The 206,426-nt window shown below is 52.2% G+C and carries 168 protein-coding genes (1 of these 168 running past the window's edge); 22 read left to right on the forward strand and 146 right to left on the reverse strand.

Annotation, left to right across the window (positions count from 1 at the left end):
* The 13 genes from infB to BR86_RS0101110 form a co-directional block, all read right to left on the reverse strand.
* Positions 1-1,463: the beginning of a translation initiation factor IF-2 gene (gene infB, locus BR86_RS0101045; protein WP_051684493.1), read on the reverse strand. 1,570 nt of this gene lie to the left of the window's left edge; only the first 1,463 of its 3,033 coding nucleotides appear in the window; it begins with the start codon at positions 1,461-1,463; its stop codon lies beyond the left edge, outside the window.
* Positions 1,450-1,785, reverse strand: coding sequence for a L7Ae/L30e/S12e/Gadd45 family ribosomal protein (locus BR86_RS0101050; protein WP_031471164.1), 336 nt, complete (start codon positions 1,783-1,785; stop codon positions 1,450-1,452). The genes infB and BR86_RS0101050 overlap by 14 nt, the downstream gene beginning before the upstream one ends.
* Entirely contained in the window at positions 1,769-2,047 is a 279-nt protein-coding gene (gene rnpM / locus BR86_RS0101055) for an RNase P modulator RnpM (protein ID WP_031471165.1), read from the reverse strand. Before rnpM ends, BR86_RS0101050 begins: the two co-directional genes overlap by 17 nt.
* Before the next feature lie 84 nt (positions 2,048-2,131).
* A complete protein-coding gene (nusA, locus tag BR86_RS0101060) occupies positions 2,132-3,343 on the reverse strand; it encodes a transcription termination factor NusA (protein ID WP_031471166.1) in 1,212 nt (403 codons plus the stop codon).
* Positions 3,344-3,367: 24 nt separating this feature from the next.
* Positions 3,368-3,832: a ribosome maturation factor RimP gene (locus tag BR86_RS0101065; RefSeq protein ID WP_031471167.1), complete on the reverse strand. Its 465-nt coding sequence runs from the start codon at positions 3,830-3,832 to the stop codon at positions 3,368-3,370.
* A 312-nt stretch (positions 3,833-4,144) separates the two neighbouring features.
* The gene (locus BR86_RS0101070; RefSeq protein WP_031471168.1) at positions 4,145-6,955 is read right to left on the reverse strand and encodes a translation factor GTPase family protein; all 2,811 of its coding nucleotides are present in this window, start codon (positions 6,953-6,955) and stop codon (positions 4,145-4,147) included.
* Entirely contained in the window at positions 6,952-7,590 is a 639-nt protein-coding gene (locus BR86_RS0101075; RefSeq protein WP_031471169.1) for a cytidylate kinase-like family protein, read from the reverse strand. Before BR86_RS0101075 ends, BR86_RS0101070 begins: the two co-directional genes overlap by 4 nt.
* Positions 7,591-7,733: 143 nt before the next feature.
* A complete protein-coding gene (locus BR86_RS0101080; protein ID WP_075034386.1) occupies positions 7,734-9,029 on the reverse strand; it encodes a CapA family protein in 1,296 nt (431 codons plus the stop codon).
* A gap of 91 nt (positions 9,030-9,120) precedes the next feature.
* Positions 9,121-9,543 (reverse strand): hypothetical protein, encoded by a 423-nt coding sequence (locus BR86_RS0101085; protein ID WP_031471171.1) that lies wholly within the window; start codon positions 9,541-9,543, stop codon positions 9,121-9,123.
* 28 nt (positions 9,544-9,571) lie between these two features.
* Positions 9,572-9,988: an ATP-binding protein gene (locus BR86_RS0101090; protein WP_242841540.1), complete on the reverse strand. Its 417-nt coding sequence runs from the start codon at positions 9,986-9,988 to the stop codon at positions 9,572-9,574.
* A gap of 109 nt (positions 9,989-10,097) precedes the next feature.
* Positions 10,098-10,397, reverse strand: coding sequence for an STAS domain-containing protein (locus BR86_RS0101095; protein WP_038287395.1), 300 nt, complete (start codon positions 10,395-10,397; stop codon positions 10,098-10,100).
* A gap of 500 nt (positions 10,398-10,897) precedes the next feature.
* On the reverse strand, positions 10,898-11,737 hold the full coding sequence (locus tag BR86_RS0101105) for a DegV family protein (protein ID WP_031471174.1): 840 nt from the start codon (positions 11,735-11,737) through the stop codon (positions 10,898-10,900).
* Between the two features lie 102 nt (positions 11,738-11,839).
* Entirely contained in the window at positions 11,840-12,571 is a 732-nt protein-coding gene (locus tag BR86_RS0101110) for a helix-turn-helix domain-containing protein (protein ID WP_031471175.1), read from the reverse strand.
* 249 nt (positions 12,572-12,820) lie between these two features.
* On the opposite strand from BR86_RS0101110, the gene brnQ reads away from it, so the two are divergent.
* Positions 12,821-14,224 carry a branched-chain amino acid transport system II carrier protein gene (brnQ, locus tag BR86_RS0101115; RefSeq protein WP_051684494.1) on the forward strand — a complete coding sequence of 468 codons (1,404 nt, stop codon included), beginning with the start codon at positions 12,821-12,823 and terminating at the stop codon, positions 14,222-14,224.
* A gap of 82 nt (positions 14,225-14,306) precedes the next feature.
* On the opposite strand, the gene BR86_RS0101120 is transcribed toward brnQ, so the two are convergent.
* From BR86_RS0101120 to aroB, 4 genes are all read right to left on the reverse strand, one after another.
* Entirely contained in the window at positions 14,307-15,074 is a 768-nt protein-coding gene (locus tag BR86_RS0101120; RefSeq protein WP_031471177.1) for an alpha/beta hydrolase family protein, read from the reverse strand.
* A 163-nt stretch (positions 15,075-15,237) separates the two neighbouring features.
* Positions 15,238-17,358 carry a glutamine synthetase III family protein gene (locus BR86_RS0101125; protein ID WP_031471178.1) on the reverse strand — a complete coding sequence of 707 codons (2,121 nt, stop codon included), beginning with the start codon at positions 17,356-17,358 and terminating at the stop codon, positions 15,238-15,240.
* Between the two features lie 201 nt (positions 17,359-17,559).
* Positions 17,560-18,420: a class II fructose-1,6-bisphosphate aldolase gene (gene fba / locus BR86_RS0101130; RefSeq protein WP_031471179.1), complete on the reverse strand. Its 861-nt coding sequence runs from the start codon at positions 18,418-18,420 to the stop codon at positions 17,560-17,562.
* A gap of 187 nt (positions 18,421-18,607) precedes the next feature.
* The gene (gene aroB / locus BR86_RS0101135; RefSeq protein WP_031471180.1) at positions 18,608-19,693 is read right to left on the reverse strand and encodes a 3-dehydroquinate synthase; all 1,086 of its coding nucleotides are present in this window, start codon (positions 19,691-19,693) and stop codon (positions 18,608-18,610) included.
* A 392-nt stretch (positions 19,694-20,085) separates the two neighbouring features.
* Here aroB and htpG point away from each other — a divergent pair, with 392 nt between their 5' ends.
* A complete protein-coding gene (gene htpG / locus BR86_RS0101140) occupies positions 20,086-22,092 on the forward strand; it encodes a molecular chaperone HtpG (protein ID WP_031471181.1) in 2,007 nt (668 codons plus the stop codon).
* 270 nt (positions 22,093-22,362) lie between these two features.
* On the opposite strand, the gene BR86_RS0101145 is transcribed toward htpG, so the two are convergent.
* From BR86_RS0101145 to BR86_RS0101215, 14 genes are all read right to left on the reverse strand, one after another.
* On the reverse strand, positions 22,363-24,495 hold the full coding sequence (locus BR86_RS0101145; RefSeq protein ID WP_031471182.1) for a GGDEF domain-containing protein: 2,133 nt from the start codon (positions 24,493-24,495) through the stop codon (positions 22,363-22,365).
* 288 nt (positions 24,496-24,783) lie between these two features.
* The gene (locus tag BR86_RS0101150; RefSeq protein ID WP_038287397.1) at positions 24,784-25,938 is read right to left on the reverse strand and encodes a hypothetical protein; all 1,155 of its coding nucleotides are present in this window, start codon (positions 25,936-25,938) and stop codon (positions 24,784-24,786) included.
* A 355-nt stretch (positions 25,939-26,293) separates the two neighbouring features.
* On the reverse strand, positions 26,294-27,784 hold the full coding sequence (gene thrC / locus BR86_RS0101155) for a threonine synthase (protein ID WP_031471184.1): 1,491 nt from the start codon (positions 27,782-27,784) through the stop codon (positions 26,294-26,296).
* Between the two features lie 206 nt (positions 27,785-27,990).
* The gene (locus BR86_RS0101160) at positions 27,991-29,835 is read right to left on the reverse strand and encodes a tetratricopeptide repeat protein (protein ID WP_031471185.1); all 1,845 of its coding nucleotides are present in this window, start codon (positions 29,833-29,835) and stop codon (positions 27,991-27,993) included.
* Between the two features lie 149 nt (positions 29,836-29,984).
* On the reverse strand, positions 29,985-30,863 hold the full coding sequence (locus tag BR86_RS0101165; protein WP_075034387.1) for an ABC transporter permease: 879 nt from the start codon (positions 30,861-30,863) through the stop codon (positions 29,985-29,987).
* On the reverse strand, positions 30,823-31,824 hold the full coding sequence (locus BR86_RS0101170) for an ABC transporter ATP-binding protein (protein WP_031471187.1): 1,002 nt from the start codon (positions 31,822-31,824) through the stop codon (positions 30,823-30,825). Before BR86_RS0101170 ends, BR86_RS0101165 begins: the two co-directional genes overlap by 41 nt.
* Before the next feature lie 21 nt (positions 31,825-31,845).
* The gene (locus tag BR86_RS0101175) at positions 31,846-34,635 is read right to left on the reverse strand and encodes a hypothetical protein (protein ID WP_031471188.1); all 2,790 of its coding nucleotides are present in this window, start codon (positions 34,633-34,635) and stop codon (positions 31,846-31,848) included.
* A gap of 91 nt (positions 34,636-34,726) precedes the next feature.
* Positions 34,727-35,896: a sensor histidine kinase gene (locus BR86_RS0101180; protein WP_051684496.1), complete on the reverse strand. Its 1,170-nt coding sequence runs from the start codon at positions 35,894-35,896 to the stop codon at positions 34,727-34,729.
* 16 nt (positions 35,897-35,912) lie between these two features.
* Positions 35,913-36,614 (reverse strand): response regulator transcription factor, encoded by a 702-nt coding sequence (locus BR86_RS0101185; RefSeq protein ID WP_031471190.1) that lies wholly within the window; start codon positions 36,612-36,614, stop codon positions 35,913-35,915.
* A 229-nt stretch (positions 36,615-36,843) separates the two neighbouring features.
* Entirely contained in the window at positions 36,844-38,994 is a 2,151-nt protein-coding gene (ppk1, locus tag BR86_RS0101195; protein WP_031471191.1) for a polyphosphate kinase 1, read from the reverse strand.
* Positions 38,995-38,999: 5 nt separating this feature from the next.
* Positions 39,000-40,556 carry a Ppx/GppA phosphatase family protein gene (locus BR86_RS0101200; protein ID WP_031471192.1) on the reverse strand — a complete coding sequence of 519 codons (1,557 nt, stop codon included), beginning with the start codon at positions 40,554-40,556 and terminating at the stop codon, positions 39,000-39,002.
* Between the two features lie 54 nt (positions 40,557-40,610).
* Positions 40,611-41,762, reverse strand: a complete 1,152-nt coding sequence (locus BR86_RS0101205) for a bifunctional chorismate mutase/prephenate dehydratase (protein WP_031471193.1) — start codon at positions 41,760-41,762, stop codon at positions 40,611-40,613.
* A gap of 215 nt (positions 41,763-41,977) precedes the next feature.
* Complete coding sequence (locus BR86_RS0101210) at positions 41,978-42,757, reverse strand: lysophospholipid acyltransferase family protein (protein ID WP_051684497.1); 780 nt, start codon at positions 42,755-42,757, stop codon at positions 41,978-41,980.
* An 81-nt stretch (positions 42,758-42,838) separates the two neighbouring features.
* Positions 42,839-43,072 carry a hypothetical protein gene (locus BR86_RS0101215; protein ID WP_031471195.1) on the reverse strand — a complete coding sequence of 78 codons (234 nt, stop codon included), beginning with the start codon at positions 43,070-43,072 and terminating at the stop codon, positions 42,839-42,841.
* A gap of 410 nt (positions 43,073-43,482) precedes the next feature.
* On the opposite strand from BR86_RS0101215, the gene BR86_RS0101220 reads away from it, so the two are divergent.
* Positions 43,483-44,424, forward strand: a complete 942-nt coding sequence (locus BR86_RS0101220) for a D-2-hydroxyacid dehydrogenase (RefSeq protein WP_031471196.1) — start codon at positions 43,483-43,485, stop codon at positions 44,422-44,424.
* Between the two features lie 401 nt (positions 44,425-44,825).
* Here BR86_RS0101220 and BR86_RS0101225 read toward each other — a convergent pair whose 3' ends face one another.
* From BR86_RS0101225 to BR86_RS14935, 14 genes are all read right to left on the reverse strand, one after another.
* Positions 44,826-45,461: an orotate phosphoribosyltransferase gene (locus BR86_RS0101225; RefSeq protein ID WP_031471197.1), complete on the reverse strand. Its 636-nt coding sequence runs from the start codon at positions 45,459-45,461 to the stop codon at positions 44,826-44,828.
* A 67-nt stretch (positions 45,462-45,528) separates the two neighbouring features.
* Complete coding sequence (gene tig, locus BR86_RS14430) at positions 45,529-46,734, reverse strand: trigger factor (RefSeq protein ID WP_051684498.1); 1,206 nt, start codon at positions 46,732-46,734, stop codon at positions 45,529-45,531.
* Positions 46,735-46,799: 65 nt separating this feature from the next.
* Positions 46,800-48,191, reverse strand: coding sequence for an aminopeptidase (locus tag BR86_RS0101235; RefSeq protein ID WP_031471199.1), 1,392 nt, complete (start codon positions 48,189-48,191; stop codon positions 46,800-46,802).
* A 50-nt stretch (positions 48,192-48,241) separates the two neighbouring features.
* Positions 48,242-48,694 carry a D-aminoacyl-tRNA deacylase gene (dtd, locus tag BR86_RS0101240; protein ID WP_031471200.1) on the reverse strand — a complete coding sequence of 151 codons (453 nt, stop codon included), beginning with the start codon at positions 48,692-48,694 and terminating at the stop codon, positions 48,242-48,244.
* Positions 48,691-49,623, reverse strand: a complete 933-nt coding sequence (locus BR86_RS0101245) for a S1 RNA-binding domain-containing protein (protein ID WP_031471201.1) — start codon at positions 49,621-49,623, stop codon at positions 48,691-48,693. Before BR86_RS0101245 ends, dtd begins: the two co-directional genes overlap by 4 nt.
* A 630-nt stretch (positions 49,624-50,253) precedes the next feature.
* On the reverse strand, positions 50,254-50,772 hold the full coding sequence (locus BR86_RS0101250; protein ID WP_031471202.1) for an S-ribosylhomocysteine lyase: 519 nt from the start codon (positions 50,770-50,772) through the stop codon (positions 50,254-50,256).
* Positions 50,773-51,076: 304 nt separating this feature from the next.
* Entirely contained in the window at positions 51,077-52,432 is a 1,356-nt protein-coding gene (gene gdhA, locus BR86_RS0101255) for an NADP-specific glutamate dehydrogenase (RefSeq protein WP_031471203.1), read from the reverse strand.
* A gap of 562 nt (positions 52,433-52,994) precedes the next feature.
* Positions 52,995-54,170 (reverse strand): sodium/glutamate symporter, encoded by a 1,176-nt coding sequence (gene gltS / locus BR86_RS0101260; protein WP_031471204.1) that lies wholly within the window; start codon positions 54,168-54,170, stop codon positions 52,995-52,997.
* Between the two features lie 379 nt (positions 54,171-54,549).
* Positions 54,550-55,416, reverse strand: a complete 867-nt coding sequence (locus BR86_RS0101265) for a DNA-binding domain-containing protein (RefSeq protein ID WP_330372067.1) — start codon at positions 55,414-55,416, stop codon at positions 54,550-54,552.
* Between the two features lie 26 nt (positions 55,417-55,442).
* Positions 55,443-56,810, reverse strand: a complete 1,368-nt coding sequence (locus BR86_RS0101270; RefSeq protein WP_051684499.1) for a sensor histidine kinase — start codon at positions 56,808-56,810, stop codon at positions 55,443-55,445.
* A gap of 287 nt (positions 56,811-57,097) precedes the next feature.
* A complete protein-coding gene (carB, locus tag BR86_RS0101275; RefSeq protein ID WP_038287403.1) occupies positions 57,098-60,382 on the reverse strand; it encodes a carbamoyl-phosphate synthase large subunit in 3,285 nt (1,094 codons plus the stop codon).
* A gap of 12 nt (positions 60,383-60,394) precedes the next feature.
* Complete coding sequence (locus tag BR86_RS0101280; RefSeq protein WP_031471208.1) at positions 60,395-61,483, reverse strand: carbamoyl phosphate synthase small subunit; 1,089 nt, start codon at positions 61,481-61,483, stop codon at positions 60,395-60,397.
* A 474-nt stretch (positions 61,484-61,957) separates the two neighbouring features.
* On the reverse strand, positions 61,958-62,128 hold the full coding sequence (locus BR86_RS14435; RefSeq protein WP_075034397.1) for a FeoB-associated Cys-rich membrane protein: 171 nt from the start codon (positions 62,126-62,128) through the stop codon (positions 61,958-61,960).
* Between the two features lie 142 nt (positions 62,129-62,270).
* On the reverse strand, positions 62,271-62,702 hold the full coding sequence (locus BR86_RS14935; RefSeq protein ID WP_143099284.1) for a heavy-metal-associated domain-containing protein: 432 nt from the start codon (positions 62,700-62,702) through the stop codon (positions 62,271-62,273).
* A 406-nt stretch (positions 62,703-63,108) separates the two neighbouring features.
* On the opposite strand from BR86_RS14935, the gene BR86_RS0101300 reads away from it, so the two are divergent.
* Positions 63,109-63,885 carry a TraX family protein gene (locus BR86_RS0101300; protein WP_031471210.1) on the forward strand — a complete coding sequence of 259 codons (777 nt, stop codon included), beginning with the start codon at positions 63,109-63,111 and terminating at the stop codon, positions 63,883-63,885.
* A 305-nt stretch (positions 63,886-64,190) separates the two neighbouring features.
* Here BR86_RS0101300 and BR86_RS0101305 read toward each other — a convergent pair whose 3' ends face one another.
* From BR86_RS0101305 to BR86_RS0101365, 12 genes are all read right to left on the reverse strand, one after another.
* Positions 64,191-64,661: a threonine/serine exporter family protein gene (locus tag BR86_RS0101305; RefSeq protein WP_051684501.1), complete on the reverse strand. Its 471-nt coding sequence runs from the start codon at positions 64,659-64,661 to the stop codon at positions 64,191-64,193.
* Positions 64,661-65,464 carry a threonine/serine exporter family protein gene (locus BR86_RS0101310; protein ID WP_083425998.1) on the reverse strand — a complete coding sequence of 268 codons (804 nt, stop codon included), beginning with the start codon at positions 65,462-65,464 and terminating at the stop codon, positions 64,661-64,663. The genes BR86_RS0101305 and BR86_RS0101310 overlap by 1 nt, the downstream gene beginning before the upstream one ends.
* Before the next feature lie 76 nt (positions 65,465-65,540).
* Complete coding sequence (locus BR86_RS0101315; RefSeq protein WP_031471213.1) at positions 65,541-66,605, reverse strand: tartrate dehydrogenase; 1,065 nt, start codon at positions 66,603-66,605, stop codon at positions 65,541-65,543.
* Between the two features lie 127 nt (positions 66,606-66,732).
* Entirely contained in the window at positions 66,733-67,650 is a 918-nt protein-coding gene (locus BR86_RS0101320) for a hypothetical protein (RefSeq protein WP_031471214.1), read from the reverse strand.
* Between the two features lie 240 nt (positions 67,651-67,890).
* Complete coding sequence (locus BR86_RS0101330) at positions 67,891-68,622, reverse strand: ComF family protein (protein WP_031471215.1); 732 nt, start codon at positions 68,620-68,622, stop codon at positions 67,891-67,893.
* A 190-nt stretch (positions 68,623-68,812) separates the two neighbouring features.
* The gene (gene recD2 / locus BR86_RS0101335) at positions 68,813-71,065 is read right to left on the reverse strand and encodes an SF1B family DNA helicase RecD2 (RefSeq protein ID WP_031471216.1); all 2,253 of its coding nucleotides are present in this window, start codon (positions 71,063-71,065) and stop codon (positions 68,813-68,815) included.
* 138 nt (positions 71,066-71,203) lie between these two features.
* Positions 71,204-72,217, reverse strand: a complete 1,014-nt coding sequence (gene mreB, locus BR86_RS0101340; RefSeq protein ID WP_031471217.1) for a rod shape-determining protein — start codon at positions 72,215-72,217, stop codon at positions 71,204-71,206.
* A gap of 383 nt (positions 72,218-72,600) precedes the next feature.
* Positions 72,601-73,173, reverse strand: coding sequence for a folate family ECF transporter S component (locus BR86_RS0101345; protein WP_038287418.1), 573 nt, complete (start codon positions 73,171-73,173; stop codon positions 72,601-72,603).
* A 161-nt stretch (positions 73,174-73,334) separates the two neighbouring features.
* On the reverse strand, positions 73,335-75,011 hold the full coding sequence (locus BR86_RS0101350) for a formate--tetrahydrofolate ligase (protein ID WP_031471219.1): 1,677 nt from the start codon (positions 75,009-75,011) through the stop codon (positions 73,335-73,337).
* A gap of 183 nt (positions 75,012-75,194) precedes the next feature.
* Positions 75,195-75,836, reverse strand: coding sequence for a cyclodeaminase/cyclohydrolase family protein (locus BR86_RS0101355; RefSeq protein ID WP_031471220.1), 642 nt, complete (start codon positions 75,834-75,836; stop codon positions 75,195-75,197).
* Positions 75,837-75,838: 2 nt separating this feature from the next.
* Positions 75,839-76,789: a glutamate formimidoyltransferase gene (ftcD, locus tag BR86_RS0101360; protein WP_031471221.1), complete on the reverse strand. Its 951-nt coding sequence runs from the start codon at positions 76,787-76,789 to the stop codon at positions 75,839-75,841.
* 39 nt (positions 76,790-76,828) lie between these two features.
* Positions 76,829-77,518, reverse strand: coding sequence for a HutD family protein (locus BR86_RS0101365; RefSeq protein ID WP_081843956.1), 690 nt, complete (start codon positions 77,516-77,518; stop codon positions 76,829-76,831).
* Positions 77,519-77,778: 260 nt separating this feature from the next.
* Here BR86_RS0101365 and BR86_RS0101370 point away from each other — a divergent pair, with 260 nt between their 5' ends.
* Together BR86_RS0101370 and BR86_RS0101375 are read left to right on the forward strand one after the other, a co-directional pair.
* Entirely contained in the window at positions 77,779-78,222 is a 444-nt protein-coding gene (locus BR86_RS0101370; protein WP_031471223.1) for an Lrp/AsnC family transcriptional regulator, read from the forward strand.
* A gap of 266 nt (positions 78,223-78,488) precedes the next feature.
* A complete protein-coding gene (locus tag BR86_RS0101375; protein ID WP_031471224.1) occupies positions 78,489-79,331 on the forward strand; it encodes a histidine racemase CntK family protein in 843 nt (280 codons plus the stop codon).
* Between the two features lie 6 nt (positions 79,332-79,337).
* On the opposite strand, the gene BR86_RS14940 is transcribed toward BR86_RS0101375, so the two are convergent.
* From BR86_RS14940 to BR86_RS14945, 4 genes are all read right to left on the reverse strand, one after another.
* Entirely contained in the window at positions 79,338-79,964 is a 627-nt protein-coding gene (locus tag BR86_RS14940) for a hypothetical protein (RefSeq protein ID WP_031471225.1), read from the reverse strand.
* 36 nt (positions 79,965-80,000) lie between these two features.
* Positions 80,001-80,822, reverse strand: a complete 822-nt coding sequence (locus tag BR86_RS0101385; protein WP_031471226.1) for a sugar phosphate isomerase/epimerase family protein — start codon at positions 80,820-80,822, stop codon at positions 80,001-80,003.
* Positions 80,819-82,006, reverse strand: a complete 1,188-nt coding sequence (locus BR86_RS0101390) for a Gfo/Idh/MocA family protein (RefSeq protein WP_031471227.1) — start codon at positions 82,004-82,006, stop codon at positions 80,819-80,821. The genes BR86_RS0101385 and BR86_RS0101390 overlap by 4 nt, the downstream gene beginning before the upstream one ends.
* Positions 82,007-82,270: 264 nt before the next feature.
* The gene (locus BR86_RS14945) at positions 82,271-82,924 is read right to left on the reverse strand and encodes a hypothetical protein (protein ID WP_031471228.1); all 654 of its coding nucleotides are present in this window, start codon (positions 82,922-82,924) and stop codon (positions 82,271-82,273) included.
* 465 nt (positions 82,925-83,389) lie between these two features.
* On the opposite strand from BR86_RS14945, the gene BR86_RS0101400 reads away from it, so the two are divergent.
* On the forward strand, positions 83,390-84,283 hold the full coding sequence (locus BR86_RS0101400) for a LysR family transcriptional regulator (protein ID WP_038287423.1): 894 nt from the start codon (positions 83,390-83,392) through the stop codon (positions 84,281-84,283).
* On the opposite strand, the gene BR86_RS0101405 is transcribed toward BR86_RS0101400, so the two are convergent.
* The 6 genes from BR86_RS0101405 to BR86_RS0101430 all read right to left on the reverse strand — a co-directional run bounded on the left by BR86_RS0101405 (position 84,249) and on the right by BR86_RS0101430 (position 94,805).
* A complete protein-coding gene (locus BR86_RS0101405) occupies positions 84,249-84,917 on the reverse strand; it encodes a zinc ribbon domain-containing protein (protein ID WP_031471230.1) in 669 nt (222 codons plus the stop codon). The two genes, BR86_RS0101400 and BR86_RS0101405, sit on opposite strands and share 35 nt — an antisense overlap.
* A gap of 121 nt (positions 84,918-85,038) precedes the next feature.
* Positions 85,039-86,832 carry an MATE family efflux transporter gene (locus BR86_RS0101410; protein WP_031471231.1) on the reverse strand — a complete coding sequence of 598 codons (1,794 nt, stop codon included), beginning with the start codon at positions 86,830-86,832 and terminating at the stop codon, positions 85,039-85,041.
* 343 nt (positions 86,833-87,175) lie between these two features.
* Complete coding sequence (locus BR86_RS0101415; protein WP_031471232.1) at positions 87,176-87,724, reverse strand: hypothetical protein; 549 nt, start codon at positions 87,722-87,724, stop codon at positions 87,176-87,178.
* Positions 87,725-87,917: 193 nt separating this feature from the next.
* Positions 87,918-89,477 (reverse strand): Na+/H+ antiporter NhaC, encoded by a 1,560-nt coding sequence (nhaC, locus tag BR86_RS0101420; protein WP_031471233.1) that lies wholly within the window; start codon positions 89,475-89,477, stop codon positions 87,918-87,920.
* 297 nt (positions 89,478-89,774) lie between these two features.
* Positions 89,775-91,307 carry a histidine ammonia-lyase gene (gene hutH, locus BR86_RS0101425; protein ID WP_031471234.1) on the reverse strand — a complete coding sequence of 511 codons (1,533 nt, stop codon included), beginning with the start codon at positions 91,305-91,307 and terminating at the stop codon, positions 89,775-89,777.
* Positions 91,308-91,964: 657 nt separating this feature from the next.
* Positions 91,965-94,805, reverse strand: coding sequence for an ATP-binding protein (locus BR86_RS0101430; RefSeq protein WP_031471235.1), 2,841 nt, complete (start codon positions 94,803-94,805; stop codon positions 91,965-91,967).
* Between the two features lie 650 nt (positions 94,806-95,455).
* On the opposite strand from BR86_RS0101430, the gene BR86_RS0101435 reads away from it, so the two are divergent.
* A complete protein-coding gene (locus tag BR86_RS0101435; RefSeq protein ID WP_031471236.1) occupies positions 95,456-97,486 on the forward strand; it encodes a urocanate hydratase in 2,031 nt (676 codons plus the stop codon).
* Positions 97,487-97,573: 87 nt separating this feature from the next.
* Positions 97,574-98,833 carry an imidazolonepropionase gene (gene hutI, locus BR86_RS0101440; RefSeq protein ID WP_031471237.1) on the forward strand — a complete coding sequence of 420 codons (1,260 nt, stop codon included), beginning with the start codon at positions 97,574-97,576 and terminating at the stop codon, positions 98,831-98,833.
* 656 nt (positions 98,834-99,489) lie between these two features.
* Here the strand turns inward: hutI and BR86_RS15485 are convergent.
* The 3 genes from BR86_RS15485 to BR86_RS0101460 form a co-directional block, all read right to left on the reverse strand.
* Positions 99,490-101,910, reverse strand: a complete 2,421-nt coding sequence (locus BR86_RS15485) for a TRAP transporter large permease subunit (RefSeq protein WP_031471238.1) — start codon at positions 101,908-101,910, stop codon at positions 99,490-99,492.
* Positions 101,907-102,506 carry a TRAP transporter small permease gene (locus BR86_RS0101455; RefSeq protein ID WP_051684503.1) on the reverse strand — a complete coding sequence of 200 codons (600 nt, stop codon included), beginning with the start codon at positions 102,504-102,506 and terminating at the stop codon, positions 101,907-101,909. Before BR86_RS0101455 ends, BR86_RS15485 begins: the two co-directional genes overlap by 4 nt.
* Before the next feature lie 146 nt (positions 102,507-102,652).
* Positions 102,653-103,162 (reverse strand): helix-turn-helix domain-containing protein, encoded by a 510-nt coding sequence (locus BR86_RS0101460; protein ID WP_031471240.1) that lies wholly within the window; start codon positions 103,160-103,162, stop codon positions 102,653-102,655.
* 265 nt (positions 103,163-103,427) lie between these two features.
* Between BR86_RS0101460 and fucO the strand changes: the two genes are divergently transcribed.
* A complete protein-coding gene (gene fucO / locus BR86_RS0101465; RefSeq protein ID WP_031471241.1) occupies positions 103,428-104,579 on the forward strand; it encodes a lactaldehyde reductase in 1,152 nt (383 codons plus the stop codon).
* A gap of 122 nt (positions 104,580-104,701) precedes the next feature.
* On the opposite strand, the gene BR86_RS0101470 is transcribed toward fucO, so the two are convergent.
* The 7 genes from BR86_RS0101470 to BR86_RS0101505 form a co-directional block, all read right to left on the reverse strand.
* On the reverse strand, positions 104,702-105,136 hold the full coding sequence (locus BR86_RS0101470) for a PPC domain-containing DNA-binding protein (protein ID WP_031471242.1): 435 nt from the start codon (positions 105,134-105,136) through the stop codon (positions 104,702-104,704).
* Positions 105,137-105,548: 412 nt separating this feature from the next.
* Entirely contained in the window at positions 105,549-105,767 is a 219-nt protein-coding gene (locus tag BR86_RS0101475; protein WP_031471243.1) for a hypothetical protein, read from the reverse strand.
* A 106-nt stretch (positions 105,768-105,873) separates the two neighbouring features.
* Positions 105,874-106,980 (reverse strand): YARHG domain-containing protein, encoded by a 1,107-nt coding sequence (locus BR86_RS0101480; protein WP_031471244.1) that lies wholly within the window; start codon positions 106,978-106,980, stop codon positions 105,874-105,876.
* A 464-nt stretch (positions 106,981-107,444) separates the two neighbouring features.
* Entirely contained in the window at positions 107,445-107,873 is a 429-nt protein-coding gene (locus BR86_RS0101490) for a TM2 domain-containing protein (protein WP_031471245.1), read from the reverse strand.
* A 23-nt stretch (positions 107,874-107,896) separates the two neighbouring features.
* Positions 107,897-108,271 carry a hypothetical protein gene (locus BR86_RS0101495; RefSeq protein ID WP_031471246.1) on the reverse strand — a complete coding sequence of 125 codons (375 nt, stop codon included), beginning with the start codon at positions 108,269-108,271 and terminating at the stop codon, positions 107,897-107,899.
* A complete protein-coding gene (locus BR86_RS0101500; RefSeq protein WP_031471247.1) occupies positions 108,272-109,318 on the reverse strand; it encodes an SPFH domain-containing protein in 1,047 nt (348 codons plus the stop codon).
* A 218-nt stretch (positions 109,319-109,536) separates the two neighbouring features.
* A complete protein-coding gene (locus tag BR86_RS0101505; protein ID WP_031471248.1) occupies positions 109,537-110,136 on the reverse strand; it encodes a recombinase family protein in 600 nt (199 codons plus the stop codon).
* A 192-nt stretch (positions 110,137-110,328) separates the two neighbouring features.
* Here BR86_RS0101505 and BR86_RS0101510 point away from each other — a divergent pair, with 192 nt between their 5' ends.
* A complete protein-coding gene (locus BR86_RS0101510) occupies positions 110,329-111,753 on the forward strand; it encodes an ATP-binding protein (RefSeq protein WP_031471249.1) in 1,425 nt (474 codons plus the stop codon).
* Positions 111,754-111,932: 179 nt separating this feature from the next.
* On the opposite strand, the gene BR86_RS0101515 is transcribed toward BR86_RS0101510, so the two are convergent.
* The 9 genes from BR86_RS0101515 to BR86_RS0101560 form a co-directional block, all read right to left on the reverse strand.
* Positions 111,933-112,688, reverse strand: coding sequence for a tRNA threonylcarbamoyladenosine dehydratase (locus BR86_RS0101515; RefSeq protein ID WP_031471250.1), 756 nt, complete (start codon positions 112,686-112,688; stop codon positions 111,933-111,935).
* A 122-nt stretch (positions 112,689-112,810) separates the two neighbouring features.
* Positions 112,811-113,338, reverse strand: a complete 528-nt coding sequence (locus BR86_RS14955; protein WP_051684504.1) for a Fe-S-containing protein — start codon at positions 113,336-113,338, stop codon at positions 112,811-112,813.
* A gap of 105 nt (positions 113,339-113,443) precedes the next feature.
* Positions 113,444-114,790, reverse strand: a complete 1,347-nt coding sequence (locus BR86_RS0101525) for an urease accessory protein UreH domain-containing protein (protein ID WP_031471252.1) — start codon at positions 114,788-114,790, stop codon at positions 113,444-113,446.
* 255 nt (positions 114,791-115,045) lie between these two features.
* Complete coding sequence (locus BR86_RS0101530) at positions 115,046-116,782, reverse strand: phospho-sugar mutase (RefSeq protein ID WP_031471253.1); 1,737 nt, start codon at positions 116,780-116,782, stop codon at positions 115,046-115,048.
* A gap of 288 nt (positions 116,783-117,070) precedes the next feature.
* A complete protein-coding gene (locus BR86_RS0101535; protein WP_031471254.1) occupies positions 117,071-118,405 on the reverse strand; it encodes a CCA tRNA nucleotidyltransferase in 1,335 nt (444 codons plus the stop codon).
* A 179-nt stretch (positions 118,406-118,584) separates the two neighbouring features.
* Positions 118,585-119,253, reverse strand: a complete 669-nt coding sequence (locus BR86_RS0101540) for a phosphoribosylanthranilate isomerase (RefSeq protein WP_031471255.1) — start codon at positions 119,251-119,253, stop codon at positions 118,585-118,587.
* 165 nt (positions 119,254-119,418) lie between these two features.
* Positions 119,419-120,852, reverse strand: coding sequence for a proline--tRNA ligase (gene proS, locus BR86_RS0101545; protein WP_031471256.1), 1,434 nt, complete (start codon positions 120,850-120,852; stop codon positions 119,419-119,421).
* Positions 120,853-121,164: 312 nt separating this feature from the next.
* A complete protein-coding gene (locus BR86_RS0101555; RefSeq protein ID WP_038287430.1) occupies positions 121,165-121,818 on the reverse strand; it encodes an NUDIX hydrolase in 654 nt (217 codons plus the stop codon).
* A 127-nt stretch (positions 121,819-121,945) separates the two neighbouring features.
* Entirely contained in the window at positions 121,946-122,665 is a 720-nt protein-coding gene (locus tag BR86_RS0101560) for an RluA family pseudouridine synthase (protein ID WP_031471258.1), read from the reverse strand.
* Between the two features lie 274 nt (positions 122,666-122,939).
* Here BR86_RS0101560 and trhA point away from each other — a divergent pair, with 274 nt between their 5' ends.
* Positions 122,940-123,602: a PAQR family membrane homeostasis protein TrhA gene (gene trhA / locus BR86_RS0101565; RefSeq protein ID WP_031471259.1), complete on the forward strand. Its 663-nt coding sequence runs from the start codon at positions 122,940-122,942 to the stop codon at positions 123,600-123,602.
* Here trhA and BR86_RS0101570 read toward each other — a convergent pair.
* The 4 genes from BR86_RS0101570 to BR86_RS0101590 form a co-directional block, all read right to left on the reverse strand.
* On the reverse strand, positions 123,590-124,000 hold the full coding sequence (locus tag BR86_RS0101570) for a BRO-N domain-containing protein (protein ID WP_330372071.1): 411 nt from the start codon (positions 123,998-124,000) through the stop codon (positions 123,590-123,592). The two genes, trhA and BR86_RS0101570, sit on opposite strands and share 13 nt — an antisense overlap.
* Positions 123,984-124,214: a helix-turn-helix domain-containing protein gene (locus tag BR86_RS0101575; protein WP_038287432.1), complete on the reverse strand. Its 231-nt coding sequence runs from the start codon at positions 124,212-124,214 to the stop codon at positions 123,984-123,986. Before BR86_RS0101575 ends, BR86_RS0101570 begins: the two co-directional genes overlap by 17 nt.
* A 279-nt stretch (positions 124,215-124,493) precedes the next feature.
* A complete protein-coding gene (locus BR86_RS0101580; protein WP_075034389.1) occupies positions 124,494-125,582 on the reverse strand; it encodes a 3'-5' exoribonuclease YhaM family protein in 1,089 nt (362 codons plus the stop codon).
* A 225-nt stretch (positions 125,583-125,807) separates the two neighbouring features.
* The gene (locus BR86_RS0101590; RefSeq protein WP_031471263.1) at positions 125,808-127,184 is read right to left on the reverse strand and encodes a S1C family serine protease; all 1,377 of its coding nucleotides are present in this window, start codon (positions 127,182-127,184) and stop codon (positions 125,808-125,810) included.
* 221 nt (positions 127,185-127,405) lie between these two features.
* Between BR86_RS0101590 and BR86_RS0101595 the strand changes: the two genes are divergently transcribed.
* From BR86_RS0101595 to BR86_RS0101605, 3 genes are read left to right on the forward strand one after another with little or no spacing between them, the layout of a single operon-like run.
* Entirely contained in the window at positions 127,406-129,832 is a 2,427-nt protein-coding gene (locus BR86_RS0101595) for an endonuclease MutS2 (protein ID WP_031471264.1), read from the forward strand.
* 22 nt (positions 129,833-129,854) lie between these two features.
* On the forward strand, positions 129,855-130,568 hold the full coding sequence (locus BR86_RS0101600; protein ID WP_031471265.1) for a response regulator transcription factor: 714 nt from the start codon (positions 129,855-129,857) through the stop codon (positions 130,566-130,568).
* A gap of 50 nt (positions 130,569-130,618) precedes the next feature.
* On the forward strand, positions 130,619-132,034 hold the full coding sequence (locus tag BR86_RS0101605) for a sensor histidine kinase (protein WP_031471266.1): 1,416 nt from the start codon (positions 130,619-130,621) through the stop codon (positions 132,032-132,034).
* A gap of 232 nt (positions 132,035-132,266) precedes the next feature.
* Here BR86_RS0101605 and rpiB read toward each other — a convergent pair whose 3' ends face one another.
* The 20 genes from rpiB to BR86_RS0101720 all read right to left on the reverse strand — a co-directional run bounded on the left by rpiB (position 132,267) and on the right by BR86_RS0101720 (position 159,541).
* Complete coding sequence (rpiB, locus tag BR86_RS0101610) at positions 132,267-132,710, reverse strand: ribose 5-phosphate isomerase B (RefSeq protein ID WP_031471267.1); 444 nt, start codon at positions 132,708-132,710, stop codon at positions 132,267-132,269.
* Positions 132,711-132,997: 287 nt separating this feature from the next.
* Positions 132,998-134,674: a formate--tetrahydrofolate ligase gene (locus BR86_RS0101615; protein ID WP_031471268.1), complete on the reverse strand. Its 1,677-nt coding sequence runs from the start codon at positions 134,672-134,674 to the stop codon at positions 132,998-133,000.
* Between the two features lie 286 nt (positions 134,675-134,960).
* A complete protein-coding gene (clpB, locus tag BR86_RS0101620) occupies positions 134,961-137,546 on the reverse strand; it encodes an ATP-dependent chaperone ClpB (protein ID WP_031471269.1) in 2,586 nt (861 codons plus the stop codon).
* A 357-nt stretch (positions 137,547-137,903) separates the two neighbouring features.
* Entirely contained in the window at positions 137,904-142,238 is a 4,335-nt protein-coding gene (locus BR86_RS0101630; RefSeq protein ID WP_143099286.1) for a type II secretion system protein, read from the reverse strand.
* A gap of 94 nt (positions 142,239-142,332) precedes the next feature.
* Positions 142,333-142,908 carry a prepilin-type N-terminal cleavage/methylation domain-containing protein gene (locus BR86_RS0101635; RefSeq protein WP_143099287.1) on the reverse strand — a complete coding sequence of 192 codons (576 nt, stop codon included), beginning with the start codon at positions 142,906-142,908 and terminating at the stop codon, positions 142,333-142,335.
* Between the two features lie 157 nt (positions 142,909-143,065).
* The gene (locus tag BR86_RS0101645) at positions 143,066-143,479 is read right to left on the reverse strand and encodes a type IV pilus modification PilV family protein (protein WP_031471272.1); all 414 of its coding nucleotides are present in this window, start codon (positions 143,477-143,479) and stop codon (positions 143,066-143,068) included.
* Between the two features lie 18 nt (positions 143,480-143,497).
* Positions 143,498-144,448: a hypothetical protein gene (locus BR86_RS0101650; protein ID WP_031471273.1), complete on the reverse strand. Its 951-nt coding sequence runs from the start codon at positions 144,446-144,448 to the stop codon at positions 143,498-143,500.
* Between the two features lie 108 nt (positions 144,449-144,556).
* Entirely contained in the window at positions 144,557-144,835 is a 279-nt protein-coding gene (locus BR86_RS0101655; protein ID WP_031471274.1) for a hypothetical protein, read from the reverse strand.
* 487 nt (positions 144,836-145,322) lie between these two features.
* On the reverse strand, positions 145,323-145,754 hold the full coding sequence (locus BR86_RS16425) for a type II secretion system protein (protein ID WP_051684505.1): 432 nt from the start codon (positions 145,752-145,754) through the stop codon (positions 145,323-145,325).
* Positions 145,755-146,076: 322 nt separating this feature from the next.
* On the reverse strand, positions 146,077-147,288 hold the full coding sequence (locus tag BR86_RS0101665) for a type II secretion system F family protein (protein ID WP_031471276.1): 1,212 nt from the start codon (positions 147,286-147,288) through the stop codon (positions 146,077-146,079).
* Between the two features lie 21 nt (positions 147,289-147,309).
* Positions 147,310-148,368: a type IV pilus twitching motility protein PilT gene (locus BR86_RS0101670; RefSeq protein ID WP_242841541.1), complete on the reverse strand. Its 1,059-nt coding sequence runs from the start codon at positions 148,366-148,368 to the stop codon at positions 147,310-147,312.
* 178 nt (positions 148,369-148,546) lie between these two features.
* Positions 148,547-150,235, reverse strand: a complete 1,689-nt coding sequence (locus BR86_RS0101675; protein ID WP_031471278.1) for a GspE/PulE family protein — start codon at positions 150,233-150,235, stop codon at positions 148,547-148,549.
* Positions 150,236-150,262: 27 nt separating this feature from the next.
* Positions 150,263-150,919, reverse strand: coding sequence for a hypothetical protein (locus BR86_RS0101680; RefSeq protein ID WP_031471279.1), 657 nt, complete (start codon positions 150,917-150,919; stop codon positions 150,263-150,265).
* On the reverse strand, positions 150,916-151,803 hold the full coding sequence (locus tag BR86_RS0101685; protein WP_031471280.1) for a hypothetical protein: 888 nt from the start codon (positions 151,801-151,803) through the stop codon (positions 150,916-150,918). The genes BR86_RS0101680 and BR86_RS0101685 overlap by 4 nt, the downstream gene beginning before the upstream one ends.
* 13 nt (positions 151,804-151,816) lie before the next feature.
* Complete coding sequence (gene pilM, locus BR86_RS0101690) at positions 151,817-153,115, reverse strand: pilus assembly protein PilM (RefSeq protein WP_031471281.1); 1,299 nt, start codon at positions 153,113-153,115, stop codon at positions 151,817-151,819.
* A gap of 77 nt (positions 153,116-153,192) precedes the next feature.
* Positions 153,193-154,044 carry a prepilin peptidase gene (locus BR86_RS0101695; protein ID WP_051684506.1) on the reverse strand — a complete coding sequence of 284 codons (852 nt, stop codon included), beginning with the start codon at positions 154,042-154,044 and terminating at the stop codon, positions 153,193-153,195.
* 382 nt (positions 154,045-154,426) lie between these two features.
* On the reverse strand, positions 154,427-156,031 hold the full coding sequence (locus BR86_RS0101700) for a CTP synthase (protein ID WP_031471283.1): 1,605 nt from the start codon (positions 156,029-156,031) through the stop codon (positions 154,427-154,429).
* A gap of 280 nt (positions 156,032-156,311) precedes the next feature.
* Positions 156,312-157,505: an LL-diaminopimelate aminotransferase gene (locus BR86_RS0101710; protein ID WP_031471284.1), complete on the reverse strand. Its 1,194-nt coding sequence runs from the start codon at positions 157,503-157,505 to the stop codon at positions 156,312-156,314.
* Positions 157,506-157,605: 100 nt separating this feature from the next.
* Entirely contained in the window at positions 157,606-158,193 is a 588-nt protein-coding gene (locus BR86_RS0101715; RefSeq protein WP_161767255.1) for an ANTAR domain-containing response regulator, read from the reverse strand.
* 106 nt (positions 158,194-158,299) lie between these two features.
* Positions 158,300-159,541, reverse strand: a complete 1,242-nt coding sequence (locus BR86_RS0101720; protein WP_031471286.1) for a glutamine synthetase family protein — start codon at positions 159,539-159,541, stop codon at positions 158,300-158,302.
* A 792-nt stretch (positions 159,542-160,333) separates the two neighbouring features.
* Between BR86_RS0101720 and asnB the strand changes: the two genes are divergently transcribed.
* Both asnB and BR86_RS0101730 read left to right on the forward strand, forming a co-directional pair.
* Entirely contained in the window at positions 160,334-161,920 is a 1,587-nt protein-coding gene (gene asnB / locus BR86_RS0101725; RefSeq protein ID WP_031471287.1) for an asparagine synthase B, read from the forward strand.
* A gap of 45 nt (positions 161,921-161,965) precedes the next feature.
* Positions 161,966-164,086 carry a glutamine synthetase III family protein gene (locus tag BR86_RS0101730; RefSeq protein WP_330372072.1) on the forward strand — a complete coding sequence of 707 codons (2,121 nt, stop codon included), beginning with the start codon at positions 161,966-161,968 and terminating at the stop codon, positions 164,084-164,086.
* A gap of 646 nt (positions 164,087-164,732) precedes the next feature.
* Here BR86_RS0101730 and BR86_RS0101735 read toward each other — a convergent pair.
* The 3 genes from BR86_RS0101735 to BR86_RS0101745 form a co-directional block, all read right to left on the reverse strand.
* Positions 164,733-165,734: an isocitrate/isopropylmalate dehydrogenase family protein gene (locus BR86_RS0101735; protein WP_031471289.1), complete on the reverse strand. Its 1,002-nt coding sequence runs from the start codon at positions 165,732-165,734 to the stop codon at positions 164,733-164,735.
* A gap of 233 nt (positions 165,735-165,967) precedes the next feature.
* Positions 165,968-167,278: an SLC13 family permease gene (locus tag BR86_RS0101740; RefSeq protein ID WP_031471290.1), complete on the reverse strand. Its 1,311-nt coding sequence runs from the start codon at positions 167,276-167,278 to the stop codon at positions 165,968-165,970.
* Between the two features lie 52 nt (positions 167,279-167,330).
* A complete protein-coding gene (locus tag BR86_RS0101745; protein ID WP_031471291.1) occupies positions 167,331-168,194 on the reverse strand; it encodes a DUF6282 family protein in 864 nt (287 codons plus the stop codon).
* A 106-nt stretch (positions 168,195-168,300) separates the two neighbouring features.
* Between BR86_RS0101745 and BR86_RS0101750 the strand changes: the two genes are divergently transcribed.
* Positions 168,301-169,323 (forward strand): LysR family transcriptional regulator, encoded by a 1,023-nt coding sequence (locus BR86_RS0101750; RefSeq protein ID WP_207641158.1) that lies wholly within the window; start codon positions 168,301-168,303, stop codon positions 169,321-169,323.
* Between the two features lie 137 nt (positions 169,324-169,460).
* On the forward strand, positions 169,461-170,075 hold the full coding sequence (locus tag BR86_RS15890) for a hypothetical protein (protein ID WP_143099288.1): 615 nt from the start codon (positions 169,461-169,463) through the stop codon (positions 170,073-170,075).
* 168 nt (positions 170,076-170,243) lie between these two features.
* Here the strand turns inward: BR86_RS15890 and BR86_RS0101760 are convergent, their stop codons facing one another.
* The 20 genes from BR86_RS0101760 to BR86_RS0101865 form a co-directional block, all read right to left on the reverse strand.
* Positions 170,244-171,407, reverse strand: coding sequence for an ABC transporter ATP-binding protein (locus BR86_RS0101760; RefSeq protein ID WP_051684508.1), 1,164 nt, complete (start codon positions 171,405-171,407; stop codon positions 170,244-170,246).
* A gap of 67 nt (positions 171,408-171,474) precedes the next feature.
* Positions 171,475-172,176, reverse strand: a complete 702-nt coding sequence (locus BR86_RS14960; RefSeq protein WP_051684509.1) for a hypothetical protein — start codon at positions 172,174-172,176, stop codon at positions 171,475-171,477.
* 25 nt (positions 172,177-172,201) lie between these two features.
* A complete protein-coding gene (locus BR86_RS0101775) occupies positions 172,202-173,080 on the reverse strand; it encodes a serine acetyltransferase domain-containing protein (RefSeq protein ID WP_031471296.1) in 879 nt (292 codons plus the stop codon).
* A gap of 41 nt (positions 173,081-173,121) precedes the next feature.
* On the reverse strand, positions 173,122-173,595 hold the full coding sequence (locus BR86_RS0101780; protein WP_031471297.1) for a MarR family winged helix-turn-helix transcriptional regulator: 474 nt from the start codon (positions 173,593-173,595) through the stop codon (positions 173,122-173,124).
* A gap of 299 nt (positions 173,596-173,894) precedes the next feature.
* Positions 173,895-174,350, reverse strand: coding sequence for a 3-hydroxyacyl-ACP dehydratase FabZ (gene fabZ, locus BR86_RS0101785; RefSeq protein ID WP_031471298.1), 456 nt, complete (start codon positions 174,348-174,350; stop codon positions 173,895-173,897).
* Between the two features lie 89 nt (positions 174,351-174,439).
* Positions 174,440-175,693, reverse strand: a complete 1,254-nt coding sequence (fabF, locus tag BR86_RS0101790; RefSeq protein WP_031471299.1) for a beta-ketoacyl-ACP synthase II — start codon at positions 175,691-175,693, stop codon at positions 174,440-174,442.
* Between the two features lie 12 nt (positions 175,694-175,705).
* Entirely contained in the window at positions 175,706-176,458 is a 753-nt protein-coding gene (gene fabG, locus BR86_RS0101795; protein WP_031471300.1) for a 3-oxoacyl-[acyl-carrier-protein] reductase, read from the reverse strand.
* A gap of 171 nt (positions 176,459-176,629) precedes the next feature.
* Positions 176,630-177,601 (reverse strand): ACP S-malonyltransferase, encoded by a 972-nt coding sequence (gene fabD / locus BR86_RS0101800; RefSeq protein ID WP_031471301.1) that lies wholly within the window; start codon positions 177,599-177,601, stop codon positions 176,630-176,632.
* Positions 177,602-177,752: 151 nt separating this feature from the next.
* The gene (locus BR86_RS0101805) at positions 177,753-178,667 is read right to left on the reverse strand and encodes a nitronate monooxygenase (protein WP_031471302.1); all 915 of its coding nucleotides are present in this window, start codon (positions 178,665-178,667) and stop codon (positions 177,753-177,755) included.
* Positions 178,668-178,700: 33 nt separating this feature from the next.
* Positions 178,701-179,663: a beta-ketoacyl-ACP synthase III gene (locus tag BR86_RS0101810; protein ID WP_031471303.1), complete on the reverse strand. Its 963-nt coding sequence runs from the start codon at positions 179,661-179,663 to the stop codon at positions 178,701-178,703.
* Between the two features lie 36 nt (positions 179,664-179,699).
* The gene (locus tag BR86_RS0101815) at positions 179,700-180,632 is read right to left on the reverse strand and encodes an acetyl-CoA carboxylase carboxyltransferase subunit alpha (RefSeq protein WP_031471304.1); all 933 of its coding nucleotides are present in this window, start codon (positions 180,630-180,632) and stop codon (positions 179,700-179,702) included.
* Complete coding sequence (accD, locus tag BR86_RS0101820) at positions 180,629-181,534, reverse strand: acetyl-CoA carboxylase, carboxyltransferase subunit beta (protein WP_051684510.1); 906 nt, start codon at positions 181,532-181,534, stop codon at positions 180,629-180,631. Before accD ends, BR86_RS0101815 begins: the two co-directional genes overlap by 4 nt.
* A 14-nt stretch (positions 181,535-181,548) precedes the next feature.
* Positions 181,549-181,773, reverse strand: coding sequence for an acyl carrier protein (locus tag BR86_RS0101825; protein WP_031471306.1), 225 nt, complete (start codon positions 181,771-181,773; stop codon positions 181,549-181,551).
* A 544-nt stretch (positions 181,774-182,317) separates the two neighbouring features.
* Complete coding sequence (locus tag BR86_RS0101830; protein WP_143099289.1) at positions 182,318-183,088, reverse strand: transglutaminase-like domain-containing protein; 771 nt, start codon at positions 183,086-183,088, stop codon at positions 182,318-182,320.
* Positions 183,089-183,628: 540 nt separating this feature from the next.
* Entirely contained in the window at positions 183,629-184,357 is a 729-nt protein-coding gene (locus BR86_RS0101835) for a glycerophosphodiester phosphodiesterase (RefSeq protein WP_031471308.1), read from the reverse strand.
* 146 nt (positions 184,358-184,503) lie between these two features.
* Positions 184,504-185,145 carry a CPBP family intramembrane glutamic endopeptidase gene (locus BR86_RS14965; RefSeq protein WP_031471309.1) on the reverse strand — a complete coding sequence of 214 codons (642 nt, stop codon included), beginning with the start codon at positions 185,143-185,145 and terminating at the stop codon, positions 184,504-184,506.
* Positions 185,142-185,867 carry an endonuclease III domain-containing protein gene (locus BR86_RS0101845; RefSeq protein WP_242841542.1) on the reverse strand — a complete coding sequence of 242 codons (726 nt, stop codon included), beginning with the start codon at positions 185,865-185,867 and terminating at the stop codon, positions 185,142-185,144. The genes BR86_RS14965 and BR86_RS0101845 overlap by 4 nt, the downstream gene beginning before the upstream one ends.
* 49 nt (positions 185,868-185,916) lie before the next feature.
* The gene (locus tag BR86_RS0101850; protein ID WP_075034391.1) at positions 185,917-187,236 is read right to left on the reverse strand and encodes an NYN domain-containing protein; all 1,320 of its coding nucleotides are present in this window, start codon (positions 187,234-187,236) and stop codon (positions 185,917-185,919) included.
* A gap of 310 nt (positions 187,237-187,546) precedes the next feature.
* Entirely contained in the window at positions 187,547-188,725 is a 1,179-nt protein-coding gene (locus BR86_RS0101860; protein ID WP_031471312.1) for an N-acetylmuramoyl-L-alanine amidase family protein, read from the reverse strand.
* 174 nt (positions 188,726-188,899) lie between these two features.
* Complete coding sequence (locus BR86_RS0101865) at positions 188,900-189,718, reverse strand: tRNA threonylcarbamoyladenosine dehydratase (protein ID WP_031471313.1); 819 nt, start codon at positions 189,716-189,718, stop codon at positions 188,900-188,902.
* Positions 189,719-189,975: 257 nt separating this feature from the next.
* On the opposite strand from BR86_RS0101865, the gene BR86_RS0101870 reads away from it, so the two are divergent.
* Entirely contained in the window at positions 189,976-190,638 is a 663-nt protein-coding gene (locus tag BR86_RS0101870; protein ID WP_330372074.1) for an aquaporin, read from the forward strand.
* 242 nt (positions 190,639-190,880) lie between these two features.
* Here BR86_RS0101870 and BR86_RS15490 read toward each other — a convergent pair whose 3' ends face one another.
* The 9 genes from BR86_RS15490 to ilvB (BR86_RS0101915) all read right to left on the reverse strand — a co-directional run bounded on the left by BR86_RS15490 (position 190,881) and on the right by ilvB (BR86_RS0101915) (position 199,366).
* Entirely contained in the window at positions 190,881-191,057 is a 177-nt protein-coding gene (locus BR86_RS15490; RefSeq protein WP_075034392.1) for a DUF4250 domain-containing protein, read from the reverse strand.
* Positions 191,054-191,395 (reverse strand): hypothetical protein, encoded by a 342-nt coding sequence (locus BR86_RS0101880; RefSeq protein WP_143099290.1) that lies wholly within the window; start codon positions 191,393-191,395, stop codon positions 191,054-191,056. Before BR86_RS0101880 ends, BR86_RS15490 begins: the two co-directional genes overlap by 4 nt.
* 577 nt (positions 191,396-191,972) lie before the next feature.
* Positions 191,973-192,356, reverse strand: coding sequence for a RidA family protein (locus tag BR86_RS0101885; RefSeq protein WP_031471316.1), 384 nt, complete (start codon positions 192,354-192,356; stop codon positions 191,973-191,975).
* Positions 192,357-192,479: 123 nt separating this feature from the next.
* Positions 192,480-192,965: an acetolactate synthase small subunit gene (ilvN, locus tag BR86_RS0101890; RefSeq protein WP_031471317.1), complete on the reverse strand. Its 486-nt coding sequence runs from the start codon at positions 192,963-192,965 to the stop codon at positions 192,480-192,482.
* Complete coding sequence (gene ilvB, locus BR86_RS0101895; RefSeq protein WP_031471318.1) at positions 192,965-194,605, reverse strand: biosynthetic-type acetolactate synthase large subunit; 1,641 nt, start codon at positions 194,603-194,605, stop codon at positions 192,965-192,967. Before ilvB (BR86_RS0101895) ends, ilvN (BR86_RS0101890) begins: the two co-directional genes overlap by 1 nt.
* Positions 194,606-194,607: 2 nt before the next feature.
* The gene (gene ilvA / locus BR86_RS0101900; protein ID WP_031471319.1) at positions 194,608-195,813 is read right to left on the reverse strand and encodes a threonine ammonia-lyase; all 1,206 of its coding nucleotides are present in this window, start codon (positions 195,811-195,813) and stop codon (positions 194,608-194,610) included.
* A 394-nt stretch (positions 195,814-196,207) separates the two neighbouring features.
* Entirely contained in the window at positions 196,208-197,227 is a 1,020-nt protein-coding gene (gene ilvC, locus BR86_RS0101905) for a ketol-acid reductoisomerase (protein ID WP_031471320.1), read from the reverse strand.
* Positions 197,228-197,389: 162 nt separating this feature from the next.
* Positions 197,390-197,644, reverse strand: a complete 255-nt coding sequence (gene ilvN, locus BR86_RS0101910) for an acetolactate synthase small subunit (protein ID WP_031471321.1) — start codon at positions 197,642-197,644, stop codon at positions 197,390-197,392.
* Between the two features lie 57 nt (positions 197,645-197,701).
* Positions 197,702-199,366: a biosynthetic-type acetolactate synthase large subunit gene (gene ilvB, locus BR86_RS0101915; protein ID WP_031471322.1), complete on the reverse strand. Its 1,665-nt coding sequence runs from the start codon at positions 199,364-199,366 to the stop codon at positions 197,702-197,704.
* A gap of 358 nt (positions 199,367-199,724) precedes the next feature.
* Between ilvB (BR86_RS0101915) and BR86_RS0101920 the strand changes: the two genes are divergently transcribed.
* A complete protein-coding gene (locus tag BR86_RS0101920; RefSeq protein WP_031471323.1) occupies positions 199,725-201,050 on the forward strand; it encodes an ATP-binding protein in 1,326 nt (441 codons plus the stop codon).
* Between the two features lie 75 nt (positions 201,051-201,125).
* On the opposite strand, the gene BR86_RS0101925 is transcribed toward BR86_RS0101920, so the two are convergent.
* Positions 201,126-201,899 (reverse strand): DeoR/GlpR family DNA-binding transcription regulator, encoded by a 774-nt coding sequence (locus tag BR86_RS0101925; RefSeq protein ID WP_031471324.1) that lies wholly within the window; start codon positions 201,897-201,899, stop codon positions 201,126-201,128.
* Positions 201,900-202,413: 514 nt separating this feature from the next.
* On the opposite strand from BR86_RS0101925, the gene BR86_RS0101930 reads away from it, so the two are divergent.
* Positions 202,414-203,733: a glycosyltransferase family 2 protein gene (locus BR86_RS0101930; RefSeq protein ID WP_242841543.1), complete on the forward strand. Its 1,320-nt coding sequence runs from the start codon at positions 202,414-202,416 to the stop codon at positions 203,731-203,733.
* Positions 203,734-203,828: 95 nt separating this feature from the next.
* On the opposite strand, the gene yfbR is transcribed toward BR86_RS0101930, so the two are convergent.
* The 3 genes from yfbR to BR86_RS15495 all read right to left on the reverse strand — a co-directional run.
* Positions 203,829-204,464: a 5'-deoxynucleotidase gene (yfbR, locus tag BR86_RS0101935; RefSeq protein WP_031471326.1), complete on the reverse strand. Its 636-nt coding sequence runs from the start codon at positions 204,462-204,464 to the stop codon at positions 203,829-203,831.
* Between the two features lie 79 nt (positions 204,465-204,543).
* Positions 204,544-205,704 carry a cation diffusion facilitator family transporter gene (locus tag BR86_RS0101940; protein WP_031471327.1) on the reverse strand — a complete coding sequence of 387 codons (1,161 nt, stop codon included), beginning with the start codon at positions 205,702-205,704 and terminating at the stop codon, positions 204,544-204,546.
* 191 nt (positions 205,705-205,895) lie between these two features.
* Positions 205,896-206,426 (reverse strand): RNA-guided endonuclease TnpB family protein (locus BR86_RS15495; protein WP_031471330.1); only part of this gene is annotated, 531 nt, incomplete at its 5' end.

Raw genomic sequence — 206,426 nt, forward strand, 5'->3', positions numbered from 1 at the left:
CTCTCAACCATATCGGCCTCATCCTCTTCATCCTCTTTCAGGAGTTCGGCGATCACATCGACAACCTTCTCCTTCTCACAGAGAATATCATAGGCCATGGCAATCTCTTCCGCCTGCTCATAGGTGACACCGGTGTTGATGGTAACAACCTTGCCCTGCTTGAAGAGATCCATGATCAGGGTAGCCGGCTTCATCTTCATATGCTCCGCGAGCTCACGAACGGTCAGCTGCTCCGGAATGGTGATCACTTTGATCTTCTCTTCCTTCGGCTCCGGCTTACGCTGCGGCTTTACCGGGCCTCTCTGATCCTGTCCGTTTCTTCCCTTTGCGAACTTCTCTTCCTCGCGGTCGAAACGGCTGCCCTTCTCGCCCTTATAGTTGTTGCGGTTCTGCTTGGAATTCTGCTGTTTCTGCAGCGGCTTCTCCTCGAATCCTCCGCGGGAAGCGCCCTGTGCAGCGGCACCTCTTCCCTGGAAACCGCCGGAGCGTGCGCCGTCATTTCTGCCGCCCTGATAGCCGCCGGAACGCGCGCCGTCATTTCTGCCCTGATAACCGCCGGAACGTGCGCCGTCATTTCTGCCGCCCTGATAACCGCCGGAACGTGCACCGTCATTTCTGCCCTGATAGCCGCCGGAACGTGCGCCGTCATTTCTGCCCTGATAGCCGCCGGAGCGTGCGCCGCCGTCTCTGCCCTGATAGCCGCCGGAGCGTGTGCCGTCATTTCTGCCGCCCTGATAGCCGCCGGAGCGTGCGCCGTCATTTCTGCCCTGATAGCCGCCGGAACGTGCGCCGTCTCTTGTGCCGCGCGCTCTTGCGTCGCTGTTTGCACCGCCTGTGATATTTCCGCGGTTCAGCTCGGTTCTTCTCGCCTCACTGTTGAAATCGCGGCCGATGGAGATCGGGCCGGTGAAGACTCTCGGCTGATGTCCTTCCTTCTTCGGCGCCTGTGCCGGTGCCGTTGTTTCCGGTGCAGCCTGCGGTGCTGCTGCCTGCGGAGCTGCTGCCGGAGTCTCTGCCTTCGCTGCCGGCTTTGCCGCCTCTGAGGACTGTACGGAAACCTTGACTCCCTGTACCGCGGACTGTGCTGCCGGTGCGCCGGTGTGCTGCGGTCTTGCCGGACGCTTCGCGCCGTTACCCTGATGCACGCCCTTCTGTACGCTGTTCTGCGGACGGAATACCGTCGCAAATCTCTTCTTCGGCTTTACTGTCTCTTTATTTTCTTCCGATGCAGCCGGTTTTGCCGCTTCCGCCTGCGGAGCCTTTGCCTCGCTCTTCTGGCCGGCGACTGCCTCTTTTGCTGCCGGCGCGGCCGGTGCTGCATTAAATTCTTTTTTTACCACTGCTGCCTGTTCCTCCGTAATATTAGAGGCGTGACTCTTGACATCGAAATTGTGCTTCTGCAATACCTCAAGCACTTCCTTGTTTGTCTTTCCGAGTTCTTTCGATAACTCATTTACCCTCATACTCACTACCTCCGTTCTCAATAAGTAACTTTTCGATCTGTCTGGAAAAACCCGGATCTGTCACGGCCAGCGTGGTGCACATTTCTTTTCCGATCGCACCGCCGAGCTCTTCCTTTCCTGCAAATAAATATATGGGAACTTTATAATGAGTACACATATTCAGGAAGGACTTCTTCGTATTATCGGAAGCTTCCTCGGACACAAGCACCAGGCAGGCTCTGTTCCCCTTAACGGTTTTCTCCGTCATGAACCCGCCGGGCGAAAGCTTTCCTGCCTTGCGCGCAAGTCCCAAAAAGTTCAGAATCTTACTCTTCGCTTCCAAGTGAATTCAACTCCTTTTCCAGTGCTTCATAGACTTCCTTCGGAATTGCCATCTTCAGCGAATGTTCCAGTCCTTTGTTCTTCTCCGCCTTTAAAAGGCACGCAGTATTCCTGCAGAGATAGGCGCCCCGTCCGTTTTTGCGGCCCGTGCCGTCCAGCTCCACATTTCCCTCTGCGTTTCGTATTACACGGATCAGTTCCGTCTTCGGCTTCATCTCATTGCAGCCGATACATTTTCTGAGCGGTATTCTTCTGGTACTCAATTTTTCACTTCCCGTTCGATGCAGATTCCCTTCGGAGCTTTCCGCCGGCCTTCGGCGGAAATGTCTCCTTCAGAATCTTTTCTGTCAGTTCTCGTCAGCCGGAATTTCCTCTTCCGCCTGTCCGTCCATCTCGCTTTCTTCCACAGCCTCACCGATAATCTCATCATCGGTATAGCCCTCGAAGCCTTCCTCGTAGCCCTGCTCGAGTTCATCGAGAAGTCCGGATTCTCTTGCCTGTGTCTCACTCTTGATGTCAATGCGGTAACCGGTCAGCTTGGCTGCCAGTCTCGCGTTCTGACCCTCTTTGCCGATTGCAAGGGAAAGCTGGTAATCCGGAACGATAACCTGTGCTTCCTTCGCCTCCTCATCGGCTGCAACGAGGATAACCTTTGCCGGGCTGAGTGCGTTCTCGATCAGCAGCGCGATGTTCTCATCCCAGTTGATGATATCGATCTTCTCGCCGCAGAGCTCGTCAACAACCGCGTTGACACGGGAACCGTTCGGTCCGACGCATGCGCCCACCGGATCGACGTTCTCATCGCAGGAGCTGACTGCAATCTTTGTTCTGGATCCCGCCTCACGCGCGATCGCACGGATCTCGACAATACCGTCATGCACTTCCGGAGACTCTTTCTCGAACAGTCTCTTGACCAGTTCCGGATGGGATCTGGAAACGGTGATGCGCGGTCCGCGGTTGGTATCCTTTACCTCAAGAACATAGAGGGTAATGGTATCGTACGGCTGGAACTCTTCGCCCGGAACCTGCTCGTTCTCTTTCAGAACCGCATCCATGTGTCCGAGATCCACATAGTAATCGCCTCTTACCTGTCTCTGAACGGTGCCCTTTACGATATCCTTCTCCAGCTGATACCACTTTGCGTACTGAGATCTTCTCTCCGCCTCGCGGATGTTCTGCAGCATTTTGCTCTTTGCGTTCTGAGTCGCGATTCTTCCGAAGCCCTTGGTATCGATCGGAATGTGAACATGATCGCCGATTCTTACCGTCGGATCCTTCATCTTTGCTTCCGCAAGGCTGATCTGACCGGTCGGATCTTCCGGATCCACCTGATCGACAACAACCTTATCATAGTAAACACTCAGCTTTGACATGCCCGGTGCGAGATCGATCTTGACATGCTCGATGCTTCCGTAGTTCTTCTGGATCGCATTGAGAATGGAGTCCTTGATCGCATTGATCAGCGTCTCGGTGTCAATATTGTGTTCGCTAACGACTGCCTTGAATGCGGACTCTCTCTCCTGTGTCTCATCGACAGCGCTGTTCGCTTTCTTCTTCATTTTCCATTGTCCTCCTGCCGCGGCTTAAAAATCAATCGACTGACGGATCAGTGCAATGTCCGTGCGGTCAAATGTAAGTTTCTCATCGTTGATGGTTATTGTAACGGTATCCTGATCCCATGCGGTGAGCACACCCTCATACTCTTTGCTTCCGTCCACCGCCTTGTAGAGGTGAATCTCCACCGGAGAGCCTTCATTGCGCACAAAATCTTTTTCTTTCTTCAGCGGTCTTCCGAGTCCCGGGGAACTCACTTCAAAAATGTAGCTGTCCGAGATGAAATCTTCCCGGTCAAGCCATTCATTCATAATCCGGCTGACATTCTCGCAGTCATCCACGCTGATTCCGCCTTCTTTGTCGACAAATACGCGAAGATACCAGGTTCCGCCTTCTTTGACGTATTCCACGTCGACCAGCTCATATCCCATCGGGCCGAGCTGCGGCTCAAGCCATTGCTCAACTTTTGTTATGTAGCTTTCTGCTTTTGTCACAAATTCACCATCCTTTGCCCGCTCTCCGGGCTTTTGCAAGATCAAAATCCGCAAGCGGACTTCGTCTCCCCATCCCCTCATTCCTGAGAAGAGCTCGCAGACTTTGCGCGCCTCCGCCGGTCACCGCAGGGTGACTTTTACCACTCATCGGCGTGCGCATCCACGCGGAGCATTTCCTGTGTGACAGGATGTGCGCAGCACTTTCCTATTACACAAGAAAGAGTGGACCGCTCGGCCCACTCTTCCAATAAGTTACAATATATCTTGACAAAGTATAACATAGTGTTTACCGGGATGCAAGCCCCTTTTCTCTTACTTTCCCGTATTTTCACCGTTTTCGTACAGTTTTGCCTTCACCTCATCCGGCACATGATCCATCAGATAGGTCCTGGTTCCCTGCTGCATCAGTTTTCTCTCCGCGTGTTCCGTGCGGATCAGATTCTCCACGCGGTTCACCTCTGCCTCAAACTCCCGGGAGGAGATCAGAGCCGCGCCCTGTCCGCGGATAATGGTCTGTTCAAGGCCATCCGATGTCGCCACCGTAATCTGGTACTGCTTCGCGTTTTCATGTGTGAATTTCTCGATGTACCGGTCCGCGGTCTCCGCTTCCTTCGTAAAGACGACATGGATGTTTCGGTCGTCAAACCACTCCGTCCGGTGCCCCTGCACACGGTAGGCATCAAATACGACGATCAGGTAGTAATTGGTGTATCCCTGATAGTTGCACATGATATCCAGCAGAGCGCTTCGGGCGCTGTCGATGTTTTCTTCCGCGAGCGCCGCCAGCTTCGGCCATGCGAAAATCACATTGTAGCCGTCCACCAGAAGATATTTCCGCCCGGAAACCTTCGGTTTTCCGGCTTTTTGACGGGATTCCGATCTGTTTTTCGGATCCGCCCCGCCCTGGCCTGCGTTCTCACGGCCGGCCGCGTCATATCCCGGCCCGCGGACGCCGGCCGCAGAGATCACCGTCTCACCGGCTGCAACCTTCTTTCGCCTTGCTCCCCACCGGTTTCTGCCCGGATCATCGCTCTTTTTCCGGTTTGCATGATAGGTGCGGTTGATGATCTCATCAATCTCATCCGTGCCGAGGAAGATTTCTTCCGAACCGCTTCCGTCCGCCTGCCGGCCGCTCCGCTCTCCCATGCCGCTTCCCGCGGCTGTCTCGATCTCGGAATCGCTCCGCAGCCGTCCCGAATTCTCAGAAAAACAGCTTTCCAGATGCATATAATCCTTCACTTCATCCCACGGGACGTAGAAACCCGCCCCGTGCGTGCAGAATACCGATCCGGTCGGATTCCGCAGATCCGCCTCCGGATCGTAATTTCTATCCTGCACCACGTCCTCGGTGTTGTGACACTCTCCGTATCCTGCCGGGGTGCAGACAATTCTTCCCTTTCCGCCGGTCGATGCGGCCACCTCCGCCGGATAGCTGTCGATCTCCGAAGCCGGCGCGGTTCCTTCGATCACGGCGGTTCCGTTTTCCATCACCGGCATGTCGAACTTTGCGCTCATCCGGCCGAGATCGGTCATCGCCTTCCCGACATAGCTGTCCGGAATCTCCAGGCGGAAATGATAGTACGGTTCCAGAAGCACCGTCTCCGCTTCCATGAGTCCCTGGCGCACCGCGCGGTACGTTGCCTGTCGAAAATCGCCGCCCATCGTGTGCTTCAGATGGGCCCGTCCGCTCATCAGCGTGATGCGGATATCAGTCACGGGGCTTCCGGTCAGAACACCCCGGTGTTCTTTCTCCGCAATATGTGTCAGAATCAGGCGATGCCAGTTTCCGGCAAGACTGTCAAGATCTGCCTCATCCTCGATCGTCACGCCGCTTCCTCGCTCTCCCGGTTCCAGTTTCAGATGAACTTCCGCGTAATGGCGGAGCGGTTCGAAATGTCCCACGCCCTCGACAACCGATGCGATCGTCTCACGGTAAACCACACTCCGGCCGCCGAATTCCACGGTATAACCGGTTCGCTCCCGGATGATATTCTGAAGAATCTCCATCTGAACCGAGCCCATGATCTGCGTATGGATCTCCTTTTTTTCCTCATCCCAGACCATATGCATCTCCGGAATCTCTTCCTCGATCTCACGGAGTTTCGGGAGAATCTTCATGGCATCCGCGTCATCCGGCAGAATCACCCGGTAGGTCATGATCGGCTCAAGAACCGGAAGTTCCGAATCCTCTTCACTTCCGAGCCCCATGCCTGCCCTCGTTGATTGGATTCCGACGACCGCGGCAATCTGACCGGCACACGCCGTTGTGACCGACTCAAACTTTCCGCCGGAATAGATCCGGATTCCGCTGACTTTCTCTTCTCCGATCTCATCGCGCACCGACAGACTCCCGGCTGTAATCTTCATAAAACTCAGCCGTTTTCCGTCGCTGTCACGCTCGATCTTGTATACCTTTGCGCCGAAGGCTGCCGTGCTGTCATACTCCGGTGCCGGCGCATACCGCTCCAGCAGGGATAAGAATTCTTTTACGCCGTCATTTTTCAGCGCCGCCCCGAACATGCACGGAAGGATCTCCCCCGACCGGATTCCGGCCCGGATATGTTCTTCCGACACTCGCCCGGTCTCAAAGAATTCCTCCATCTCCTCCTCGCCGATGGTTGCGGCATTCTCATAGAATGCACTGCTCCCCTCATCCGAAAAGTCCATGAAATTCCCGCCCAGTTTCGCCTTCAGCTCTTCCAGAATCTCTTCTCCGGAGTGCCTTGCAAGATCCATCTTGTTGACAAAAAGAAACACCGGAATCCCGTATCTTCTCAGGAGCCTCCAAAGCGTTTCCGTATGCGCCTGCACGCCTTCCGATCCGCTGATAACAAGGATCGCGCAGTCCAGAACCTGCAGTGTGCGCTCCATCTCGGCTGAGAAATCCACGTGTCCCGGTGTGTCTAACAGTGTGATCTCCATGTTCTTCCCATGAATGACCGCCTGTTTGGAAAAAATCGTGATGCCTCTGGCCCTCTCCAGGCTGTAATGATCGAGGAACGCATCGCCGTCGTCGACGCGTCCCATCTTCCGGATCGAGCCGGATTCATACAGCATAGCCTCGGAGAGAGTTGTCTTTCCGGCATCTACGTGGGCAAGAATGCCCACTGCCGAATATCTCATTCGATGTACCCTTTCAGTCTGATATAATTCTTGATCAGTTCTACCGTCTGATCCAGATCAAAACGGGTCGTGTTGACCGTCAGATCATAGTTTTTCATGTCATACCAGTCGCTGTCCGTGAAGTAACGGTAATACTCTTTCCGCTCACGGCTGATCTGGCGAATGCGCTTCTTGGCGCGCTCCTCGTCGACCATATCGACTTCCACCACTCGCTGCACGCTGGTCACGATATCCGACAGAACAAAGACGCGGACCAGATGCTCGATCTCCTCAAACTGATCGAGAATAAATCCCGATGCACGGCCGACAAACACGCACGGTCCCTGCTCGGCGAGTTCGCGCATCACCTGTGCCTGGAAACGGAACAGATTCTCCGGGCTGGTCAGATTGCTGTCCGGAGACGGCTCTGTGAGGTCAATCCGATGACCGCTGAAACGGGAGAAAATGTTCTTTCCGGCCTTTTCATCCGCCATTCGGAAATACTGTTCGCCGACGGCGCTCTTCTCCGAAGCAATCCGGATCAGATCATCGTCATAAAATCCGGCACCAAGCTGCTCTGCAAGCTTTTTCCCGACGATGCGGCCGCCGCTTCCGTATTCCCGCTCGATTGTGATAATCAGATTGCTGTTTGCCATAGTCGATCCCTCCTGAACCTGATTCAAAACTCCGTATTCCGCCGCTCATGCCGCTGTTCATTGCGATGGTATGTCCCGGTCATCACCGCTTATGCCTCCGTCACTTCGACACAACATTCCGGTCATCCCCGTCACGCCGCCGTTCACTGCGGGGATACACTCCCGTCATCGCCGATCATAACGCCCGGCGACAGTGCCCGCAGCGATTCATAAAAGTCCGCGGCATTCTCTTTCTTTTGGGTAAATCCGTGCGAAGATGACGCCGGGATAACGCGGTATGAAACCGTACCGTCCGGCGAAAAAATTACCTGTCCGAGCATCGTGGCCGGAATGGAGCTTCCGAAGATGAAATTCCCCATGCTGTAGAAAATCGGTTTTCCCTGATAGAATTCGATTCCCTGCAGAACATGCGGATGACTTCCGATTACGAGATCCGCGCCGGCGTCAATATACGCGTGCCCGTTATCCCGCTGGTATTTCTCCGGTTCCGTATGCCTCTCCAGCCCCCAATGGACACTGACGATCAGAAAATCGCACCGGCTCCTGGCCTCCCGGATCGCCTCCGCGACCGGTGCCGGATCATAGGCGGAAAATACGCCCGGATGCGATGCTCCGGCGGCCCATCCGCCTTCCGGGAAAACCCGGGATGCGGCAATCACGCCGATTTTCTTTTCTCCGGCGTCCAGAATCAGAAGATTTTTCGCCTCTTTCAGATTCGCTCCCGCTCCGGTAAACGGAATTCCCGCTTCCCGCAGTGTCTTCAGCGTATCCAAAAGCCCCGCTTCTCCATAATCGAGAACATGGTTGTTGGCCAGTGTCACCGCCGACAGACCGATCTCTTTCATGATATGGACGTCTCCCGTCGGAAGCCGAAACGTAAACTGCTTGTCCTGCGCCTGTGTCCCGCCGTCGCTGAACGGAAATTCCTCATTGGCAAGAAACAGATCAGAGGCTGCGATCGCATTGCGCAGCCCTTCATCCAGAATTCCTCCGATGCCGCCCGCATTGCGGTATGCGTTCAGAACATGATCCGAGAGATAAATATCGCCGGCAAAACTGAGAAGCCGTTCCGTGTCGCCGTCACTGCCGTCATTCTGTGCTTCCCGGTCCGAACCGGGCTCGCTGTTGATCACGATAGCGTTCTTCTCTGCACCGTCCTCCGGTCCGGAGTTTTCCTCTCCCGCACTTCCGGTCGGCACGTCAACCTCACTGGCCGGTCCGGTCTCGCCTCCGGGGCCGGTTCTCGCACTCCGGGCAACTTCGCGCTGAAGATCCGCCACACGGGCAGCCGCCTCCCGGTCCTCTCTGACCTGTCGATGGAGCCATCCCGCAGTCCCTGCCGCAAGAAGGATCACCACACCCACAGCCAGAATCCCGAAAACCATGCGCCGGCTTTTCTGCTTCTCCTGTTTCCTGCTCTTTCCTCTGTTCTCTTCCATTCGTCCTGATGATGCTTCGTTTTCTTATTCTCTATTCTGTGCTGTGAGCGGCCATGATCTTCCCCTCCGCCGGCAGAATACGGAGTCCTCGTCACTCTTCCGGTGACCAGGACTCCTGCAGTTTGTCAATTTGTAAAATCCCGTCGGTTCTGGCTGCCACCTGATACTGATCCTCATAGACGATCTCGCCCGGATAATTCGTGTAGACGAGATAATACGGCTGAGAATACCGGTCAAGCAGCCACAGTGCCGGCCGGATCATTTTCATCATTTCTTCGGAATTCTCCGTCTTGAACCAGCAGATAACCGCCTCCTGCTTTTTGCACTGCGGCGGAAAAGGAAGGTGCTCAGCGAACCAGCTGTCGATCTCCAGAAAGAGATCCGCGTCCTCGCCGTCCATCACCTGATCCCGTATCATCTGCCAGCACATACTGAATACGCCCTTGGCAAACATTGTATTTTCCGCGAGGGCTTTTCCCTGTATTCTCACATATTTGTAATGATTTTTGCTCATGCCGTCCCGTCTTTCCGCAATATCGGACTCAGCAATGCTTTATCAGCGTCAGCACATTCCAGCCGTCCTTAAACTCATAGAGCACATCATCCATGCTCTTTTTTACCATATAAACTCCGAGACCGCCGATCTCCCTGTCCTCTGCTGCCAGAGTGACATCCGGATCCCCTTTCTCCAGCGGATTATACGGGATCCCGCAGTCTGCAAGGGCAATCCGGACCATTCCGCTTTCTTCGTCCGATTCCACTTTCAGAATTGCCTTTCCGGTTTCCGGCGAATATGCATAACTTGCTATGTTTACAAAAATTTCTTCCACAGCGATATCAATCTGCATACGGGCTTTTGCGGAACAATTCAATCTGTCCAGATGTTCGTCCACAAAATCCAACACTGTCTGCAGATTCTCCGTCGTCGCATCAATCTGCAGTTCATGTTTCTCTATCACCGTGATCGCCTCCTTCCTCACGTCGGAGCCGTCTGAAAGCACTCCTTTTCGGAACGTCCTACCGAATCGCTGCTGCGCGATCCGGTCATCAGGATCGTCTGTCCGGTTATCACTCGATAGTCAGAATATCCGAGAATCCGGTTACATCAAAAATCTCCCTGATTTCTTCCGAAATATTGCGCACAACCATGCTTCCCTGCTTGTTCATGATCTTCTGGGATGCCAGCAGCACACGAAGACCTGCGGATGAAATGTACTCCAGCTTCGAGCAGTCAAATTCCAGTTTTTCCACTCCGGCGGTATTCTCCTTAACGACCGATTCCAGTTCCGGAGCCGTTGTCGTATCCAGTCTTCCCGTCAGTACCAGTGTCAGTGCCTTTTCTTCCGCATGCTTATCGATCTGAAGCATAATGTTCTCCTTTCATACAAGTCCCCCTTTGAGAGGACTTCTCCATGAATTTATTTTGGATGTTATCCTATTAAAAGATTACCACATTGTTCGTCAATTCGAAAGACAGATATGATTTTTTCAGGACTTTTTCACACAGATACCCCTGTCTGCCGGTTTTCAGCGGCCATTTCCTGTAAGAAAAATTCCGCCGGCGCACTTCAACTCCCCCTTCCTCACTCCTGTGGGGGGCCTGTGAACTTTTCGCGCCGCCGCCGGTCACCGAAAGGTGACCTCTTCTCCTTAGCGGCGCGCATCCTCGCGCAGCGTTTTTCGTGCCACCGGAAGTACAAAGCTCTTTTCCATAACACAAAAAAACTGCATCCCCACCCGGAATTCCGGACAAGGACGCAGCTTTTACGCCGGAATGTTTTTCTCACATTCCGTTTCATTATTCTCACCGTCTCCGGATATGCTCGCAGCGCTCCCCGCGCCGGAACATCCCGGTCTTTTCCGCAGAATCAGAACGTTACGATAATTCCGCCGTCGCTGGCGTATACCGTCGATACACCGGCGGCATCCACGATCACCGCATCGCGGAATTTTACCTGGAATGTCAGCATATCCCGCACTTTTTCCGCGCGCTCCCGGCAGTTCACATTCGTGATGCAGAGGCGCTTCTTCTCAAAGTCCGTCCCCTCGTTCACCGCGATCGATACCATTTTTTTCAGAGCGCGGTCGATTCCTCTCTCCTGTCCGAGCTTATGAATCACTCCGCCGATTCCGGCCATGACAAGTTTGATATTGAGAACCGTGACAATCACAGACGCAAGTCCGGTCAGACGTCCGTTCTTCTTGAGTGCATCGAGGCTTTCCAGAACAAACAGTGTCTTCATCCCGTCGCGGTATTCGGTGATCGTCTCCACGATCTCCTCAAATGATTTTCCCTCCTCGCAGAGTTCCTGCAGGCGAAGGCAGATATTGGTCTGTCCGCAGCCGGCCGACAGCGCATCCACGATAAAGATCTTCTTATCCTCTCCGTGGTGCTCCTCATACATCTGTTTCGCGATAACCGCGGACTGATAAGAGCCGCTGAGTTTGCTGGACAGGGTAACCGCAAAAACCATATCCGCATCACACTCGAATTCTCTCAGATACTGCTCCGGTGACGGGCACGCGGTCTTCGGTCCTTCCGGGCTCTCGGCGACCAGTTTTAAAAATGCCTTTTGGTCGAAAGTCTCGTCATCTGTGACATGGGTGTCTCCGACGATCAGTGTCAGCGGGACAAAGCGGAAATGCGGGTCCTGTTTCATTGCTTCTGTCGGATCGGAACAGCTGTCACCAACAATTCTGTAGCTCATTACGGCCTCCTGGTAAAATTACGCAACCGCGTAACATAGTTTTCGATACGATTTATTATAGTAAGACCCCGTGTTGCTGTCAAGAATTGCCGTTTGTTGCCATCACACATTCGTCACGAGGAGACGGTTCAGTTTCTTCATCCGCTTCAGCTCCGCATCGGTAAAGAGAAGCTTGCTCCGGAAATCCTCCGTCGGCTCCTTCGGCGTGAGCGTCAAAAGACATTTGAACGAGCACGGAACCAGATCTGCCGTGGAAATACTGCACAGAAGTCCTACCGTCTCATCGCGGAGCTCCAGCGGATTAAAAATATACAGTAGCGCTTCCTCCAGCGTGTTGCACGAATTGATGAAGGAGAACCGGATCAGCATCTCACCGTAGATCACTCTTCCGGTGTAGAACAGTTCGCTGGTACGTCCGCTGGGTGACACAATGCAGATCGACAGCGTGCAGCTGTAATCTCCCGTTTTCGGATCGCGCTCACCGATATTGATGATTCCGTCCTTCAGATGATTATACCGGCCGTCATAAAAATAAAAATACATCCTTTTGGATTTAAAGAACGGGCTTTCGTCCGTATGCCCCGGAAGAATATCCCCCGGATCCTCCTTTTCCGGAAGCGGCATATCGATCAGTTCGTTCATCGGCACATTCAGCGCACAGCAGATGTCATAGAGCGAATTCACATCGATGGAAATGTCTCCGTTCTCGTATTTGCACATCGTCGCCCGGCTCTTGTGAATCCGGTCCGCCAGCTGCTGAAGCGTGATATGTTTTGATTTCCGGAAAAACCGGATTCTGCTGCCGATCCGGCTTCCCGCATCCTGTTCTGTCATCGTGGTTCCTCCTGTCCTGCCTCTTCCCGTCTCCAAATGCCCTTCCTCCAAAAAGTTTCTTATAAATATCCATTTCGCCCGGAAACCGTATTTTTTTCTTCTGTTGCCCGGATTATAACGCAAAATTTCATTTCAGGAAACAAAAATATTTTTTCTGTTTCTCGAAACGAAACTTGATTGTGCTTTTCTATTTTTCATTCCTCTGATACACTGTTACCATTCGATTACATCATATCAGGAGGCTTTATTATGAAACAAAACCTGACGTTCGGAGAAACCCTCTCCCTGACCAGTATGCTGTTCGGCCTGTTCTTCGGTGCCGGCAACCTGATCTTCCCGGTCTACATGGGACAGATGGCGGGATCCGCCGTCCTTCCGGCCCTTGCGGGCTTTCTCGTCACGGGCGTCGGTATGCCTCTTCTTGGTGTCGTCGCCATTGGCATCACCGGCTCCGAAGGTCTTCGTGACCTGTGCCGGAAGCGGATCGGCGACCGCTTTGCGTACGCATTTACCTGTGCGCTCTATCTCGCCATCGGACCGTTCTTTGCCTGCCCGCGATGCGTGACGGTTCCGTATGAAGTCGGCATCCGTCAGATTCTTCCGGCCGGAATCAGCAGTCAGACAGGACTGTTTCTGTTCTCTCTCCTGTTCTACATTCTGACCCTCGCGATCTCCCTGAAGCCGGGCAACATCCTGACCTGGATCGGCCGCATCCTGAACCCGATCTTTTTCGTGGTTCTCGGCATCCTTCTCATCACCGCACTGACTCATCCGACCGGAAATATCGCTTCCTTCGACGCTGTCGGCGCATACGGCACGAACGCGGTCGCGCAGGGAATCCTTGACGGATACAACACCATGGATGCACTGGCAGGTCTCGCGTTCGGCATCGTTGTCATCAACGTTGTCCGCAGCCGCGGCGTAACCGAACCGTCTGCCGTTGCCAGAAACACGGTTCGGGCCGGAATCCTGAGCTGTGTACTCATGGCGTTCATCTATGTCCTTGTCGCTCTCGCCGGGGCCGGAAGCCGTGGCTTCGCTGCTCTTTCCGATAACGGCGGCGCGGTTCTCTCCGACATTGCATCCTACTATTTCCACGGATACGGCGCGCTTCTTCTGGCCGGCATCGTCTTCTTCGCCTGCCTGAAGACCGTCATCGGACTGGTTACCAGCTGCTCATCCTGCTTCGTGGAAATGTTCCCGGGCGTGCTCTCCTACAAAAAATGGGCAATCCTCTTCTCCACGATTACCTTTGTCATCGCGAACGCCGGACTGTCCTCCATCATCAAGATCTCTCTTCCGGTTCTGATGATGCTCTATCCGATCGCCATCACGCTGATCGTTCTTGCCGTGGCAGGACACATCGTTCCTCTCCCGGTTGAGATCCGTCTCGGCATGATGACGGCAGCCGTGATCAGTTCCGTCTTTGACTTCGTCCGCGCGCTTCCGGCCGACTGGATCGCGGCGGCAAACCTCGGCGGTGCGCTGTCTTTCCTTGAGGCAAAACTTCCGTTCTTTGCGGACGGTTTCGGATGGCTCCTTCCGACCATTGCCGGCTTTTTCATCGGCTGGATCTGCTTCCGGCTCCGCACCGGCCGTTCCGTGCCGGACAAGGCTCAGACAGACGATAAAATCCGCGCCGATCAGGCGTAACGGACCGGCATCTGCGCCTGTCAGGCATAACGGACCGAAATCCGCGCCGACCAGGCATGGCGGGCGAAATCCGCAGAATATGTCATTTTGACTCCGGTGCGAAGAATTCAATGATCTTTCCGATCGCAAAATCCATATAATCCGGATTCGAAAACGGATGATCCGCATTTTCCACCGGAATCAGTTCCACCACATTGTTTTCGCAGAATTCCTCCGTAACGGAGATCGGCGCCATCTCATCCTTGGTTCCATGAATCATCAGGATCTGATCCGCATAATCCAGATAATCCTTCTGCATCACATCATTTTCTTTTAAACTGTCCAGAAAATCCTGCGTGATTTTGATCTTACGGTCATAACCCCGCAGGATTTCTTTTCCCTTCCGAAGCTTATCCCAATCATCCTCCGTAATCCCGGCCGCAAAAGAATCGTACATCCGCAGTGCCGGACACCGGAACGCCATGCGTTCATACTCACTTGTCCCGTCCGCCGCAAGAAGAAGGAGCGTGAGATAGGCTCCGAGCGAAGAAGAATAATTGTAAAGATGCTCCGCGCCGAGCTCTTCCCTCGCATAACGGCCGACCAGCCGGAGGTAAGTCAGGCACTCGTCCAGAATGAGCTTATTGCGGGCGTCTTTTCCGTGGCACGGCCAGTCGAAACAGATCACCGCATAATTCTTGTACTTGCCGATAATCCGGTCCGCAAACTTTTCGGATGCCTTGTTGTCTTTATTTCCGCCGAAGCCGTAAGTCGCAATGACGATATTCTTTACCGCCCGGATGTCTTTCTGAAAATAGATCTTACAGCGGATGCTGAATCCGCCTTCGTTGATATCAAAATATTTCTGCATGATATTCTCTTTTCTGTAAAAATCAGGCCGGGAAGTGCCCGAAAGCACTCCGCCGGCCTGATTCTGTTTCGTTGACACGAAGCGAGCTTCGCTCCGCTCTTTTTCACACCGGATTGCTCCGGATCTTTTACAGGGCTTTGCCGTGGATTGTATCCCGGCCGTTTTAAACCTCGAACAGCATATCGCCGTAGCTCGGGAACGGCCAAAGGTCTTTGTCGCACATCATTTCCAGCGTGTCCGCCGGAGTGCGGAGTGCCTGCATCGCAGGAACAACCTTTCGCAGGTAGGCAAATGCTCTCTCCTTCGCATCCGCAATCCCGCTTGCCTCGGCCGTCTCATCGCGGAGTACATGGAGTGCCTTCCGCATCTCGCTGAGGTGGCCGGACGTCTCCTTCAGAAGTTCAAGCTGTGCGCTGATATCCGCTTCCGGGCATGCCATGCGGACGCTGTTGATGGAATCCGCAAGTCGGGTAGTGTATTTCACAACCGCCGGAATGATCTCCTTGCCGGCGATGTTCAGCATCGCTCTCGCCTCGATATTCACGGTCTTCGCGTAGATCTCATACTCGATCTCCGCGCGGGAGGCCAGCTCAACCTTCGAATATACGCCGAACGACTCAAACAGTTTGACCGCCTTGTCGGTGGTCAGCGCCTGAACGGACTCAATGCCGGCCTTATAGTTCGGAAGTCCTCTTCTCTCCGCCTCTTTCAGCCACTCTTCCGAATAACCGTTGCCGTTGAATATAATGCGGCGGTGATCGAGGAAGAGTTTCTTGATCATATCGTGAAGTGCCAGCTGGAAGTCATCTGCCTTTTCCAGCACATCCGCCGCCTCACGGAACGCCTCCGCGACGATGGTGTTCAGCACAACATTCGGCCCCGAGATCGACGCCGAAGAGCCGACCATACGGAACTCAAACTTGTTTCCGGTAAATGCGAACGGCGACGTACGGTTGCGGTCTGTCGCATCGGTTGTGAAGTCCGCAAGCGTGTTGACACCGGTCTTCATGATTCTTCCCTGCTTGGAACCGGTCGCCTCACCGGTGCTGCAGAGCTGGTCAATGACATCCTCGAGCTGCTCGCCCAGGAACACGGAGATTATCGCCGGCGGAGCCTCCGCGGCACCCAGTCTCCAGTCGTTGCCCGGAACAGCGGCGGACTGACGGAGAAGATCGGCATGGCGGTCGACCGCTTTCAGGATACAGCCCAGAACCAGAAGGAACTGCATGTTTTCATGCGGAGTCTTTCCCGGATCAATGAGATTGATTCCGTCATCGGAGCAAAGAGACCAGTTGTTGTGCTTACCGGAACCGTTGATGCCGGCAAAAGGCTTCTCCGCCAGAAGGCACATCAGTCCCTGATCCTCGGCAACACGCTTCATTGTCTCCATTACCAGCTGGTTGTGATCCTGCGCGAGGTTCGCCTCCTCGTAGATCTGAGCCAGCTCATGCTGGGACGGCGCAACCTCATTATGCTGCGTCTTTGCCGGAACGCCGAGCTTCCAGAGACGCTCATTTACCTCTTTCATGAACGCGCCGACTCTCGGGCGGATCGCGCCGAAATAGTGGTCGTCCATCTCCTGACCCTTGGCCGGATTTGCGCCGAACAGCGTTCTTCCGGTGTAGATCAGGTCTTTTCTCTTCAGATACTGCTTCTTATCGATCAGGAAATACTCCTGCTCCGGTCCGACCGAAACATACACACGATGGGACGTGGTATTGCCGAACAGACGAAGGATACGAAGTGCCTGCGTATTGATCGCCTGCAGAGACCGCAGAAGCGGCGTCTTCTTATCCAGAGCTTCACCGGTATACGAGCAGAATGCGGTCGGAATGTAGAGAGTCGGCCCCTGCGCATCATAGCGAAGGAAAGCCGGGGACGTGCAATCCCAGGTCGTATATCCTCTCGCCTCGAAGGTGGAACGAAGTCCGCCGGACGGGAAGGAGGATGCATCCGGTTCACCGCGAATCAGCTCTTTTCCGGAAAACTCCATAATGACATGGCGTTTTTCATCCGGTACGGAGATGAAAGAATCATGTTTTTCCGCTGTGACATCGGTCAGCGGCTGAAACCAGTGAGAATAGTGGGTTGCCCCGTGAGAGATTGCCCAGTTCTTCATGGCCTCCGCAACGATATCAGCGATGGTCGGGTCCAGATCGGTGCCCTCATCGATGGTGCGGCGGAGTTTCCTGTATACAGCCTTCGGCAGGCTCTCTTTCATGACATCGTCGTTGAATACATTCTCTCCGAATAATGCAGGAACATTGATGTTGTTTTCTTTCATTTGACAGCTTCCTGACTGCCGGGATTGTTGCTCCGGCGGGGCGCGGTGATCGAGTTACTCAAAAAGTCTGACATATATATACCAAAAATCTCAAAAAAATTCAATTTGATGTTTCGTTTCCTTCATCCGTGAAAACGAAGGGCATGGAAAAGGCATGCGGCGAAGCCGATGCTCCGCTGCATGCCGATTATCACTGTCCTGTTATTCCGCTTTTCCGGAAATACCGAACATATCCATCTTGATTCCAACGATCTCCTTGATCGCCTCTGCGCCCGGCAGAAGGAGTTTTCTCGGATCGTAGCCCTTGCCCTCGAGGTCTTTTCCTGCCTCGATGTACTTGCGGGTTGCCTCCTGGAAATACAGCTGACACTCCGTGTTGACATTGATCTTTGCAACACCGAGGCTGATTGCCTTCTGAATCTGGTCATCCGGGATTCCGGTACCGCCGTGAAGAACCAGCGGAAGTCCGTTTACTGCCTTCTTAACGGCATCCAGTGTCTCAAAGCTGAGGCCTGCCCAGTCTGCCGGATACTTGCCGTGGATGTTGCCGATACCTGCTGCCAGGAAGTCTACGCCGAGTTCTGCGATCTTTGCGCACTCTTCCGGATCCGCAAACTCGCCCTTGTTGGAAACACCGTTCTCGCCGATTGCGCCAACCTCTGCCTCGATGGACAGTCCGAGATGGTGTGCCACATTGACAAGCTCTCTTGTCTTCTCAAGATTCTCTTCGAAGGAATACTTGGAGCCATCAAACATGATGGATGTAAATCCTGCCTCGATACACTTGTAGCAGCCCTCATATGTTCCGTGATCCAGGTGAAGTGCTACCGGAACCGTGATTCCGAGCTCATCCACCATAGCATGTACCATCGCGGAAACGGTCTTAAAACCACCCATGTACTTTCCTGCACCCTCGGATACACCAAGGATGATCGGAGCCTTCTTTGCTTCTGCCTCCAGAAGAGAGGACTTTGTCCACTCCAGGTTGTTGATGTTGAAATGACCTACTGCGTAATGGCCTTCATTTGCCGCATTGACCATCTCTGCTGCATTAACGAGCATGAATATTTCCTCCTTATGTTTGGAAGTGCAGTCCGTCGTGCGCGACTGCAAAACACTGAGATATCCCAATTATATTACGATTTCATGCAAAATGCAAAAAATGTCTGTCAACGAGTCGAAATACGCTTCGCGGGTTTTGAGCGTTTCGCGGCAGTCGCCGAAGCCTCACCGGGGCGTGGGCTTTGGCTCATTCCCCGTGTAAATGAAATGCGGTATTTATCAGTTCCTCCATCAGCATAAACCGGTCTTCTCCGTCGCCGAGTTCCTTCAGATAAATGAAGTGAATCTTTGCGCCGCGGTTCTTTTTATCCTTGCCAATGGTATGCCGCACTTCTTCCTCGGTCACGCGAATCTCACACGGAAGATCGTATTTTTTAAGCACCGCGCAGATCCGGTCCGCTGTCCCCGCAGGGGTAATGCCCATCTCCTCGCCGATCCGTGCCGCCGTCACCATACCGGCCGCCACGCCCTCTCCGTGAGTGTAGGTCTCAAAACCGTAGGTCTGCTCATAGACATGACCGAAGGTATGTCCGTAATTCAGGACGAGACGGCCGCCGTGCGCGCCGCCGTTATCCAGTTCGTCCTCGACCACCGTCGCCCGTTTGATATCACAGCAACGGAGAATGACGTCACCGATATGGCTCATCACCCCCGCCCGGCCGCCGTCGCGGTCCAGCTGCGCAAACAGTTCCGCATCCCGGATCGCGCCGTATTTGATCACCTCACCCATTCCGTCGTTGAAGACGCGGTCACTCAGCGTGTCCAGACAGCCCGGATCAATCAGGACAGCCGCCGGCTGCCAGAAAGCCCCGGCAAGATTCTTGCCGGACGGAAGATCGATGGCGACCTTTCCGCCCACAGAGGAATCGACCTGAGCGAGAAGCGAGGTGGGAATCTGAACAAATCGGACCCCGCGCAGGATGGAGGCCGCCGCAAAACCGGCCAGATCACCGACCACACCGCCGCCGAGCGCAATGACCGTATCCGATCGCGTAATTCCCATTTCGATCAGCTCATTCCAGAGATTCAGGAGCATCTCCGGATTTTTGCTCTTTTCCCCCGCCGGAATGGTGATCAATCCGGTGCGGAATCCGGCGCTCTCCAGGCTTTTCACGACGCGGTCCGCGTAGAGCGGACCGACATTGGAATCGGTGACGACCGCGCAGAGCTGTCCGGAGAGAAGTCCCTTCAAATGTTCTCCCGCCCGGTCCAGAAGGCCGCGTTCACAGAGGATTTCATATTCTTTTCCGGGTACATTGACCTGAAGCTTCATATCGGATTTCCTTTCCAAATTGTTTTGAGCTTAAATTGTTTTCAGCTTTGACTGCTTTCAGCTTTGATTGCTTTCAGCTTCGGTTGCTTTCAGCCTTGATTGCCCTCAGCTTCGATTGCTCTCAGCTTCGATTGCTTTCATTTGAAATCGTCACAGCCAAAACGTTTTAACGCTTTTAAATGTTAAAGTATGTATGTTGAATATGATAGCACAGTTTTCCTGAAAAACAAGAGACAATCTGCCCGCATCGATTCCGTCAGTGGAACTATTAGCACTCACTTTGATTGAGTGCTATTGACTTTCCGTTTTCCTCGTACTAAAATATGTGGTGTTGTATAAACAGGAACCGGGATTTCTCCCGGAAAAGCATAGAGAAAGAAGGATGTAAGAACATGGCAGAAAGATCTGGAAGCTTATCGATCAACAGCGAAAACATTTTTCCGATTATCAAGAAGTGGCTTTACTCCGACCACGACATTTTCTATCGCGAGCTCGTATCCAACGGCTGTGATGCGATCACCAAACTGAAAAAACTGGCTCTGATGGGCGAATACACCGAGCCGGCGGATCCGGATTACAAAGTCACGGTATCAGTCAGCCAGAAGAACAAAACCATCACCATCGAGGATAACGGTCTCGGAATGACCATGGACGAGGTGGAGCAGTACATCAATCAGATCGCTTTTTCCGGCGCAAAGGATTTCCTGGAGAAATACAAGGACAAGGCCAATGAAGACCAGATCATCGGTCACTTCGGTCTCGGCTTCTACTCTGCTTTCATGGTTGCGGATACCGTTTCCATCGATACTCTCTCCTACCGCGACGGCGCGACGGCAGTTCACTGGGAGTCCGACGGCGGCACGGAATATCATATGGCAGACGGTGACAAAGAGACCGTCGGCACAAAGATCGTTCTCCACATGAACGAGGACAGCGTGGAATTCTGCAATGAATACCGCGCAAAGGAAGTTCTGGACAAATACTGCAGCTTCATGCCGATCCGCGTGTTCCTGATCAATGAAGACGCCGAGCCGCAGTACGAGGAGATCGAGAAGGACGAACTCACCGATAAGGACACAGTGATCGAGACGGTCATTGAAGAGGCAAAGACCGAGGAGAAAGAGAAGGAAGACGGCACAAAAGAGACCGTGGAAGTTTCTCCGAAGAAAGAAAAATACAAGATCCTGAAGAGACCGGTTCCGGTAAACGATACCGATCCGCTGTGGAACAAAACCCCGAGCCAGTGCACCGACGAGGAGTACAGGGAATTCTACCGCAAGACGTTCCGTGACTACCGTGAGCCGCTGTTCTGGATCCACCTGAACATGGATTATCCGTTCAACCTGAAGGGTATTCTCTACTTCCCGAAGGTTAATCTCGAGTACGAGAGAGCGGAGGGAACCATTAAGCTCTACAACAATCAGGTATTTATCGCCGACAACATTAAGGAAGTCATCCCGGAGTTCCTGCTTCTTCTGAAGGGCTGCATCGACTGCCCGGATCTGCCGCTGAATGTATCCAGAAGCGCACTGCAGAATGACGGCTTTGTCAAGAAGATCTCCGACTACATCACCAAGAAGGTCGCTGACAAGCTCTCCGGCATGTGCAAGACAGACCGTGAGTCCTACGAGAAATACTGGGACGACATCGCTCCGTTCATCAAGTACGGCTGCCTGCGCGATGAGAAGTTCGCCGAGAAGATGAATGACTACATCATTTTCAAGAATCTCGACAACAAATACCTGACTCTGAAGGATCTGATGGAAGAGGCAAAGAAGGAGAACCACGAAAACAAGATCTTCTACGCCACCGACGTGAAGGAACAGAGCCAGTACATCAATATGTTCCGTGAGGCGAAGCAGGATGCGGTCATCCTGCCGACTGCGATCGACAGCCCGTTCATCTCCAACCTGGAGCAGAAGAGCGAGAACCTGAAGTTCATCCGTGTCGACGCCGACCTGAATGACACCATGAAGGGTGAAGTTTCCGAGGATGACAAGAAGGTCCTGGAGGAGAACGAGAAGACTCTGACCGATGTCTTCCGCAAGGCACTCTCCAACGACCGTCTGAAAGTGAAAGTCGAGAAGCTGAAGGACGAATCCCTTTCTTCCATGATCACGGTGGATGAGGAATCCAGACGTATGGACGACATGATGAAGATGTACAGCGCAAACGGCGGCATGGATACCTCTATGTTCGCCCAGCAGGCGGAAACCCTCATTCTGAACAGCGAAAACAAACTGGTAAAATATGTCCTGGAAAACAAGGACAGTGAAAATGTAAATCTCTTCTGCGAGCAGCTCTATGATCTGGCCGAGCTCAGTCACGGAACCCTGACTCCGGAGAGAATGACCAGCTTCATCAAGAGAAGTAACGAGATCCTCGGAAAGATGATGTAATCATCCCTTTCCCGTCCCCGGAAAACTCCGGACGGCGGGATCCGCCGATCCCGGTTGAAAACAACGTTCAAAGTCTGCAATGTTTTTTTGTATGGTATAGGAATTCCATAAAAAACTCCTATAGAGCAAAGTCCGCGGGTAGCGTTTTTGTTTCATAGGGAATTTCGGAGAAATTTCCTATGAAATAAAAAGAAATCCCCTGCGGGACCGATACCGGCTCATCCGTCATCGGTCCCGCAGGGGATTTTTCGTTTTCATCTTATGAACATCTTATTGTTCTTCGGTTTTCTTTGACTCATTTTCGCCGTTTTCCCTCGGTTCCTCACTCCCGGCTTCCCTGTTTTCACCGGAGGGCATCTGCATACCGGACTGCTGCTCTTTCAGAATCCGCTTATTCTCATACATGAGCTGATCCGCGCGCCCGTTGACCGCCGCCACACTGCTGTCATGATCAAACCGGGACATACCGCATGCAATCACAATTCCGCCGTTTTTCACCGCCTCTGCATTATGCACATTCATCACTTCCATCAGTGCATCGATGTTTTGGTAATCATCGTTCTGGGCAATCACGGCAAATTCGTCACCGCCGATGCGGTATACCGGACTTTTCTTGAAAACATTACAGATAATCCGGCACGCATCTCTGAGATACTGATCGCCTGCCTGATGTCCCTGCTCATCATTCACTTTCTTCAGATCATTGAGATCCAGAATCACCACGGCAAATGCCGGGCTGGAACCGTCGTCGATCCGGTGATTCAGATTCTTCTCCGCTTCCAGATAGGCATGCTTATTCTTCACGCCGGTGAGGGCATCCTGCATCGCCTCACTCTTCGCCTGCGCGAGATGTTCCGCGTACTGTGCCTCACGCCTTACCTGGGCATCGACATCGCCGATACCGACAATCAGCCGTTTTCCTTCCGGCTCATCCACCATTGCCGCCTTTGTCTGAACATATACGATACGGTCTTCAATCAGCATCCGATAGCTCAGAGTAAACATTCCATCCTTCTCGATCTCTGCCAGAATGTGTTCTTTGCTGAAAAGCGCCAGAAACCGGTTAAGATCTTCCGGATGAACAAACGAATATGCAAGATCATGCGTCGTGTCGAAGAAATTCATCCCGTATTTGGAGAGTTTCAGCGATTGAAAAGCTTCTGTCGTGCTGTATTCCCGGTAATAGCCATGCACCGGATCCACAATATAAATACAGAGATATCCTCCCATCAGCACCTTGAGCCGCGCATACGCCGTCTGCTCTTCTTTAATCCGTTCAATCACTCTCCTCTGCTGCATCTGTTCGTCGATATCCGTCACGCCGATGACGATTACATTATCCTGATCTTCCATGTGAGTCACTCTCACATCGACATACTGCGGTCCGACATTGTCCACCAACCGGCAGGTATGTGCCATGGTGCCGTTCCGTCCCATGCGCTCAATCAGACGCTGCGGTTCCATAATTCTGAGAAATTCGGCGCGGTCTTCCGGATATACGAACTTATTGACTTTCTCCCGGAATTCCTCATAAAAATTATGACCACGGTGGACTTCCATCATCCCGTTCCGTTTTTGCCCCTGACGATACTCCGTGTACTCTTCGGTATCCAGATTCACGTATACCAGGTCCATATATCCGTGGGCAAGCGCCTGCGAAATTCTGGAATAAACCGCATTGGAGCCTTTCACCGCCTCATATGCATTTTCCAGCCTGATTCGGAACTCCTCCTTCTCATCCGAGATAATGATGGCTCTCAGAAGACAGGTCCCAAGCATATATCCGACGGCGTAGAAGGGAAGATACGGAAAAAACAGCTGGCCAAGCAGGCATCCTGCCATAATCATCCCAAACAGCCCCAGCGTCCGGTACCGTTTTCCTTTTCTGAAATTCATATCCGGACCGCGGCGAAGAATGGTGGAAAATGCGTATACGGAAAGTGTAACCACCAGCCCGATCTGCAGAAATAAAAGCACATGCCGGAATGAAAGCGGATAATATACACCGTTCTCATCCACCCGGAAGAGTATGGGTTGGAACAGATTGACCAGGGTTATTACCGTGACCAGAACGGCAATCATTCTTCCCGCCTGAACAAAAAAGCCGACCAGCTTCGTCTTTTCATCCAGATATGCCACAATATACTGTGTCCACAGCAGCACTCCCGCCGCCATGGCAATGAAATATACGGAGGTGTCCGCGAACAAAAGGGGCGGAATCTTCCGTTCTTCGATAACCCCCCAGAAAACATCCGTGAGATAATACAGAAAAACCGCAATCAGAAAGCGCCGGTATATGTTCCATGGCCGCTTGGTATAGGCCTGACCGCGGCCAAACAGAATATCCTGATTTTCAATCAAGAGAATAATCGATGCTAAAACTCCGATAATCGAATAATACATTAATTACCCCCCCCGAAAAAATCCGTCTTAAGTTTTTTCGGGCAAGTACACCCATTAGTGATAAAATCATTTTTATTATTATATCATCGTTTATTAACATTTATTCAACGTTTTTATGAAACATTCACTCTTTCCGGCGCGTCTGCCGCATCCGGATCCCAACAGAAGACAGCAAACAGCAGGCAGCAAATGGCAGACGACAAACAGCAGACGGCAGACTTGGCGAAAACCGCCATGCCTGCCGTCTGTTCTGATTGTATTTCGAATGATCGGAATCCGGTCTTATCCTTAATTCCAGTGCTGTACGCTGCCTGGAGCGCTCTGCGTCGTTCCGGAAGAGGAAGACGAGGAGGATGAAGATCCACCCGGGGCGCTCTCGGAAGATGAAGAGGTCGATCCCGGAGCATTCTGTGACACACTGGAAGAACTTCCGCCCGGACTGCTCTGAGAGGATGTCGTTCCCGCCGGTCCGCCGGAAGAAGAATCCGAGGAACTTCCGCCCGGTGCTGTCTGGGAAGCCGAGGAGGACGCGGTACCGCCGCCAGGTGTCGTCTGACTGCTCTGTCCGCTTCCCTTGCTCTGAGAGGTGTATTCACCGGATGCATTGAAGTTATAGGTCACATTGTCGATCGTGACGCTGGTATTGGCATACATCTTTCCGTTGTTGGTGTCCAGATAGTAGTACTTGTCCTCGATCTTGATCCATCCGGTCATCATATGGCCGTTGGTGTCAAAGTAATACCAGGAATTATCGATCTGGCGCCAGCCGGTGGCCATTCCGCCGGAAGCTTTCATGTAATAATACTTTCCGTTGGAATCCTGAAGCCAGCCGGTCAGCATAACACCCTTGGAATCATCCAGATAGTAGTAGACGCCGTCGATCTTCTGCCAGCCGGTCTGCATCAGTCCGAGGGAATTCTCCTCTTTGCTGAAGTAATACCACTTGTCATCCATCTTGGTCCAGCCGGTCTTCATCTTACCGTCGTCGCCAAGGTTATACCATTTCTTCTCTCCCTGCTGTTTCCAGCCGGTCTGCATATTGCCCGCCGAGTGGAAATAGTACCAGGACTTGTCGATCTCGGTCCAGCCCGTCTGCATCTTGCCGTCGTCCGCAAGATGATACCAGGCATCGTTCAGGTGAAGCCAGCCGGTCCGCATGGTTCCGTCGGTATTCAGATAGTACCAGTTGTTATTGTAGCGAAGCCAGCCGGTCTGCATCGCACCGTCCTGATTCATGTAATAGTACTTCTTGCCAACCTGGATCCAGCCCTTATAGTAAAAACCGTCGGATTTACGGTAATACCAGTTTCCGTTCTCTTTTACCCAGCCTTCCTGCAATGTGGTGGGTGCCGCAATGCTGTGCATTGCCGGCCCTGCCGCAAAAACGCCGAAGCCGATTGCTGCGGCTGTACTCAGAACCACCAGTTGTTTCGGATAGCGCATATTACCCCTTCTTTCTCCCCCCGGAACCGTAACAGTCCCCTTGTTATAAACGAAGCGGTTCACTGATTCCCGCCTGATCTGCAAGCGAACATTCCGCACGGCAGCCGCTCGCCGGTCTTTTGCTCGAGTGCGGTGATTTCATCACCTTACTCGTCTTCGCAAGCGAACATTCCGCACGCTGCGCTCCATGTTCTTGCGACCGGCCAATGTCTGCTCGTGCAAGCACGGCAGCCGCTCGCCGGTCTTTTGCTACAAAAAGCGGGGATACACGTCCCGCGTATATCTCCGCTTTTATTATATCATATTATTTCTGACGATATACTTACGCTTTCCCTACAGTATGACGAAGAAACCCTCACATACCAAGGATCTCCGCAACCGTCTCTTCCATGTTCTGCGGAGTGCACTTTCTGTTGTGGCGAATCTCCGCATGACGGATCTCCGCGATCGCCTGCGGTTCTTCCACTTTGCTGAAGCTGCGCAGGTCATCGATCAGTTCAAAGTCATCCTTATCTTTTTCTCCGTCGCCGAGAATCGCGCACATCACGGCTCTCGCGAACTTATACGGACTTGCGGTGGACGCGATCACGGTCTTGGTGCGGTCGCCGGTTCTCTTGCGATACTGCTGATATACGCAGGACGCAACACCGGTATGGGTATCGATCACATATCCGGTCTCGGCTACGCGATGGATCTCTGCGGCATTTTCCTCCTGGGATGCATATCCGCCGATGAAATCCGACATCTTCTCGCGCATGCTGTCCGTAACGGTATACTTTCCGGTTTCCGCGAGTTCCTTCATGAGCTCTGCGGTCTTTGCGCAGTCACAGTCGCAGGACAGATAGATAAGACGCTCCAGATTGCTCGAGATCAGGATGTCCATCGACGGAGAGCTGGTCAGAATGAAATCACGGTTGCGGTCATAGGTGCCGGTGGTGAAGAAATCATAAAGAACCTTGTTGTCATTGGACGCACAGATCAGTTTTCCAACCGGAAGACCGATCCTCTTTGCGATATAGGCAGCAAGGATATTGCCGAAATTGCCCGTCGGAACACAGATATTGATCTTCTCACCGCTCTTGATTCCCTCATCCGCAAGCATTTTCGCGTACGCGTAGACATAGTAGACAACCTGCGGGATCAGTCGGCCGATGTTGATGGAGTTTGCAGAGCTGAGCTGGAATCCCGCTGCCGCAAGTTTCTCGCCGAATGCGCGGTCGCTGAAGATATTCTTCACGCCGCTCTGGGCATCGTCAAAATTGCCGTCAATGCCGACAACCGCGGTATTGTCTCCCTTCTGTGTGAGCATCTGAAGCTCCTGCACGCGGCTGACACCGCCGTTCGGGTAAAATACAATAATGCGGGTTCCCGGAACGTCGGCAAAACCTGCCATCGCCGCTTTTCCGGTGTCGCCGCTGGTCGCGGTCAGAATCACGATCTCCTTGTCCGCATGATTTTTCTTCGCGGCGGTCGTCATCAGATACGGAAGAATCGAGAGCGCCATGTCCTTGAACGCGATGGTCTTGCCGTGATACAGCTCCAGATAATACGCCTCGTCCACCAGATACGTCAGCTTCGCGATGTCCTCGATGTCGAACTTGGAATCATAGGCACCGTTAATGCAGTGCTTCAGTTCCTCTTCGGTGAAATCGGTGAGAAAAAGCTTCATGACCTCATAAGCGGTCTCCTGATAGGTCATTTTGGAGAGTTCCTCCGGTGTCTTATCCAGTGTCGGAAATGAATCCGGCATGAAGAGTCCTCCGTCATCCGCAAGTCCCTTCAGAATAGCCTGGGATGCCGTAACACCTTTTTCTCCGCCTCTTGTACTGTTATACAGAATTCCCATGTGAGTTCCTCCATAAACCTTCACTCATCAACCATCCGGAACGAATGGCCGGGCACCACCTTTTTGCAATACCATGTATTATAGCGTATTGAACCGCAACTTTCCACTGAAGAGGCATAACTCTTTTTGCTTGCTCCGATAACCGGAAGTTCTCCGTCTGGAAAGTGTGCTGCCGAACTGCCGGGCGAAACCGAATCCCCGGATTCTCACCGGGTCACTTTCCAGTGTCCGAAGATCGTTTTGCGGAAATGTGACAGCCGTTTAGTCGCTTCCGAATAACCCATGTCAATCGCGGTGTCATACATCCGCACCGCATATTCCAGATCGTCGGGCGTACCGTTTTGCTCCGCGATTTTCCCAAGCATATAAAAGGCATAGCCGTCATATTCGGTTCGGGACGCTTTCTCAAACAGTTCTCTTGCCCGCTCTTCATCCGCCTCGCAGCCCCAGCCTTCCAGGTAGAGTGTCGCGAGTTTGGAACAGGACTGGAGTGTTCCGTTCTGTTCGCAGAGGTTCAGCCAGTAGAAGGCCTTATCGTAATCCGGCTCGAGGCCGTCCTCGCCCTGATAGTACATCATTGCGGCCAGCTCCATGCATTCCGGATTTCCGGTTCTGGCGCCGGTCTCGTAGAAATAGACCGCCCGGACCGGATCCTGAATTCCGATGAGGCCGTCGCGGAAAATATTGCCCAGCATCAGATTGGCCTCCCCGGAAACCGCCGGATCGACCGCCGCGCCTGCCTCTTCCAGAAGCCGGACGGCTTTCTCATTGTCCTGATACTCGGTATCCCGAAGATAGAGATGCGCGAGTGCGAGTGCCGCCTCACCGTATCCGTCGCCATACGCCTTGCTGTACCAGTAGAAGGCTTTTCCGTCATCGCGTTCCACCAGAATATCCTGATAGAACAGATTGCCGAGCGCCATGAAACTCCGGTTATCGTTCATCTTTCCGGCTTTTTCCAGACAGGAAACCGCCTTATCGAGATCCCGCTCCGTCACCTTTCCTTCCAGATAGTACATGCCGAGCGGATAAAATGCCCGCGGATCTCCCTGAATCTCAGCCGCCTCCAGATAGCGGAAGGCAGCCTCATCGTCTCCCTTTTCGAGGCTGTACAGTCCCATCTCACAGAGACCCCATGCATTTCCGAGAGACGCGCATTTTCTGGCCCACAGAAGAAAACCTTCGATATCGACCGGAATGAGTCGTCCCTCCCGGCAGTGCTTTCCGATCTTCTCCATTGCGGAGACAATCCCCGCTTCGGCCGCCTTGCTGTAATAAACCATGCTGATTCTCGGCTCCGGGATCATAAATCTCGGGAACGGCTTCGTGATCACCCGGCGAATGCGAAGGCGGGTATCCTTTTCCGCACCAGTTCCTTCGCCTGCCCGATCCGCCGCGCTGTCCACATCCATCCTCTCAGCTACACGATCGGCTGCACTGTCCCTGGAAGTCCCCGCGGCTGCACGAGCCGCCGTGGCTTCCGCGGTCTCTTCCTCTCCGATGACGGCAGGATCCGAAGTCGCCTGTTCTCCGGCGGATGCGGAATGTTCTTCCACCTCCCCGTCTCCCACGGTTCCGGCCGCTCCGCCATCCTCCGTATCCTCTTCTCTCGGGAGAAGAACATTCAGTTCTTCCTCGGTCAGCCTGGACAGATCCCCCCACTCGAGAGTCTCTGCCACCTGCCAGGCCGCATATTCGTCTCCCATATCCGCTTCGGAACGGACACGGTTCCAGCACTCCCGGACTGTGTAGAGAGCCTCCCGCCGCATCGTGTCATCAAAAAGTCCTGCCCGGAGTGCTCCCAGAACCGCAAGCGAACTTCCTCCGCGGGCTCCGCGCAGGAAACAGTCATATGCTTTTTCTTTGTTGAAACCGACGCCGCCGTCGCCCCAGCTGAAGCAATGCCCCAGCACATACCATGCATCCGCATCGCCTGCCCGGGCCGCCTCATCGATCCAGCCGATCGCCTCCTCATAGTGGGAAGAATCGCACTGTTTATAAAGAGAATCCATTCCTTTTTTCCGAAGTTCTGCCGTATTCTCAGATGACATCTCTTTTCACTCCTCGTACTATATCTTTTCTGCACGGCTTTTATTTTCATAATCCGGATTGCTGAATATGTATGCCATGCGCAATGATTTTCCGCGTTTGAACCGGGTCCGCCGCAGGTTTTACGCGCCGCTGACATATTCATGTATCCTTAATCCCTGCCGGTAAAATATCCCCGTCCCGGCGCGATCAGCCGCACCGCTGCCGCAATAAAGCAGGCCGCCGCCATCAGCTGCAGAAAAAGGCTTACCGGAATCCAGTGCTCCGTTATCAGGTTCTTCGGAACATAACCAATCAGGCCGGTGAGTCCGGCTGTCATGTCCCCCGCCTGTCTGTCAATCACACACATGTACGTCACCGCCGGATTGAGAAGCAGTCCGTAAAGCCAGCCACCGGCTGTTCCGACTGTCTCCCCGTCCGCGGCTCTTGCCGATACCCATTGCGCGAAATACGCGATCAGCCACGTGCCGCCGGTCATAAACACCGTCAGGATATATGATACCACATTTGCCGCCACGGTTCTTCTGCAAATTGCGGAGGAAAAGATCCCCATTCCGCCGATAAACAGGATTGCCACAAAAAAGGCAATCAGCGGAAGAAGCACATCCAGAGCCGTCGCACCGCCAAAGATAAAAACCAGTGACTGCACCGGAAGCGCGGAGATCAGAAGTGCCATCATCTCAATGACGGCACTCTCCAGTTTTCCCGCGACGATCCGGCCGCTCCCGATGGAGGTGGTCTGAAGAAGGTCCATCATCTGTCCCTCCCTCTCGCTGCAGATCGCCGGCGCGGTAAGTGCCGGCGTGATGACCAGCAGCATCATGAACTCCATCGTGGAAATCAGAGTGTACAGCTGAATGATCGCTTCATACTGAATCGTGGCCGTCTCCCGGGCATCCATCGTCAGATGTGCCAGGTTGAAGATCCCCGCCGCCGACAGGATCAGATTAAAAAAGAAAATGATGACCGGAAGCCTCGAACTTCGGCTGTCAATGATAATTCCCTTCCGCAATATCGGATTCCATCTCATAATCGATCAATACCTTTCCGTCTGCTTTTTTGCCCGCCAGCTGCAGAAATGCGGTCTCAAGATCTCCCTGCTGTCTCATAAAACCGGTCACGTGCACGCCGCTATTCACCAGCATGCGCAGGAGCATTTCCTCATCCGCTCTCGTGCCGATGTACTCGATCTTCATCATCTCCCCGTCCACCATGACGGATTCCACGTTCGGATCCTCGCGAAGGACGGCAAGCGCCCCCGTCGGATCTCCGATCACCTGAATCAGAATCGGCCGTGAAATGTCGACGCTCTCAAAGATTTCCTCCATCGTTCCGCTGACAATCATCGTTCCGTTGTCGATCATGCCGGCCGAGGAACAGATTCCCGACAGTTCCGAGAGAATGTGACTGCTGATCAGAAGCGCCTTTCCCTGATTTTTCAGTTCCTTCAAAATCTCAAAATACTGGCTTCTCGTCAGCGGATCGAGTCCCGACGCCGGCTCATCCAGAATCAGGAGATCCGGATCGTGGATGAGCGCGCGGGCAAGACACAGTCTCTGCTTCATTCCCCGGGAGAGACTGCTCGCGTAATACTCCGCCTTGTCATAGAGTCCCGTCTGATCCAGAAGCATTTCACACCGTCTTCTGGCCCGAAGTCCCGAGAGGCCATAGCAGGACGCGAAAAATTCCATGTATTCGCTGACACGGAAATTCTCATACACACCGAAAAAATCCGGAACATAGCCGATCTTCTTCATGATGGCTGCCGACGTCTTCGACCTCGACCGCGCTTTCCAGAGATCTTCCCCTTCAATCAGGACTTCCCCCTCATCCGGTGCGAGAAGTCCGGCCGCAATGCGGATTGTGGTCGTCTTGCCGGCGCCGTTCGCTCCCACAAATCCGTAGAGTTCTCCCTCCCGGATTGTGAGAGAAAGACCGTTCAGCACCATTTCCGTCCCGTACGACTTTTTCAGATTTTTCAATTCCAGAATCGTCTTTGCCATGAATCGGCCTCACTCCTGTTTCTCGGCCCGTTTTCCGACCGCACACGGAACCGGAAGATACTGCAGGCCTTCATTTCCGCCGGAATAGCGGATCATCAGCGTATTCGCCGGAGACAGATACGGGGCAAGTTCCTCCGCCGTGTAGCTGTCCTTCGTCTCCATCAGGTCATTCTTTCCGGTATCGTAATTGTAAAAATAAATATTCCCGTTAAACATCGGAACCTTTGAGAAATCCGGACTCTTTCCGCTCTGCTCGGTGTATACCGGCGACAGCTTCTCAAAATCAATCTTCTCAATGACCAGTCTGCTGTCAAACGCATACTCGAGAGTCAGCGGTCCGTTCTCCGTTCCGTTCATCTGATTGTAGTCCGCATAGTATTCTCCGCTGATCACTCTCGGAAGCCGGCGGAGTGCCGGACTGTAGATCCGGCCGTCCGGCCCATCTGCGCGATCCGGCTCATCCAGCTCACAGGTCACAATCGTCTGTCCGGAAACGGTAATCCGCTGCCCGTCCGGGTCCTTGTCCGTAAGGGATTCGCGGAGGAATTCCGGCGTGCTGTTCTGCGGAAATCCGATAAAACGGCCCCTGCCGGCGTATTCCATCGTGTCACGCCGCATATAGAACAGCAGAAGCCGCGCCTTCTCGAGTCTCCGGATCCTGTCGGTCTGCGGATCGAGACTGCTCCGCAGCGAGGCAATGATGCCGTCCGCCGCCAGCGCACTGTCGCCCACCGGAATGTTCAGCACCGAACATTTCGATAAGTCCACCGTTTCTCCCGGTTCCATATCGCCGATCAGAACCGCTTTTCCCCCAAAGAGCACTGCCGCGTCCCGAATCGCCTCCGTGCTGCGGTTTGTCACGGTTCCGGATGCTTTCATCTCCATGATGGAAGCCTGTCCGCCGATGCGGTATTTCATCGGCGTCTGTTCCGAAGCAGTGTGTTCTCCACTCTCCGGAACCGCTTCCGCCGCGTCGTTTCCTGTATTTCCGTCCGGAAGACTGTTCTCATTTCTGGTCAGACAAAACATGGACGATGCAAATGACTCCCGTCCGCGGATCCGGATCTGGGTTCCGTCTTCATCCGATGAAACCCCGATATGATAGCTGTTCGGATCCGGTGAGAGCACTCCCTTGCCCATATCATAGGGATACGAGACAGGAATTACACGGTATCCTTCGGAGAGAACCGTCCGGAAACTCCTGCCGTTCGGACTTCGCAGATTCAGACAGGTATTCTCCTGCTGTCCGCCTCCCGTCACATCCAGAATCGTCGCGTAGGTATAAAACGGTCCGGAAAAACGGGTCCGCACGCCGGCCACATACACCGCGCATGTAAAAAGTGCGCTGCACGCTGCGACTGCCGCCAGATAATACCGCTGACGGCGATGCGCGCGAAGGATCAGGTACACGCCCGGTCCGACCGCAATCAGGTAGAGAATCAGAATCAGCGCATATACGGTCGCGTTCGGAAGATTATCCATATCGCCTGTGCCGGTCAGATCCAGAATGTCAAAATAGGTGTCCTCCGCAATATGATCGGCCTGAACAATATTTTTCATCGTTCCGCCGTAAGCTTCCTCAAAGAAATTCTGGGTATAAGCCGGGTTTTCCGCCGCAAACCCGCTGATATCCGAAAGGGAATACGCCGCCGCCTCAACAAAACCTTTCTGGCAGGCCGCCATGCTGAGAAGCGGGAATCTCTCCCCGGAGATCAGCGTGTTCCCGCCAACGAGCGTCACATCCGCGCAGGAAAGTTCCACGAGGGAGTCGTCCGGGCTTTTCCGCGCATACTGCGGCCCCATATTCACCATGCGTTTCTCGGCTTCTTTTAACGGTGTCTTCGTCAGAAAGCGCTCCGCAAACGGGCCGAAACCCGACCGGTACGCTTCCCCGCCTCCGAACAGAAGAATGCCTCCGTTTGCGGCAAAGCTGTAAATGCTGTCGACCTGTTCCGGATTCAGAAGAGACGTGTCGTAATCGGAGATCACGATCATATCCAGTTCATCGTATTCCAGCGGATCTTCCGGCGCCGTATTCTTGTCCAGAAGAATGGTTCTCGTGGAAAATGCGCCGTCGTCCACTTCCACGCCGTTCATCCAGTCCAGCTGATCCGATCGGTCGGAAAATACTCCGATATAGCTCTGCGGATCGGATTTTGTCTTCGGCAGATCAGACTGCGTCTCCGCGAGAATCCGGCCGGAAGCGTCTTTCAGAATGATCTGCATGGACTTCATGCGGCTCCCGAACGGAACACAGTAGGTGTAGGTCTCCGAATCGTCCTGTTCCTCCGCGCCCGGTCCGGTCAGTGCCTGCGCAGACATTCCGGAGGAATTCATACCGGCGGCTTTGCCGTTTCCCTTTGCGGAAACGATTGGCTCTGCCGGCTCTTCCCCGTTTTCCTCTGCGGAAACAGTCGGATCAGCCGATTCTTCCCCGTTTCCCTCTGCGGAAACAGTCGGATCAGCCGACTCTTCCCCGTTTTTTTCTTCGCGAAGATTGTATTCATAGAGAATGGTCACGCCGCTCGGATCCGCCGTGCGGATCGACAGGGATTCCGCCTGCCGGTTCAGCTCCGGGCTGATCCGGACATGAACTGCCGTAAACCGGCCGGTCTGTACCGTGTTCTCAAAACCGAAACTGACTGCAATCTCCTCTTTTCCGACGGCCGGTGCATCCGCAGCCGGAGAATCCGTCTGTGTCTGGGCTGCGAGCGCACACATCGGCGCAGTGCCCGGCACGGCTGCCAGCGCCGCCACAGCCGCAAGGATGATCCGGCCCTTCTTCCTCTCACTCATCATTTTCCCTGTTCTCCAGACTCCGCCAGACAATCTATCCTGTCTGTTTGAGCCGCCAACCAATGTTTGAATATTTTCTGTCCGGACATTTCCCTCAGTTCCGGTTCATCCGCGCGGTCCTTGTCCGACCGTTCCGCTTCTCCCCCGGAAGGCTGAAGTTTTCCCGGTCCGCGCTGAGTTTTGTGTGCAGCCGCACCGTAAATACCGTACCGTTCATATCACTCGTCACCCCGATGGTTCCGCCGTGCATATCGACAATATTTTTCGCAATCGCAAGTCCGAGGCCGGTTCCGCCCGTACTGCTCGTCCGCGCGTGTTCCACGCGGTAAAACCGCTGGAAGATCTGCGGAAGCTCATCCGGCGGAATCACATATCCATAGTTCTTTACCGTGACTGAGACCACATCCTCTTCCGCATGAATACCGATGATGACCTTTTTCCCGTCGGCGCCATACTTGATGGCATTGTTGATCAGATTGTCAAACAGTCTTGCGAGAAGATTTCCGTCCGCGGAAATGACTTTCGCCGGAACATTGCTCTCTAACTCATAGGAGAGATTTCTGGCATGAAAGCTCGGATAGAATTCTTCCAGAAGCTGGCTTAAAAGCCGCACGATATCGACATTGCCGATCTTCATCGCTATCTTTCCGCCGCCAAGCTTCGTGAATCCGAACAGGTCCTCGATCAGCTGCTGCAGGCGTTTGGATTTTGCAAACGCAATGTCGGTATACCGTTTTCTTGTCTCTTCCGGAAGCTGCGTGTTGACGGAGAGAAGTTCGAGATAGCCGATGATGGACGTCAGCGGTGTTCGCAGATCGTGAGCGACATTGGTGATCAGCTCGTTTTTCGTCCGCTCCGCTTCTCGCTCTCGATCCATCAGCATGCGGAGTTCTTCCACCATCTTGTTCAGATTGTCCGCCATCGCCGTGATCTCATCATCGCCCTTTACATCGACGGTCGTATTCAGATCCCCTTCGGAAATGTTCTGCATCGCCGCGGAGATCCGACCCAGATAGCGGATCGAGCCGCCGATCCGCTTGAAAAAGATAAAAGAGAAAATGCCAACAGCGCTGATGACGTACAGAAGCATCATCAGCGTGTCCATCTCCAAAAGTCTTAAGACAACATTTTCCCTTCCCCGCGTACTCTGCAGGTAATCCCGGAGAGTGGCCGCCAGAAATACGATGATCAGCTCAATCGCACAGGCAACCACCGCGGATAAAACCATACTCTCGACCAGTCGTGAATGAAACTGGCCGCTCATATCCCGGTTCTTTCTGTTACTTTTCAATCTTGTATCCCACTCCCCAGACGGTCGTGATGATCTTGTTCTGTCTGGAGTCCTCCTTCATCTTTCCGCGAAGTCTTCGAATGTGAACCATGACTGTGTTGTTGGCTTCATAAACTTTCTCATGCCATACCTGCTCGAAGATCTCATCTGTGCTGAACACTTTGCCCGGGTTCGATGCCAGAAGATACAGAATATCAAACTCGATCGGCGTCAGCTTGACGTCCTCCCCGTACACGGTGACGCGGTGATTCTCCCGGCTGATGGTCAGACCGTGAATGGAGATTTCACCGGAAGATGCATCCGATGAACTCTGCGGATTCAGCTGCGTGTACCGGCGGAGCTGCGATTTGACTCTCGCCGTGAGTTCCAGCGGATTAAACGGCTTTGTGACGTAATCGTCCGCGCCGGTTCCGAGTCCCCGGATCTTGTCCAGATCCGTCGATTTCGCGCTGAGCATGATGATCGGAATATTATTGTTTTCCCGGATCTTTCGGCACATCGTCAGTCCATCCATGCCCGGAAGCATAATATCGAGAAGGACCAGATGAACCTTTTCTCTCGCAAGGACGTCGAATCCCTCCTGCGCGGTGTTCGCCTTGTAGACCTTGTATCCGTCGCTGACCAGATAAATCTCTACCAGGTTGGCGATCTCCGGCTCATCGTCCACTACTAAAATTCCGATGTCTGACATATTATCCTCCTAAATACTGTATCTCAATTTCTCATTTATAATTATTAACGTTTTCTTTCCGGTTGCAGCTTCTCCGGACGGATGCCCATTCCTGCCGCAGTCTCTCCGGCTGATATCTTTTCCGGCCGTTCTTTCCCGCTGCAGCTTCTCCGGACGGATGCCCATTCCTGCCGCAGTCTCTCCGGCTGATATCTTTTCCGGCCGTTCTTTCCCACTGCAGCTTCTCCGGCTACGGCTTTTTCCTGTCCCGGTTTTCCTGCAATGCCTGGCGCGGCACAAATGTCCTCGTCTTGACCGGATCATCCAGATCCCGCACCGCTTTCGCGTTCCGCACGGCCTCTTTCCGGAAGACTTCCTGCGCCACAATCCGTTTGCCGACGCGCTTCCTTTTCTCATAAGAACCGTCCGGCCGCATCTCGTAGAGCTTTGTGTTGTCGCTCAGCTGCACTTCCAGCACATGCTGAACACGCGCCTTCAACTCCGGAGACCGGATCGGAAACATGATCTCCACACGCCGGTCAAGATTTCGCGGCATCCAGTCGCTGCTCGCCATGTAGTACTGCGGATCGCCGGCATTCTCAAACCGGAATACGCGGGCATGTTCGAGATAATCCCCGACAATCGAGATGACCTTGATGTTCTCGGAAAGTCCCGGAACGCCAGCCCGAAGGGAACAGATTCCGCGGACAATCATGGTGATGGGCACCCCTGCTGCCCCCGCCGCATAGAGATGTTCAATGATCTCGCGGTCACAAAGGGAATTCACCTTGGCAATGATGCCGCTCGTTCTTCCGCCGGCCGCATTTTTCGCCTCCCGGTCAATCAGGAAAAGGAAACGTTTCCGCAGCCATAGCGGTGCCAGCGAAAGGCAGTTCCAGAACAGCGGTTCCGAATAGCCCGAGAGCATATTGAAAACCGCCGACGCATCCTCTCCGATCTCCGGATCACAGGTCAAAAGTCCGAAGTCGGTATAGAGTTTTGCCGTGGAATCATTATAATTTCCGGTCCCAAGATGGACATACCGCCGGATTCCGTCCGCATCCCGGCGCACCACCAGAGTGATCTTGCCGTGCGTTTTCAGGCCGACCAGACCATAGATCACATGGCATCCGGCTTTCTCCAGCATTTTCGCCCAGGTGATGTTATTCTCCTCGTCAAATCTCGCCTTCAGTTCCAGAAGAACAGAGACCTGTTTTCCATTGTCCGCCGCTTCCGCCAGCGCCGCAATGATCGGTGACCTGCCGCTGACGCGGTAGAGCGTCTGCTTGATGGCGAGAACATCCGGATCTTTTGCCGCCCGTCGGATGAAACGGATCACCGGATCAAACGATTCGTACGGATGCGACAGGAGAATGTCCCCTTTCCGGATATTGGCAAAAATGTCCTCGTCGTTCATCAGTTCCGGCACCGGCTGCGGTGTAAACGGATCCAGAACCAGCTCCGGCCTTCCGTAACGGCCGTACAGTTCCTCCAGAACCGTCAGATCCAGCGGCCCGGGAATCCGGTAGATCTCGTCATCGCCGACCGCAAGCTTTACGCGGAGCACTTCCAGAAGCCGGTAATCCATGTGATCGTCAATGTCCAGACGGATCACATCGCCCCACTGGCGCTCCCGGAGCTTTTGTTCGATCTCATGAAGGAGATCTTCCGTGTCGTCCTCGTCAATACTCATATCCGCGCTCCGCATGATGCGAAACGGGCTGCAGGCGATGATATCGTAATTCAGAAACAGTTTCCCGATATTCCGCTCAATGATTTCTTCAAGATAGATCACGCGCCCGCCCGGAAGTTCCACCGCCCGGCTCAGCACATCGGGAACCCGTACCATCGCAAATACCGTCGGTTCCTGTATCTCACCTTTTTTCCGCATCAGGATTGCCAGATTCAGCGACCGGTTCCGGATGAGAGGAAACGGTCTTCCGGAGTCCACCGCCATGGGTGTGAGAACCGGATAGACCTCTCTTGAAAAGAAACGGTCCGCATATTCGCATTCTTCTTCCGTCATCCTCTCATGTCCGCCGACAACCGGCACACCGGCCTCCTCGAGGATCGGCCGGATCTCCTCATTGTACAGGCGATACTGCTCTTCCACGATCTCATGGGTTTTCGCGCTGATTGCGGACAGCTGTTCGTTCGGTGTCATGCCGGCCGCATCCCGCGTCGCATCGCCGACATGATCCAGCGCCTTCAGCGACGCGACGCGGACCATAAAGAATTCATCCAGATTCGAGGCCGTGATCGACAGAAACTTCATTCTCTCAAACGGCCGGTTGGTCACATCCTCCGCCTCACCCAGAATCCGGCGGTCAAACAAAAGCCAGCTGAGTTCACGGTTATAGTAGTTTTCCGGATCTCTGTACCTGGATCTGATCTTTCCCATACCCCTTATCTTCTCTTTCTCTGCAGAACAGGCTGAATGCCGTAGATCTCCTCAAAGAATTCCGCTTTCTGTTCCATAGAAAACTGTTCCAGCGTGAGATTTTCCTCACATGATGTCTCCATCACAAGCGTTCCGTCTTCCAACCGGACCTCCAGATCCTTCAGCTTCTGACGGTGACTCCGGTCAACGGCATTGGCGAGACGCAGGATCGCCGCAAGCTTTGCGATCTCAAGCACAATCTCCGACTTTCCCTTGGCCAGTCCGTCATACTGCGACAGATCCGATTCCAGATGGATCTCGTCATAGACAAAATCTCTCGTGTTGTAGCGGACCACATTGGCGACGATCTCCCGCTCCAGATGAGAGATTCCGATCAGTTCCGTCGACATGATAATCTGATACGAACTGAGGGTCTCACGGGTAATGGAAACATACTTTCCGCAGTCGTGCAGAATGGCGGCAAGCCTGAGCAGAAGTCTGCTCCGGCTGTTCAGACCATATTTTTCCTGCAGGATGTCAAAAACCGCCATCGCCGCCTTCTCCACCGCCGCAATGTGTTTCCGGTCTCCTTTGTAGCGGACCGACATATTTCCTGCGGCCGACAGCGCGTCGTCCGCAAAATCATGCCGGAACCGGACGAGTTTCTGCTCTTCCGCATAGTCCGCCGCGATTCCGTCGCAGAGTGTCACGCCTCCGACCCACACTTCCCCGGCTCCAGTCAGTTCCAACACCTTTTCGTACAGGACCGCGCTGGGGATCATGACCCGGGCGTACGCGCCCGAAATGTCGCAGAACTCCGCGATTTCTTCTTCCGTCATATGGCTGATCCGCCGGCAGAATTCACCGAACTCCGCCGCCGTATACATTTTCCCCGGCTTCTCCTTCATTCCGCGAAGTACCATATTGTTGATGCTCTCGCCGGTGGCAATCAGCGTCTCGACCCGCATACCGCCCAGATAAATATCCCGGTATGTGGCGAGTTCCTTGTCCATCAGCTCACCTTCAATGTCCGGAATCAGCCGGCTCTCGGTCTTCCAGTGAGAAGACATCTCGGCAATGCGGAGAACCCCGAGGGAGAGATTCTGCGTCGACACCAGAACCCCGTCCTCAAACAGGGACAGCTGGGAACTTCCGAATCCCACGTCCATGACGGCCATCCGGCCGCCCGTCCCACGGTCAAACCGGCTGCTGCGGAGGGCCAGCGCCTTATGTGTCATAAACCGCAGTTCCGAGTTGTTGATCGTGTGCACCTGCAGTCCCGTGGCATTTCGGATCTGGTCGAGAATAATCCGGCTGTTTGTGGCCTCACGAAGCGCACTGGCCGCGTACGCCCGGTAATCTTCGACATGATAGCCGTCCATCCGCTCTCGGAACTGTTCCAGAACCCGGATCAGCTCACGCATGACCGGGAGACTGATCTTTCCGTCATTGTAAGTATCCCGTCCGATGGTCAGCTGACGCCGCACATGATCAATCTTCCGGATCCCGTGTTCTTCCGAGATCTCATAGATCGCGATCTCCGTATCAAATGATCCAACATCGATTGCCGCAAACATTTTCATAACACTGTCTTCCCCCGGCGATCTGCTTACTTACCTGCCTGTTTGACGCTGCGCTTAATAGTTTCCCAAAATCCGGACGTTCTGTGCCTCGCGGAATATCGCCGTCAGCGCACTTCGAACGGCGGAGCTGGATAAATTGCCCTCGATATCGACAAAGAAACGATATTCCCAGCTCATATCCGGAATCGGACGCGACTGGATCATTGTCATATTGACATTGTTGTAAATGAAATTGCCAAGGATGCTGTACAGAGAACCGCTCCGGTGCGGCACCTCGAAACAGAGACTGATCTTCTCCGCACCGAGAAGATAGACCGGCCGGTTCGCGATGATCAGAAAGCGGGTGGTGTTATCTCTGCGGTCATTGATACTCCGCTTCAGAACATTCAGCCCGTAGATTCTTCCGGCAATCTCACTTGCGACAGCCGCGCACGATGGATCCCCGTCTTCCAGAACTTTTTTCGCAGCGACGGCATTGTTCTCCATCGGGTGCTGTTCCCATCCCGCGTGCTCCAGAAATCCGGCGCACTGCATCAGCGACTGCGGATGCGAATAAACCTTGCGGATATCGGAGAGTTTTGCCCCCGGCACCGTGAGAAGACAGTGATTCACGGGAACAAACGTTTCGGCTACGATGTAATTGTCATACGCCTGCAAAAGCTCGTAATTGCCGGACACGACGCCTGCCGTGGAATTCTCGATCGGCATCACGGCAAAATCCGCATCGCCGAACTGAAGCTCCCGCATCAGGTCCTCAAATTTTTTCACATGGTGAATGTCGGCATCTTCCCCGAAGAAGCGCTCCGCCGCGATCTGTCCGTATGCCCCCGGAAGCCCCTGATAGGCAATCTTGCTGTTTTCGTAGTCCAGCTCCGAAATGCGCTCAAAGCCGAAGGTGTCGGCATTCTCGTCTCCGACTCCGCCGACCTGTTTGATTGTCTGGTACTGGTAGCGGCGGCCGAGTGTCATGACGTGCATAAACAGTTCACGGACCGCGTTGCGATTGAACTCGTCCTCCAGGTCACCGGAAATCGCCTGAAGCTTCCGGTTCTCTCTGGCGGGATCGTATACTTCCCGGCCATCCCGAAGTTTTGCTTCCCCGAGACGCCGGTTCAGTTCCATACGCCGGAGAAACAGTTCCTTCAGCTGAGGATCCAGTTCGTCCAGTTCTTTCCGGACATCCGCAACCGTCTCACCTGCTGCCATTTCCGCATCTGCCCCGTGCTTTGCAGAATCCTCTTCCGGGTGATTGCTGTTCGCCATGATACTCCTTTCCTTTCGCAGCGCCGTTTGGACGGCGGCTGCATTTTCATCATGTTCCCTTTAATGGGTCCCTCTTCCACTGTTCCGCTTTTCTGCCGCAGCCGCGGCTGCCATCGATCCTCTCCTTCGGCCCCGCTGCAGCAGCGGCTTCCCTCAGATCAGGATTCTTTCCCGTTCTCCCCGATCCCGGCCGCCGGCTGATACGGAAGCCCAAGATCCTCGCAGATCATCTCCCGGATCCGGTTCTGTACATAAGCTGCGCTGGCCTTTCGACAGTCGTCCGGAAGATCCGCGATATAGAACGGTTCTCCGAAATGAAGTGTGATCTCTCCGGCGGTAATACGCGGGAAATGCTGCTCAAACACTTCTGCGGTTCCGGTAAATGCGACCGGTACCACCGGGCATTTTGTCTTCTCCGCGATCTTCATACTGCCTTCGCGGAAGGGCAGCATATCGAGTTCACTTCCGGTACTTCTGGTTCCTTCCGGAAAAATCCACATGCTGGTTCCGTTCTTGACATTGCCGATGGCTTCCAGAATCGCCTTGAGACCCTCCCGCGGATTGCTGCGGTTCAGAAATACGCAGTGGAGCAGCTTCATCCATTCGGCAAGAACCGGTACTTTCCGAATCTCTTCCTTGGCGACAAAACCGAGTCTTCCCGGCGCATAGGCATATCCCGAAATGACGTCAAAATAACTGCGGTGATTTCCGACATAGAGCACTGCCGTATCCTTCGGTATATTCTCCAGTCCGGTGACATGAACCTGAACGCCGGCGGCCTTCAGGATTCCGGTCATAACCTGTTTCACAAAGATCTGGCTTTCCTCTTCCGCCTTCCTCGGATCCGTCTCCGCCGTCTTCATCAGCGTTTTCAGTTTTCCAAGTTTCAGCAAAAGATACCCCACCACATAGACACCTACGTGAATCAGTCGAAACATTCCTGCACCTCTTTCCCTGCCCTGATCTCTCATAATTATCTGAATTCAGTGCATATTTAGATTATTATATTAAAAGACGAATTACTCGTCAAATGTGACCGTAATGTAGTATCCCCGGTCATTCTGTTCGATCTTCTTTACCGTTCCGTGATCACTTTTCAGACGGTCATTCAGCCGGAACAGTCCCGACATCGCCACCGCCGGCTCAACGATATAATTCACATTATACGGTGTGACCGATTCCGTCACCTCCACGACCTGTCCCTCTTTCACGAGACCCGGCCGTTCCATCTTAAATACAACGTCTCTTTCCATGATTTCCGCTGATACCTCCTGCCACTCTTCATTCTATCACGTTCCATACTTTTTCGCATGATAAAGTCAGTCTCCGCATGAAGCGTTCTCCTTCCTTCCGCCGGAGTGTATCATCACGGAAATTTAAAATCCTCCGGTGTCAAAAAGGGAAATTTCAGGTCCTGATTATAAACATCCGGTTATAAAATTCCGATCCTGTGCCTCCCGAATCCCCGCCGCCACCATTTCCGACAGAAAACTACAGTTTTCATCGTCATTGTGCACGAAACATAGCGCAAATTTATATCCCGTATTATTAAAAAGCAATAGGATAACGGGCTTTTTCCGGCCTGCTCTTCCTTGACTGCCTATATGGGATGGTTTATACTTTAAAAAGTATGGTACAACATTTACTCATGGAGGGTATAACTATGAAATGTCTGATTATTGACCGCGTACACGCTCTTATCGGAGAAGAACTCAGCAAGTACATGCAGGTGGACACAAAGATCCTTCCGACACAGGAAGAACTCGCAGCAATCATCCCGGACTATGATGTCCTGATCATGCGTGTTGACCCGAAGATCGATAAAACAATCCTTGACGCAGCAAAGAACCTGAAGGTTATCGGTGTTTGCTCCGTTGGTCTGAACCATATCGATATGGATGCCGCAAAGGCAAACAACATCACTGTTTACAACGCACCGGGAATGAATGCAAACGCAGTTGCAGAGCTTACCATTTCCAAGCTCCTCGACATCTCCCGTCACGTTGTTGCCGCTCACATCGACGTTACCAAGAACCACGAGTGGGATAAGTACAAGTTCGTTGGCTGCGAGCTGAGAGGAAAGACCCTTGGAATCATGGGCTTTGGCCGTATCGGACGCCGCGTTGGCGAGCTTGCAAGAGCATTCAAGATGGATGTTGTCGCTTACGATCCGTTCCTTAAGCCGGAAGACTTCGAGAAGGAGCACGCAAAGGGCGTTACCGTTGAGGAGATGCTCAAGGTTGCTGATTATGTAACCATCCACGTTCCGCTGACAAAGGAGACCAAGGACCTCTTCAACAAGGATTCCATCGCAAAGATGAAAGACGGCGCAGTTGTTCTGAACATGAGCCGCGGCGGCATCTGCAACGAGGCTGATATGTATGAGGCTCTGAAGTCCGGCAAGCTCGGCGGTTACGGCGCTGACGTTATGGAAAATGAGCTTGCAGGCGGCGGTCTGACAGGAAACGATACTTTCGTATCCCCGCTGTTTGACTGTGACAACTTCCTCGTAACTCCGCATCTGGGCGCTCAGTCCGTAGACGCTTCCTACGACATCGGCGTAATGATCACCGGAAAGATCAAGGAGTTCTTAAACCTGAAGTAATTCCGCCATTTGGGCAAAACCAAATACCTAATCTATCCGAGAAGGAGCCGCGCGCTCCTTCTCTTTTTTTATGCGTTCAACAGGGCAACGGGCCGAAACACGTTTCGCGGGTTCCGCTCGTTATCGTGACAGTCGTCACGGCCTCACGCAAGCGTGGGTTTTGCGCGCCGCCACAGCTCACCGCAAGGTGACAGTTTCCGCTCAGCGGCGTGTGCATCCTCGCGGAGCGTTCTTATGGTATAGGGATTTCGGAAAAGTTTCCCATACCGCAAAAAGGACCTGCCATTCGGCAGGTCCCTCATCATTCATATTCTGATTTCCTATCTCTCATCCGGTTTCCCGAAGGTGATTCCCTGCATTCGCAGGATACTCTTACTCCATGAAACCGTCAGTGCCCGTCATCAGATCATGGACAGTCCGTATGCATTGACCAGACCTTCGATCTTCTGTCCCTCTTTGCACATCGGGCAGTCATGATAATCATAATACGCATAATCCGGAATATCTTTCTTTCCGAATACGCTGGTGATCCGCACGCCGTTGAGCTCATCGATCGCGCTGAAGATCGCGGATATACCGGAAATCTTTCCGCCATAATAATTGATCGACTCCATCGCCCGGTTCAGCGAGCGGCCGGTTACAACCGATGCCATGAGAATCATCACATTCTTTCCCGCGATCATCGGCTTCAGGTTATCACGGAAGATGATCTGGCTGTTGCTGTTGAACTCCGGACGCACAATGTAAATTGTCTTGTGCGCGTTCGTGTTCAAAAATCCGCTCCTGGTCAGTTCCTCGGAGAGGAACGCGCCCATCGCCGAAGTACCTTCCATACAAACGATGGTGTCAACAACCGTGGCAAACAGATAGTTGTTGACCAGCGCCTTCGCAAGTCCCTGCGCCTCGCTCGCGCGGCTCTTTGCGGTTGCCAGGTCAATGTGATAATTGACGTGTGCGTGATTTGTGGCAAAATGACCCTTTCGTACCTTTAACGCTACATTTGTTCCGGCAGTCTGAATCTTCGTGTACTCACTCATAAACAATCCTCCCTTCAGCCAAATGGCAATGTCAGCGTCCGGCGAAACCGTTTAAAGACAAGAATCCTTACTGTGCTGCAGTTGTCTCCTCAGCGCTCTCACCATCGGCCGTGCTCTCGTCAGCAGCAGAAGTCTCCTCCGCTGCCGCCTGTGTCGGTTCCACTTCAGTTACGTCTGCATTCTTCTCCAGGAAAGTCATCACCTTCATGTAGAGTGCATCTTTATCGATATCCTCGTCAGAAGCATCGGTGTAACTCTCCTTCAGAGCATCGATATTATCAAAGCCATACATGGATGCGATCGCCTGGCGGTCGGAGTCCTCTGCCTTCAGATTCTCCTTCGCCGCAACTTCGCCGAGTACCAGACGGCTCTTGACAGTATTTTCAGCCTGGGCGCGCAGCATCTTTCTGAGTCCGTCCGCATTGGTTCCCATATAGGATGCGTAGGTATCGAAGTCAATTCCATACTGCTGTGCCTGCTGTGTGGTGCGGATCAGAAGAGAATTAAACTCCTTCTCCACATCCTCTTTTCCGAGAACAATGGTTGAGCTGTCCACGAGTTTCTGAAGGATCTGCTGATCCATCTCACTCTTTTTAGACTGAGCCGCCTGATCTTCCAGACTCTTGCGGATCTGTGCCTTATAGCCATCCACCGTCTTCGCATCCGGAGCAACCTTCTGAACAAACTCGTCGTTCAGTTCCGCTTCCTTCTTTTCCGTTACCTTCTGCAGAGTAACGTTAAATACAACGTCCTTGCCGGCAAGATCCTTGTTGCCGTATCCGTCCGGGAATTTCAGGTTCAGATCTTTGTTCTCCCCGACCTTCATGCCGGCAACGCCATCCTCAAAACCATCGATGAAGGTATGGCTTCCGAGCACAAGGATATATCCCTCTGCGCTTCCGCCGCTGAATTCTTCACCATTAACCGTTCCCTTGTAATCGATCGTTACGGTATCTCCGTCCTGTGCTTCACGATCAACTTCCACATAATTTGGATTTGCAGCCAGCACCTGATTGATCTGAGCCTCAACGTCTGAGTCCGTCACATCTCTCTTGGTAACCTCTACAGGAATCTTCTTGTACTCGCCAAGTGTGATGGAACTTTCGTCCGCATAACTCTCCGTCTGTACATCTGCCGCCGCATCTGCTGCGGATTCTGCCGTCGTCTCCGCCGCTGTCGTCTGATTTGCGTTGGACGAAAACTTCGAACAACCGGACGCAACAACCATTGCTACCGCAGCACAAAGTATGCTTGCTTTGATCATCTTCTTCATGTTGATTTAAAACCTCTCAAATTTCTTTTATTTTTTATGGCAAATATTCCCTGCGAGAATATGTGTCAATCATAGAATGCCTTGTAGGCAAGATATGCGCTGTACACATCCATTTTGCTGGTCAGCTCGAACGGGGAGTGCATGCACAGCACCGGAACACCCAGATCCACGACGTTGATGTCCTTGCCGGCCACATATTTTGCAACCGTGCCGCCGCCGCCTTCATCCACCTTTCCGAGTTCACCGGCCTGCCACATGACATTGTGGTCATCCAGAATATTCATAATCTGATTCATCAGCTCTGCCGATGCGTCATTGCTTCCGGATTTTCCGCGGGAACCGGTGTACTTGATCAGGGAAACGCCCTTTCCGAGAAATGCGGAATTGTTCTTCTCAAATACCTGCGGGAACGTCGGGTCAAATGCTGCACCGACATCCGAAGACAGGCAAATGGATTTGCGGAGAACCTCACGCACATCCGCATGGTATGCAGCTGCCAGATCTTCAATATAATGCAGCATGTAGTCCGAATTCAGTCCCGTATTGCCGTCGGAACCGATCTCTTCCTTATCCGTGAGAACCGTCACCGTGGTATACTCCGGATCTTTCGCCTCAATCTCCGCGATCAGTGCCGGATATGCGCAGACCTTGTCATCCTGTCCGTAACCGCCGATCATGCTTCGATCGAAGCCGATGTCCACCGGTTTTGCCGCCGGCACGAACTCAATCTCCGCGCGAAGAAAATCTCTCTCCGTCACGCCGTATTTCTCATGGAGAAGTTCCAGTGCCTTTAACTTCACCGGTTCCTTGATCTTGTCATCGGAATCATCCACAAACGGAAGAGATCCGACCACAATGTTCAGATCCTCTCCGGTGATCGCCTCCGACAGTTTCTTTCCATTCTGCTTCGCACCGAGATGCGGAAGAAGATCGGTGATCAGGAACATCGGATCGCCCGGCTCCTCGCCCACGTTCAGTTTGATCACACTGCCGTCTTTCTTTACAAAAACGCCGTGCATCGCCAGCGGAACAGTCACCCACTGATATTTGCGGATGCCGCCGTAATAATGCGGTTTAAAATACGCAATTCCGTCTTTCTCAAAAAGCGGCTGGGCCTTTAAATCCAGTCTCGGGGAATCAATGTGTGCCGCGTTTAACCGGAGCCCCTCTTCCATCGGCTTCCTGCCGAAAGTGGTCATGATCAGGGATTTTCCGCGGTTTACATAATAAACCTTGTCACCCGGCTGATAGGTCTTTCCCTTTTCGATCGGGCGATATCCCGCTTCATCCAGAAGCTTCACGGATTCTTCGGTAAACTCCCTCTCTGTTTTTGCTTTGCCAAGAAAATCCTTATATCCCTCCGCAAAATCATAAGCTGCCTTCACCTGATCCGGTGCCGCTTTTGCTACATCCGGAAATTCCCAGGTGAGTTCTTTCTGAAGTTCCTTTGCTGTCATTTTCTGTTCTTGTCCTTCCTGTCCGGCGTTCTTCTGCCGGATTCTAAGTTTTATTTCAGAAGTGTATCGGAGTCGAGCATCAGAGTAAACGGTCCGTCATTCAGAAGAGATACTTCCATGTGCTCGCCGAATTTTCCGTGCGCAACTTTGTCCGAATACATCCTGCATCGCTCAATGGCGTGCTCATAGAGCCGCTCAGCCAGATCCGGCTTCCCCGCGTGGGTGAATCCCGGCCGGTGTCCCTTCCGGCAGTCCGCGTAGAGCGTAAACTGGCTGACGACGAGAATTTCTCCTCCGACATCCGCCAGTGAGAGATTCGTCTTGTCATTTTCATCCGAGAGGATTCGGAGTTTGCAAACCTTGTCGATCATGCGGTCAGTCAATTCCTCGGTATCCGTGTCCTCCACGCCGAGAAGAATCAGAAATCCTCTTCCGATGGATCCGATCTCTTCACCGTCCACTTTCACATCCGCATGTTTTACCACCTGAAGAACGATCCTCATAAGTTCAGTCCCTTGAAGAGATCGCCCAGCGTCGTGGTCAGTTCTTCGCTGTTTTTGTACTCCGGAACCTCATCGTCCGGTGCCTCTTCCGTCTCAACTTCCTTCATACTGAGGCTGATCTTGCCGTCTTTGAGCGCGATGATCTTAACCGTCACTTTCTGTCCTTCCTGAAGCACGGACGCCGGATTCGCCACTCTCTTTTTACTGATCTGTGACACATGAACCAGTCCTGTCAGTCCGTTGCTCAGTGCGACGAACGCGCCATACGGCATAATGCTCTCGACCGTACCTTCCATCACGGTGCCAACCTTGCATTTTGAGATCTTCGCCTTCTTCGACTCTGCCGCTTTCGCTCTGGCCGCTTCTCTTCCGGAGAGAACCAGACTCTTTTTCTCCTCGTTGACGTCGATCACCGTGACATCCACGGTCTTTCCAACCCACTCATCCAGATTTTCAACGAATGAATCCGTCAGACGGCTTGCCGGGATAAATGCGCGGAATCCGTCTACTTTTGTCAGAACACCGCTCTTAACCGCTTCGGTGATTGTCACCGGAAAGACCGTGCGGTCTTCCTTCATCGCGTTGAATTTCTCCCATGCCAGGGTATTGTTCGCTTCCTTTCTGGATAATACCAACTGGCCGTTTCGCTTATCGGTGCGGATCACGGTAGCGGTAATCTCATCACCGTTGTGAACCTCCGTCAGAAGATTGAATGCCGGATCATTGCTCAGATCCTGCTTGCTGATTCTTCCCTCAGTATAGGTGCCGAGGTCAAGCAGCACTTCCGTCTCACTCACACCGACCACCGTTCCCGTGACGATGTCCCCGGTATGAATCTTCTTGAACGATGCGTCCAGTTCATCGGCAAAATCTGCCATAGTCTTCTCTGCGCCTTCCTGCACGGAGTTCTTAGCGATTTCATCTGACATTTCAGAATACCTCCCCTATTCAATCTACGTTCTCCGCTGTCCGATAATTACAGCTATTCTATCTATATTTAACCACAGATTACCATCGACTACAAGTTTTTTCCCCTGACCTCAGAACCGCGTTATTCCGCACCAGACCGCCATTTTCACCGCTTTTCGTCCGCTCATTTTTCACAGAATATTCACAAAATGTTCCCGAACGAGGAGAAGTACGTTTCGAGAATTCCGGACGTGTTGCGGCAGTCGTCATGTCCGCGAACTGTAATAGGGATGGCAGTTTTGCTGCGGAGCAACGTTCGCGAGCAGCCTTTGTTCCCCCTCAGAATTGACAGGAACTTGCCAGCTTTCACCCCGCTGATCACGGCAGATTAACAGGAGCTTGCCAGCTTTCACCCCGCCGATCACGGCAAAGTGACAGATGCGTTGGCAAAGCACTTTCTACGAAACAGGAAGACCCCGCAGACCAGACTTCCGTTCCGGCCTCCGGGGCATTCCTGTAATATAACGTTATCTTGTTATATTGCTGTATTATTATTTGTCTTATCTTATTATGCTATTTTGTCGTTCTATTCTTCTGATTGCTTTCCCTCAGGAAGAAAGGATGCCTCACGGCTCCGGTTCCTGCGTCTTTTATGAATCAAAGAAGTGCTTTCCGTCATCGGTAACCAGTCGCTCGGTCATCGGATATTCGAAGATCTCTTTCTTATCCGCGTTCGCCTTCAGATATTCCGCAAATTCCCTTGCGTACCATTTTGCCATTCCAAGATTGTGCATCAGCGCAGTGCCACAGTTTTTCGGAGTAGCGCCCGGAACTTCATCTGTCGTCAGAACATCCTCAAACGCTCTCAGAATCAGATCATAGATTTCTCTGGAAGGACGGTCTCCTTTCAGAATCAGATAGAATCCGGTAAGACATCCCATCGGTCCCCAATAGATGATCTCATTCTTCCATTCCGGATCGTTGCGGAGGAACGTTGCGATAATGTGTTCCAGAGAATGCATCGCCGCCACATCAATCACCGGCTCCACATTCGGTTTTTTTACGCGAATATCGTATGTAGTTACCTTTTCTTTGCCCAGCTCGTCTTCACGGCTCACAAAGATTCCCGGAACAATATATCGATGGTCTACAGAAAAACTCGGTATCATATCATTGTCTCCTTTCAGCCTATCCCTACCGGTCTGCTCATCTGCCGAAGCATCCGTCAGACCGTCTATTGTATGTATAACCGTAATTTGTACTGATATTATATGGAAAGATCTTTTCAGTGTCAACGAACGATCATCGTGTCAACGTCCGCATATGGGCTTCCGCTCCCCATCCTTTCATTGTGAATGGAATTAATAAGGGATTTTCCCTGAAACTTCTCATTATAAAAAAGAAAGCCCTGAGGGCACGAGGCCCTCAAGGCTTTCGGAACTTTCAGTTCGTTGTATGAAAGTCGATTTTAAATTAGTATGCACGACCCTGCTTGATCATAGCATCAGCAACCTTCTCGAAGCCGACGATGTTAGCGCCTGCAACCAGGTTGTAGCCAAGGCCATATCTCTCAGCAGCTGCTGCGGAGTTGTCGTGAACACCCTTCATGATCTTGTGGAGCCACTTATCAACTTCCTCACCATCCCAGAACAGTCTCTCGGAGTTCTGGCTCATCTCGAGTGCGGATACGGATACACCACCACAGTTAACAGCCTTAGACGGAGCAACGATCATGTTCTTCTGCTCCATAAGGAACTTCAGAGCCTCGTTGGTTGTCGGCATGTTAGCTACCTCGATGTAGTACTTAACGCCGTTAGCAACGATCTTCTTAGCCTCGTCCATGTCTACATCGTTCTGAGTAGCGCACGGCATTACGATATCAACATCCTTCTGTCCCCACGGCTTCTGGCCTGCGAAGAACTGGCAGCCGAACTTATCAGCGTAATCCTGAACCTTGTTACGGCCGGATGCTCTCATCTCAAGCATGTAGTTGATCTTCTCTTCTGTAGCAATGCCTTCCGGATCGTAGATGTAACCATCCGGGCCAGACAGTGTAACAGCCTTAGCGCCGAGCTCTGCAAGCTTCTTGCAAACGCCCCATGCTACGTTACCGAATCCAGCAACTGCAACTCTCTTGCCCTTGATGTCATCGTTCTCGTGGCCAAGAACAGCCTCAAGGTAGTAAACAGCACCGTAACCAGTTGCTTCCGGACGGAATGCAGAACCACCGAACAGCGGATCCTTACCGGACAGAGCGCCGTTAGCGTAAGAACCAGTCAGTCTTCTCCAAGCGCCGAACATGTAACCGATCTCACGGCCGCCTACACCAAGGTCACCAGCCGGGCAGTCAACATCCGGTCCGATGAATCTGAACATACCTTCCATGAAGGACTGGCAGAATCTCTGGATTTCCTTGTCGCTCTTGCCGTTCGGATCGAAGTCAGCACCACCCTTAGCGCCGCCGATCGGAAGAGTTGTAAGAGCATCTTTGAATACCTGCTCGAAACCAAGGAACTTGATTACAGAAGTGTTTACGTTCGGAGCGAAACGAAGGCCGCCCTTGTACGGTCCGATTGCGGAGTTGAACTGGATTCTGTAACCACGGTTTACGTGAAGAACGCCGTTGTCATCCTCCCACGGAACACGGAAGCAGAAAGCTCTCTCCGGCTCAACCATTCTCTCGAGAATAGCATTCTCTTCGTACTCCGGGTGTGCATCGATCAGCGGGGAAAGGGAGCCAAGAACCTCTTCTACGGTCTGGCAGAACTCCGGCTGAGATGCGTTTTTCTTCTTTACATCGTCGATAACTCTCTGAATGTAAGCGTTCATTGTAATACCTCCTGCGTATTAAATGTTGATCAATGAATTCTATAGTTTAACATTCACATTTTCCGATGTTTTACCGGAATGATTTTGTGAACATTTCCTATCTACGTCGTCATTATATCGCTGTGTTATGTGCGAATCAAATACATATCATGTGATACGGGTTATTTACGTTTGTTTATATTCTACAACTTCCTACACAATGCGACGATATAATGCAAATTTGCCGATTTAAAGTGTTTTAGCGGTTTTTCGTATGTTCCGTCTGCATCTTGTGCCGATTCAGGATATAAGCTACAGAATATACCATATTTTGTTTTGACTGGTCTGACTGCGAACCATTCTCTGCTCAAAGCCACAGGCCGGAACATGCTTCGCAGCTCTCCGTCTTCCGCGATCAGACAGGCTTGTCAACCGCAGGGCAAAGTCTGTAAACGCGGTTTTTGTTTCATAGGGAATTTCGGAGAAATTTCCTATGAAACAAGAAATGCGGCCGGCCCCAGAGGGACCGGCCGCAAGAATCACTGACTTATCCCAAAATTTTTGAAATATCGGTTTTCAAGAATTACAGGAAGTTTGCAAATGCTGTGATGATTGCTGCGTTGAAGAAGTCGATGAACAGAGAACCTACCAGCGGTACTACCATGAATGCTACCGGAGCCGGTCCGTGCTGTTTTACAACTGCAGACATGTTTGCCATCGCGTTCGGTGTAGCGCCCATTCCGAATCCGCAGAAGCCGGATGCCATGGTTGCCGCATCGTAATCTCTTCCCATTACCGGGAATACGACGTAAGAAGCATATGCCCACATGATCACGGTCTGGATCAGAAGGAGTACGATCATCGGAAGAGCCAGGTCAACAAGCTGCCACAGCTTCAGGTTGCACATTGCAAGTCCGAGGAATACAGACAGGCAAACATTGCCGAGTGCATTGATCTCTGTTGTCGGTGTGGAATCGCCCCTTACGTTACGGATGATTGCTGCGCAGATCATCGCACCGATGTAAGCCGGCATTGTAAGAACCATACCGATCAGCTTGGAAACGATGGTTCCGAGACCGATTGCGATAATAATGTAAGCAGCAGCCGGAAGAAGGTTGTCGCCCTTGATATCGCCATCGCCAAGATCCGGAGCATCAGTGGATGTGCCGGTTGCACTTGTCTTCGGCTTAAGGCCGTACTTCTTGATCTTTGCAGATGCGATCGGTCCACCGATCAGGCATCCTGCGATCAGTCCGTATGTTGCGGACGCTACTGCTACTACAGTTGCATTTGCGACACCGAGATCCTCAAGGAACGGTCCGAAGGAACCAGCTGTTCCGTGTCCGCCTACCAGCGGGATGGAACCCATTGCAAGTCCAAGTCTTCCGTCAAGTCCGAATGCCTTTGCGCCGAATCCGCCGACAGCATCCTGTACGCAGCACATCAGAACTGCAAGGATCAGGAAACGGATAACGTCGATTCCGCCCTTCTTCAGCATTCCGAAAGCAGCCATATAACCTACGGAACAGAAGAAACCGGTCATGAATACGGACTGGAGTGTCGTATCCATATCGAACTCAACGACGCCTGCTGCTCTGAGAGCTGCATGTGCGATCGCGAAGATAAAGCCGCCGACAACCGGTGCCGGGATGCAGTATCTTCTGAGGAACTCAATGCGGTCTACCAGGAGCTGGCCGATAACCAGCATGAAAGTAGCAACCGCAGCCGCCTGATACATGTCAAGCTTAACTACCATAATGTTACCCCCCATATGAAATTATGTAACTTTTGTAACTGACCATATCCTAAACATTCATCATCAAAAAACTACAGGATACATCACAATGTTATGGCAAAAATAATTATTTCGCATGGTTATTTTGGATAATCATACTATGTATATTTTCATTTCATAGTGCGATATGCACATACTTTGTTTTTTCTTTATCCAATCCGCACTTTTCTGTAGTCATTTTTCACATCTCATTTTTAGCCAAAAAAATCGGGATCTCCGGAAAACCGGAAATCCCGACAGATCTATTTTTCAGTCGTCCTGTTATGTTGCGGACACATCGTTCCAATATGTTTATTTTCGATGTATATTTTCGATGTTTGTTATCGATGTTTGTTACCGATGTTTATTTGCGGTCCGCTTCCAGCATCAGCGCGTCAATAAATTTCTTGATGCTGACCTTTCCACCGTATCTGCTCTTTCCGCGGATATGATCCATTTCGCTTCGGATCTCCTCGAAGGGGAAGAGGGAATTGGAATACTCGGTAAATGTTTCATTCATGAAGTCCTCTACTCCGAGGTGAGCAAGATTGGACATTCCGACCGAAATCGCACGGCGGATTCTCTGCTCCATATTTTTCGGCGCATCCGAGATAATCTCGCACAGTCTGCCGATGCTGACCGTAGCGATCGGCTGACCGCTGCTCTTCAGATACTCGCAGATCTTTACGATATCCTCCGCACCCTTTTCTCCGGACATGCCGATCCGGTTCAGAATATAGCGGACTTTCTTCTCGTAATCCACATTGGTAACCTCTTTCGAGCGATCGGAGTTGCCGGACATATCAGAGATTTCATTCATGAACATCGTGCGGAGATTGGCGATGGTCTTCTCATTCTTCAGCTGGCTCTCCACATTCTGGATCACACTTTTGACCTCGATCAGATTGATCGGCTTGCTGATGAAGAAGTCAACGCCGGCATCATAGGCTTTTCCGACCATGTCCTTGCTGGACACCTGGGAAATCATGACAAACTTTGCCCGGCAGCCCTTCTCTTTCAGTTCCCGTACAACCTGCATGCCGTCCTTTCCCGGCATCAGGTAATCAATCAGGATCACATCCGGCTTCCGGATCAGGATCTCGTCGATATCCGCGCCGTTTTCTCCGCTGGATCCGCTGACGCTTCCGAGATCATTGTCTTCTATAATATCCTCCAGAATACTGATAACTGAGAGATCATCCTCTACAATGTAGATTTCCATCTTATCCATAATACTTTCCTGCCCTTACTTTCTTCTTATTCTTCTTTCACATCGCCGGTACTGTTTCTGTTTTCCGCGGACGCATAATTCCTCGGTTCGGCCAGAACCGCCTCGGTCATACGATGACCGCCTTTTTCCAGATTATCCTTCGGGATCATGACCGTAAATTCCGTTCCTTCTCCCACCGTGGACACGACAGTGATTACACCGCCGAACTGGTCCTCCACAATGTTCTGCACACCGTTCAGCCCGACACCGCGAAAAATGCTGCCGGTCTTTTCATCGAATTTTGTCGAATACCCCATCCGGAAAATGTTCTGCAGATGACGTTCCGAGATGCCCGGACCGTTATCCCGGACCCGAATCACAATATCTTTCCCGATTTCTTTCTCGTTGATCCAGATCGTTCCCTTTTTCTTGTCGCCCTCAATTGCCTCAATCGCATTGTTGACCAGATTATTCAGAATGGACATCATGGAATAATGTTCCGTCAGACGGAACGGATACGAAATGTTCGTGATAATCTGAATATCAACATTTTTCTTGAGGATGGCATTGTGCATCGTATCTTCCAGAATGGCGATCAGATCCATAAAGCTCATATCCGGACTGGCCGGATCGATCGAGATCTCCTTCTCCAGTCCGGTTATGATGCGAAGATAATCTTTCTTCACTTCATGCACTTCCCGGGCGATCTCCAGTCCCATCCTCTGCATATCGTCGGGAAGCCCTCTTTTCTGAAGCTCCTCATACAGGCGATAGGCGTTGCCCATGACCCGCTCGATCTGTTCGCTGTTGCGGCGCATCAGATACACTTCGCTCTTCAGACCGGTGCTCAGCATAAACAGCCTGCGGTAGCGCCGTTCATGTTCCTCCGTTTTCAAAAGCGCCGAATACCAGCGCGCGCAGACCATCCCGAGGAACACAAGCAGCGAACTGAACAATGCCACGATCGCAAGTCTTGTGAACACGTTAAAGTCTGAATACGCATTGCCCTGCGTCGCCTCTCGCAGCATCACTTCCGTGAAGTTGGAGAGCAGATCGGCGGCAAATGCCACCCATGCAATATTCGCCGGTGAAGCCCCATACCGGTCCTGAACCAGTGCGCGGAATACGAAGCCGTAACATACATAGAAGCATGCCGCCGGGATGTTCATTTCCCAGAGAGATGCTCCGTTCGTTCCCGTAACCGCCAGAATCAGGGTCCGGAAAATATAGATGCACAGCGAGGTGCTCAATGCAACCGGCATAACTCTCAGCTGTTTTCCGATTGTCATCAGGAGAATCGGAAAGAGAATGACTGCCGGAGATATGCGGAAGGAGTTGACAAAAACATTAAAATACAGCTCCGACGACAGCGCTATCACCCCTGCAATCGCCAAAGCCCGCTTCACATTTGTCATAGTCTAACCGGCAGTTTCACTGCCGCTCCTGTTTATTTCATTCATTTCATGTATCGCTGACTGCTGTGTAGTAACTTAGTATACTTCCTTTTTCGGCACCTGTAAAGATTATTGTGAGTTTTGCTGTATTATCATGTTATTTTGTAAAATATTTACGCACATCAAGCAGGCGGAGCCCCGGCTGTTCCTGCCGTTGCTCCGCCTGCTCTCTGTTTTCGGGATTTTTCGCTGATCCCGCTGTTATGGATGTTCATTTCTGATTCCGTGCTTTTTGGCAGCGGTTATGATCAGTCGTTTTCCTGAAGAACATATCCCGGAATTACGATATCCGGCTCTTCCATGCGCTTCATTTCCTCGCTGTTTGCATGACCGTGGTCAATGTGCGCGATATCGACGAGTTCAGTGTTGTCCTCGTCATACTTTCCTTCCAGCGCAAGGGCGAGAACCGATGCGGTATCCAGTGCGGTAAGGCACGGAATTCCGAGTTCGACAGCCTTTCTTCTCATCTTTACGGAATCCAGCTGCGGAAGTCTTCCCTTCGCGGAGATGGAGATCACGTAGCTGACTTTTCCGGACTCCATCAGGGAAATGGTATCCGGCTCGCCTTCTTTCGCCTCGCTGATCTTTGCGATGACGCTGGAAGAGATACCTACGCTGTTCAGATACTTGGAAGTGCCCGATGTCGCGTAGATCGTGAATCCCATGGTGACAAACGCCTTGATCAGATTCTTCAGATCCTTCTTTTCCTCATCGCGAACGCTGACCAGAATACCGCCGGAGTGTTTCATCTTAAAGCCCGCTGCCAGCATTCCCTTAAAGAGCGCCTCCTCAAGGGACTTGGAGATTCCCAGAACCTCACCGGTCGACTTCATTTCCGGGCCGAGCTGTGTGTCTACGTCCGGAAGTTTCGCGAAGGAGAATACCGGAACCTTGACCGCATAGTACTTGGAGCACGGATAGAGTCCTGTCTCGTATCCCATATCCTCGAGCTTTTCGCCCATCATGACGCGGGTTGCAAGATCTACCATCGGAACGCCGGTTACCTTGCTGATGTACGGAACGGTTCTGGACGATCTCGGATTTACCTCAATGATGTAAATGGTGTCTTCGTGCAGAACATACTGGATGTTGATCAGTCCCTTGGTATCCATTGCGTGAGCAAGACGGATTGTGTAATCCACCAGACGGTCAATCTGGCTCTGTGTCAGCAAAAAGCTCGGATATACCGCGATCGAGTCGCCGGAGTGAACGCCCGCGCGCTCGACATGTTCCATGATACCCGGAATCAGAACGGTGTCGCCGTCACAGATGGCGTCAACTTCCAGCTCTTTTCCCATCAGGTATTTATCGATCAGGATCGCATTCTCAATCTTGTGGGAGAGAATGATCTTCATGTATTCTTTGATGTCCGCGTCGCTGTAGGCGATGATCATGTTCTGACCGCCGAGAACGTAGGACGGACGCATCAGTACCGGGTATCCGATCCGGTTTGCCGCCTCAAGCGCCTCTTCCTCGGTAAATACCGTTGTGCCCGGAGCCTGCTTCATGTTCAGTTTCTTCAGAAGATTTGCAAATCTACCTCTGTCCTCCGCGAGGTCGATGGAGTCCGCATTGGTTCCGAGAACCGGGATGTTGTTCTCCACCAGCGTCTTGGTCAGGTTGATAGCGGTTCCGCCGCCGAAGGCAACCACACAGCCGATCGGCTTCTCCACACGGATGATGTCCATGACGTCTTCCGGTGTCAGCGGCTCAAAGTAAAGTCTGTCCGCAACGTTGAAGTCGGTGGAAACCGTCTCCGGGTTGTTGTTGACGATGACAACCTCATAACCGGCTTTCTTCAGAGACCATACGCAGTGAACGGAAGCGAAGTCGAACTCGATACCCTGACCGATCCGGATCGGGCCGGAACCGAATACCATGACAACCTTTTTCCCGGAAGCATGCTCTTTAATGAAGTTTTCCGCTTCATCCGCCTCGCCGTAGGTGCTGTAGAAATACGGGGTGCTCGCCGCAAACTCCGCCGCGCAGGTATCAACCATGCGGTAGCTGAACGGCTTGTGCGGAAGATCCTCTTTTCCGGTCAGCTGACGGATCACGCTGTCCGGGAATCCGTAGATCTTTGCCTCATCGTATACTTCATCGGAGTATCCGCCGCACAGATCCTTTTCAATGCGAATGATGTGCTGCAGTTTTTCCAGGAACCACTCGTCCACCATCGTCATGCGGTGGAGTTCGTCGACGGTCACGCCGCGCTTCAGCGCCTCGTAAATCGCGAAGATTCTCTCGTCATCCTGCGCAAGGATCTTTTCCTTGAGTTCCTCATCGGACAGAGCGATGATGGTCTTCATGTTCAGATCATTCTGGGAAATGGCGCAGCCGCGGATTGCCTTGAGGAGTGCCTGCTCAAAGTTTCTTCCGATTGCCATAACCTCACCGGTTGCCTTCATCTGGGTTCCGAGACGTCTCTGACCGTACACAAACTTATCAAACGGCCACTTCGGGAACTTGACAACCACATAGTCCAGCGCCGGCTCGAAGCAGGCCATGGTCTTTCCGGTTACCTCATTCGGAATCTCATCGAGGGTATAGCCGATCGCGATCTTGGAAGCGACGCGGGCAATCGGATAACCGGTCGCCTTGGATGCCAGCGCGGAAGATCTGGATACTCGCGGGTTAACCTCGATTACCGCATATTCTTTACTCTCCGGATTCAGTGCGAACTGACAGTTGCAGCCACCCTCGATTCCCATGGACTGAATGATGTTCAGGGATGCGCTTCGAAGCATCTGGTACTCTTTATCCGCCAGCGTCACCGCCGGAGCGATAACGATGGAGTCACCGGTGTGAATGCCGACCGGATCGAAGTTCTCCATGGAGCAGACGGTGATGACGTTGCCGTTGCTGTCGCGGATACACTCGAACTCGATCTCCTTCCATCCGGAGATACATTTCTCGACCAGAATCTGTGTGATCGGGGAAAGACGAAGTCCCTCCTCCGCGATCACGCGGAGTTCTTTTTCATTATTTACAATACCGCCGCCGGTTCCGCCGAGGGTAAATGCCGGACGGATAATGACCGGATATCCGATCTCCTCCGCCACACGGACGGAATCCTCGATCGTGGTGGTCACTTCCGACGGGATACACGGCTCGCCGATCGCTTCCATGGTATCCTTGAAGCACTGGCGGTCCTCCGCCTTGTCGATGGTCTCCGGATTTGCGCCCAGAAGCTTCACACCGTGTTCCTCAAGGAAGCCGCATTTTGCCAGCTCCATGGACAGGGTCAGACCGGTCTGTCCGCCCAGAGTCGACAGGATACTGTCCGGCTTCTCCTTCAGGATGATTCTCTTGACGGTCTCCAGTGTCAGCGGCTCAATGTATACCTGATCCGCGATCGCCTTATCGGTCATGATCGTCGCCGGGTTGGAGTTGACCAGAACAACATCCAGTCCCTCCTCCTTCAGGGCACGGCATGCCTGTGTTCCCGCATAGTCAAACTCTGCGGCCTGGCCGATGACGATCGGACCGGAACCGATTACCATTACTTTTTTCAGATTCTTATTTAACGGCATTGTGCTTCCTCCTTATTTTGCGGCTTTCATGTTCTCAATAAAACGATCAAACAGGAATCTCGTATCCAGCGGTCCGCTGCAGGCTTCCGGATGGAACTGTACGGTAAATGCCGGGCGGTCTGTGTAATCGATTCCCTCACAGGTGCCATCGTTTACATTGATAAATGACAGCTTCGCGTTGGCCGGAAGGCTGTCTGCCTTTACTTCATATCCGTGGTTCTGGCTGCTGATGTATATGCGGTTGGTTTCAAGGAATTTAACCGGCTGATTTGCGCCGCGATGGCCGAACTTCATTTTTCCGGTTTCCGCGCCCATCGCCAGTGCCATCAGCTGATGGCCGAGACATATGCCGAACATCGGAATCTTTTTGTCTGCCGCCTTGCGGATCTCTGCGATGACGCCGACATTTTCGCTCGGGTCGCCCGGGCCGTTGGTCAGCATGATGCCGTCCGGTTCATATTTCATAAGTTCTTCTGCCGTGGTGGATGCCGGAAGATCGATCACCTCACAGCCGCGCTTCTGCAGTTCGCGGCGAATATTGTCCTTCGCGCCGAAATCCCAGAGGGCAACGCGGAATTTCTTCTCTCCCTCTGCCGGGAAAATCTCGGTCTTTTCCGGAGTGACGGTCTCGACCGCACGGGTTACGCTGAAAGAGCGGATCTCTTCCAAAAGTGCATCCGAATACGGCGGCTCTTTGGCGGTGATCATGCCGTTCATCGCTCCGACCTCGCGGATGATTCTCGTCACGGCTCTGGTGTCGATGCCGCTGATTGCCGGAATGCCCTGATCCTTCAGGAAGGTATCCAGATCTCCTTCGCAGCGGTAGTTTGACGGAGTTGTACACTCTTCTTTTACGATATATCCCGACAGCCAGATCTTTTTGCTCTCAAAATCCTCCGGGATCACACCGTAATTGCCTACCAGCGGAAATGTCTGAATGACGATCTGTCCGTTGTAACTCGGATCTGTCAGTGTCTCAAGATATCCTACCATACCGGTCGTAAAAACGACCTCTCCCGTCACATCATGAACCGGAGCGCCGAAATTCGTTCCTTCAAAGTATCTTCCATCTGCAAGCAGAAGATATACCTTCTGAGCCATCCGTCAACCATCCTTTCTGTCCTTGAAAACCCTTTATTTTGCCAACGGGAAAAAGCACGTTTCGCAGGTTCTGAGAGTTTCATTGCAGCTGCCGGTGTCGCGCAGGCACGGAATCCGGCTTGTCACTCGCGTGAAAAAAAACGCCCATGAAATCGAATTTCATGAACGCTCCTTTCTCATGTTCCACAACATGCTACTCTCTCATACGGTCCCACAAACTGTGTTTCCTCTTTTCCGTTATGCATCATTATTCAAAAAAATGAAAAATTATGCATAAGCGACGCACTATTATTCATAGCGCTTCGCCATATCGCGGTGATTATAACATACCAATTTTAGCGGGTCAAGCCATTTTGTATGGTTTATGTTATGGAAAAATATTAAATTTTTGTTCTGATTCTGAATTTTCTGACATTTATATTATAAACAGATGAAACCGTCTAAAATGGTTCGTGCATAATGGTGCATGATAAATCATTTCTTCAGTCGGAATCGTTCCGGTGCTTTCTCTGTGCTGCATCCGTGGGAACAGGACTCGCAGCCTTGTCCGCACGAACAGATTCCTTTCTTCTTATCAGAAAACACCTTATATACCGCGGCTCCGATCAACAGGATCAGAATTGCCGCCACAATAACATCTGCCATAAATACTCCTTTCCAGAAGGTTGACGCCCCGTCGCCGTTTGCCGCTTCGTTCGTCGTTCCCCTGCATGCGCCGATATTCATCTTTTATGAATCATCCGATTTGCATTTTTTCTTCTTCACGATATTCTCTTATGATACTCTCTTATGATATTTTCTTCCGTTCCATCTCCAGTATCCGGTAGCCCAATGGATCAATTTCATGATGGAGTTTTGTTGAGATCTCGCAGATCACTTCCGGATCGCGGAGAATAAATGAAACCTCTCCCTTCATATGAGAAGCCTCCACTCCGCTCGCTCCCGGTATCGCTTTCCGGACCGCATCTTTCATATGAAGTTCGCACATCCCGCACTGCATACCGTCAATTGAGAGAACAATCCTTCCGTCGACCGGTTCCTTCGAACGGTCATCGAGGATCTCCGTCCCGTTTCGTACCTTCTCGTCCGCCAATTGTCTCTTTTTCGCCGGATCCCGGAAAAAGCCGACCAGCGCGCGAACGCCAAGAAGGAACATTCCGCCGAGCACCGTAAGCACTACGGCATCTGTTTGATTTATCGGTATATTTAAGTTTACCATAACTATCTCCGTTCTGATTCCTGTTTTTCTCTCATGCTGGTTTCCGGTTTCTCACCTGCAGGTCTACGGTTACCGGTTATCTATCATACCGTTTTTCCGTCGCTGCAGCCTTTTGCCTCTGCAAATTAGAGTATTCTAACCGTTTTATCTGCATTCCCCGGCGGCAATTAGTCTATTTTAACTATTTTTTATATCCTTTTTATCCTCAAAAATCGCAATTTTAGTCTGCACTAATTTAGCATTTTCTAATTCTGATTAGTTAAATCTATTTTGTGTTATTGTATTCTATCTTCCTGTTTCAATTCTGTCAACCCTTCCTGCTTTCCGCTGTTCTGTGATATAGTATTTCGGAGGCTTTGCCCTCGTTCGTTATTAGACACAGATTCTTTTCCGGAAAGGTCCTGATATGAATTCTTCCAATGAAAAGGACGGCATTCTCAGCCGTCTGCCCGATGCCTCGCTCTCCGGAGCACAGATCAAAACAATCGCGATGATAAGCATGACGGTCGATCACATCGCCGCCATCATTTTGTCAAAGCTCACGCCGGAAATGACCGGATTCCTGTATCCGGCCATCCCCTGGATCATTTTCTTCCTGCGTGCCGTCGGGCGAATCGCTATGCCGCTGTACTGCTTTCTTCTCGTGGAGGGTTTTGCGCACACCCGGCACCTCCGGCGCTATATCGCCTCCGTCGCCGTGTTTGCCGTCCTCTCGGAGATCCCGTTTAATCTGGCTTCCACCGGCGAGCTGTTTTTTCTCTATAAAAACAACACGCTTTTTACGCTGCTGATCGGCCTCATCTTCATGTCCCTCGATCAGCGGATTCTGGCGAACGCCGAATCCCCCCATCAGGTATACATTCTCCGGATGGCCGTTTTTACCGCCGCCTGTCTTCTCGCACAGTTCACGTTCTGTGACTACGGAGCCGTCGGTATCCTTCTGATCGGCGCTTTTTATATTCCGTACACCGCTCCGGCGTCCCGCAACCAGCTGGCCGGCGTTGTCATGGCCATCGAATCCGTGCAGTTTCTCTGCTCCGCGGCGCTCGCCCTCATTCCGATCTCACGGTACGACGGAACACGGGGCAATATCCGTCACCCATACTTCTTCTATTGTTTTTATCCGGCGCACCTGCTCGCGCTGACGATGATTGCACGGGCGCTTTTTCCGCTCTCCGTATAAATGCCCAACTTGAATATCCAACTATAATGTCAGGCTTTAATATCAAGCTTTAATATAAAGTTAGATATTAAAGTCAGGTTTTAATATCAGATTGAAATATCAGACTGAAATGTCAGACTGAAATGTCAAACTGAAATGTCAAACTATAATGTCAGGCAAAAAAACTGCGGAGAAACGGTTCCGCCCCGGTCTCTTCCGACGCGGCACCGCCTCAGCGCAGTTTTTTTGTTTCTTCATTTATTCCTTCCGTTATTCTTTTAAATATCCCGTCAAATATTCTATCAAAGCCAAAACACATCCCGGTATCAATACCGTCCGCTGAAAACTTCATGGTTTTTCCAGCGAACGACGTTGCGGTGGAATTCCATCGCCGACCAGATGAGCGCAAGTCCGGCGGCAATCGCCAGAGAGCACTGAAGCGTCCTGTTGGCATAATCCGCCGCGGCCGCGGTATCACCGACCACTACGGCTTCCATCGCGTGATACAGGCTTCCGCCCGGAACCAGCGGGATCATTCCCGGAATATAGATGATCGTCGCCGGAGTGTGAAGACGTCTCGCCGCGATCTCCGAATACAGTTCCGTCGCCGCCGACGCGGCAAGACTCGCAAAAAAGAGATCCCACCCGAGATGAACTCCGAAAAGATACGTCGCCCAGTCGATCAGGCCGCCGACTGCCGCCGCAAGGAGAAGACCTTTTCTCAGGCGATACAGCATCGCAAATCCAAGAGAAGCAAGGAATGCCGTAAACAACTGTGTCACTTCAAAACACTCCATCACATTCCTCCTGTCAAAACCATCGCAAACATAAATCCGCATGCCAGAGATCCCGCAATCAGAAGGCACTCGATAATCCGCAGTACGCCGGCGAGTGTATCTCCCACCAGAATATCGCGCACGGCATTCGTAATCGCCATTCCCGGGATCAGCAGCATGATCGCGCCGATCGTGATCATATCCACATGAAACCGTGCCGCTTTTCCGAACAGGCTGATCAGGAAGCCGCTCACCAGCGAGGCGATCAGGTGGAACGCCATGCTGTTCGGAAACAGCGATGTCAGTTTCCGCTGCATCCACGCAATCAACAGACCGGCAACGGCTGTCGCGCCCGCATCATTCAGGTCACCGCCGAAAAACAGGGCAAATGCCGCCGCTCCCAGAACACTTCCGGCATAAAAACCGGCCGCCGGTGCCTTTTCCTCACGGATCTTCGCCACTTCCCGGTGAAGCACGGCCGCCGGAATCGGATTGCGGCAACATATCCGGCTCAGTTCATTCAGTTCTTCCAGCTTGGTAAAATCCGTCGAGCAGCCGGTCAGAATCCGCCGGGTTCTCGTCACCTCAAGATTTCCCGGATACTGCAGTGTCACCGTAATATTCGAAGAGATCGCAAAAATATTGGTTCGGAGCGCGCCGTACGCCTGTCCGAGGCGCATGATGGTATCTTCCACCCGGCTGATCTCTGCTCCGCAAAGGAGCAGTGTCTCTCCGAAATCCATAAAACAGTGAACGAGGGCGATCAGATCATCCGCCGTCTCCGGGATAATCCTTCCGTCATCGATCATTTCAACTCTTTCCACCTTGTTCCTCCTGTCACTCCGGTTCGTCTTTCCGGAGTCCAGTGTCTCTGTTGCTCTTTTGCCCCGATTCCCGTTTTCACGCGAGCATCAGAGCCTCGATCGCTTTTCCGCACTCGGATGTGGAAGCGGAACCGCCCATATCCGGTGTCAGATCCCGGTGCTCGCGGAGAAGCGTCGCGATTGCCCCAAGAGCCCGGTCGGCCTGATCTTTATGTCCCAGAAATTCCAGAAGCTGCGCCGCCGACCATACCGAGGCGAGCGGGTTTGCAATGCCCTGTCCCGCAATATCCGGCGCAGAGCCGTGAATCGGCTCAAACATCGACGGGAAAGTGCGGTCCGGGTTGAGGTTTGCTCCGGCGGCAAGTCCCATTCCGCCGGAGATCGCCGCGCCGAGATCCGTCAGGATATCGCCGAACAGATTCGACGTGACCACGATGCCGAAGCGCTTCGGGTCCTTCACCATAAACATCGAAGCGGCATCCACCAGAAGATGCCTCTTCTCGACGTCCGGATAGTCCTTCCCGACTTCCTCGAAGATCTGATCCCAGAAGACCATAGAATAGTTCAGCGCATTGCCCTTGCTGATACTGGTCAGAGATTTCTTCTCTTTTCTCGCGAGATCGAACGCATACCGGATCACTCTCTCGCAGCCCTTTCTGGAAAAGACACTGTCCTGAATGACCACTTCCTGCGGCGTATCCTTGTACAGCCAGGAACCGGTTCCGTAATACTCCCCTTCGCTGTTCTCGCGGATAAAGATCATATCGATGTCTTCCGGCTTTACCCCCGCCAGCGGGCAGGGAGCCCCCGGGAGGAGTTTCACCGGACGGACATTGATGTACTCGTCAAATCCATGGCGTATCTTCAGAAGAAGATCCCGGAGTGAAATGTGATCCGGCACGCCCGGAAATCCGACTGCACCGAGAAGAATGGCATCATATGCTTTCAGCGTATCAAGAGCATCCGCCGGCATCATTTCCCCATTCTTCAGATAATACTCACATCCCCACGGGAAGGTGTCAAAGTGAAATGAAAAGGTTCCGTCTTTTTTTGCTGCGGCGTTCAGAGTCCGTACCGCTTCATCCATAACTTCCGGACCGATTCCGTCTCCCGGGATCACTGCGATTCGATATTCTTTCATACTTCCATTCGTCCTTTCTTCCTGTCTTCCCGTGTATATTTCCCGTGAATATCGAGGTTTGTCTCTTTCGGAATTATTCTTTTCGTTTTTCCGGTTTTATCGCCTCTTTTTTCGCGGTCTTTCTCACTTAATCCGCATTGGATCCCGATACTTTTTGTGTGGATTCCGCATCATCTTCCGGTTTATTTTCTTTTTCGGACACTTCATCCGCAGTTTCTTCCGCACTGTCTGTACATTCTTCCGCCGTATCAGCATCCGAATCGGTGTCCATGTCCGCGTCCGCAGCAACCATGTGCGCGATCTTTCCGAGCGTTCCCATGTTCGAGGTGTCCACCCGATGGATGTCTTCTTCCGCAACGCTGCGGTCGCCGTCATCTGCAGCCGGGTTTGCCGCTATGGCTGCGGCATTTTCCTCGCGCTCCGCCTTCTTCGTCTCTTCTTCCTCGATCTCTTCCGCAGTCGGTTCCGGTACATACTCTTCCGGATGTTCCTTCGCTTCAGCAATTCTCTCCTCGATAAACCGGATAAACTCCGCCTCTTCTTCCTGACTTTTGAAAGCGCTGCGGGCCACGAACTGAATCTGCTTCGGCTGCTTGATCAGAATCAGCCGGTCGATCATCTCGACTCCGCTGAGCTGAGAGTAGCTGATCACCTGATGCGTCGCATCCTGATTGATCGCCTGCTGCGCTTCGGTGGTGATGGAGATTCTCTTCTCATCCGCGACAAAATGCACACGCGGAAATGCATTGAAATTCTTCATTCTCTGCAGTCCGCTCCGCTTCCAGAGCGCTCTCTCAACCGCCCGATCCGATGAAGTGTATCCCATCACAAATACCACACCGATGGCCAGAAGAATCGTCGGCAGAAGCTTCTGAAAATTCAGTCCGGCAGACATATATCCCTGAATCAGCAGGATTACCGCCACACCGGCGCTGAGCACATATCCGACGTATTTTCTGGTCTTGCTGGTATTGTGAACCACATTCCAGTGAAACCAGTTCCGAAAATCCTCTTCCTGCAGCACGTAATTCAATTCCTTAACCATGTTTCCTCTCCTCTTCCTGTCTCTTCTGTAAGCGTTCGGAACGCAGGCAGATACGCCTCCTCATACCGGTCATACCGGTCCTATTGGTCCTATCGGTCCCATTTTCTACCTGCAGATGTACCTGCAGATGATGCGACTTGCCGGTTCGTTCTCCCCGGTGCTCTCTGTCATCATCTGTTGCCATGCATTCAGCGCCGTTCCGCGCATCCCGTGATCCCGCGGATCACGCTAATAATTCTATCACGTTCCATGTCCGATTCCTATCGTAAAGAACCATGCTTTTTCAAATCCCGCATGATGCAGAACCCGGCAGCACGCCTCCACCGTCGCGCCGGTCGTATAGATGTCATCCACGATCAGAATTCGCTGCACACCGTGGCGCTGCATGGCCTTCGCGAGCACCGGATCAGCGGAAAATGCCGCCGTCAGGTTTTTCAGCCGCTCACTCGGCGTAAGATTCTTATTCGGAACCGTCTTCCGGCTTCGCCGAAGAAGCTCCGTTTCCACCGGAATCCCCAGCCGCTTTCCCAGCCGGTCCGCCAGTAGTTCCGCCTGATTGAACCCCCGCTTCCGGAGTCTCGCCGGATGGACCGGGACCGGAATCAGCACATCCGGCCGGATCTCCCGGATTCGTCTTCCGCACCGCCTTGCCGCCTCATCCGCATAATAATCCAGATACTCCCGCTTGTTGTGATATTTGATCCGCGCGATGGAATCGGCCGCCGGCCCCTCATAATTCAGCAGAGAAATCCCCGCCTCAAAGGACCTGGTGCGCCGCAGGCAGTCCCCGCAGTACTCCCGGTCCGGGTCTTCCAGTGTCTTGCCGCATTTCTTGCAGCATGGCTCATGGACAAACGAGATCACCGACCGGCATTCGGGGCATATGAGTTCGCCCCTCGGACGCACAATGTCATCACAGATCGGACATCGCCGCGGAAATACCAGACCTGTCAGTTCTTCCCTCCAGTTCATGCCGCTCCTTTCCGCGGCGTTCTCTCCCGCCGCATTCCCGGCTTATCCGGTTCACTCTTTGCCCGGTTCGCGTTTCACCCTGCGCGCCATCTTCCCCGTGACGTCCTGCCGTGTTCACGGATGTCCTGTTCTCGCGCTGCCCGGTTCACGCATTATCTTTTCCCGTTTTACCCCGTTTCGCCTTCCGCCCTCACAGGCAGATCTCCATGATCCGGTCTTTCAGGCCGGAATACCGCTTCTGCTCCATCGCATTCTCCGCCATGGAGGCAAATGCATCCGGAAGTCCGACGATGCAAACGCAGGATTTCGCTCTTGTCACTGCCGTGTATATCAGATTCCTCGTCATCAGAACGCGCGGTCCCGACAGCACCGGAACGACCACCGCCGGGTACTCGCTTCCCTGTGACTTGTGGATCGTGATCGCATAGGCATGCTCCAGCTGGTCCAGATCACCGAAGGCATATTCCACCAGATGTCCTTCATCGAATTCCACCGTGATCAGTTCCGCCGGCAGATTAATCTCCCGGACAATCCCCATATCGCCGTTGAAAATTCCGGTTCCCTCTTCGAGAATCACGCCGCCCCGGCCGCGCCGTTTCCACTCGATCTGGTAATTGTTCTTGATCTGCATGACCTTGTCGCCCTCGCGGTAAAGCACATCCCCCATCTCTTTTTCCCTTTTGTCCGGCGATGCCGGATTCAGGTACTGCTGGAAAATGCGGTTCAACCGCTCCACGCCGAGCGCCCCTTTCCGCATCGGCGTCATAATCTGGACATCATAGACGCCGCTTTTGACGTAACCTGGGAGTTTATCCCTCACAAGAGTGATCATGCAGTTGATGATCGCATTGGCGTCCGTCCGCTTCAGGAAGAGGAAGTCCTCACTCCGCTTTCCGAGATCCACCGGCTGCCCCTCATTGATCTTGTGGGCATTCACGATGATATCGCTTTTGGCCGCCTGGCGGAAAATGTGCGTCAGCCGCACAACCGGCACGCAGGCGGAGCCAATGATATCGCGCAGGACATTGCCCGGTCCGACACTCGGCAGCTGGTCGACATCGCCCACCAGAATCAGTCTCGTGCCGACGCTGACCGCCTTCAGCAGGGAATGCATGAGCGCGACGTCCACCATCGACATCTCATCGATGATAACAGCATCGGCCTCGAGAGGGTTGTCCTCATCCTTTTCAAAATGCATGGTACTCCGGCCTTCCAGCGCCTGATTGGTCCGGTCTTCCTCGTCCGGAATGCCGCTGATCTCTAAAAGGCGGTGAATGGTCTTCGCCTCCCGTCCGGTTGCCTCCGTCATCCGCTTTGCCGCGCGTCCCGTCGGCGCCGCCAGGAGAATCTTCATGTCCCCCTGTTCAAAATAACTGATGATCGCATTGATGGTTGTCGTCTTACCGGTTCCCGGTCCGCCCGTGATCACGAGAAGGCCCCTGTTTACCGCCTGAACCACCGCCTGAATCTGAAGTTCATCCAGCGTGATTCCGTCCCGTTCCTGAATGATCGCCAGATTCTTCCGGATCTCCTCCTCCGGTTCGTTTCCGGATATATTCAGATCGTGGAGCATCCCCGCGATGCCGTTTTCCATGTAATAGAACCGTGATGCATAGACCATGCGCTCCCCGTCCGGGCGGAGTTTGACCACAATCCGCTTGTCGATCTGCATATCCATCAGATGTTTGTCGATCAGGTCCACGTCAACGCCGAGAATCTCAGCCGCCTGCGCGCGCAGTTCCGACTCCGGCAGACACGTATTTCCGTTCACCGAAGCCTGCACCAGCGTGTACAGAATGCCGCTGCAGATCCGGAAATCAGAATCCACGGCGATGCCGGCCTTCGCCGCGATCTCATCCGCCATGCGGAACCCCACACCGCTGATATCATCGGCGAGCTTATACGGATTCTTCTGCAGAACCGTGTAAACCATCGGGCCGTATTCTTTATAGATCTTCACCGCGAGATTCATGGAAATGCCGTATCCCTGCAGGAACATCATGGCCTGCCGCATTTCCTTTTTCTCCTCGACCTGATCGGAGATCTCCATCGCCATCCGCTCGCTGATGCCTTTGATCTCCGCGAGACGCTCCGGCTCTTCCTCCATGATCCGGAACGTATCCTGCCTGAATTTTTTAACGATACGCTTGGCAAGCGCCGCTCCGATCCCCTTGATCGCGCCGGACGCCAGATACTTTTCCATCGAGACCGTATCTTCCGGCGCCAGGATCTCGTAGTGTTCCACCTGAAGCTGTTCGCCGTATACCGGATGCACGGTCATCGAACCGGAAGCGTCGATCATCTCGCCTTCCGACAGATAGGAAAATGTCCCCACAAGAATATATTCTTCCCCGTCATCCGCTCCGGATACGCTCATGACCGTATATCCGTTCTCTTCATTCCGGAACTTAATCTTTTCGATGTAACCCTTCACCTGCGCCATGTCTTCTCCCATCTTTCCCGGGACTGCCTCCCAAAAGACAAACGAAGGGAAAATGTCTCCGTCTACGCCAGACCTCTTGTAAAAGGTCCGGCAAAGGGGACATTTTCCCTGAAAATTACAATTTATCAGATGTTACGATCAAAACTCTCTCTTGGAGTGCGGATCGCCGTGGAGGAACTCGATATACTTTCCGGTTCCGATCGCAACCGCTGTCAGCGGATCGTCGGCGATCATCGTATTGATGCCCGTCTTCTCAAAGATCAGCTGATCCAGACCGTTCAGGAGAGATCCGCCGCCCGTCATCACAATGCCTCGTTCAAAGATATCAGCCGCAAGCTCCGGCGGAGTTCTCTCAAGGACATTGTGTACCGCATCGACAATCTGCATTGCCGGCTCACTCAGCGCCTCCAGCGTCTCGTCGGAGGTAACCATGATCGTCTTCGGAAGACCGGTGACAAGGTTTCTTCCGCGAACCTCCATCGTGATCACTTCCGGTCTGCGGAATGCCGCACCGATATTAATCTTGATCTCCTCCGCGGTTCTCTCACCGATCAGAAGGTTGTGTTTCTTTCTCATATAGCGCACAAGCGCCTCGTCGAAATCGTCTCCGGCCACTTTGATGGAAGTGCTGACTACCGTGCCGCCGAGGGAGATGACCGCGATATCGCTGGTACCGCCTCCGATGTCGACGATCATGTTTCCGCATGCCTTCGCGATGTCGATTCCGGCACCGATCGCAGCGGCAACCGGCTCCTCGATGATCGATACGTCACGCGCACCTGCCTGATAGGTCGCATCCTCAACAGCCTTTCTCTCGACCTCGGTCGCATTGCTCGGAATGCAGACACAGATTCTCGGCTTGCGGAGCGTTCTCTTTCCGACCGACTTGGTGATGAAATACTTCATCATCTTCTCGGTTACCGTGTAATCCGAAATAACGCCCTTCCGCAGCGGACGAACCGCTACGATATTGCCCGGTGTTCTTCCGATCATCAGGCGGGCCTCTTCACCGATCGCCATGATCTTGTTGGTCTCGCGATCGATCGCCACAACGGACGGCTCTTTCAGTACAACGCCCTTACCCTTAATATATACAAGAATGCTGGCGGTGCCCAGGTCAATTCCGATATCATTGGACATCATCTTTCTCATCCTCCTAAACGAAAACAAATATACATGAACGCTGTTTTTCCGCGTTTACTATAATATTTCACAGACTAAACCGAATATATTATAAACTCTTGCCATCGCTTTTTAAAGAAGAAATTTCACCGAAAGCCCCGTAAATGCTTAAAAATTCATTACAATACGGCCCTCAGGCGGCCTTCCGCCTCCCGCTCCACTCCCAGGCAGTGAACCTGACACCATCAGCTCGCCGACACCGGTCACCGCAAGCCGTCTGTATCGTCCGGCGTCATTTTTACGGCAGTAACACGCGAGCGGGGGACCGGACGAACCGGTCCCCCGCAATGCAGGAAATATTAGAATTCTTTCTTATCTCTCCGGCGGCTGTCCCCCGACGGAGTTTCACAGAGTTACGCCTTGTCTCCGTTCCCCCAGCCGTTCTGGGCAAGCATCCGTCTTGTCGCGGTCAGAACCGTGAAGATCAGGATGGTGTGCACCGGAAGCTGGACCAGATTCGAGATGATTCTGGACGGAAGAAGGGCAATGATGGCTTTGTTATAGAGCATATTCAGCCAGATGCTGTTCAGTCCCACATTGACAAAGATCTTGACAATCAGGTTGGCGATCAGAACTCTCGGAATCGTGATCTTGTGCTTATAGAACGCGTATCCGTAGATCAGGCCGCCCATCGCTGCGCTGACGGTAAATCCCGGAAAGAACGGTCCGTCCGGATTCACCATCCATTTCAACACATCGACAACAGCGCCAAAGATTGCTCCTACTGCCGGTCCGAACATCATATCAATCACACGGTTCGGGACGCCGGAGATTCCAACCTTGATGTACGGGCCGATGTGGATTGTCGCCACGCTTCCAAGAACAATCGCCAGAGCGATCATCAGGCCGCAGATGACTACATTTCTCACCTGTCTCAGCTCACGGATCGAGCGAATCCATGTGAGGCTCACACTTTGTGTTCCCATCTTGGTTCCTCCTAAATCATAAACAGATCAAAGTCCGCAGCGGAACTTTGGTCCCCTCTTCTCTCAATTCGAGGGACAAACTATGTTTCCGTCCGGCAATGGTCCGCCGGACGGGATCGCGCGATAAACGCGATAACTCAGATAACTTACTTCGTATGAGATCAGAACAGTCCGGTAATCTTACCCTCGTCGTCTACATCGATATTCTCTGCAGCCGGTACCTTCGGCAGACCCGGCATGGTCATGATGTCGCCGGTCTTTGCTACCAGGAAGCCTGCACCTGCGGAAACCTTTACCTCGCGGATGGTGATCTTGAAGTCTCTCGGAGCGCCGGTCAGGTTCTTGTTGTCGGAGAAGCTGAACTGTGTCTTAGCCATGCAGATCGGCATCTTGTCAAAGCCAAGTTCGGTCAGTCTCTGGATCTGCTTCTTTGCCTCAGCGGTAAAGGTTACGCCGGCTCCTCTGTAGATCTTTGTAACGATATCCTTAACCTTGTCCTCAATGCTCTCGTCCAGATCATATGCGAACTGGAAGTGGTTGTTTGCGGTATCCTCGCAGAGTCTTACAACCTCTTTTGCAAGTTCCACGCCGCCGTCGCCGCCTTTGCCCCATACTTCGGACAGGCAAACATTTACGCCGAGTTCCTTGCACTTATCCTCGATCAGCTTGAGCTCTTCCTCGGAATCGAACGGGAAACGGTTGATGGCAACCACTGCCGGAAGACCGAATACCTTTGTCACGTTCTCCACGTGCTGCAGAAGGTTCGGAAGTCCCTTCTCCAGAGCTTCGAGGTTCGGAGTGTTGAGATCTGCCTTTGCAACGCCTCCGTGATGCTTCAGAGCGCGAACGGTTGCAACGATAACAACCGCATCCGGCTTAAGTCCTGTCATTCTGCACTTGATGTCGCAGAACTTCTCTGCGCCGAGGTCTGCACCGAATCCTGCCTCGGTAACCGCGTAATCATTGAGCTTTAATGCCAGCTTGGTTGCCAGAACGGAGTTGCAGCCGTGGGCAATATTTGCGAACGGGCCGCCGTGAATGAAGGCCGGTGTGTGCTCCAGTGTCTGAACCAGGTTCGGCTTCAGAGCATCCTTCAGAAGAGCTGCCATAGCGCCCTGTGCGTGAAGATCGCCTGCGGTAACCGGCTCGTTGTCTACGTTGTAGCCGATGATCATCTTGGAGAGTCTTTCCTTCAGATCGTGAATGTCGGTTGCAAGGCAGAAGATCGCCATGATCTCACTTGCAACAGTGATGTCGAATCCATCCTCGCGCACACGTCCGTCGGTTCTCTTGCCGAGACCGTTGATGACGTTGCGGAGCTGACGGTCATTCATATCGACAACTCTCTTCCATGTGATGCGCTTCGGATCGATGCGGAGAGCATTGCCCTGGAAAATGTGGTTGTCGATCATTGCAGCCAAAAGGTTGTTTGCTGCGCCGATTGCGTGGAAATCGCCGGTGAAATGAAGGTTGATCTCCTCCATCGGAACGACCTGTGCATAACCGCCGCCTGCTGCGCCGCCTTTTACGCCGAATACCGGTCCAAGGCTCGGCTCACGGAGAGCAGCCGCTACCGTCTTGCCGATCTTGTGAAGGCCGTCTGCCAGACCAACGGATGTGGTGGTCTTTCCCTCGCCGGCCGGCGTCGGAGTGATGGCGGTAACCAGAACCAGCTTGCCATCCGGCTTATCCTTCAGATCCTTCAGAAGATTGTAGCTGATCTTTGCCTTGTCGGTGCCGTACTGCTCGATATACTTGTCATCGATTCCTTCGTTGTGCGCGATCTCGGTGATGTTTAACGGTGTCGCTTCCTGTGCGATTTCGATATCTGTCTTCATATACGTTTCCCCTCTTCTTTGCTTTCTTCCAATGTTGTCTATTTTAACGTCCGTCCTTCCTCCCCGGAATCCGCCGCGCCCCCACACAGCGATGAATTTATCTCCGGAGGCGGAGCGGAACCCGTTTCTTCCTCGCATTCCGCCCGTCTTCCGGAATGTCCGTCCGGACCGTCATGTACTGTCTTAATAGAGTTTGTCAGAAAGATCGCTCATTCCGAGGATCTTCTTCTCCTCTTCAATGGCTGTCTTCTCTAACTTCTCAATCTTTGCGGTGTACTCTGCGACAAATGCCTCATCCTTGATGGAACCGAGGTTGATCTTGACATTCAGCAGCGCGCCGATGACTGCGGTTCTCGCCATCATCGCGGATACCAGGCCGTCGGTTACCGCATTGGTGTTGCCCTTTGCGACAACTGCCTCAGAGATCTCGAAGATCTTTGCAGCGGTCTCTGCGCATTCCATCGGAACCTTTGCAGCGGCCTTCAGACCTTCCTGCATCTTTGCCTTTCTGGCCTCTTTCTGCTCCTCGGTGTCCTTCGGCATACCGATGGCTTCCATGTAAATGTTGAAGGAAGAGCTGTCCTTGTCGATGTCCTCAATGAGCTCTTTGCGAAGGGCATCTGCCTTCTGCGCAAGAACCTTCATTTCTTCCTCAACTGCCTCATATTTCTTCTTGCCGACAGTCAGATTGGCAACCATTCCTGCCAGAGCTGCCGCCAGAGCGCCCGCATTGGCGGAAACGCTGCCGCCGCCCGGTGCCGGTGCATCGGAAGCGGTCAGATCCGCAAATCCCTCTACTGTCATATCCTTTAAAAGTTCAGCCATGATTAGTTCTCCTCTTCCTCGTCCTCAAGCAGCCAGTTCTCCATGATCTGCTTCTGCGGATCGAACTTCATCGGTCCGAAGCAGCAAGCCTGCAGATAATATGCAGCGCAGTCGATCAGGCACTCCATCGGAACTACGCCGACGATCTCACTCTCGATGACATTTACGCCATAACGTCTTGCTTCCATCTTGACTGCCTCGAATGCGCGATAAACGGCAGTCTTCTGATAGTTTACTAAATTCATGGATACCTGCGCAACCGTCGGTCTGCCGGTATAGTGATCGTTCAGTTCTACGCCGATTGCCTTGATGAAATGATATCCGCCGCGGATGTTCTTCACTGCGTTGGCGATCGCATTTGCAATCTCCATGTTGTCGGTGTCAAGGTTGATGTTAAATGCGATCAGCGGCATTCTTGCGCCGATGGCAACAACACCTGCGGTCGGATGGATGTGATCCGGTCCGAAATCCGGTGTCCACAGTTCCTTATCCTGCATCTTCTCAGCCATGCCCTCGAACTGGCCCTTACGGATCTTTGCAAGGTTCTGACGGTGCGGAGCGCTTGCGGAATCCTCATACAGGAATACCGGAACGCCGTACTTCTCGCCGACTTCTTTTCCGAGCTCTTTTGCGATGGCATCTGCCTCTTCTACGGTAGTATTGCGGCACGGGATAAACGGTACAACATCGACAGCGCCCATTCTCGGATGCTGACCCTCATGATGAGTCAGATCGATCTCTGCTACAGCAACGCCGAAGGAATCGAGAACCGCGTTCTTCAGAGCTTCCGGCTCGCCGACAGCGGTGATAACGCAGCGGTTATGGTTTGCGTCTGTCTGGCAGTCCAGAAGTCTTACGCCCTTTCTGTTCTTGAAGCAGGCAGCAATCTTTGCAACCTTCTCCATGTCGCGGCCTTCACTGTAATTCGGTACTGTCTCAAGTAACTTCTTCATGATCTCCTCCTAAAACTTTCTTATATGTAATAAAAATATTTATTGCTCCATTTTCTTTTTCAGAGCTTCCATATCTTTTTTGACCTGCGCCTCTGCTTCCTCTTCGCTCCGCGGAATGTAGTGAACCGCTGCGGCAACCGCCAGCGTGCTCTCCGCGGCACTGGCCTGCCAGCTTGTCTCACGGAAGTTTCCGGAAAGCCGTAAGGTGTCGCCGCACTCAATCCTGTGCTCTTTGTCGTCTTCATCCTTCACAGTCAGTTTTCCGCGATAGCAGTAAACCATCACCTCATCCGGCGCCGGAACATCCTGCACCAGCATGCTGAACAGATCGACGGACTCACCGGGCTGCATGCGCAGCGGAACGACCGTTCCCTCACAGACGCCCTTTCGGAGCATCAGGTTAAAGTCGGTTACCTTTCCGATGCTTACCGTCTTATCCCCGCCGTCAAACCGGTGCGGCGTAAACTCCGGAAGATCGATCATCCGCTCCCCGTTATGAGAGAGACTGATGTCGCCGCTCAGCGTCATAATGATCCGATTGTAATCCGGAAGACTGGTGAACTCGCTTTCCTCGACATCCACCGTAGCAGAACTGAGTCTCCAGAGAAAATCCCGGTCCGCATATTCGCTTCCCTTCGGCGCAATGCCGATCTCTGTCGTTTTTCCTCCGCTCCAGTCTGTTGTCTTGTAATCGTCTCGGTGGACAACCTGTGAAATGTAGAATGCCATCGATTCTTTCCCTCCCTCAGCCGGCTTTTCCGTCCGGCCGTTCTTTATGGTGCTATTATATTCTTTCGAATTGTCAGAATACATGGTTTTCGTTTTGCAAACTACACCGATCGCTGAACAAATGAAAGCAGAAAGTTCCGTTGTCTTTACAAATTTTATTTACCTTTTTGACGAATATGAGTTAAAATAGAGAAGTATATTTCACCGTGCCGGCAAATACCGCGCCGCGGTGATCGCACGGAAAGGCAGTTCAAATCATCATGGATAAGACCGACATCAAAATCATCAATATTCTTCAGCATGACTGCAAAACCCCGACCCGCGAAATCGGACGTCTCGTCGGTCTGACCGCTCCGGCGGTTTCCGAGCGGATCAGCAGACTCCGCGATACCGGCGTCATCGAGGGATTTCACGCCCAGATCGATGACTCCAAACTCGGAACCGGCATCAATGCCTTTATTCAGGTCAATGTCGCGCCGCGCGAGTATGACAATTTCTGTCTCTTCTGCGAACAGGAACCGTCGATCATCGAACATCATCACATCGTCGGCCTGAATAACGCTCTTCTGCGCATCCGTGTGCGCAACTCCAATATGCTGGACCAGCTACTCGAAAAGATCCGACATTACGGTCTTTCCAATACAGCGATCGAGCTTTCCACATACTTTAGCCGGAAAGATTTTTCGGTTGACGAGACCGAGTGATCCTGTAATACATTCCGATTCAAAGACCGCGGATTTTCCGCGGTTTTTTCATTTGCACGGCTAACTCACCAAAGCCAACTCTTGTATGAGGTTCTGGCGACTGCCGTGAAACCTTCGAAACCCGCGAAGTGTGTTTCGGCTCGTCGGGAAAGCGCTTCGCGGAATGCATATATTTTTATTTCAATCTGTAACACCATTTCCATATTCACGAATTGTATTGCCGAAAATGTATCTGTAAACAATCATCCGAAAGGAAGGTGTCCACAATGGAATTCCAGCTTCACGTCACCATGGCCGACCCGGCCGGAAACCGCACCGCGATCGTAACCGATCCGGTCTCCCCAAAGTACTATGCTCCCATCGGCGCTGCGCTGTTAAAGCTCCCGGAACTGAAGGCTGAGCAGGCGGGTTTTCAGACAAAACCGTCCCACGGCGGCGAAGTCCGGCTGGAGATGAGCGGCGGTGAATTCTGCGGAAATGCGACGCGAAGCATCGGATATTTCTATGCAATAAAAAACGGCCGGAAACCAGGCGATATGGTTTCGGCCGAGGTTTCCGGCAGTACAGATCTGCTGAATGTGCGGATTGACAAAGACGGCGCATGGTGCGCCATGCCCCTTCCGCTCCGGATCGCCCGTCTGGCAGTCCGGAATCCCGATTATAATCCGGGCGACCCGAGAAGCAAAAACATCCTGAATCTACCCTTTGTTGTGCTAGACGGCATCAGCCACGCAATCCTCTACAAGCGCCAGTGCACCCCGCAGCTCGCGGACGCGGTCATCGACACGATCCGTGACCGGACCAATGCCGCTGCAGGGGGCGCCATTTTTCTGGATGATGTCCAGCACTCCATGACGCCTTATGTCTGGGTCCGCTCCACCGGTACCCGCGTATGGGAGAGCAGCTGCGGCAGCGGAACACTCGCGTCCGTCATCTGGCTGGCCCGCAATCTGAAAAGCGGTCTCTACCGGCTGGAGCTCCGCCAGCCGGGCGGAAGTCTCCTCGCGGAAGTGGAAAAAGAGTACGGTCATGTCTGCGCCGGCCGGATCGGCGGGCCGATCACACTCGAAGAGGAAAAAGTCTATACGGTGACGACCGCGGACGACTGACCGCGGTTACCGCACCTCGATCACAAGAAACACAGACCGTGTAATGCTGCGATACCGGTGCCACGGATAAGTCCCGTTCTTATCCCACATGGTGTCATGGACACCCCCGCTGATCATCGGAAGGGTTGCGTACACCGTTTCCGGATCATTCTCACGGAGCAGATCCATCGCCCCGGCGCCGGCAATCTGCACATGCAGTTCTCTCAGCGGCACTTCATGTTCCCGGTGAATTCCGGATGAAAATCCCGGTTCCGCCACCAGCACAAAATTGGCGCGCACATTGTCCATGACCGCCTTCGGGGATTTATAGAACGGTACGCCCCGCTGTTTCTCGTCATGCGTCAGTTCCCAGTTGGACTTCCATATGCTCCGGATGCTGTCCAGTGTTTTCAGATCATCCGGATCTATTGTATCAGCTCCCAGAATCAGGATGGCATTTCCCGGCACGGATATGCACGCATCCCTCACTTTCAGCGCGCGGAAAGGAGCAATGGAATATTCTCCTTCCACGCAGACCGGCTGATTTTCGCTCACATTTACCAGAATCCCGGTTCCGTTCACCCGGAATTCCTCTTCCTTCCAGATATGATGAACCTCAAAAAACGGTTCTCCAAATGACATTTTTTCTATCATAACCTGCTTTTCTCCGTTTCCTGCACCGGAATGCTTTTACCGGAATACCTTTCTCAAATACGCAATACCCTCTCTGGAACACTGAAAGCTGGTGGGACAGGGTCTTGCCTCGATGCTGACCCATTTGTCATATCCCGCATCTTTCAGCGTCTTTGCCGCTTCATGGAAATCGAAGTGCCGGTCATCCGGCAGTCTTCTCTCGATGTCCGAAACATGAAACAGCACCAGTTTGCTCAATGATCGCCGGATCGCGGCCGGAACATCCGGGTCCTCCAGAATCATATGGTAGGTATCCCCGTTATACAGAAGCCAGTCGGAATGAAACTTTTCCAGAAAAGTCATCGTCCTTTCCGTACTGCAGAACACGTCCCCGTCGTTCCGGTTAATCTGTTCCATGACCATGGGCGCCTGAATGTTCTCCGCATATTCCAGAACGCGGGACACACTGTCGGTCAAAATGTCCTCGTATTCCTCATCGCTCTGTCCTTCCGCTTTTCTTCCGCGGAGATATCCGATCAGAATCTGGGAATCCAGTTCTTTTGCCAGATCCAGCTGCCGCCACAGCCGTTCCACGGTGGCCTGCCGTATTTTTTTATCCGGATGTACCATGCTCATGCCTTCGTAGAGATATGCAAGACCGGTGGTCACAGCGGAGCAGTGAATCCCGTGATCATCCAGTGTCTTTCGAAGCTCCTTCGCCTGGTAGAAAGATGGATCCTGAATCTGCAGTTCAATGCCGTCAAATCCAAGCTGTTCCGCTACAATGGCACATTCCTCATAGCTGTTGCCGCGAAGCGGAAATGGTGTCTGCACGGGAAGCGGGCGGTCCACCGCGCAGACGCTGAATTTCATACTCATTTCATTTCCTCCAGTTCGATTCTTCTTCCCTCTTCGGAAGAGCGGAATGCGGCATAGATGACGCGGATGATGTCATAAGCCAGTTCAAACGAAGTTTCCGTATCCTTTCCATACACGATGCTTTCGAGGAACGACTTCATTTCCCCGGTATATCCGCGGATGACTTCATCGCTGACAAATACGTTGTTCCATCCGGTCTTCGGCGGGGTAAGCTCTCCCCAGTAGACGTGATCCAGACCCTTGTCATCGCTGCAGTAGGTTTTCAGGAGATCGTTCTGGGTCAGATTCATCTCGAATTTCAGATCATTGCAGGAGATGGTCACCTGGTTTGCCGATCCTCCGATTACGGCATCCGTGCCGATGACATTGCACATGGAGCCGTCGGAAAATGTCAGGATCACGTTTGCGCAGTCTTCCACGTCGTTGGGATGTGCCTGAGCATACTGCTTTTCCCCTTCTTTTAACGGAACCTTACTGATCTGTCCCATTTCCGCCATCACACTCTTGACGCGGATCTTTTCTCCCCGGGCCTTCGCCTCCACCTGCTTTAAATACAGCATCGTCGAAAGGATGTGGATTCCGTTTCTCATCATGGTACCGCCGCCGAAGTTCTTCCACTCCCCGGCAGCTGCGCTGGTGGATCCGATGATGGATTCAATTCCGTTCATGAACATGATCTTGCTGTTCTTCGCCCGCAAGATCTCCGCAGCTTTCTGAACCGGAGTCGCATATACAAAATCTTCCGCGTAGAAGAATTTCGCGTCGCTCTCGTCGATCGCCTTTTTCAGCTCGCCCAGCTGGCCGTCCATTTCCTCCCACATTTCTTTTTTGGAAATGGTTCTTCCGATGTTATCGCTTCCATCCCCGAAGAAACCGGTGACCGGCTTCTCCACAATGATGTTCTTTCCCGCTTTTAAAGCCCGGATCGCGAAAGGAATGTGAAGACGGGGCGGCACCGCCAGATCGATCAGATCGATCTCCGGATCCGCAATCACATCCGCATAATCACTGCAGATCCGCTCATAACCGTACTCTTTCCGGAATTCCTCTGCCGCTGCCGGATCGACACCACAGACCGTTTTCAGGCGAATGGGAATTCCTCCGGCATTCTTATATCCATTGGCATGTAAAAATGCTCCGTATCCGTATCCGATTGTTGCAATGGTAACCGGTTTCTGACTCATAATTCTCTCCTTTGCTGATTCTTCTCTGATGTTTTCTTTATTGCTTTTTCTTTACTGCTTTATCTTTGCTTCTTACCTGAAACTTCTTCCTTTGCAGCTTTTCTTTTACTGCTTTATCTTTTGCTGCTTTATCTTTTGCTGCTTTTTCTTTTGCTGCTTTTTTCTTTTGCTGCTTTTTCTTTATGATTCTTTGTTGTTTCTTCGTTCGCTGCTTTTGATCTGCTTTCTTCTCAGCTGTGTTTTCCTGTGCTCCGCGTTCGCGTTCTATTTGCGATCCAGTTCGATCGGACAGTAGATTCCCGGGGTTACGCTCATATACTCATGCCAGGGATATTTTCCTTTTTTGTCGTACATCCTGTCATGGACGATCCCCGCCGTCATCGGCAGTTCCTGATGCACATGTTCCCGGTCATCGTAATCATAAATACGCATCATTCCGGTCCCAAGAATCTGGGCATGTACTTCATCAAAGTCTCTGTCATGATCCCTGTGCGGTCCGGATGGAACGCCACCTTTACTGACATAGCAGAAGTTGATCTCGATATGATCCCGTCCCTCTCCCGTACAGAATTTCGGTGATTTGTAATAGGGCAGACCTTTGTGCCGTTCAATCCCGGACATTTCATACAATGTCTTCCACTGCTTTTTGATGGCCTCTACGGTTTCTGCGGATGTGAGATCGCAGTGTTCAAAATCCCGAACCACCAGTGCCTTATGCAAATTGGTGATCTCCACGTCCTGCAGTATCGCCGCCTTCAGTGGGACAATCTTTCTTCCTCCCGGCAGAAGAATGTTGTTTTTTTCTCTCTCTGCCAGATTGATCACCATACTTTTCTGGTCGATCCGGCAATGGGACTCATTCTCCAGATACTCCACATGAAAGAACGGTTCCGCAAAATCCAACTGTACGATTGACATATGCTTGTCCTCCTTGATCCCAAAATACCACAGTCTCTTATGAAAGTAATTCGCAACGTTCTTATATTGACGTTAAGTATTGCTTAACATAGTGACGTCCGCAAGAGGACTTCGGCCCTCCATCCCATCCCCGCCTTCCCGAGTGTGCGCTCGCAAACCATGCTCGACGCCGGGCACCGTGAGGCGACATTTTCCGGTCAACGGCATGCGCGCTCAGCGGCCTGTGCGGTCAACGGCATGCGCGCTCAGCGGCCTGTGCGGTCAACGGCATGCGCGCTCAGCGGCCTGTGCGGTCAGCGGCATGTGCGCTCAGCGGCCTGCACACCTGCGGAGTGATATTTTGCGCCATAGGAAGTGCAAAGCGCTCTCCTATGGTATAAAATAACGGGTGAACCCCGCCTCGCGAGATTCACCCGTTATCACGGCATTCGCCGTTCCATTTGTTGTTATAAAAAGGAGAGTTCGATGGATACAGCCCGATACAAAGCCTTTCTTGCAGCCGCAAAAACCGGCAGCTTTTCCGGTGCCGCGCTGGAAATGGATTATACAACCTCTGCCGTCAGTCAGCTGATCGCCGCGCTGGAAGAAGAACTTCAGGTGCCCCTCTTCCATCGCAGCCGCACCGGCGTACGTCTGACCACCAACGGGGAACGTCTCTATCTTCCCATCCTCGGTCTGGTCCGGCAGGAAGAACGGATTTACGAGATCAGTGCAGAGATCAGCGGCCTTTTAACCGGCGAAATCCTGATCTCCGCATACCCCAGCATCTGCGCCACCTGGCTCCCTTCTCTGATCGGTGAGTTCCGCAAACGCTATCCTTCCATTCATATCCGGATTGATGACAGTATCCGTCAGCATGTGGTAGACGCTCTGAAGGAAGAAAAGGCAGACATCGGATTTTTAAGCAATCAGCACGACTTCTCCGGGGAATTCTTTCTGTTAGACCAGAATCCGATTGTCGCAGTGGTCAGCAAAAACAGCCCCTACAATTCGTTGGGATATTTTCCCCTGAAAGAGTGTGAAGTGGCACCGCTGATCCAGTCCTCCTACGGAAAAGACAAGGATCTGGACGGCATTTATTCAAAGTATCATCTTCACCCCAACATCACATTCGAAACGAGAAACTCCTACACCGCCGCGGCCATGGTCGCCAACGACATGGGTGTCTTGCTGGTAAATGAATTAAGCACACATGTATGGGATATGGACGTCAATGTGCTCCCGCTGGATCCCCCTCAGTCAATTTCTCTGGGGATGGTGATTTCGCCGACCGCAGTTTCCTCGCCCGCCGTAAAGGCCTTTGCATCCTTCGTAAAAGAAAACTTTAAGCGAGCAGAATCCCGATATTCAGAATGCTGAGAATCACTGCGCCGGCAAACAGCGCCGCCGGTATCCATTTCTTCCGGATCCGGCCCGCGTCCTCATGCAAAAGCACAGCAGCAACCTGCAGAATTATCTGAACAATGGAAAGATACAGCGCCAGCTGCTTGTGAAGCACAAGCGCGGCCAGACTGATCAGAACCGTGATTCCCATTCCGAGAAGGCTGACCTGCAAGGCCAGACTGATGGGATTGTCATCGTTTTCGGAAGAAGTATCCTTCGAGCTCTTTTCATATTTTGCAGGTTGAATTCCGGCCCGTTCCCAGTCAAACTGTTCACTGACCTCACAGACCTTTAAAAACCGTGCAAGACGGTTCATGTTTTCGTGGCTCTCTTCCTCCCGATGATACTCGAACTGTATTCCTTCTCCGGCTTTCCTGCCGGCGCCGTCACCGATCCCGTTACCGGAGAACCGGTTTCGGTCATCGAACGGCAGCCCTGCTTCGATCTTCACCGGGATTTTTTCACCGCAGACAGAACAAAACTTTTCGCCGTCGGCGATCCCCGCCCCGCATTTCGGGCAGCACCGCTCCGGGGACGCCGCCTTTGCGCCGCATTCCTGGCAATACAATGCGCCTTCCTTCAATACTGTTCCGCATTCTTTACACTTCATTTCCCGCCTGTACTTTCTGCTGTACTTTCTTCTTCCCGCTCTGCTGAGGAGCCGCTTTTTTTATTTGCAGTTCCGGCAATCAAGGCTGTCTTTCAGCTTTATGCCATCCCATTACATCGCATCAGTTCAGAACAATTGACACGATATTCATTTTGTAAACATACGTATAGGTGACTTTCTCCGCAATTTTCTGGATCATCCGGACACCGATCTTACTTTCCGGATTACTGGCAGCATCATAATCCAGCGGATCATAGGGATCGCCCAGACTCCGGATCAGAATTTCGATACTGCCCTCGTCGCTGAACACACGGATGTCAAAAAGATTTCCATCCTCATCTGCTTTTTCTTTCTTATCCTCATTCCTCTGATGCGCAATCATATCCACCGAAAGCTCTTCGGAGCTGAGTGCCGCAAGGTAAGCCATTCTCCGGCTGTGTCCATTCTTCTCGAGGTACTCCTGAATCCGACCCGAAATACCCACCGCGTTTTCATCCGTTCCACGGATCTCAAATTCAAAATGGGAGGATCGATTGAGAATATGCGGTTTCAGTCGCAGGATCCGGTCCGCTGCGGTGGGATTTTTCCAGCTTAACAACATCATTACCGGAATCATAATCACCTGTCCCACAAAAGGATTGCTGCCGAACGCCAGCCATAATCCCGGTTTTCCGAGAGCCGGGATCAGTGCCATTAGCATCAGCGGATAGATGAGGGAATCCGGAATGGACGCCATCATCAAAGAGGATCCGAACCGCTCCGTCGACTCATAAAAATTCGTCAGCACAAACTGCACCAGATACCCCACCTGGAACAGGCACACAAACATCGCACCCATCTGTATATCAGGGGTCATTTCCATGCCGAACATCCGGGATAAAGCCGGCGTTGCGGCAAAACATGCCGCACACACGATCACGGCGACGATCATTCCCATTTTCAGAGATTCCGCAACGGTTTTCCGGAGCGCGTAGGCATCACGCTGCGCATAGAAAACGCCAAACAACGGACTGGCATCATACCCCACACCGATCAGCGGCAGACGAACAATCTTTTTTATGTTGTTGACAACGGCAACAACGGAAAGAATCAGCGGTTCTCCCGGAATCAGCGTCAGAATGATGTTGTTGACCGCCGCCAGTGCGATACAGTCGATAATATTGTCGAGCGACGCCGGCAATCCGCTCTTTAAGGTATCCAGGATTTCAGACGGACGAAGCAGCAGCATTTTCAGCCTCGCATCGATATTGCGGTATTTCAGAACCGCCAATCCTCCGGCGAATTCAAGAAGTGCCGCCGTACTGCTGCCGATCCCGAGTCCTGCCATTTTCCACTCCGTCGGAAGAAGAAGGACGCTGATTACCGAAACGATGACATTGCAGATGATATTGAACAATCCAAGAAACGCCCGCTCCGTCTGATATCCCAGAACGCCGATCGTTTCACGCACGCAGCCGGAAATGGATGAAAGGAAAACCATGGGCGCGCAGAAACGCAGGTACAGAAGACTGTATCGGCAGACTGCTTCGGTTGATTTCGCTCCTCCGAAACTAAGCGTCAGTTTTTCAGAGAAAAACAGAATGACGCCGGAGAAAAACAGGCCGGAGATCGCAGCAAGAGTCAGGCCTCCCGCGAAAGCGCGCTGAAACTCCCCCTGATTGGCGCGGCCTTTTGCCCAGGTAATCCGCAGACAGGTTCCATGAACAATCGCATTCATCAATGCCAGAAACATGCCGTAGGAAGGCAGCGCAATTGCCACCGCCGCAATCGCCTCCGGCCCCATGACATTTCCCGCGATGATATTGTCCACCATATACATAAAGCCTAACATCGTCGCATAAATCAGGGTTCCCGGATACATGCGCAAGAGAGTCTTCCGGATAATCTGACTGTTGTTGGTTCTTGCCGCATCCATAGCATCCTCCTCATTCGGTTGATCAATAATTGCTAAAGTTTTTTCAAAAGCTTGAAATTTGCAAAAATTTCACTGAATATTGACCGTATTACACTTAAACTCAATGCTATACTATTATTATTTTATCATATCAGCTGTTATTTTGTTGTCTTTTTCAACCGTTCTTTTGTTATATTCTGTCGATAATCACGTACTGTTCTTCCCCTCTGCGGCATACGCATCCCACAATGCGTTTTGAATGACATCGGAAGTACGGAGCGCTTTCCCTGACATTCGATACAACAAGAGAGCCTGCTTCCGCAGGCTCTCTTGCAACATCGCCGGATCGCAAACCACTCCGCGATCACAGCTTCATATTCTTTTTTCCGGCACGGACACCGGTCTTGTAATAATCTTTTGATGCGGACTTATGTCCGGACTTTTTGTCCGCTTCGCAGACCTCAATGTGATCCGGCTGAAGCTTTGCCATCCGCATAATGCTCTGCGCATCCTCTCTCGTAAAGAAGAGGCGCTTCACACGGTCATCATTTCCTCTTTCCCGGAAATACAGAGCCACAAGCTTCGGATCATCGCGGTCTTCCCGGACCACCATATCGATGTCTTTCCACTCCAGTTTTTCATACCATGTCGTGATCCGCATCTGATAGAACGTCTCCACACCGCGCTCCGTCACAACCATATCCTTCTTCATCAGAAGAACCAGCATATACAGAAGCGCGAACAGGATGATCAGTCTGTACGGAGTCATCAGGCCGCCGACAACGAGAAAGCCGCACATCAGCCAACAGAGCGTTTTTGTCGATTCCTTTCTCGGCTTGATCTCCTGCGCGTGATATACCGGGCCGGTGGTCCCCGCCCACGGAAGTTCTTTCTTTACTCCTGGCAATGTCATAGCGTCCATAATGTTCCTTTCCACTGATCTGAAGATATTCTTACTGAAAAAGGACAGCCGGGCTTTTCAGTCCGGCTGTCCGGATATCTCACGATCAATTATACCATTTTCCGCAGATCTTTCACGGAAATTTTCAGCTGAAATGAAGTATCGCAGCGGTCTTCATGATCTTTTCCGGGATATTATCCCTGTTTTATGCAGCCGTGCCGCTCTTTGCGCCTACCGGAACCGGAGCCTTTCCTTCTGCTCTCAGTGCCTCAAGGTTCTTGATGGCAAGCTGACGAGCCTCCTCCGGGCATGCGCACGGAGTCTTCATGGTTGTCTTGCCGAGAACATTGGTGTAAGAACCATCTGCCCAGAAGATGTTTCTGCCGAGGTATGCTGTGATGGCAGCATAGATCGGGTTCAGAAGGTTAACAAATGCGAACGGGAAGTATACGAACGGATGAATTCCGAGTACACCCATCTGGTAAGCGCCGCAGCCGGTCCACGGGAACATTACTGCCCACAGAGTACCGCAGTCTTCCAGAGTTCTGGAAAGCATGTTTCTTGCAAGGCCGAGCTCATCGTACTTGTCAACGTAGAGCGGAGCCGGAACGCCGATTCCGAGGAACTGGTCGCACATGGTTGCATCACAGAACAGGGAAGTAACCATGGTTGCAAGTACAACGGAACCAACGCTGTGGAGTTTGTGCTTCAGACCGCCGAACAGTGTGTTGACGCAGCCGCATCTCTCAAGTGCGCCGCCGTAAGCAACTGCGAGGAGAACCAGGTTGATGGTCCACATCTGGTGATCCATACCGCCTCTGGAAAGAAGCTTGTCTGCAAGCTCGTTTCCTGTCTCAAAAGTTACACCATAGTGAAGAGCATCAAAGATATCTGCGATTCCGGTCTTGCCCTGGAATACTGCTGCGAAGATAACGCCGCATACTACAGAGAGTGCAATGCCGACAAGGCCCGGCATCTTCAGAACGCAGGCAGCAATGATGACGATGATCGGGATCAGAACTGCCGGATTGATGTTGAAGGACTCCGCGATTGCAGCCTGAAGACCCTTTGCGATGGTCGGATCATATCCGGAAGCATCGATGTTAAGGCCAAGGAACGCATATGCGATCAGGGCAATGATGAAAGTCGGCAGTGTGGTGGAAACCATCGCTGTTACGTGATCGAACAGGCCGGTCTCGGAAACTGCTGCTGCAAGGTTTGTCGTATCAGAAAGCAGTGAGAACTTATCGCCGACATACGCGCCGGAGATGATCATTCCTGCAGTCAGAGCCGGGTTGATTCCAAGTCCTGCTCCGATTCCGAGGAATGCGATACCCATGGTTGCGGTACATGTCCAGGAAGATCCGCATGCAAGACCTACGATTGCGCAGAGAATGCAGCCAATCGGCAGGAAGAGCTGCGGTGTCAGAAGATCCAGTCCATAGTAGATCAGGGCCGGAATAGTACCGGACATGATAAAGGATGCTACCAGGATACCTACCGTGCAGAGGATCAGAATTGCTTCCATAGAAGCGTTCAGACGATCCAGCATACCGGCAAGCATGTCTGAGAAGGAATGTCCGCAGATGCAGCCGATGATGCAGGCTACACAGATGGACACGATCAGCGGCATGTGAGCATCAGAATATCCGCTCTGTGCTACAAAGCCGTAGATCATCAGCGCCATCATGACAACGATCGGAATCAGCGATTCGATGAAATTAGGCTGCCGAACTTTTTTTTCGGTGTTTCCAGTAGAACTCATAGTAAATCCCCCTTTAATATTATTGTGCGGTTTTGTCCGCATAATAGCAGAAAGAGATTCCTGCGCCCTCTCCTCCTTCTCACCATCGGAAGAAAAGACGTTTTCCTGCTACTAAGCTCCTTGTAAAATATTTCCCTTTTTCAACGTACATCAGTCAGTTTCCGCCGGCGTCTCCCGGCGGAAACTGCATTTTTCAAAATGAACTGTTCATATCTCATGTTTTGCCGGAGTCCTGACCGCTGCCGCGGAATGCCTGGAACCCGTAAAACATTTTCGATCGATTCCCTCTTTACAGAATTACAGCTCCAGCTCGCCGCCGATTGCCTTCTCTACTGCTGCGATGAGTTCGCCGTTCTCGATGATCTTCTCGCAGTAGTTGATGTCCTCGTAAAGCGGTCTGTCCTCGTCCAGAGTCGGAACGCATTTTCTTACCAGATCGTAAGCAGCCTGTGTTCCCTTACCAAGTCCTTTGTTTCCTCTGAGGTCGATACCCTGGCATGCAACCATGAGCTCCATTGCCAGAACTCTTCTTACGTTGCGTCCGATCTCGCCAGCCTGTCTTGCTGCGATGGTACCCATGGATACGTGATCCTCCTGGCCTGCGGAAGACGGGATGGAGTCAACGGATGCCGGATGAGCAAGAACCTTGTTCTCGGATACCAGTGCTGCTGCGGAGTACTGAACGATCATGAAACCGGAGCATACACCGCCGTGGTTTGTAAGGAATGCCGGAAGACCGGAGTATGCCGGGTTTACAAGACGCTCGATACGGCGCTCGGAAACATTTGCCAGCTCAGCCTGAGCGATCTTCAGGAAATCGAACGGAAGAGCCATCGGCTGACCGTGGAAGTTACCGCCGGAGATTCCTGCTCTGTCTTCCTGGAAGATGATCGGGTTATCGGTGACGGAGTTGATCTCGATATCAACATGCTCTTTTACATATTCAACGGCATCCTTGGAAGCGCCGTGGATCTGCGGGCTGCAGCGGAGAGAGTAAGCATCCTGAACGCGGATCTCGCCCTGTCTTGTGGTGTTCTTACTTCCCTCAAGCAGTCTTCTGAGGTTCTTTGCGGTTACTCTCTGGCCGTGATGCGGGCGAACTGCATGGCATCTGTCCTCCAGAGCATCCATAACACCGTTCTGTGCCTCGAAGCAGAGAGAATCTGCGATATCGGCAACCTTCAGGAGCTGCATAGCATCGTAAAGAGCAAGAGATCCGGCGGATGTCATTGCCTGTGTACCATTGTTCAGCGCAAGACCTTCCTTCGCGGAAAGCTCAACCGGTGTGATTCCGGCTTTCTTCATTGCCTCACCGCCGTCCATAAGCTCGCCGTTGTAGTAAGCTTTGCCGAGGCCGATCATTACCAGTACCATATGGGAAAGCGGCGCAAGGTCACCGGAAGCTCCGAGGGAACCCTTCTCCGGGATGAACGGTGTAACGCCTTTATTCAACATGTCGATCATGGTCTGCAGGGTCTCCAGACGGATTCCGGAGAAGCCCTTGGACAGGTTGTTGATACGAAGGAGCATGATTCCTCTTGCGATGTCCTCTGCAAACGGATCACCTGCGCCAACCGCGTGAGTGATGATCAGGTTCTTCTGCAGCTGCTTGCACTCATCGGTGCTGATAACAACATCCGAGAACTTTCCGAATCCGGTTGTGATTCCGTATACAACCGCCTTCTCATCGACAAGATCATCCACGATCTTTCTGGAAGCGAGAACTGCTTTTGTGCTTTCCTCGGAAAGAACAACCTCTGCATGATTGCGGCAAACATCTACGATCTGATCAACAGTCAGGTCCTGACCTGTGATAACTACTTTAGACATGATATTTTCTCCTTTAATATTCTTACAGGTTTTCAAACCGCATTCCGTAACTTCGACCGCCGCCCCCTTTGCAGGCTCAAACTGATGATCTCCGGACGTTTGTCTGCATCGGCAGTCAAATTTCTTTCGGTCTGTGGTTTCTTTGTGATTCCAACTGTAGTCATTATACCTTATTTTCGTCAAAAAAACGTCCAAGAAGTACATCTGCGTCTGATAATTTTGTTTTATTTTTATTATTTTCAATTCAGTTTCGCACTGCATTATCACGTTGTCATGTTAAAGTGTTAAACATGGATATTTTAGCATGTTATCACGTTAATGTACACAACAAAAACAACGTGCAAAACTAACATAGCTTAGACTTATTGTCTCTATAATCAAGTGTCAAATCCACCGCCAAATGCCCTTCGAACGCACCGTAGCTCCCATTTTCCCAGCGAGTCGAAACACGCTTCGCGAATTTCGATCGTTTCACGGCAGTTATCAGGGTCTCACCGGGGGCGTGGGCTTTGGCAGGTTAGCCGCTCAAAAAAAACGAGGACAGGGTACCGTTTCCGACGCCCTGTCCTCTATGATCCGTCTGACGTTTCTTGCGCAGACCGGATCATGTATTGTGTTTCTGATTCTGTATGATATCCGGTCTTGCCGTCCCGGCCGTTATCCGGCCGCATTCAGATGTTTCTCGACTTCCGCGAGGATCTCCGCCGTCAGCGGATTCCGGATCTTTGCCGCGATCTGACGGCCCTTCTCATAATGAATTCTCGCTTCATCCGTTTTTCCGAGCCGGATGCACGTCATTGCAAGATAGGCTTCGGTCCGTTCCAGTCCCCAGCGGTATCCGTTGTGCTCCAGGTCTTCTCTTGCACGGTCCAGATAAATGTATCCCTCCGTGTATTTTCCCTGATCGTACTTCACCTGACCGATACCGGAATAAACCTGCGCCAGACCATTGGTCTTGACCGGTCCCTGTCCCATCTGAACCGCTTCATTATAATAGCGGAGCGCGTCATAGTAGTTTCCCTGCTCCCGGCAGATCTCGCCGAGATAGTTGTAGCAGGCCGCAATGCTCGCGCTGTAACGTCCGCGGTTCTTCGGCTCCTGCCGGCTCTCCAGCGTCTTAAAGATATTCAGGGACTTTGTGAGCACCTCCGACGCAACGGAATAGTCCTGCTTCATCAGTCTCGTCCAGCCCTGAAGCCGCAGAAACGTCGCATATTCGTCCGTTTCTTCTTGTCCGATCATTGACAGGCCCTTCGCCACAAACTGTTCCGCCTTGTCAATGTCGCCGATCTGGATCCCATGGAAGATCTGCTGCTTGTGGCACGCCAGAACCATGCCGCGGTCTCCGATCCGGTTTGCAAGCATGGTGCACGCCTCGATGTTCGCGATTCCGGAATCATATTCGCCCAGCGCAATATCATGTCTTCCCAGAATATAATTCATCTTCATCCGGATCCGGTTTACCTCCGGCGTATCCAGTGGGAGCCGGATGACATTTTCCGCCAGTTTCAGCATTTTCTCCGCTTCCGCCATGCTTCCGATGGTGTCGCCCATCTCCGACGCCTCGTTCTGGACAATCGGGAAATTCTCGTTTACCACCGTATAGAATTCCTGGAGATACCGGATCTGATACTCGTAAGCCTTGACCTCATCATGACACATCCGGTAGTGGTACGCGATGATCGGCATCATTGCAAAGCTTTCTCCCCGCTGTTTCACATAGTATCCGGCGAGAATCCGGTGATAGGCCTGTGTCTTACCCGCACTCTGATGTTCATAAATGTAGTCTTTGATGATCCGGTGCACAAATTTATAGTAGACGTTCCAGCCGACCAGCATCTCGGAAATCAGATGTTCTCGCTGCAGGTGGTCCAGAATCCGGATAATGCTGAGACGGTCCCGTCCGGCCAGCAAAAGCTCGAGCTCGTCGATCCGGATCTTTTCCGGGAAGACGGACATGCAGCCCAAAACTTCCCTCTCGTCCTCCGTAATGCTCGAGAGACGCGATTTGATAACGACATTGATCTTCGGCGTCTTTTCCAGCGTGAAGCCTTTCCGGCTGATGATATCAATCATCTCCGTCAGGAAAAATGCGTTTCCCTCCGTCAGCTTCCAGATCTCCTGCCGTTTTTCCGGCTCATCTGCCAGCGACGGCAGTGCATTCCGGATGATCCGTTCCGTCTCCGCCTCCGTGAAACGTTCCAGTGTCATGAAGCGGACGCGGTCCTGCCGGACGAGTTCCTCCAGCTGCTGCATGACCTCCGATTCGTAGTTTCCGTCGTACGTGCAGATCACCTTCAGACGGTCCGGACTGACTGCGCAGACCAGCCGGACAAGAAGCCGATAGCTCGCCTCATCCATCCACTGGATCTCATCGAATGTCAGGAAAATCTGCTGATCCTCCGAGATCTTCCGGAACAGTTCCAGCACTTTCTTTTCCGCGACCGCATACTGGAGTTTTCCGCTGCTCTCCCCGTTCAGCTCCATTTCCCGGAGAATATCATATTTTTCGCCGTCTCCCCGGTCCGTCTTATCCATCTGCTGGCTGATCTCCTGCATGATGTCGTTCCACGGACTGAGGAAGAAGTCCGCTCCCTGCCGGTAGCAGAGCGCCGACAGCGGCAGCATCCGCTTTCCTTCCGCCATCTTCCGGCAGTACTCCAGAAATGTCGATTTTCCGACGCCTTCCTCGCCTTCGATGACCGCGACGTTCATCCGGTTCCCGTCATCCGAGTCCATCATGCCGCTGATCTCAAAGAGTTCCCGCTCTCTTCCGAAAAACTCCGCCGTCACACGGCCGGTCCCGCTTGCGACGTGTTCTTTCATATTAAATATGCGATGAAAGAGATCCTGTGTTTTCTGGGACGGTTCCGCCTCCATGTCCTTTTTCAGCATCCTGACAAGGTCATAGTAAATGCGGATGGCCATATTGTAGCTTCCGTTGGCCGCATAGATGTTCATGAGTTCATAGTACAGATTCTCATCATACGGATCATTCTTGATCAGAATGTCGCTGTATTTCTGCATCTTTGCCGTATCATGCTCCGCTGCCGCATCTTTCAGCCCTTTCCGCGCGCTGTCGGAAACCTTCGACGAAAGCGTCTCCCGCATCGAATCCACCCAGGACTCAAACTCATAACAGTTTTTAATAAAGAAATGATTCAAAAACAGATCTTCGCCTTTTCCCCGTGAATCCGAATCCAGATCCGTCCGGATCGTAAATTCCGGGTTCAGCGAAATGCCGGTATGTCCGGCCGTGATCAGAATCTCCGGATCGATCGCCCGTTTTACCTGATAAACCGCATCGCGAAGCTTCTTTTTTCCGTTTGTCTCATCCTCATCCCCCCAGAGAAGGCTGATTACTTCCTCCCTTGTCACGGATTTCCGGACGCAGAGATAGTAAAAGAAGCCTTCCGCCTTCCGGTAGGGAAATGTCACCTGCTTCCCGTCGCAGACGATTTCCGGATTACCGCATAATCTTACAGAGATTTCTTTCAATGTTCCGTATTTCCTTCCTGAATATGGGGTTCCCCATATTTGTCCGGGCTGCGTCTTTGACGTTTTTCAGGTTCCTCATTCGAGTCATCCGACGTTTTTGACGTTTTACCCTTGTTTTCTATTCCTCAATCATCCTATTTGACGATTTTTGCGATCATACTCCGGTACCCCCATACCGTCCTATGACCGCAAGTGTATTATGCCCGCAAAACCGCCAATATCAGCTTTTTTCTTGGATATAATGCACAATTCCCATTATAGTTTGCCACACCTTCCCTGTCAAATTATTCGGGGACAGTTTAGGAATTGTTTATCTTCTATCCACTATTTCGATATTCTCATCATTATTTTCAGTCTTTTTGATAGTCTTATGTTTATTTTTCGTTTTGCTACAGAATAGACGTTTTTTGGACGGGTCATTTTTATAATTGTCTTCAGAAAGTGAGATGCAGAGAGATCTCCGGTCTGCATCCGAGCATTTACCACTTCTTTCCGGATAACGGGAACCGCCCGGACGGCGAAGCTTCTCCGGTCCGAAAGAACCTTCGGCAAATGCTCCGACATTCGCCCATTTACCCTAATAGACGAATGAACCCCACAGAGAACATTATGAATCCGTAAGGATAAAGAAAGGACAGTATATCGCTATGATGACGAACAAGGAAATCAATGAATGCATGACGATCAAACTGGATCCGGTTCTTCCGGAGTATCCGAAGTTTGATCCGTCTCTCCGCCGTGCTCCGATGAGAGATCTGGAGCTCACCGATCACGAAATGAAGCTGGCTCTGAAGAACGCACTCCGCTACGTTCCGGAAGAACTTCACGAGCAGCTCGCTCCGGAGTTCATGGAAGAGCTTCTCACCAGAGGTCGTATCTACGGATACCGTTTCATGCCGAAGGAGAAGTTATACGGAAAGCCGATCGATGAGTACAAAGGCAACTGCATTCAGGGTAAAGCATTCCAGGTTATGATCGAGAACAACCTGAATCCGGATGTCGCTCTTTATCCGTACGAGCTCGTTACTTACGGCGAGACCGGTGCTGTATGCCAGAACTGGATGCAGTATCAGCTGATCAAGAAATATCTGGAAGTTCTGACCGATGAGCAGACACTCGTTGTTATGTCCGGTCATCCGCTCGGACTCTTCCATTCCCATAAGCAGGCTCCGCGTGTTATCATTACCAACGGCCTTCTCGTCGGTGAGGCAGACAACCTTCGCGACTGGACAAAGTTCACCGCAATGGGCTGCTCTTCCTACGGACAGATGACTGCAGGCGGCTGGATGTACATCGGACCGCAGGGTATCGTTCACGGTACCTTCAACACCATCCTGAACGCAGGACGTAAGTACCTCGGTGTTCCGGAGGACGGCGACCTTGCAGGCCACCTCTTCGTAACATCCGGTCTGGGCGGCATGTCCGGTGCACAGCCGAAGGCAATCGAGATCGCCCGCGGTGTCGGCATCGTTGCCGAGGTTGACTACTCCCGTATCGAGACAAGATACACACAGGGATGGGTTTCCAAGATCGCAGAGACTCCGAAGGAGGCATTCGAGATCGCTCACGAGTACATGGAGAAGAAAGAGCCGATGTCCATCGCATTCCACGGCAACATCGTTGATCTCCTTCAGTACGCTGTAGATAACAACGAGAAGATCGAGCTTCTCTCCGACCAGACTTCCTGCCACGTTCCGTACGACGGCGGTTACTGCCCGGCCGGCATCACCTTCGAAGAGAGAACCGAGCTGCTCGGCAACAACAGAGAGAAGTTCATCGAGCTGGTCAATGAGACACTGACCAAGCACTTCCACCTCATCCAGGAGCTGGTTAAGCGCGGCGCTTACTTCTTCGATTACGGCAACTCCTTCATGAAGGCAATCTATGATGCCGGAAACAAGGAGATCGCAAAGAACGGCCACGACACAACCGAAGGCTTCATCTTCCCGTCCTACGTTGAGGATATCATGGGACCGATGCTCTTCGACTACGGCTACGGCCCGTTCCGCTGGTGTTGCCTGTCCGGCAAGCATGAGGATCTTCTTGCTACCGACCACGCTGCAATGGAAATCATCGACCCGAACCGCAGATTCCAGGATCGCGACAACTGGGTATGGATCCGCGACGCTGACAAGAACAAGCTCGTTGTCGGAACACAGTGCCGTATCCTCTATCAGGATGCGCTCGGCAGACGCGATATCGCTCTGAAGTTCAATGAGATGGTACGTGAAGGAAAGATCGGACCTGTTATGCTTGGCCGTGACCACCACGATACAGGCGGTACCGATTCTCCGTACAGAGAGACATCCAACATCTACGATGGTTCTCAGTTCACCGCAGATATGGCAACACAGTGCTTCGCAGGAAACTGCGCAAGAGGCATGAGCCTTGTCGCTCTCCACAACGGCGGCGGCGTAGGTATCGGCAAATCCATCAACGGCGGCTTCGGCCTTGTCCTTGACGGAAGCGAACTCACAGACCAGATCATCCGGGAGTCCGTTCCGTGGGATACCATGGTTGGTGTTTCCAGAAGAAACTGGGCGAGAAACGAGCATGCGGTTGAGACCGTTGCTTCCTACAACAAACAGTTCAAGGACAGCGATCACATCACCGTACCGTTCATCGCCGATGACGATCTTGTTGAGAAGACATTTGCGGCAGCAAAGGCAAAGCACAAATAACCTTCTTACATCATAGCTGATAAGGATGCAGACGAGCTGCCCGGCAGAACGTCTGCATCCTTTGAATCATAATAGAAAGGATTACCCATGAGCAAACGCTATATCCGCCACGCAGCGGAACTGGTCACCTGCAAGGGCCGTACCGCAAAACGCGGCAAAGAAATGTCCGATATCGGCCTGATTCATGACGGAGCGGTCATCATCGAAGATGATAAGATCACCGCAGTCGGCACAACCGAAGAGCTGGACCGCATCGTCAAGGATTCTCCGGAATACGAAGTAATCGACGCAACCGGAAAGGCTGTCATGCCGGGTTTTGTCGATTCTCACACTCATTTTCTCTTCGGCGGCTACCGCGCCGATGAATTCGGCTGGCGTCTCAAGGGCGACAGCTATATGTCCATCATGGAACGCGGCGGCGGCATCAATGCCACCGTTGTGCCGACACGCAATGCTTCCGTCGATGATTTCGTTGCCCTCGGTCTGGAACGCATGAACCGCATGCTCGAGTTCGGCGTAACCACCGTTGAGGGAAAGAGCGGCTACGGCATGGATCACGACACCGAGATCCGCATGCTCGAAGCCTATAAGAAACTGAATGATTCCCACCCGGTTGATGTCGTTTCCACCTTCCTCGGCCCGCACAGCGTGCTCCCGGAGTGGAAAGGCAAAGAGCGTGAATTCCTCGACTATATGCTGACGGAAGTCATGCCGGAAGTGAAAGAAAAAGGTCTTGCCGAATTCGCCGACATTTTCACCGAAAAAGGCGTTTTCGACGTTCCGGATTCCGAGTACTATCTCACGAAGGCCGCGGAAATGGGCTTCAAGCTGAAAGTTCACGCCGACGAGATCACGCCGGGCTTCGGCGCATCCGAGATGGCAGCCAGAGTCGGCGCCTTCTCCGCAGACCATCTTCTGAAGGCATCCGATGAGGGTATTCGCATGATGGCGGAGGGAAGAACCATCTCCACCGTTCTCCCGCTCACCGCATTCTGCCTCCGTGAGCCGTACGCTCCGGCAAGAAAAATGATCGATTCCGGCTGCGCGGTTGCCATGGCATCCGACCTCAACCCGGGAAGCTGCTTCAGCAACAGCATTCCGCTGATGATCGCCACCGGATGTATCTACATGAATATGTCCATCGAGGAAGTAATTACCGCGATGACCATCAATGGCGCAGCTGCCGTTGACCGCGCGGACCGGATCGGAAGCATCGAGGAAGGAAAACAGGCTGATATTATCTTCCTGAAGTTCCCATCCATCCAGTATCTTCCGTACCACACCGGCGTAAACCTTGTGGAAACCGTTATCAAGAGCGGTAAAACCGTTTATCACAAAGAGTGGTAAACTTCATTGTCCAGTGAGTATTCCATACACCCCATTATGATCAGGCTCTTCCGGATTTTTCCGGAAGAGCTTTTTCGATTCTGTTCTTTATTTTGGTTCTTTTCTTTATTTCGATTCTGTTCCTCCATTCTGTTCTCCATTTCGAATCTGTTCTTCGATTCTTATACTTCTTTTTCTGTTCTTCATTCTTACACTTCTTTTTCTGTTCTTCCCGATTCGTTTTGATTTCCTTTCGAAATGAAATTATTAATTTAGATTTTTTATTCTTTTTTTAGAGATTCCACATACTCCTGTCACATCTCTCCTTTATACTTTAGATAGTTGTTCGAGAGGACAGCGACCAAATAAAAACTTTTTCATACTCATGCCGGGCAGTGAAAACTGCCCGGTCCCCCCAAAAATTAAATTGCTTACAAGTTAAAGGAACTACTCCTTTTTTACCTACCATTCCCCTAAAAAACAAGAAGCTCCCGGCGAAAGCCGGGGGCTTCTTGTTTTTCATTTTTTATGTTTCACATTTCTGACCACGGTAGCATCCTCGCCGGTGAGACATGACTGCCTCAAAACAATTATGCCGACATGCGCCGCTGGTCCCCGTAAGGTGACATCTTTCGCTTCAGCGGCTATGCATCCCCGCGAAGCTCTTCATTTTCCCATTATTTCTTCAGAAATGCTTCCACAAATTCTTTTGCATCCGCACTGCTCATGCCCTTCTGGGAAACCAGACGGTCCTCATACCAGGTATACGCCGGTTCCGATGCCTTCCGGAAGGAATCACTGTCCATCTCCTCGTGGCGGGTGATCTCCATCGCACCGGTCGTCTCCCATTTGTCCACAAGTTCCTCGATCTGAAGGCGGTTGATCTCCTTCTGATACTCTACCGCTTTCCTCGCATTCTCGTCGATGACCTTCTTCTGTTCATCCGTGAACTGATCATACGCCTTTTGGTTGATGCAGAGGAAAATGCAGTCGTAATACGCATTCCAACAGGACATATACTTCTGCACATCCTGTACCGACGCGGAATCAATGGACGGCTCCGGATTCTCCTGTCCGTCGATGGTTCCCTGCTGTAGCGCCGTGTAGGTCTCCGCCCAGTTCATTGCGGACGCGTCGCAGCCCCACAGGCTGTAGACGTGAGAGCACAGATCATTGGAGCAGATGCGGAGCTTGATGTCTTCCAGATCCGCAACCGACCGGATCGGATGCTTGGAGTTCGTGATCTGGCGGAAACCGTTGTCTCCGATTCCTTCGCAGACCAGACCGTACTCGGCGAGAACATTTTTCAGCTCTTCCCCGCCCTTTCCGGCAAATGTCCGGTCAATATCGCTGTAATCGTCGAAGATATACGGAAGCGACACCACATTAAATCTCGGATCAAAGTTTGCATAGATCAGGTTGGAATGGAAGGATACCTGAATCGTGTCGCCGTCCATAAGCGCCTGAATTCCGGCAACCTGATCGCCGTTGGTGAGCTGCTCGCCCGGATAGACATCCACTTTCACCATGCCGCCGGTGGATTTCTGCATGAGCGCGTTGAAATAGTAGCCCGCCTGTGCCCAGGTGCAGGCTTCGCCCGGAGAACAGTCAAAGTTCCAGGTCACATCCGGCCACGGGTCCGATCCCGTGTAGACGGCGGCATTTTCCTCCGCACTGTGATGCTCGGAATCCCGCCAGTCGTGAAGCGATCCGTCCAACGACGTCGCCTTGCTCTTCGGCGCGCTCTTTCCGGCCGCTTCTGCCACAAGAACCGTGCTCACCTGAGGAATATAAGTCACAACTGCCAGTACGCAGAGCGTCGCCGCGATCATCGGCGCAACCGCTCTTGAGATCATCGGAAGAGTCACACGGACAAGTTCTTTCGCCTCGCCCTTCAGTTTCTCTGCCGCATCCTCGATGCGAACGCCCATGGCCACGAAGAGATTGACGCCGACCGGCGGGGTAACCTGTCCGATCGCGAGGTTTACCGTCGCCACAACGCCGAACGCGATCAGGCTGTAATTCAGATTCTCTGCCACCGGTGCCATGATCGGAATGAAGATGTACATGGCGGAGTTGGCATCGATGAAGCATCCGGCGATCAGGAAGAGAATGTTGACAATGATCAGGAATACCACCTGATTCTCACCGATTCCGGCAAGAAGCATCTGCGCGCCGCGGGAGATACCAAACAGCGTGCAGCAATAGGAGAACAGGGACGCCGACGCGACAACCAGCATGATGTTTCCGGTGGTCTTACAGGACTCCACAAGAATCTCCCACATATCCTTCAGTGTCACATCACGGTAGACAAACACTGCGACAAACGCGCCGTAGACAACCGATACCGCCGCGGCCTCCGTCGGAGTAAAGACGGATCCGTAAATGCCGCCGAGAATGATCACCGGCATCAGAAGTCCCCAGAACGCATCCTTGAAACTCGTCCAGCGCTCTTTCGCCGAGCGCTTCGGATGAACCGGCTGAATATTTCTCTTTCGCGCCTCCAGCACGACAACCATGCACAGCGCGGCACCCATCATGATTCCCGGGATAATGCCGGCCATGAACATATCGCCGACGCTGACACCGACGATGGACGCGTACACCACGAACGCGATAGACGGCGGAATGACAATCGCAATAGCGCTGGCCGCCGCCATGAGCGCTTCGGAAAATGCCGGTGTAAAGCCGGAGGCGATCATCGCAGGGATCAGAACCGATCCGAGCGCCGCAACCGTCGCCGGGCCGGAACCGGAGATCGCGCCGAAAAAGCAGGCAACGATGACGCAGACGATCGCCATGCCGCCTCTCGTATGGCCGACGAGATCATCGATAAATCGGACCAGTCTCGTGGAAATTCCGGCCTTCGCCATGATATTTCCCGACAGGATAAAAAACGGAATCGCCAGAAGAAGGAACTTCGCGGTTCCCGTGTAGGTATTGGTCGCAATCATGCTGAGCGTCAGCGTGGAGAACTGCGGCACGAAATTCGACGCGTAAAAAATCGCCAGCGCGCTGCTCGCGCCGAGGCAGATCGCGATCGGAAGTCCAAGGATCAGAAATACAAAAAAGGAAAGGAACAATACTGCTGTGATCATGACTTGTCCTCCTTTTCTGCTGTGAATTCTTTCTCAGATTTCTCCGCTGTTTTTTTCATCGAATCCTGCGGCACGGTTTCCGCAGGATTCATCGGTTCGCTGCCCGGACAGGGATTTGTTCCCGCTTCCGGCTGCGCCTGAAAATCAATGCAGTTTTCAATAAAGTGAAGCATCAGGGAAATGCCGCCGATCGCAATAAATCCCCAGAAAACCGACTTCGCGATATGAAGAATCGGCGTATAGGTCGAATCCGCCGCCATTCGGCCGAAACCTTCCACGGTCAGAAGCGCGGAATAAGCGACACAGCACGCCGTGCGGATCAGGTTCAGGACTTTCTTCCCATGCCGGTCCAGCGCATCCGGAAGAATGGTGAGCGACACCAGTTCCCCCGATCTCGCCGCGACACCGGCCGCAAGCATGGAGATCAGAACAAAGACCGCGACGGTCAGTTCTTCCGTAAATCCCAACGAGTGCTGGAAGACTTTACGCATAATGACATTGCCGAAGGTCAGGACAAGCACCAGCAGAAGACTGACTGCCAGCACAAAATGTTCTACGGCCGTTACGGCGTTCATGATTTTTTTGTACGTTCTCATTTTGTCCCCCTGTTATGTATTTTTTTCGCCGATTCTTTCCCATCCCTCCTGAGAAGGAGCCAGCGTCATATGCAATTTAGTTTAACAGGAAGATGAGTCACTTTCAATATTGTGCAGGTGAAATAATGTCATCAGAAGAAATTTCCCTAATCTCTGTTCCGAGTGACCGCAGCACCAACAATCGCTGCGATAAAGGCCAAAGGCGCTATCCTGACAAATAAGAATTCAAATGCATGCATTGCAACACCAACAACAGCCGTTTCCGGATCACTGTAATCCCAATTCAAATATGGACTTCCTGCCACACAAATCATCACGAATATCAAGACGATTAAAACCCCTATCATAATAAACATCCAATGTAAAATTATTCGTCTTGTTCTCTTCTGATTTGCAAGCTGTAAATTAATGACTTCGAGTTTTTCTGCGATTGACTTTAAGTCATTCGATTCGCTGTTTTCTACTGTATCCCCCAGCAAAACACTGACAGGTGTTTCCAGAACCTCCGATACAGAAATCAGCATTTCTGAGTCCGGGACGGATAGTCCGCGTTCCCATTTGGAAACCGTCTGTCGTACTACGTTCAGTTTGACTGCAAGTTCTTCTTGTGACAACCCCTTTGATTTTCTGATTCTTTTGAGATTTTCGTTAAGCATAATCACTGCCTCCTTCTTGCTGTCCAATTCTATATTCAAAAGAGCGGTTACCGCAAGCAACGCAAATTAACATCCGCTTATTTGCGGGCTATATTCAGAGAAATCCGGAAAATTATCCTTCCGCTCTTTACGCCACGGACATTATATCCGTCAATCGGCGGACAGACAAACAGACATTTGATATCCATGTGTGTTATCATGAAGAAGGAACTGAAATACTTTTGTAGTTGGAGGTTTTAATCGTGTAAGAGGAGGTATTAACAGCATGGCAAACAGAATATCGTTGAACGGAACTTCTTATCATGGCGCCGGAGCGATTGCGGAGATCGTAAATGAAATCCGGAGTAACGGCTTCAAAAAAGCCTTTGTGGCGTCGGATCCGGATCTTGTGAAATTCGGGGTTACCGGTAAAGTAACCGCTCTCCTGGATGAAGCAAAGATTCCCTATGAGATCTACTCTGACATTAAGCCGAACCCGACCATCGAAAATGTAACAAACGGAGTCGCTGCATTTAAAGCCTCCGGAGCGGATTGCATTGTTGCGATCGGCGGCGGTTCTTCCATGGATACGTCCAAAGCGATCGGTATTATCATCACCAATCCGGAATTCGAAGATGTCCGTTCTCTGGAAGGCGTTGCACCGACGAAGAATCCGTGCATTCCGATTATCGCCGTTCCGACAACAGCCGGTACCGCAGCAGAGGTTACCATCAACTATGTCATCACCGATGTTGAAAAGGAAAGAAAGTTTGTCTGTGTTGATCCCCATGACATGCCGATTGTCGCTGTCGTCGATCCGGAAATGATGGCTTCCATGCCGAAAGGCCTTACCGCCGCAACCGGTATGGATGCCTTAACCCATGCCATCGAAGGATATACGACAAGAGCCGCCTGGGAAATGACCGATATGTTCCATCTGGAAGCAATCCGGCTGATTTCCAGAAATCTGCGCGGAGCGGTGGAAAACACGAAGGAAGGCCGCGAGGGAATGGCTCTGGGACAGTATATTGCCGGAATGGGCTTCTCCAATGTAGGTCTCGGCATCGATCATGCCATGGCTCATACCTTATCCGCACATTATGATACTCCTCATGGTGTTGCCTGCGCCATGTTCCTTCCGATTTCCATGGAATTCAACCGTGAGTATACCGGTGAAAGGCTGAAAGAAGTGGCTCGCGCAATGGGCGTCGAAGGCGTGGACAATATGACGCAGGACGAATACCGCGATGCTGCCATCGCAGCGGTGAAAAAGCTGTCCGCTGACGTTGGCATTCCGACAACCCTGGACAAGATCAAAGAAGAAGATCTGGATACGCTTGCAACGGATGCCTTGAATGACGCCTGCTATCCGGGCAATCCCCGTGAAGCAACCAAAGAGCAGGTCATTGAGATGTTCCGCATGATCATGGCAAAATAACAGAAATTTGAAAGAAGGAGAGCCTCGATTTCGAGACTCTCCCCCCTTTTTGAGAATGTCCTGTTTCTTCCGGAGATCGAGATTATGCTTATCCGGAAGGAAGGCGCGTAATCGTCAGGACCTTAAAAATCCCAGAATCCGGTTCCCGTTTCCGGATCCGATTTTCGTCCGATGCTCCCACCCACCACCGGCCTAAGCTCGATTTCTGCCGTATAGAGAACCTCCACCGACTTTATATGTCCTGCATCCATATGATGTTCACCGTTTTCTTTATATGCAAATGCCGCATGGGTATGATGATGCAGTATTCCACTCTCATCCGATACAACATTGCCGATCAGTGAGACAAGTTCCAGCATTCCTTTCAGATTTCGCACTTCAAACTGCCCTGATTCAGGGATAAACGTCTGTATCTCCGCGGAGCTGCATCCGCCGATTCCCGAAAAGGTTGCAGACTTTATCTTCTCTTTTTCGCAGACATCCAGCAGTGATCCAATGATCTCATCTCCACGATCAAGTCTTACATAATATGTCTCTCCAAATTTTCTGTAATCCATATCCGTCTCCCTATCAAGCAAGATTATGCGTTTTCCATGCCCTTACATACTTCAGGTATAACGCAAATCTTCATGCGAGTAAAATATAAAACATAAAACGGTCCAGAACATCTAAATCGATTTTTTTAAGTATGCTTCCCTTTATTGAAAAAGAGCAGCTATCCCGCGTGAGATACCTGCACTGAAAAATCATTATTCAATAAAAAGAAATCGTCCTTATAACGTTACACGGATTTCCCGCCACTATCAAATGCCTCGGTAAAGAATCTTGAGAAGTTCCTAAATAAAGAGATTGTTTGGTATTCTGTTGCATTGAACATCACAATATCTACCTATTATGTGTAAGGTGCTGTCACATATCAAGATTCGACCAATAATGCTAACAGCACCTTCTCAGCTCTGAAAGAATAATCTATTTTGCCAAAACAACCATTGCCCCAATCATTCCTATAATTCCAGGAATAATTGTTTTAACTGCCAGTTTTAAATAGTTGCCCGCCACACCTCCTGCAGATAGTTTCTGTTCTTTAAACCCCACATGTAAATACTTAAACCATCCGGCCCAAACTGCTATTAGTTCCGCAATACTGTAAACAAGAATTATGCACCATATAATTTTCACAATCATCATCGTTTTTCCTATTCTAATCTGCAATATTCTTTTCAACGAAAATAGCAATTGCGCTTACAAGACGCAAACGCAAAATATTTATAGTTTTTTTCTCCTTGCAATTTCATTATTGTGGTTTGTACTGTAATCCATATTTCTCTTGAAAGTTTTTTATGAAAAGAACATTGTCTTTTTCAACGCCATATAACGTTCCATCAAAGCTTGGATTTGGAATATACCAAGTTTGGCTATTAAAATACTTATTTAGTTCTCTTGATTTAAACAAATATCCATGACGTGCATAGATTTCATTTCTTGCATATGTAAGCTCCTGTGCTGAAAAATCCGCAAGATCCGTATCAGACAAAATGGTATCACTGCTATATGGTATCAGGTATCCCGAATTAGTATTATTCTCTTCAGTTTTTTTATACAACTCTCCTGCTTCTTCCAATTTTTTAACATTTTCCGCCGAATACGTTTCTTCACTTTCTCCTGATGCCTCTTGGGTTATCCCCCCATCTTCTACGCAGATTCCGCCAACATAATTTATGGACAGGATAGCATGATCCCACTTAGCATAGGTAACTGATATCATCGAATTATCAGATGAAACCCTATACACATCACACTTAGCGTTTTGTGCTCCCATACCACTTTCTTGTGTATCAACATATTCGTATTGAGCGAGTTTATCTTGAACATCTTCTAAAACATCCCCTATTTTCAATCCAAACAAAGAGCATTTATCATAATTTTTATTTGAACTTTTATTAAGCAATATTGTAGCTACTTTACCGTCATCAAAATAGACTATCATATCATCCATCGTCGGATAGAATCCAGCATCATTTCTACTTAATCCTGTATCTTTTAAAAACGATTCTTCCGATTCTCCGATAAAACGAGATAATTCTCCTGTAATTTTGCTATCCTCAGATATTTTTTTCCATTGATTACTCGCCCATCCAATAATAAGTGACGCAATCGTAAGTATCGTCACAACCACCAAGTACACTTTATAATCAAAAATCAGGGTGATCAAACTCCTTCTTTCCCTACTATGATTAAAAGCTTTTTCTTGGTTTTCATAATTGTGATGCAACCCATCTTGTAAACTATTGTTTAGAATTTTCGAACCATCATTGAGCTCGTTGTCTCTGATTTTGGTTCCACAAAACTGACAAAAGGTATCATTGTCACTTATCTCCTTACCACACTTGCTACAAATCATCTTATACCAGCCGCCTCCCCAAAAAACTTAATATCCAAGATGGTAACAATTAACTAATAGAGGCATATTAAAAGAGCGCTTCGATCATTTCCCATTTTGGTCAACTTTGAATAACCGATGTAACAATAATCAATCTGTGATTCGCGCTTTCAGCCAGCTGACTCACGATAAACCTTTACCCATCGATCACCAATTCATAAAATGAATCTCTAACGATCTCTTTCCATATGCCTCTATAAATACTACATATAATTCATTTTGATTTCGCGATAATATCTTTCCCCATTGATTATGTCAATTGTTCAATCAAAAGGCACATACATATGCAAATAAACATATGGTCACTTTATTTATCCAAAGTAAAATGACTCCATTCATTAACCTTTTTTTCTCTCCAAATCAACAAAAGAAACATAACAGACATCATTATCCAATATATAAATTTTATCGCTTTCTTCATGGCATCAACCAATTCTCACGTGGTTTTTCAGCTGGAAGTTCTCATCATTTGAGCAAAGGTACAGAATACCTTCAATAAAACCTACTACAGCTGGAACTCCGGTCCAACAGAACAGCAGATACAGTATTCCCATTCCTGTTTTTCCAAGATAAAACTTGTGTACTCCAATACCGCCCAAGAATATTGCTAACAGTCCTGCAGCAACTTTGCTCTTGATCGGCCATGTCGGACTAATCCCTGATACATAAATCTGCTGCGGAGCTGCCTGCTGAATTACAACCTGTGTCTGAGGCTGTGTTTGAACCGGCTGAGCCTGCTGTACTTGCTGTACTTGCTGAACCTGCTGACCTGCTAATTTTTCTCCGCAAAACTTGCATTCAGTTGCTCCCGGGTCAATCGGTGCCCCACACTGCGGACATTTGTTTTCTGCCATTTTATTTTCCTCCTAAGCCACTTTTATCTTTTTCCCAAGATGTACATGGGGATAGATACAATACAATACACTAACAGAACTACAAAATGGATCAGCACAAACATTACATTCGATATTTTCGCAACAAATGCAATATTGATGGTATCCAACAAAATGGTATATATAACCGTTACCATAAGAAGTGGAACAAAATATCCCGTCTTAATTCTATTTGAACCAATATTCCCCAAAATAAAATATGCTAACAGAGCGAATCCGACTATTTCAAAACCGATTGCTGTCTCAAAATTTTCCATGTTTTGAATGCGAAGTACCATCATGAAAACATACATAATTATTACGATGTATAAACAAGTCGCAAACATCGCAAGACCGGCAGTCAATCTCTTCTTCGACATTTATTCCACCTTCTTTCCGCATTCTGGGCAGAACTTTGTACCTGAAGCTAATATCTTTCCACATTCGCACTTAATATCGCTATTATTAAATCCGCATTGCGGGCAAAACTTTGCTTCAATTGGAATCTGTGCACCGCATGAAACGCATTCTTTTGTTTCTCCCCGTTGAAGCGGATTTCCTATAGTCTGGCTCATTGATGTGCTCATGTTGATTGCAGCACCAAGTCCGATTCCTCCTGCGGCAACAGCTCCCGCAACGCCGTTTTGGTTGTTTGCTGCACCTTCATAAACATCGAAAGACCTTTTTGTCGCATATCTTCCATCGCCCATAATTTCAAAAGCGGCCTTATCTTCAAGAATTTTATTAATCTTTTCAAAATCTTCATCCGGAAAGTTTATTGACTGTATAAAGAAATTAAGCACAGTAAATCCATATCGTTCAAACTCAGATGCCACTTCCGCTTTGACCTTTTCAGAAAGTGATTCCAGTTTAGTAGAGATTTCCAAAGCTGAAATGCCGTCCGTAATAATTGCTTGCGCGATAGCTGATTTTGCCTTTATTACCAGTATTCCTCTGTAGTATTCCTTGACTCTATCAAACTTTACAATATCCGCCTGTTGCATACCTCCAATCAGCTCTTTAAATAAAGTTGAAGGATCAATAATTTTTAAACCCATCTGTCCAAATGCTCGAATTCTGAGTTTTACATAATACTTTGGATCAATAAGCTGAATTGGATCAATGGTTCCCCAGTTAATGTCTAATCGAACCGTAGTATTAACAAAATACACTTCAGCACTGAACGGAGTTTTTCCTCCAAACGGCAGATTGACAAGGCTTTTTAGTATTGGGAGATTTTCCGTGGTTAAGGTATAAGTTCCAGGAAAAAAAACATCCGCAATCATTCCACCTTTGACAAAAAGAGCGACTTGTCCTGTTTGAACAATCAACTGAGTTCCCAAAGACAACTCTTCCGAAGGATATTTATATATCAACCATTCACGGCTTCGTAATCCATCAAATCGAACAACATCTATCACAGCCATCGACATCATCTCCTTTTTAACTGCATATGCTTAACCGTTCATCAATCTGTACTTTATCGAATTGGTTTAATTGCATATATTCTTTTCCTATCGAATCAATTTAAATCACACTTTTCCTTGATACCAATCGCATTATCTGATAAAATTGTGGTAGATTTTATTACGAAATTATAATTCGTTCATAAAATCACGATTTCCCGAATATTATTTCCCTATTTTTAGTCTTCCCTATATGCTCTCGCTTTTTCAAAAAACGTTGTTCTTGCCATTCCACACCGTTTTGCTGCTTCAGAAACCGATATCTTCTTCATTTTCCAGAGTTTCCACACCTCATAAAAGTTTTCTGGAAGGGGATCAGGACGTCTGCCGAAATGAACGCCTCTCGCCTTTGCCGCCGCTATACCTTCCGCCTGACGCTGGCGAATAAGATTTCTCTCGTTTTCGGCGACGTAAGAAAGAAGCGCCAATACCAGATCACTGATAAACGTTCCAAGCAGATTCTTTTCTCTTCGCGTATCAAGAATCGGCATATCCAAAACATACAGAGATACCTTCTTCTCTTTCGTAATCATTTTCCACTGATCCAGTATCTCCGAATAATTTCTCCCCAAACGATCGATGCTCTTGATATAAATCAAGTCGTCTTCCTTCACACGCCGCAGCAGTTTCTTATATTGCGGCCGTTCAAAATCCTTCCCCGACTGTTTATCCACGAAAATATGGTCTTCCGGCACGTTCATCTCCCTCATAGAAATCAATTGCCGGTCTTCGTTCTGATTTTTCGTGCTGACCCTGACATAACCGTATACATTTCCCATGCTGTTCTCTCCTGTACTTTCTTTTTTAAGCTTCATCTTCACTGTCCTTCCGTCCGCAAACCCACGCCGGTTTTACCACCTCAATCCATTTGCATTTCTCAAAAGCATGTGCTACATTTTATTCAAATAGATTTTATTAAAATCAATTTGAATAAAAATAATTTGAATAAAAAGGCAAGGAGGTGCCGGCATATGTTTATCGGCAGAGAACGCGAATTAAACGCTTTGGAAAAAGTCTATTCCAAAGACTCCTTCGGGATGACCATCATCTATGGCAGACGCCGAATCGGAAAGTCTTTTTTGATCACCGAATTCCTCAAAGGTAAAAAGGCCATCTTCTATACTGCAACCAAGGTCGGCGCCGGACGCAACCTGGAATTGTTCGCCCGGCAGGTATTGGAAGTGCTGGACCCGGATTATCTGGATGCAACATTTTCCTCTGTGGAAGCAGTTCTGGATCTCATTACAAGAAAGGTTTCGGAAAGCGCCGAGAGACTCGTTCTGGTTATCGACGAGCTGCCCTATTGGGCCGAAAAAGACGAAGCGCTGTTATCGATCCTGCAGAAATACATCGATACGCAGTGGCTGGATAAAAACCTGATGGTCATTTTATGCGGATCTTCTCTGAGTTTTATGGAAAAGAAAGTCCTCAGTGAAAAGAGTCCAGTGTTTGGCCGGAAGGATTCACAGATCCGTCTGGAACCGTTCAATTACCGTGATTCCGCCTTGTTTGTTCCGAACTATTCCGCGGAAGAAAAAGCGATCTGCTATGGCGTTACCGGCGGAGTCGCAAAATATCTGTCCCTGTTTGATCCGAACAAAAGTCTGGATGAGAATATAAAAACCCAGTTTTTCCATACGGATGGCTATCTTTATGACGAGACCCGAAATCTTCTGACACAAGAGTTTTCTGATGTCACTCTGGCCAACAACATCATCGAACAGGTTGCAGCCGGTGAAAACGCATTGAATGTTATTGCATTAAAGATTGGTGAGAAAGAATCCACCGTATTGTATTCTCTGGAAAAGCTGATGGATGTCGACTTGATTGAGAAGAAAAAATGCATCACCGAGGAAAAAAATAAGAAGAAGACGCAGTATGTCCTGAAAGATCACATGTTTAAGTTCTGGTACCAGTTCATTCCAAAGGCTGTCAGCGTCATCGAAATGGGTCAGGGTGACCTGTATTACGATAAGATTGTAAAACCTCAGCTCCATTTCTTTATGGGAAGTGTTTTTGAAGAAATGTGCCGGTACTACACACTGGAGCAGGGAATTCTCGGCTCATACGGTTCCTTTATGACCGAAGTCGGAACCTGGTGGGGCGTAGAACGTCTTAAGGATGAGGATGGAAAATGGTATCAGCAGGCAACGGATATAGATGTTGTCGGAATCTCAACAATAGATAAGACAGCCGTGATCGGCGAATGCAAATTCAAGAAGGAGAAGATCGATAAAGGAATCTATGAGACGCTTCTTGGAAGAGCAAGACTGATCAACGGCAAATATGCCGTCACCCGTTTCCTTCTGTTTTCCCTGAGCGGTTTTACGGATTGGTTTAAAGAAACAAAGCCCGCAAATACGGTGCTGATTTCGGTTGAAGATATGTACCGATAAAAAAGAAAGGCAGGAGCCTGTCAGTGAGACAAGTTCCTGCATTCCTTTCAGATTTCGCACTTTAAACTGCCCTGATTCAGGGATAAACGTCTGTATCTCAGCGGAGCTACATCCACCGATTCCCGAAAATGTCGCGGACTTTGAAAAGTTCGCCGTAACCTTCAGAACTCTTCCTTTGTTTATTGTCTGCTCAGCTCTTTGACAATTTCACCTGCGATAAGCAGACCTGCCACAGCCGGAACAAACGCGGTACTTCCCGGAATATCCCGGCGCTCCGTACATTTATGCTGTGCTCCCGGAGGACAGATGCAATGACTTCTACAGCTTATTGACATATCCTCCGATGGTTTAATGGGCTGTTCATCCGAATAGACGACTTTCAGTTTTTTTACATTTCTTTTCTTTAATTCTCTGCGCATCACTCTGGCCAGCGGACAGACTCTTGTATCATAAATATCTGCCACCTTGAGTCTTCCTGCATCAAGCTTCTTTCCCGCTCCCATTGCACTGATGATCGGGACATTTTCTTTCTGTGCTCTAAGAATTAGTTCAATCCTTGCCGTCACGGTATCAACTGCATCTACAATATAGTCATACTCACGAAATGGAAATTCATCTGCATTTTCCGGCAGAAAAAAGCATTTGTGGATTTCAATATCGGCATCCGGATTGATCTCCTGCATGCGTTCTCTCATCACTTCTGCCTTATACTTTCCAACCGTTTTTCTGGTGGCAATGATCTGCCGGTTTAGATTCGTCAGACAAACCTTGTCATCATCAATCAGATCAAATGAACCGATCCCACTGCGGGCAAGGGCCTCACAGACATATCCGCCCACGCCTCCAATACCAAAGACAGCCACTTTTTTGTTATGCAATGAGTCCATTCCATCCTTCCCCAGAAGCAACTGTGTCCTTGAAAACTGATTAAGCATCCCGATTACCCTTTCGAAAAATCTATTGTTTGGTCGCAGAGACAGTATAATACCCTCAATCGCATACTATTTCAATAGGTTTTGATTTAAAAAAATTTATGCTTTCCGATACGTTTTTCCTTTTATTCCGTAGGCCCTTTCCAAGAAAGAAATTTTTCCGCATACCTGTTCAGATCCGTCTTTTTAACAGCAAGATGATCTCCCGTGGTTTCATACGCAATATTCATAGGGTTGCATCCCCCGGATAGACTCCCGACGCTATCCATCGTAAAGGTATTTCCGCAATTCTGACATACCAGTCTTCCATTTTTCTCTTTAAAGTATGCCCTTGGGGAAGGATTGCAGGATTGACAGGTATTCAGTGATAATCGATAGGAATCGTCTGATGCTTTTACTGCAATCATCTGAACGGTAGTTCCGCCAGCATCATAGTTCACGTATTTTGGATGCGCTGTTAGTATCGAAGTATCAACCAATACCGTTCCATCATCTGACAGATCCGGGGTAATAAACTCCGGGATACTGTTCTGTTCCGCCTGAAGATCCCCCGTTTTGATCGCCGCGCTGTTCGTGCTCACCGCTCCGCAACCAGTTGCTGCAATGCCGGCAGTTACCAGCATAAGCGCCGTAAATATTTTTCCTTTTTTCATAATTTTGTCCTCCAGGCTCAAGCAGACAAGCTTGCTTGTCTATTTGAGCCGTCAATCAAAGTTTGAAAGTTTACTTTCAAACTTATTCACCTCTTTATCAAATCTTTATTCTTTAATTACATTTATTTGCCCATTAATCATTCCCATCCAGCAGGTATATGGAATGGTTCCGGGATTCAATGGCATAAACTCGATGATATTTTCTCCGGGAGTAAAATCATGAGAAATACCGTATTCGCTCAGAATCATTCTGTAATTGCAACCATTGATTACCTCTTCGGAAACAGAGATCACCCACTTTACCGGGATGCCGCTATATACGGTTATTTCAGGATATCCCCCAAAATCGAGATCACTGTAAACGATCTGCTCATCTCCTTTTTCGGAAATAACAGCTACGTTTTTTATATTTCCGGACGTTTCCGCAAATGATCCTACAATGATGGAATTGATCCCAGCAAGACTTCCTCCCTGTGTAAACATCGCCAGTCCCAGGACCACAACCAACACGGCGCCGGTGTTCATCACGATCTTTGAATGTCGTTTGCCGATAGTTGATATAAATGATCCTAATCCAAGCATTAAGGGAACGGTCCCAAGGCTAAACATCAGCATGGACATTGCCCCCGCCACCGGATTTCCGGTTCCAAGCGCAACTATCTGCATCGACTGCATAGGTCCACATGGCATAAATCCGTTTAAGAGTCCTATAAAAAAGGACCCGTTGGCCTTTTGCCTGATCCGGCCGATCCTTAATCCCGCCGTGACAGGAAGACGGATCTGAAATCTTCGAAATCCGGGAATAACATCAAGCATACGGATTCCCATCACAGCCATGAAAGCTCCGGCAATCAGTTTCAGGATTCCCTGCAACAGAACCGGTATTCCCGTACCCGTTCCGCCCGTTGCGAGCATTCCGACGAACCCTAAAACACCCCCGATCGCAGTGTACGATGTTATGCGGCCTGCATTGTACAATAACGATCCCAAGATCATTTTGGAGGAGTCCGTGTTCCGTATGCTTTGCGCCAGATTTATTCCTCCACACATCGCAACACAATGAATCGAAGTCAGCATACCCACTACAAAGAGCATCCCGTACCCCATCTCCGAATCTGCCAGCCTTGAAGGCACAAACATATTAAGCATTCCGGATTGCTGAAGCAAAACATATAGTATTCCAATGGTTGCCAGTATTCCGGCATTCCGCAGAATAACTGTTTTTTTCTCTTTCTTATGATGTATTACGCTGTAACCAAGTTCTTCGATAATTCTTTCTATTTTGCTTAAGTTTATTATCTGAGGCCGGTAACATATTTCCGCTTCACCATGCCGGAATGAGACATGAGCTTCCATGATTCCATCCGTCTTAATTAGCGTTTGCTCAATTCGTTTTTGACAATTGGTGCAGGTCATCCCATCAATGGTCAAAACCTTTCGTCGATTGGTCATTTTTGATTCCTAATTATTTTTGCAATTCCACTTCTTCGTTCTAAATACCCCGTAGGGGTATTTTATTTCAATCACTATATACCCTATCGGGGTATATGTCAATTGGATTTTACAAATTTCTATTTTGCATGGTTAAACATAACCAAAATAAGACTCAAACCTCCAATACAGGAAGTTTGAGTCTTTTCTCATCATTTATTCATTTTTCAGGCATTCCATCTTTATGCCGGCATTTTTGTCTCAATCCATCCCGGATCAGTCGATGGCTTTCACGATCTTCTCGCAGGCTGCGCCGAGACTCTTTGACTTCTCTGCCGCATCTTCGAGAGATGCTCCCTTTACGCCGTAATAGAACTTGATCTTCGGCTCGGTTCCGGACGGTCTGACGCAAACCCATGCGTTATTCTCCAGATCGTAATAGAGAACGTTGGACTTCGGAAGGCCGGTGGGCTTGACTTCTCCGGTCGCGGTGTCGCGAATCGTGTCGAGCTGATAGTCTCTTGCGGAGAGGACCTTAAAGCCGTCAAACTCTGCCGGAGCAGCGCCGCGGAGCGTATCCATGATGCGCTTCATCTTAGCCTGTCCTTCAATTCCCTCAAACTCCAGCGATACGACCGCATCGGTGTAATAACCGTACTTCTCATACATATCCAGCATCGCATCCCACAGCGTCTTGCCCTGCTTCTTATAATATGCCGCTGCCTCACAGAGAGCCGCTACTGCGGATACCGCATCCTTATCGCGGGCATACGGTCCGATCAGGCAGCCGTAACTCTCTTCCATGCCGAACATATAGTGGCCGTCTCCGGTTGTCTCCTCCTTCAGGATCTGCTTTCCGATCCACTTAAAACCGGTCAGGCACTCGATCAGACGGCAGCCGTAATTCTTTGCAACCGCATCGACCAGATTCGTGGTAACGATGGATTTCACCACCTCACCGTCTGCCGGAATGAGTCCCTTCTCCTTCTTCTGGCTCAGCACATACTCACAGATGAGGGAGCCGGACATGTTGCCGGTCAAAGCGTGATACTCGCCGGTCTTCGCGTCTTTTACGTAAACACCGAGACGGTCCGCATCCGGATCGGTTGCCAGAACCAGATCCGCATTTTTCTCTTCCGCCAGTTTCAGTGCCAGTGTAAACGCCTCTCTGCTCTCCGGGTTCGGATACGGAGTGGTCGGGAAATCGCCGTCCGGATTCTCCTGCTCCGGTACAACGTAGAGATTCTTAAATCCAAGTTCTGTGATCACACGGCGAACCGGAATGTTGCCGGTTCCGTTGAACGGTGTGTACACAATGCTGATCTGATCCGCCATCTCGCGGATGACATCCATGTTGGCAACCTGGTCTTCCACACAGGCAATGTACTTGTCGTCCATCTCTTTGCCGAGGATGATGTAAAGGCCTTTTGCCTTCGCCTCGTCCGCGCTCATGGTCTTGACGGAAGAGAGATCTTCGATTCCAAGAACTTCTTTCGTCACACCCTCGTCGTGCGGCGGTGTGAACTGCGCGCCGTCTTCCCAGTAAACCTTATATCCGTTGTATTTTCCCGGATTGTGGCTGGCGGTAATGTTGATGCCGGCAATGCAGCCCAGCTCGCGGACCGCAAAGGAAAGCTCCGGTGTCGGGCGAAGGGATTCAAAGCGGTACGCCTTGATGCCGTTCGCCGCCAGCGTTCTGGCGCACTCATCCGAAAATTCCGGGGACATATGGCGGGAATCATATGCGATTGCAACGCCCTTATCCTGTCCGCCCTGGGAAATGATGTAATTCGCCAGTCCCTGTGTCGCTCTGCGGACGGTATATACATTCATGCGGTTGATGCCCGCGCCGAGGATTCCGCGAAGTCCGGCGGTGCCGAATTCCAGGTCTTTATAGAATCTCTCCTCGATCTCCTTCGGATCATCAGCAATGGCCTTCAGCTCTTCCTTGGTTTTCTCATCAAAATAAGGGTTGTCCAGCCACTCCTGATAGATCTTCATGTAATCTTTCATAATTCCTGCTGTCCTCCTACAATATTGTCTTTCACTTACCGGTTTCGCGGCTTCACTAATCTGCCAAAGCCTGCGGAAACCCCTCAAATCGTATGACTATATTATATTTATTTTGTGAGTTTTATTCAATACTTGACACGTGTGCGGAATTTCGGACAGTCCCCTTGAATAAAGTCCGCGGAGCTCCGTAAGGTGACATCTCCCTTTCAACGGCATGCGCATCCTCGCGGAGCGCTTCTGCGTCATAGAAAAAATCGGGGAACATTCCTACTGACACAAAAACAGCCGTCACTCTGCCGTTTCATCATCCAGCATTCTCAGAAGCTTCTCTTTTTCATTCTCCGCCGGATCCCGCAGAACTTTCTCAAACATTTCCGCCAGAATCCGGCCCAGCTCCGGCCCCGGCTTTACACCCTTTTGGATCAGGTCCTGACCGGTCACAGCCATCGTCTTTAAGGAGACGCAGTCCCCTCTCTTCCGGATCTTATCCACAAGAGCCGCCGCGTCATCCACCATTTTCCCCCGATCCGGGTCCAGCGTGTGGATAAGAAGAAACAGACGGTCGAGAAGCTCCGGCGAAATCTCACTCATGAACTTCCGTGCAAGGTACTCTTTCTCCTTCGATTCCGCCATATTCTTATGTTCCGCCTGACTCACGAAATCGGTGTCCCAGTCAAAACGGTCAGTGAAATGTCCCACCAGTGTCTTTACACTGCGGATGGTGTCATTGTCCAGCTTCATCTCACGGAGAATCTGAACCGCGGTTTTGTCCTCCAGTTCTGCAAGAAGAGCCGCCCAGCGCACCGCTTTTTCCTGCGGGAGCGCGGCTGCCCGCTCAAGACGTGCGTAAAGAGATCGAACCATGCTTTTTCCGGAAACTGCGGTATTTCCGCCATGTCCCGTGCCCGTGAAATTGCTTTCCTCTTCAAAAATACGGCCAAACGTCTTTGAAATGAATGGCGTCATTCCCGTCTTCTCCACCAGCATCACCCGTTCCGGATGCGCGGAGAGAAGTGTTTTCGTCAATTCCACCTGAATCCGCTCCGCGCTGACATTTTTCAGATTCGGCGCAATCACCGAGAGCGCGTTCCACGTCTCTTCCTCAATCTCAAATCCGAGCTGTGCGGAGAAACGCACGGCACGGAGAATGCGGAGAGCGTCCTCCGTAAACCGCTCCATCGCATTGCCCACGCATCGGATCACATGGTTCTTTAGATCGTCCATTCCGCCGAACTCGTCGACGATTCCGGTCTCCTCGCTGTAGGCCATCGCGTTGATGGTGAAATCGCGGCGGCGAAGATCCTCCTTCAAATCGGACGTAAACTCCACGCTGTCCGGATGTCTTCCGTCCGCATAGGTTCCGTCGATCCGGTAGGTCGTGATCTCGTAACCGACATGATTTTTCATCACGGTCACGGTTCCGTGCTGGAGCCCGGTGTCAATGGTCTTCGGGAAGATTCTCTTCGTTTCCTCCGGTTTGGCGCTTGTTGTGATGTCCCAGTCGTTCGGCTCTTTTCCGAGAAGCGCGTCCCGGACGCAGCCGCCCACCGCGTAGGCCTCAAAGCCGGCCGACCGCATTTTTCCAAGAATCCATGCGACATCCGCCGGTATCTGTATCTTAATCATCTGTGATGTGTTTCTCCTGTTTCTTCTAAAATCTAAGACTCATAAAACCGTGACGTATCCTTTACGAACCAACGATTTGAAATATGCTCCGCGATACTGAAAAGTCTTCTATGATTCAGTTTATCATAGAAGGTCTTATCACGTCACTCGCACGTCAGGCAACCGTCATGGATTTCTTAAGTTCTCCTATAATCCATCTCTGCTCGTTTTGCATTGGTGATAAAGCCATATACTTTATCCCAATTCTTATTTCCGTCTGTTTCCACGCCGGAGTTTACGTCAACCGCATAAGGTCTCACCTTCATAACCGCGTCATAAACATTCTGATCCGTAAGACCGCCGGCTAGCATAACCGGGATATTCATTTCATCCACAATTTCCCTGCTGATATTCCAATCGTGAACCTTGCCGGTTCCGCCCAGTCTCTCCGCCGTCCTTGAGTCAAGCAAAAGGGCATCTGCCACCTTTTCAAAAGAATGTGCCATCGCTATGGTTCCGGTTCTATCCCCGTCGATAACGTGAACCGCCTTGATCATCTTAACCGTAGGCAGTTCTTTTTTGCAGACCGCTACCTCTTCCGGGCTGATATAATCATGAATCTGGAGTGTTGTCACCCCGAGGAATCTGCACAGATCGATAATCTTTTTCACGTCCTGAAGATGGGTAACCGCCACGGTTGAAACAAAAGGCGGTATTTTATCGATGATTCTTTTCGCATCCTCCACCTCGATTTTGTCCTCGGCAAGATGCGTTATTCCAACCAGAAATCCCAATGCATCCGCGCCGCAGTCAAGTGCAATTTTCGCATTATCCCAGGTATTTATTCCGCAAATCTTTGCTCTCATTGTGATTCCTCCCGCTTACCGGACAAACTGAAAAAACAATGTATATTATACAAATATAGCACAAAAATCGGCATAGCCGGATACTTCCAGCTATGCCGATTCTGTTCCGTACAAATATTCCTGTCAGAGAAATGCTAATAGAATCGCAGTTATCGTAATCTATTATTAGTACGCCTTGCCCCAGTAAACCATCTTCACTGCCGGCTTACCGCAGACAACGCAGGTATCCGCGATCTTCTCCTGCGCGAACGGCATACAGCGGCTGGTTACGCCCGGCTCTTCCTTCAGCTTGTCCTCGCACTCGCGGCATCCGCACCACATCGCACGGATGAAGCCCGGCTTGTTGTCGGCGATTTCCTTCATTTCCTCGAAGCTGTGCGCGTCGTAGGTCATTTCCCTCTGACGCTCCAGCGCTCTGTTGAAGAGATCCTTCTGGATGGTTTCCAGCATCTCGGCAACCTTTGCCTCCAGCTCGTCCATGGAAACGGTGATCTTCTCGTGAGTGTCACGGCGAACCAGAACTGCCTGACCGTTCTCGCAGTCTCTCGGTCCGATCTCGACTCTCAGCGGAATTCCGCGCATCTCACAGTCTGCGAACTTGTAGCCCGGGCTGCGGTCGGAATCATCCACTTTCACGCGGAAATTGGAAAGAACTTCCTCGATCTTCTTCATGCCTTCCTGAACTTCCGGATTGGTCTGGCGGATCGGAACCACCATAACCTGAATCGGAGCTACCTTCGGCGGAAGGATCAGTCCGTCGTTGTCGCCGTGAACCATGATGATCGCGCCGATCAGACGGGTGGTCATGCCCCAGGAAGTCTGGTGAACATATTTCAGCTTGTTGTCCTTATCCAGATACTGGATGCCGAATGCCTTCGCAAAGCCATCGCCGAAGTTATGGGATGTTCCGCACTGAAGCGCTTTACCGTCGTGCATCAGCGCCTCAATGGTGTAGGTCGCCTCTGCGCCGGCAAATTTCTCCTTCTCGGTCTTCTGACCGCGGACAACCGGGATCGCAAGGTAATCCTCTGCGAAATCCGCATACAGATTCAGCATCTGCTCGGTTCTCTCCTCTGCCTGCTCTGCGGTTGCGTGAGCGGTGTGGCCCTCCTGCCATAAGAACTCTCTGGTTCTCAGGAACGGTCTTGTGGTCTTCTCCCAGCGGACTACGGAGCACCACTGATTGTATACTTTCGGAAGATCACGGTAAGACTGAACATCCTTCTTGTAGAAATCACAGAACAGTGTCTCCGAAGTCGGTCTTACACACATTCTCTCCTCGAGACGGTCAAGTCCGCCGTGTGTAACCCATGCAACCTCCGGTGCAAATCCCTCAACGTGGTCCTTCTCTTTCTGAAGAAGGCTCTCCGGGATCATGCACGGCATGTACACGTTCTGAACTCCGGTCTTCTTAAATCTGCGATCCAGCTCTCCCTGAATGCTCTCCCAGATCGCATAGCCGTACGGCTTGATTGCCATGAATCCCTTAACGCTGGTGTACTCGGTCAGCTCCGCCTTGCGGACAACGTCGGTATACCACTGCGCAAAGTCAACATCCATGGATGTTACTGCTTCTACAAGTTTCTTGTCGTTAGCCATGATAATTTTCCTTCCTGTGAAAACCGCCCGGTGCACCATGCACTGTGCGTTTTTATCATATGTATTTCTGCTGCCGCCAATGCCGCATACCGCGGACAGACAGCATTTTGAGTTTACGCCGCAAGGCCCGTTTTGTCAATGATTATGCGGGTTTTCGCTTTTTTTCTTCCGTCATCCGGCGCCGGTTCTGACATCGTTTGCCAGTTTCTTTTTCTGCCGGCCAGCGCCGGTTCTGACGCCGATTACGGTTCCTCTTCCGCCAGTCCCTCGCCGGTTTCATTGATCAAAAAAACAGCAGGGAGAATCCGGAGGTCATTGATTCGCCCCCGGGATCTCCGAATGACATCTCTTTAAAAATGCCCGCAGCATATGCGCGGTGAACCCCCAGATATCGTAAATCCTTCCATCCTTCTCCCAACGGTAGAACCAGATTGTCCGGCGGCTCGAACGCCACGGATAATTCCTTCCGCCCGGGATGCGGTCATACGGAAAACCTTCTGACGGAATCGTTGTCTGCTCCACATCCGCGCCGAGGGGCTCCTGCGCCAGAAGCCAGGACAGCGGCACGCGGAACACCTCTCCGACTTCATCTCCGGAAAATGTCCCCTCATAGTCATCGATCACCGCAAGGAAGGAGAAAATGTCGTCCCCCGAGATGGTCACCATCTCATTCAGCGGTGCGATCACCCGGATCTGTTCGCGGCGCACGAGAAGTTCTTCCATCGTCTCCCGGACCGCGGCCTCCTCCGGAGTCTCTCCCGGCTCCATCGCACCGCCCGGAAAGCAGATCTCACCCGGCTGGCGGTCCAGATCCTCCGCCCTTTTTTCAAACAGCACGTCGTAATCTTCTCCGTTCTTTACCAGCGCAATCATGACCGCCGCATTGTGAATGCCGCCCCGGCCGAGCAGAACCGGTTCTTTTCCTGCCCAGGCCGACCGCATATGTTCAGTGATATCGTTTGTCATTTTCATCCTCCTGTAAGACACGAAACCGTCTTCCCCTTACCAACTGGCGTTTTTTCTGTCTGTTTCCTCTTTTTCTCCAGTATTTCCTGAAAAGGATCCGGAAGACCTGCCCGCTTATTATCTAAAATCAGTCTTTCTCCCGAAACAGCCGGAACACCTCTGCCTCCGGCTTCATGGAAAATGTCATCTGCTCTCCGGTCACCGGGTGCCGGAAGGACAGCTGCACGGAACAGAGTGCGGGATTCACGCCGCGTTTGTCCTGAAATGCGGGATTGTATTTCACATCTCCCCAGAGCGGCAGATTCCGGGATGCACACTGCACCCGGATCTGATGGTGCCGGCCGGTCAAAAGCTCGATCTCAAGAAGCGTAAGTTCCCGTCCGGATTCTTCCACTGCTGAACCCAGTACCTTATAATTCAGCACCGCTTTTTTCGCTTCTTCCACAGACTTATCCACAACGGATGTGGTATTGTTTTTTCCGTTTTTCAACAGATAATCCACCCACTGCCCATGATTATCCACAGGTTTTCCACACACCACCGCATGATAGATCTTGCGAACCTCCCCCTTCTGAACCGCAGCACTCAAAACCGCTGCAGCCTTCTTCGTCTTTGCGTACACCATCACGCCGCTGACCTGCCGGTCCAGACGGTGGATAACTCCCACATAGGGCGGTGTCCGGCGTGTGGACGGAGTGGTTGATAATTGTGTGGATAACATCCGGTGATTTCGGATCAGGCTGACCATATCCTGTGCAAAACCTCTGGCCTCCTGTGATTCCACGCCGGCCGGCTTTTGAACCACAATGATATCCTCATCCTCATAAAAAATTTTAAGTTTTATCATCAAATCTCCTTGTATTCCTGTTTCGAATGAGATATAGTGTTCATACAAGTAGTTTTAATAACTACATGGTATTGTTATCAAGTCCATATTTTTGTATGTGGACTGACGGCAGATCCAACCGCACGTTTATCTGTCCTCTTAATTATAAACACAACATCCAATGCATTTCCGATGAAGCCATATACACCGATGATCCTGACGGCTATGGAACAACATCCGGCATGTTCGAAATGCATGGTTTTATTCACGCACATTGCGCGGAAAGGAGTCCTCCATGCTGACTGATCTTCTGAAAAAAGTCAAAAATCCCGGCAGTGCCGCTACACACGGCATTGCCATGATCGGTTCCGCGATCGCTGCAGTTCCGCTGCTCACAAAAGCGGCGCGGGATCCCGGTTCCGTCCGGATGCCGGCGCTCGCGGTCTTCATCATCAGTATGATCCTTCTGTACGCTGCCAGCACCATTTATCACACCTTTGATATCTCTCCGAAGGTAAACCGGATGCTGAGGCGTCTCGATCACACCATGATTTATGTTCTGATCGCCGGAAGCTACACACCGGTCTGCATGGTTGTTCTGGGTGACGCATCGGGCATCCGTCTGCTGGAACTCGTATGGGGAATCGCCGCGGCCGGCATCCTCGTGAGCATCCTCTGGATCAACTGCCCGAAATGGTTTTCGTCCATCATTTATATCGCCATGGGCTGGGTATGCATTACCGCCTTCCATGAGATCGTGACGGCGCTTCAGCCGGCCGCCTTCGGCTGGCTCTTAGCCGGCGGCCTGATCTACACCATCGGCGGTGTCATCTACGCCCTGAAACTTCCGATCTTTGACGCAAAGCACAAAAACTTCGGTCTGCACGAGATCTTCCATCTGTTTGTGATGGGCGGAAGCGCCTGCCACTTCATCATGATGTATCTCTATGTGGCGTAGGTTTCAAGCGCACGTTCTATCGTTAGTTCTGGATCTATAACCTCTTCCATCCTCTCTCGTCCGACCTGCGCCAGCCATAGTTTAAATGGTTCTGCTTTTTTGGATGGAATTGACTGAATGATACGGAGTAGTTGCTCTGTATCAGCAACATCTGTATTGTATCTTTTTCCATCTTTAGGTGACTTCATTTTCAGTTGGTGACAATTTGTCACCAACTGACTCCCTTCTTCTTTTAATCGTTGTTTAAGCTTGTTCCAATACTTTCTTCCGTCAGCACTCTCCGTAAGAATCTGAACCACATCCACAATTGAAAAATACCACTCTTCTTCATCTTCAACCCACGCTGTTCTGATTGGCTGGTCTTCAAATAATTGAACTTTATCATTTATTGTCTGCACATGTCTTCCCCCCTGTCATTTTCTCCTCATTATCCCTTTTTTCCTCGAGCAGCATAATGTACGCCATCATTCTGATCAAATACTCCGGCGGTGAGCTGATTCCCTGTTCCCACTGCTGAAGAGTTCTTACAGGGATCCCAAATTTAGCGGAGAATTTGCTTTGTGATAATCCTGTTTTCTTGCGTAATTCTTTTATCTTGTCAGAAATATTCATAGTTACATCTCCCATCGGGCTATACCTTACCAAAGTATAATGTTCTGTTATATACGTTGTCAACGTATGTTTTTCATAGATCTTCGATTCATCGGCGTGCGCATCCTCGCGGAGCATTTTTGTGTCCTAGGAAAAGTCGAAGGACTTTCCTAGGACACAAAAAATTGCAGATAACCCAACGGATTATCTGCAATATATTCTCACACTTTGCACTTTACGAACGGGACATCACGAATGTATCATTCCCGCTCTATCGCTCAATTCAACTCCATTTCTCGCTCAGTTCTCAAACTTGAATCCGCTCAGATCCAGCGTATTGGAAAAATGTTCCCTTCCGCCGTTTCCTCTCTCCTGGCTGCGGCCGATATGCGCCCCGAAATCATCTTTCGATGCGGCCGCCTGCGCCGGTCCCTCGTTGCCGGTTGTCCGGCGGATGTTGCTGTCCAGGAAGCGGTTGAATCCGAGCCATCCGTCCTTGTTCATACCGGTTCCGCCGTTGTTCAGCGCCTCCGTCATGGTCTCCATCTTTGCGTCGGTGTTGTCCGCAAGGTTCAGCGCCAGTGCCTCCAGAAGCGCCGGCTTCTTCGGAGATCCGTATTCCAGTTCACCATGATGCGCCAGAATGCAGTGTTCCAGCTCCGTCGCGAGTTTCTTCGGGAATCCCTCAATCTCGCGGATCCGGTCGCGGATCATCATCGTGCCGATGACGATGTGTCCAAGAAGCTGTCCGTCATCCGTGTAATCATTCTCCGGGAAATCCGAGAGCTCATTCACTTTGCCGATATCGTGGAAAAGCGCCGCCGTAATCAGAAGATCGCGGTTGATCAGCGGATATGCCTTAGCGTAAAACTCGCAGAGTTTCATCACACCGAGAGTGTGCTCCATCAGACCGCCGACAAAGCCGTGGTGAACGCTCTTTGCCGCTGAGTGATAACAGAACTTCTTCAGAAATACCTTGTCGTCCACATAATAGCTCGTGCAGAGTTTTTTGAGATACGGATCGCTGATGGAAAGCACCATCGCCTTGATCTCCTGATACATGGCCTTCAGGTCCTTGGTGGATACCGGAAGATAATCTCCCTGCTCGTATTCATTGCTCTCCGCCCGGCGGATCCGTCGGATGTTCAGCTGATTGTTTCCCTGGAATACGGTGACATCACCTTCCACATAGACATAATCCAGATTGTCAAAATCGGTCACGCCCGGGGATGCCAGATCCCAGATCTTCGCGTCGATGGTACCGCTCTTATCCTGCAGAACGACGGTTGCATACTCTTTTCCGTTTTTTGATACCGCGATCGTTCTGCGCTTGCACAGGTACACGTCCGCTACTCTGCATCCCTCGGTAAACTGTCCGATATACTTCATGTTCTTAATTCCTTCCCTATGACGGCACCGCTTTCCCCGCGTGCCGCAAATCTTCCACAACGGACGCCGCAGTCCGTTCCGTGTTCATCCTGATCTTTCAGAATGTATTTTCCCCGCCGTTCCCTCCGAACCGGCAGAATTTCCATGTATCTTTTCCCGCAGGCAGAATCCGCAGACAGGCGTCATTCTCCGCCATCAGTCCATTCCCGGCAGTATTTTTCCGGTTCAGCGCTCGCCGATCGTTACTTTGAAGCTGAGTTTTGAATATCCCTCTCTGCCCGGCCGCATTGCCGTGATCGTCATTTCCGATCCGGGTTCGGTCCGGGACAAAGTGTCCTGCAGGTCTGTCCGACGGGCAATAATCTTTTTCCCTGCGCCGACGATGACATCTCCGCTCTGGATTCCCGCCGCGTAGGCCGGACTTCCGTTGACAACTTCCGTGATGTAGACACCTTCCGGCGCTCCGTTATCCTGCATCATTTCCGTCACGTTCTGATAATACGCGCCAAACCACGGAACACGGCTTCCGTTCGACATCCTTTCGAGAGTCTGCTTGTACTCGGAGATTCCGCAGAAGACACTTCCGTTTTCTCCGTCCCTCGGTCCCTGAAGCGGACTGCTGAAGCCGATCAGTTTTCCTTCACGGTTGATCAGAAAAGTTCCCTTATCGTAATTGCAGCTGCAGGAGGAGTGCATTGCCCGGATCGTTCCGTCCGGAATGATCACACTGTCCTCCGTCAGCGCCACCGAACCATAGTCCACCGCATGAACCCGGCCGATCGGTGCGCCTGCCGCAACGACCATATCGCCTTTCTGCACGGCATACGAATTCCCCGGTTCCAGCACCTTCAGTGTGCCGACAGTCTGTGACCGGAGGGCGGACGGATCAATCGAGATGACCGCCATCTCCAGCAGCGCGTCCTTCCCTTTCAGCGTGGCCTGCGCACTGTCACCGGTACCAAATGTTACCGTGACGGATGACGTATTTTTCACGGCGTCCAGATCCGTCAGGATCAGAATCTCCCGGTCGGTCTTTGCAATGATCGCGCCCGCATAGGCTTTTTCAATCGAAACCGGATTGCCAAAGATATCATTTGTCGCGTCAACCGGGCTGACCGTAACGATTCCCGCATCCGCATCGCGCGCTGCAGTCCGCATCACTTCCTCGACCGCGAGGGCATAATCGCTCGAACTGCGGTATTTCTCCACCGCCTTCGCTGCCGCCTCATCAATCTTCTCCTGCTGTGCCTGTTCCGCCGATTCCTGCGCGGCCTGCGCCGCAGCATCCGATTCAGACGGGTTCTCCTCTCCGGAGATGCTTTCTCCTGATATATTCCCTTCACCCGGATGATCTTCCGAAAACGCAATCGGCGTCTTTTTCTCATGACTGCCGAGCTTTGACTCCACAACCGGTTTGACGGCACACAGAGCAATCGCAGCGGACACGCCGAACAGAACGCCGAATCCCGCATCGATCAGACAACGCTTTGCCACCTGACGTTTGGTCAGAGGCGGCCTGACGATCTTTTCTCTGATAAAATCCGTGTCTTCTCTGCTGTCGAAACCTTCGTTGTCGCTTCCCGTGGAATGTAAATCTGCCATAGATTGTTCTCCTTCTGCCGGTGAGCATACATAGTGATATTATACGGTCTCATGTAAAAATTTACAATATGCCCCACAGGTCTGCCCCGTAGGTTGGCCCGTAGGGACGGAGTCATCGGTACCCTTGAATATCCCCCGTCTCTCGCTTATAATTATTCTGATATTTTATGCTCTCATGAAAACAAAGTCTTATTTCATTGATTCACAAAGGATTACCATATATGAATGCTAAAGTACTGAGAACCCTTGAATTTCTCAAAATCCGTGACCGTCTGACCGGCTTTGCCACCTGCGACCTCGGCCGGAGTCTGTGCCGGAATCTCGTGCCGTCCATCGACCCGGACACCATCCGCGCCGATCAGACCCATACCTCCGACGCCGTCGACCGCATCCGCATGAAGGGCGGCCTGAATTTCTCCGGAACCCGCGATCTCCGCGGTTCCATGAAGCGTCTGGACATCGGCGGCGCCCTCGGCATCCCGGAGATTCTTGCGGTCGGTTCCGTCCTGAACGTCGCCAAAAGAGCCATCGCCTACGGTTATCACGAGCCGAGCGAAGAGATTCCGGACGACTCGCTGGACGATCTGTTCCGCCGGCTTGATCCCTGCACTTCTCTTGCCGCCGAGATCAGCCGTTGCATCCTCTCCGAAGACGAAGTGGCCGATGACGCGAGCCCGGGCCTTGCCAAAGTCCGCAGGGAAATGCGGCAGATCGAGGGAAAAGTCCACTCGCAGTTAAACCAGATCCTGAACGCAAGCCGCGCCTATCTTCAGGACGGCATCATCACCACCCGTGACGGACGTTACTGTCTTCCGGTCCGCGCCGAGTACAAGGCGCAGGTGCCGGGCATGGTGCATGACCAGTCCTCCACCGGTTCCACCCTCTTCATCGAGCCGATGGCGGTGATCAAGCTGAACAACGAGCTTCGCGAGCTGGAAGGACAGGAAAAACGGGAGATCGAGTTTGTTCTCGCCGCGATTTCCGGCGATATCGTCCCGTACTCCGACACCATTCTGGAGGACCAGAACATCCTGGCGGAACTGGATTTCATTTTCGCCAAAGCAGAGCTTTCCCGCTCCTACAAGGGAACCGAGCCCAAGTTCAACACCGAGCACTACATCTCGATCAAGGACGGCCGCCATCCCCTTCTGGATCCGGAAAAAGTTGTCCCGACGACCATCTGGCTGGGAAAAGACTTCAACCTTCTGATCGTCACCGGCCCGAACACCGGCGGTAAGACCGTATCGCTCAAAACCGTCGGCCTCTTCACGCTGATGGGGCAGGCCGGCCTCCACATTCCGGCGTTCGAGGGTTCGGAGCTCAGCGTATTTACCGAAGTCTTCGCGGACATCGGCGATGAGCAGTCCATCGAGCAGAACCTGAGTACCTTCTCGTCGCACATGAAGACCATCGTTGAGATCCTTGCGAAAGCGGATTCCAATTCCCTCTGTCTCTTCGATGAGCTGGGAGCCGGAACCGATCCGACCGAAGGCGCCGCTCTCGCCATGTCCATCCTGAACTTCCTGCATAATATGCAATGCCGGACAATGGCGACCACCCATTACAGCGAACTCAAAGTCTACGCTCTTCAGACTGAAGGAGTGGAAAATGCGTCCTGCGAGTTCAACGTCGAAACCCTTCAGCCGACCTACCGCCTGCTGATCGGAATTCCGGGAAAATCGAACGCATTTGCCATCTCGCAGAAGCTCGGTCTTCCGGATTACATCATCGATGACGCGAAAAAACGGATCCGCGAAGAGGACGAATCCTTCGAAGATGTCATCGCCCAGCTCGAACATAACCGCATCATCATCGAGAACGAAAAAGCGGAGATTCAGAGCTACAAGGCACAGATCGAAGCCATGAAACAGGAGCTTGAGAGCCGCCGTCAGAAGTTCGACGAGCAGCGTGAAAAGATCCTTTCACGGGCCGAAAATGAAGCACAGCGCATCCTTCAGGATGCCAAGGATACCGCCGATTCTTCCATCCGCAGCATCAACCGGCTGGCAAAGGAATCCGGTGTGAACAAACAGCTTGAGGCCGAACGCGCCAAACTCCGCGGAAAGCTCGACGACGTCGGCAAAAAGATAGAGAAAAAGAAAAAGTCCATTCCGCACAAGACCGTGGAAGCGCAGTCCCTGCGCCTTGGCGACACCGTAAAGGTTGTCTCCATGAATCTGACCGGAACCGTCGACACGCTTCCGGACGCGAAGGGCAACCTCTTCGTGCAGATGGGAATTCTCCGCTCCTCGGTCAACATCCGCGATCTCGAGCCGGTTTCCTCCGGATCGGGCATCTCGGCGCCGGGATACATTCCGTCAAATCTCTCGCGCAAACAGCAGAAGCGCCAGGGCATCGGAACCGGCGGAAAGGGCAGCATCGGCATGTCGAAGTCACTCTCCGTCTCATCGGAGGTAAAACTCATCGGCATGACCACCGATGAAGCCGTTCCGGCGATGGAAAAATACCTCGACGACGCCTACATTGCCCACCTGAAGACAGTCCGCGTCATTCACGGCCGCGGAACAGGTGCGCTCCGTCAGGCGATCCACGCAAGACTCCGCCGGATCAGCTACGTCAAGGAATTCCGTGACGGAAACTATAACGAGGGCGGAAACGGGGCAACCATCGTCACATTCAAAGATTAAAGGGAATGAAGGGGAGAATGTTATGGAAAAGCAACGAATTCTGATCGTTGATGATGACAACAACATCGCGGAACTGATCTCTCTGTATCTCATGAAGGAACAGTACGAGACCAAAATCGTCAATGACGGCGAGGCCGCGCTCCGGGAATACCCGGAATTCGATCCGGCCCTGATCGTTCTGGATCTCATGCTTCCGGGAATCGACGGATATCAGGTGTGCCGCGCCATTCAGGCGCAGTCTCCGCGGATTCCGATCATCATCCTCTCGGCCAAAGGCGAGGTGTTCGACAAAGTCCTCGCCCTTGAGCTCGGTGCCGACGACTACATGGTGAAGCCCTTTGAGACCAAGGAACTGGTGGCCCGCATCAAGGCGATCCTCCGCCGGGCCCGCATCAGCAGTGAGCCGGCCGCCGCACCGGAACCGGTAAAGAACGGAAAATACGTGGAGTATCCCAATCTCGAAGTCAATCTGACCAACTACTCCGTCGTCTGCGACGGAGCGTCGGTGGATATGCCGCCGAAAGAACTGGAGCTTCTGTATTTCCTGTGTTCTTCCCCGAACCAGGTGTTTACCCGCGAGCAGCTTCTCGACCATATCTGGGGATACGGATATGCGGGAGACACCCGCACCGTGGACGTTCATATCAAACGCCTGCGGGAAAAGATCAAGGATCACCGGGAATGGGCCATCGTCACCGTATGGGGTGTCGGATATAAATTCGAGACACGCGTATAAGAGCATGCGTCGGATGACCGTGCCTTCGCGAAACACAAGAGGAACCTGCGATGTTTCACTCACTCTACAGCAAATTATTCTGGGGCTATCTCATCTTCGCCGTGATGGGTTTTCTCACGATTGCGACTTTCTCGGCGGGGATCACGCACCGGTACATGGTCAAAAGCTCCGCCGACAGCATTTACCGCGAGGCGACCATGATCGCGGACAACCTCAGCAACACCTACCGCGGAAAAGTTCTCAATCCGGCGGACACATATCCGCGGCTTGAGGCGTCCGCAGCGCTTCACCAGTCCGAAGTCTGGATCATCGACCGGAATGGAAGGATCACCGCCGACAGCGGAAGAAAACGCGAAGGAACGACGATTTCTGCCTTTGATCCGACCACCAAAGGCAGCAACATCTACAGCGTCGGGGATTTCTACGGCACCTTTCCCTATGAGGTTCTCTCCGTCGCGGCCCCGATCACCGGCAATATGCAGACCTTCGGCTACGTCGTCATCCATGTGCCGATGAACGACATCCTCTACCGGGAAAACCAGTACATGGCCATCGTCTACATCACCGGCGTTGTACTCTTTCTTCTGTCCTTCGTCCTGCTGTTCATCGTCTCGCGCTACGTTGTCCGTCCGCTCCATCAGATCACGGATGCGGCAAAGCAATACGCGGCCGGTGATCTCCGGGTCAATATTCCGGTCAAGAGCCGGGACGAGGTCGGCTATCTTGCCGATACGCTGAATATGATGTCGGATCAGATTGCGGATGTGGAGGATTATCAGAAGAAATTCATCGCCAACGTCTCTCACGATTTCCGTTCGCCGCTCACGTCGATCAAGGGATATCTGGAAGCAATCCTCGACGGCACGATCCCGCCGGAACTCCATGAAAAATATCTGACGCTGATCATCAATGAGACCAAGCGTCTGACCAAGCTGACGGAAGGTATGCTGACGCTGAACTCGCTGGACAGCAAGAACTGCCTCAACCGGTCGAATTTTGACATCAACCGGACGATCAAGGACACGGCGGCCTCTTTTGAGGGAACCTGCCGCGGCAAGGGAATCACCTTTGATCTCACCTTTGGCACCGAGCTTGAGATGGTCAATGCGGACCTCGGCAAGATCCAGCAGGTTCTCTACAATCTCATCGACAACGCCATCAAGTTCAGTCACGACAATTCCGTGATCGAGATCGCCGTCGCCGAGCGAAATGAAAAATACTTCATCTCCGTCAAAGACAGCGGCATCGGCATCCCGAAAAAGAGTCTTTCCCGGATCTGGGAGCGGTTTTATAAATCCGATCTCTCCCGCGGCAAGGACAAAAAAGGAACCGGCCTCGGTCTCTCCATCGTCAAAGAGATCATCCAGTCCCACGGGGAAAATATCGACGTCGTCAGCACCGAGGGCGTCGGAACGGAGTTTACCTTCAGCCTTCCGAAAGCAAAGATGCCGGGGAAGAATGCGTGAGATGAGCGCATCCCCGCTCTTCGTGACGGATAATCTATAAAACGTGACGAATATTCTATAAATTGAAACAACGAATAAAGGGGAGAAAACCGCTTTCACTGCGGATTTCCTCCCCTTTTCTTGTTTCATATTTACACAGGCAACGGGCGTTCCCATTACCATGCTTGTATTTTTTTAGTTATTGTAATTATTTCGATCTTTTTATCTATCGCAATAATTGAGTCTTTTGCTATCAGCCTCTCTTCTCGATATCCATGATCAGGTCAACTCGTCTCTGATGACGGCCGCCCTCGAACTCACTGTTCAGGAAGCTGTCCACGATCATCTTCGCGAGATCCAGACCTACCACACGCGCACCGAAGCAGAGCACGTTGCAGTTGTTGTGACGGCGGGACATCTGAGCGGTGTACGGCTCGCTGCATACGCAGGCACGGATTCCCTTAACCTTATTGCAGGCAAGAGAGATGCCGAGTCCCGTACCGCAGATCGCGATACCGAAATCCGCCTCACCGTTTACAACGGCGCGGGCTACTTTCTCACCGTAGATCGGATAGTCGATGCTCTCTGTCGTATCTGTTCCGACATTGAGAACCTCATATCCCTTCTCCTTCAGATAATCCGAAATCTGGTTCTTCAGTTCCACTGCTGCGTGATCGTTTCCGATTACAATCTTCATTCTGATCTCCTCTTGCCATTCGGCGGCGTTTCGATTCCTGTTTTCTCCGGCACCATTTGAACAGCATCCTGCAATCTGTTTTTTCATAAAAAGCCGGCGGACCCTCCAAAAAAGCAGTCCACCGACTATTATAACGGTTTTTCGGAATTAGGAAACCCCCGGATTTAAGGGAACCGCTGATTCATGTGTTTGCCGGCCGGATTTTCGCTGCGAAGCAGCAATTTTCTTTGAAAAACTGTGCCATCTGCCGGAGGCTCCCGGAAAATACCGGTATACTCAGTGTTTCCTTAGAAAAGGCCGGTGATCACGCCGTCCGCGTCGACGTCGATCTTCTCTGCCGCCGGCACTTTCGGAAGTCCCGGCATCGTCATGATATCACCGGTCAGCGCAACCAGGAAACCGGCGCCGGCGGATACTTTGACATTGCGGATCGTCACACGGAAGCCCTTCGGCGCGCCGAGAAGATTCTGATTGTCCGAGAAGCTGTACTGTGTCTTTGCCATACAGATCGGCATCTTGTCAAAGCCCAGCTCCGTCAGTATCCTGATCTGCTTCTTCGCCTCGGCGGTAAAATCCGCCCCGTCCGCATGATAGATCCGGGTGCAGATGGCATTGATCTTCTTCTCGATGGAGTCGTTCACATCGTAAGCAAAGGTAAAATGATGATTCTCCGGTTCCTCGCAGAGACGGATCACCTCTTTTGCCAGATCCTTACCGCCTTCGCCGCCTTTCGCCCACACATCGGAGAGAACAACATTGACGTCCAGCTCTCTGCACTTGTCCTCCACCAGGCGGATCTCCGCCTCCGTATCCGTCGGGAACCGGTTGATGGCAACCACACACGGAAGTCCGTAAACATCGCGCATATTGCCCACATGCTGCAGAAGATTCGGAAGACCGGCTTCCAGCGCCTGAAGGTTCTCATTTCCAAGCTCTGCCTTTGCAACGCCGCCGTGATGCTTCAGCGCGCGAACAGTTGCGACAACCACAACCGCGTCCGGTACAAGACCGGTCATGCGGCATTTGATATCCAGAAATTTCTCCGCGCCGAGATCCGCGCCGAAGCCTGCCTCGGTCACCACATAATCGTTCAGATGAAGCGCCATCTTCGTCGCAAGAACGGAGTTGCATCCGTGAGCAATATTCGCAAACGGGCCGCCGTGGATAAATGCCGGCGTATGCTCCAGAGTCTGTACCAGATTCGGCTTGAGCGCATCCTTTAAGAGTGCTGCCATCGCGCCCGCCGCCTTCAGATCGCCGGCGGTCACCGGCTGATTGTCATAATTGTAGCCCACAATGATCCGGGACAGTCTCTCCTTCAGATCCGTGAGGTCGGTTGCCAGACAGAATACCGCCATGATCTCGCTGGCTACGGTGATATCGAAGCCGTCCTGGCGGGTCACGCCGTCTACGCGGCGGCCCATGCCGTCGACTACATTTCTCAGCTGACGGTCATTCATATCCACGCAGCGTCTCCATGTAATCCGCTTTGGATCGATGTTCAGGGCATTTCCCTGATATATATGGTTGTCCAGCATGGCAGCGAGAAGATTGTTTGCCGCGCCGATGGCATGAAAGTCACCGGTAAAGTGAAGGTTGATGTCCTCCATCGGAATAACCTGCGCGTAACCGCCGCCGGCCGCTCCCCCCTTCACGCCGAAGACCGGGCCAAGGCTCGGCTCGCGGAGCGCCGCGGCAGCTCTCTTGCCAAGCTTATGAAGTCCGTCCGCGAGTCCCACCGATGTGGTGGTCTTTCCCTCGCCGGCCGGAGTCGGGTTGATCGCAGTAACCAGGATGAGCTTCCCGTTTTTGCGGTCCGGATCCTCTTTCAGAAGATTGTAGCTGATCTTCGCCTTGTCGTTTCCGTACTGCTCGATGTATTTCGGGTCAATGTTCTCCGCCTTTGCAATCTCTAAAATATTCAGCGGCTGTGCTTCCTGTGCAATCTGGATATCTGTTTTCATGGTTTCCAATCCTTCCTGTATACTGCGTTTTTCTGTTGCATGGTGTGGCCGGGCTGATGGTCCGCAGCCTGCCGCTCACTATTGTAATGAATGCGGAGCGGGAAGGATTTGATTGTAATCAAAAACACAAAATCCCCCACAACACCAAAAGGCCTGCCTCCGAAGAGACAGGCCTTCCAGTATGAACGAAAAAGGAAAAGGGGAAATGTTGTAATTCCTTGATATTAGTATCGTCGCCTTTTCGTACTTAATAACGTTTTTTATGTAAACTACAAATTAATACAGATTAATTTTTTGCCTCCGCCGTGAGCGCACCGTCAGAAACATCAAGCCGGATCGTTCCGCCCTCTCGGACTTTATCCTCCAGAATCAGCTTCGCCGCCAGCGTCTCCACATTCTTCTGCAGGAACCGCTTCAGCGGTCTTGCACCGTAGACCGGATCATAGCCGTTCTCCACCACATACGCCTTCGCCGCATCGGTGAGTTCGATCCGAACCTGCTTATCCTCCAGACGGCGGTTCGTAGACTTGAGCTGCAGATCCACGATGTGCGTGATATTGTCCTTCGTCAGCGGCTTGAAGAGAATGATCTCGTCCAGTCGGTTCAGGAACTCCGGACGGAAGCTTCCGCGCAGCTCCTGCATCACGCTCTCTCTGGCATCCGGAGCAATGTTTCCGGCCGCGTCGATGCCGTCCAGCAGCTCCTGGGATCCCAGATTCGACGTCATGATCAGAATCGTGTTCTTGAAGTCCACGGTCTTACCCATGGAATCCGTGATCCGTCCGTCATCCAGCACCTGCAGAAGGATGTTGAAGACATCCGGGTGCGCCTTCTCGATCTCATCGAAGAGAACAACCGCATACGGCTTTCTGCGGACCGCCTCGGTCAGCTGACCGCCCTCATCGTAACCCACATAGCCCGGAGGCGCTCCGATGAGACGGGACACGGAAAATTTCTCCATGTACTCACTCATATCGATGCGCACCATGGCATTTTCGTCGTCAAAGAGCGCTGCCGCCAGTGACTTCGCCAGCTCCGTCTTGCCGACGCCGGTGGGGCCAAGGAACAGAAACGAACCGATGGGCTTCGTCGGATCCTTGATTCCCGCCTTGGAGCGGATGATCGCCTCCGTCACCTTCTCCACTGCCTCATCCTGTCCGATCACTCTCTTGTGGAGCGTTTCATCCAGATGGAGCGTCTTCGACCGCTCCGATTCATTCAGCTTCGTCACCGGAATTCCGGTCCACTTTGATACCACCCGGGCGATCTCTTCCTCCGTCACACTCTCGTGCACAAAGCTCAGATCCTCATCTTTGATTCTCTCTTCCTCTTCCGCCAGCTTCTTCTGCAGTTCCGGCAGCTTTCCGTACTGGAGCTCCGCCGCCCTGTTCAGGTCATAATTCTGCTGCGCGGTCTGGATCTCTCCGTTTACTCGGTCGATCTCCTCACGGATCTTCGAGAGATTCTCCACGCTGTCCTTCTCATTCTGCCACTGCGCCTTGTCCGAATTGAACTTCTCATTCATCTCGGCCAGTTCCTTCCGGAGATTCTCCAGACGTTCTCTGCTCAGGTTATCATTTTCCTTCTCCAGCGACTTCTCCTCGATCTGCATCTGCAGGATCCGACGGCGCTGCTCATCCAGCTCGGCCGGCATGGAATCCAGATCCGTCTTGATCATGGCGCAGGCCTCATCCACCAGGTCGATGGCCTTATCCGGCAGGAACCGGTCGGAAATATACCGGTTAGACAAGGTCGCTGCGCTGACGAGGGCAGAGTCCGTAATCTTGACTCCGTGGAAGACCTCATACCGCTCTTTCAGTCCGCGGAGAATGGAAATGGTGTCTTCCACATTCGGCTCGTCCACCATCACCGGCTGGAACCGGCGCTCCAGCGCCGCATCTTTCTCAATGTATTTGCGGTACTCGTCCAGCGTCGTCGCGCCGATGCAGTGAAGTTCGCCTCTTGCCAGAAGAGGCTTCAACATATTGCCGGCGTCCATGGAACCCTCGGTCTTGCCCGCGCCGACGATGGTATGAAGCTCATCGATGAAGAGAATGATTCTTCCCTCACTCTTTGTCACCTCGTCGAGAACCGCCTTCAGTCTCTCCTCAAACTCGCCGCGGTATTTCGCCCCCGCCATGAGCGCGCCCATGTCCAGCGCAAAAAGTTTCTTATCCTTGAGTCCCGTCGGCACATCGCCGCTGACGATCCGCTGCGCTAAGCCCTCGACCACCGCCGTCTTGCCGACGCCCGGCTGTCCGATCAGCACCGGATTATTCTTGGTCTTTCTCGAAAGAATCATGATCACATTCCGGATCTCCATATCACGGCCGATGACCGGATCGAGCTTATGCTCTCTGGCCCGCTCCACCATATCGTATCCGTATTTGTTCAGGGCATCATACGTGTCCTCCGGGTTATCCGTCGTCACCCGTTGATTGCCCCGGACTTCCGACAGAACCTTCAGGAACTTGTCCCGGGTGATGCCGTAGGTGCGGAACAGCTCCTTCAGACATTTATTCGGGTATTTCAGCATGGTCAGGAAAATATGCTCCACCGAGACATACGAATCTCCCATCCGCTTTGCCTCGTCCTCCGCCATGGTCAGAATCTTGTTCAGATCCTGGGATACATAGGGCTGACCGCCCTGAACCTTCGGAAGCCGTCCGATGGCGCGCTCCACCTCGTCGGCGAACTGCTCCGCCGAAATTCCCATCTTTTTGATCAGTTTCAGGATCAGACTGTCATCCAACTGAAGAAGCGCCAGAAGAAGATGTTCCGGCTGATACTCCTGATTGCCGTGCTCCACGGCGATCTTCTCCGTATTCTGCATCGCTTCCATGGATTTCTGCGTGAATTTCTGAATGTTCATTTCCAAGCCTCCCTTCCGCTCAGACTGTCTATCATTTTGTTGTTTTTCGTGTACTGTGTTCTTGTCATCTCTTGGTGTCTGCCATTGTGATGTTTTGCCATCTCATGGATCCTTCCACTTCAATGACTGTCATTCTATGCAGCTCTGCCGTGTTGTCTTTCTTTCACGTTTCATCGCCTCTTTTGTGTTCTATCTATTATAGAACAGTCCCTTGTTGTCTTCAGAATATCACCGTTTGTTAGCACTGTCAATACATGAGTGCTAATATTTTTAAGACAGAATAAACGGAGGCAGGATTTCCTGCCTCCGCAAAATCAAATACAACTGATTTTCATCTCCCACAAGAAAACTGCATCCTTATGGGTTCTCTATCATCTGTCCCAAATTTGTCTCGTACAGCCCGTGCTGAAACGTCGTGTCGGTAAACTGATAGTCCGAAACAATTCCTCCGTAATTGATCGTCTTTACCAGATAATCCAGCGTCGAGTTCGCGATCCGGATGACCGTCAGCACACCCGGATTACTCTGAATCAGCTGTGCGAGCGTTGAACCGGTGATATGAACATCCCGAACCGTGCCCTGACTGGTACCGACCAGATTGCTGATGTTCGAATTCGAGATATGAAGCCCGTCAATTGCGCCGCCGTAATAAATCGTATTCACCAGATAAGAACCGGTGGAATTTGCGATGTGCAGATCTTCAATCCGTCCCTGCATCGACGTGGAAAGAATCGACGTGAAGGACGAGTCCGTAATATGAACACCGCGGATAACTCCGGTTTCATACATTACCTCTGCCAGATAAGGGAACGTTGCATTCGTAATATGCAAATTCTGAATGGTTCCCTGAACCGCGCCTGCAAAAAGCGGCTTGCTCAGATGATCCAGCGTATAGTACTTGTTGTCCGGTCCCTTGTCTGCCTCGAACACCGCTCCGTTTGCAATGGAAAGGAACGATCGGTTCTCGTAAGAGCCGTCACCGTTCTTCGGCATTGCGATGCTCTCGTCTGCCGGCACCGTAGTTCCGCCGCTTCCGCACATCGTAAAGCTGACTTTTGCCGGATCGAACGTAATATCCAGATCCTGCTTTACCGTAGTGTGTCCGCCGCCGGTGATTGTCAGATATGAACCGCTGATCTTCACGCCGTCCAACTGAGCAAGCATATTCAGCTGATGTGCGCTCCGGATCCGGTGATAATAGGTTCCGTCCCCGTTCGGAGTACCGGCCTTTTCCATATAAATTCCCGTTTCATCCGGCCCCTTGACCTCGCCGGCAAAGAACGGAAGAAATTCAAATACTGCAAACGGATGGCTGGGATCATTTCCGAACTCCATCACCGTTCCGTCCTGTCCGGCCTGATAGGTGTAATTCGGTGTGTAACGATACGCATACACCTTATATCCGCTCAGTGAAAGCAGAGACTCCATCTCCGTGTACTCAACAAATGCATCCGTCAGCAGATGTCTTTCCTGCATCCAGTAACCGTTCGTCGCACCGTTGTTGAACTCATTTCGGCCGGCATATCCAACCACCAGGCTTGCCAGATTCAGATCTGTGAGATCATTCTTCTCAACCAGAAGATATCCATCCTGCTTGATATATTTCCCGTGTTCCGTCACGAAAACACTGCCCCTCAGCGACTCATCGTTTCCGGCCGAGGATACATAGTGATAAACCATATTGCCGAGTGTGTATCCGGCCGTTGGATCTTTCCGCTCACAGGTGTAACCTTCAAAATAGATATTCGGATCACCCTCAATCCACTCGTAATAGATCAGACCGAAGTCCCCCGTGATTTCGCTCGGTGTAACGCTTATCGGCTCCGGCACCGTCCAGTCGCCGGTGTGATACTTCACCTCATTCCGGGTGTCACCGCCGTCCAGCTGATCCACCGTCTTGTACGGGAAGAGCGCGTTTCCGCCCGCGTCTTTCAGCGTCGCGTCATAGGGTTTATCTTTCCACTTCACATTCGCTCTTTCCGTTGCAAAGAGTGCGCTGCCGTCGCCGGTGGTTGCCTTCGTCACGCCGGAGATAGCTCCTGCGCCGGCCCCTTCCAGTGTCTGGTTATAATTCACGCCCTGCAGGAAGAAATCTCCGGTAAATGTTCCCGTTCCCGGCTGTGCGCCGGCAAATCCGCCCACCGCATTGAGTCCGTCCGACGTGTATACCAGTCCTGTACTGTAGCAGTTCTCGATGGCAAATGCGCCCGAGCCGTCCGCGATCATTCCGACAAGTCCGCCCGAGCCGTTCTCCGTCACATTCTTTTCGCGGTAAACCGATCCGGTCGAGTACGAGTGACGGATCTCCGCCGGTCCTTTCAGATAACCGATAAGACCGCCAGCCGCCAGCGTCTTCACATTCGGATGAACAGAGGACGTCTTTGCACAGATATTCCAGCGTCCCTGCACATAATCGGCCGCGCTCCCGGCGGTATACGGTGCATTCGTCCGGAACGCGCCGTCAGCCGTTCTTCCGCCGTAATAACATTTGTCAATCAGAGATCCCGCCGAAACCTTCATGGAACCGACCAGACCGCCAGCCGCCTGTTCAAAGGATGCCGCCGGCGCGCTGCTCAGCAGCGTTCCTCCGGACTTCACATAGCAGCTCGCAAAGGATTCCGTCATCATTAGCTTCGGCGCGGTTCCGCTCTCGGTCGAGCAGTCGCCGATGAGACCGCCAGCCGCCTTTGCTCCGTTTATCATATCCGGATACGTCGCGTCCGCACTGCAGCCCTCTTCTGTTCTTGCAAGGAAGGAGCTGCTCTCCACGGTCACGTCCTTTGCCCGGATCCGTCCGGCAAGGCCGCCTGCCGACTCCACGGTCGATACGATCGAAAATCCTTCGGTCGCATTCGCCTCAACGGATTTCAGAGAGAGAGATTCTCCCCATCCGTCGCCGATCACGCCACCTGCAAAACTGTCGCGGCCTTTCGCATTGATCTCCATCTGACGGACTAAAATCCGGACATTCTCCAGCGACGTCGCCTCCGCATGCGGAGCGATCATGCCGACGATGCCGCCCGCCGAACCGGCTTCCGTCCGGATCCGGATCGGTGCCGCCGGCGTCGCCGTCGCCGGGTCCTCGCTGGCCGAAAGCGTGCAGTCCTTCATCGAGAGCGACGCATGCTCCGACACATAACCGACAAATCCGCCGATGTTCTCTACATTCGTGGCTGCCGGGAAATTGACCGTATCAATCTTACAATCCTGCAGCGATACCTGACCGTTCACCGGCACACGGCCAACGAGAACACCGATGTCGGAAGAACTTCCCGGGGTATCGATGGTCACGTGATCCAGTGTCAGCCGGAGAATCTCCATGGGCGCGGGGTTTCCCAGCCCGTCCGTCAGTACCGGCGGTTCGGCGAACATGCCGACTTTCCCGGCCGCATCCGACGCGATCTCCAGATTCTTTATCGTGTAGAAGTTTCCGTCAAATAATTTCAGATCATCATTTTCGATGCTTCGCAGCGCCGGCGCATGACCGCTCTCATTCCAGTTGAAGCTGTCCTGAAGCGACGCCTCCGTAATCAGGATCTGATCCCTCGAGGCGCTGTTCACGCCGGAAAATGCCACACTCAGGTTCTGCAGATGCCGCGCCGTCCGGATGTAGGCAATTTTTGCCGGGCTCGACGCATCCCCGGCGTCGTCAACGGACGCGAACAGACTGTTCGTCTCCACCGTCGCCGACTCTTCTTTTCCGGTTGAATCCGTCACGGTAACGGTAATGATAAGATTCTCTCCCGGAATCATTCCCGGGAAGAGATCCGCAAAATGTTTCTCCGTTGGCCGGTCCGGATCCGCCGAAATAATAAGATTATCGAGCGTCACTCTCGCCAGATTCCCCGCATCGAAATCCGAACTTTGGATCGTGCGGCTGACTTCATTGCCGCTCGTCTCTCCACGGATGGTCATCTTCGTCTCAGACCGGTTCGGATTCACGATATTTACGACGAGGTCGTCTTCATTGTCCACTGTGACCGCAAGCGTCTTCAGAATCTCCACGGTTCCCTCGCTGGACTCAGCCGCCGCTCCACCATAGTATCCGAGAAGAGCGCCGCCCGCCTCTTTCTCATACTGATAGCGCTTGTCTCGGTTCTCATCCTTTCGGGATTCATTCAATCCCGGATAGGCCGCGGACGACGGATCCTCAATGTCGGAAAACTTCTTCCAGTGCTTCCGGTCCGGCATCATGACATCCGTATACCACACGCCGTAGACAACCGCCGTCTCCTCGTCATACTCGATGACGAAACTGTTTCCGCGAATGGTCGAGTCCACCGCAAAAGCCGGAAGAATCGCATTCGTATAATCCCGGGCCACCGTGCTGCCACGGTAACTCAGATCGTCGCTCGTCAGATACCGGAACGAATCGTCATTCCATGTGATGTCGTCCGGAAAATCCGCCGGTTCCGCCATCGCCCGGGACAAACGGTCGTCTCCGAGTGCCTGATCGCGGGCGACGAGCTGCTTCCATTTGCCGCTGGCTTTCGCCACCGCCAGATGATTCTGTGCGGCAAGAAAGATCTCTTTCGCGGAATTATTCAGTCCGAAAAGCCGCACCTTCCGCTGATGCTGTACAAAGGCAAAACCGCCTGCCCCCGCGAGCATGATCAGGATCGCGACAACGATCAGCACCTCTGCAAGGGAATATCCCATCTTCCATCTGTTTCGATTTTTTGTCTTCTGCATATGCATATGCTCTCCGGCTTTCCTGTATCTTTATTATTTATTATTTATTCTTTATCCGAACCCTTTCCGGGGCCGTCAGATGCTCATTTTTCCATCACTCAAACGCCGTCTGCGTCACCATCGACTGCACGACTACAGACTGACTGGCAAGCTGCGAATCTGCCGGTGCGCCGATCGCGCGGACCGTAACAGTAAAAAGAAACTGCCCGTTCTCGCATTCATCCCAGGTCACTTCATTGTAGAGGCCGTCCGTCTTCGTCCTCGCAGAGACCAGCGGAAATTCCGCCACCGGATCGTCCAGGCCTCTCTCATCCGCCGTCACAGTATCTGCCGTGACCTGAATTCCATTGACCGGATCATTGGAAAATGTCAGATACATCTTCTGATCCTCACAGTAAATCTCCATCGTCTGGGCTCCGCCCTCTCCCGACAGATTATTCTTCGACGAAGTCCTCAGTTCGGAGGTGAGCACCGTGATCGTCGTTCCAAGAAGCGTCTCCGCATCCGCCTTTAACGTCATCTGCCGGTAGACACGAATTGCCGTCGTCAAGCCTGCTGCCGCGCCGGCCATGACCAGACTCATGATCAGGATGGCGGTCAGCAGTTCCGTCAGAGAGACACCCGACGAAGACTGCCATATTCTGTTTTTAAAGAATTCTCTCATCCTCATTCGATCCCTGCCTCTCTATGCTCCTGCCTGCGATGATTCTGTCTGACGATTTTCCCGACTGCCAATATTCCTGACGGCGATGTTCCTGACGGCCGATACGGTCCTTCGGCATCTCAGAACATTTCCATTTCCCTGCGCCGCACTTTCTCCATTTTGTTTACCGCGCCGTGTAGAAATAGTACGGATACCTTCTTGCTCCGTCCGTGTCTGCTCCGCCGGACAGATTTCGCGGCGTGTATCTGTAAAATGAGATATTCTCCGCCGCGCCGAGCGTTCCGTTGATCATGGAGTGAGCCAGATTGCTGTCCACGCTGCGGATATTGATTTTCTGCACCGTATTATCCTTCGTCAGATTCGGATCGCTGTCCGGATCATCCCCGCCGATTCTCATTTCCATCGTGTTGTGCGCCCGCATAAACTTCTGATAGTTGGTCTCGGCGCCGCTGATCACCTTTTTCGAAATCATCACCAGCGAGGCAAATATCACGGATCCGAACGTAACGAATAAGAGCGCAACCAATGTTTCCGGGATCGTCTCTCCCCGTTTTGATCTCAATTTTCGAATTCTCATCGTCCTCACTCCCTGTCTTTAATCTCCATCCTCCGCGTCCTTCGGATCGATCACCGTGATGACGGCATCCTTCCAGCCAATCTCGCTGAGTCCGACCTTCCGGGTCACACGAACCGAATACAGCTCCGGCTCATCCTCTTCTTCCTCATCTTCCTCTTCTTCGTCTTCCTCCGGCTCCACCTTCTCGATCTTTACGATCTGCTCATATTTCACATTGATGTTTTTCGCCGGAATACGGACGATGAGGTACAGCGGTGACTTCCGGTAGGCCTCTTCCTCTTTTGCAAGATTGTTCCGTTCTGTCTCATTTGCTCCCTCTACCGTATAGAGATATGCCGTGATCTGCAGATTCCCGTCCATCTCAATCCGGGCATAGACATTCTCAAAATCATCCGTCGAAGAAGAACCGTTCTTCTTCGGCGTTATGCAGATGACCTGATACTTCACCGGCTCCGTTCCGGTGTCTCCTTTATCCCAGGACCGGTTCGCCGGCGTCACGGAAGCGGCCAGCGTGTCCTCCCAGCCCTGAAAGAGCTGGCCGTCACCATTGCCCCACTGCCCGTCGACGATTTCACGCGCCATATTATCCGCAAGGTCCGCGAGATTCTCCGTCATCGCCGTCCCGGAAATATGCAGGGGATCGCCCGCGCGCTCCGGATACGGCTCGGCGCCACCGGTAAAATCTTCATTCTGCGGATCTTCGGTCTCATCGACCACATATGTTTTGCTGATTGTCCTCGCCGTGCGAAATGTTCTCGCGCCCATCTTCTCTGCCATGAGATTGGCCGCGGATACCAGCTGATAGCGCTCCTCCGCGCCGGTATCGACCTGCGAAATCCGGCCCGCCGCCGTTCCGGCGACTGCCAGCAGAACCGTACCGATAATCGTGCAGAATGCGAAATACAGCAGGGCCGCAACCAGCGATACGCCGCTGTTATCCTTTATCTTTCTGTAGATCCTGTTCTTCACGATACCTGCCTTCCCGTCCCTCCGATCTTCAACCTGTCCAACGTTCCAACTGCACTTTTCTGTCTCTGTGAACCGCTGACTCCGTCCCCTGGTTCCACAAGCACAGTTTTACATTCCGAAGGTCTTCAGAACCACACCGATTGCCGCCAGCACCGCGAACGTCATGCAGGTTCCGGCAAGGCTGAACTTGCTGTTTGGCGTGTGGCAGTACGGGCACTCAAACCCGTACGTCATGCTCAGCGCCTTCCATCCGGTCAGCTTCTTCACGCTCACCTCCCGGCCGCACCTGTGGCAGATGCATTTGGTGACAAAAGTGGCCTTCTCCAGCTCCGTCGGCTGATTGGCTTCGTTCTTCGTGCGGATCAGATTCTTATTCTTGGAACTCATTGTTTTCTCCTGTATCCCCGGATCTCATCCTATATGGAAGATCCGGGCTGTTTTGCTCATGAAAGATTTTCTCATTAAAATGTATGATTTCTTAATTCTATTATAATTCGGTATGAATCCCTATTCAAGAAAACGCTGCAAATGTTGTCGAAAACTCCGTATCTTCTGACTCCTTATCAATGTCCCCCATAAGGTGTATCCGCAACCGAAACATGAAATGTGCGTAAAAGTCCAAAATTGGCTCATGAAATGTGAGCGTAAGCCCAGAATTGGCTCATGAAATGTGAGCAAACACCCAGAATTGGCTCATGAAATGTGAGCAAACACCCAGAATTGGCTCATAAAATGTGATTAACCTCTCGGAATTCATTCATAAAAAGCGATCAGAGCCATTAATTTCAAAAACTATATCAAAAAGCTCCCCCGCCTTGAATTCTCAAAACGGGGGAGCCTTTTATTATGTCATATCGCGATATTGATCAAATAATTATTCTGCAACCGTTGCAGTGCATGTATTATCTGTATTACTCCATGAGAAAGTGATGGCTACTTTTCCGCTGGATGCCTTATCAAGTTTCTTTGCATCAGCATCTGCAATTGTGAACGGAAGGTCTATACTCTTGCTAGTACCATAAAACGCTCCGTTATCCGACTCACCTTTCACAACAACATCCGAAACGGTTACTGTCTTTTCGGTCTCATTATAATCTGCTTTTCCGTTATCTTCCTCTGTCAGTTTTGCCACACATGCCTCAGCATAAGCTGCTCTCGCATTGGATGCCGTTACCGCATCTCTGGATTTCTCAAGCTGTGCGGTAAAGATCGGGATTGCGATCGCTACCAGTACACCGATGATTGCAACTACAATCAGCAGCTCGGCAAGTGTGAAGCCCTTGCGTTCTCTCATTTTCTTTAACATAATCATTTCCTCCTCTTCTCCTACCGGAGCACTTTGCTCCGATTAATAATGAACTCTTTCGTAACCTGCTGCGGTTATCTCAGAAAGACTCCGGGTTCCGTCGGATTGTGTTGGCAATCATTTTTATCATAAAATTCTCCATCTTTCAACTTTTATGATGTATGTTTGGCTACGGAAAACCATTGTCTATGTTCTTTGATATTTATATCGGCGCAATCATAATTCTTATTATTGTTTTCAGAAAAAGATTTTTGATTTTTTCGTCTTTTCTCTGATCTTCCTGCTCACATCTGACATCTTATATCTTACTTATTGTGTTCACTTACATCATATCATACATTGTAAACATTGGCATATAAATTGCGATGACAATAAATCCGGCAAATATCGAGAGGAACACCAGAATCGCCGGTTCCAGCCTTGCAAGGGCCTTCTTGGTCGCGGTATCGGCCTCGTTCGCATAGAACTCGCCGATGACTTCCAGCGTTCCCTCCAGCTCACCGGTCTCCTCGCCGATCGCGCACATTTCCACGAGTGTCGGCGGAAGATTCTCGACCTGACGAAGACACTCTCCGAGCGGCCGTCCCTCCTCAATCCGGCCGACCACCCTTCCGATCTCTTCCTGATAGAGATAGTTGGTCATCGTCTTCGCCGTGATTGCCAGAGAGCGGTTCACGGTCAATCCGGATTTTAAGAGCATCGACATCGTATTCGCAAATTCCGCTGCGCCGCTCATCTGTGAGATCTTGCCGATCACCGGCATTTTCAGCTGAACCTTTCCGCGGATCATGCGGCCGCGAAGACTCTTCGTGGTATACACTCTCCATCCGATCACGAACGCCAGAATCGTGCTCAGGATCAGAATCCAGAACCGGTTGCAGAATTCCGATGCACTCATCAGGATCTGTGTGATCAGCGGAAGCTCTCCGCCGAGCTCATGGAAGGTTGCGGTGAGAACCGGAATGACAAATGCCATGATGATGGTGACAACGACGATCGCGATGATCAGGACAAATGTCGGGTAGGCAAGCGCGGATTTGATCTTCGCCACCGTCTTGTAGGCTTTCTCATAATACGCTGCCATCTGCCCGAAGGTCTGGTCGACGTTTCCGGATTCCTCTCCGGCGCGGATCGTCTCGATCAATGTCGGCGGAAGTCCCGGACCGTGCCGCTCCAGACTGTTGGCGAGCGTCGCGCCGCTGGAGACATCCTCCGCGGACTTTGTGAGAATCCGCCGGATCTTTTTGTCCGTCGTCTGCTTTCCGATCATCTCAAGACACATGGCCAGCGGCATACCGGACTTCAGTGTGATGGCGATCTGCTGACACGCCACCGACAGATTCTTCAGATTGACCTTGTCGCCGCCGAGATCCATGGTCAGGATATTTCCCGTCTCCCGTACGGCCTTGATCTCCAGGAGAACCGGGCAGGTCTTTTTGATCTTATATGCGGCATCGTATTCATCGATTGCTTCGACAACACCGGATGCCTGTAACCCGTCCGGTGTCAATGCTTTATATCGGTATTGTTTCATCCCTGTCTCCCTATCCAAACCTTACGCAATCAATCCGAGTTTCCGCATCACATATTCCTTATCATTGCAGGCATTCACCGCCGTCTGCGGTTCGATCTTTCCGGAAACCACGAGATTGATCAGGCTGTTGTCCATTGTAATGCTTCCGACATTTGCGGAGGAAAGCATACTCGAGTACATCTGCGGCGTCTTCCCCTCGCGGATCAGATTCCGGATTGCATTCGTCGCAACCATACACTCGCAGGCGAGAACCCTGCCTTTTCCGCCCTTCCGCACGAGAAGCTGCTGAGAGATGATCGACTGGATCGTCATGGAGAGATCCATGCGGATCTGCGGCTGTTTTTCTGCCGTGAACACGCCGATGATACGGTCGATGGATTCCGGTGCGGAATTTGTATGAAGCGTTGCGAGTACGAGATGTCCGGTCTGCGCCGCCGTGAGTGCGGTCTCGATGGTCTCGGCGTCGCGCATCTCACCGATCAGGATGACATCCGGATCCTCGCGGAGGATCGCGCGAAGCCCGTTCGAATAGGATTCGGTGTCATTGCCGATCTCCCGCTGATTGATCACGCATTGATCCGGCTGGTAAATGTACTCGATCGGATCTTCGAGCGTGATGATGTGATCCTGTCTCGTGTGATTGATCCGGTCCAGAATCGCCGCCATCGTGGTGGACTTACCGGAACCGGTCTCCCCGGTCACTAGGATGATGCCCTTCTGAATGGTCGGGAAGGTATTCACCACCGGAGGGAGTCCAAGGATTCCGAGTTCCGGGATTTTATTCGCCAGAATTCGGAGTGCGGCGGAGACATGACCCTGCTGCCGGAATAGATTGATGCGGACTCGCTCGCCCGCAAGGTGCAGCGCGAAGTCCTGTTCTCCCCGCACCGCCATCTTCTGATATTCCGGTCCCGCCAGTTTCGCAGCGATCGCCTCACAGTCATTGTCTGTCAGCGCTTCCGGAATAATATCCACTAATTTTCCATCCAAACGCCCCTTTGGCGGAATACCATACACCAGATGAATGTCCGACATTCCGGCCTGTGCGGCAGTCTGAACCAGTTTCTCGACATCAATCATACCATTATGTCCTCATTTTCTTTCGCAAAGAGACGATATGCTGTCTATATCATTGGAATACTGTCCTGTCGTGGTTTGTCCGTTTCCAACGCTTTTCCGTCCTGTTTTTCCATCCGATCATCGCCGGACAGATGGATCCGGGTGCATTTTCAGCAGGATGAAACTCCGGTCTGAAAAATCAGTCCTGAATCATGATGACCCTGCATACTTCCTCAACGGTGGTAATGCCTTCCGCGACGAGCTGGTCGGCATTCTCCAGCATCGGAACGTATCCGCTGGTCCGCTGCGCAATCTCGCGGAAGGTCTGCTTGTCGTCGCCTCTGGTGATGCAGCGGCGGAGCTCGTCGTTCATGAGGAGAATCTCGAAAGCTCCAATTCTTCCCTTATATCCGGTGTGGAAGCATTTATCACAGCCGCGGCCGTGATAGTAGATCCTTGCCGGGTCTTCCTCCAGTCCCGCCATCCGGACATCCTTCGGCTCCGGATGATACTGTTCCCGGCAGTCCGGACAGACACGGCTGAGAAGTCTCTGGGAGATGATACCGCGAAGTCCGGCGCTGATCAGGTACGGCTCCACGCCCATATCCTTTAATCGGTCGATGGCGCTGACCGCATCCTCGGTATGAATGGTCGTGATAACCAGATGTCCCGTGATGGCCGCACGCATCGCGATCTGTGCGGTCTCACCGTCACGGATCTCACCGACACAGATAATGTCCGGATCCTGTCGGAGGATCGCGCGGAGTCCGCTGGCAAAGGTAAGGCCGACCTTCTCATTGATCTGAACCTGCGTTGCCCCCGGAATGTTGTACTCCACCGGGTCCTCCAGTGTGACGAGGTTGGTGTTCTCATTCAAAAGCTCTTTGATCAGGGTGAACATGGTGGAGGTCTTTCCGGAACCGGTGGGTCCCACCATCATGATAACGCCGCTGGTGTGCGCGATCAGACGGTCCACCTTCTCATTGTCCCTCTCGCGGATCATACCGATTCCGCTTCGGGTCAGCATCCGGTCATCCTTGCCCAGAATTCGGATAACGATCTTTTCTCCGTAGATCGTCGGCAGCGTGTTCACACGCATGTCGATGTCTTTTCCGCCGATCTTCATCTGAATACGGCCGTCCTGCGGGATCCTTCGCTCGACGATATCCATCTTTGCCATAACCTTCAGTCGGGATACGACCGAATCTTTCAGGTCCGACGGAATGCTCAGAATTTTGTGGAGTCTTCCGTCGATACGCATTCGGATGATCATATCGCTTCGGGTCGGCTCGATATGGATATCGGAGCAGTTTTCCACGATGGCACGCTCCATGATGGAGTTTACCAGACGGATGGTCGGGCCTTCCTGCTCGATCGGTGTGCTGTCTTCCGCGGCGGACACTTCGTCGCCGGTGAATCCGGCCTCCGCGCGCATCGCCGCCATCGCCTCGGCGGCATTGACATTTTCATACAGAACGTTGATCGCGTGAATAACCGCCTGACGGTTCGCGATCATCGGAACGATGTTCTTTCTGGAAGTATCTTTCGCCTGCTCGACCGCCATGAAGTTCAGCGGGTCAGACATGGCCAGAAACAGTGTGTCCTTGACAATACGGACCGGTACGATCTCCGCCGCCTTCGCCAATGCCTTCGGAATGTACTGGGACATTCCCGGATCGATCTCGGTCTTGGTCAGGTCGATGAAGTCGATACCGAGCTGCTGTTTGAGGGCGTCGATCAGCTGATATTCGGTGATGAATCCCTCTTTGATCAGTACGGTTCCGAGTCGTTCCCGATCTCTCTTCTGGATCTGCAGTGCCTGCGTGAGCTGCGCTTCGGTCAGCACGCCGGCAGTGATCAGCATATCTCCCAATCGAATAATCTTCATAGATCCCCTCTGTCCTTTACGATGCCTTTAATTCAGCTGCATATTCTCGACTTCCTCGCGGCGCGTTACCAGCTCGTTGACGATATTTTCCGTCTTGGTTCCGGCACTGCCCTTCTCCTGCGCCAGTCCGTCGGTTGTCCACGCATTGTACATGGTCTCGTAGAAGGTCACGGTGAAAGTGCACTTTACCGCGCCGGCCGCCAGATCCTGCTCCTTTTCGCCGTCGATCGCGATATCCCGGATGAGACACCGGTATTTGCAGTGATAGAGCCGTTCCAGCATTCTTCTGGCATCCGCGTAGCTGTTTGCGTTAAAGGATGCCGTAACCGTCCGGCGGACCGCGTCGTCCACCGCCGTCGCCTGTTCAAAGCTGAAGTTGAAGTAAGATGCTTCGGCAAAAATGTCATTCAGCTCGACGATCTCATTTTTAAGGTTGTTATAGCTCTCTACGGTACTTTCGCTTTCTTCCCGGCCCTTCCGGATCGCCTCGTTCATCTTCTTTATCTGCGTACTCTTCATGAGATACAGCTGATACTCATCCTGAAGATTCTCCAGATTATAGGATGTCCGCGCATTGTCGAGCGCACGGTACACCGTCTCATAGTAGAGAAGCCCGGCCAGAATGATGGCAAGAAGAAAGAGGAGTGCTTTTTCTTTTCGGGTAAATGCTCTGTTCAGAATCATCCTGCCGCCCCCTCTCCTTCTGCGGCGCTCTGCGCCTGTTCCGGTACTGCCGGTGCATCCGGTGCTGCCGCATTCTCCGGTACGGCTCCCTCGCCGTTCTCACCGGCCGGTGCCGTATCGGTGCCGGCTGCTATCGCCGCGCCGTCTCCTGTCACAGCGGAAGGTGCTGCATCTGTCTCCGTCTCCTCACCTTCCGGGTTGAGACGGATCCCACGTTCCGCCGCTTCCTGTTCTCTTGCGGCCAGAAGATCCTCCACCGCCTGCGGCGTGCGGAAATGGATGGTCATCTCCGTGGTGACGTCACCGGAACCGACCTGTGCCGTATCCTGTTTTTTCTCGAGCGTTGCGGCGTTGGATACCGTCACATACTCAACAATATCCTGATGCTCCAGGTTCTGGACCACCTCGGATACATTGGCCAGCTTCAGGGTGTTAATTGTGAGAACCGCATCGTTCCCGGAAATCTTGATTGCGATCAGCGCCTCCTTCGGGCGAAGTTCGTTCTCGATCACGTCGAGGACGGCCATGCGGTCCTGTTCGGCCTTCTCCTCATCGTTCAGATATCCGTTGCCGTAGCGGCTGTACTCCGCGCGGATGCGCTCATAATCGGTCGTCTCCGCGCGCATGCGGCTGATCTCGCTGAGCCGCTGGTTATAAGCGGTCTCCAGCCGGTTGATCTCGTTGATATCCTCATAAATGACGAATTTCGTGAACAGTGCAACCGCTGTCATAAATGCGGCAAAGCACAGAATCGCGATCACGTTCTTGCGCTTCCTGTTCTCGATAATAAAGAGGTTGATCGATGTTTTTTCCGGATATCGTCCGCCCTTTCCAAACTCACGTAAGGGCTTTCGCAGCTTCGTATTCTCTTTTTTCTTTGCCACGTCTCTCACTCCCTTACTCGATGACTGCACCGTATGCCTGCGGGCCCATGATCAGTTCCGGAATCGCCTCGGAACCGTCGATCATCTCAGTAATCGGCCGGACCGGAAGTCCGGTCATCTCGTGGATCCGTTCGTAGAGGTCGTCCATGTTCAGGCCTTTCCCGAAATAGTGCAGGCACTCGATGGTGTTGTTCGGATTGTTGTAGTTATAGAAGTTGATGGTACGCATGACTTCCGTCGCGACAGCATCCAGACGGTCCTGCACGGATTTTGTCTGCATGATGCCGTCCTGATTCTGTTCGAGAATCAGCCGCGCGATGTGCGGATCCAGTCCCTGCTCCGACACGATCATATCCAGCAGGTCCTTCGCGCCGCCGACCAGTGTTCGGGTGATCTCGTAGGAGCCGCCCGAGTAAAAATGGATTCTCGTGCCGCCGTGTCCAAGGTCCAGAACGGCAAAGTCCTTCGGCGCATCCTTCTTCTCCGGTAGCGGTTCGGCAGCCAACTCCGGCTTATCCTCCTCCGGCTCAGAACCGGTGCCGGTCATGACACCTTTCTCAGCGTCTGTCCCGTCCGGACTCAGCGCCGATATCGTCTTCTCCGCCGCGGCGGGATCCGTGTAATACGTGAATGGATTAAATCCCTGATATTCACGGGTTTCCGTGCTTCCGTCCGCAGTCCCGGATGCCGCCGCGGCCACCGGACCTGCGAAGACGGACGAATCGATGCCCCGTCCGAAATCCGACTTTTCTTTTTCCGCAGTCTGTACCGGTTCCGCCGGCGCGTCGTCCAAAACCCGGATCGGAAGCGGTTTCTGATTCAGCACGCTCTGCACTGCCAGAACATCCGGCACAAGTTTTACCAGTTTCAGGCCTGCCCGGTGCATCATGTCACGGTACTGCGCAATCTTCTGTTTGGAGATGGCACAGATGGTCAGTTCCATCGTCCGCTCGCCCATGGCGCGGACTGCATAGTCGTAGACGTATTCCGACGCTTCTCCGGTGACATAGTCATGAAACTCATACGGAAGATTCACCATGAGCTGGGAAACGGTCATCTTCGGAAGCCGCACTCTCCGGATATAATAACTTTTCTCCGGAAGCGCCACTGCGCACTTTCTGCAGCGAATACCGTTTTCCCGCATCGCCTCACGGATAAAGTCGCCGGCCGCCGTGAACGCGCGGATCTGACTGTTGACCACCATGTTATCCGGAACCGGCACGCTGATGCATCGTTCGATCGCAGTGCCGTTCACGACAACAATCTTCATGTTGTAATTACCGATGTCAAAACCCAGCATCTTCTTTGCCATACGCAACCCCTTTTATCTTACAATTCCGCCGCCGGCTTCCGCTCCCGGCGTGTTCGGTACGCTGAACCTGCCGCAGTCTATACCCCGAGAAGGCTCAGATACCACCGGATCACCGGATCACCGAAGAGGAATGTGATCATAAATGCCGCCGAGATCGACGGCCCGAACGGGATCCTCTCCTGCCGCATTCCCCACGCGAAGATCAGTCCGATGAAACAGGACACCATCACACACAGGAGTCCGCCTGTCGCACCGAGGTACAATCCCGCAGCAAAAAACAGTTTGATGTCTCCGCCGCCGAGACTCTCTTTCCCGGTCACCCGGTCAAAGATCAGCGAAATGATCAGGATCGCTCCGCCGACCGCAATTCCCGAAACCGTCCCGAGAAGATATCCTTTTCCGATCAGTGCGCCGAAATTCTCCGACACGTTCTCCATGCCACTCAGGGCCGCCGTCGCCTGCTCCCGGAGAATCAGCGGAAGCGTAACCGCCCAGAGCGCGATAATCGCCAGAATAAACCGGTCCGGAATCAGAAAGGACTCCAGATCAACCAGTGACAGCACAAAGAGAAAACAGAAGAGAAGCACGGCCCGCGCCGTCTCCATCGTCAGTCCGAACCGCAGCACACAGAGGACGAATCCCGCACCGCTCAGAATCTCCGCGATCACATACCGCGGGGAGATCTTCCCGTTGCAATACCGGCATTTTCCATGGAGGAGAAACCAGCTGAACACCGGGATGAGGTCCAGGACACCCAGCGGATGTCCGCACGCGGGACAATGGCTCCGGCCGTGAAGAATACTCTCATGGTGAACGATCCGCCACGCCCAGCAGTTGAAAAAGCTCCCGAAGGCGCTCCCGGCGAAAAAAGCCACGATCAGAATATAAGCCGCCAGAAACGGCATACCCGCAATCTCCTGGAAACTCAATTTTCCCCTTCTTTCCTTGCTGAACCGGTCTTTTCAAAACAGCGTTTTTGTGTCATAGGGAAATCCGGAGAAATCCCTTATGATGCAAGATAGACAGCCCCACAGGAATTGTCCTATTTGTCAGCTGTCTATCCTTAATTTCTTATATTAAATTATATCATCTTCATGTTGTACTTACAACATTTCCATCAATCCGGAATTTATTTTCATCTTTGCGGAATCGGCTTCTTTTCGGGCTTTTTTTGCAAATAATGTTTTTTATTATTTGAACTCTCTGCCCTGCCGCGAATCCGATTTCATTTAGCCGGAAGATTATGGATTCCGACGGCTGTATGCTCACAGGCTGATACTGCCGTAAAGCAGAATTCATCCGACCGGAAGATTATTTCTCGTGGTAGGCAACCGCTGCCTTTACGAGACCGCGGAATAACGGGTGCGCCTTGTTCGGTCTGGATTTCAGTTCCGGATGCGCCTGTGTTCCGATAAAGAACGGGTGATCCGGGATCTCCACCATCTCGACGATGCGGTTGTCCGGGGAAAGACCGGACAGGCGCATTCCGCCTTTGCGGAGCGGCTCGCGGTAATCGTTGTTGAACTCATAGCGGTGTCTGTGTCTCTCGGAGATCTCTCTTGTTCCGTAGAGTTCTTCCGCCAGAGATCCCTCTTCCAGAACACACGGATACGCGCCGAGACGAAGGGTTCCGCCGATATTTTCCACATCCTTCTGCTCCGGCAGAAGATCGATCACCGGATGCATGGTCTCCGGCGCAAGCTCGGAGGAGTTCGCATCGTCATAGCCGAGCACGTGTCTTGAGAACTCGATGACCGCCATCTGCATGCCGAGGCAGATGCCGAGATACGGGATGCGGTTCTCTCTGGCGTATTTTACGCAGGCGATCATGCCTTCGGTACCACGGTTTCCGAAGCCTCCCGGAACGAGAATACCGTCGACGCCCTCCAGCAGTTTATCCGTTCCTTCCCGCTCCACAACCTCGGTGTCAATCCAGCGGATCTTTACGTCGGCGCGGTTTGCAAAGCCGCCGTGCTTCAGGGCCTCAACCACACTGAGGTAGGCGTCGTGAAGCTCGGTATATTTTCCGCAGATCGCGATCTCCGCGCTGTGCTCCGGATGATTGAGGGCATCCACCATCGCCTTCCAGTCACACAGATCCGGCTTCGGGCAGTCGAGTTTCAGGCTCTCACAGACCACATCCGCCAGATGTTCGTCTTCCATCATCAGCGGCACTTCATAGAGGGATCCGCAGTCCAGATTCTCGATTACATGGCTGACCGGAACGTTGCAGAAGAGCGCGATCTTGTCCTTGATGTGCTGTCCCAGCGGATAATCGGTACGGCATACCAGAATGTCCGGACGGATTCCCATGCGCATCAGCTCCCGGACGCTCATCTGCGTCGGCTTGGTCTTGAGTTCCTGAGACGCTTTCAGATACGGCACAAGGGTAACGTGGATCATGATGGCGTTCTCGTGGCCGACATCGAACTGGAACTGGCGGATCGCCTCAAAGAACGGGGTGGACTCGATATCGCCGGCGGTTCCGCCGATCTCAATGATGGCGATGCGGTCCTCATCCGGATTCTCCGGACGGTAGAAACGGGATTTGATCTCATTGGTGATATGCGGGATGACCTGAACGGTGCCGCCGCCGTAATCTCCGTGGCGCTCCTTGTTCAGAACGGACCAGTAGATCTTACCGCTGGTCACGTTGGAATTGCGGTTCAGGCTCTCATCGATAAAACGCTCATAGTGGCCGAGGTCCAGATCCGTCTCGGTTCCGTCATCGGTGACAAAGACCTCGCCGTGCTGTGTCGGGTTCATGGTTCCCGGATCCACATTGATATACGGATCAAACTTCTGCATGGTCACTTTATAGCCGCGCGCTTTCAGCAGTCTTCCGAGAGACGCCGCGGTGATTCCTTTTCCGAGTCCCGATACGACACCGCCCGATACAAATACATACTTTACCATTTTTCTTTTCCTCTCTTTCTGTTCCCTTTCTTCCCTTTCTTCCTTATGTTACATTCCCTTACGGCAGATCCTTCTGCCGGATCCCGCGCCCGGGGCCGCCGTCCGCCGTTTTCCGACATTCCCGCGGCCCCACCGGTCTTTCATCACGCACATCGAAGCGGCATCCGCTCACCGTTTTCCGGCATTCCCGCGAACCCGCCGCCTGCGCAAAAGCACAGCGCCGGAACCGCTTTGGCTCCGACGCGTGAAACTCATAATGTATTACGGATGAACTTCGGAATCATTTGAAATACTCGTAGAACTTCTTCATAGCTTCCTCGGTTGCCTCTCTTGTGGAAAATGCCGTCAGACGGAAGAAATTTTTTCCGGCCGGACCGAAGCCCGCGCCCGGCGTTCCGACGATACCGAGCTCATTTAACAATACGCGGAAGAACTCCCAGGATTCCATGCCGTTCGGGCACTTGAACCATACATACGGCGAGTTCTTTCCGCCGGTGTAGAAGATCCCGAGTCTGTCCATCGTGTCGGTCATGATCTTCGCGTTCTCGCGGTAGTAGTCGATATTCTCCTTTACTTCCTTCTCACCTTCCGGAGTAAATACCGCAGCCGCGCCGCGCTGAACGATGTATGCGGTTCCGTTGAATTTGGTGCACTGGCGGCGGAGCCACATCTTGTTGAGGCTTCTTCCGTCGCGGATAAGATCCAGCGGAACAACGGTGTATCCACAGCGGGTTCCGGTGAAGCCGGCCGTCTTCGAGAAGGAGCAGATCTCGATCGCACAGGTCTTCGCGCCCTCGATCTCGAAAATGCTGTGCGGCATATCGCCGGTCACGAAGCACTCATACGCCGCATCAAACAGGATCACGCTTCCATGCGCATTTGCATAATCCACCCAGACCTTCAGCTGCTCGTGATTGTAAACCGCGCCGGTCGGATTGTTCGGGGAGCACAGGTAAATGATGTCCGGAACCTCGTCCGTCTTCCGGTCTTCCGGCATCGGAAGGAAACCGTTTGCCTCATTTGCCTCCGCAAAGATCACGCGGCGGCCGTCCATCGTGTTGGTGTCCACATACACTGGATAAACCGGGTCCGGGACAAGCACGAGGTTATCCTCCGCAAAGATGTTCAGGATATTGCCGCAGTCGCTCTTGGCGCCGTCCGAGATGAAGATCTCATCCGGATCGAGGGAAACGCCGTAATCCGCATAGTACTTCCGGACAGAATCCTTGAGGAAGTCATATCCCTGCTCCGGACCGTATCCGTGAAATGTCTCCGTTTTTCCCTGCTCTTCTGCCGCATCCTGCATCGCTTTCACCACGGTTTTCGCGAGCGGTCTCGTCACATCGCCGATGCCCATGCGGATGACCTTGCGGTCCGGGTTCGCTTTCTGGAAATCCGCGACCAGACGCGCCACCTCCGCAAACAGATAACTCTCGCTGACATTTCCAAAATTGCTGTTGATCTTTGCTGCCATGATATCTGACCTTTCTGTAAACGGTTTACCTTGTTTCCTTTTTCTGTTTCTTTTTCTGTTTCCTTTTCTGTTGTCTTTTCCGGATTCCGCTTCCGATCGTTTACGGGAAATGATCCAGTCTGCGGATCAGATCCTGCGCCGCCTCGCGCTTGGTGATGCACGAATCCATCGCCAGTTTTTCGATGTACCGGTGCGCCTCTTCTTCCGTCATATGCTTTTTCTCGACGAGAACGCATTTCGCGCGGCTGACAATCCGGAGATCATCGAGTTTCCGGCGCAGGAGCGCGTTTTCATTTTCCAGTTTCCGCACTTTCTGCTGGGAGGAGAGAAGAACGCCGATCGTCTGAGCGATGGCCTGCCGCGTCGTCGGGCGGGCCAGAACGAAAATGCCGGCGGAAGCGGCACGGTACTGTACCTGATCATAGACATCCGCCTTCACCAGAAGGAGAATGCCGATGTTCCGCGACTGCGCAAGCTCGATCGCCTCCCGGATACCGGGGGAATCGGTGAGCGGCGAGTAGATCATCAGCAGATCCACCGGCTCACGCTGTATTTTCTGCAGCGCCAGCGTCATGGATGTCACGGTATACACATGGCCGATCTCTGCCGGCAATGCGGACCGCATCGTCGTCTGAATCGCCGGCGTGGGTGCCGCGATCAGGACCGTTCCCTGGCCCTTCCCTGCCATGTGTACCTCCCTTCCGACCGTCATTGGTCTGGTTGTTTCCTTTCTTCGCCTTACGGGCTCATTTCCGCGCCCGCCGGTGCTTTACGGCCGTATTGCCTCTGCCGTATCACCGGCTTCTTTCGCAGTAGAGCCGCAGAATATTCTCCGGAAGAACATTCTTTACAAATATACTGTCTGCCGCGTAGCGGATCGCCTCTTCGAGCTTGCTCGGAAGCTTTTTCATCGTCTCCGTCAGCCGCGGATCCGCCGTGTAAAGGTTCTGATCCACCGGATCCGGCGGCGTCAGATGACGCTTTACGCCGTCGATGCCGGCATAGATCAGCATCGCGTACGCCAGATACGGATTGGCGGTCGGGTCCGGTGAGCGGAGCTCGAACCGTCTTCCTTCCGTTCCCTTCACCGCCGGAATGCGGATCAGCTGCGAGCGGTTCTGCTCAGACCAGCTCACAAAGCCCGGCGCTTTCATATTGCCGAGTCTCCGGTAGGATGCCGGTGTTGGATTCAGGAACAGGGTGATCTCACGGATATGCTCCATGATGCCCGCCATGAATTCCATATTCAGCTTCCGCACTTCCTCGTCGTCCGGCTCGGACTCATCGTCCTTCATCACGGAAATATTCAGATGCATGCCGTTTCCCGGCGCATCGTCGATCGGCTTCGGCGAAAAGTCCGCCCACATGCCGTTGGCCTCCGCGATGCTCTTGACCACCCATTTGAACGTCAGGTTGTTGTCGGCCGCGGTCAGCGCATCGCTGTAGCGGAAGTCGATCTCGTTCTGACCCGGTCCCTGTTCGTGATGGGAAGCCTCCGGCCGGATCCCCATATCGATCAGGGAGAAGCAGATGTCCCGGCGGATGTTCGCGCCGCGGTCCAGAGGCTCGCTGTCCATGTAGGACGCGTGATCCTGCGGAATTCTGGTCGGCTCACCGTTCTCGTCGAGACGGAAGAGATAGAATTCCACCTCCGCGCCGAAATAGACCCGGATACCGGCCTGATGCGCCGCGACGATGGCCTGCTTCAGGATCTGTCTGGTGTCTTCGCCGTAGATCTTGCCGCTCGGATACCGGACATCGCAGAACATTCTCGCGACCTTTCCCTCGATCGGCCGCCACGGAACGATGGTCAGCGTGTCCGGATCCGGATCCAGGAACAGATCGCTGCGGACTCCGTCATCAAAGCCCGCGATCGCCGAAGCGTCGAAGGATATGCCGCCGCGGAACGCCCGCTCCAGTTCATCCGGCATGATCGCGATATTTTTCTGTACGCCGAACGCATCGATGTACATCAGTTTGATGAACTGGATGTTCTCTTCTTCAATGAAATTCTTTACATCCTGCGTCGATTTCATGTGATCTCCTTTCGTCGAAGGATTTATATATCAAAGTCTGCCTGCGGACTTTGCGCGCCGCCGGTCACCGCAAGGTGACATTTTCCTTTCCGCGGCGTGCGCTTTATTGCGAAGCTCATTTTTGTGTCACATGGAATTCGGCAGAATTCCTGTGACACAAAAATGAGGCGTCCACTCCCACACCCGGAAGAAGCTCCCGGGCGCGAAGTGAACGCCTTTGCTCAACTGCTGTATTCAATTCGAATCTGTAATTTCAAGTGCCTTCGAAACAACATAATTTTTTTCATGTACCATTTATAGCAAGTCTGATTTCGCAAGTCAACATTTTTCAGAGAATTCCCTGTCGGAAAATCCGCCTGTAAAAACAGGCATTATTTATGCACATTTTCCAACTTCTGAGCCAAACTCCCCGTAAACACATAAATACGGAAGGTTTGTCGCCGCATAATGCTTTCCCCGAAAGATTATTTTCAAAATTCTCTTGACATCACAAAAAGATGTGACTACAATGTGCAACATAAAATTTCATCCGCGAAACGATGGGACTTGCGAGGAGGCTTTTCCCATCCGGATATCATACGACTCAAAGCACAGAGGGCAATGGCGCCGATCAGAACTGATCGTGTCACTGCCCTCTTTTTTTGGTGGCGCACTTAGCGACGCATATTTCACTTGGCAGCTATGCTGCTTAGTGAAATAGCGTGCTGAGGCTGGTGTTTTCGAGCTTAGTGGCTTTGCTTTCCGTTTGAATATCCGTCTTCGCGAACACGCAACCAATAAGGAGGAAATCATATGTGTTCAATCATGGGTTACTGCGATAAACGCGCTTCCTATGAAGTCATGAAGAAGGCGCTTGCAAAAACGAAATCCCGCGGTCCGGACGATACCCGGATCGCGCAGACCGGCAATGGCTGGATCGGCTTCAACCGCCTGGCGATCATGGATCTGTCCGACGCCGGCATGCAGCCGTTTGAGCGTAATGGGAGCTTTGCCGTCTGCAACGGTGAAATCTATGATTTCCGTCCATTGAAAAAAGATCTGGAACGTGACGGCTACACGTTCACCAGCGGAAGCGACTGTGAGATTCTTCTTCCGATGTGGGAGAAATACGGCACCGAAATGTTCCGCAAACTGGATGCCGAATACGCAATGCTGCTCTACGATGCCAAAACCGGCGGCTGGATTGCCGCCAGAGACCCGATCGGCATCCGCCCGCTCTACTACGGATACGATCAGGATGATGTCATTCTCTTCGCTTCCGAGCCGAAGAACCTCATCGGAATCTGCAGCCGGATCTTCCCGTTCCCGCCGGGACACTACTATAAAGACGGAAAGTTCATCTGTTACCGGGATCTGTGTGAAGAGTCTTCCGATCACCCGTCCGATGTCGAGGAAGTGTGTGAACAGATCCACGATCTTCTGATCTCCGGTGTCCGGAAACGTCTCGACGCCGACGCACCGCTCGGTTTCCTTCTGAGCGGCGGTCTGGATTCCTCTCTGGTATGCGGAATCTCCGCAAAACTCATGCCGGGCAAAAAGCTCCGCACCTGGTCCATCGGCATGGACAAGGACGCCATTGACCTGAAATACGCCCGTGAAGTTGCCGACTATATCCAGTCCGAGCACCACGAAGTCATCATCAGCAAAGACGACGTCATCCAGGCGCTGGAGCCGGTCATCGCGGCGCTCGGCACCTACGACATCACCACAATCCGCGCTTCCATCGGTATGTATCTGGTATGCAAAGCGATCCATGAGGACAGCGATGTCCGCGTTCTTCTGACCGGTGAGATCTCCGACGAGCTCTTCGGCTACAAGTACACCGACTTTGCGCCGGATCCGGAAAGTTTCCAGCAGGAGGCCCAGAAGCGCATCCGCGAGATTCATCAGTACGATGTTCTCCGCGCGGACCGCTGCATCGCGGTCAACAGCATTGAAGCCCGCGTGCCGTTCGGCGATCTCGATTTCGTGGACTACGTCATGAAGATCGATCCGGCCAGAAAGATGAACACCTACGGCATCGGCAAATACCTTCTGCGCCACGCATTTGAGAAGGACGAGCTGATCCCCCACGACATTCTGATGAGAGAAAAGGCAGCATTTTCCGACGCCGTCGGTCACTCGCTCCGCGATGATCTGATGGAGTATGCGGAGTCCTTCTACACCGACGAGGAGTTCCGGGCGCGCTGCGAAAAATATGAGTTTGCGACGCCATTTACCAAAGAGTCCCTGTTATACCGGGAGATCTTCGAGAAATACTATCCCGGTCAGGCAATGCTCGTAAAGGATTTCTGGATGCCGAACCGCAGCTGGAAGGGCTGTGATGTCACAGACCCGTCCGCACGAGTTCTCTCCAACTACGGCAAGTCCGGCGAATAAGCCGTTCCTGTATAAAGCGATCAAGTTCAAGAAAGGAGTTCCATTATGGAAATGTCAAAAGAGGTCAAATTCTCCGTGCCGGAGATCTACGGTAGTCTGGTATTCGGCGACCGCGTCATGAAAGAACGCCTCCCGAAAGAAACCTACAAGGCGCTTCATCAGGCCATCGAGGAAGGTCGAAGCCTTGATCTGAATGTTGCGAATACCGTCGCGGCAATCATGAAGAACTGGGCGATCGAGCACGGTGCAACACATTTCACACACTGGTTCCAGCCGATGACCGGCTTCACGGCAGAAAAGCATGACAGCTTTATCAGCCCGATGCCGAACGGTACAGCACTGATGGAATTCTCCGGAAAAGAACTTGTAAAGGGTGAGCCGGACGCATCCAGCTTCCCGAGCGGCGGCATCCGCGCCACCTTCGAGGCAAGAGGTTATACCGCATGGGATCCGAGTTCCCCGGCCTTCGTCAAGGACGGCACTCTCTACATTCCGACCGCATTCTGCGCTTACGGCGGCCAGGCACTCGACAAGAAGACCCCGCTTCTCAAGTCCATGGAAGAGCTGAACCGGGAAGCCGTTCGCATGCTTCATCTTCTCGGCATGCCGGAGGTAAAACGCGTTGACGTCTCCCTCGGCTCCGAACAGGAGTATTTCCTGGTAGACAAGGCGCTCTACAAGCAGAGAAAGGATCTCCTCTTCACCGGAAGAACCCTCCTCGGTGCAGCCGCTCCGAAGGGTCAGGAGATGGAGGATCACTATTTCGGCGTTCTGAAGCCGAGAATCGCGGCATTTATGCATGATCTCGACACCGAGCTCTGGAAGCTGGGCGTTCCGGCCAAGACCAAACACAACGAGGTTGCGCCGGCTCAGTACGAGCTTGCGCCGATCTTCGAGAACATCAACATTGCCGTCGATCACAACCAGCTCGTCATGGAAATCATGAAGAAGGTTGCCGACCGCCACGATTTTGCCTGCCTGCTTCACGAGAAGCCGTTCGAGCGCATCAACGGTTCCGGCAAGCACAACAACTGGTCCATGTGCACCGATACCGGCATCAATCTTCTCGACCCGGGCGATACCCCGATGGAGAACCTTGCATTCCTTGTATTCCTGACCGCGACCATTGCGGCGGTTGACAAGTACGCGGACGCTCTCCGCTGTGCGGTTGCCACTGCCGGAAATGATCACCGCCTGGGCGCAAATGAAGCGCCGCCGGCTGTCATTTCCATCTTCGTCGGCACCGAGCTTGAGCATGTTCTGACCTCGCTGATCAACGGCACGCCGCTTGAGTGCGCAGAGGATTCCGTCATGAAGTTCGGAGCGCACGTTCTGCCGGCATTCCACAAGGACAACACCGACCGCAACCGTACATCCCCGTTTGCCTTCACCGGCAACAAGTTTGAATTCCGTATGCCGGGCAGCGCGCTGTCCTGTGCGGATCCCAACATTGTCCTGAACACCGCGGTAGCCGAGATGCTCTCCGAGATGAATGCGAAGCTCATGGACGTGGAACCGGAATCCATCGAAAATACGGTTCGGGCACTCTTAAAGAGTATGCTCATGGAGCATCAGCGCATCATTTTCAACGGAAACGGCTACACCGATGAGTGGCTTGCGGAAGCGGCAAAGCGCGGCCTTCCGAACCTTCCTTCCGTACCGGACGCAATGCCGTCCCTGATCTCCGAAAAGAACCTTGATCTCTTCACAAAGCACGGAATCTTTACCGCAGAAGAGCTGAACGCCCGCTATGCGATCCGTCTGGAGAACTATTCCAAGACCATCCATATCGAGGCACTGACACTGCAGGATATGGTCCGCAAAGACTTTACCCCGGCCCTCTTCCGCTATATGTGTACTCTGGAGACCGAAATTCTCCAGAAACGCGCGGTACTGCCGGATCTTCCGTCCACACTGGAAGAGCACATTCTCCAGCATATGTCTTCCGTTGCGGAGGCCATCGGCATCCGGATCGAAAAGATGGAGGACGATCTGCGCAAGGCGGAAGCCATCGAGGACGCACTCTCCTGCGCACGCTTCTACCACGACGTTGTCCTCGCGGATATGGATGCGCTCCGTGAGGAAGTCGACATCGCCGAGGCAGATATCCCGGATTCCGAGCTTCCGTATCCGACATACTCAAAACTGCTGTCGTCCGCGATCTGATCGGATTGCGGTTCCTGTCCCCGACTGCAGTCCGCGGTTAAACCGCACGTTGCAGCCGGCCTGAATGAACATTCGCTTTTTACTTTACTTTATCAGGCCAGCCGGCATGCTCATGTTGAGCCTGCCGGCCAACGGAAAAGCCGGTTCGGAATCCCTCTTCAAATTCCCATAACCGGTAATCGTCGGCCTGACAGCACCCCGTCAGGCCGATTTTTGCTATGCGTGATCGGTCCACCGGTCCCCGTGTTCGCATGGGCCCCGGCGGCTGTCGCGATATCGGGTGAATGCTGCAGAAAAGTTTCACCCGAAAACCATGAGTGAACACTGAAAAACGTTTCGCTCAACTACCATACTGGTATACCGCCGCCTCCTCGGCTGGTGTACCGATCGTTCTCGTACCCCCATATGAGAACCAACAAAGTCCGCAGGCGGTCTTCAGCTCCCACTCTCTTCATTCCCGAAGAGAGCCGCGCGGACTTTGCGCGCCGCCGCTGGTCTCCGTAAGGTGACATCTTCGTTTCAGCGACGTGCGCATCCTCGCGGAGCGTTCTTTGTGTTATGGGAATTTCGGAGAAATTTATATAACACAAAGAAAAGACCGATGTGTATCGCTCCCTCCTTTGCGCTGCACACCGGTCTTTTTTTGTTACTTCAGTGCGGCAATCACCGCCTCAATATATTCATCCGTCGATGCTGTTCCGTGAAGATCACCGGTCAGATGTTTTCCTTCTGCGAGAACATCATCCACCGCCCTGCGAATCTTCGCGGCACATTCCTTTTCACCGAGATACTCCAGCATCAGGCAGGCCGACCAGAGAAATGCCGTCGGATTGGCAAGATGCTTTCCCGCGATATCCGGCGCGCTGCCGTGTACCGCCTCAAACATAGCGTAATCATCGCCGATATTGCTGGACGGAACAAGTCCCAGGCCGCCGATCAGTCCGCTGCAGAGGTCAGAGAGAATATCGCCGAACAGATTCTCCATGACCATGACATCGAACTTTGTCGGATCGATCACCAGCTGCATGCAGGTCGCATCGACGATCCTGTCATCCGCTTCAATCTGCGGATACTCTTTTGCAATCTCACGGAACTCGGAAAGAATCATTCCCTCCGTCATCTTCAGAATGTTTGCCTTATGAACGCATGTTACTTTCCTGCGGTTGTTCTTCACTGCATAATCAAAAGCCGCACGGATGATTCTTCGCGTCGCTTTTCTGGTAGTCAGACGGATCGCTTCCGCGGTATCCTCATCCACCATATTTTCCTTTCCGATGTACATTCCCTCTGTATTTTCACGGAAAATAACCACGTCGACATTTTCAAAACGGGTCTTTACCGCGCTGTTGGAGCGAACCGGACGGATATTCGCGTAAAGGTCATACTTCGTTCGCAGAGTTACGTTCAGGGAGCGAAAACCGAAGCCGACCGGCGTGGTGATCGGAGCTTTGAGAAGCACTCTGTTTTTTTCAAACGAAGCATACGCTTCATCCGGAATCAGTTTGCCGTTCGTCTCCCACTCTTTCTGTCCGACATTGAACATCTCGTACTCCAGCGGTGCTCCCGCTGCTTCCAGAACCTTCAGAACGCTGTCGGTGATCTCCGGGCCGATGCCGTCCCCCCGAAATACGGTAATTGTCTTTTTCATCTCTGATCTCTCCTTTTCTGATATCTCTCTTTCTGATATCTCCTGTGCCGCCGCGGGATTCGCCATTGCGCCGGCCTGAATTTTCATGCAACCTTCACGGAGCTTTCAATAGTAACATTCGGGGGACAGAATCAACTCCCGTCCCCGTATGTGTTTCGTATGTGTTTTCGTTATTCTGCTGTTTTTGATCCCGCATTGTCCTCGGATTGCGGACAGTTGACGTTTGTCTTCTTTTACAGCATCATCGCAACGACAAAGTTATATGCCGCGCAGACGAGCACGCTGACCGGAACGCCGACCAGAAGCAGACGGCTGAACAGGGTATTTCTCTCTTCTTCATTGCCAAGCGATCCGAGAATCAGAGAACCGCCGGAAGAGAACGGGCTGATCGCACTGGACTGGGCACCCAGAACGGTGCAGGCAAACAGCACCGCGCCGCTGAGGCCGGTTGCCGCAGACAGTCCCGGAATCAGCGGGAACAGCGCCGGTGCAACAACACCCGTAGTGGAACTGAAGAAACTCATAAATGCGCCGACAAAACTGAATGCGATCGGGATAAACGGCTTCGGAACGTTGGAGCCGATCCATGCGGACAGCAGTTCAATGGTACCCGCTTTTACCGCAACGGCAATCAGCATTCCCGCTCCCGCAATCATGATGATGGTGTTCCACGGAATCTTTGCAATCGCTTCTTTCTGCGGCGCAAGCTTCATGAGAAGTGCAATCACCGCAAAGATAATCGCAACCAGACCGACATCCACCTTGCCGCTGATGTATTTGATGGAGGCATTGGCCGGCATCAGAATCTGCAGAAGCGGGAAGATCAGAACGATGGCCATCATGCTGAGCATGAGAGTCAATGTGGTCTTCTGTACGGCATTGAACGGCTCCGGTTTCTTAAAGGTCACGCCTTTTCCGATGTTCCGGTTCGCTTTCACAAAGAAACGGTAGCCGGAGATCAGAATCAGGGAAAATACAACCGCAAACAGGAAAATCTGCATTTCCATTCCAAAGGTATCGATTACCGCGCCGCTCTCCTTCTCGTACGCAGTCTCCGCAAGGCCGCGGAATACAACACCGAGGTTGGATGTCGGGAAGTTTCCTCCGGCAAGCGCACCGCAGTTGATCGCAGCCGCACCGGTCAGCTTGTCCATTCTGGACTCCTCACAGATCATCATGGTGATCGGTGCAAGAAAGGCGAGAACCGTAAAGTAAGTCGCACCCATGATGGACAGGATTACCGCAACGGCAAACAGTGCATACGGAAGAAGTCCCGGAAACCGCCGACATGAATACAAAAGGGACGAGGACATTTTTTCAAGTGTTCCGTTGATCGCTGCAAAGTTGTAGAACAGCGAAACCGATAAAATAACAAACATGGTGTTGGTCGGCCAGAAGGCAATGACCTCCTTCGGCTTGAGGCCGAGAACAAAACATCCGATGATATAGGCAAATACCATGCAGAAAAGACCTGTGTTGATACCGGTCTTATACCCGAGAATGATCGCGACTGCGATCGCCAGAATAATAATTGCGCTTAGCATAAATCCCCCATTTATCTATAATCGCGTTATCGTTGTCACATAAATGAATCCATCACTCTTCTATCCCCAGAAGACGATACGGAATGGTTTTTGTCATGTAGTATACCTGCTCTTCCGGAATTCCGTGATCCACCAGATACTGCATATACTCAGCCAGCGCCAGCTCCCAGTGCGGGTTCTCCGTCTGACCGCCGTCCGTATCAACCATGACATTCTTATATCCGACCTCCTTGATGATCTCAAGGTTGTCCGCCAGATTGCTCTTGTACTTTCCACCGCCCATATTCTGCGCGTAGCACCGCTCCAGGATGACATCGTAATCCTTTACCAGTCTTACCTGATCCTCGATGCTCATGTTCACAACCCACCATTCCGGATGAGTGATGACAATCTTCTTTACGCCGGCATCTCTGGCTGCCTCGGTGATCACGATCGCTTCCTCCGGAGAGACATGAGCCGTTCCGAGAACCGCATCGTAATCACGGATCAGATGGAAAATGTCCTTCAGCTCCGGTACCGCTTTTCCGTCGCGAACCAGCTCAATCCCCTGCGCCGGATCCTGCCCCATCGCCTTCATGTGCTGCTTTGCGGACTGTGTCGGAAGCCAGATCTCCTTCGCGCCGAGCTTCAGCCCTTTCTCTACCGCTTCTGCATTCAGGCCGCCGATCACTTTGTTCATAACGACGCCGCCGTACATGGTGAAGCCGGTATGTTCGCCGTACCTGCTCTTCACGTACTCATTCGTGAGATAGGCCCGGTTAACCGTAAAACCGAGATGAGACTTAATGATGATCGCGCGGGCGCCTACGCGGACTGCGGCATCCGCCAGTTCAAAATCCGTATATGCCCGGATTCTTAGATCGGGATTTGTGTGGACGTGCATGTCACACACGCCCTTCAGTGAGATTTCTCCCATACAGTACTCCTTTTTTTGATCCTGTTGTCACGTTATATCTCGATTATATTCATCCGAAGCTATCGGAGAATCCTAAAATATGCTATATTATGTATCGGAAAAACCGATGGCTATGAAATCGGTATTTACCGCTTTCCACAGCCGGAACGTCACGCGGGCGTCGGCAGCATTCGCTCACGATCGGCTCCGTCCCCTGAAACGAAAGGATCCCATGGAATTAAAAGACATGAACTATCTTCTGGCCATCGCCGAAGAGCAAAGCATCTCCAAGGCCGCAGCACGGCTTTATATGGCCCAGTCCAGTCTGAGCCAGTTTCTCACAACCTGCGAAAATGAGATCGGCTTCCGTCTGTTTGTCCGGACCGCCAATGGCGTCCGGCCCACCGCACAGGGGCAGCTGATGATCGATTATGCCAGAAAGACCCTCTCCGAATACCACCTGCTCCGCGATGAAATGCAGGATATAGCCGATCTGAAGCGCGGCAGCGTCATCATGGGCATCTCCTCTTTCCGCGGATCCTATCTGGTCCCCCCGGTCCTGAACGCGTTTCATCTGGAATATCCCGATATTCACGTTAAAATCGTGGAGGAAAATTCCATCGTTCTGGAGCAGCTTCTTCTGAAGGGTGAGATCGATCTGGCGATGATCGTTCTGCCGGCGGAAAATCCGCGGATTCAGGCCGAATTTCTGATCAAGGACGAAATCTGTCTGATCACGTCCTCAACGCACCCGGTCATGGAATTTGCTCATCCCACAAGCAAACCGGACCGGACCGAGATTCCGAAGACAATACGGATTGAGGATACCGCCCCCTTCGAGTTTGCCCTGAACAGTTACGATACCATTCTCGGCCGGGAATCCAGCAAACTGTTCAACCGGCACGGCATCGTCCCAAACGCGTACAACGACTCGCTCTCTGCCCTTTTTTCCGCCTCGATCGGCGCATCGGGAAGATCTCTGGCTTTCACGTATTACACCTCACGGCATTATTTTCACAGCGCAGAGTTTCTGGCGATTGACGATGAGTTTCTTTCCATCGATCTCGGAATCGCCCTGCCCCCCGGGCGTTACCACTCAAAAGCGGCACTGGCACTCCGCGATGTCTTTTTCCGGATTCTGCAGAATTAGTTTTCGGCTTCGGTGCTTCGTTTCGGCCCCGGTTCTTCATTTCGGCTCCGGCGCTTTCCCGATGTTTCTTTACATTTCGGTATCTTACGCTATGATATGAATATAGCCTTAAGTTTGAACACCCAAAGGAGATAATGATGAAAAAAAGAGTATTCACGATTGCCGCAGCGCTCGTAATGACGTTCGGAACCGCGGTCACATCGTTTGCCGGCTCCTGGCAGGAAAACGGATACGGCCGCTGGTATCAGAACGAAGACGGCTCCTATCCGGCCGGTCAGTGGAAAGAAATCAACCGGCAGTGGTACTACTTTGATACCAACGGCTATATGGTTCACGATCGCTGGATCGGAAACTACTATCTCGGTTTTGACGGCGCCATGCTCACCGACGCCACCACGCCGGACGGTTACCGTGTCGGAGCCGACGGAGCGTGGATTCCGGATTCCGTCCGGCCGGCAGACCCCAATGACAGAAAATATTCTGCCTATGTCTATGCAAAGGAAATGTTTTCTCAGGAGTCCAGCTGGATCACCCCGCGGGCCCTGAGGAACTCGCTTACCTATCAGGGATTTTCCTCTGAAGAAACGGATTACGCAATGGATGCGAGCAGCATAGACTGGACCTTACAGTGCGTAAAGCGTATCCAGGCCTATCGTGAGACTTCATGGACGGATGAAGTGATGAAACCGTATCTGAAAGAAGATGGTTTCACCGACGCACAGATTGATGCCGCTTTCGCGGAGCTTGGCTGACGTAACGAGGCGAAACACGCTTCATGAGTTTCGCCCGTTATCGCGGTATTTGTCAGGTTCTCATGCAAGCACAGGCTTTGGCTCATTGCTCACGTAAATAAACCCGCCGGGAAGCGCATTCGCGCTGCCCGGCGGGTTTTCTGTCTTTTTTTGGTCCTTTGCAACGATTCAGCGCTCCGGAAGTGTTCCCGGAATCGGGGATGGAATTGGACTCTCCGCAAAATACTTTTCCGCCGGCTCCGCCAGCTCCAGAAGCCGCCGTATCTTCTCGTTCACCGGCCCGACTTCCGTCCCGGCATCAATGACCCGCTGGCACTTCGACGCCATGATCAGTGCCTTCTCCACCGTCTCATCCGTGAGCGGCGAAAACACCTTCTCCGTGATCACTTCCGCTGCCAGGTGTTTTGCCACCGGATAATCCATGTCATTCGTCGCGAGGATCCCCGCAGCAAACGGAATCCCGTCCTTCTGAAGCTTCCGGTAGACCGGAATGCCCCTCCCGCCGTTGGAGATCACAAACACCCGCGGCTCACCGCCCGGTTTTTCCATTTCCACGCTTCCGTATATGGGATCGAAATGTCCCTGTTCTACATGGAAGAGTTCCCGGATCGTCTCCTCCCGGAAGATCTCCTCCGGCGCGCCGTAGGCGGTTTCATGGTTTGCATCAATGCACAGGATGTGATCCGCCGTCTTCTCCGCAAGATCAATCTCATGAAGGGACATGATCACAGTGATTTTTCGTTCTCTGGAGAGCTTCCGAAGAATTCCGAGAAGATGCAGTTTATAGCGGATATCCAGAAAAGATGTGGGTTCATCCAGAACAATGATTTCCGGTTCCTGACATAAGGCTCTCGCGAGCAGAATCCGCTGACGCTGTCCGTCACTCACCTTCGCGAAAGGCCGGTCCTGAATGTCTTCCGCCTCCACAAGACGGAGCGCTTCATCCACTTTTCTCTCATCCTCTGCCGAGAGGATCCCGAGACGTCCGGTATACGGATACCGCCCCGCCGACGCCACATCACGGCAGGTCATGGACTCCGCCTGTATGCGGTCGGTCAGGACCACCGCCATCTTCTTTGCCAGTTCAGCGGATGAGATCTGGGAAATGTCCTCTCCATCCAGAAGGATCCGACCGGAAACAGCCGGAAGCTGTCGAATCACAGTCTTCAGGATCGTGGACTTTCCGGCGCCGTTCGGGCCGATCAGCGCCACGATCTCACCGGCGCGGATATTCAGGCTGACATCTTTTACAAGAGGCTTTCCGTCATATCCTGCTGAAAGCGCTTCCAGTCGGATCTTGCATCCGTCCGTATTGTTAGACGCATTTTTCATTTTTTCCTCCAGGCTCAGGCAGACAAACCTGCTTGTCTATTTGAGCCGCCGGTTATAGGCTGAACGTTCACCCCTTCTTCTTATTCATGTATTTCTGGAAAAGCAGCATAAATACCACAATTCCCGCTCCGAAGAGATATGGCCCGAAGCTTGCCAGTTTATCCTCTTTCTCCACCTTCTGCGCGGTATCCGTGTGGAAATTCAGCGTGTACTCGATCTCATGCGGCTTGTCCATGGCGGTGGTATCCGCGATCACCGGGAACGGCTCGTCAAACGCCAGAATCGGGATATTGAAGATGGAATCTCCCTCGTCATTCAGCTTTTTGTACTGCTTTCCCGCAACGATCATGTAATCATAATTCGGGCTGCTGAACTGCACTGCCGCGATGGCGGTTCCGTCCTTTACGCGGATGCCGGTGGGAGAGGTGACGGATGCTCTTCCGCTTCCTCCCTCCAGCGTCACTTCCACCATATAGTCGCCGTCTTTCAGTTCGGTCTTTGCTGCCGGTGCCTCAACTTCGGCCGCCCGGGTTCCCGCAGCCGCGGTTTCTTCCTCAGCCCCTGTGCTTCCGAGTTCCGCTCCGGCACTCTTCTCCGCAGAAACACTGCTTTCCGCCGCTCCGCTCTCAGCGGAAGCCGCACTCTCCTCAGCCAAAACCGTGTTCTCCGCCGCTGCCTTCGTCTCCGCAGCCAGCGCTCCGGCCGGTGCAGCCGTACTGACAGCCGCCGCGAGAAGAACCGCCCGAATCATCATTCCATGCTTTTTCATTGTCATTTATCCCCTACGTCTGTTGTTATCCTTTGAAGCTTACTCTTGCGCCCGGTTCCACCGACTCGGTGATAAAGGAGCTTCCGCCGATCACCGCTCCCTTGCCGATGACGGTCTCGCCGCCGAGAATGGAGGCATTGGAGTATACGGTCACATTATCTTCCAGCGTCGGATGGCGCTTGGTTCCGTGAAGCTTATGTCCGAGTTTTGTGGACAGCGCACCGATCGTCACACCCTGATAGAGTTTCACATGAGCGCCGATCACCGATGTCGAACCGATGACGATACCGGTTCCGTGGTCGATACAGAAGAACTTGCCGATCGTCGCTCCCGGATGAATGTCGATTCCGGTCTCGGAATGGGCATACTCCGTCATCATGCGCGGAATCAGCGGCACTTTCAGAAGCCACAGTTCATGGGCAATGCGGTTGATGGTGATGGCATGAAGGCCCGGGTAGGAAAGAACGATATCGTCCTTGCTGTCTGCCGCCGGATCTCCGTCAAAAGTCGCCTGAAGGTCGGTGTTCACATACTCGCGGATCTTCGGAAGTTTCCCGAGGAATGCGATGACAATCTCCTGCGCCTCGTCATTGACAACCTGCTCGTCCGCATCCTGATACTTCGGATCATACCGGAGCGCGACCGCAACCTGCTTGCTCAGATTATAAGAGACATCCTCGATAACGACCGTAAGCTGTCTCTCCAGATGGATGCTTCTCCAGGAATGCTCACGGTAGTATCCCGGATAAACCAGTCGAAGGAGCTTGTTGAGAATATCCACCACCATCACTTTATCCGGAATGCTGAAGATATCCATATTGTCGACATCACGTTTTTTCGAGTAATCTTCCAGCAAAAGCTCCACAATATCATCAATCTTGTTACCGATTCTATCTACAATCATACTCTGCCTTTCTCCTTCCTGTTCCGGCATTTCCTCACGGTTCAGGCTTTCTCTTCATTCTTGTGTGTCTTGAATCTGCTGAGGTCCAGTTCCGGCATCAGCTCGTCGCTGATGATCTTCATCATACTTTCAAGCTTCTCGAGATCTTCTTTGGAAAACCGCTCTCGACATCGCTCTTCCAGCTTTCTGCCGTAAATCAGCCCGATATTATAGTAATCCATAAACTTGCGCGTCGGTCTGAGAAAAAATTCCCTGCGGTCGTCCTTCGACTGCACTTTTTCGATATACCCTTTCTGAATCAGGCTGTTCACCTTATAGGCGGCATTCGGTGCCGAAATGCCCATCATCGCGGCAAATTCCGCCACGGTAGGCTCTCCGAGCGCATGAATACATTCCATACTGAATGACTCCACGGTTGTCAGCGTCGCTTCTCTGTTCTCAAATCTCGAAAAGATCTTCATCAGAAAATAGATTCTGCACTTGTCATAGATTTCTACGATAATGTCAGCCAGCATTCTGCCCCTCCCAATTGACCGGATAGAAATCCCATCTTCCGGTTTACTCACGTCATTATATCAGTTTCATTCGTGTTGCGAAAGAGAAAGTGAGCACATCCCCCGCAAAACCAGCGTTCCGGAATGTGCCCACCTGTCCCGATTGATCCATTCGTCTCCGAATCTTTCAAAAAATATTTGTAACTTAAACTTCCTGCCCCATAGTGTTCGTGAAGTCCGTAAAGAAAGCGATGAAGTGCAGTGAAGTAATTGATGAAGTACGATGAAGTCGCCTTTTGACGCCCGTTTTTTCCGTGCGATCACTCCGAAATCGCAAAGACAATCTCCGCCTTGCATACGGTTTTTCCGTCAACCTTCGCCTCACCGGCACCGATTCCGACCGGTCCGTGGCGCTTGATCAGCTCACAGCGGATCTCCAGAACATCCCCCGGAACGACCTGCTTTTTGAAGCGGCATTTGTTGACGCCGCCAAAGAGCGCGATCTTTCCCTTATCTTCCGGAGTTCCGAGGGCCGCTACCGCTCCGGTCTGTGCCATTGCCTCCAGAATGAGAACCCCCGGCATCACCGGATGGCCCGGAAAATGTCCCTGGAAGAACGGCTCGTCCATCGTCACGCATTTGCGGCTGATTGCCCATTTGCCCGGTTCATAGTCCAGTACCCGGTCGATCAGAAGAAACGGCGCCCGGTGCGGCAGAATATTCATGATCTCGGTTGTGTCGAGAGCATTCGCATTTTCCCTCGGCGCTTTCGGCATCGTCTCTTCGACTGCCGTCTCATTGACAACTGATGCATTTTCCTGCATATATTTTCCTCTTTTCCCCTCAGCCAGCATGATGTGCCGGCTCATACTCTGCGGAAGATCACAGCCGCATTGTGTCCGCCAAAGCCAAGGTTATCACTCAGAACCGCGCTGACGTCCGCATTTCTTCCCTCATTCGGAATATAATCCAGATCACAGACCGGATCCGGTGTCTTGTATCCGATGGTCGCCGGAAGGAACTGATCCTCGATGGCCTTTACGCTGAAGACCGCCTCCACGCCTCCGGCTGCACCGAGAAGGTGGCCGGTCATGGACTTGGTGCTGGAAACCTGAAGCTTTGCGGCATAATCGCCAAACACTTCATGGATCGCCTTTGTCTCACCGGCGTCGTTCAGCTTGGTGGATGTTCCGTGGGCATTGATGTAGGTGATCTCCTCCGGTTTCATGCATGCGTCTTCCAGCGCCAGACGCATGCAGTCTGCCGCGCCCGATCCGTCCGGAAGCGGTGCGGTGATATCATACGCATCGCAGTTTGCGCCGTATCCGACGATCTCCGCGAGAATCTTTGCGCCGCGCGCCTTTGCGTGCTCCATCTCCTCCAGAACGAGGATGCCCGCACCTTCGCCCATGACGAAGCCGGCCCGGTCCGCATCAAACGGGATGGATGCTCTCGCCGGGTCATCCAGTGTGCAGAGCGCCTTCATGGATGTAAATCCGCCGATCGCGAGCGGAGTGATGCAGCTCTCCGCGCCGCCGCAGACCATCACATCCTCGTATCCGTCGCGGATGCGGTGGAAGGCGTCACCGATGGCATTGCTTCCGCCGGCACAGGCCGTCACCGGGCAGGTGCACATTCCCTTCATGCCGAAACGGATGGCAACTCTTGCCGCCGCCATATTGGAGATGGCGGTCGGGATAAAGAACGGGCTGACGCGGTCAAAGCCCTTTTCCCCGCCCTTTGTATGCTCTTCCTCGATGGTTCCGATGCTTCCGATACCGGAGGAAATGATGACGCCGCAGCGGGCCGGATCGACATTGGCCGGCTCGTCTCCGTCCACGCAGCGGATACCGCTCATCTCAACCGCCTCGATCGCCGCATAGAGGCCGATCTGCGTAAATCTTGCCATATGACGGGTCTCGCGCTTCGCGATCCGGTCGGTCGGATCAAAATCCTTCACCTCGCCGGCAAGTTTCGCGGCGCTGTCCGCCGTGTCATACGCGGTAATCTTCGCAATGCCGCATTTTCCCTCACGGATCGCGTTCCAGCTGTCCTTAACATTATTTCCGGTCGGATTCACGGTACCGAGTCCGACAACGGCTACTCTGCGTCTGTTCATAACTTTCCTTTCTCACATTCCTCCGTCGACACCGAGAACCTGGCCGTTGATATAGCCTGCTTTCTCTGATGCCAGAAATGCAACCGCTTCTGCGACATCCTCCGGTGTGCCGATCCGTTTTGCCGGAATGCCGGACAGGATCGCTTCTCTCTCCTTCTCCGGAAGATCGGCGGTCATGTCTGTGGCAATGTAGCCCGGCGCTACGGCGTTGGCCGTAATATTTCTGGATGCCAGTTCTTTCGCAATGCTCTTGGTCAGTCCGATCACGCCGGCCTTGCTGGCCGCGTAATTCTCCTGTCCCGCGTTTCCGTGAATTCCCACAATACTCGAAAGGTTGACAATGCGGCCGTATTTCTGGCGCATCATCGCCCTGGTCACGGCCTTACAGCAAAGGAAGGTTCCTCTGAGGTTGGTTCCGATGACCTGATCGAAATCCTCCGCGCTCATGCGAAGCATGATGTTGTCTCTGGTGATGCCGGCATTATTGACCAGAATATCCACGCGGCCGAATGCCTCCATGGCTTCCGCGATGAGGCGGTCCGCCTCCTCTTCTCTGGAAATGTCGGCTTTCACGGTTATGATCCGGATCTCTTCTCCGCCCGCCTCACGGCACAGCTTCGCGGTTTCCTCCGCTGCCGCCGCATTGCCGGCAAAGTTAATGCAGACATCGCAGCCTTCTTTTGCCAGTCTGACACAGACGGCACGGCCGATGCCGCGGCCTCCGCCCGTTACCACCGCCGCACGGCGGATTTCCTTTGTCTCCATCGGTTTCCTCCATATTGTTCACAGTACTCTGCGCTGTCTCCGTCTGACCTCGCGAAATTCTCATCGCTCCGGATACGCCTTCGCGTTGTTCCCGTCCGCCCGGATATACCTGCTCTTTTGGCCTCGCGTTGCTCCCGTCCGCCCGGATATACTCGCTCTTTTGACCTCACATTATTCCCGGGAATTCAGATATGCGTTCAGTTCTTCCGCAGTCTCCAGCGCGATCGTCGTATACTCCGCGTTTCCGAGGCCCATCGCCTTCGCGGTTTTCTTGACAAATCCGGTCAGCGCTCTGCCCGGTCCGATCTCGACAAACTCCCGCGCTCCGTCTTCCATCATCTTACGCAGGGTATTCTCCATCAGAACACCGGACTGTACCTGGCGCTCCAGAAGATCCGTAATCCGGTCTTCCGGCGCTTTCACACTGCCGAGACAGTTGAAGTAAACCGGAATTTTCATCTCGCCAAAGGTCATGGTCCGGAAAAGCTCTGCCAGTTCGTCGCCGGCCGGCTTCATGTAGGACGTATGGAACGGTCCGGAGACATTTAACGGAATCAGTCGTTTTGCGCCGTTTTCCTTTGCGATCTGCCCCGCCAGATCCACCGCGGTCTTCTCTCCGCCGATGACGAGCTGGCCCGGACAGTTGTAGTTGCAGATCGTGACAATAGCGTCATTTTTCTCTGCTCTCACCTGTTCCTGCGCTTTCCGGCAGCACGCATCCAGTTCCGGCACCTCCATGCCAAGAACCGCGGTCATGCCGCAGTCGATGCCTTCCGCCGCCTTTGTCATGGCTTTTCCGCGGAAATTTACGGTCTTGACACAGTCTGCCGCACCGAATACCCCGGCTTCTTCCAGCGCGGAATACTCGCCAAGAGAAAGGCCTGCCGTCATATCCGGCGTCTTCCCCGCCGCGCGGAGAACCGCATTGACGGATACGGCAAATGCCGCCATCGCCGGCTGTGTATACCGGGTCATACTGATCACGCCATCCGGATCTTCAAAGGAAACCCGCGCGAGATCGAAATCCACCGCTCCGCAGACTTCGTCAAAAGTCCTCTTGAATTCCGGAAATGTCTCATAGAGATCTTTTCCCATTCCTGCATGCTGGCTTCCCTGGCCGGCATATAAAAAAGCTGTCTTCATATCCTTCTGTTCCTCTTTATCCGTTTCGACGAATACGCCGCACTATCGGTAAACCGGTATCACATTCAGGGCTCTTCGTCGTATATTGCCTGTTCCGGGATCTCCCCGCAGGTATGCCATGATCCGCTGACTCTCCGTCCCTGAAACATCTTCAGGCGAATTCGGTTCCCTCGCAGATTGCCGCGAAAATCTCTGCCGCAGGACGAATCATTTTTACCTGTCCGCAGGTCTGGCCCGCCATCAGACTTCCGTTCTTCGTATCGCCGTCGAAAACCGCTTTCCGGAGACTTCCCAGCGTGAACTTCTCCAGTTCCTCCAGCGGAGCTCCCTGCTTTTCCAGTTTCACATATTCGCGGCTCATCCGATTTTTGATGACGCGAACCGGCGCTCCGGCACTCCGGCCGGTCACGATCGTGTCACTTCCCTTTGCCTTTACCACCGCATTCTTGTATTCTTCATGGATCGGGCATTCCTCGCTTCCGAGAAGAACGGTTCCGATCTGTGCGCCGCAGGCGCCAAGGGTGAGCACCGCCTTCATCTGACGGCTGTCCGCGATTCCACCGGCCGCGATGACCGGAATGGACACCTCGTCAACCGTCTGCGGAAGAAGCGTCATCGTCGTCATTTCCCCGATGTGTCCGCCGCTCTCACAGCCCTCCGCGATCACCGCGTCGGCGCCGAGGCCTTCCAGATGCTTTGCAAGGATCGGCGCTGCCACAACCGGGATCACGAAGACCCCCGCCGCTTTCAGCTGATCCATATATTTTCCCGGATTTCCCGCGCCGGTTGTCACAACCGGTACGTGTTCCCGGCATACCACCTCGACAAACGCATCGGCCAGAGGATGCATCAGCATGATATTTACGCCGAACGGCTTATCCGTGCGCTTTCTGCACTCCGCGATCTCCCGTTCCAGCTCCTCGGCCGACCGGAGTCCGCCGCAGGCGATCACGCCGAGAGCCCCTCCCTCGGAACACGCTGCCGCAAATGCTCCCGTTGCGATATTTGCCATACCTCCCTGAATCAGAGGATATTTGATTCCGAGGATCTCATTTAAATACTTCATTTTGACGCTCCTGATATTAACTGTCCGTTTTTCTCACTTCACCGTGATCAGAACACCGGCCCAGGTCAGTCCCGCGCCGAATCCGACCAGGAGAAGAGAATCTCCCGATTTCACAACATTTCCGCACATTGCCTCATCGAGGGCAAGCGCCACGGAAGCCGCTCCGGTATTGCCGTAGTGATCCATGTTCTTAAAGAATTTCGTCTCCGGAGCCTTTAACTTCCGGATGCAGAAATCGACAATCCGTTCATTGGCCTGATGGCAGATAACCTGGTCAATGTCGTCGATCGTCCTTCCGCTCTTTTCCAGAAGGATATCCACGCATCTGGTCAGCGCGCCGGTTGCAAAGCGGAACACCGCTTTTCCGTCCATCTGAATCTTCGCCGGAACCGGTCCCGGTCCCTCGCAGCTGATCTCATCGCCGCCCTTTGCGCCGAGCATCGACGCGTACGGCACATCCTCCGCCAGTTCCACAACCGCTGCGCCCGCGCCGTCTCCAAAGAGAACGCAGGTGGTGCGGTCCGTGAAATCCAGCATTTTGGAGAGATGTTCCGCTCCGACGATCAGCGCGTACAGCGGTCTGTCCGGCTGATCTTCCGCGGACTTCATCGTGAGGAATCCTCTCGCGGTCTCGAGAGCATAGATAAATCCGGTGCAGGCCGCATTGATATCCAGCACCGGAATGGTCTCCGGCATATCCAGCGCGCGCTGAATCTGGCAGGCCACGTTCGGTGCAACATGATCCGGCGATGTCGTCGCGCAGATCAGCGCGGAGATATCGTCCGCTCCGAGGCCGGAACGCTCCATCGCCTCTTTCGCCGCCTGAATCGCAAGGGTGGATGTCGTCTCCCCCTCACCGCAGAGATATCGGGAATGGATACCGGTTCTCGGGTAGATCCAATCGTCGCTTGTATCCACGATCTTTGCCAGATCGTCATTGGTCACCGTCTTCGCCGGTCTGGCACTGCCAGTCGATATGATCCTAAGACCTTTCATATTACTGAACCATCCTGTTTCTTTCTTGTTGTTCGGTTACATCGCGCGGAATTTCTTCTGGCGGTCGGCGATCAGAACCTGAGAGGAGAGTTCCTCCAGTTCTTTCAGATTCTTCTCGATTGCCTCATCCAGCGCCGCGTACACCAACAGCGGGTTTACCTGTGCGCCACCGGCCGGTTCCGACACGATCTCATCGGCCACACCCGCTTCTTTCAGGTCAGCCGCCGTCATTTTCATCAGTGCGGCCGCCTCGGCGTGTCTCGACGAATCCTTCCACAGGATGCTCGCAAAGCCCTCCGGGCTGAGAATCGAATAGACCGCATTTTCCAGCATCAGAATCCGGTTTGCCACGCTGATCGCCAGCGCGCCGCCGGAATTTCCCTCTCCGGTGACAACGGTGATCACCGGCACGCGAAGACGGCTCATGGCCGCAAGGTTCCGCGCGATCGCCTCTCCCTGACCGTGTTCCTCCGCATCCACACCCGGATAAGCTCCCGGGGTATCGACAAAGGTGATGATCGGACGGCCGAATTTATCCGCCTGTTCCATCATCCGGAGCGCTTTCCGGTATCCTTCCGGTTTCGGCATGCCGAAATTCCGGGAGATATTTTCCTTCATCGTGCGGCCCTTCCGGTGTCCGAGCACCGTCACCGGCCGGCCGTGGAAACGGGCGATTCCGCCGAAAATACTCTGATCATCCCCGTAGAGATGATCGCCCTTCTGCTCGAAAAAGTCCGTGAACAGCGCGTCAATGAAGTCGTCAATATGCGGTCTCGCGCCCAGACGTGCAAGGAAAACCTTGTCCTCCGGGGAAAGGTTCCGCGCCTGACTGAGCAGATAATTTCTGCGCTCGCCGAGCTGCGCGATTCTCATATCCGTTCTTCTGCTGTTCTCCGGCTCTCTGCGGATCCGAAGCTTCTCGATCTCCGCATCAATCTCATCCGTCTGTCTCAGTATTTCCTTAATCAACTAACTACCCTCCGCGATGCATTCTCCATCGAATCGACATGCAGTTTCAGGATATCCGCCAAAGTCTGCTTCATATCCTTTCTCGGAACGATCCGGTCGACAAATCCATGCTTTTCCAGATATTCCGCGCGCTGAAAGCCCGCCGGAAGCTCTACGCCCAGTGTCTGGCGGATAACTCTCGGACCGGCAAAACCGATCAGAGCGCCTTCCTCTGCCAGCGTGATGTCTCCGAGACTGGCAAAGCTCGCCGTTACGCCGCCGGTGGTCGGGTGAGTCAGATAACTGATGTAGAGGCCGCCGGACGCCGAAAACTCGGCGATGGCCGCACTGGTCTTTGCCATCTGCATCAGGCTGTAGATGCCCTCCTGCATTCTGGCGCCGCCGCTGGCGGAAAAAATAATCAGCGGAAGATGTTCTCTGGTAGCGCGCTCGATCGCACGCGTTACCTTCTCACCGACGGTATGGCTCATGCTTCCCATAAAGAAGCGGCTGTCCAGAACCACTGCGACCGTATGGATTCCGCCGATCAGACCGTCTCCGCTGATGACCGCCTCTTTCAGTCCGGTCTTCTTCTCCGTCTCCAGCGCTTTTGCGCCGTATCCATTGAAATGCAGCGGATCGGTCACGGTCAGATCCTGATCAAACTCACGGAAAGTGCCCTCATCAAAGATAAGTGACAGTCTGTAATAACCGCCGATCGATCGAAGCTTCCCGCAGTTCGGGCAGGCATAGTAATGATTTCTCCATTCAACTTTCGAAAACTTCTTTCCGCAGCTTTTGCAGGCAACCTGTTTTTCCTCATCGGAAAATGCGCCCTGATCCTTTACGGTATCTCTGTCCGCGCGCATCTGGAGCCGCATATCACTCAGTGTACTTTTTATTCTCTCTGTGAGTGCACTCATGAAACCGCCTTCTCTCAGCCCTTCTTCACACGATCCAGAATGTCCTGAACGGTGTGAATGTTCTCCAGTTCCTCATCCGCGATCTTTACTCCGGTCTCATCCTCGATTGCCATCTGAAGTTCCACAACGCTCAGGGAATCCGCCTCGAGATCCTCTCTCAGATCGGCCTCCGGTGTAACCTTGTCCTCATCGCAGTCCAGTGTGTCAACGATCAGTGTCTTTAATGCCTCGAAATCCATAGTAGTATTCTCCTTTTCTTCTCTTCGTCTTCCGGCGGTTTCTTTCGCTCTTGCCGTGAACCGGCTACAGTGTAATCTGTGAACCTTTCCATGCTGCTTTTGACTCGTCCGGATTTTACTTCATGAAATTTAGTTAAATAATTTTAGTTAAATTATTCGTATGTCATCTTACTCAGATTGCTCTCCAATGTCAAGAAAAAGATCAGAGCGTCCTCCGCGAAGCGCTTATTTCACCGGAAATGCAGAGCAATTTCCGCTGAAACGCGTCGTAACACCCTTCTCGAATTTCAAGCGTTTAGTGGCAGTCGTATAGGGTCTCCCTACTACGGCGTGGGCTTTGGCGAGTTCGCCGCACAAACACAAAGGAGACCGGACAGCCGCTGTTTTGCGGCTGTCCGGTCTCCCGTCAGCTTTTATGGTTATTCTCTTGTAATCTTTCTATTTTCTATAATGAAACACTATATGAAGAAAGCCGGTGCTCTCTCTGCTTCTTCCCCCATATTCCGGCTCATCCCGACGAATACCGGCCCGTCCGGACACCGCATCAGAATACGATGCTGATGTTCAAATACTTACTGTCCGACATAACGCTGGAGTCCATATCAAGGTAGCGTTTGTCCCGGTTCACAATATCATAGGAGCAGACATCATAGTGATGCCATGCGCCGTTCTCGAATACCGCAGACCATGCATGTCTGCTGGTGTATACGAATCTCGTGCGGATGTGGCTCGGATTCGCCGCCGTGTAATCAACGGTTCCGGTAGCCGGATTCACCGGCACATAGGATACCATCGAATTGAATGCGTATGCGTATGTGGAGCATAAACCGGTTCCCAGAGTAAAGCAGGACAGCGCGGACTGATATGCGCGGCCAAGCACTTTATTGGAATTGGATGAATAATCGTATGTCATACGATCCGCAACCCAGTCGGCACAGATCGTAACAATCTGATCGGACGGTGTCCCCTGCGGAACGATCGCAGCCATGTTCGCAGCCAGCCATTCATCGGTCTGATTCTGAATGGAATCCAGCTTATTGAGGTTCTGATCGTCGATCATCACGCTTCCGTCTCCACTGCTGTAAACGTTGTCCATCGTCGTCATGCCGACCGCCGGGCAGGCACTGTTGAGCACCTTTTCCGCCTGACAGTAATTCTGCGCGAGGTTATTCGTCTTATCTACATTGAAAGCGTATCTGCCGTTATAGGAGGAAACGACTCCGGACTCAAGAACGCCGGCAAACGAAGAAAAGCCAATGGATAATGTCATAGACACTGCGAGACCGAATCCTATGAACATCTTAGATAATCTCATTGTTTTTCCTCCTTTCCGTTGTTTTTGAATGCAGAAACCCTCACTTATTTAATACGTAACAATATCGTACAATATTCCAAAAATCTAAGAAAGAAATTTCGGGTTAAAAGCAGGAGATTACCCGAAATATTATGTTCGTTTTAAATTGATTTTTTAGAAAAATTAATATTTGTTCATTTTTTGGACATCTTATGTTGATTATTTTGTTTTTATCATTGAAATCTTGTGTATTTTATCAAGTACATTCCTTTCTATAAAAAAATATGATTTTTTATTATCTCCACTTTCCGCATTCCATCTCCGTTCACCGCACGGTGAACTCTTTCCTGCGGCAGTATGTGCAGCCCCGCGAAGTTTTTCGTGCAACAGATAATTGGGAGGAAATTTCCTATAAAAAAACCGGCCGGAAGAGACGAAGCCTCTCCCGGCTGGCAGGATTATTACATTCCGTTTTCGTTTACCGATATATAAAGTGTACGGATATTTTTTCCTTCTGATTCTTTCAGTTTCTTATTCTTATTCTTATTCTTATTCTTATTCTTATTCTTTCAGCATCGCTGCAACACGGTCCGGGAAGTTGCCGATGATTGTTGTGACACCCGCCTCAATCATTTTCCGGATATCCTCTTCCTCGTTGACGGTCCAGCAGTTGATGTCCACACCCTTCTCGCGGATTTCCTTTGTCAGCTCCGGTGTGCAGTTGGTAAATCTCGGATGATAGCACTCAAAGCCATTCTCTTTGACATACTTTCCGGCGTCCAGAATCCAGCAGTCGGTCAGAAGTCCGCAGCGGATCTCCGGGCAGAGTTCCTTCATGCGCTTAACGCTGTAATGATTGAAGGAGGAAATGATGATGCGGTCCACCATATCGAATTCCCGGATCAGATCGTAAACCTTCTTTTCAATTCCCGGATACTCAAAGATTCCGGTCTTCAGTTCAATGTTGGTAACCAGCTTTGTCGGCTTTAACAGTTCCAGATACTCGCGGAGCGTCATGATGTGCTGCGGCTCCACCTCGCCGGCAAATTTATAGGAGAGATCCGCTTTCCGCAGTTCCTCCAGCGTGTAGTCCTTAACAAAACCGGTCATATTCAGGCAGGTACGGTCAAGGAGTTCGTCATGAATGATCACGACTTCGCCGTCCTTTGTCAGATGCACGTCATTCTCAATGCCGTCGCATCCCGGCTGCGCAATCGCTTTCTCAAATGCAATTTTCGTATTCTCCGGATACTTACCGGAAAAACCTCTGTGTGCAAAGTTCTTTACCATGGTAAACTTCCTTTCTTTCCGCAGCATTCCACCGCGGATCCTTCTTCTCGCAATACCCCGATTTTATCATCATCGGGCTGCAGAAACAAGGCAAACTCCACTATTTATCGGAAAGTTTCTCACAGTTGTTTGTGTATTTTCCACATTTAGCGTCCGAGCGCGCTCAGCAGAATCGGTGCCAGGTTCGCCATGGCGTGACAGATGAATGCTCCGAAGAAATTGCCGCTGAAATCCATCGCCGCCGCTGCCGCAAACCCGATGAAGGCGGCGTACAGTCCCTGTACCGGATCGCCGTGCACTGCGCCGAACACGGCTGCCGAGATCAGCGCTGCCATACCGAATCCCATCTTCTGACGAAGACAGCGGAACAGGCGATCCCGGAAGACCAGCTCCTCCGCAAGTGGAACCAGGATGACTATGACCAGGATCTTTGCCGCCAGCGGTGCGTCCAACAGTGCTGCGCCTCTCGCATTCCAGCCGGAGGACAACGCCGCAAGCCCTGTCACCGCGAAGAGCTGATTCAGAATCTCCGCAAGGCTGAAACCGCCTCCGCCGCACATGATCATATCGTGCGGGGACATTTTCTCCCGGTCCTTCGGTCTACGGATCAAAAGGATCAGTGCCGTAAGGACCGCCGCTGATCCCGTCAGAATGATTCGCGGAACATCCTCCCCGCCGAAGAATGCGGAGGAGACGGTCTTTCCCGCAATCTCCGCGCCTTCCGTTATGATCTCAAATAAAACTACCGGCCATAACAGTCGGATCAGATATTTCATCCTGTCGTTCATCCGTCTACTCCATTCTTTTTACAGATATCCGCCAGCGGGCAAATGCCGCAGCGCGGTTTCGTTCTCGCCGTACAGACGGCTCTCCCGTGCTCGACCAGCCGGTGGCAGAACACATTGCTCTCCTCCGGCGGAATAATCTTCCACAGCGCCATCTCCACTTTTTTCGGCTCTTTCACATTTTCCACGAGGCCGATCCGGTTGGCAAGCCGGATGCAGTGGGTGTCGGTGACGATCGCCGGCTGTCCGAACACGTCTCCCATCACCAGATTCGCGCTCTTTCGTCCGACTCCCGGGAGCTTCAAAAGCTCTTCCATCCGATCCGGAACCTTTCCTCCGTATACGTCGCGAAGCATCCTCATGCATGCGCTGATATCCCTCGCTTTGGACCGTCCGAGTCCGCACGGGCGCACAATCTCCTCGATCGCGTCCACATCCGCTTCCGCCAGCGCATTCACATCCGGGAATTTTTCGTAGAGCTTCTGCACCACGACATTGACCCGCGCATCGGTACACTGCGCCGCAAGCCGGACACTCACCAGAAGTTTCCATGCATCATCATAGTCAAGCGTGCAGTCTGCATCCGGATATGCCGCTTTCAGCCGCTCGATCGCACCGAGTGCAAGCGTCTTCTTCTCCGTAAGATCCTCTGCGGTTGCTGTCCCGGTGGCCTTCTCTTTTTTCACCGTTTTCGCTTTCGTGTTCATTCGGGTATGATCGGTCATCGCTCTCTCCTTCCGCCGCGGAAGTCATCGCCGATCATACGGTGCCGGTTTACTCCGGATCCGGTGCATTCTTTTTATCCGGTTCGCCCGTCGTATCCCCCGCCGTATCGTTCTTCGATGACTCCTTCTTTCCGGTCGTCTTGCGCGGTTTGCGTATTTTCCTCTTTCGCTGCAGTTTCTTTGCCGGTTCGTTGGTTTTTTTGCTCACCGGCTCCTGCGGAACTTCCGCGTCCAGAGATGCCGCTTCCGGTGTTCCGTCCGCCGAATCTTCCGTCTTATTCTCTTCCGTCACATCTCCCGCATCCCCGGTATTCGCGCTTTCTGCGGTTTTCACAGCTTTCGCGGCTTTCGTTTCCGCCGCTTTTTTCATTTCCGCCGCGGTTTTCGCTTCCGCTGCGGTTTTCGCTTCCGCCGTAGTTTCTGCCGCTTTCTCCGGAGCAGTCTCCGAAGCGTTCACACCATTCTGCTCGCGTTCCTCTTCTTCGGCCGTCTCCTGCTTTACGCGGACATAGATGACCGTGAGGATCGCATTATGCGGGTTCTGCGCCGATCGGATCTCCAGAGAATCGAACTTCTCGATAAACGGGCGGAGTTTCGCACAGCCGTAGTTTCGGGGATCGAAGCCCGGCACTCGTTTCGGAAGATTGTCTCCGAGTTCCGACAGATCGACCCAGCCGTCGTCTCCGGCAAAATTGTCGATGATCGAGATGACTTCTTTCTCCATCTCGTCCAGATCCGGGATATTGCCCTTCTCCCCGTCTTCCGCGGACACGCCGTTCGTCAGAATCTCGTTCTCCGCTGCCTCAACCGCCTCAGATGCCTCGACCGTCTCGCCCGGAGTCTGACCTGCGGCAACCGTTTTCTGCGCGCGGTTCTTCTTCGCATTCTGCTTCTTCTTTGCCGTATTCTTTTTGGTCTCCTGACGATACAGGATATCGAGGAACTTAAATGTCTCACAGGCCGCAACCAGCGCCGGCGGTGTCTTCTGCTCACCCATGCCGACAACCGTCATGCCGGACTCGCGCAGCCGAAGCACCAGTTTCGTAAAATCGCTGTCGCTCGTCACAATGCAGAATCCATCGACATTTCCCGAATAAAGAATATCCATCGCGTCGATGATCAGCGCAGAGTCGGAGGCATTTTTCCCGTGGGTATAATTATATTGAAAAACCGGAGTGATGGCGTATTCCTGAAGATTCTTCATCCAGTTCTTGACGCTCGGAATCTGAAAATCGCCGTAAAGCCGCTTATAGGTCACGATGCCGTAGTTGCTGGCCTCATCCAGAATCAGCTTGATATACCGCGCGGAGACATTTTCCGCATCGATCAATACCGCGATTCTCTGTTCTCTTCTCTCATCAATGATCATGTTATCCGTCCTCTGATCCCTTTCCCGCCGCCCTTTTCCCGGTCCGGCCTTTCAGGGATTTCTTTTATGACTTTCGGTATCCCCTCCATCATAACAGATTGGCGGCCTCCTGTCACATATTCCGCCGGAGCGCCCCCTCTGACGATGATTCCTGCTGCCGCATTTGCTCTGCCGAAAATGATGCCGTCACAAAATGCCGTCTTTCATCACAGAAGGCGCAGCAAAAGCAAACGCCTCTGCTGCGCCATATCTCTTTGATTGTCTTAACTTGCATTTTCCGACAGCCGCGCCGCTGCCGTACTGCCCACGGTTAAGCCGCCGGGCCGGTTGCTCCGGTCGAAGAGGCTGCGCCGGACGGTCTGGACGAGCCGGCTGCGCCGGTCCATACGCCGTCAGCGTTGACAAAATTGTTGTCCGGCGTTCTGGTGTTGGTCAGCATATGGCCATCGCTCTTGTCCATGTAATACCACAGACCGGAGGTCGGTGACTGAATCCATCCCGTCTTCATATCGCCGTTGACCGGATCGAGATAGAACCAGAGACCGGAGTACGGAGACTGGAGCCATCCGGTTCTCATGTATCCGTTGGATCCGAAGAAATACCATTTGCCGTCGATCAGCTGCCAGTTGTTTGACGTCCAGCTTCCGTCAGCATTCCGATACCACCAGCCGGCGTTATCTCTTACCCAGGTCGCGTAATACGTCGGACCGCCGCTGCCATGATTCTTCTTGTTCACCGCTGCCTCCGAGCTGGAGACATAGTGGCTTCCGGACTTGCTCCACTTTCCGTGGGATGTTCCGCGCATGCCGCGAACCCAGAAGCGGTAGGATGTGCTCTCCGTCATATACGGTGCAAAGTCATACTCATCCGCGGTTTCTTCCACCGTCTTGATCAGCGTATCATTGCGGTAGAGACGGATCTCATACTCATCCGCGTCGGAAGACGCATCCCAGGTCGCCACCGTGCGGTTGCTGCTGTTATCGCTGTTGCTCTCCCACTTGAGACCGCTCACCTCCAGATCGAGATCACTTCCCTCGCTCTCATAAGACTGATCTTCCAGTGCCGCCATGGTAACCACGATCGTGGCGGATGCCTTCTCCTTGTTGGAAACCGTAATTCCCCTGACTTCGACACCGTTGATCGTGATATCGTCCTTGCTCAGCTTTTTCAGAGTGTAATCCTTATCCGTTCTGCGGATCTTGATCTCCACCTTCGGCTTGTCTTTTGCCTTCCAGTCGCCGGACGGCTTATTGGTCACTTTGATCGACTTGACCTCGATGAAATCCGGGTCCACATCTCCGTCCACCGCGATCTGGCTGTCAGCGTCCGCGCCCTTATCTCCTTCGGCGATCGAGCAGTCCAGATCAATGGTAATGCTTCCGACCTCTTCCAGATCATCATCGGTCTTGGCCAGCGATGTCATCGGCATTGCCGTCAGCATACAGGCAACAAGGAACGGAATTATCATTCCGGGAAACCATTTTTTCATCTATATTACCTCTCTGTTCTCTGCAAAGTTTTTTTCTGCTCCCGGACAGTATGTTTACCATCCGTATCCATTATAACGCACTTTATACAGAAACATCTTAAGAAATCACGAACAATTTCCCTACAAAACCGGACAGGCACCGTCCGTGTTCTTACAGTTTTCCGTCTCCGCGCTTCACTCCCCGTCTCTCGCCCGGTCCCTTGCCTCTTTCGTGAGATCCTTCACGACCTCACCGCCGATGATCAGGCCGACCACAGACGGGACAAATGCCGTCGACCCCGGGGCAATCTTCTTCACAGCCCGGTTCGGCTTTCCGTTCTCTTCCTTTTTCGGTTCGTTTTCCTGTTCGATTTCCTGATCTTTTTCGTCTTCACCGTCTACATCCGCCGGCATCCCCGGAATCGGAGTCAGCGGCTCTTCCCGGGAATACACGACCTTCAGTTTCCGGATTCCCCGTTTCTTCAGTTCCCGGCGCATCACGCGGGCAAGGGGATCAATGCTGGTCTCATAGATGTCCGCCACCTCAAATCCGGTCGGGTCCAGCTTATTGCCGGCTCCCATGCTGCTGATGACCGGCACGCCGCACCGCTCCGCCTCCATGATGATCGAAAGCTTCGCAGTCACGGTGTCGACGGCATCCACGACATAGGAATACTGTGAAAAATCAAATTCATCTTTGTTTTCCGGAAGATAAAACTTCTTATACGCATTGACTCTGCAGTCCGGATTGATCTCGAGAATCCTCTCTTTCATCACCGAAACCTTGTCTTTTCCGACCGTCCGGATCGTCGCATGAATCTGCCGGTTCAGATTGGACAGCGCAACCTCGTCGCTGTCGATCAGATCAATCGCGCCGACGCCGCAACGCGCGCAGGCCTCAGCGACAAAGGAACCGACACCGCCGACACCGAAAATTGCCACATGGGCCTTCTCCAAAAGGTCCATCGCCTCCCGTCCGAATAACAGTCCTGTTCTGGAAAACTGATCTTTCATGTCCTTCTCCCTTTTCTGCTGCTGTTTCTGTCCGTTCATTGTATCAGTTCTGTCCGCGAAGTCAAGAACGGCGCCATTTTTGAAAAATCTACTTTCTTTATTGGTTTTCTCTGTTTCTGCCCATCACATTGACAGGGGATTTTTTTCATTTTATGATAACAGTGTATAAAAATATATATTATTCCTCAATTTTGAGGACAATCGCAGTGTTTTTCACCGGCATTGCAACGGATACACCTGAAAGGGGGACTTAAAGCATGAATAATCTGAAAGCGTATGTCGCCGAATTCATCGGCACTCTGGTTCTGGTTGTCTTCGGTTGCGGAACCGCTGCAACCATCGGCACATCCTCGGAGGCCGGAACCGGCTATCTTCTGACCGCACTGGCATTCGGTCTTGTCATCGTCGCGATGGCATATTCCGTGGGAAATGTATCCGGCGGTCATGTAAACCCGGCAGTTTCACTGGCAATGACCGTCGCCGGCCGCATGGACATCGTTGATTTCGCCGGATATGTCGTCGCACAGTTTCTCGGTGCAACCGTCGGGGCCGGAATTCTCGTCGCCATCGTCGGCACCGATTCGGGCCTTGCGGCAAACAGCCTCTATAACGGAAGTTTTCTCGCATCTTTCCTGATCGAACTGATCCTGACGTTCGTCTTCGTCCTGACCGTTCTCGGCGTGACATCCCGGTCGGAGTTTTCCTCCGTTGCCGGCCTTGTCATCGGACTTTCCCTCACGCTCGTTCATATCTTCGGCATCGCATACACGGGCACTTCGGTGAACCCGGCCAGAAGCTTCGGCCCGGCGCTTTTTGCGGGCGGTGATGCGCTGAAAGCCCTGCCGTGTTTCCTGATCGCGCCTCTGCTCGGCGGCGCGCTGGCCGGTGTGTGCTGGCTGTTTCTGGATGACGAGCGCTGACCTCGGGGACAGTGCCGCACGATACCGTTTTTCTTCTATGAACACAATTCACCGTGGGACAATGCAAGGTGACTTTGACCGCTCAGCGGCGTGCGCGTTTACGCGGATCGGTCACATTACATGTCATAGGGGATTTCGGTGATTTTTCCACTGACATACAGAAGAGGGACAGGCGGAATCTTCCGGATTCCGCCTGTCCCCTTTTTATCTGGTTCTCCCGGCATTCTCCCGCCGGACACGCCTTAACGGAAGCAGCGCCGATCGGAGTCATACTCGAATCCGGCTCCCCGCATCATCGAGAGAAGTTCTTTCTTATTGACATTCTTTTCCGCACAGTAATCGTCCAGATCAATTCCGCCGTCCCGAAGCGCGGTATTGATCACCGACAGCGCGATAAAGGGATCCTTCGGCAGATTCATCGCTTTCCCTCCCTGCGGATCTTTTCCAGATACTCTTTTGTTCCGTTCTTGATAATGCCGACCACAACGTAATCCACGCCCTTGATCGCAATCTTTTCCCGCATCGTCTTTCCGAAAAACGGATGTTTCCGGTCATTGACCTTCACTTCGACACGATTCCGGGTCTCTGTGCTGGAAGCCGTCACATAATCGCCCAGTCCGATCCGGTACACCTTCTCTCTCTTCTCAATTGCCTTGTACCAGTGGCGCTGTTCCTCTTTTCCGTTCACCGTGCGAAATGCGGTATCGCCTTTGCGCTTCCAGCCGCCACGCTTTCCGGTTCTGTTCTCCTCTGTCATCCTGATCTCCTCCATATTCCGGCAGACCGTATCCGGATTTCCTGCCGGTTTCTTCCCGCATGAAAATCCCGCCTCTGCCATCCGCAGCAGACAGATCCATTCCGTCTCCGTTTCGTCTCTGCCTGTATGTTTCGCTCTTTTTCTTCGCAGAAACGTATCATATCATTTCATTCCGGTGTTGACAAATTGTATTTTTAGGCGTACAATCTTGTTGTAAGGTGAACGTGAGACAGCGATAGACAAATCGGTAGAAAACGTGGCGTGTGCTTCACCGGCTCGAGGATTTGTCTTATCAAAATCAGCACTATGTGATCGAATGACAATCATTTTAATTCGATTTCTGATCCGGTGAAAGTTCATCAAATAACAGAACAGGAGGTTACCCATGGAGGAACCGGGCAAGTAAAAGGGCCATCAATCTCTCTCACCGGATTGATGGTCCTTTTCCATTACCTGTTATGCTGTTTATCTGTCATACTGCTTTAGAATTCACTACCTGAGACAATTCTGCCCTTTCTGTCCTCATTTCCCCTGAGATAAGAACTCTGCCAGCCTTGCTCCGTCGGTTCTTATGAAATCATTTCACCACAGCCAGAACTTCCACCTCGCAGAGAGCCCCCTTCGGGATCTGCTTCACCGCAACGCAGGAGCGGGCCGGGTTGGATGTGAAATATTTTGCGTACACCTCATTGAACGCAGCAAAATCATTGATGTCCGCCAGATAGCAGGTTGTCTTTACGACATGCTCGAAATCAGAGCCGGCCGCCTCAAGGATCGCTCCGCAGTTCTTGCAGGACTGCTCCGCCTGCTCTTCAATCGTGGTTCCCTCGATATTTCCGGTCGCCGGATTGATCGGAATCTGACCGGATGCGTAGACGAACCCGTTTACGACCTTTGCCTGGGAATACGGGCCGATGGCTGCCGGTGCCTGTTCCGTCGCAACTGTTTTTACTTCTGCCATGATGAAACCTCCAAAATCTTTTCGAATTCTATTGTCCTATCATACTACAATTCGCGTTTAAAATCTTCTCTCTTCCGCAGAAACCGTCAGGACCGGTGTTTCCCATCCGACCGGCGAAACGGGCTATGACGTCTGACTGCATTTTAACAGCGCCAGCGTTCCCGTGCGGGCGATCTCCACGATAGACACCGTCTTCAGCGTATCGAGAAAGATCTGTACCCGCTCCGGCGTATCGCAGAGCTGAATCGTCATCTGATTCTTGGACAGATCCACGATATCCGCATGCATGATATCACAGTTTTCCATGATATCCTTCCGGTTGGTCCGGTTGTAATGAATCTTGACCAGCACCAGCTCCCGGCTGATGCTCTCCGACTCTTCAAAGGTCTTGACTTTGATGACATCCAGCTTCTTGTTCAGCTGCTTCTCGATCTGCTCCAGCGTCCGCTGATCTCCGCTGGACACAATCGTCATGTTCGATACCGTCTTATCCATGGTCTCGCCGACGGCAAGCGAATCGATGTTAAAGCACCGTCTCCAGAACAGACCGGCAACCTTGCACAGTACACCGGACCGGTTCTCTACCAAAACAGAATAAATTCTCTTCATCAGACCACCTCATTCGGATCGACGATACACTCCAGCAGCGCGGTATCCTCCGCGTTCAGGAACTCCTTTATCTTCTTCGGGATATCTTCATTCCGTTCCAGACGGACGTAGCGGATTCCGTATGCTTCCGCCAGCTTTTCGAGATTCGGCGTGTCATCCATGGTTGTCATCGCAAAACGGTCTTTATAGATGAAATGCTGATACTGACGCACCAGCCCGAGTACCTGGTTTCGCATAACGCAGATCTTCACCGGAACACGATACTGCCGGATCGTTGCCAGTTCCATCATGCTCATCTGAAACGCGCCGTCGCCACAGACCGCGACTACCTGCCGGTGCGGGTCCGCCATCTTCGCGCCAATCGCTGCCGGAATCGAATATCCCATGGTTCCCATACCGCCGGACGTCAGGAACCGTCCCTCTCTTGCAACATAGTTCTGGCAGGACCAGAGCTGATTCTGTCCGACATCCGCGACGTAGACCGCATTTTCCTTCATCTCCAGAGAGAGCGCGCGGACAAATGCGGACGGCGTAACGCTGTCGCAGTCTCTCGCCTTCACACCTCCCGCCAGTTTGGATACATCCAGACTTCTGCCTTCCCGGTGATAGCCGGTCAGCCTCTGAATCCACTCCGAATGGTCGGCGGTCACCGGTTCGCGCTCATTCAGTGCATCAAACACACTCTTCAGATCTCCGACCAGTGGAATCGACGGGCCGGCGTTTTTCCCGATCTCCGCCGGATCAACATCGATGTGGACCAGAATCTTGTCCTCGCTGATGATTTCCGGCCGCACCGAGCGGTCCGCCACCCGGGCGCCGACCATGATAACCATATCGGCCTCGTTCATGGCACGGTTGCTGTACTCCTGGCCATTGTTTCCGACCATGCCGAAAAACATCCAGTGGCTGGTCGGCATCACCCCGAGCCCCATCATCGTGCACACCGTCGGAATCCGGTTGTTCTCCGCAAAAGTCCGGACCGACTGCGCGGCACCCGCCAGATGAACGCCGCCGCCGATGCAAAGAATCGGCCGTTTTGCCTTCTCCAGACGCTCCATCAGACGCACAATCTGAAGACCGTTCCCCTTGACCGTCGGCTTATAAGTCCGGAGAGAAACCTCTTCCGGCCAGGTAACCCGGGAAACGTTCTGATTCTGAACATCAATCGGAATATCGATGAGGACCGGTCCTCTTCTTCCGGTCGATGCAATGAAAAACGCTTCTTTCACGACTCTCGGAATATCCGATGCTTTTCGAACAATATAGCTGAATTTGACAAATGACTCACAGGCACCGGAGATGTCCGCCTCCTGAAAGACATCGCTGCCGAGCAGTCGGCTGTCCACCTGTCCGGTGATCGCCACCAGCGGAATGCTGTCCGCAAATGCCGTGGCAATTCCGGTAATCAGATTGGTAGCTCCCGGTCCGCTGGTCACCGAGCAGACACCGACCTTTCCGGTAATTCTCGCATATCCGCTGGCTGCGTGCGCCGCATTCTGTTCCTCGCGAACCAGAATCGGATGGATCTCCGTTGACATCAGGCTGTCAAAAAACGGACAGATCGCAACGCCCGGATAGCCATATACATATTCCACGCCTTCTTTGATAAGCGCTTTCACCAATAACTCGGCACCGGTCATGACTACCTCCTGTCAATCAGTTTGAATCCCTTTTCCGTCAGTGTCTGACGAATCTCTTCAATCTGCTCAAAGTTTCTGGTCTCCATCTCCACCGTCAGATAACAGCCGTTGATTTCCATCGACTGCGCGGTGTTATTGTGATCCACCTTGGTGACGTTGGCGCCGGTCGACGCGATCGCCCTCGCAACCTCCACCAGCTGGCCCGGCTTATCCATCAGCTCGATGGTGAGCGTGCTCTTTCTTCCGGTCTTCACCAGTCCGCGGTTGATGACACGGGAAAGGATATTGACGTCAATGTTGCCGCCGGACACCACGCAGACCACCTTCTTGCCCTTGACGGGAATCTTATGGAAGAGAACCGCCGCCACCGAGACCGCACCGGCGCCCTCGGCCACAACCTTCTCTTTCTCCATGAGCGTCAGGATTGCCGCTGCCGTCTCCTCATCGGATACGGTCACCACATCATCAACATACCGGCTGACCATGTCATAGGTCACATCCCCCGGGCATTTGACCGCAATGCCGTCCGCAAACGTGTTCACGGAGTCGATTGCCTCGAGTTTCTTTTCATGGAACGCGCGGGCCATACTCGGCGCGCCCTCCGCCTGAACGCCGTATACCCTGCACTTCGGGTTCAGCATTTTCATCACATAAGCCACGCCGGAGATCAGTCCGCCGCCGCCGATCGGAACCACCACGGCATCCGCGTCCACCAGCTGCTCACAGATCTCGATGCCGATGGTTCCCTGTCCCGCGATTACATCCGGATCGTTGAACGGATGAATCATCACTGCGCCGGTGTCCTTCTGAAACTGCATGCATGCGGCATATGCGTCATCATAGACGCCGTCGATCATCCTGACCTCCGCGCCGTATCCTCTGGTCGCCTCCACCTTGGAGATCGGAGCGCCGGCCGGAAGGAAGATCGTGGACCCGGTTCCCGCCTTGGTCGCCGCGAGCGCCACGCCCTGTGCATGGTTTCCGGCAGAGCAGGCAACCACACCCCTGGCCTTTTCCTCATCCGTCAGCGTTGAAATCTTAAAGTATGCGCCGCGAATCTTGAACGATCCGGTGTTCTGAAGGTTTTCCGCCTTCAGATAGAGATCACAGTCCGTTTCGATGCGGACTGCATGAACCAGATCTGTCTTCTTGACCACCGGTTTCAATACATGTGCTGCCTGATATACTCTGTCGAGTGTAAGTTCCATGTCATCCTCCTCGAGCCGCTTCTTTCCGCGATCCTCCGTTTCCAATATACCACATAAGCCACGCGAGCGTTTACGCTCATGTGGCGACGGCATGACATAACAGTCGCGGAGCGGCTGTTATCCCACGTCTGCGCCGCTTTCCGGGCACCTGTTCGATACCGTTCGATACCGTTCGATACCGTTCGAAACTCTTCTGACCGTTTCATCCGGCATCACGGCAGCCGCTGTGGTTCATACAGGCATGAGCCCCCGGTCCCGCTGCCCGCATAATGCAAAGATGCGGCAGTTCATCACTGCCGCACCGATTATCATCTTTTGTCTGTTCCGGCTTTCGCAGTCCGGATCCGACACTGCAGTATCTCCGGCCGCCGGACCATCAACCGCCGGCGGACGATCAGTTATTTACGAGCTTATCGTTCTCATTGTTCCAGCTGTAAAGCTTGCGGATCTCCTCGCCGACAACTTCGGTCGGGTGCTGAGCTGCCTTTGCCTTCATGGCCTGGAAGTGAATCTTTCCGTTCTTCATATCTGTCATGAAGTTGGAGGCAAATGTACCGTCCTGGATATCGGAAAGGATCTTCTTCATCGCCTTCTTGGTATCCTCGGTAACGATCTTCGGTCCGGTTACATAATCACCGAACTCTGCGGTGTTGGAGATGGAGTATCTCATGCCCGCAAAACCGGACTGGTAAATGAGGTCGACGATCAGCTTCATCTCGTGCACGCACTCGAAGTAAGCATTTCTCGGATCATATCCTGCCTCAACCAGCGTCTCGAAACCTGCCTGCATCAATGCGCAGACACCGCCGCAGAGAACTGCCTGCTCACCGAAGAGGTCTGTCTCGGTCTCGGTCTTGAAGGTGGTCTCCAGAAGTCCTGCACGTGCGCCGCCGATTCCTGCGCCGTATGCCAGCGCGTAATCCAGCGCGTGGCCTGTCGCATCCTGCTCAACCGCAACCAGGCACGGTGTTCCTTTTCCTGCCTGATACTCGGAACGAACGGTGTGGCCCGGCGCCTTCGGAGCGATCATCGTCACATCGACATCCTTCGGCGGAACGATCAGCTTGTAATTGATGTTGAATCCATGAGCGAACATCAGCATATCACCGGCCTTCAGGTTCGGAGCAACGTCCTTGTAGTACATATCTGCCTGAAGCTCGTCGTTGATGAGGATCATGATAATGTCAGACTGTTTTACTGCCTCTGCAGTCGGTAAAACGGTAAGGCCCTGCGCTTCTGCCTTTGCCTTGGACTTGGAACCCTCGTAAAGGCCGACAACAACGTCACAGCCGGATTCCTTCAGGTTCAGTGCATGTGCGTGACCCTGAGATCCATAACCGATAACGCAGATCTTCTTTCCCTGAAGATAAGAGAGATCACAATCCTTCTCGTAAAACATTCTTGGTTCTGCCATTTTCATTTCCTCCTGATTCTTTGTGTTGAAATAAATTCATAATTCGCAGATGATTTTGTTGAATTTTATTCATCTTCGAAATTATCGTCATTATATACCTGTGTGTTTCAAAACGCAAGGATAAAGTGAAAAATATTTTATACCTTTTTCCGGCTGACCGGTTTACAGCTCATCCGGTTCCTCTTTCGTAATCTCCACTTTGCGCACATCGTACAGTTTTTCCAGCTGCGCGATCACCTGTGTCTTCATGTACTCGTCCCCGGTCGATTCGATGACAAGCCGGGTCACTCCCGGCACCTCTGTCGGACCGGCATGAATGGTCTCGATATTGTAACAGCGCTTGGAGTACAGTCCCGTGATCCGGTTCAATACGCCAAAACGATTGTTTAACAGCATTTCTACCGTAAATCTGCTCATTTCTTCCGTCACTTCCTGTCTGTCGTTGTATGTGTCCCTGTCCGGTCGGTCATTGACTTAATCCCGCAGAATGATATCCTTCACCGAGCGTCCCGGCGGAATCATCGGAAATACCTTCTCATCCTTGTCGATCAGGCAGTCAATGATATACGCGCCCGTCGGATCCTTTTCCGTCTCCTGCAGAACCGCATCCAGCTCATCCATGCTGGATGCGCGGAAGCCGCGAAGCCCGTACGCCTCCGCCAGCTTCACAAAATCCGTCTTCCGGTTCAGCGTCGTCTGCGAATAGCGCTGGCCGTAGAAGATTCCCTGCCACTGGCGAACCATGCCCAGCACTCCGTTATGGAGAATCACAACGGTGATCGGGAGTTCCTGACTCACCACCGTACAGAGTTCGTTGCAGTTCATGGCAAAACTTCCCTCCGAGGTGAAGAGAATGGTTCTCTCTCTCCGGTTCGCAATACAGCCGCCGATCGCGGCGCCGAGTCCGTATCCCATGGTTCCGAGTCCGCCGGATGTCAGAAGGGTTCTCGGCTTTTCGAAGTCATAGTACTGGCAGGTCCAGATTTGGTGCTGCCCGACATCCGTCGCGACCACCGTGCTGTCCTTCGCCGTCTTCCGGACTGTCTCAATGATGTTTTTCGGGATGAATTCCCCCGTTCTCGGCGGTTCCGAAGCCGGCACCTTCTTGTATTCTTCGATCTGCCGCATCCACGACGGATGACTCTGCTGCGGAATATCCAGCAGAAGATCCGCCATGATCTCTTTGACATTTCCCTGAACCCGAAGATTCGGGCTGACATTCTTTCCAAGCTCCGACTTGTCGATATCGATATGGATTACCGTCTTTTTCTTCGCATACTCACTGATATCTCCGGTCGCCCGGTCCGAAAAACGGACACCGACGGCAATCTCCAGATCACAGTCGGTCTGGGCCTTATTCGCCGTGTAGCTTCCATGCATTCCGGTCATGCCGAGGTTCAGCGGATAGCGATCCGGAACAGCGGTTCTCCCCATCATGCTGAGACCGACCGGCGCGTTGAGACGCTTGGACAGTTCCAGCAGCTCCGCTTCCGCTTCCGCGGAAATAACGCCGCCGCCGCAATAGATGAACGGACGCTTGCAGTTCCAGATTGCTTCCAGAATCTCCTGTCTGCGGTATTCCAGCACCGGTTTTACGGCCCGGGCCGGGAGCACCGCATCGCCGTACTCCAGCTCTGCGATCTGCACATTCTTCGGGATATCAATCAGCACCGGGCCTTTCCGGCCGCTGTTCGCGAGCCGGAACGCCTCTTTGATCGTCTGCTCCAGCTCCGTGATGTCACGGACCATAAAGTTATGCTTTACCACCGGCTGTGTGATGCCGACGATATCGACTTCCTGAAAGCTGTCACGGCCAAGGGCAGACACCGCAACATTTCCGGTAATTGCCACCAGAGGCACGGAATCCAGATTCGCGTTTGCGATTCCGGTCACAAGATTCGTCGCTCCCGGTCCGCTTGTCGCGATTACAACCCCGACTTTGCCGGATGCTCTGGCATATCCGTCCGCAGCGTGACAGGCGCCCTGCTCATGAGCCGTGATGACATGGTCAATGCGGTCGGCACACTTATATAATTCATCGTAAATATCCAATACTGCGCCGCCCGGGTATCCGAACACGGTACTCACGCCCTGATGTATCAGTTCTTCGATCAGGATTCTGGCTCCTTTTAATTTCATTCTGTCTCACGCCGTTCCTTTCTTTCCAGGATTTAGTTTGTATTATTACATACGGTTATCGCAAAGTCAATGAATATCTTTTATGTTTATCTTGAACGCCATTCATCTAATATATAACTTATTTGTATATTTTAATGTTTCTTATATGAATCATAATTTTATCTGTATATTCCCGGAGAAGCGCTTCTTCGATCTCATCCTTTCCCTATTCTGTGCGGTTTCCTTCCCATCCTTCCATCCTTTCACCCGCCACGTTCAGCCCTTTTCGGTGTTGAATAATTTGAATGATACACTATAATAGTTCTAAACACATTTTATTCATTTTCGGTCATCATCTCGCATCATCTGGAGGGATATCATGAATCATCTGCTGAATAACCTCATTGTCTACAATCATTTAAAGAAAGATCCGGTTCTCTCCGCCTTTGCCGGAATCTGCCGCCTGGTTGAATCCGACGGGCTCGATGAGATGCCGTCTCCGGCAGAGAGTGAAGAACTCCGCACGCTTGCATTTGACAGCATCCACCGCATTATGGAGGTGGCAACGCAGTACGGCTTCGAGGAGAATCTCTGGGCGACCTACGTTACCTACCAGCTGATGATGGACGAGAATCCATTTGCCCTGGTCCATGAAAAGCAGTCTCTTCAGAAGGGTTCCGCCTCGGAATTCGCGCTCCGGGACTGCCGTTTCCTGATGGACCTTCTTCACTATGATTTTAGTCGGCTCGAGGAGGCACTCTCCACCGAATGCTTCTCCGTTCTCACAAAATACCGGACAATCCGCAAACACGAGCGGATGTATTTCGGCAACATCAGCCATGTGGTCAATGATCTCACGCGAAAACTGTCGGAAGCAGACACCCCCGAGTCATTTCTGGACGCCCTGTCCGTCTTTTATCAGGAGTACGGCGTCGGCATGTTCGGACTCAACAAAGCCTTCCGGATCCGGGAAAACGCGGACGGAACACCGGAGCTGATCCCGATCAGCAATCTGGAAAATGTCAACTACGACGATCTGGTGGGCTACGAACTCCAGAAAGAGCAGGTAAGCGCCAACACCCTGGCCTTCCTCGAAGGAAAAGCGTCCAATAACACGCTTCTGTACGGAGACGCCGGCACCGGAAAATCCACCACGGTAAAGGCGACACTGAATGAATTCTTCCCGAAGGGACTCCGCCTCATCGAGATCTACAAGCATCAGTTTAAGGATCTCTCCTACGTCATTTCCCGCATCAAGACGAGGAATTACAAATTTATCATTTATATGGATGATCTCTCCTTTGAGGATTTCGAGATCGAATATAAATATCTGAAGGCAGTCATAGAGGGCGGCTTTGAGACGCGGCCGGACAACATTCTGATCTATGCCACCTCCAACCGCCGCCACCTGATCCGTGAGACCGTTTCGGACCGCAATGATATGGGCCGTGATCAGGACGTTCACCACTCCGATACGCTGGAGGAGAAGCTGTCCCTGGTGGATCGCTTCGGTCTGAATGTGCTCTACACCAAGCCTTCCTTCGACGAATATCATGAGATCGTCCGCCGGCTTGCCGAAAAGCACGGAATCACCATGGCAGAAGCGGATCTCATCGCCAAAGCCAACGCATGGTCGGTGAAAAAGGGCGGGCACACCGGCCGAATCGCCCAGCAGTTTATCAATTCACTCAACCCGAAGCTGTGAAACCGGGTGAGACACGAAGAGGAACACATCCGCTGAACGGATATGTTCCTCTTCTATTATATATGTCCTATACGTCTATTCTTCTTTTGCGATGCGAACATCGATGTTCATGGCTCGAAGCTCATTCACCATCTGGGTATCCGCCATCTCATCGGTGATCAGGAAATCCAGATCATTCAAGCCGCAGATCCGGTTCAGCGCCGTCACGCCGAATTTCGCATGGTCAGCCAGTCCGACCACCTTCTTCGCCTGACGGATAAAGAGCCGGCGCAGATTGGCTTCTTCCATATGATAATCGCAGATGCCGCTGTCAAACGAAAGGCCTCCGATCGCGATAAAGGCCTTGTCGACATAAAAGTTGCGCATCATTGCCTCCGCGTCACCGCCTGAGGTGGACAGCCCGGAACTTCCGTTCCGGATCTCCCCTCCGATCAGAAACACACGGGTATCCCTCTCGCTCATCAGCTCTTCCGCCGCCTGAACGGAGTTGGTAAACACCTTCAGATTGCGCACACCTTTCAGATTCCGGGCCACTTCCAGTGCTGTCGTGCCGACATCCAGAATAATTGCATCCCCATCCTCCACAAGTTCCGCGGCCAAACGGCCGATCGCCTGCTTTTCCCGGTAATTGCGGCCTGCGCTCCGCGCGGTATCCTTTTCTTCTCCGTAAAGACTCTTCAACGCCGCTCCGCCGTAGACTCTCGAAACATATCCCTTGGCTTCGAGCGCTTCCAGATCCCGCCGGATCGTCTCCATCGAAACCTGAAACAATTCTTTCAATTCCAGTGATTTCACTGTGTGATCCTGCTGCAGCATTTTCAGGATCTTCTCCTGCCTCTTGTTTTTCATCGCATGTTCACCGATTCTTTTCAAAATAATATGTAGGTATCTAACGATATGCAACAATTATTCCGTAAATTCCATACAATTAAGTTTATCACAGGTCATTTTGCAAGTAAACATATCATTCCCCGGAAGTCTCAAAAGTCCTGCCGCTTTGTTCCCCGTCTGCTGTCGTTACCAGAATCCGGATATTTCCCGGTCTCCCGGGCTCATTTTCATCTCATCCTCTTAAATTACAACATCTTGGAATACTGCAAATGCATTACCGCCTGTTAAATTTGCACAATGGCGTTTTCCATAAATAGCATTATGCATAAATTTCCTTCCTGTTTCTGTTCACTTTTGCCATTTAAAAATTAAAAAAATCTAAACAGTGACAGAATTGTGTCTTCTTTTCTTCAGAGACAATTCAGATTTATCGGCGTTTTGTGAATGGACAAGAAGCCCCGGTTTGAATTATAGTGTTTTCTTGTGCGAGCATAGTTATTTCTATGTCAATCACAAAAAAGGGAGAAGAAACATGATGCATACCACATTTTATAACTGGATCACGCTGATCCGGTGGACAGGAAAGATCGAATTCTGGATTACCCTGATTCTCGGTCTCGTCTACGCGTACCAGGTATGGTACATTGTCAGCGGCCTGATCGGCCTCTGGAAAGAAAAGAAAGAAGGAAAACGCGAGGAGGTTCCGCTGCATCGCTTTGCAGCCGTCATCTCCGCAAGAAACGAATCCGCGGTCATCGGACAGCTGATTGCGAGTCTGAAACAGCAGCGTTATCCGCAGGAACTCTTCGACATCTATGTCATCGCCGACAACTGCACCGATGATACGGCAGAAGTTTCCAGAAAAGCCGGTGCCAAAGTATTCGAGCGTTTTGACCACGTCCTGATCGGTAAAGGATACGCTCTGGACTGGTTCTTCCATCAGCTCCATCAGCAGGGAATGGACAATGAATACGAAGGTTTCATGGTATTCGATGCCGATAACATTGTGGATCCGAACTTCGTTCCGGAAATGAACCGGACATACTCCACCGGACACTACGATGCAATCACCAGCTACCGCAACTCCAAGAATTTTGATTCCAACTGGATCTCCGCAGGCTACTCTCTGTGGTATCTTCGCGAGTCCCGTTTCCTGAATTATCCACGCCAGCTGCAGAAAACAAACTGCGCGATCTCCGGCACCGGTTTCCTGGTTTCCAGCGAGATCATCCGTGAGAACCACGGCTGGCCGTTCCACCTGCTCACGGAGGACATTCAGTTCTCCGCAGACTGCGCTTCCCGCGGCCGCCGCATCGGCTACTGCGACAAGGCGATGGTTTACGATGAGCAGCCGACCAGCTTCAAGCAGTCCTGGAATCAGAGACTTCGCTGGTCCAAGGGCTTCTATCAGGTTGACGCACATTACACCGGCTCTCTTCTTCGCGCGATCTTCCGCGGCGGACGTGAGGGATTCTCCGCTTACGATATCTTCGTAACCGTAGCTCCGGCCATGTTGCTCACGATCTCTCTGATCATCCTGAACCTGTTCCTGTTCGGCATCTGTCTGGCAGCGCCGCTCTGGGTACAGAGAAGTGTTCTCCACATCATCACCGGCGATCTCTTCGATCTGATCGTGCGCTATTACTTTGGTATGATCATCGTCGGTGCGCTCACACTTTACACGGAGCGCAAAAAGATTAACGCTTCCATTCCGGCCATGATTTACGGACTTGTCACTTTCCCGCTGTTCATGATGACCTACTTCCCGATCGCGCTCTGCGCCCTCGTGCAGAAGGTAGAATGGACACCGATCGCACACCACGCGGTAAAGAGCAGCCGTATGCCGGTCTGAGATAGATTTTCAACTTTTATAAGCATCACACACTAAGAAGGACCTGAGATGAACGCTCGCTCATCTCAGGTCCTTCTGCTATATTCTGTAATATCTCACCTCCGCCCGGTCAGCTCATCCAGCGTTTTTCCATAAGCCGGCAGAAACTCTTCCGTAAAATCCTTCACTTCCGGAAGTTCCGCCGCCAGCGCATGGACTGCCTTCTCCGTCGTGTCCCGCGCGGTCATAAACTCCGTATTGCCCGCCTGCTCTTCCGACATACACTTGATCAGCGCAGACAGTTTATCCGCCGCCTTCACCAGCCTCCGCAGATACTGCTCATTCTTCTCCGCTTCCGGATCATTTCTCCCCGGTCCCTGAAAGATCTCACGAAAATCCTCTCTCAGATCCTCCGGCAGAAGACTCAGGAGCCGTGTCTCCGCCGCGTCCTCAATCTTCTTGTATGCTTCACGGATCTCATCGTTATAATACTTGACCGGAGTCGGAAGATCGCCGGTGATGATCTCCGCCGCATCATGGTACATCCCGATCACCGCTGCGCGGTCACAATCCAGTTTTCTCCCGTAACGCCGGTTTCCGATCACGCAGAGGGCATGTGCAATCATGCCGACTTCCAGAGAATGCTCGCTCAGAGATTCCTCTCTGGAATTGCGCATGAGCGCCCAACGGTCAATGTATTTCATTCTGGATACAGTTGCAAAAAAACCGGTATCGATCTCCGGATGGTTCATACTTTCTGTCCTCGCTTCATCTTTCTTCTTCTGTTAACGGTCTCTCTGTGTTTTTGGAATGTTTGCACCGGAAAACAAGTCACTGCTCCGAGAAATCGGTATCCAGCACAATCTGCGCCGTGTATCCCGGATACTGTGTCTCCACCAGTTCATTCAGTCTCCGGTGAAGTCCCGCCCGGTCTTTCTCGTTAAAGCTGACCACCGTGTCAAAGCGTATGGTTTTGTTGGTCTCGCTCAGATAAAAGCCATGCATCTGGCGGATATTCGGAATCTCCATCACCTTATGCCGCAGTTCCCGCTCCACCTCCGCAGCGCGGTCATTCTTCGTGTTGACGGAATACACACCCACCGCCGTCAGAACGACTTTGTGTTCGGTATACACCTTGTACTGAATACTGCGGATGAGTTCGTCGAGTTCATTGGCCGTGCAGGTATCCGGCACTTCAATGTGAACGGAACCGTTAAAGGTATCCGGACCATAGTTGTTCAGCACCAGATCATATGCCCCGATTACCTGCGGAAAACTCTTCACGGTATTCTTGATCACGGATGCCAGTTCCGGATCCACGCTCTCTCCGAGAATCTGGGACAATGTCTCCTTCAGCATTTCGATACCGGCCTTGATGATCACCAGTGAGATCAGGGCTCCGAGCCATGCCTCCAGCGAAATCCCCGTCAGAATATAGACCAGGGCCGCCGCCAGCGTGGAGGCTGAGATCACGGAGTCCATCATGGCGTCCTGACCGGAATTGATCAGCGAGTGGGAGTTGACTTTTTCTCCTGTCGCCTTCACATAACGGCCGAGAACAATCTTTACCAGAACGCCGGCAGCGATGATTACCAGCGATACCGTGCTGTATTCCGGAGTTTCTGGAAGCAGAATCGCCTTCACGGATTCCTCCAACGACTTCAGACCGGCGTAGAGCACGATCACGGCAATGATCATCGCCGTCAGATATTCGATTCTTCCGTATCCAAACGGATGCTTTTTATCCGGTTCCCGACCGGCAAGTTTGGTGCCGACGATGGTGATCAGCGAAGAGCCTGCGTCACTGATATTGTTTACCGCATCCATCACGATTGCAATGGAGTTGGAGAACAGGCCGACGGACGCCTTAAATGCCGCAAGACCAACATTAGCCAGAATCCCGATAATGCTCGTCCGGATGATAATCCGGTCGCGGGAATGGACGGCTTCCGCGCCCTCCATCATTTCTTTTGCTTCTTTAATTGATCCCATACTGTTTCCTTTCCGTAGTCGAAGGTATTCGCGATCCGCTTCGCCGACTGCTCATGTAAGAAGTTGACACTCCACACGACTAAAGTCGTGGGATTCTTGTTTCGACGACCACTACGTTGCTGCTAGAGCTTTAGTTTTACACGGTCTCCACAAGCGTAAATTCCCGTATGCCCTACGGTACTGTTTATATTTTAGGCTATTGATAGCCCTTTATTTAGTATGTTTATGCTTGCGTTAGTGTCCCTATCATGCTTTGTATGGCACTGAGGGCACTCCCAACTACGTATAGCCAGATTCTTAATGAGTGGATTTTTATATCCGCAACAGCTACAGGTTTGACTGCTTGGATACATAGTAGGTACACGCACAATTTCGCTACCATACCACACAGCTTTATATTCAAGCATCGTAAAGAATTTACTCCATGAAGCACTTGCTATAGATTTAGCAAGTTTATGGTTACGTATCATTCCCTTAATATTAAGGTCTTCTATGCAGATAGTTTGGTTTTCGCTAACAAGCATAGTTGATTGTTTTTGAAGGAAATCATTACGCTGATTGGTTATCTTCTCATGAACTTTAGCTACACGGATACGTTGTTTATTACGGTTGTTAGAACCTTTTTGCTTACGTGACAATCTGCGCTGTTCACGAATGAGTTTGTGCATAGACTTTTCAAGGTATTTAGGATTATTTACAACATTACCATTACTGTCAGAGTA

The sequence above is a fragment of the [Clostridium] aminophilum DSM 10710 genome, from assembly GCF_000711825.1.
GTDB classification, from domain to species: Bacteria; Bacillota; Clostridia; order Lachnospirales; family Lachnospiraceae; genus Clostridium_R; species Clostridium_R aminophilum.

Bases quoted from the DNA above. Each gene is read 5' to 3' on its own strand.
- BR86_RS0101165 (WP_075034387.1), bottom strand. From the start codon at position 30,863: ATGAGATGGAATCCGATATTGCGGAAGGGAATTATCATTGACAGCCGA.
- BR86_RS0101185 (WP_031471190.1), bottom strand. From the start codon at position 36,614: ATGTCAGACATCGGAATTTTAGTAGTGGACGATGAGCCGGAGATCGCC.
- BR86_RS0101635 (WP_143099287.1), bottom strand. From the start codon at position 142,908: ATGAGGATGAGAGAATTCTTTAAAAACAGAATATGGCAGTCTTCGTCG.
- BR86_RS0101405 (WP_031471230.1), bottom strand. From the start codon at position 84,917: ATGAAGTGTAAAGAATGCGGAACAGTATTGAAGGAAGGCGCATTGTAT.
- BR86_RS0101760 (WP_051684508.1), bottom strand. From the start codon at position 171,407: ATGAAAAATGCGTCTAACAATACGGACGGATGCAAGATCCGACTGGAA.
- BR86_RS0101220 (WP_031471196.1), top strand. From the start codon at position 43,483: ATGAAATGTCTGATTATTGACCGCGTACACGCTCTTATCGGAGAAGAA.
- trhA (WP_031471259.1), top strand. From the start codon at position 122,940: ATGCTGACTGATCTTCTGAAAAAAGTCAAAAATCCCGGCAGTGCCGCT.
- BR86_RS0101870 (WP_330372074.1), top strand. From the start codon at position 189,976: ATGAATAATCTGAAAGCGTATGTCGCCGAATTCATCGGCACTCTGGTT.
- BR86_RS15490 (WP_075034392.1), bottom strand. From the start codon at position 191,057: ATGAATCTGCCGAAGGATCCCTTTATCGCGCTGTCGGTGATCAATACC.
- BR86_RS0101300 (WP_031471210.1), top strand. From the start codon at position 63,109: ATGAATTCTTCCAATGAAAAGGACGGCATTCTCAGCCGTCTGCCCGAT.
- BR86_RS0101280 (WP_031471208.1), bottom strand. From the start codon at position 61,483: ATGGCTCAGAAGGTATATCTTCTGCTTGCAGATGGAAGATACTTTGAA.
- asnB (WP_031471287.1), top strand. From the start codon at position 160,334: ATGTGTTCAATCATGGGTTACTGCGATAAACGCGCTTCCTATGAAGTC.
- BR86_RS0101075 (WP_031471169.1), bottom strand. From the start codon at position 7,590: ATGGCAAACAGCAATCTGATTATCACAATCGAGCGGGAATACGGAAGC.
- BR86_RS0101885 (WP_031471316.1), bottom strand. From the start codon at position 192,356: ATGGCAGAAGTAAAAACAGTTGCGACGGAACAGGCACCGGCAGCCATC.
- BR86_RS0101070 (WP_031471168.1), bottom strand. From the start codon at position 6,955: ATGAGATATTCGGCAGTGGGCATTCTTGCCCACGTAGATGCCGGAAAG.
- fabF (WP_031471299.1), bottom strand. From the start codon at position 175,693: ATGAACAGACGCAGAGTAGCCGTTGTCGGACTCGGTACCGTGAATCCG.
- BR86_RS0101780 (WP_031471297.1), bottom strand. From the start codon at position 173,595: ATGCTGGCTGACATTATCGTAGAAATCTATGACAAGTGCAGAATCTAT.
- fucO (WP_031471241.1), top strand. From the start codon at position 103,428: ATGGCAAACAGAATATCGTTGAACGGAACTTCTTATCATGGCGCCGGA.
- fabD (WP_031471301.1), bottom strand. From the start codon at position 177,601: ATGAAGACAGCTTTTTTATATGCCGGCCAGGGAAGCCAGCATGCAGGA.
- ilvB (WP_031471318.1), bottom strand. From the start codon at position 194,605: ATGACCGGTGCCGAGTTATTGGTGAAAGCGCTTATCAAAGAAGGCGTG.
- clpB (WP_031471269.1), bottom strand. From the start codon at position 137,546: ATGAACATTCAGAAATTCACGCAGAAATCCATGGAAGCGATGCAGAAT.
- aroB (WP_031471180.1), bottom strand. From the start codon at position 19,693: ATGAAGCTTCAGGTCAATGTACCCGGAAAAGAATATGAAATCCTCTGT.
- BR86_RS0101085 (WP_031471171.1), bottom strand. From the start codon at position 9,543: ATGAGCAAAAATCATTACAAATATGTGAGAATACAGGGAAAAGCCCTC.
- BR86_RS0101150 (WP_038287397.1), bottom strand. From the start codon at position 25,938: ATGCGCTATCCGAAACAACTGGTGGTTCTGAGTACAGCCGCAGCAATC.
- BR86_RS0101930 (WP_242841543.1), top strand. From the start codon at position 202,414: ATGATGCATACCACATTTTATAACTGGATCACGCTGATCCGGTGGACA.
- BR86_RS0101540 (WP_031471255.1), bottom strand. From the start codon at position 119,253: ATGAGAGCAAAGATTTGCGGAATAAATACCTGGGATAATGCGAAAATT.
- BR86_RS0101265 (WP_330372067.1), bottom strand. From the start codon at position 55,416: ATGGATAAGATGGAAATCTACATTGTAGAGGATGATCTCTCAGTTATC.
- BR86_RS0101720 (WP_031471286.1), bottom strand. From the start codon at position 159,541: ATGAAATCGACGCAGGATGTAAAGAATTTCATTGAAGAAGAGAACATC.
- hutI (WP_031471237.1), top strand. From the start codon at position 97,574: ATGAGCAAACGCTATATCCGCCACGCAGCGGAACTGGTCACCTGCAAG.
- BR86_RS0101455 (WP_051684503.1), bottom strand. From the start codon at position 102,506: ATGAGAACGTACAAAAAAATCATGAACGCCGTAACGGCCGTAGAACAT.
- BR86_RS14940 (WP_031471225.1), bottom strand. From the start codon at position 79,964: ATGATAGAAAAAATGTCATTTGGAGAACCGTTTTTTGAGGTTCATCAT.
- BR86_RS0101665 (WP_031471276.1), bottom strand. From the start codon at position 147,288: ATGAAACAATACCGATATAAAGCATTGACACCGGACGGGTTACAGGCA.
- BR86_RS0101590 (WP_031471263.1), bottom strand. From the start codon at position 127,184: ATGGCAGATTTACATTCCACGGGAAGCGACAACGAAGGTTTCGACAGC.
- BR86_RS14435 (WP_075034397.1), bottom strand. From the start codon at position 62,128: ATGGCAGATGTTATTGTGGCGGCAATTCTGATCCTGTTGATCGGAGCC.
- BR86_RS0101835 (WP_031471308.1), bottom strand. From the start codon at position 184,357: ATGGTAAAGAACTTTGCACACAGAGGTTTTTCCGGTAAGTATCCGGAG.
- BR86_RS0101645 (WP_031471272.1), bottom strand. From the start codon at position 143,479: ATGAGAATTCGAAAATTGAGATCAAAACGGGGAGAGACGATCCCGGAA.
- BR86_RS0101480 (WP_031471244.1), bottom strand. From the start codon at position 106,980: ATGATTTGTAGCAAGTGTGGTAAGGAGATAAGTGACAATGATACCTTT.
- BR86_RS0101880 (WP_143099290.1), bottom strand. From the start codon at position 191,395: ATGACAGAGGAGAACAGAACCGGAAAGCGTGGCGGCTGGAAGCGCAAA.
- carB (WP_038287403.1), bottom strand. From the start codon at position 60,382: ATGCCGTTAAATAAGAATCTGAAAAAAGTAATGGTAATCGGTTCCGGT.
- BR86_RS0101210 (WP_051684497.1), bottom strand. From the start codon at position 42,757: ATGTTTCGACTGATTCACGTAGGTGTCTATGTGGTGGGGTATCTTTTG.
- BR86_RS0101160 (WP_031471185.1), bottom strand. From the start codon at position 29,835: ATGTCATCTGAGAATACGGCAGAACTTCGGAAAAAAGGAATGGATTCT.
- BR86_RS0101320 (WP_031471214.1), bottom strand. From the start codon at position 67,650: ATGGTTAAGGAATTGAATTACGTGCTGCAGGAAGAGGATTTTCGGAAC.
- BR86_RS0101180 (WP_051684496.1), bottom strand. From the start codon at position 35,896: ATGAGCGGCCAGTTTCATTCACGACTGGTCGAGAGTATGGTTTTATCC.
- BR86_RS0101305 (WP_051684501.1), bottom strand. From the start codon at position 64,661: ATGGAGTGTTTTGAAGTGACACAGTTGTTTACGGCATTCCTTGCTTCT.
- BR86_RS0101375 (WP_031471224.1), top strand. From the start codon at position 78,489: ATGGAATTCCAGCTTCACGTCACCATGGCCGACCCGGCCGGAAACCGC.
- BR86_RS0101530 (WP_031471253.1), bottom strand. From the start codon at position 116,782: ATGAAAGATTACATGAAGATCTATCAGGAGTGGCTGGACAACCCTTAT.
- BR86_RS0101410 (WP_031471231.1), bottom strand. From the start codon at position 86,832: ATGGATGCGGCAAGAACCAACAACAGTCAGATTATCCGGAAGACTCTC.
- BR86_RS0101145 (WP_031471182.1), bottom strand. From the start codon at position 24,495: ATGTATTATTCGATTATCGGAGTTTTAGCATCGATTATTCTCTTGATT.
- ftcD (WP_031471221.1), bottom strand. From the start codon at position 76,789: ATGAAGAAGTTACTTGAGACAGTACCGAATTACAGTGAAGGCCGCGAC.
- BR86_RS0101605 (WP_031471266.1), top strand. From the start codon at position 130,619: ATGTTTCACTCACTCTACAGCAAATTATTCTGGGGCTATCTCATCTTC.
- BR86_RS0101575 (WP_038287432.1), bottom strand. From the start codon at position 124,214: ATGAATATTTCTGACAAGATAAAAGAATTACGCAAGAAAACAGGATTA.
- BR86_RS0101710 (WP_031471284.1), bottom strand. From the start codon at position 157,505: ATGGCAGCAAAGATCAACAGCAATTTTGGAAATGTCAGCGAGAGTTAT.
- hutH (WP_031471234.1), bottom strand. From the start codon at position 91,307: ATGTCTAAAGTAGTTATCACAGGTCAGGACCTGACTGTTGATCAGATC.
- BR86_RS0101125 (WP_031471178.1), bottom strand. From the start codon at position 17,358: ATGAAAGAAAACAACATCAATGTTCCTGCATTATTCGGAGAGAATGTA.
- BR86_RS0101925 (WP_031471324.1), bottom strand. From the start codon at position 201,899: ATGAAAAACAAGAGGCAGGAGAAGATCCTGAAAATGCTGCAGCAGGAT.
- BR86_RS0101110 (WP_031471175.1), bottom strand. From the start codon at position 12,571: ATGACAGAACAGGATGCGGGAAGCCGGATCGGCAGCAGAATCCGGTTT.
- ilvC (WP_031471320.1), bottom strand. From the start codon at position 197,227: ATGGCAGAACCAAGAATGTTTTACGAGAAGGATTGTGATCTCTCTTAT.
- BR86_RS0101680 (WP_031471279.1), bottom strand. From the start codon at position 150,919: ATGATTCTGAACAGAGCATTTACCCGAAAAGAAAAAGCACTCCTCTTT.
- BR86_RS0101315 (WP_031471213.1), bottom strand. From the start codon at position 66,605: ATGAAAGAATATCGAATCGCAGTGATCCCGGGAGACGGAATCGGTCCG.
- rpiB (WP_031471267.1), bottom strand. From the start codon at position 132,710: ATGAAGATTGTAATCGGAAACGATCACGCAGCAGTGGAACTGAAGAAC.
- fba (WP_031471179.1), bottom strand. From the start codon at position 18,420: ATGCTCGTTAATGCAGCAGAGATGGTCAATGCGGCAAATGAAGGCCAT.
- proS (WP_031471256.1), bottom strand. From the start codon at position 120,852: ATGGCTAACGACAAGAAACTTGTAGAAGCAGTAACATCCATGGATGTT.
- BR86_RS0101120 (WP_031471177.1), bottom strand. From the start codon at position 15,074: ATGCAGAAATATTTTGATATCAACGAAGGCGGATTCAGCATCCGCTGT.
- BR86_RS0101735 (WP_031471289.1), bottom strand. From the start codon at position 165,734: ATGAAAAAGACAATTACCGTATTTCGGGGGGACGGCATCGGCCCGGAG.
- ilvA (WP_031471319.1), bottom strand. From the start codon at position 195,813: ATGGAACTTACACTCGACAGAGTATATCAGGCAGCACATGTATTGAAA.
- nhaC (WP_031471233.1), bottom strand. From the start codon at position 89,477: ATGAGTTCTACTGGAAACACCGAAAAAAAAGTTCGGCAGCCTAATTTC.
- BR86_RS0101525 (WP_031471252.1), bottom strand. From the start codon at position 114,790: ATGACCAATCGACGAAAGGTTTTGACCATTGATGGGATGACCTGCACC.
- fabG (WP_031471300.1), bottom strand. From the start codon at position 176,458: ATGGAGACAAAGGAAATCCGCCGTGCGGCGGTGGTAACGGGCGGAGGC.
- BR86_RS0101810 (WP_031471303.1), bottom strand. From the start codon at position 179,663: ATGAAAGGTCTTAGGATCATATCGACTGGCAGTGCCAGACCGGCGAAG.
- BR86_RS0101920 (WP_031471323.1), top strand. From the start codon at position 199,725: ATGAATCATCTGCTGAATAACCTCATTGTCTACAATCATTTAAAGAAA.
- BR86_RS0101330 (WP_031471215.1), bottom strand. From the start codon at position 68,622: ATGAACTGGAGGGAAGAACTGACAGGTCTGGTATTTCCGCGGCGATGT.
- BR86_RS0101370 (WP_031471223.1), top strand. From the start codon at position 77,779: ATGGATAAGACCGACATCAAAATCATCAATATTCTTCAGCATGACTGC.
- ilvB (WP_031471322.1), bottom strand. From the start codon at position 199,366: ATGAAATTAAAAGGAGCCAGAATCCTGATCGAAGAACTGATACATCAG.
- BR86_RS0101630 (WP_143099286.1), bottom strand. From the start codon at position 142,238: ATGCAGAAGACAAAAAATCGAAACAGATGGAAGATGGGATATTCCCTT.
- BR86_RS0101670 (WP_242841541.1), bottom strand. From the start codon at position 148,368: ATGATTGATGTCGAGAAACTGGTTCAGACTGCCGCACAGGCCGGAATG.
- thrC (WP_031471184.1), bottom strand. From the start codon at position 27,784: ATGGGAATTCTGTATAACAGTACAAGAGGCGGAGAAAAAGGTGTTACG.
- BR86_RS0101750 (WP_207641158.1), top strand. From the start codon at position 168,301: ATGGCTATGAAATCGGTATTTACCGCTTTCCACAGCCGGAACGTCACG.
- BR86_RS0101435 (WP_031471236.1), top strand. From the start codon at position 95,456: ATGACGAACAAGGAAATCAATGAATGCATGACGATCAAACTGGATCCG.
- BR86_RS0101830 (WP_143099289.1), bottom strand. From the start codon at position 183,088: ATGAGATTATCTAAGATGTTCATAGGATTCGGTCTCGCAGTGTCTATG.
- BR86_RS0101560 (WP_031471258.1), bottom strand. From the start codon at position 122,665: ATGATAAAACTTAAAATTTTTTATGAGGATGAGGATATCATTGTGGTT.
- BR86_RS0101715 (WP_161767255.1), bottom strand. From the start codon at position 158,193: ATGGCAGGGAAGGGCCAGGGAACGGTCCTGATCGCGGCACCCACGCCG.
- BR86_RS0101490 (WP_031471245.1), bottom strand. From the start codon at position 107,873: ATGGCAGAAAACAAATGTCCGCAGTGTGGGGCACCGATTGACCCGGGA.
- BR86_RS0101475 (WP_031471243.1), bottom strand. From the start codon at position 105,767: ATGATGATTGTGAAAATTATATGGTGCATAATTCTTGTTTACAGTATT.
- BR86_RS0101655 (WP_031471274.1), bottom strand. From the start codon at position 144,835: ATGAGTTCCAAGAATAAGAATCTGATCCGCACGAAGAACGAAGCCAAT.
- htpG (WP_031471181.1), top strand. From the start codon at position 20,086: ATGGCAGAAAGATCTGGAAGCTTATCGATCAACAGCGAAAACATTTTT.
- BR86_RS0101470 (WP_031471242.1), bottom strand. From the start codon at position 105,136: ATGGATTACAGAAAATTTGGAGAGACATATTATGTAAGACTTGATCGT.
- ilvN (WP_031471321.1), bottom strand. From the start codon at position 197,644: ATGAGCAGATTTACGGTAGAAATGCTGTTAAACAATCGTTTTGGCGTA.
- mreB (WP_031471217.1), bottom strand. From the start codon at position 72,217: ATGAGAAAGATGATGTCCAATGATATCGGAATTGACCTGGGCACCGCC.
- BR86_RS0101235 (WP_031471199.1), bottom strand. From the start codon at position 48,191: ATGACAGCAAAGGAACTTCAGAAAGAACTCACCTGGGAATTTCCGGAT.
- BR86_RS0101510 (WP_031471249.1), top strand. From the start codon at position 110,329: ATGTTTATCGGCAGAGAACGCGAATTAAACGCTTTGGAAAAAGTCTAT.
- pilM (WP_031471281.1), bottom strand. From the start codon at position 153,115: ATGGCAAAGAAGATGCTGGGTTTTGACATCGGTAATTACAACATGAAG.
- BR86_RS14960 (WP_051684509.1), bottom strand. From the start codon at position 172,176: ATGAAAAAGCATGGAATGATGATTCGGGCGGTTCTTCTCGCGGCGGCT.
- BR86_RS0101225 (WP_031471197.1), bottom strand. From the start codon at position 45,461: ATGAGTGAGTACACGAAGATTCAGACTGCCGGAACAAATGTAGCGTTA.
- ppk1 (WP_031471191.1), bottom strand. From the start codon at position 38,994: ATGGGAAAGATCAGATCCAGGTACAGAGATCCGGAAAACTACTATAAC.
- BR86_RS0101615 (WP_031471268.1), bottom strand. From the start codon at position 134,674: ATGAAAACAGATATCCAGATTGCACAGGAAGCACAGCCGCTGAATATT.
- BR86_RS16425 (WP_051684505.1), bottom strand. From the start codon at position 145,754: ATGTTAAAGAAAATGAGAGAACGCAAGGGCTTCACACTTGCCGAGCTG.
- BR86_RS14945 (WP_031471228.1), bottom strand. From the start codon at position 82,924: ATGTCAATCGTACAGTTGGATTTTGCGGAACCGTTCTTTCATGTGGAG.
- BR86_RS0101940 (WP_031471327.1), bottom strand. From the start codon at position 205,704: ATGGGATCAATTAAAGAAGCAAAAGAAATGATGGAGGGCGCGGAAGCC.
- BR86_RS0101600 (WP_031471265.1), top strand. From the start codon at position 129,855: ATGGAAAAGCAACGAATTCTGATCGTTGATGATGACAACAACATCGCG.
- BR86_RS15890 (WP_143099288.1), top strand. From the start codon at position 169,461: ATGAAAAAAAGAGTATTCACGATTGCCGCAGCGCTCGTAATGACGTTC.
- BR86_RS0101505 (WP_031471248.1), bottom strand. From the start codon at position 110,136: ATGGGAAATGTATACGGTTATGTCAGGGTCAGCACGAAAAATCAGAAC.
- BR86_RS0101355 (WP_031471220.1), bottom strand. From the start codon at position 75,836: ATGGCTGAACTTTTAAAGGATATGACAGTAGAGGGATTTGCGGATCTG.
- BR86_RS14955 (WP_051684504.1), bottom strand. From the start codon at position 113,338: ATGAAAAAAGGAAAAATATTTACGGCGCTTATGCTGGTAACTGCCGGC.
- BR86_RS0101805 (WP_031471302.1), bottom strand. From the start codon at position 178,667: ATGAAGTATTTAAATGAGATCCTCGGAATCAAATATCCTCTGATTCAG.
- gdhA (WP_031471203.1), bottom strand. From the start codon at position 52,432: ATGAACGCTTACATTCAGAGAGTTATCGACGATGTAAAGAAGAAAAAC.
- BR86_RS0101250 (WP_031471202.1), bottom strand. From the start codon at position 50,772: ATGATACCGAGTTTTTCTGTAGACCATCGATATATTGTTCCGGGAATC.
- BR86_RS0101555 (WP_038287430.1), bottom strand. From the start codon at position 121,818: ATGACAAACGATATCACTGAACATATGCGGTCGGCCTGGGCAGGAAAA.
- BR86_RS0101350 (WP_031471219.1), bottom strand. From the start codon at position 75,011: ATGAAGACAGATATCGAAATCGCACAGGAAGCGACACCGTTAAACATC.
- BR86_RS0101675 (WP_031471278.1), bottom strand. From the start codon at position 150,235: ATGAAGATTATTCGATTGGGAGATATGCTGATCACTGCCGGCGTGCTG.
- BR86_RS0101080 (WP_075034386.1), bottom strand. From the start codon at position 9,029: ATGGAAGAGAACAGAGGAAAGAGCAGGAAACAGGAGAAGCAGAAAAGC.
- brnQ (WP_051684494.1), top strand. From the start codon at position 12,821: ATGAAACAAAACCTGACGTTCGGAGAAACCCTCTCCCTGACCAGTATG.
- BR86_RS0101390 (WP_031471227.1), bottom strand. From the start codon at position 82,006: ATGAGTCAGAAACCGGTTACCATTGCAACAATCGGATACGGATACGGA.
- BR86_RS0101175 (WP_031471188.1), bottom strand. From the start codon at position 34,635: ATGATGAGTGAGAGGAAGAAGGGCCGGATCATCCTTGCGGCTGTGGCG.
- BR86_RS0101515 (WP_031471250.1), bottom strand. From the start codon at position 112,688: ATGCTTAATCAGTTTTCAAGGACACAGTTGCTTCTGGGGAAGGATGGA.
- BR86_RS0101385 (WP_031471226.1), bottom strand. From the start codon at position 80,822: ATGAGTATGAAATTCAGCGTCTGCGCGGTGGACCGCCCGCTTCCCGTG.
- BR86_RS0101245 (WP_031471201.1), bottom strand. From the start codon at position 49,623: ATGTCAGATGAAATCGCTAAGAACTCCGTGCAGGAAGGCGCAGAGAAG.
- BR86_RS14965 (WP_031471309.1), bottom strand. From the start codon at position 185,145: ATGAACGACAGGATGAAATATCTGATCCGACTGTTATGGCCGGTAGTT.
- BR86_RS0101730 (WP_330372072.1), top strand. From the start codon at position 161,966: ATGGAAATGTCAAAAGAGGTCAAATTCTCCGTGCCGGAGATCTACGGT.
- BR86_RS0101205 (WP_031471193.1), bottom strand. From the start codon at position 41,762: ATGGCAGCAGGTGAGACGGTTGCGGATGTCCGGAAAGAACTGGACGAA.
- BR86_RS0101700 (WP_031471283.1), bottom strand. From the start codon at position 156,031: ATGGTAAAGTATGTATTTGTATCGGGCGGTGTCGTATCGGGACTCGGA.
- ilvN (WP_031471317.1), bottom strand. From the start codon at position 192,965: ATGAAGAGAATTTATTCTGTTTTGGTAGAGAACCGGTCCGGTGTACTG.
- BR86_RS0101500 (WP_031471247.1), bottom strand. From the start codon at position 109,318: ATGGCTGTGATAGATGTTGTTCGATTTGATGGATTACGAAGCCGTGAA.
- BR86_RS0101745 (WP_031471291.1), bottom strand. From the start codon at position 168,194: ATGGGAGAAATCTCACTGAAGGGCGTGTGTGACATGCACGTCCACACA.
- BR86_RS0101580 (WP_075034389.1), bottom strand. From the start codon at position 125,582: ATGAAGTATATCGGACAGTTTACCGAGGGATGCAGAGTAGCGGACGTG.
- accD (WP_051684510.1), bottom strand. From the start codon at position 181,534: ATGAGTGCACTCACAGAGAGAATAAAAAGTACACTGAGTGATATGCGG.
- fabZ (WP_031471298.1), bottom strand. From the start codon at position 174,350: ATGCCGAAAGCGCCGAGGGAAAATGCGAATGCTCTCGACACAACCGAG.
- BR86_RS0101200 (WP_031471192.1), bottom strand. From the start codon at position 40,556: ATGAAAATGTTTGCGGCAATCGATGTTGGATCATTTGATACGGAGATC.
- BR86_RS0101345 (WP_038287418.1), bottom strand. From the start codon at position 73,173: ATGGGAACACAAAGTGTGAGCCTCACATGGATTCGCTCGATCCGTGAG.
- BR86_RS0101400 (WP_038287423.1), top strand. From the start codon at position 83,390: ATGGATACAGCCCGATACAAAGCCTTTCTTGCAGCCGCAAAAACCGGC.
- recD2 (WP_031471216.1), bottom strand. From the start codon at position 71,065: ATGGCGCAGGTGAAGGGTTACATCGAAAAGATTAAGTTCCGGAATGAA.
- nusA (WP_031471166.1), bottom strand. From the start codon at position 3,343: ATGAAGAAGAAAGCGAACAGCGCTGTCGATGAGACACAGGAGAGAGAG.
- BR86_RS0101460 (WP_031471240.1), bottom strand. From the start codon at position 103,162: ATGCTTAACGAAAATCTCAAAAGAATCAGAAAATCAAAGGGGTTGTCA.
- BR86_RS0101495 (WP_031471246.1), bottom strand. From the start codon at position 108,271: ATGTCGAAGAAGAGATTGACTGCCGGTCTTGCGATGTTTGCGACTTGT.
- BR86_RS0101825 (WP_031471306.1), bottom strand. From the start codon at position 181,773: ATGGATTTCGAGGCATTAAAGACACTGATCGTTGACACACTGGACTGC.
- BR86_RS0101740 (WP_031471290.1), bottom strand. From the start codon at position 167,278: ATGCTAAGCGCAATTATTATTCTGGCGATCGCAGTCGCGATCATTCTC.
- BR86_RS0101595 (WP_031471264.1), top strand. From the start codon at position 127,406: ATGAATGCTAAAGTACTGAGAACCCTTGAATTTCTCAAAATCCGTGAC.
- BR86_RS0101850 (WP_075034391.1), bottom strand. From the start codon at position 187,236: ATGATCATTGATGAGAGAAGAGAACAGAGAATCGCGGTATTGATCGAT.
- BR86_RS0101865 (WP_031471313.1), bottom strand. From the start codon at position 189,718: ATGAAAGATCAGTTTTCCAGAACAGGACTGTTATTCGGACGGGAGGCG.
- BR86_RS0101215 (WP_031471195.1), bottom strand. From the start codon at position 43,072: ATGGAAAGAGACGTTGTATTTAAGATGGAACGGCCGGGTCTCGTGAAA.
- BR86_RS0101860 (WP_031471312.1), bottom strand. From the start codon at position 188,725: ATGAAAAAATGGTTTCCCGGAATGATAATTCCGTTCCTTGTTGCCTGT.
- dtd (WP_031471200.1), bottom strand. From the start codon at position 48,694: ATGAGGATCGTTCTTCAGGTGGTAAAACATGCGGATGTGAAAGTGGAC.
- BR86_RS0101105 (WP_031471174.1), bottom strand. From the start codon at position 11,737: ATGAGCTACAGAATTGTTGGTGACAGCTGTTCCGATCCGACAGAAGCA.
- BR86_RS0101365 (WP_081843956.1), bottom strand. From the start codon at position 77,518: ATGGCATTCTACATTTCACAGGTTGTCCACCGAGACGATTACAAGACA.
- yfbR (WP_031471326.1), bottom strand. From the start codon at position 204,464: ATGAACCATCCGGAGATCGATACCGGTTTTTTTGCAACTGTATCCAGA.
- BR86_RS0101775 (WP_031471296.1), bottom strand. From the start codon at position 173,080: ATGATTGTAGATAGAATCGGTAACAAGATTGATGATATTGTGGAGCTT.
- BR86_RS15485 (WP_031471238.1), bottom strand. From the start codon at position 101,910: ATGATCACAGCAGTATTGTTCCTTTCCTTTTTTGTATTTCTGATCCTT.
- BR86_RS0101270 (WP_051684499.1), bottom strand. From the start codon at position 56,810: ATGACAAATGTGAAGCGGGCTTTGGCGATTGCAGGGGTGATAGCGCTG.
- tig (WP_051684498.1), bottom strand. From the start codon at position 46,734: ATGAAGAAGATGATCAAAGCAAGCATACTTTGTGCTGCGGTAGCAATG.
- BR86_RS0101095 (WP_038287395.1), bottom strand. From the start codon at position 10,397: ATGCTTCAGATCGATAAGCATGCGGAAGAAAAGGCACTGACACTGGTA.
- BR86_RS0101415 (WP_031471232.1), bottom strand. From the start codon at position 87,724: ATGACATTGCCAGGAGTAAAGAAAGAACTTCCGTGGGCGGGGACCACC.
- BR86_RS14935 (WP_143099284.1), bottom strand. From the start codon at position 62,702: ATGGTAAACTTAAATATACCGATAAATCAAACAGATGCCGTAGTGCTT.
- BR86_RS0101845 (WP_242841542.1), bottom strand. From the start codon at position 185,867: ATGACCGATCATACCCGAATGAACACGAAAGCGAAAACGGTGAAAAAA.